Source organism: Streptomyces sp. NPDC059852 (assembly GCF_042731455.1).
In the GTDB taxonomy this organism is placed as follows: domain Bacteria; phylum Actinomycetota; class Actinomycetes; order Streptomycetales; family Streptomycetaceae; genus Streptomyces.
Map to the genome: position 1 here is coordinate 1 of NZ_JBHWJK010000007.1, position 195199 is coordinate 195199.

The window sequence follows — 195199 nt, forward strand, 5'->3', positions numbered from 1 at the left end:
GCCCTCCGCGGACGGCGGAGGGCCGGCCCTCGCCCGTGCGGGCGCGTCTACGCCGCGTGCGCCCGGCGTGTGGACGGCTTCGCCGCCGGACGGGCGGGAGCGTCCGACGCGCCACCCCGGATCAGCCTCAGATGACGGCGTCCGCTCCGTGCGTGCCGCGCGGCGCCGGGCGCCGCGGCCAGCCAGTCCTCGACACGGCTCATCAGCAGGAGCAGCACGCCGAGCCCCGGCAGCAGCAGGACGGCGGTGACGATCACGACGGGTCCCTTCCTCGACTCCACTGGCGGCCGAGTGCCCTGCTCCCGCGCCGACGCGCCCCGGAAGGCGTGGAGGTGCCGTGAAGGTCCCCCGCGGTTCCCGGCGTCTTCGGCTTTGACCGGCATCCGTTGTCGTGAACGGGACTTTCGGGGTACTCGCCTGCTCAGCGGACGGCGCCCCGGCGCCTTTCTGCCAGAACCGAGAGACGGGAGGTGATCGCCATGGCGTCGGACACTCGGACGCGCCCCCTCTCCGACCACCAGACGACGAGGTCGGAGCCGGTCGGCGAACTCGTGCAGAAGGCCTCACAGCAGCTGACGGAGCTGGTGCGGGCCGAACTCCACCTGGCCCAGGCGGAGATGAAGGAGAAGGGCAAGCGGTACGGCAAGGGAGGCGGGCTCTTCGGCGGCGCGGGCCTGGTCGGGTTCCTGATGCTCCAGGCGCTCGTGGCCACGGTGATCGCGGCGCTGGCGGTACCGCTGCCGGTGTGGGCGGCGGCCCTCATCGTGACGGCGGTGCTCGGCGTGATCGCCGCGGTGATGGCGCTGACCGGCAAGAAGCAGGTGTCGCGGGCGGCCCCGCCCAAGCCCGAGCAGACGATCGAGAACGTCAAGGCCGATGTGGCCGAGATCAAGGAGAGTGCGCACCGATGACTCAGGCCCCCCACGACAAGCCCACCGCCGAGACCCCCGAGGAACTGCGCGCGCAGGTGGAGCACACCCGGCACGAGCTCGGCACCACGGTGGAGGCCCTGGCGGCCAAGGCCGACGTCAAGACCCGCGCCCAGGAGAAGGCCGCCGAGGTGAAGGTCCAGGCGGCCGACCGCGCCGGGGCCCTCAAGGAGCAGGCCGCCCACAAGGCCGAAGAGGTGAAGGCCAAGGCGTCCGAGGCGACGGCGCGGGTGCAGGCCAAGATGCCGGACCAGGTCAAGGACACGGTGGAACACGCCGGGCACCTGTGGCAGGAGAAGGCGCCACAGCCCGTCAAGGACAAGGCCGCCCAGGGCGCCAGGATGGCACGGGAGCACCGTGGCCTGCTGGTGGCGGCCGCGGCCCTCGGCGCCTGCGTGTGGCTGATGCGCCGCGGCAAGGACTGACCCGCGCCGGCCGGCGCGCGGCCGTCCGGGACCGGCGCCGCCGTCCCGGGCGGCCCGCTCGGCCGTGGCGCCGGCCTCGCTCAGCGCGGCCCGCGGACGCCCGGCGCGGGCTGCCGGCGTGACGGTAGCAGCGCGAGGTGCTCCTCCCGCACCAGGCCGAACCGCAGGGCGAGCGAGGCCAGCCGGGCCCGCTTGGCGCCCGTACGCCCGGCGCCGCCCCCGGCGTGCTCGTCGAGGTCGAGGGGGAGCTTCGCCCGGGCCAGATAGTCGATGTGGTAGTTCACGGCGGACCGGGTCAGGCCCCCGCTGCCGTCCAGGGGGCTCAGGCGCCGGGCGATGTCACCGGCCCCCGGCGGTGCCCCGTCCGGCACCCCGCGCAGCCGTGGCTCGCACAGCGCGACCAGGACAAGAAAGTACTTCGCGGTGACGTCGAGCGCGAACGGGTGCGCATCCCGCTCGTCCGCGCCCGGCGTGTCCCGCTCGTCCAGGTAGGCGTGCTGCGGGGCGAACACCGTGAACCCGGCGCCGCCGTCCGGGGCGGGCAGGACGACCCGGGAGAACTCGAAGGGAACCGGCGCCCCGAGCCGTCCGGGCGCCACGGTCAGGTACTCCCCGCCGTTCTCCATGTTCTCCACCACGTAGGCGGTGCCGGCGCTGAAGTTCGACAGCCGCCAGTAGTCCCGGGCGGCCTCCAGCAGCCCCGCCCGCCGGGACACCCCCGGATCGCGCAGGGCGACGAAAGGGCCGGTCCGGCCGCCAGGACGGTCACGCCCGAACTCGGCCGTGTCGCCGGGCTCCAGACGCAGCAGGTCCGGCGCGCCCGTGCCGGCGGCGCCCGGCCGTGACGGGCCGGACGGCTGAACGATGATCGTCTCCAAGCCGGTGTCTCCCCCGAGATGCCGCCCGGCCGCGTGGACGGCCCGGCGGTGACAGACGTGGACGTCGCAAGGGGCCGGGCCGGCGGAGGGTCGGTCCGCTCCCGCCCGGTGCGACACCGAGAGCATCACGGCTCCCGCCGGAACACCGCAACCACCCGTACCGGACATGTCCCCCCTGGAACCGTCCCGCCCCTTCCGACGTGCGGAGACACGGCAGCCTGGGATGCCGTCGGACACCCGCGGGCCGCCCGCCGGGGGAGCCGGGAGGGCGCGCCGCCCGTAGATTGGTACTGACGGCGATCGCGCTCGGGGGCTGCGGAGAGCGCGCATGACGGCGGACATCGAATTCACGGCCTTCTTCGACGCCACACCGAGCCCGTATCTCGTACTGGACGCGGACCTGGTGATCCGTTACGTCAATCCGGCCTATCTGAGGACGACCGGGCGTACCCCCGGCGAACTGGTCGGCAAGCCCTTCTTCGACGCCCTGCCGGAGAACCCGGGCGCCCTCGTCGAGCACGGGGAGGACACCCTCCGGGCCTCGCTGACGCGTGTCCTGAACAGCGGGAAACCGGAGACCCTGGTGCTCCAGCGCTACGACATCCCCGCCTCCGGCGTCCCGGGCGGGTTCGAGGAGCGCTGGTGGTCCGAGATCAACACGCCGATCGCCGGCCCCGACGGCGCGGTGCGGTGGATCGTCCAGCGCGCCGACGACGTCACCGGGTTCGTCCGCTCCCAGCGTGCCCGGGAGCCGGCCGGTCACCTGACCGACCTGGAAAAGGGCATGGCCGCCGAGCTGTACGTCCGCGCCCGCGAGGTGCACCGGCTGAACCAGGAGCTGCGCCAGGCCCACGCCCGGGAACGCCAGATCGGCGTGGCGCTCCAGGAGGCCATGCTCTCCGCCCCCGACCTCGATCTGCACCACGACACCATCGCCGTGCGCTATCTGCCCGCGGCCTCCTCGCTCAACGTGTGCGGCGACTGGTACGACGTCGTCGACCTTCCGCCCGACCGCTACGCCGCCGCGGTCGGGGACGTCGTCGGCCACGGCCTGCACGCCGCCGCCGTCATGGGCATGCTCCGCAGTGCGCTGAGCGCGGTGATCCGGGCCATCCCGAGCCCGGCCCAGGCGCTGGAGGTCCTCGGCCTGTACGCCCGTTCCGTGGAGGGCGCCACGGCGGCGACCGCGGTCAAGGTCCTCGTCGACACCCGCAGCCGGCTGATCATCTACAGCAACGCCGGGCATCCGCCGCCGGTACTGCTCCACACCGACGGCTCGTTCGAGCTGCTCGACAGGGCGACCGACCCGCCCCTGGGCACCCGGGAGCACCATGTGCCCCGCCCCCAGGCCGGCGTGTCCTACCATCCCGGCGACACCCTCGTGCTCTACACCGACGGCCTCATCGAGCGCCGCGGGGAGGACATCGACGTCGGCCTGGCCCGGCTGACCACGGCCCTCGCCCAGGACGGCGCCCTCGCCGCGGACCCGCTGGCCGACGCGCTGCTCGCCCGGCTCGACGTCGCGGGCGGCTCCTCCGACGACATCGCGCTGATCGTCGTCCGCCTGTGACGACCCCGGCCGGCCCTGTGGGACTGCGGCGGGCCGTCATCCGGACGAGGCTGGAGCCGGGCCGTCGAGCCGAGGAGGAAGCATGGCCGAGCAGAACGAGGCAGCGGACCGGGTGGTGGTCGGGGTGGACGGTTCGGACGCGTCCCGGCACGCCCTGCGCTGGGCCGTGCGGCAGGCCCGGCTCACCGGCGGCGAGGTACGCGTGATCGGTGCCTGGGTCATGCCGGCGTACCACGGGGCGCTCGGCTGGCTGCCGCCGGAGAGCAGCGACGAGGCCGCCCTGGAGGGACGCGCCCGGGACGAGCTGACCGAGGCGGTCCAGGACACCCTGGGGCCCCGGCCGCCCGTGGAGGTCCGCACCGAGGTGCGGTACGGCGCCCCGGCCGGGGTCCTGGTCGACGTGTCCCGCGAGGCGTCCCTGCTCGTGGTCGGCAGCCGGGGGCGCGGCGGGTTCGCCGGACTGCTCCTCGGATCGGTGGCCCAGCACTGTGTGCAGCACGCCGCCTGCCCGGTCGTGGTCGTGCGGGCGGACGGTCGGTAGCGGCGGCCGGACGTCAGTGGTGGGGGCCCCGGCGGCCGAGCGTCGTCTCGCGGGTGACGCCGGGCCGCGTCCACTGCGCCACGGGCCGGCTGGCCGGGCCCCAGGTGGGGTTGCCGTCGGCGTCCGAGCGCCAGTACCAGCAGGCGTCATGGGCGGGGGATCCGCCCTCGGGGTGCTCCTCCCACGCCTCGCCCCGTCCGTGGGGCGTCATGTCGAGCAGGGCGAGCGAGTTGTTGGCCGGCTCGTTGCCCCGGCCCGTCGTCCGGTAGGTCAGGAACGTGCGGTCGCCCTCGCGCAGATAGGCGGTCAGATAGCCCATCGCGCCGCCGACCGGCTCGTCCAGCCCGCGTACCGAGTACCAGGGCTGGGTGTACCCCATGAAGTCCGTGAAGGCGGCCACCTCGTCCCAGGGGCCCGTGGTCACGATGGCGAAGGAGACCCCGCGGGCGTTCAGGTACACGGCGTCCCTCATGTGCCAGGCGGCCGTCGTGCAGCCCTCGCACTGGCCCTGGTGCGGGGCGCCGTCGTACCACATGTGCTTGTAGACGAGGAGTTCGTCGCGGCCCTCGAACAGGTCGAGGAACGGGACCGGGCCGCCGGGGCCGACGACCTCGGCCGTGCCGTCGAACTCCACCATCGGCAGCCGGCGGCGGTCGGCGGCGAGGGCGTCACCCGCACGGGTGTGGGCCTTCTCCCGGACCAGGAGCTCGTCCCGGGCCTTTTGCCAGGTGGCCATGTCGACAAGGGGCGGGCGGCCGGGCAGCGAGGTGTCCGGGTCACGAGGTGTGGCCGTCATGGTGTCCTCCGAATTCGGTACAGGGGCAGGGGCGCCGCGTACGACGTCTCCAGGACAGACCGGCGCCGCGCCCGGAACTCATCGCACCCGGCCGGACGAAACACGCCTCGTGCCGGACGCCCGCCCCGCACGTCACCGGAAGGGCGGCACCGGCCGCCACGGGACCCGGCACGATCGGCATGAGGGGCCCGGGTCCTCGACGGCGACGCCGTGGACAACCTCGTCATCCGGGGCAGGATCGAGGAGGCGGAGGACCGCTACGCCTCGCTGTGCGCCCTGGCGAGCCCGCTGGGGCCGCTGTCGGAACAGATCGATCCCACGACAGGAGAGTTCATGGGGAACGTCCCGCAGGCCTTCAGCCACATAGGGGTCGCCGCGAGGGGTGTGACCCTGGCCCGGGCCGGGGTAGGTGCCCGGCGATGATCACACGGCTGGCCGTCCTCGGCGCGACGGGCGACCTCACCGCCCGCTTCCTGCTGCCCGCGCTGGCCGCCCTGCGGGGCGCGGGCCACATCGGCGACGACCTGGACCTGGTCTGCGCCGGACGGCAGGACTGGAGCACCGCGCGCTACCAGGAGTGGGCGGCTGACAGGCTCGGCCCCGCGCGGTCCGAGGACGCGGAGGCGGTGGTGGCGTCGGCCCGCTATGTGCGCTGCGACGTCACCGACCCCGCCGAGGTCGCCGCCGCGCTCGACGGTCAGGGGCCCGTCGCCGTCTATCTGGCGCTGCCCCCGGCCGTGTTCCCCGCGGCGGTCGTCGCGCTCCACGACGCCGGGCTGCCGCAGGGCAGCCGGATCGCCCTGGAGAAGCCGTTCGGCGAGGACCTGGCCGGAGCGCGGGAGCTCAACCGGCTGCTCGCCCGTCTGGTGCCGGAGGAGGCCGTGTTCCGCGTCGACCACTTCCTGGCCATGACGACCGTGCAGAACGTCCTCGGCAGCCGGCTGGCCAACCGCGTGCTGGAGCCGCTGTGGAACAGCACGCACATCGCCGAGGTCGAGATCGTCTGGGACGAGTCCCTCGCCCTGGAGGGCCGCGCCGGCTACTACGACCACGTCGGCGCCCTCAGGGACATGATCCAGAACCATCTGGTGCAGCTGATGTGCCTGGTGGCCATGGAACCGCCGATCACGCTCGGCGAACGCGACCTGCGCGACCGCAAGGTCGACGTCCTGCGCTCGGTGCGGCCGCTCACTGAGGAGGACGCCGTGCGCCGGAGCCGCCGCGCACGCTATCTCCCGGGCCGGATCGGCGACCGGGACATCCCCGCCTACGCCGACGAGGAGGGCGTCGACCCGGGGCGCCGCACCGAGACCCTCGCCGAGGTGGAACTGGAGATCGACAACTGGCGCTGGGCCGGATGCGTCTTCCGGCTGCGCAGCGGAAAGGCGCTCGGCACGAACCGCAAGGAGGTCGCCGTGCGCTTCCGTTCCGTACCCCATCTGCCGTTCGGCCACGGGGAGACGGCCCTGCCGAACGTGCTCCGCTTCCAGCTCGCGCCCGAGGGCGTCACCCTGGACCTGACGGGCACCGGTTCGCCCGCCCACGCGTTCACCCCGCTCACGCTCACCGCCCGGATGGACCCGCCGCCCCTGCCCGCCTACGGCAGGGTCCTGCTGGACGTGCTCACCGGCGACCCGGCCCTGTCGATCCGCGCGGACGAGGCGGAGGAGGCGTGGCGGGTCGTCGAACCCGTGCTGTCCGCCTGGCGTGAGGACCGCGTGCCGCTGGAGGAGTACCCGGCCGGCTCCGACGGGCCGCCACCCAGGTGACACAGCGCAGCGCCCGCCGCGCTGTGAGGAGACGATGACGCCCTGGAATCAGGCCGGTTGGGGGGCGGAACGGTCAGTCGGTCTGCCCCAGGGAGACCACGACCGCGCTCTCCGAACCCCCCGGTGTGTGGTAGTGCACCGTGTCGCCGGGCTCGTGGCCCAGGAGGGCCCGGCCGAGTGGGCTGTCCACGGTGACCAGCGAACCGTCGGAGCCCACGGTCGTCTCCCCGACCTGGAACGTCTCCTGCGAGCCGTCCGTGAACCGCACGGTGACCGTGCTGCCCACGCCCACGCGGTCGTCCTGCGGCGGGCCCGCCGTGTCGGCGGTGTCCAGCCGGGCCGTGAGCTCCGTGATCCTGGCGTCGATCCGGCGCAGGTCGTTGGCGCGCTGCAACTCGTCGGCCGCGTCGGCGAGGTCGCCGACCGAGGCGTCCGAGTCCTTGAGGGTCGAGGCGACGGTGTCGCGCTCCGTGCGCAGCCGTGACAGCTCCTGCTCCAGTGCCTGGCGGGCGGCGTTGCGGGTCGGCGCGGGTTGGCTGGACATGCCTGCTCCTGGGGCCGGAGACAATGTGTCCCTATTTTAGACACTTCGCCGGATCCTGACCCGCCGGGCCTGTCACCCTCCCGGACCCGCGCCGATACGACGACGCCCGCCCGTCAGGCGCCCAGCGCCGCGAGGACCACGGACTTGGCCTCCTCCTGGACCCGCCGCAGATGCTCCGGGCCCTGGAAGGACTCGGCGTAGATCTTGTAGACGTCCTCGGTGCCCGAGGGCCGGGCCGCGAACCAGGCGCTGTCCGTGGCGACCTTGATACCACCGAGAGCCGCGCCGTTGCCCGGGGCCTCGGTCAGCACCGAGGTGACCGGCTCACCGGCGAGAGTGTCGGCGGTGACCTGGCGCGGGGACAACTTCGCGAGCAGCGCCTTCTCCTCGCGGGTGGCGGGCGCGTCGATCCGCGCGTAGGCGGGGGAGCCGAAGCGCTCGGTGAGGCCCGCGTAGTGCTGCGACGGCGTCCGGCCGGTGACCGCCGTGATCTCGGAGGCGAGCAGCGCCAGGATGATGCCGTCCTTGTCCGTGGTCCACACCGAGCCGTCCCGGCGCAGGAAGGACGCACCGGCCGACTCCTCGCCGCCGAACCCGAGCGAACCGTCGGACAGGCCGTCGACGAACCACTTGAAACCGACCGGGACTTCGACGAGTCGCCGGCCGACGTCCGCGGCCACGCGGTCGATCATGCCGGACGACACCAGGGTCTTGCCGATCCCCGCGCCCGCCGGCCACTGCTCCCGGTGCGAGAAGAGATACGAAATCGCCACGGCCAGATAGTGGTTGGGGTTCATCAGACCCCCGTCCGGGGTGACGATGCCGTGCCGGTCGGCGTCGGCGTCGTTGCCGGTGGCGATGTCGAACCGGTCGCGCCGCTCGATCAGCGAGGCCATCGCGTACGGCGAGGAGCAGTCCATGCGGATCCTGCCGTCCCAGTCCAGCGTCATGAAACGCCAGGTGGGATCGGTGAGCGGATTGACCACCGTCAGGTCGAGCCGGTGCTCCTCGGCGATACGGCCCCAGTAGGCGACGGACGCGCCACCGAGCGGGTCGGCGCCGATGCGCACCCCCGCCGAGCGGATCGCGTCCAGGTCCAGCACCTGGGGCAGGTCGGCGACGTACGCGCCGAGGAAGTCGTGACGACCGGTGCCGGGCGCGGCCAGGGCACGGCTGTAGGGGATGCGCCGTACGTCCTTCAGGCCGCCCGCGATGATCTCGTTGGCGCGGTCCTGGATCCAGCGGGTCGCCTCGGAGCCGGCGGGGCCGCCGCTGGGCGGGTTGTACTTGAAACCGCCGTCGGCGGGCGGGTTGTGCGAGGGCGTGACCACCACGCCGTCGGCGAGCGCGGACGTACGGTCCCGGTTGTACGTGAGGATCGCGTGCGACACCGCCGGGGTCGGCGTGTACCCGTCGTTCTGGTCGATCAGGACGGTCACGTCGTTGGCGGCGAAGACCTCCAGGGCCGTGACCCGGGCCGGCTCGGACAGAGCATGGGTGTCGGCGCCCAGGTACAGGGGGCCGTCGGTGCCCTGCGCGGTCCGGTACTCGCAGATGGCCTGGCTGGTCGCGGCGATGTGGTCCTCGTTGAAGGCCGCCGCCAGGGACGAGCCGCGGTGCCCGGAGGTGCCGAACGCCACCCGCTGCCCGGGCTCGGCCGGGTCGGGGCGCAGCGCGTAGTAGGCCGTCACCAGCCGGGCCACATCGACCAGGTCCTCGGGCCCCGCGACCTGCCCCGCACGCGCGTCCTGCATATCCCGCTCCTTACGCACACGTCGTCCGTTGGGTACGCCCCCATTGTCCCCCGCCCGTCGCGGCGGGACGCGCACGGGCGCCCGTTGTGGCGTGTACCCGGCGGGTGCGACCATGCACTCCGGCGAGGGAAGGGGACCACGAGGTGAGCCACGACGACCGACGACAGCCCGCGGCCGTGCTGTTCGACGCGCTCGGCGCCGACTACGAGAAGGCGTTCGCGCACGCTCCGGCGCACCTGGCCGCCCTGGAGTGGCTTGCCGGGCAGCTGCCGCCGGAGGGCGGACGGGTCCTCGACGTGGGCAGCGGTACCGGCCGGCCCACGGCGGAGGTGCTCGTGGCCGCGGGCCACTCCGTGCTCGGCGTCGACGTCTCCCCGGTGATGGTCGATCTGGCCACCCGTCAGGTGCCCGGCGCCGAGTTCCGCCGCGCCGACGTCCGCGAACTCACGCTGGACGAGGCCTCCTTCGACGGGGTGTGCGTGTTCTTCTCGCTGCTCCAGATGTCCCGCGCCGACCAGGCGGCGCTGGTGCGGCGGCTGGCCTCGGCGCTGAAGCCCGGCGGGCACCTGGTGCTGGCCACGGTGCCCGCCGACGTGGAGGACGTCGAGGTCGTCTTCATGGGCCGAGCGATCCGCGCGACCAGCTTCTCGGAGGAGGGCGTGCTCGCCCTGGCCCGGGACGCGGGGCTGACGGTGCTCTCCACGGAGAGCGCGCTCTTCACCCCGGACCACCCGGACGGCGGCCCGGAACCGCACCTGTTCCTGCGCTGCCGCCGCGACGCACTCTGAGACGGTGGGTACCGCACCCGCCGCTGGTCAGCCGATCAGGGTCCCCGCACCGCTCACCCGGACCCTCGGGTCACCCGCGCGCAGCGTCACCGTCAACTCGCCCGGGCGGCCCATGTCCTGGCCCTGGAACAGCGTCAGGACGGCGTCCTCCGGGACCAGGCCCAGCTCGCGGGCGTAGGCGCCGAAGGCGGCCGCGGCGGCCCCGGTCGCCGCGTCCTCGACGACCCCGCCGACCGGGAAGGGGTCCCGCACATGGAAGACCGTGGGGGACTCGCGCCACACCAACTGGACCGTGGTGAGGTCGAGTCGGTGCATCAGGGCCTCCAGGCGCGCGAAGTCGTACGACAGGTCGGCGAGGCGAGCGCGGGTCGCGGCCGCGAGGACGAGATGACGCGCGCCCGCGAAGGCGATGCGGGGCGGGAAGGCCGGGTCGAGGTCGGCGGCCGGCCAGTCGAGCGCGGCCAGCGCCTCCTGCAGGTCGGCGTCCGCGACCTCCTCCAGCCGCGGCTCCACACTGGTGAGGGTGGCCCGGACCGTTCCGTCCTCGTCCGTCACCTCCACCGGGACGACCCCGGCGGGCGTCGTGAACACCAGCTCGCCGGGCCCGATCCGCTCGGACAGCGCGATCGCCGCCGCGACGGTGGCGTGCCCGCAGAACGGCACCTCCGCCTTGGGGCTGAAGTAGCGGATGGTGTACGCCCGCCCCTCCGGGCCCGCGCCGTCCGCGGGAGGCGCCGTGAGGAAGGCGGACTCCGAGTACCCGAGGTCCGCGGCGATCGCCAGCATGGCGTCGTCGTCGAGGCCGGTGGCGTCCAGGACCACACCGGCGCGGTTGCCCCCGTCGGGGGAGGTGGAGAAGGCGGTGTACCGGAGCACCTCGGGCTGCGTGTTGGTCGTCATGCACGGGAGAACCCGCCCGGGTCCAAGGTCATTCCCCGCTCGCCGCCCGCGCACCCGTGAACGCCCGCACCTGTGAACGCCCGTACCCCTGAACGAAAAAGGGGATGAGCCTGCGGGCGCCCGTTGTTAGGGTGCGTCCGTGTCAAAGATCAGGAAGGTCCAGGTCACCTTCGACTGCGCCGATCCGGAGCGTCTCGCCCGCTTCTGGTGCGAGGTGCTCGGGTACGAGGTGCCCCCGCCCCCGGCCGGCTTCGGCACCTGGGACGCGTACCACGCGGCCCAGCCGGAGGAGGAGCGCGGCGCGTGGTTCGCCTGCCAGGACCCCAGCGGGGTGGGACCCCGGCTGTACTTCCAGCGCGTTCCCGAGGGCAAGGTCGTCAAGAACCGCGTGCACCTCGACGTGCGGGTCGGCACCGGCCTCCGGGGCGAGGAACGCCTCGCCGCGCTGGAGGCCGAGTGCGCGCGACTCCTCCCCCTCGGGGCGGTCCGTGAGCGCCTGCTGTACGACGGCGGGGACGACTCCTGCATCGTGATGCAGGACATCGAGGGCAACGAGTTCTGCCTGGACTGAGCGCCCCGCTCAGAGGAAACGCCGGATGGGCGTGACCGCCGCCTCCTTCACGCGCTGCGCCGCGGCGCGCCTCCGCCACCGGCGCAGGTCGATCTCCACGCTCCGTTCGAGGTCGGCGTCGAAGTCCCGGTCGAGCTTCGCGGTGAAGTCCTCGTCCAGCACGGCGAGCATGACCTCCTCGTCGTGGTCCATGGACCGCCGGTTGAAGTTGGTGGAGCCGATGAGGGTGGCCACCGAGTCCACGGTGATGATCTTGGCGTGCATCATCGTCGGCTGGTACTGCCGGATGTGCACACCGGCCTCGAGCAGCCGCGTGTAGTGCTGCTGGCCCGCGAGCTGGCAGGCCCGCTGGTCGGTGTGCGGCCCGGGCAGCAGGATCTCGACCCGCACCCCGCGCCGGGCGGTCCGGCACAGCAGGTCGATGAAGTAGTCGTCGGGCGCGAAGTAGGCGGTCGCCAGCCGGAACCGCTCCTCCGCCGAGGTGAGCATGACCCGGATGAGGGTCTGCATGTCCTGCCAGCCGATGCTGGCCGACCCGCGCACGACCTGCACCACCGACGATCCCTCCTGCGGGTGCGGGGTGAAGCGGTCGCGCTCGTCGAACAGCTCCTCGTGGCACTCCGCCCAGTTCTGCGCGAACGCGGCGGCGATCCCGTCGACGGCCGGGCCGCGGACCTGCACGTGGGTGTCCCGCCACTCGGACGGGTTGCGCGCGTCGCCGCACCACTCCTCGGCGATCCCCACACCTCCGGTGAACGCGGTGTGCTCGTCGACGATGAGGGCCTTGCGGTGACAGCGGTGGTTCTGCTTGAACGGGGACAGCCACACGGGCTTGCGGAACCAGGCGATCTCCACCCCGGCCGAGCTCATCAGCTCGAGCAGCCGGCCCTCGATCTCCTTCGCGCCGAACCCGTCCAGCAGCAGCCGCACCCGTACGCCCGCGTGGGCCCGGCCGGCGAGGGCGACGGCGAAGTCACGGGCGATCTGGCCCTTCCAGTAGACGAAGGTCATCATGTCGATGGTGTGCTCGGCCCTGCGGATCGCGCCGAGCATCGCCGGGAAGATCTCGTCGCCGTTGCGCAGCGGGACGAGCGTGTTGCCCTCCGTCGCCGCCACCCCGATGAGCCGCTCCAGACGGCGGCGCAACCGCTGCTTGCGGTCCTGCGCCGCCGGCGGTCTGTCCTGGCCGGGACTGGGTGCCGGTATGCCGTCGAGTATCACGTCGGGTCTCCCACAGGGCGAGAAAGGGATACGTCAAGGGGGCCGCGGAAGCGGCCCCCTGAGCGGATGCCCCGTCGGCGCGCGCTCACGCCCGCGGCCGTACGGGTGTCCCCGCGGCGGTCAGCCGCCGACGTACCAGCTGAAGCCGCCGTTGCTCGCGGCGAGCGTGACGAACAGGATCCACAGGACCACGTCGACCACGCCGAGGATGATGCCGGCCTTCGCCATGCCCGCGCCGTTCTTCGCGCCGGCCTGACGCCGGGCGACGGCACCGAAGACGATGGCCAGGGGGCCGAGGATGATGTTCAGGATGAACAGACCCACGATGCCGCAGACCAGGCTCGCGATCGCCATGCCGTTGGTGCGCGACCCCGAGGACGCGGTCGAGGAACCACCGTAACTCGCCATTGCACACTCCCTGTTGCCTTGCGCGGCGCCGAACGTGCCGCGCTCTCCTCACTGTTGGCTGCCTTGCCCGAATGCCCCCATCCGGCCGACTCATGTCTGGGGAAGGGCAACGGTCGGGCCCCTTCGGCAGTCGTACGCAGTGCCGAACGCGGCAGTGGAAGCCCCCTTGGAGGAAAGATGAGTCGTCGCGGTGTCGTCGTGGGAACCGCAGTGGTGCTGGTGGTGGGAGCCGGTGCCTCGGCCGGGGCCGCCCCCGCCGGCCGGGCGGTCGGGCCGGTGGTCGGGCCGGCCGTCGTCAACCAGGGGCGTGACGTCGTCGTGGGCACCACGCACGACGTGACCTTCCCGGTCACGGTCACCGGCTCGGGCGACCCGGCCCTGACGTTCGTCGACGTCGATCTGAAGGGGCCGCACGGCGGCTTCTACACCACGGACGCCTCCTGCGAGACCGCCACGGCCTGCACGACGAGGTTCACCGTCAACGCCCATCTCGCGCCGGGGGCCGACGACCCGGTGGACCTCACCAACGCGCAGGCGGGCACCTGGTCCGTCGACGCGCTCGCCGAGACCGTGGACGGCACGTCCGTCTTCGCCCGGGAGGCCGGGTCGTTCTCCCTCAAGCGGGCCGCGCGGCTCACGGTGAACGCCTCGCCGGAGCCGGTGGCCAGGGGTGCCCGGCTCACCGTCACCGGCCGGCTCGTCCGGGCCGACTGGGACACGTACCGGTACACGGGATACGCGGGCCGGGCGGTGAGGCTGCAGTTCCGGCCGAAGAACTCCAGCACCTACACCACCGTGGCGACCGCCACGACGAACCGCACCGGCGACCTGCGCATCACGGTCAAGGCCGCCAGGGACGGCTACTGGCGCTGGAACTTCGCCGGCACCGCCACCACGGGCGCGGCGAAGGCCGCCGGCGACTACGTGGACGTACGTCCCTGAGCGCGGGAGGCCGGTGCGTCGGGCGGTCAGTCCCTGCCGCGGACGACGGCCACCGGGCAGTGCGCGTGGTGCAGCACGGCCTGGCTGACCGAGCCGAGCAGCAGTCCGGCGAAACCGCCGCGTCCCCGCGCGCCCACCACGACGACCTGGGCGTTCCTGCTGGACTCGATCAGCATCTCGCGGGGCTCCCCGCTCAGCACCTGCTGCCGGACCACCACGTCCGGGTGCCGCTCCGCGAACCCGGCGAGCGCGAGCGCCAGCAACCGCTCGGCGGCCTCCACACCCGTGCCGGCCGGTGCGTGGTCCGGCTGCCACACGTGCACGGCGAGCAGTTCGGCCCCGCGCAGGTCCGCCTCGGCGACGGCGAACTCCAGCGCCCGCTCGCCCTGCGAAGACCCGTCCACGGCGACGACGACCGGCCCGTCCTCGTGGGGCTCGCCGCGGATCACCAGCACCGGGCACTGGGCGTGCGCGGCGAGGGAGACGGCCGTCGACCCCAGCAGCATCCCGACGAAGCCGCCGACGCCCCGGGCGCCGACGACCAGCAGGTCCGCGGTGCGCGACTCGGCGGTCAGCACCTCCACCGCGCCGCCGTGCACCACCTCATGGGTGACCTCCACCTCGGGGGCCACCGCGTGGGCGTGATCCGCCGCCTCCCGCATCAGCTCCTCCACGGGGGCCGGGTCCGGCGGCGAGTACATCGGCCGGGTCAGCGGGCCAAAGGCATGCACCACCCGCAGGCCGGCACCGCGCCGCCCGGCCTCGTGCGCGGCCGACTCCACCGCCGCCCGGCACGACGACGAACCGTCCACACCGGCGACCACGAGCTTTCCCACCGGACCTCCTGTACCACCGGACCCCCGAACGACAAGCCAGTCCAAGGGTCACTCCGGCCGGGCCGGGCGGCCACCCGTGCGCGCCCGGACGGCTCACCCGGCGTCCGAGCCGTCGGGTGCGGGGCAGGTCGTCCCGGGCGGGCAGAACCAGGCGGCGGCCGTGTCGATCAGCTCGCGTTGGGCGGAGTCCTGGTTGTCGGGGCCGTAGGCGACCAGCGCGTAGCGGTTGCCGTCGGAGGCCCGGAACCGGTGATCGATGACGTGCCGGACGGTCCCCGAGTCCGACTCGCCGGCGATCTCGGTGGCCCGGTACTCGTGTTCGGCCGCGTCGTCCGGCGCCGACGGGATCGGGCCCATCTCGATGCGCTCGTATCCCTTCTGGCGGGCGGCGGCCTCCTCGGCGATGACGAGCGAGTCGTACGGTGCGAACTCCTCCAGCTGGAAGATCTGCAGGCGGCGCAGTCCGTCAGGGCTGCTGTAGTTGACGATCTTGATGCCGTACTGCGACGGGCGGCGCTCGGCCGTCCAGTCGGCGGGGACCGCGATACGGAACCCCTCGTCGTCCTGCACCTCCGTGTAACCGTCGGGCAGGACTCCGGACGCCGTGGCCGTGCCGTCCGTCGCCTCCGCCGTATCCGTCGCCGGATCGGTGGGCTCGGTGCCGTCCTGCTCCTGCGCGGTGGGGGACGGGGGCGGCGGAGGCGGTTCCGGCTCGTCCTTCCAGCCGAAGGCCCAGACGCCGAAGCACATCCCCACCGCGGCCAAAACCATGCCGCCGCGCCGCACCACGCGCTGCTGGCGCGGCAGATCCAGGTCCCGGTCCGGCTGGTGGAGGCGTTCGCGGCGCCCGTCCGCCCAGTCCTGCCGTTCCCTGTCGTACACCTTCATCGCCGTCGTCCCTCCAGGCTGCCGGCCGTCTGCGTTGTCCGGTCGGCCGTCAGCCGAGCAACTGGGCGATGCCCTGCACCACGGCGGTCGCCGACGCCACGGCGCCCGCCGCTGCCGCCTGCGATCCGAGCCAGCGCCGGACGCTGCCCAGCACCCGGGTGAGCCGCCCCTGTTCCGCCGTGCCCGAACGCGTGATCTCCTCCCGCAGGCCCACGAGTTCGTCGTGCAGGGCCGCGTCGTCCGCTCCGCGGCCGGCCGCCTCGGGCAGCTCGGCCAGCAACTCCCGTACGGCGGTGAGCAGTTCCTGATGGGCGGTGTCGAGTGGGGCACCGCCCGTGGTGTTGTACGACACGGCCCGGCCCTCCCGGCCCGTGGCGATGGAGCCGCCGGACATCGACCCGATGGTGACGCCGCCGCCGGCAGCCTCCGGGTCCTCGCCCCCGGAGGGCTGCGGGGAGGTGGTGTTCTGACTCATGAGGGGTTGCCTTCCTGACGCGCACGGCCGCCGCCGGGCGGGGGAGCGGTGTGCGAGGTCGCCTGTCCGTGGCTGCCGGTGGCGACGGAACCGCCCGACATGTCCTGGATGAAGACGCCGCCACCGCTGACCTGGTAGATGTGCTGCTCGAACTCCTCGGTCCGGTAGCCGTGTTCGCGCAGCGCCGTACGGACGCCGCCCACGATCCGCTCCTCGACCGTCTTGATGTACCGCTCGGCGTCCATGTCCTGGAAGCGCGAGAGCCTCTGCTGCGCGGCGAGCGCCCGCAGCGAGACACGGGGCACGTCCGGCGGTTCCGCCCCCTCGGACCAGCCGGAGGCGATCTCCCGGCGCAGCCCGCCGAGCGCGCCGATCGCGCAGTCCAGGCCGATCGCGGGGGCGTGCCGCAGGGCGCGCAGCGCCGCGCTGTGCCACTTCTCCGGCAGCCGCTCCACCAGCGCGTCCACGCCGCGGAACTCCTTGCGGATCGGGCCCAGCACATAGGACTCGACCTCCAGGACGAGCATCCCGCCCTGGGTGTGCACCCGCACCAGCACCGTCACGACGAGCTGTTCGTGCCAGCCGCCGACGCGGACGCGCAGGAAGACGCGCCGGGCCTCACCGCCCTCGTCGATCGCCTCGTCCAGATGCGCGGCGATCTGCTCCGGGTCGTAGACGGCGTACTCGGCCGTGCCGCGGCCCCGGTCCGAGACGGCGTGGGCGCTCGCGTCGTCCACACCGCCGAGCTCCACCTGCTCCGAACGGCCGACGCCGCCCGGCAGGAACACGAACCGCTCGATCTCCAGCTCCCGCAGCCGGTCGCGCCCGGTGCGCGCGGCGGACTCCCGCAACTCCACCAGCTGCGGCTCGATCAGGTCCAGCGCGGCACGGGCCGTCAGCCGCTCCATGGCGCGCGGCGGACCACCGGCCGTGCGTGAGTCGACGCCGCCGCGGTCCCCGCCGTCGACCTGCGCGGGGATACGGTCCCGGCGGCCGTCGGGCAGCTTGCGCAGCTCCATGGCGAACGACCAGCTCCGCTTGCGTGTGCCCAGTCCGACGAACGGCCGCTCCACGTCGTACAGCGTGACCGGGGCGTGCTGCTCCCGGCGGATGTCACGGGCCAGGTCGTCGTACGGAAGGCCCGCGGGCAGGACGGGCTGGGTGGCGGTGCGGAACGTCCACTTCGACAGCCACTGGCACAGTGCCTTGCGGTGCTGGGCCTGGTGGTGCCAGCCGACGAGCGCGATCGCGAGGGGGAAGAGCGCCGGGTACGGCGTCTGCGCGGTGCCGTCCACGAGTCCGGCCAGGTACCAGTACCAGTACAGGGCGACGAGCAGCAGACTGCCCGCGGTGGCGAGGCTGCTCATGCCGTCGGCGGCGCGGGCCACCGGGGCGGGCAGCCCCAGCTCCTTCACGGAGGGGCCCCGTTCGTTGAGGGCGCCCGCGAACCACAGGGCCAGCGTCACGACGGCGTACAGCTGGGACCAGGGCAGCCACAGCTCGCCGGAGACGTCCAGCGTGCCGTCGTACAGCGCGCTGAACACGTCCCCGAAGCCGATCTCGGCGTCGGGGCCCCAGCGGTCGGACAGGCCGTCCCACACCATCAGGAAGTCGGAGACGATGAACCCGGCCCAGACCGCGAGCATCAGCAGCGCCGTCCGGGTCTCCTGGCGGGCGACGCGGACGGCGTGGGCCAGCACCGGCAGGACGTCCACGCCGAGGGAGGGGGCGACGGGACGCTCCTGGTGGCCGACGAGCTCGTCGATGACCTGGCGTCGGAAGGTGGCGTCCTGATAGACGCCGGCGCACAGCAGCCGGGTGGCCTCCGTGCGGCTGTAGCGGTCTTCGGGAAGGCGGGTGCCCGGCACTGTGCTCCCATGGTCGTGAAGGGTGGTGCTGTCCCCGGTGCGACCTGACGGCTCCGGCGCTTCACGAGAGCCCCCTCACGGGGGCGGTGCCGCCACCGGACGAGGGAGTCGGGAACAGAAGCGCGAGGCTAGAGGACCGCGGCCCGCGACACGCGCGGCACAAACGCTTTCTCCTCCGATCCGGTGAACATGCCAGGGGCCGCTGGACAGCGGCCGTCCGGGCACTTCCGCGGGCGGACCGGACCGGCGCCGGAGACCGGTCAGGAATCGAGAAGCGCGGCACCCGGGACCCTTCTAGCGTCTTCCTCATGACTTCCATCGACTTCATCACCCTCGAAGTGGCCGACCCGGCCGCCGCCGAACGCTTCTACACCACCGCCTTCGGGCTGGGGGGCCAGATCCGCTTCCGGGCCTCCGACGCACCCAGCACCGGGTTCCGCGGCTTCACCCTGTCCCTGGTGGTGGCCCAGCCCGCCGACGTCGACGCCCTCGTCGGCGCGGCGCTGGACGCGGGCGCCACGACGCTGAAGCCCGCCGCCAAGTCGCTGTGGGGCTACGGCGGCGTCGTCCAGGCACCCGACGGAACGATCTGGCAGGTGGCCTCCTCGTCCAAGAAGAACACCGGCCCGGCCACCCGCGACTTCCAGGAGATCGTGCTGCTGCTCGGCGTCGAGGACGTCAAGGCCAGCAAGGAGTTCTACGTCGGGCACGGCCTCGCGGTGAGCAAGAGCTTCGGCGGCAAGTACGCCGAGTTCGAGACCGGCACGGGCCCCGTGAAGCTGGCGCTCTACAAGCGCCGCGGCCTCGCGAAGGTCGCCGGGGTCTCCCCGGAGGGCACCGGCTCCCACCGGCTGACGATCGCCGGCCCCGCCGGTCCTTTCACCGACCCCGACGCCTTCGCGTGGACGCCCGCGGACGTCACCGCCGAGCGGTGACCTGGACGGGCGCGTCGGTGGTCACCCGCCGGGTGGCGCTGCGGCAGAGGGAGATGCTCAGGGCGAGCAGCCAGTAGCCGAACAGCGCCCCTGCGGAGGCCGTCGTGCCCCAGCCGTTCGCCGCGTAGAAGTGGGCGGGCTCGTTGCCGAAGAAGAGCGACGGGATGAAGACCGCGTTGATCACGGCCAGGACGTAGGCCGAACGGGCGGTCCAGCGCGGCAGGAGGTTCGTCCGGGAGACGGTGTACCCGACGGTGGCCAGGAACATCGCGAGCAGGACGCGTCCGATGGTCCCGTAGAGGATGTAGGTGCCGTCGACCGTGATGGTCGGGTCGATCGGGTGGTCGGTCGCGATCACCGCCCCGGCCTCCAGCCCGTGGGAGACCAGGGTGACGGTCGCGTAGACCAGGCCGAGGGTGAAGGCCAGGTTCCCGGCCCACGCGTGCGCGGGGCCGACGCGCCGGACCAGTTCGCGGAACGCCGTCACGAACACCAGCAGGAACGCCAGCGCGAAGATGCCGATGAGCAGCCGGGCCAGGACGTTGGAGTCCGGCGGCGGCCCCGAGTAGAGGAAGTACAGCGGCACTTCGACGGCGAAGGCGGCCGAGACCGCGATCCCGGCCAGTCCCGTCAGACGCCTGGCGGTGGATTCGTTCATGAGGGTCCCCCTGATTCCGTGTGTGGACGTGGATGGGCAGGTCGGTGCGGGCGCGACCAGAACGCGCAGTGGTGACGGCGTCGGTGCTGCCGCCGGGCACCGGGGCGGGCGGCTACGGGCAGGCAGGCGCTCGTGGGCCGGGCCGTGTCCCGTACACCGGACCACGGCGGGGCCGGACGCGGTGGCGCCCAGCGCAGCCGGGCGACGGGGGAGCCGCGGCGGAGATGCCCACGAAGGTGCCGTGGCGTCGTGACCGGCGCCCCGCACCAGGCCGTGCGCGGTGCGCACCGTCGTGGGGGCGGACGGGCCGGACGGTGGTGCCGGGCACCAGCCGCCCTCGGCAGGACGGTCGGGGCCGGACCCATGGCGGTCGGAACGCGGTGCATGGTCGTCGGCTCCTCGTCCGTCAGTTGCCGCCCATGCCGCCCTGCGCGGCGACCATCGTCGTCGGCAGGGCGCGCACGGCGCGCTCCAGGCCGGGCGCCGGAGCGGCGAGCCGGCTCGTGCAGGCGTCGATGCGGTCCCGGAACACCTTCCGGTCCCGGCGGGAGACGACCGTGCGGACCCGGCCCGCCGAGGCCAGCGCCAGCAGCGCGGCGTCGGCGGCGGGGACGTCTCGGACCGGGCCGTTCCCGTGCAGCGCCGTGAAGACGCGTGCCCGTACCGCGTCGGCCGCGGAAGGGTCCGCCAGTCTCGACCGCCGCGCGCCCCGGCGGGTGCCCGGCTCCGTCACGACGAGGATCCCCGCTCGGACGAGCTGGTCCTCCACCTCCGTCAGGGTCCGGAGCCGGCCGCCGCGCACAAGGCGCCTCCAGCCGTGCCCCTCGGCGGCGTCCCGCAGGACCAGGTCGAGAACGGGACTCCCGGTCGTCGTCGGGCCGGACACGGCCACCGTGCCGTGGTCCTCGTGGAGCACACCGCGCAGTGCGAGGTCGACCACGGCGGACGCACGGACCAGCAGAGCCGTCCGGGAACGGTCGTACGGGCCCTCGGCCGCGGCGTCGTGGGCCAGCAGATACATGGCGCAGGCCAGGTCGTCGGTCATGGAACGACGGTAGGACCGCAGGTCACGGCCGGGCATCGGCCGTCGGAGGGGCCGGCCGCTGGGAGCGCGGGGGACAGCGCCGCGCCGGTCTCCTCCTCAGGGAGGAGACCGTGGTCAGGGTCGGCGGGGCCGGACGAGTCCGTGGTCGTACGCGGCGACGACGGCCTGCACCCGGTCACGCAGGCCCAGCTTGCGCAGCACCGCGGTGACATGGTTCTTGACGGTGGCCTCGGACAGGCGGAGCCGCCCGGCGATCTCCGTGTTCGACAGCGCCTGCCCGATCAGCGTGAGCACCTCCCGCTCGCGCCCGGAGAGGCCCTCCAGGGACGGCGGGGGAGCGGGGTCGGGGACCGTACGGAGGAACTGGTCGAGGACCCGGCCGAGCACGGCCGGCGCCAGCAGCGCGTCGCCGCGGGCGGTGACACGGATGGCGTCGACGAGTTCCCCCGGGCGGATGTCCTTCAGCAGGAAGCCGCTCGCGCCTGCCCGCAGCGCCGCGACCACGTGCGCGTCGATGTCCCAGGTGGTCAGCACGAGAACCTTGGACCGGATGCCGGCCGCCGAGATCTGCCGGGTCGCCCCGATGCCGTCGAGGACGGGCATACGGACGTCCATCAGGACCACGTCGGGGTCCAGCTCCCGCGTCAGCCGTACCGCCTCGCGGCCGTCGGACGCCTCGCCGACCACCTCCAGATCGGGGCGGGCATCGATGATCATGCGGAAGCCGGTGCGGACCAGGGCCTGGTCGTCGGCAACGACGACGCGCAGGCTCATGACACGACCTCCACCGGGAGCCGTGCCCTGACCTGGAAGCCGCCTCCCGGCAGTGGACCGGCGTGCACGCTGCCGCCGACGAGCTGGGCGCGTTCCCTCATCCCCAGCAGCCCGCGCCCCCCTCGTGCCGCGGGCGCGGAGCCCTTGGCCGTACGCCCGTTGTCGGTCACGTCGATGGTCACGCAGTCCCTTCCGGTCGTCACCCGCACGCTCACCTCGTCCGCGCCGACCGAGTGGCGCAGCGTGTTGGTGAGGGCCTCCTGGACGATCCGGTAGGCCGCCAGACGCACCGACGCGGGCAGGTCGTCGGTGACGCCCTCGGTGAGCATGCGCACCCTCATGCCGGAGGCCCGTACGGCGTCCGCCAGATCGTCGAGCCGCGCGAGCGAGGGCACCGGTGCCCGCTGCCCTGCCACGGCGCCTTCGTCCGCCTCGGGCCCGAACGCCCGCAGCAGCATGCGCAGTTCGCCCAGTGCGGACCGCCCGGCGCTCTCCATGGCCCGCAGCGCCTTACGCGCCTGCTCGGGCCGGTCGGTGAACACGTCGTCCGCGGCACCCGCCTGCACGACCATCACCGACAGGGTGTGCGCCACGACGTCGTGGACCTCACGCGCGATACGGGCCCGCTCCTCCACCACGGCACGCCGTGTCTCCGCCCTCAGCCGCTCCTGCCGCGCCCGGCGCCACTGCCCCGCCGTCCATGCCAGGATCATCGCCGGCACACAGACCGCCAGGTCCGCGGGGCCGCCGTTCGCGAACGCCGCTGTGCTCGACAGACAGAGCACGGCGAGCGCGGGCACGGACACACGCCGGGGCCGCGACGCCGACAGCACGCACAACGTGATCTGCGCCGCGAGGAGGGCTCCCGTCAGGGACACCTCGGGCAGCAGGGCCCAGACCCCCACCCCCGTCACCGCGCCGACGGTGAGCACGGGGAGCGGGGCGCGCGCCTGCCACCTCAGGGCACAGACCTGCACGAGGACCAGGGCCACCGCCACCGGAAGTGGACGGCCCTGCCCCGCGCCGGCGACGAGCACCGCCGTACCGAGGACACCGAGCACCAGCCCGGCCGACGCGTACCACAGCAACCGAGCGGCCCGCGGCGGGAGTTCGTCCCCGCTCACCGCGGCCGACCCGCCGTCCTGCGTTCTCGTGCCGCCGCCCACGCCCCGACCCTACCGAGCCGTACGACGGGCGGGAACGGAATGCCGCGCCCCCGCAACGGCAGTCGGCGCCACCGTGGCCGAACCACCCTCTAGGGTGCGCGCGGCGGGCCCTCCGGTGCGGTCAGCAGGGCGAGGTGCGCGATGTCGCCCGGCGGTGGCGTGGTCACGGACCACAGCGGCGCGGGCGAACCGTCGGCGACGGCGGCCGGCGCGTCGGTCAGGTTCATGCGCTCCCGCAGCCGCCCGTAGAAGTCCATCGGCCCCAGCCGTACGGCCCGCAGCCGGCGCGGCGCCGCGTACACGCCGATCCAGTCGCCCGGCCCCAGCACGCCGCGCAGCTGCCCGTCGATGCTGACCGCCGCCTGCCCGGACCGCTCCAGGATGCGCAGTCCGACCGGCTCGTCGGGCGCGGTGACCACCGACCGGTCGAACGCCATGTGGGGGGCGACCGGCGTGAACACGAGTGCCTCCGCGCGCGGCGAGACGACCGGCCCGCCGGCCGCGAAACTGTAGGCGGTCGAACCCGTCGGCGTCGCCACCAGCAGGGCGTCCGCCGAGTACGACGCCAGCAGCCTGCCCGACACATAGACGCCCACCGACACCTGCCGGTCGCGGGCCAGCTTCTCCAGTACCACGTCGTTGAGCGCCGTCACGTCCAGCGGGACGCCCCAGTCCTCGTCGATCCGGCAGTCCGAACGCACCCGGGGCGGCGGCAGCAGCGGGCCGCGCCCGTACTCCATCAGGGCCTCCATGCCGGGCGGCACCTCCAGCAGACGGGAGGCGCGCAGGGCGAGCAGCATGCGGCTGTCGATGTCGAAGCGCTCCTCGCGCACCGCGTCCAGCGCCGCCCGCATCGCGGCCGCCGACACCTCCGTCAGGAAGCCCACCCGCCCCAGGTCCACGCCGAGGACGAGCGCGTCGTTCTCCGCGGCCAGTCTGGCGCCGCGCAGGAACGTGCCGTCCCCGCCCAGCGTCACGATGAGATCGGGGTCGCCGGCGGCCTCGACCTCGTCGCGGGCGTTGTGCCGCCCGCCCTCGTGCCACACGTCGATGTCGGCGCACGGCACGCCCTGCTCGGCGCACCAGGCACGCACCGCGGCGGCCGCGTCCACGGCCTCCGGGCGCCCGCCGTGCACCACCAGTCCCAGGCGGTTGACCGTCACCGTTGCCTCCAGAGTGTCGTGGCCCCGGTCGGGGCCGCGGGTGCGGGGGAGAGGGCCGTACGGCGCCGGCGCCCGCTACGAATGGGCCACGACCTCGCCGGCCGTCACCAGCGGCGGCTGGGGAAGCAGCTCCGCCAGCCGCTCCCGTACGAAGTCACCGGCCCGCCGGGTCGACTCCTCGGCGCCGGCCCGGTCCTGGAAGACACCGGTCGACAGCATGACGCCGTCCGACGCGTCGACCCAGTAGTAGGCCACGAACCCGGGGACCTGACGCAGGAGCGGCACGAACTCCTCCTTCACCCGACGACCCGCCTCCGCCGGATCGGTCACGCCTTCGTACCGCCGCACCACTGCGTACATGGCCACTCTCCTCCAGGTCGTGAGCCGGTCCGCAGACGCCGTACCCGCCGCCGCCCGGGCGGCGGACCCGGGCAGGCGCAAATCACCGGAAAGGCGCCGGACGCTGGTCCGTTCGGGGGTGCGCCCGGCGGTGAGCGGTCAGTCCGAGTCCTCGGGGCTCCGCTCGGCGGCGGACGGCTCGTCCGGCGCGGACGCGTCCGGGACCGTGTAGAAGACGGACCGGCCCTGCTTGCTGCGGTGCGCCTGGTTCCGGGCCACGAGCCCTTCGAGCGTGCTGCGCACCACCGTCGCCTTCACGCCGCGCTCCGGGTACCGCTCGGCCAGTGCCGAGGCGACCTCGGCGGCGGAGCGGGGCTCCTGGCGCTCGGCCAGATGACCGCGCACGAGTTCGACGAGTGACGGCGAGGACGCGCTGGACGAAGCGGCGGCCTCGACGGTCTCGGCGGCGGTCCTGGCAGTGCTCTTCGGGGCGGTGTCCCTGGAGGCGCTCCTGGCGCCGGCGCGGCGGCGGCTCGCGGTGCCGGTGCGCTTGCCGGTGCCCTTGCCCTTGGCCGGCTCGGCCGGGCGGGTCTCCTTGCCCCGCTTGCCGGTGCCCGCGGCCCTCGTGCGCCGGGTGGTGCGCGGCTCCTGGGCGCGCGGGGCGGGTACGACGGCGACGGGCTCGTCCTCCTCCGGCGCCGCGACCGGTTCCTGGGCGGATCCCAGAGCCCGCTGGATGTTCTCCAGGACGGTCCGGTCGTGCCGCAATGCCGTCAACTGGGCCTGCAACGCCTCGATCTCCCCGGCGACGCGGTCCTGCTCCTTGCGGTTGCGTTCCAGGTCGGCGGTGACCTGGGCGCTGTACTGCGAGGTCAACTCCGTGGCCGTGGTGCTGTTTCCGGACATGACGCGTGGCACCTCTCTCCGTGTCGCCGTCGCGGACACCGGGTCCGCACGTATGCAGAATCTAACGGGTGAAGGGCGGTTCTGGCCGTCGGGCTACGTCCGTCGATTGCCAACGCACAGCTTCGGAGCCGGGTTTCACGGACGGCTGACGACCGTCCGTATCCGCTCCCCTGATGCCGAGCTGGGAACTGAATCAAGCCAGGGAAGCAGCCTGGTCCAACCAGTTGACCAGTCACCGCCCACCCCCTCAGGCTGTGTGCATGACAGAGCAGCGCATCCGCCGCGAGGCGGTCTCGGACCAGTTGTTCACGCTGCTCCGGGACCGTGTCCTCAGCGGCGCCCTCGCCCCGGGCGCCCCGCTGACCGCCGAGCGCGACCTGGCCGCGGAGTTCGGAGTCAACCGGCATGCGGTACGGGAGGCGGTGAAGCGGCTCCAGCAGGCGAGGCTCGTCGAGGTCAGCCACGGCGGGCGCACCCGCGTGCTCGACTGGCGGCGCACCGCCGGACTCGACCTCGCCCTCCAACTGGCCCACACCGACGGCCTGTCCGCGTCGTACGACCTCAGCCGCGACATCCTGGAGATGCGGGCGTCCATCGGGGCCGACGCGGCGAGGCTGTGCGCCGCGCGCAGTCCGGAGGAGACGGCGTCCGAGATCGTCGGCGCGGCGGCGGCCTACGCCCACCGCGGCCCCGACCTCGCCGACCTGGCGGCGGCGGACGTGGCGTGGTGGCGCCTCATCGTCGAGGGCTCCGGGAACATCGCCTATCTGCTGGCCTTCAACACGTTGGTGGAGGACCGCTTCACCGCCGGCGAGGTCCCGGTCGCCCTGCGCGCGACCGAACTGCTCGACATCGCGGGCCATATGAGGCTCGCCGCGCTGATCGCCTCCCGCGACGAGAAGGGCGCCGAGGCCGCGGCCCGCGCCCTGCTGGCCCGCAGTGTCCGCGCCGCCCGCCCCACCACCCGGGAACCCGAAGGAGGTACGGCGTGATACCCGCCGTCGTCTACGCCATCCCCGCGTTCGTCCTGCTGGTCGCCGTGGAGGCGCTGTCGTACCGCTTCCTGCCGGACGACGACGAACGCGGCTACGAGGTCCGCGACACCGCGACGAGCATGTCGATGGGCGCGGGCAGCCAGGTCATCGCCCTGCCGTGGAAGGCGGTGGTGATCGTCGCGTACGCGGCCCTCTACACCGTGGCGCCCTGGCAGTTGTCCGCCGGTTCGGTGGGGACCTGGGTGCTGCTGTTCTTCGCCGAGGACCTGGCCTACTACGCCTACCACCGCGCGCACCACCGGGTGCGGCTGCTGTGGGCGAGCCATGTGGTCCACCACTCCAGCGTGCGGTTCAACCTGTCGACGGCTCTGCGGCAGAGCTGGACGCCGATGAGCGGTCTGCCGTTCTGGATGCCGCTCGCCCTGCTGGGCATCCCGCCGTGGATGATCCTGCTCCAGCAGTCGATCAGCCTGATCTACCAGTTCTTCCTGCACACCGAACGGGTGGACCGTCTGTGGCGCCCGATCGAGCTGGCCTTCAACACGCCCTCGCACCACCGGGTCCACCACGGCTCCAACAACGTCTATCTGGACCGCAACTACGGCGGCATCCTCATCGTCTGGGACCGCCTGTTCGGGACGTTCCAGCCGGAGGGCGAACGTGTCGTGTACGGACTGACGAAGAACATCGACACCTACAACCCGCTCCGCGTCGCCTTCCACGAGTACGCGGCCACCTGGCACGACATCCGTACGGCCACCCGCTGGCGCGACCGCGCGGGCTACGCCTTCGGCCCACCGGGGTGGGCTCCGCAGCCGAGGCACTGAGCTCGGGCGGCCGTATCGGTGGGGACCTCGGGTGGCCTGTCGGCGTTCCTCAGGGTGTGAGGACGACCTTCTCGCAGTGGTCCTTCTTGTTCTTGAACAGGTCGTAGCCGGTCGGTCCCTCGGTCAGGGGCAGCCGATGGGTGATGATCCGGGTGGGGTCGATCTTGCCCTGCTCGATCATGCCCAGCAGCGGCCGCATGTATTTCTGCACGTGGCACTGTCCGGTCCGCAGGGTCAGTGACCTGTTCATCCAGGCACCCGCGGGGAACTTGTCGATCATTCCGCCGTAGACGCCGATGACCGAGACCACGCCGCCGCTCCGGCACGACATGATGGCCTGGCGCAGGGCGTGCGGCCGGTCGGTCTCGGAGCGGACCGCCTGCTTGGCGCGGTCGTAGAGGTGGACGTGGGAGGCGCCGTGCGTGGCCTCCAGGCCGACCGCGTCGATGCACTTGTCCGGGCCGCGTCCGCCGGTGAGGTCGAGCAGCGCGGACCGTACGTCCGTGTCCTCGAAGTCGATGGTGGTGTAGCCCTGGGCGGCGGCCATGTCGAGGCGGTAGGTCTCCTTGTCGATGGCGATGACCTTCTCCGCGCCCAGGACCCGGGCGCTGTCCATGGCGAACTGGCCGACCGGGCCGGCGCCCCAGACGGCGACGACGTCACCCTGCTGGATGTCGCACATGTCGGCGCCCATGTAGCCCGTCGGCAGGATGTCGGACAGGAAGAGCACCTGCTCGTCGGTCAGGTCCGACTCGATCTTGAGGGCGTTGGCGTCGGCGAGCACCACCCGCGCGTACTCGGCCTGACCGCCGGCGAAGCCGCCGGTGAGATGGGAGTACCCGTAGATGCCGCAGGTGGGATGACCGAACATCTTCTCCGAGATGCCGGCGTTGGGGTTGCTGTTCTCGCAGCACGAGTACAGCTCCGCGCGGCAGGACGCGCACGCGCCGCAGGCGATGGGGAAGGGCACCACGATCCGGTCGCCGACGCGGAGTGCGCCGTCGCCGATGCCGGGGCCCACCTCGACGACTTCACCCATGAACTCGTGGCCCAGGATGTCGCCCTTCTGCATGGTGGGCACGTAGCCGTCGACCAGATGGAGGTCGGAGCCGCAGATCGCCGTCGCGGTGATCTTCACGATGACGTCGCGGTCGTTCAGGATCGACGGGTCGGGAACGTCCTGCACCTCGACCGAGTTGCGTCCCGTCCAGCAGTTGGCCTTCATGCCAGGGCCTCCTTCAGTTCGTCCTCGGTCAGCGGCCGGGCGGGATGCTGCGGGAACTCGCCCCGGGCGCGCTTGCCGCCGGGCGCGCCCTCGGAGCGGACGACCTCACCGATCTCCGCGATCTGCTTGAAGCGGCGAAGGTCGTCGTCCAGTTGCTGGTGCGGCTCCTCGCCGAAGTAGCGGGCCGCCGCCTTGCCCAGCGGTCCCCCGGGCAGCTCGTAGCGCAGGGACACCCGTACTTCCGTGCCCTGGCCGCCCGGCGCCCGCACGAAACGGACTTCGCCCGAGTTGCCGATGTCGGCGTCCTCCACCGACCGCCACGCGATCAGTTGGCCCGGCACGTCCTGGGTGGTCTCGGCGTCCCATTCGACTGTCCTGCCGAACGGTGCGCGAGCCTTCCAGTGACTGGTGCGCGGGCCGGTCACCCGCACCTCGTCCAGGTGCACCATGAAGTCCGGCAGACGCTCCAGGTCCTTCCAGAGGGCGTACGCCTCGTCCGGGGACCGGGTGACGGTGGTGGTCGCGGTCAGTTCCATCGGGGTGCTCCCACGCGTGCGGGTCACGGCCGCGTAGACGTCCGTGGCGGTGATGGCGGTGACCGCCGCCGTCGCGGCGACGGTGCGTCCGAGGCCACGCCCGTTGTGGTTCTTCAGGGCCCGGGCGAGCATCGTCAGATCCATGAGGTCGCCGCCGACGCGCCCCCAGAGCCAGACGGGATGCGGCCGTCCCAGCAGCCCGGCGGCGGCCACCAGTTCACGCACGCCCACGGCGGTCGCGGCCGACCGGTGCCGGGGGGCGTCGCCCACGCCCAGGGCTCGTGCGAAGTCCGCCGGGGCGACGACTTGCGGCACGCCCAGGAAGGCACTGGCCCAGCCGAGGCCCTGTACGAGCGGATCGCGTCGCAGACGGGAGGTGCGGCGGGTGTCTGTGGTCATCGGTGCTCCTCATAACCGGAGAGGCGGACGGAACGGAAGGTGAGCCGCTTCAGGGGAGGACCCGCAGGGACAACCCCGGGGCTCTCACTGCTGCTTGTGGCCGTTGCTGTGGCCGTCGGGGTGCAGGACGACCTTGGTCCAGCCCTCGTCGCGGGCGTCGAAGTGCTCGTAGGCGGTGGGGGCCTCGTCCAGGCCGAGTTCGTGGGAGACGATGAAGCTCGGCTTGGCCTTGCCGCCGGCGATCAGGTCCCGCAGGGCGCGGTTGTACTTCTTCACCGGTGCCTGGCCCGTGCCCATGCGCTGGCCTTTGAACCACATCAGGCCGAAGTCGAGCGGGACCTTGCCCTGTGCCTCCAGCTCGCCCTGTGCCTCTTCGCCGCCGGGGTCCTGGGGCAGGAACACGCCCACCACGCCGATGTCGCCGGTGAACCTGACCGTGTCGATCAGGCTGTTGAGGGTGAGGCCGGCGTCCTCGTGTCCCTGGGGGTCGTGTGCCTGGTAGCCGACGCACTCGCAGCCGTTGTCGGCGCCCAGGCCGAGGGTGGCGTCCTTGACGACCTGCGACGGGTTCTGCTCGGCGGTGTTGATGGGGATGGCCCCGATCTCTTCCGCCTTGCGCAGTCGGTCGGGCTGGTGGTCGGCCACCCAGACGCGGCCGGCGCCCTTGAGGAGGGCGGAGTAGGCCGCCATCAGACCGACGGGACCGGCGCCGAAGACGATGGTCTGGTCGCCCGGCTTGACGTGGGCCATCTCGGTGGCGTGGTAGCCGGTGGGGAAGATGTCGGCGAGCATGACGTAGTCGGTCTGCCGCTCGGCGGCGTCCTCACCCAGGCGCAGCGCGTTGAAGTCGCCGTAGGGCACCCGCAGCAGCTCTGCCTGGCCGCCCTGGTAGGGGCCCATGTCGGCGAAGCCGTAGGCGGCTCCGGCGAGGGAGGGTTCGGGCTGCATGGTCAGGCAGTAGTTGGTCAGCCCCTGCTCGCACTGCTTGCAGAAGCCGCAGGCGATGTTGAAGGGCAGTACCACGTACTCGCCGACCTGGACCTTGCGCACGGCCGAGCCGACCTCCACGACCTGGCCCATGTTCTCGTGCCCCAGCGTGCGGCCGGACTCGAACGAGGTGCGGCCCTCGTACATGTGCAGGTCCGAGCCGCAGATGTTGGTGGCGGTGATCTTGACGATGATGTCGCAGGGGTGCTCGATCTTCGGGTCGGGTACGTCCTTCACCGCGACCGTGCGCGGTCCTTCGTATACGGCTGCCTTCATGATGCGGTCCTTGGATGTCGCTCATGGCGGTGAGGAAGGCGCCCGAAACCCGGCTCCGGCCATCCGAGGACGGGGCCCGTGTTCCCGGCACGCCTGCGCGCGGCGCTCCCCTGGATCGAAGAACGGCTGTCTCACCCGGTCCGCCGGCGAAGCCTCGACGCTCCGACGACGTGCCGTGCGGGTCCCCGCCAGCCCGCGACCGAAACGGTCACCTATCGTGCGAATCCACCGCATTGTCCGGTCGAGGGGTGGCCACCGGCAGGGGAGCCGGCGGCTCGGGCTCTCCGTGAGTCGTCCACCGTTCGACGTCGCACGCCTTGCCACAGGCGTCGTTCCGCCGCCGACATGCTCCGTAGAGGAGTCCACGGTTGCCTCGCACCCCGACCCGGCCCTAGGGTGAATGCGCTTTCATTCGTAGGTCGGCGCCTTGCGCGACCAGCAAGGACGGGGGAACGATCATGGAGGGCGCCGCATCGTGAACGCCGCACCCACGGTGTACGACGTCGCCGAGCGCTCCGGCGTGTCCATCGCGACCGTGTCCCGCGTCTACCGCAACCCCGACTCCGTACGCGCCGCCACCCGCGAGCGCGTCCTCGCCGCCGCCCGTGAGCTCGGCTACGTACCCAGCGGCAACGCGCGGGGTCTCGCCAGCCGCTCCACCGGAGTCCTCGGCCTCTGCTTCCCGGACTACGCGGACCCGGACACCGCGGACATCGAGGACGACGACGCCGCGATGCTCTACTCCGACCAGATCATCCGCGGCATGGAACGCGCCGCCCGCCGCCACGGCTATGCCCTGCTGATCGCCGCCTCGCTCGAAGGCGGCCCGGAGAGCCTCGTGGCCAAGGTCGCCGGCCGCGTCGACGGCTTCGCGGTGCTCGCGCGGACCGTGCCGACCGAGGAACTGGAGGTCATCTCCCGGCGCCGGCCCGTCGTCATGCTCGCCGGACCGCGCGCCGACCCCTCCCTCGACCACCTCGACCACGTGGAGGTGGCCAACGAGGACGGCCAGTACGAACTGACCCGGCACCTCCTCCACGACCATGGGCTGCGCCGCCTCGCCTACGTCGGCGTCGACGACACGTCGCCGGACGTCGAGGCCCGCTTCCGGGGCTTCCGACGGGCGTGCGGGGAGGCGGGGGCCGACACCGCGGCGGAACCCGCGCTGCGGATGCCGATGATGACGCAGGCGGAGGGCGCCCGCGCGGCGGACCTGCTGTGCGACACCGACGGCGAGCGGCCCGAGGCCTTCGTCTTCGCCAACGACCAGATGGCCGTGGGCGCCCTCCAGGCCCTGGAACGCCGGGGCGTACGAGTGCCGGACGACGTGGTCGTCACCGGGTTCGACGGCATCCCGCTCAGCCGGCTGGTCCGGCCCTCCCTCACCACGGTCCGTCAGCCGATGGTGCGCCTGGGCGAGCAGGCCGCCGAACTGCTGATCGGACGCCTGCGCGGCCAGAGCGGCGACGAGCCGGTGTCCCTCGTCCTGCCGGTCAGCGTCGCCCGCAGGGCGAGCTGCGGCTGCGCCGATACGGCCGCGGGGACGTTCGGCGCGGTCTGAGACCCGATGCGGCGTGCGGGCGGCCCCGTCCGCGGCAGCCTGATGGCCGCCTCACCTCCTCCCGGCCCGCCAGGCGATCTTCGGGAAACGGTGGTCTATTGAAGACGGCCACTGCCGTGCGTAGGGGTCGGCGGCGGGGCGGCCGTGGCGCCGGGTGGGTCGTCCACGGGCCGGGCCGGGCGACGAGGCCACGGTCTCCCGGGGCATCGGACGTGGCGGATGGGCAGGTGGCGGAATGTCCGGGACGGCGGCGGGGGCGCGACGAGACGGGGCGGGGGCGCGCCGGGTGCTCGCCCCGCTGGCGCTGACGCAGTTCATCTGCAGCTTCGCCGGCTCCAACATGAACGTGATGATCAACGACATCAGCGAGGACCTGGACACCACCGTGCAGGGTGTCCAGGTGGCCATCACGATCTTCCTGCTCGTGATGGCCGCGCTGATGATCCCGGGCGGGAAGCTGACCGACAAGTGGGGGCGCAAGCGCTGCCTGCTGGCAGGGCTCGTGGTTTACGGGGTCGGGGCGGTGCTCAGCGCGGCCGCGCCGGGACTGGGCGTCCTCATCCTCGGGAACTCGGTCCTGGAGGGTGTGGGTACGGCGCTGCTGATCCCGCCGGTCTACATCCTGACCACCCTCCTGTTCACCGACACGGCGTCACGGGCGCGGGCGTTCGGCGCCATCATGGCGATGGGCGGCATCGGGGCGGCCGCCGGACCGCTGATCGGCGGGCTGATCACGAGCGCGATCAGCTGGCGAGCGGCGTTCGTCTTCCAGGCGCTGGTGATCGTGCTGATCGTGGTGCTCAGTCGCGGCATCGACGACCCCCTGCCGTCCGATCCCGCCCGTCCCTTCGACACGGTCGGCGCCGTGCTGTCGGCGGCGGGCCTGGTGCTGCTGGTGACGGGCATCCTGGCCGTCGACGACAACGGCTGGCTGGCCCTCGCCCTGCTGCTGGCCGGCGCGGCGGTGCTGACCGCCTTCCTCGCCTGGGTGCGCGGCCGGGAGCGCGCCGGCCGGGAAGCACTGCTGTCGACGGCTCTGTTCCGCGACCGCACCTCCAACCTGGGTCTGCTCACGCAGAACACGCAGTGGCTGATGCTGATGGGGGTGTCGTTCACCGTCGCCGCCTACCTGCAGGTGGTACGCGGCTACGACGCGATCGAGACCGGTGTCATCTTCACCGCCGCGACCCTCGGCATCCTCGTCACCTCGCTGGCCGCCGAGAAGCTGGCCCGGGGCCACGCACAGCGCACCCTCATCATGGCGGGCTTCGTCGTGACCGTCGCGGGCATCGCCACACTGCTGACGCTCGTGGCCTGGCAACCCGCTGCCTGGGCGTTCGCCCCCGGCCTGCTGCTGATCGGCTCGGGCCTGGGTGTGATGCTCACCCCGTCGGTGAACGTGGTCCAGTCGTGCTTCCCGGAGTCGCGGCAAGGGGAGATCTCCGGCCTGTCGCGCAGTGTCTCCAACCTCGGCTCCTCCCTGGGCACGGCCGTGGCGGGCACGATCCTGGTGTCCGGGCTCAGCAAGGGCGCGTATGCGGCGTCCATGGCGGCGCTCGCCCTCGTCGGCCTGGGCGGGCTGACCGCAGCCGCCCTGCTGCCCCGCGCCGGCCGGCCCCCTGCCGCCGGAGGAGGCGCGGCGACTCCACCGGAAGCCCTCAGCAGTGACCCCTGACGTGTTCGCGCCGCCGGTTCGCCCGGTCAGTGCGGCCGGCCTCCCGCGCGGTCGAGTTCCTCGTCCAGGGCGAGGGCCGCGTCGATCAGGGCCAGGTGGGTGAAGGCTTGGGGGAAGTTCCCCAGTTGCTCGCCCGAGGGGCCGATCTCCTCGGCGAACAGGCCGACGTGGTTGGCGTAGGTGAGCATCTTGGAGAAGGCGTACCGGGCCTGGGTGAGGCGCCCGGCCCGGGCGAGCGCCTCGACGTACAGGAAGCTGCACAGGTTGAAGGTGCCCTCCGAGCCGCGCAGGCCGTCCGGGGACGCGGCGGGGTCGTACCGGTAGACGAGGCTGTCGCTGACGAGTTCGCCGTCCATGGCGTCGAGCGTGGTCAGCCAGTCGGGGTCGGTGGGCGTCAGGAAACCCACCTTGGGCATCAGCAGCAGGGAGGCGTCGAGCACGTCCGTGTCGTAGTGCTGGACGAACGCCTTTCGCTTCTCGTTCCAGCCACGGTCGATGATCTGCCGCAGGACGGCATCGCGTGCGGCCCGCCAACGGTCGATGTCGCCGGGGCGGGAGTGTCTGGTGGCCAGGTCGACGGCGCGGTCGAAGGAGACCCACGTCATCAGGCGGCTGTAGGTGAAGTTCTGACGGCCGCCGCGTGTCTCCCAGATGCCTTCGTCCGGCCGGTCCCAGTGGTCGGTGAGCCAGTCGATGACGCGGGCGAAGGCGTGCCAGCCGCGGACGGCGCCGATGTCGTCCGCCTCCGCCAGGGCGTAGGCGGCCTCGCCGTAGATGTCGAGCTGGATTTGGTCGGCCGCCGCGTTCCCGGCCCGCACCGGAGCGGAGCGCCGGTAGCCCTCCAAGTGGTCGAGCACCTCCTCCGTGAGGTGCGGTTCGCCGTCGACGCGGTACATGATCTGCAGCGGCTCCCCGGAGGCGGTGCCGCCGGCGTCCAGGCGCTCGCGCAGCCACCGGCGGAAGGCGTCGGCCTCGCTGACGAAACCGAGGTCGGTCAGGGCGCGCACCGACAGGGACGCGTCGCGCACCCAGGTGTAGCGGTAGTCCCAGTTGCGCTCCCCTCCGATCTGCTCGGGCAGGCCCATGGTGGCGGCGGCGATCGGGGCGCCGGTGGGCGCGTAGGTGAGGAGTTTGAGGGTGATCGCGGAGCGGGTGACCATCTCGTGCCAACGGCCGCGGTAGCGCGAGGCCCGCAGCCAGTCCAGCCAGAACGCGGTGCATGCCTCGAGCTCCGCACCGGCCATGTCGACGGAGGCGGGCGTGCCACCGGGGCGCCCGCTCAGCGCGCCCGGCTCGCCGGACTCGGCGGTCAGCAGCACGGCGGCGCGTTCACCGGCCCGCAGGGTGAAGCGCGCGGACACGTCCGTGCCGTCCGGATGCAGGGTGATCCGGTCCGTGGCCTGCAGATGCAGGTCCGTGCCCGGACCGCGAAACAGCACCGATCCGTCGTCGTGGCGGGCCAGTGAGTGCGGAGCCCGGCCGTAGTCGAAGCGGGGCCGGCAGATCAGCTCGAAGGGCATGCTTCCGCGCACCACGCGCACGATCCTGATCAGCCGGTGCCGGGCGGCGGGCGACGGGGTGGTGACAGGCGGCATGAAGTCGGCGACTTCGCCGACCCCGCTCGGCGCCATGAACCGCGTGATGAGGACGGCGGTGTCGGGCAGATAGAGCTGGCGCACGGTGACGTCGCCGAGATCGGCGGCCAGCCGGCAGAAGCCCCCGCGATCGCTGTCGAGCAGCGAGGCGAACACGCTGGGGGAGTCGAACCGGGGCGTGCACCACCAGTCGACGGTGCCGTCGGCGGCGATCAGCGCCGCGGTCTGCAGGTCGCCGACCAGACCGTGGTCCGCGATCGGGGGGTACTCGTGCACAGCGCCTCCTCGGCCTCAGCGGCAGTGAGAGCCACAGGCCCACCACCGCACCGGCGCGCTCTCGCGCCCACGCCCCGCCCGGTCCCCTCATCATGGCGACGCCGGGCGCCGCCAGCCACTTCTGGGGGCTGGGGGATGGGGCGTGGCCGGGACGCCGATCGTTCCCGGCCCCGGTGGCCGTGGCGTGTCCAGACGCCGGCGTCCGCCCAGTCGCACAGGCGGCCTCTTTGGCGAGCACCAGCTCGGTTGCCCGATCCAGCCGCGCGGCTCTCCTCGCGGTCACGACTCGGTCGTGACCACCGGTACCCGAGGGGTACCTACGATCGCGTCGGCCAGATGAGCGCCTGGGCGACGATGACCTTCTCACCGTTGCAGGTGACGGAGGGGCCTTCGTACAGTTCGTAGCCGAGACCGATCGCCTCGCTCACCCGGTGGCAGAACGTGGCGTCGTCCGGTCCGGTCAGGACTCGGTAGACGGGCAACCCGTCCGGTGGTGTGCTCATCGCCGAAGGATCTCAGGCAAGCCCCGGGCGCCCATCAGCACCCCCAGCTCGATCACTTCCAGAGTTCGACAGCGACTTGCAGGCGGGGTCCGGTGTCAGTTCGCCATATCGAGCCCTCAGCTCCAGTTGCCCTCCAGCGGAAGGTGGTCCCGGAAGTACTCCGACTCCAGCCACTCCTCCTTCACGAAGAGCGGACGGGTCAGGCGCGCTGTCCCGACTTGCTGCGATCGCAGAAGAACTCCGATATCGGTCAGGGCGAGCGAGTCATCAGGCGTGTAGAGCAGACAGTTCCCATGCTCCGCGGCGTGGTCCAGCAGGAACTGCTCACCCTGCTCCGGATCACTCCCCGCCAGCGGGAACCCGGACAGGAAGACCTGCGGACCGGTGACCGCGTCCAGCGCGACACAGGCGAGCTCGCCCGCGTCGTAGAAGGCCCTCACCCCATCAGGGAACCCCTCCTGCGCATACGGACCGCCAGCGCGTTCCTGCGGTCCAGGGACCAAAAGCGACTGGGCGACCGCAGCTGGAGACATCCCGAACCGCAACGGACCCACACCGGCTCCCGACCGCAGCTCCCAGCACTCCCGCCCCGCGTCCACGCCCATCCATCCACTCCTACGCTCCGCCGGTCCGGGGCGGACTGCTCCCCGTGACGCCGTTCCCCCCGCCTACTCAACCACGGCCGCAACCCGCTCAGGTCCGCCTTGCGGAGCGGTACGTCGTCCTCGAGCCGGTCCCTGGCGGACTCCAGCGTCGCGGAACTGGCGTAGGGGCCGCGACGAGCGCCTGTTCCGGCTGGCCGGCGTGGACGGCGAACTCCATGACCTCCGGAACCTGGCAGACGTACAGCCGCACCCCCTGGCTATGAATCAGGACCAGCCAGAACGGCGCCGGGTGCGGCGGCTGCGGAGTGTCCCAGTACTCCGATACGAGGCGGCCGTCGGCGAGCTGCGGGTTGGACGGGTCGTTGTGCGCGCGGCAGCGGAAGACGAGGAGGTGGGACCGAAGGGCTCGAGGTCCGAGGGGATGCTTGCTCCTCTTGCCTTCGACCGTCCGCTCAGCCTATGAATGGGCCGGTCGACGATGATCTCGGGAGCCGGTATGGACGAAGAGGAGTGTCTGCGCCGCTACGGGCTTCGTCCCGTCGGTGCGGACCTCGATGAGATCCGCGCACTCCTCACAGAGCACACGGCGCGTGAGCGACGCGCTCAGGGCGAGGGCGACACCCTTCTGATGAAGCTCTGCTGCGTCCAGCTGTTCCACAGCGGCGACCTCGACGACGTGCTCCTCATCTGGGACGCGAAGCAGGCCGGTTTCGACGCGGCCTGCTCGATCGACGTCGAGCTGCTGCTCGGGCACGGGCTCGACGCGACGAAGGCCCACCTTGCGGCTGACCGGACGCCCTCCGCCGCGGCGGCCCTGCATCGACTGCGCGAGCTCGAGGCGGCCGGTGCGTTCGAGGATTTCTCCGTGGAGGAGTTCTCCGCCGGCTACGACCGGTACTACGCCGACTGACGCTTCCGCAGCGCCGCCCCGGTCGCCCACCGGGTAGCGGGAGCAAAGAGCCATGTGGGCCCTTCAAGCCCTCGCGGGCTGCCTCCATCACCGGCGACGTCCGTCCACGTGGCCAGGCTTCCGCAGGCCAACCGCACGCCCGCCGCAGATGAACCCCACGCCCAGCACCGGCCCGCCGCCCGCCGCCGCGCCCACCCCCGCCAGCGGTATGGATCACACATCCTTTCCCTATGCAATGATCCGACCTACGTTGCTGGTGCGGGGCCGGCCGCGAGCACGCGAGGGCCGCCGGTGCCGCGCGGTCGGTCCAGCGGGTTTCGCGCTCGTTACCGGAGTGTGACCACAACCCCTCTTGTCAGGCCCCAAAGCGCTGCAACAGAGTGATGTATGCGCTTACAGACAGCGCATACATCCATCAGAGCTCAAGGAGGAGCCCTCCATGAACCGCGCCGCCGCCACCGGGTCGCTGGCCCTCGCCCTCGCGTCAGCGCTCACCCTCACCGCCTGTGGCGGCTCGGGTGGCGCGGGCGTGGCAGCCGACGCCGAGCAGACCCTCACCGTCTGGGCCATGGGCACGGAAGGCGAGAAGCTCGGCGATGTGGCCAAGGAGTACGAGAAGACGCACTCCCACATCACCGTCAAGGTCACGCCGATCGGCTGGGACGTCGCCCACCAGAAGCTCGTCGCCGCGGCCGCCGCCGGGAAGCTGCCGGACGTGGTGCAGATGGGCGGGACCTACCTGGGCGAGTTCGCCGACATGGGCGTCCTGGAGCCGGTCGACACCAAGACCTTCAAGGAGGCGGACTTCTTCCCCGCCGCCTGGCAGCAGGGCTCGTACGACGGAACCGCCTACGGCGTCCCGTGGTACGTGGACACCCGGGTGCTGTTCTACCGCACCGACCTCGCGAGGAAGGCCGGTATCGAGAAGGCCCCGGCCACGATGAACGAGCTGCGGAGCGCCGCGCAGGCGTACCAGGAGAAGGCCGGCACCAAGTGGGGCCTGTCCATCCAGCCCCGCGGCCTGGACACCGTGCAGAGCTTCTACCCGTTCCTGTACTCGGCCGGCGGCGCCGTCCTGGACGACGACGGCAAGCCGGTCGTCAACTCGCCCTCCGCCGTCAAGGCGCTGGAGAACTACGGCCAGTTCTTCCGTAAGGACCTCAGCGACAAGTCCGTCCAGCCCGGCTACGACGTGACGAAGGACTTCAACACCGGTGCCGTGCCGATGTTCCTCGGCGGCCCCTGGATGACCGGTCTCCTCGACGAGAACTACCCCGACCTCAAGGGCAAGTGGGCCATCGCGCCCGTCCCCGCCGACAAGGCGTCCGTGTCCATGGCCGGCGGCTCCAGCCTCGCCGTGTCCGCCGACAGCGGGCACAAGGCCGCGGCGACCGAGTTCATCTCCTTCCTCGCCGACGCCAAGGGCCAGGCCGACTGGTTCGCGCGCACCAACGACCTCCCCGCCCACAAGGGCGCCTGGAAGTCCGGCGACCTCGCCAAGGACGCGGACCTGCAGATCTGGCGCCGGCAGATGGACACCGCCAAGACCCCGCCGTCCGAGCCCCGGCTGACCGAGATCACCTCAAAGGTCGACGCCGCGATCGAGTCCGTCACCCAGGGCAAGTCCGGCGCCAAGGCCGCCCTGGACAAGGCCCAGTCCCAGATCGAAGGCCTCGTGAAGTAGGAGAGCAGCCCCCGCCATGTCCCTCACGACAGGACCGGCCGCCCCCCAGGCGGCCGTCGACAAGAGTCCCGGACCCGGCAGCACCCCCGCTCCCCGCGGGCGCCGGTCCCTGAGCAGGCACAACCTGACCGGGTGGCTGTTCTCCACACCCTTCCTGGTGCTGTTCGGGCTGTTCATGCTCTTCCCGATCGTCGCCACGCTCCTGATGAGCTTCACCGACTTCGGGGCCCGCCACGTCACCCGCCCGCGAGAGGCGGAGTTCGTCGGCCTGGACAACTACACCCGGCTGTTCCAGGACGACACGTTCCTCAAGGCCCTGTACAACACGGCCTACTTCGTCGTCGTCGGCGTACCGACGACCATCGTCCTCGGGCTGCTCGCGGCGATCCTGCTGAACAACGGCATCGACCGGGCCCGGACCTTCTTCCGGATCGGCTTCTACGCGCCCGTCGTCACGACGATCGTGGCCGTGGCCATCGTCTGGCGGTTCGTCCTCGACCCGTCCGACGGGCTGGTCGCCTCCCTGGCCACCGAACTCGGCGTGAGGGCACCCGACTTCCTCGGCTCCGAGACCTGGGCCATGCCGTCGCTCATCGCCATGGCGGTGTGGCGCAACCTCGGCACCGTGATGGTGCTGTGCATCGCCGGCCTCCAGGCGATCCCCACGGAGGTCCGCGAGGCGGCCCGGCTGGACGGCGCGGGGGCCTGGCAGGAACTGCGCCGCGTCACCGTCCCACTGCTGCGGCCCACCCTGCTCTACGCCACCGTCATCACCTCCATCGGCTACCTCAACGTGTTCGAGGAACCGTTCGTGATGACCCAGGGCGGCCCGTCCGACTCGACCCTGACGGTGTCGCTCGACATGTACCGCGAGGGCTTCAACTTCTTCCACATGGGCTATGCCAGCGCCATGGCGTACGTCCTGTTCGTCGTGATCATGGGCATCACGGTGCTCCAGCTCCGTCTGCTGAAGGACAACACCCGATGACCGCCGAGACAGCCGTCAAGGCACCCCGCCCGCACCGCGCCGGACGCGCGCGCAAGCCGCTGCTGTACGCCGTCGCCTCGCTGGGACTGCTGGTGATGGCCGCCCCGTTCCTGTGGATGGCGCTGTCCGCGTTCAAGACCCGGCAGGACCTCACGGCGAGCCCGCCCGTGTGGATCCCCAGCCACTGGACGCTGGACAACTTCACCGCCCTGCTCGACCAGCTCGACATGCCGCGGTACTTCCTGAACTCGCTGATCGTGGCGGTGCTGGTGACCGTGAGCAACCTGGTGTTCTGCTCGATGCTCGGCTACGCGCTGGCCAAGCTCGACTTCACCGGCCGCTCCAAGGTCTTCGGCCTGGTCCTGGCCGCCCTCATGGTTCCCGGCAACCTCATGATCCTGCCGCTGTACGTCCTGATGAACGGCATGGGCCTGATCGACAGCTACGCGGGCCTGGTGCTGCCGTTCGCGGCCGGCGCGTTCGGGGTGTTCCTCATGCGGCAGTTCATGCTCCAGGTCCCCGACGAACTGCTCGAGGCGGCCCGGCTCGACGGCGCGGGGGAGTGGTACATCTTCTGGCGGATCGTGATGCCGCTGGTCAAGCCGGCCCTCGCCACGCTGACGATCTTCACGTTCCTCGGCTCCTGGAACAACTTCATCTGGCCCCTGATCGCCACCAACGACCCCGACAAGTACACGCTGCCGGTGGCGCTGGCGACGTTCGCCAACGATCCCAACCGGACCGTCGCCGGCGGCAACGGCATGCTGATGGCCGGCTCGCTGCTCGTGGTCCTTCCGGTCCTGTTCGTCTTCGCGGTCCTGCAACGGCACTTCACCCAGGGCGTGGCCACGGCCGGCCTCAAGTAGGCCCCGCCACCTCACCCGACCTCCTCCCGGCGCCGCCCCGCACGCCACCGGGCCGGGCCGTCATGCCCGGACGACCCCCACACCCCACCCACGGAAAGACAGCCACACACGATGACGCACCGCACCACCCCCTTCCCCGACGGCTTCCTGTGGGGGGCCTCCACCGCCGGCCACCAGATCGAGGGGAACAACGTCAACAGCGACTGGTGGCGCAAGGAGCACGACCCCGCCGCCGGCATCGAGGAGCCCAGCCTCGACGCCTGCGACAGCTACCACCGCTGGGACGAGGACATGGACCTCCTCGCCGGACTCGGCTTCACCGACTACCGCTTCGGCGTCGAGTGGTCCCGTATCGAGCCGGTCCCCGGCATCTTCTCCCGGGCCGAGATCGCCCACTACCGCCGGATGGTCGAGGGCGCGATCGCCCGGGGCCTGCGCCCCATGGTGACCCTGCACCACTTCACCGTCCCGCAGTGGTTCGAGGACCGCGGCGGCTGGACGGCGGACGGCGCCGCCGACCTGTTCGCCCGCTACGTCGAGCACTGCGCGCCGATCATCGCCGACGGGGTGCCGTACGTCTGCACGATCAACGAGCCCAACATGATCGCCGTGATGGCCGGTGCGAAGAAGGCCGGTGACCAGGGCTTCCCGCCCGCCGGGCTGCCCACGCCCGACGAGGAGACCACGCACGCGATCATCGCCGCGCACCACGCGGCCGTGAAGACGCTGCGCGACCGGCACCCCGGCATCGAGGTCGGCTGGACCATCGCGAACCAGGTGTACCAGGCCCTCCCCGGCGCCGAGCAGGTCACCGCGGACTACCGTCACCCGCGCGAGGACGTCTTCATCGAGGCGGCCCGCGGCGACGACTGGATCGGCGTCCAGTCCTACACCCGCACCAGGATCGGCGCCGACGGCCCGATCCCCGCGCCCGAGGACGCCGAACGCACCCTCACACAGTGGGAGTACTACCCGACCGCCGTCGGCCACGCCCTGCGGCACACCGCCGCCGTCCTCGGCGACGACACACCGCTGATCGTCACCGAGAACGGCATCGCCACCGCCGACGACAGCCGACGGGTCGACTACTACACCGGCGCCCTCGACGCGGTCGCCGCCTGCCTCGACGACGGCCTCAACGTCCGCGGCTACCTGGCGTGGAGCGCCCTCGACAACTACGAGTGGGGGTCCTACCGGCCGACCTTCGGGCTCATCGCCGTGGACCCCGTCACCTTCGCGCGCACGGCCAAGCCGTCGGCCGTCTGGCTGGGCGGCCTCGGCCGCGAGCGCACGCTGCCCCGCATCGGCGGCTGAAGCGCCGTCCGGCCGTGGGACGCATGTCCGCCCACGGCCGCCCCCGAACAGGCGCGGGCCGGCCGGCCCTGACACCGGCCGGCCCCGCCTCAGCTCCGCACCCCCCGGCACCGCACCGTCCGTCCCCTCACCCCAGGGAGCCAGACCGATGAACCGCCGCCGCTTCATCACCTCCGCCGCCGGCACCGCCGCGGCCCTCACCTGCGCCGCCCCGCTCACCGCCCACGCCGCGCCCGCCGCCCCGGACCAGCGACGGCTGAAGCAGTGGTTCGCCGCGACCTACCGCTCGATGGAGGCCATGACGACCGAACTCGGCCTGGCCACCGACAAGATCGACGTCAGCGGAACCGGCGCCCCCGTCCCCTCCGCGCAGACCTCGCCGACCAACATCGGCTGCGGACTGTGGTCCACGGTCGCCGCCGCCGGACTCGGCCTCATCTCCGAGTCGACCATGCACCGCCGTCTGGACCGCGCCCTGAGCGCCGTCGAACGCCTGGAACGCGCCCACGGGTTCTGGTTCAACTGGTACGACGCCCACGACGGCTCCCTGCTGACCGCCTGGCCCGAGACCGGCGACCCGGTCCGGCCCTTCCTGTCCACGGTCGACAACGCGTGGCTGGTCACCGGACTGCGCATCGCCGCCCACGCCGACCCCGCCCTGCGCACCCGCGTCGGCGCTCTCCTCGCCGACGCGGACTGGTCGTACTACTACACCCCGTACGACCCGGCGGACCCCGTCGCCGGACCGGGCCAGCTGCGCGGCGGCTACTGGCCGGACAAGCCCGGCAGGGGCGAGCCCACCGGCCACCACTACGGGGCGCTCAACACCGAGCCCCGCATGGCCAGTTACCTGGGCATCGCGGACGGCTCGCTGCCGTCCGACCACTACTGGCACCTGTTCCGCACCCTGCTCCCCGGCGCGGGCCAGGAGCAGGAGCCGAGCGGTGCGTACACCGACATCGACGGCGTGCGGGTGTGGGAGGGGCACTACACCTACCGAGGGCTGGACGTCGTCCCCACCTGGGGCGGCTCGATGTTCGAGGCGCTGATGGTCCCCCTCTTCGTGCCCGAGTCCGCGTGGTCGCCGCGCTCCTGGGGCCTGACGCACCAGCGGTACGTCCGCGCCCAGATCGAGCACGGCCTGGCGGAACAGGGCTACGGCTACTGGGGCTTCTCCCCGGCCTCCGTCCCCGAGGGCGGCTACCGCGAGTACGGCGTCGACGCGATCGGCATGCAGGAGGACGGCTACCACTCGCTCGGCGTCGTCACCCCGCACGCCGCCTTCCTCGCTCTCGAACAGGCGCCCACCCAGGCCGTCGCCAACCTCGAGGGCCTGGACCGCGCGTTCGGCGCCTACGACGACCGCTACGGTTTCCGCGACTCGGTCGACGTCACCACCGGACGGGTCAGCGACTTCGTCCTCGCGCTCGACCAGGGCATGATCATCGCCGCGCTGGCCCAGCGGCTGCGCCCGGGTCTGCTCCAGGCCCCGTTCCGCACGGGCGGGTTCGCGAGCCGGGTGCGGCCCCTGCTGCGCAAGGAGCGGTTCTCGATCTGAGCGGTCCCGCCGCTTCCGTATGATCGCCCGCAGCACCTGATCGGAAGGAACGGCTCGTGGGCGACCCTGGTGGAGCGACCGGCCCGGAGGAGGAGCCGCTCGCGCGGCTCCTCTGCGACGTCACGGCCCTCACCGACGCGCCCGCGTCGGCCGGGGTCCTGTGGAAACTCACCGAGCCGGGGCGGCAGCTGGACGCCAACGTCGTCCATCTGCCGCCGGGCCGCCGGGTCGACACCCACGTCGAACCCGACCTCGACGTCCTGCTCCTCGTCGTCACCGGCGACGGAACCGTCACCGGACCGGGCGGCGACGAACCCCTGACCGCCGGCGCCCTGCTGTGGCTGCCCCGCGGCAGCCGCCGCGCCCTGGCCGCGGGGGAGCGGGGCCTGTCGTACGTGACGGTCCACCGCCGCCGCCCCGGCATGACCATCCGCTCCCGCGCGACCTGATCAGGCGATCCCCGTCGCCGGTCAGGCCGTGGGGTCCAGGAGGATCTTGCGGACCCCGTCCGACCGGTCGGCGAACAGGGCGTAGGCCGCCGGGCCCTCCGAGAGGGGGAAGCGGTGGGAGACCACGGCCTCGGGGGTGAGGCCGCCGCTCCGGGTCATGGCGATGAGGGGCGGCAGTTCGTAGTGGATCGAGCAGAGCCCGATGTGGAACTCGAGTTCCTTGATCTGCGCCAGCCCCATGTGGAACGGGAACGCCTTGCTGTGGCTGACCCCGATGACGCTGACCCGGCCCGCCGGCCGTACCGCCTTGAGGGCCAGTTCGATGGTGGCGTCCGAGCCCACGGCCTCCACCACCGCGTCCGGTCCCCGGCCGCCGGTCAGCTCGCGGACGGCGGCCTTGGGGTCGTCGCCCTCCACCGGCTCGACGCCGAAGGAGGCGGCGAAGGCGCGGCGCTCCGGCACCAGGTCCGCGCCGAGCACCCGCGCCGCCCCCATCGCGAAGGCGGACTGCGCGGCCATCAGCCCGACCGGGCCCAGACCCACGACCAGAACGGTCTCACCGGGCTGGATACGGGCACGACGGCACCCGTACCAGGCGGTGGGGGCGTTGTCCGTGAGCACGACGGCCGCCTCGTCGGAGATGCCCTCGGGCAGGCGCACCAGGTTGATGTCGGCGTGCGGGACCCGCAGGAACCGGGCCTGGCTGCCGGGGAGCCGGGGGCTCACGCCGTAGCAGAGGTCCAGGCTCGACTTCGCGGTTTCGCAGCGGGCGGTGAACCCGGCGGCGCATGTACGGCACCGGGTGCAGCCGGCCGAGGCGGGCACCAGCACCCGGTCGCCCGGCCGGAAGCCGGCGACCTCGCCCCCGGTGTCGGCCACCACGCCGACGCACTCGTGTCCCGGTGTGTAGCCGAGGTCGGGACCGAACGGCTGCCCGGAGTAGATGTGCAGGTCGCTGCCGCAGATACCGGCCGTGGTCACCTCGACGACCGCGTCGGTGGGGGAGGTGACGGCCGGGTCCGGGACATCGCCGTAGCGGATGTCGTGCCGGCCGTGGAAACTCAGCGCCTTCATCGCGTTCCCCTTCCCGCCCGGCCGCTCAGTCCGCGATCTTCAGGACGAGCTTGCCGCGGTTCTCACCGCGGAACAGGCGCATCAGGGTGTCGGGGAAGGCCGCCACACCCCCGGTGGCCACGTCCTCCAGCGACGTGAGCCGCCCCTCGGTCCGCCACTGCGCCAACCGCGCGACGCCCTCGGCGTACCGGTCGGCGTAGTCGAAGACCACCATCCCCGTCATCGTGGCCCGGTTGACCAGCAACGAGAGGTAGTTGGCCGGGCCCTTCGGCTCGGTGCTGTTGTACTGGGAGACGGCCCCGCAGACGATGACCCGGGCGCCGCGCGCCAGCCGGGGCAGGACGGCGTCCAGGACGTCGCCGCCGACGTTGTCGAAGTAGACGTCGACACCGTCCGGCGCGTGCGTGCGCAGCGCCTTGCGGATGTCCTCGCCTCGGTAGTCGATCGCGGCGTCGAAGCCGAACTCGTCCACCACCAGCCGGCACTTCTCCTCGCCGCCCGCGATGCCGACGACCCGGCAGCCCAGCGCCTTGGCGACCTGACCGGCGACGCTGCCGACCGCTCCCGCCGCACCGGAGACGACCACCGTCTGACCGGGCTCGGGGCGCCCGATGTCCACCAGGCCGAAGTAGGCGGTCAGGCCCGACATGCCGAGGGCGCCGAGGTACGTCGGCAGCGGCGCCGCCTCCGGGTCGACCGTCGTCACCCCGCGCCCGTCCGACACGCAGTACTCCTGCACGCCGAACGAGCCCGACACATGGTCGCCCACGGCGAAGCCGGGGTGGCGGGAGGCGATCACGCGGCCGATCGCGCCCGCGCGCATGACCTCGCCGATCTCCACCGGGCGGATGTAGGACCGGCCCGCGTTCATCCAGCCGCGCATCGCCGGGTCGATCGACAGGTAGAGCACCTGGACCAGGAACTCCCCGTCGCCGGGCTCGCCGACCGGCTCCCGCGTGTGCTCCCAGTCGGTGGGCCGGGGCTCGCCCACGGGACGCGCGGCCAGACGTACCTGGTGATTGGTTCCGGACATGAGCGGCGGCTCCCTGGAGGGTCGGCGAAGCGGTTCCACCGGGGGACGGCGGCCCTCTCGCCGGGACCTACCGTCCAGTCGGTATGGCCGGTGAGCGTACGGGCGCCGGAGGCCCGGAGCAAGGGGGCGCCCGGCGGGAAGCGGGTCACGGACATCTCCGGCCTTGGTGAATGGCCATTCACCCGGTAAGGTGAATGGCCATTCACCTGCCGCCTCACCAGGCGCTCCCCGCTGGAGTGACGTGCCGATGGACCAGCCCGCCGCGATAACCGAGCCGCTCCACGGGAGCGGCCTCAAGAACCGGCTCACCGTGCCGGTGCTCGCCTACGGCGGCATCCTCATGGCCCTCATGCAGACGGTGGTCGTCCCCCTGCTGCCCGACCTGCCCGCCCTGACCGGCGCCTCGCCCGGCGCGGTCTCCTGGATGGTCACGGCCACCCTGCTGTCCGGTGCCGTCCTCACCCCCGTGCTCGGCCGGGCCGGCGACATGTACGGCAAGCGGCGGGTCCTCATGGCGGCCCTCACCCTGATGACGCTCGGCTCGGTGCTGTGCGCCCTGTCCTCCGACATCGGTGTCCTGATCGCCGCCCGCACCCTGTCCGGCGCGGCCGCCGCGGTCGTCCCGCTCTCCATCAGCATCCTGCGCGACGAACTGCCGCCCGAGCGCCGCGGATCGGCCGTCGCGCTCATGAGCTCCACCGTGGGCATCGGCGCCGCCCTCGGGCTGCCGCTGGCGGCGCTGATCGTGCAGTACGCGAACTGGCACACCATGTTCTGGGTGACCAGCGCCCTCGGCGCCGCCGGTGTCACGCTGGTCCGGTGGGCGGTGCGGGAGTCGCCGGTCCGGCAGCCGGGCCGCTTCGACGTCGCGGGCGCGCTGGGCCTCGCCGTCGGCCTGGTGTGCCTGCTCCTCGGCGTCTCGCAGGGCGGGCAGTGGGGCTGGGGGAGCGGACGGGTCGCCGGCCTGTTCGCCGGGGCCGTCGTCGTCCTCGGCCTGTGGTGCGCGCAGCAACTGCGCTCCCGGGAACCGCTCGTCGACCTGCGGCTGGTGGCCCGGCCGAGGGTCGGCCTGTCGCATGTGGCGGCGCTGCTCGCCGGGTTCGCGTTCTACGCCAACACCCTGGTGACGGCCCAGCTGGTGCAGGCTCCCGAGGCCACCGGGTACGGACTGGGGCTGTCCATCGTCGCCACCGGCCTGTGCCTGCTGCCCGGCGGCATCGTCATGCTGCTGCTGTCACCCGTCTCCGCCCGGATCTCCGCCGCGCGCGGCCCCCGGGTCACGCTCGCCCTCGGCGCCCTGGTCATCGCGGCCGGGTACGTCGTCCGCATCGCCGACAGCCGCGACCTGTGGATGATCATCACCGGGGCCACCGTGGTCGCCGTCGGCACCACCCTCGCGTACTCGGCGCTGCCCACGCTCATCCTGCGGGCCGTCCCCGCCGAGCAGACGGCCTCCGCCAACGGCGTCAACGTGCTGATGCGCACGGTCGGCCAGGCCGGTTCGAGCGCGGCCGTGGCGGCGATCCTCGTGCACCACACCCGTCCCGTCGCGGGCGTGCCGGTGCCGACCCTGCACGGGTACCAGCTGGCGTTCGTGATGGCGGGCGTCGTCGCCGTGGTGGCCGCCGTCGCCGCCTGGTGCATCCCGGCCGAACCGTCCGGCGGCGCCGACGGCGTCCGGCCCGCGGCCGAGGGCGGCACCCGGGGCGCGCGGGACGAGGCGCTGGAGGGAGCATGAGTGCCGTGAGCACTCCACCCGTCACGCCCACACCGGCCCGCAGGGACGCCGCCTCGACCAAGGCGGCCATCCTCCGGGCCGCCCGGTATCTGCTGGCCCGGCACGCGCACGCCGACATCACCCTCAAGGCCGTCGCCGACCGCGCCGGCGTCAGCCCGCCGCTGATCCTCAAGTACTTCGGCAACAAGGACAGCCTGTTCGCCCAGGTCATGTCCTTCGAGGCCGACGCCGAGGCGCTGCTGGCCGCGCCGCTGGAACGCCTCGGCGCCCATATGGTCCGGCATGTGCTGGTCAGCCAGTCCGAGCAGGGCGCCGACCCGCTCCTGCGGATCGTCTTCGCGCCGCTGCACGGCGAGCAGGGCGACATCCTGCGCGCCAACTTCCGCCGCCAGGTCACCGAACGCATCACCGCGCGCCTCGACGGCCCCGACGCCGGTCTGCGGGCCGAACTGACCGTCGCCACCCTCCTGGGCCTCGGCGTGATGTACGGCATCGCCCGCGGCACCGAAGTGCGCGCGACCGCGGTCGACGAGCTGGTCGACCGGTACGCACCGGCCGTGCAGGCGCACCTCACGCCCTGAAAGCGACTGCGGCCCTCACCACAGCTTCGCGCAAAAAGTTGCGCGTCTTTGCGTTCACTTGCGCTCCCGGTGCGTAAGTGAATGACATGCGGCTCGGTGCTCCCCGGGAAGGGTGATGCGCGCGAACGACTGCCGTGGGGACGCGTGTTGAGGGTCGCCCCCTCCTGGGTTGCCGTGTCTCTGTGCCTCGCGCGCCCCGCGCTGAGCGGTTCTGGTGAAATTTGTGCTGTCGCGACTGTAGACCGGGTCACATTGCTCTGCAATATTTCGATGAATCAATGCAAAATCCTGCCCCTACCGGGCCGGTCCTCCCCGAACGAGCCGCCCTCGCCGCCCCCGGCGTGCGAGCCTCCCCAGGAAGTGACCCCGCATGACTCGACACAAGCCGAGATCCCCGCAACGGCGCACGGCCCTCGCCCTGCTCGCGTGTGCCGTCGCGGTGCTGGGCCTGCCCGCCGTGGGCGCCCACGCGGCCGGCGGTCCTGACGCCGCCGCGACCGCCCCGGCCACGGCGGGCAGCGCCCGGCGCGCCCACACGGCGGCCGCCGTCACCGACGGCGACACCGACACCTACTGGCAGGCCGCGAAGAAGTCCGCCCAGTGGGTCCAGACCGACCTCGGACGCAGCAAGCGCGTCCGGCAGGTCGTGCTGCGCCTTCCCGAACACTGGGAGACCCGCAAGCAGACACTGGCCCTCCAGGGCAGCGCCGACGGGAAGACGTTCGCCACGCTCAAGCCGTCGGCGCCCTACGTCTTCAGCCCCGGCAACGACAACACCGTGCGGATCACCGTCCCGGCCACCCTGGCCCGGTACGTCCGGGCGCACTTCAGCGCCAACTCGGTCGCCGGCACCGCCCAGCTCGCCGAGATGCAGGTCCTCACGACGGCCGCCGCCACCCCCAACCTGGCACAGGGCAAGCCGTTCACCGAGAGCGGGCACGCGGACGTCTACGGTGCCGCGAACGCCGGTGACGGCAACCGGGCCACCTACTGGGAGAGCAGGAACAACGCCTTCCCGCAGTGGCTCCAGGTCGACCTCGGCTCATCCGTCAAGGTGAACGAGGTGACGCTCCGGCTGCCCGCCGGCTGGCCGAGTCGCAGCCAGACCCTCAAGCTCCAGGGCTCGACCGACAACCAGAACTTCACCGACCTGACCGCCTCCAAGGCGTACACCTTCGACAGCGGCAACGACCAGTCCGCGACGCTCTCCTTCGACCCGACCACGACCCGGTACGTCCGCGTCCTGATCACCGCCAACACCGGCTGGCCCGCGGGACAGGTGTCCGAGCTGGAGGTGTACGGCCCCGCCACGGGCGACACCCAGGCGCCCACCGCGCCCACGAACCTGGCCTACACCGAGCCCGCCACCGGCCGGATACGGCTCACCTGGAACGCCGCGAGCGACGACACGGCCGTCACCGGCTACGACGTCTACGCCGACGGGCAGCTGCGGGCGAGCGTCGCCGGGAACGTCCTGACCTACACCGACACCCAGCCGGCCGGCAGCGACGTCACCTACTTCGTCCGCGCGAGGGACGCCGCCGGCAACGTCTCCGCGAACAGCGACAGCGTCACCCGCAAGGGATCCGGCGGTGACACCCAGGCGCCCACCGCTCCGTCGAACCTCGCCTACACGCAGTCCGGCGGCGACGTGAAGCTGACCTGGCAGGCGTCCAGCGACAACGTCAAGGTCACCGGATACGACGTCTACGGCGACAACCAGCTCCTCAAGTCGGTGGCGGGTGACGTGACGTCGTACACCGACACCCCGTCCGCCGGGGCCACCGTCACCTACCACGTGAAGGCCAGGGACGCCGCCGGAAACGTGTCCGCGGCCAGCAACAGCGTCACCCGTCCCGGCACCACGGCCGGCTCCGACCTCGCCCAGGGCAAGCCCGTCGAGGCGTCCTCGTCCGTCTTCACCTACGTCGCCGCCAACGCCAACGACGGGCAGATCGGCACCTATTGGGAGAGCGGCAGCGGCGCCTACCCGGCCACCCTCACCACGAAGCTCGGCGCCAACGCCGACCTCGACCGGATCGTCGTCAAGCTCAACCCGGACCCCGCCTGGTCCACCCGCACCCAGAACATCCAGGTGCTCGGCCGCGACCAGGACGCGACCACCTTCGAGACCCTGGCCGCCGCCAAGGAGTACAGGTTCGACCCGGCGACCGGGAACAGCGTGACCATCCCGGTCACCGGATCCGCCGCCGACATCCGGCTCCGGTTCACCGCCAACTCCGGGGCGCCGGGCGCCCAGGTCGCCGAACTCCAGGTCATCGGCACCCCGGCCGCCAACCCCGACCTCAAGGTCACCGGCATCACCCACACCCCCGCGGCCCCCGTCGAGTCGGACACCATCGGCCTCACCGCGACCGTCACCAACAGTGGCACCAGGGCGGCCAAGGCCACCGACCTCGACTTCACCCTCGGCGGCACCAAGGCGGCCACAGCCGACGTCCCGGCCCTCGCGGCCGGCGAGTCCAAAACCGTCACGGCGAGCATCGGCACCCGCGACGCGGGCAGCTACCCCGTCGGCGCCGAGGTGGACCCGTCCCAGAAGGTCATCGAGCAGAGCGAGGCGAACAACACCTACACCCGTCCCGACGCCCTCGTCGTCAAGCCCGTCGCCAGCTCCGACCTGCTCGCCGCCCCCGTCGCCTGGACACCCACCAGCGCCTCGGCCGGGGACGACGTCAAGTTCACCGTCGCCCTGAAGAACCAGGGATCGGTGGCCTCCGCGTCCGGTGCCCACGGCATCACCCTGACCGTCCAGGACGCCAAGGGCGCCACCGTCAAGACGCTCACCGCCTCCTACACCGGGGCCATCGCGGCAGGCCAGACCACCGCACCCGTCAGCCTCGGCACCTGGACGGCGGCCAACGGGAAGTACACCGTGAAGACGGTGATCGCCGACGACGCCAACGAGCTGCCCGTCAAGCGCGCCAACAACACCACCACCCACCCGCTGTTCGTCGGCCGGGGCGCCGACATGCCGTACGACATGTACGAGGCCGAGGACGGCACCGTCGGCGGCGGAGCCAAGGTCGTCGGACCCAACCGCACCGTCGGCGACATCGCGGGCGAGGCCAGCGGCCGCAAGGCCGTCACCCTCACCGGCACCGGGCAGTACGTCGAGTGGACCACCCGGGCCGCCACCAACACCCTGGTGACCCGCTTCTCCATCCCGGACGGAACGAACACCACCCTCAACGTCTACGTCGACGGCCAGTTCCTCAAGCCCATCGACCTCACCGCCAAGTACGCCTGGCTCTACGGCAACGAGACCGCGCCCGGCAACTCACCCGGCTCCGGCGCCCCCCGTCACATCTACGACGAGGCGAACGTCCAGCTCGGGAAGACCGTGCCGGCCGGCTCCCGGATCAGGCTGCAGAAGGACGCTGCCAACTCCTCCACGTACGCCATCGACTTCGTCAACACCGAACAGGCGACGGCGAAGGCCAACCCCGACCCGGCCTCCTACACGGAACCGGCCGGCTTCTCCCACCAGGACGTGCAGAACGCCCTCGACAAGGTCCGCATGGACACCACCGGCAAGCTCGTCGGTGTCTACCTGCCCGCCGGTGACTACGAGACGTCCAGCAAGTTCCAGGTGTACGGCAAGGCCGTGAAGGTCGTCGGCGCCGGGCCGTGGTTCACCCGCTTCCACGCCCCCTCCTCGCAGGAGAACACCGACGTCGGCTTCCGCGCCGAGGCCAGTGCGAAGGGGTCCACGTTCGCCGGGTTCGCCTACTTCGGCAACTACACGTCCCGGATCGACGGGCCGGGCAAGGTCTTCGACTTCTCCAACGTCTCCGACATCACCATCGACGACATCTGGGTCGAGCACATGGTGTGCCTGTACTGGGGCGCCAACACCGACCGCATGACCATCAAGAACTCCCGCATCCGCGACCTGTTCGCCGACGGCGTCAACATGACGAACGGCTCGACGGACAACCACGTCGTCAACAACGACGCCCGCGCCACCGGCGACGACAGCTTCGCCCTCTTCTCGGCCATCGACGCCGGCGGCGCCGACGAGAAGAACAACCTCTACGAGAACCTGACGTCCACCCTGACCTGGCGGGCGGCCGGCATCGCCGTCTACGGCGGCTACGACAACACCTTCCGCAACATCCGCGTCGCCGACACCCTGGTCTACTCCGGCATCACGATCTCCTCGCTGGACTTCGGCTACCCGATGAACGGCTTCGGCACCGAGCCCACCACGATCGAGAACGTCTCCCTGGAACGCACCGGCGGCCACTTCTGGGGCTCGCAGGTCTTCCCCGCCATCTGGGCGTTCTCCGCCTCGAAGGTCTTCCAGGGCATCCGGGTCAACGACGTGGACATCAGCGACTCCACCTACGGAGGCGTGATGTTCCAGACCAACTACGTCAACGGGCAACCGCAGTTCCCGGTGAAGGACACCATCTTCACCGACATCTCCATCACCGACTCCAAGAAGAGCGGCGACGCGTTCGACGCCAAGTCCGGCTTCGGCATCTGGGCCAACGAGATGCCGGAACCCGGCCAGGGCCCGGCCGTCGGCGAAGCCGTCTTCCGCAACCTGCGGATGAACGGCAACGCGCAGGACATCCGCAACACGACCAGCACCTTCAGGGTCATCGTGGAGTGACCCGACGACGCCCGACCGAGCGGGGCCGCCCTCACCGGGGCGGCCCCGCCCGGTCGTGAGAGATCAGCGCTCCGAGAGCACGGGCTCGATCATCGAGCGCAGCCCCCGCTCCCCGAGCGCGGCGAGCGAGCGGGCGGCGATCCTGCCGTCCCGGTCCAGCACCAGCGTCGACGGGATCGTCTGCGGGCTCAGCGTGCCCTTGTCGAAACGGAGCAACAGCTTGCTGCTCGGGTCGTGCAGACTCGGGTACGTCACGCCGAACTCCTTCTCGAAGGCCCGGGCATGACCGGCGCGCGGATCGCCGACGTTGATGCCGACGAACCGCACACCTCGCGCCCCGAGGTCCTCGTGGACCTTCTCGAAGTGCACGGCCTCCTCGCGGCAGGGCGTGCACCAGGACCCCCACACGTTCAGCACGACGACGTCGCCCCGGAAGGAACGGACGGAGAGCGGTTCGCCGTGCAGGGTCCGGCCGGACAGGTCCGGCGCGAGGTCCCTGTCCTCCTTCGCCACGGTCGCGATGCCGTCCTCGCCCAGTGTGAAGCCACCGCCCGCGTCCCCGCCCGAGCACCCCGCGGCGAGCAGGGAGGCGGCGGCCAGGAGGGGTATCCGGTGTCTCACAGCCCTGCCACCCTGCCGCTCGCGGAGACCTCGTACACCAGGGTGACCGTGCGGTGCCCGCCCGGGGGCAGGGGCAGGTCCCAGCGCGCTATGCCGTCCGCGTCGACCGCGTCCGGTTCCGGGTCGCACGCCTCCTTGCGCAGGCGTACGTCCACCGCGGACACCTCGGAGACCGGGATCCGCTCCCGTACGGCGACGATCTGCTCACCCCGGGCGCCGGGTGCCGAGAAGCGGGACACGTGCAGGCGGACCGTGCGGGTGATCAGCGTGCGCTGCGTCAGTGCCGCCGTGTCGCGGGACTCCTCGGAGTGCCGGATCACCCGGTAGTCGTCGTGGCTGCCGAAGGCCAGCTCGACCGGGGCGCCCGGCGCGGTGAACTCCAGTGTGCCGCGCCCCGTGAAACCGCTGCCGCGGACCAGGTCCACGGGCCCGGCCAGCAGCGCGTGCCCGGACGTGTTGTCGAACCGCACCACCTGGGTGACCAGCGGCGACAGTTCCGGCGACGAGGAGTACTGAGTGCGCGCGGCCGTCGTCACCGTGGTGATGGGCACCCGGTGCGCCCGGCCGTCCGCGGGGACGGACACGGGCGCGGGGGAGTGCAGCACCCGCGTCCGCCCGCCGTCGTCGACGCCGGGCAGGCCGACGACCGTCGACGGGCCGATCTCCGCGATCTCCTCCTCGCGCAGCTCCACCTCGACCGTGCGGCGCTCCTGCGCCGTGCGGTCCGTGAGCGTGAGCCGGTCCTCCGTGAGGCGCGGTGGATCGGTGGTGAGCGCGGAGCGGGCCGTGGACAGGGTCAGGCGTACGTCCGCCCAGTCCTCGCCGGTGCGCTGCCAGACCATCGCGTCGGTCTCCAGCGTCACCGAGTCGCCGTCGAGGACGGCACGGTAGGCGGGCCGCCACAGCGCGCACGAGGTGAGGTGGGTCAGCCGCAGGCGGAGCCGCCCGGCGGCCTCGGACCGCAGGGTCAGCTCGACATGGCCGACCAGTTCCGCGGGCTGTTCCTCGGCGAGGGTCAGAGCCTGCCGCGCCTGCGCCAGTTCGCCCGCGAGGGCGGCCGACCGGGCCTCGACTGCCCGCAGTTCCTCCGCGCAGGTGTCGCGTTCGCCGTCGGCCCGGTCCAGTTCACGGGTCCAGCGGTCCTCGTCGGTCTCGCCGCTGCCCGCGCCCTCCGCGATGTCCCGCAGGAGGTCGGCGGCGAGCCGGCCGAGGAGGTCGAGCCGGGTGCGCAGCCGGTCGCAGGTGTGTCCGAGGGCCCGCTGCTCCTCCTCCAGGGCGCGGACGCGGGTGCGCAGCGCCGAGTCGTCCGGGGAGGGCAGCGGTCCGCGCGGCGTCCAGGTCCGCACGATCCGTACGTCGAGGACGGTCGCGCCGGGGTCGCCCGTCACCTCGGCGTGGAGGGTGCGGTCGACCGCGAGCGCGCTGACCGGGCCGAGGCGCAGCCGCTGGACGCCGGCGCCGACGTCGAGGTCGGCGGTGCGCTCGATGTGGGCGCGGTCCTCCAGGCAGGTGACGGCGGTGACGGGCAGCGGGATCGGCCGGGTGTCCGTGGTCATGGTGTCAGCTCCTCCGGTTGCCGCCGACCAGGGCCTTGGCGGCCGGGACGCGGATGTCGTAGCCACCGTCGAGGGCGGTGCCGCCGCCGGCGGGCAGGTCCACGCGCCAGACACGGGTGCCGGGCGTGTACCGGTCGGGGGCGCCGTCCTGCTCGGGTGCCGTCCAGTCGGCCTGTTCGTCGATGCGCACGTCCGGTTCGGAGGTGACCGGGACCTGTTCGTGGACCTCGACGGTGACGGCGTGGTCGAGCCGGTTGGCCAGCTCGACGTGGACGCGGTGGGCGAGCACGGTCGTGTTGTTGCGCAGTCCCGCCGTCGACTCGTGCAACTGGGTGCGGCGGGTGACGCGGACGCCCTCGGCCGGCCCCAGCCCCATCCGGCGGACGCCGCCCGGGGCGAGGGTCGGCAGCGCGGCGGTGGTCAGGAAGTCGTCGCCGCTCATGACCTCCACCGGTCCGGCCAGCAGGGCCTGGTCGGTCGCGTTGGAGAGGACGACCGTGGCGTACACCGTCTGCTCCACGGAGGGCACGCACACGTACTCCGTGCGCAGCCCCACCGGGATCTCGGTCACGGTGACGGTGTGCCAGACACCGTCGGAGGGGATGTCGGCGCGGGCGACCGCGTCGTAGCGGTGGTCGAAGGAGCCCGCGGACGCCCGGGGCCGCACGGCGTGCCCGGGCAGCGGCAGCGCGGCCACCGCCTCGGCCTGACGCCGCGACTCCTCAGCCCGCGCGTCGTACGACGGACCGGGGAACAGCCGGCCCCGGCGGTCACCGGGCTCGTCGGCACCGGACAGCACGAGCGCGGCGTAGTCGAGCTCGGCCCCGCGCGGCTGAGGCGGCGCGGTGACGGCGGGCGGCGGCGGGGGCACGGGGGCGGCGCGCCGCGACCGCATGGCCGGTGCCGCGCCCCGCGGGGCGGCGTCGAAGGCGGCCGGGGCACCCGCGAAGGCGGCCGGCGGCATGCCGTACGCCTGCGGCGCGGCCGGTGGCGGGGGCGGCGGTGCGGCCTGGAAGGGAGCGGCCCCGGGGGCGGCGGGCCCGCCCGGCGCGGGAGGCGCGACGGGGGCCGCGCCGTGACCCGGCGGCATCGGGGGCGGCGGCGGGACGGGACCCGGAGCGGCCCGTACGGGGACGGGGCGCGGCCCCGCCGCGTCGTACCCGGAGAAGAGGTCGGCGAGCCCCGCCGGGGGCTCCCGCCAGCCGGACGGCGCGGGAGCGGGCTGACGCCGCCCCAGCCGCAGGGAGCGCAATCTCGGCAGATCGGTGCGTCGGCGCAGATCCGCGGTGGCCAGCGCGAGCCGGACACCCGTCCAGTCCTCGCCCGTGCGCTGCGCGACCGAGGCCCGCAGCACGAGAGTGCCGCCGTCCTCGCCTCGGCGGTGCGTGAGCCGGTACGCCGGGACCCAGACGGCACCCGGCACGCCGTACTCCAGCTCGACCTCCACCCCTGCCGCCCCGGCGTCCACGCCGTCGAGCGTCACGACGGCGACGACGCTCGTCGCGATGTCGTCGGACGGCGCGTCGGTGGACGCCCGCGCCCACCGGTCCGTCGCCACGGCGAGTTCGTGCTCGGCCCGGCGCAGCTCCTCCTCCAGCTCGGTCAGCCGGAGCTGCTGCGCACGCAGCCGCCCGTCGACGAACGCGGCGAGCCGCAGCCAGGCGTCGGCGGGCGTGACACGCGGCGGGTCCCCGGGCTCGCGGCCCGGCGGCACCGGGCGGAGCGCGGCCGTCTCCCCGATGAGGTTCGCCTGCCGGTCGCGCCGTGCCCGGGCCGCCGCGTGCGCGTCCCGCAGCCGCTCCATCTCATGCCGCAGAGAACCGGTGTCCTCGGTGGCGGCCGGTTCGGCCTCCACCTCGACGCGCACCTCGGTGACGCGGACACCGCCCCCGCCGACCGCCTTGGCGCGCAGGGAGCCCGGGTCCAGCGACCGCGGCAGTCCCGTCACCCGCACCCGGCCGTCCGCCGGTACGGTGCCCCGGGCGACGCGTGTGCAGAGCGCGCCCTGGGCGTACACCACCACCGCGTCGAGTGTCGACGCCCACCCCTGTGTCTGTGCGACCTCGGACTTCATCCCACCCCGCCCCCGTCGTGGTCCTGCCGACGGCAGCCTACGCGCAGGCCGGACCGGGCTCGACGGTGATGGCGACAGTGATCGCGTGAGATGACAGGTGCGTACGGGGCGGAGAGGGGTACACGGCGCGCATGGCAGCCCAGAGCGAGTCCCGTGACACCTCGTCGATAGTCCGGCAGTTGCGCCGTGTGCGCACCCTGTACGCCGGAGGCGTCCTGCTGTGGGCGTCGTCGAGCACCGTGACGGCGTGGTCGTCACCCGGCAGCCGGTCCATGTGGACGTCCGTGCTGCTCCTCGTGGTCTTCACCGGCCTGCTGGGGCTGTCCAGTTGGTGGCTGCGCCGCCTCGGCACCGAGCGGGCGGCGGCCGGCGAGAAGCGCCGCGCCGTCGCCGTACGGGCGTCCGTCCCGGCCCGTCACGCACGCGTCTGAGCCCGGCCGCGCGCGTCGGGGCGGTCAGGCACAAGGACTTCGCCTTGATGCCTGACCGCCACGGGGGAGGCTGTGGTGCTTGGTCGGGTCGAGCGGTGGGTCAGTTGCAGAAGTTGAGGATCGGCAGCAGGCCGTTGCCGCACTGGAAGTGCTCGCCGTCGCCACCGGCCGGGGCGGCCTTCACGGCGGCGTGCGTGGCGGGCGCCGCCATGGCGGGAGCGGCGGTGGCCAGGCCGGCGGCGCAGGCGATGCCGACGGCGGTGGTCACGGCGAGCGTGCGGGGCATGCGGGAGATGGCCTTCTTCAGGCGAGGTGTGGTGTTCATGAACTCACCATGCACAGCGAGACGATCTTCTGCGCGCCGGGAGCATCCGAGCGGGTGAGCCGGCATTCCGGGTGGCGCTCCGATCCGTCCAACCGCTGCCCCACGCACGGAGTTTGACCGCCCGTCGAGAGGGCGGTCCTTCCGGGTGACGAAGGCGCGTGCTCCCCCTGCGGGACACGCTGGAAAGTGACGGAACGATCACAGTGGGTCAAGCGTGGCGTGGCTCCGGGTGGCCGGCCGCACGTCATGACATGACATAGATCACGTCACTGTGTGGCTCGATCCAGGAATGCGGGCCGGTCCATGATTGCTCCCGTGTTGATGGGCCTGCCCTGTGTGGGGCGGTGCGCTGGGCAATGGTGCTCGACGCGGCCGGTCGAGAAATCCCCGTGACCTCGGCCTCTCGGCTCCTTCTCCGTCCCGGACCACCGTCTTCGAAAGGTTCTCCCGCACCATGCCTCTGGCTCTGCTGGCCCTGGCTGTCGTCGCCTTCGGCATCGGCACCACCGAGTTCGCCACCATGGGGCTGCTGCCCCAGATCGCCGACGGGATCGGGGTGTCCGTGCCCCAGGCGGGCAACGTCGTCTCGGCCTACGCGCTCGGCGTCGTGGTGGGCGCTCCGCTGCTGACCGGCATCGGTGCCCGCGTCCCCCACAAGCGGCTGCTGCTGTGGCTGTCCGGCCTGTTCGTGGTCGGGAACGTCGCCTCGGCGTTCGCCCCGGACTTCGGTCTGCTCTTCGCCGCCCGCTTCCTGGCGGGACTGCCGCACGGCGCGCTGTTCGGCGTCGGCGCGGTCGTCGCCTCCCGGCTGGTCGCCCCGGACCGGGCCGCCCGGGCCGTGTCCAAGATGTTCCTCGGCCTGACGGTCGCCAACATCGTCGGTGTCCCGGCCGGCACCGCGCTCGGGCAGCAGCTCGGGTGGCGGGCCGCCTACGGGGCCGTGGCCGTCATCGGGGTCCTGGCGCTGGTGGCGCTCGCCCTGTTCGTCCCGCACCAGCCGCGCGGCCGGCAGTCCGGCATCCGCCACGAGCTGCGGGCCATGGGCAACCGGCAGGTCGCCATCGGCCTGGCCACCGCGGTGATCGGCTTCGGCGGCTTCTTCGCCGTCTACAGCTATCTCGTGCCGATGCTGACGAACCTGACCGGCCTCTCCGACTCCTCGACCACCCTGGTCCTCGCCCTGTACGGCGTCGGCATGACGCTCGGCACGCTGGTCGCGGGACCGCTCACCGACCGCGCTCTGCGACCGACCCTGTACGGCGGGCTGGCCCTGCTCGCCGCCGGGCTGGTGGTGTTCTACTTCGCCGTCCACAGCACGGTCGGCGCACTGATCACGATCACGTTCATCGGCGCGATGGGGTCCCTCATCACGACGCCCGTCCAGATGCTGCTCATGGCGAAGGCCAAGAACGCCCCGACCATGGCGGCGGCGTCCAACCACTCCGCGTTCAACCTGGCCAACGCCGGTGGCGCCTGGCTGGGCGGCCTCGCCATCTCGGCGGGCTGGGGCTGGGCCTCGCCGAGCCTGGTGGGCGCCGCCCTGGCCGTCGCCGGCCTCGGCCTGGCCGTCGCGGGCGGCGTCATGGACCGTCGCGACGGGGGCTCGGCGGGCTCCGAGGTGATCACGTCGTCCACGGCCGACGCCCGGCCCGAGGCGGCGCCCACCCCCCAGTCCTGACGAGAACGGGGACCTGGAGGATCCGGCTCGGAAAATCGATCCGATCGACAGGTGTAGGGGGGATGCGCCGGGGCACTCGATCGGCGGGTGGAGCAGGGACGCACTACGGGGCGGCACAGCAGCGATGACTGGCCGCCCCGTCGTGTGCCCGGAGCACGACCGGCTTCGGGCCGGACGCGTCAGGGCTTGCGCCCCACACCGCCGAACATCGCCACGTCCTCCGGCAGCCCGGCCAGGCTCTCGTCCGGCCGCCACCGGTTGCACGAGACGACACCCGGCTCCAGCAGCTCCAGACCGTCGAAGAAGCGGGCGACACCCTCCGGGGTGCGCTGCGTCAGCTTCGGGGTGCCGTGCTCGTTCCAGAAGGCCACGGCGGCGTCGACGTCCGGCATGTCCGGGTGCGTGACCGTGTGCGACAGCACGAGGTGACTGCCGGACGGCAGCCGGTCCATCAGCCGGCGCACGATACCGGCCGCCTCCTCGTCGTGCTCGATGAAGATGACGACGCCCAGCAGCATCAGCGCCACCGGCTGGTCGAGGTCGAGCGTCCGCTCCGCCTGCTCCAGGATCGCGTCGACGTTGCGCAGGTCCTCGTCCAGGTAGGCGGTGTGCCCCTCGGGCGTACTGGTCAGCAGCGCCTCCGCGTGCGCCAGCACGATGGGGTCGTTGTCGACGTACACGATGCGGGACTCCGGCGCGAGGCGCTGGGCCACCTCGTGCGTGTTGTCGGCCGTCGGCAGGCCCGTGCCGATGTCCAGGAACTGGCGTATGCCGCACTCGCCGGCGAGGTACCGCACGGCGCGTCCGAGGAACTTGCGGTCGGCCAGGGCGTAGTCGCCGATGCCCGGGTGCAGGCCGCGGATCTGGTCACCGGCCGCCTGGTCGACCTCGTAGTTGTCCTTGCCGCCCAGCCAGTAGTTCCAGATGCGGGCCGTGTGCGGCTGGTCCGTCTTGACGCGCTTGCGCGCCTCCCTCGACGCAGCGGAAATCTCGGTCACGCGAAGTCCCTCCCAGATCTGGCCCGTTCAACCGGCAAGGAGCAACCTACCGGCCCGAGTTGGGGGACGTGACCGCATCGGTGAGCGGGGCGTGCCGGGATGCGCCGGGGGCCTTGGTAGGGTGCGCCCGCCGGGCGTGACCGTGCCCTGCGGAGAGGCGGAGCGACGATGGACGGGACCCAGGCGTCACGCGCGACGGCCGCCGCCCTGTCGGTCGTCTCCTCGCTCGGCCTGCCCGCCGCCGACGCGGTCGTCCTGAACGACTCCAACAAGCTCACCCTGCGCCTGCTGCCCTGCGACACCCTGGCCCGGGTGGCACCCGTGACGGACCAGGTGGCACGGTTCGAGATCGAACTGGCGCGGCGGCTCACCGGGGCCGGATGCCCGGTGGCGGCCCTGGACCCCCGCGTCGAGCCACGCCCGTACGAGCGGGACGGCTTCGTCATCACGCTGTGGACCTACTACGCGCCGGTCACCCCCGCGGAGCCGCCGCCCGGGGCGTACGCGGCCGCCCTCACCCGGCTGCACACCGGGATGCGCGCACTCGACGTGCCCGCACCGCACTTCACCGACCGGGTCGCACAGGCCGAGCGCCTCATGGCGGACCACGCCCGCACCCCGGACCTCGCGGACGCCGACCGCGCCCTGCTCGCGGACACGCTGCGCACGCTCGGCGCCGCCATCCGCGAACACGGCGGGGCCGAACAGCTGCTGCACGGCGAACCCCACCCCGGGAACGTGCTCTCCACGGACCGCGGGGTGCGGTTCATCGACCTGGAGACGTGCTGCCGAGGCCCCGTCGAGTTCGACCTCGCCCACGCGCCCGACGAGGTCGCCGGGCACTACGCGGGCGCCGACCGCACGCTGCTGGAGCAGTGCCGGACCCTCGTCCTGGCGATGATCACCGCCTGGCGCTGGGACCGGGACGACCGGCTCCCCGGCGGACGGGCGCTGGCCGCCGAGTGGCTGGAACGGATCCGGACGGCGACGAGCGACGGGTAGGACGCGGACGGCGCCGGCACGGACGTCACAGGAAGCGCCACAGGTGGTCGTCCGTGCCGTTGTCGTCGAACTGGACGACCTGCGCGCTGTCCGCCGTGGACATGCCGTCCACCCCGAGCACCTTGCCACTGTGCTTGTTCAGCACCCGGCTCCAGCCGTCGCCGGCGTCGATCATCCGCCACAGATGGTCGTCCGTGCCGTTGTCCTCGAACTGCACGACACGGGCACTGTTCTGCGTCGACATGCCGTCGACGCCGAGGACCTTGCCGCTGTGGCCGTTGCGGATCAGGAACCAGCCGTCGCCCCGGCCCACGAGCTGCCAGGCGTGGTCGGCGGTCCCCGTGTCGGCGAACTGCACGACACGGGCGCTGTTCTCCAGGGACATCCCGTCCACGGCGAGCACCTTGCCGCTGTGCTTGTTCTGCAGCCGGCGGAAGGGCGGCTCCGGTGTCCACGGCCTGCCGTCCGGGGCCGCCGTGGGGAAGGAGGTGATCCGCAGCCGGGCCGCGCCCGAGGGGATGAGCGTGACGGTCTCCACGGCGGCGGTGCTGCGGGCCGGGCCGTCCTGGAGCGGCGCGACCACGTGTTCGTCGTCCGCGATCCACTCGGCGACGCGCCGCGCCTGTGCCGTGATCCGCAGCGGGGCCGCCTCCGGGGTGAACGGCTGCGCGGGTACACCGGGCCTCGTGCGGGCGACGGTGAGCGGGGTGTCCGGCACCAGCCCGTAGTTCCACGGCGTGGTCGCGTGGACCGCGTGGGCGGGGAACGTGTCGGTGCCGCCGATGCGTTCGTAGCGTTCCCCGATGGCCAGCGAGTAGGTGAGCGGGCCTCTCTCCACACTGACCGCGCCGTGCTGACCCTCCCAGGTCCGCAGCCTGGCCTGCTGGGGGAACCGGACCCGCACGGTGTCGCCGTCACGCCAGGTGCGCTCCACCCGTGCCCAGGACGGGCCGTCCGACGCAGCGAACGCGGCGCCGTTCACCCGTAGTTCCGGGCCGTCGCACCAGCCGGGGACACGCAGCACGAGCGGGAACCGGACGGGGCGGGGCGTGGACACCGTGAAGGTGACGGTGTCCCCGAAGGGGTAGTCGGTGGCCTCGGTGACGGTCACCGCCGTGCCGCCCGCGACCTGGGTGCGCACCGAACTGGGCGCGTACATCGCGGCGGCGAGTCCCCCGTCGGGTGTGCCCAGCCACAGTTCCTCGGTGAAGTACGGCCAGCCCATGCCGTAGTTGTGGGGGCAGCAGCGGTACTGGTCGACGCCGGCCTGGAACGCCTGCATGGCGAAGCCGTTCTGGAACTGGCCCTGTGTCTTGGTCCGGTCGTCGAGGTCGACGCTGTTGGCGCTGGTGATGTAGTGGATCGCCTTTCCCTGGGGATCGAGGGAGGCGGGGAGCATGTTGAAGGCCAGTTCCTCGCAGCGGTCCGCCCACACCGGATCGCCGGTGATCCGGGTCAGCAGCTCGTGGCTGGCCATGAACTCGACGATCCCGCACGTCTCGAAGCCCTGCCGGGGGTCGGTGAACCCGGGCCGGTAGTTCTCGTCACCGGCCAGACCGCCGCCGGGGAAGCGGCCGTACTCGTCCATGACCGTGTCGTACGCGCGGTAGGTGGCCCGGACGAGTTCGGCGTCGCCGGTGAGCTGCGCGTACTGGGCGGGCTCGCGGAAGCCCTGGGCGATGTTGACGTTGTGCGGGCTCGGTGTGGGCCCGGTCCAGTCGGCGCCGTGGGTGTGCATCGTGGCCGCCAGGTCGAGCAGGAACGCCTCACCGGTACGGCGGTGGAGCCACACGGCGACGTCCAGCCCGTCGCCCCACCGGTACGACACCCAGCTCCGGTCGAACGCGCCCGGCCCCTGGGCGTTCATGAAACGCAGGAAGCGGACGAGGAACGGCACCACACGCCCGTCGCCGGTGTACTCCTCGTAGCTGCGCAGGGCCTGGAGCAGGGGCAGGAACGGCCAGAAGTCGGGGCCGCCGTCGAGGGAGGTGCGCAGGGCGCGCGGACCGAAGAAGCCGTCGCTCGCCTGCGTGGCCAGGATGGCGTCCACCCACTCCCGCGACCGCTTCAGCGCGGCCGTGTCGCCCGTCGCGACGGCCAGCGGGATGTAGCCCCGCAGCCAGTAGGGCACCTCCTCCCATCCACCGCGCTCCGGGTGCACCCAGCCGGTCGCCGAGAAGTCCAGGAAGTGGGAGCCGGACTCGAACCGGCCGCACAGACCGTCGAGTTGCAGCCGCAGCTGCCCGGCGAGCCAGCCGCGCGCGGTGACGCTGCCCGGCCGCAGCCGCCGGAACCGGTCGGGCACCGGAGCCCCGGCCGACGGTGCGGGCGCCGCGGCCGCGACCCCGGTGAGGGGGACGCCGAGAGCCGCGGCGGCGAGGGAGAACGAGCTCGCGCCGAGCAACGCCCGTCGACTGAGGGACATGGGGGGACCTGCCTTCCAGGAAGGGTCGACCGAGGGGGGACAACGATGTCGCGCACGTACGGGAGGGGAGGGGGAGGGCGGAGCGCGGGGCTCCACGGCTTCTACAACGTTGAAAACGGCGGCCGTTGGCATGACAGCACGCCCGTGCGGACCTGTCCAGAGGGGGCGCGGCGGGGAAGCGGCTCAGTCGGTGAGGAGATCGCCCGTGAGGTACTTCAGACCCGTGTCCGGGGCGACCGTGACGACGGTGCGCCCCGCGCCCGCCTCACGCGCCAGGCGGAGTGCGCCGGCGACATTGAGGGCGCCGGACGTACCGGTGAACACGCCCTCCCGGCGGGTCAGCGGGAGGGCCAGCCGGCGGGCGTCCTCCTCGTCGACCGTGCGGGCCTCGTCGAACGGGCCGTGGGCGAGCAGCGGCGGGACGATCCCGGTGGCGATGCCCTCGACCCGGTGCGGGCCGGCCGTACCGGCGGTCAGCGTCGGCGACGACGCCGGCTCCAGCGCGACGGCCCGCTCCAGGCCGCCCTCGCGCAGGACCGTGGAGACACCGGCGAACATGCCGCCCGTGCCGACCCCCGCGCAGAACACGTCCACCGTCATCCCCGCCGCACCGGCCTGCCCGAGGATCTCGCGGCCGAGTTCCGCATAGCCCGTGAGAGCGTCCGTGTTGTGGAACTGATCGGTCCAGAACGCCCCGTCCCGCTCGACGATCCGCTCGACCTCCTCCCGCATCCGCACGAACAGCCCGGGCGTGATCCGGCCGCCCTCACCGGGCACCACGATCACGTCCGCGCCGAACGCCCGCATCGTGCGCAGCTTCTCGGGCGCGAACGCGTCCGACGACACGAGCGTGAGCGGGTAGCCCTTCACCGCGCAGACGAAAGCGAGCGAGGAACCCGTGCTGCCACCGGTGTACTCGACGACACGCTGCCCCGGCCGCAGCTCCCCGCGCCGCTCCGCCCCCTCGACGATCGCCAGGGCCATCCGGTCCTTGTAGCTGCCGGTGGGATTGCCGCCCTCCACCTTCACCAGGACGTCCGCCGCCCCCTCGGGGACGAGACGACCGAGCCGTACCAGGGGCGTCCCGCCGATCGTGCGCAGGGACGATGCATGGACAACGGACGCGGTCATGGCGGCTCCTCGCTCATCCGAACCGGTCGTACGCACCGGCCGGTGACGGCCGGGACGGCTCCAGGCTAGGGGGTGTCCTGTCGATCAGGCCGGATCAGCGCCGGGAGCCCGGCATGATCGACGAGACACCCCTTAGGTCCGGCGTCCCCCGCGCACACCTGTGGCGGCGCGCCGCCGTCGTACCGCCGACGAGACCCACACGGTCAGTCCCACCACCGAACAGATCAACGCCCCGCCGACGATCACCGGGACGGACGCCATCAGGACGAAGATGCCGACCAGTTCCCCCCACGTCGGCTCGTCACCCATCGTGCTGCCACCCTCCGCCATGATCTCCACGACGCGGCCCGGCACCGATCGGTTCCCCGCCCTTCGGCTCACCCGCCCGCCAGCAGGGCCTCTCCGAGCGGAGTGAGCGCGTGCAGCACCCGGCTGCCGTCCCGCACGGTCGTGATCAGGCCCGCCGCCCGCAGCACCGTGGCGTGCTCGCTGGCGGTGGCGGGGGAGACCGCCGCCCGCTCGGCCAGGGCCGTGGTTCCCGCCGGCGTCGACAGCGAGGCAAGCACCTGCGCCCGGGTCCGTCCCAGCAGCGCGCCGAGCACGTCACCCGGCGGTATCGCGAGGTCGGTGACGGGCAGCGGCCGTACGAGCACCGTCGGCGCCGCGGGGTCGTACACCAGGAGGGCGCCGGCGGCGAAGTAGGAGGGCACCAGCCGCAGCCCCCGGCCGCACAGCTCCACGGTGTGCGAGGAGGCGAACGGCACCAGCAGGTCCGGCGGCTCCCAGCGCCAGCCCGGCTGCAGCGTCGCGAGCAGCGCCTCGACACCGCCGCGCAGCAGCGTCTCCGAACGCAGCGCGCGGTCGGCGGCGGCCGCGTTCAGCACGGCGGGCCACAGCGGGGCGACCGTCGTGCGGTGATACCGGGTCAGGTCCTCGGCGAGCCGCCGCCGCGCGGCGCGCGTGCCCTGGGCCAGGTCCCGCGTCAGGGGCGAGGCGGAATCGCCGGGCAACTCGGCGAGATCGGCGGCCAGGGCGGGCGTCGGGGTCCGCGCCGCCAGCTCCGCCGCGGAGCCGGCGTCCCGGGCGGCCGGCTGGTACAGGAAGTCCGGGAGTCCGCCGCTGGGCCGGACCAGCCGGGTGAGGATGCCCGCGCGGGCGGGCAGCCCCGGTGCCACGGTCCGCCGCCAGGCGGCGAGTTCACGCCGCCGGCCCGCGGGCCCCGCACCCGGCGCGGCCAGATGACGGACGCTCAGGGCCGTCTCCAGGAGGACGTCGGGTGCCGCGGCGACGGTGACGCGGGCGAGGTCGGCAGGGCCGAACCGTATCCGTAACACGCCGGGCAGGCTACCGGAGCGGACCGGGTTTCGGCCCTGCCCGAAAGGACGGGCGCGTACGGCCCGCGGACGGCGATCCTGCGGTGCGGATCCGGCGCCCCGGCCGGCGCCACGACCCCCTGGAGGCCAGATGTCCCTACCGCACCGGCTCGTCGCACCGGCGCTCGCGGCCGCAGCCCTGCTGATCGGCACCACCGCCGTGCCCGCCGAGGGCACCGGCCGCCCGCTGCCCGACACCTACGTCGTCTCCCGCACCCCGGGCACCCTGCCCGAGGGCATCGACGTCCGCCCCGACGGCACCCTGTACGTGTCCTCCGACGGCACCGGCGCCCTGTACCGGGGCCGGGTGACCTCGCCCCGGATGCGGCCGTTCCCGGCGGAGGGCGCCACCTCCCGGGGCAGCACCCGGGGCGTCCACACCGACCGCGCGGGCCGCGTCCTCTCCGTGGGCCGGGGCCGGCTCACCGTGCACGCGCCGGACGGACGCCTCCTGCAGGCCGTGGACGCTCCCGACGGGCCCCTCGGCTCCCCGGACCTCAACGACCTCGTCGTCACCCGCGACGCCGTCTACGTCACCGACTGGGCCAACCCGGTCGTTTTGCGCGCCACTCTGAGGAACGGCCGGGTCGGACCGCTGGAACCGTGGGCCGACGTACGCGGTGCGTTCCCCGGCTTCCCCGCCCGTTACTGGCTGCTCAACGGCATCGTCGCCGACCCGGCCGGGCGCACCCTCCTCGTCGCCTCCAACGGGACGGAGGCCGTCTGGCGCATCGACACCGCCACCCGCGAGGTCAGCCGCCTCGACCTGGGGGAGGAGTCCTTCGGCGCGGACGGCATGGTGCTGCACGGCCGCACCCTGTACGCCGTGCTCAACTACGGCGCCCCGCACGGCGTGTACATCGCCCGGCTCGACGCGGACCTGCGCACCGGCACGGTCGTGCACCGCGTCACCGGCGACCCGTTCGACCTGCCCACCACGCTGGCCCGCCACGCGTGCCGCCTCTACGTCGTGAACAGCCAGAACGACGAACCGCCCGGCACCCCGCCCTACACGGTGACCGCCCTGGACGACCCGATGTGCGGGGCCGGCGGCTGATCCACGGGACGGCGTGCGGCGGGCCGCCCTCCACGGGGGAGCGGACGGTCCGCCCACGCCGGCGGGGCCGCACGTGTGCGCCGAGCGGCTGAACTCCGCGACGCGGCCAGGACACGGCACGGACGGGCGGCAATGTCTGGCACATGACGTCCGGGACAGGCACGGCCGAGGATGCGACGAAGGGGCGGCTCGTCCTGTGGACGCTCGCCGCCGGACAGTTCCTCATGGCGCTCGACAGCTCCGTCATGAACGTCTCCATCGCGACGGTCGCCGACGACGTGGACACGACGGTCACCGGCATCCAGGGCGCCATCACCGCGTACACGCTGGTGATGGCCATGCTCATGATCCCGGGCGGGAAGGTCGGCGCGATCGTCGGCCGCCGGCGCGCCTTCACCATCGGCTGCGTCATCTACGGATGCGGCTCCCTCACCACGTCCCTCGCCCCGAACCTGCCCGTGCTGCTGCTCGGCTGGTCCTTCCTGGAGGGCGTCGGCGCGGCCCTCATCCTGCCCGCGATCGTCGCCCTGGTGGCGGGCAACTTCCCGGCCGAGCGGCGCCCCGCCGCCTACGGACTCGTCGCCGCGGCCGGTGCGGTGGCGATCGCGCTGGGCCCGCTGATCGGCGGGTTCGCCACCACCTATCTGTCCTGGCGCTGGGTCTTCGCCGGGGAGGTGCTGGTGGTGGCCGCCATCCTGTCGGTGGCCCGGCACATCCACGACCCCCTGGGCGTCCGACGGCCCCGCCTCGACCTCATCGGCGCCGCCCTGTCCGCCCTCGGCCTCGGCACCTTCGTCTACGGCGTGCTCCGCTCGGACGAATGGGGCTGGTTCCGTCCCAGGCCCGGGGCCCCCGACTGGCTCGGCGTGTCCCTCGTCGTCTGGCTGATGCTGGCCGGCGTGCTGCTGATCCGGGTCTTCCTGCACTGGGAGGAGCACCTGGTCGCCCAGCACCGCGATCCGCTCCTCGACCCGGCCCTGCTGCGGGTCGGGCAGCTCACCGGCGGACTCACCATGTTCTTCTTCCAGTACCTGGTGCTGATGGGCGTCTTCTTCGTCGTCCCGCTCCACCTGTCGATCGCCCTCGGCCTGTCCGCGCTCCAGACCGGCGCGCGCCTGCTGCCGCTGTCGCTGACCCTGCTGGCGGCGGCCACCCTGATCCCCCGCTTCCTCCCCGACGTCTCACCCCGGCGGGTCGTCCGCCTCGGCATCCTCGCGCTGCTCGCCGGCGCGGTCGTCCTGATGGCCGCGCTGGACGCCGACGCCGGGGCGGAGATCGTGACCGTGCCGTTCCTGCTGATCGGGCTCGGCACGGGCGCGCTCGCCTCCCAGCTCGGCTCGGTCACCGTGTCGGCGGTGCCGGACGAGCAGAGCGCGGAGGTCGGCGGCATCCAGAACGCCGTCACCAACCTCGGCTCGTCCATCGGCACCGCGCTCGCCGGGTCCATCCTGATCGGTGTGCTCGCCTCGTCGTTCCTGACGAGCTTCGAGCAGAACCCCGCGGTGCCGGCCGAGGTCAAGGACCGGGCCGCCGTACAACTGCAGAGCGGCGTGACGTTCCTGTCGGACGCTCAGCTCAGGTCCGCGCTCGACGAGGCGGGCGTGGACGAGGAGGTCGCCCGGGCGGCGCTGGACGCCAACGCCGAGGCCCGGCTGGACGGGCTGCGGGCGGCCCTCGCCATCCTCGCCTTCGCCTGCGCCCTCGCGCTGTTCTTCACCTCGCGCATCCCCACGACCCAGCCCCGCTCCGCCTAGGTCGTGTCCGCAAAGTCCCGTCTGCCGCCCGGCGCCCGGCACGCCCTCTCGGCGCACCGGCCGCCCACCCGCGTACAACCAGTACGCGGGAGTCCGCCCGGCACACCGAGAGCACGCACCGGACACTGCTCGGCCCGCCCTACGGGCGGACGACGGGACTTTGCGGACACGACCTAGCCGGACGCGCCGGCCCGTCCGGAATCCGGGTCGGCGGTGCGGGCGCGCGCCCGGTGAGCGATACTGACACGCTGGGTTTCGTGCCCGGGCGCCGGGGGCGGCGGCATCGGACGGCGTGGCCGGGGGAGCGGGCCGGACGGCGACCGGGCGTGGGGAGTGGACCGCCCGCGTGTGGGTAGGCGCGGGCGGACGGACGGGGAGCACAGGCATTGATGAGGGATCCAGAGCCCACGGGTGGCCAGAGCGGGGGCGCGGCCGGGACGGCCGTGCTGCGCACGAGCATCGCGCTGGACGGGGACGGCACGGCCATCGCCCACGCCCGCCACTTGGCCGTCGCCTTCCTGACACGGGCGCAGAGCGAGCACGGGGTGCGGCTGTCCCAGCGCGGCATGGACCTCACCCAGCTGGTCGTCAGCGAACTGGTGACCAACGCCCGCAAGTACGCGCCGGGCCCGGCCCGGATGGACCTCAGCATCGACGGCGAGGTGGTGGAGGTCTCCGTGTGGGACTCCGATCCCGTGCTGCCGGTCGCCCGGGCCGCCGACGCGGGCCGGGTCGGACAGCACGGTCTGGAGATCGTGATGGCCGTCTCCCAGGGCTTCTCCGCCCAGCGGGAAGCGTCCGGCAAGCGCATCACCGCCCGGATCGGCCTGGCGGACGAGGCCCCGGCCGCCGGTGCCGACGCCCGGCCGGCCGGTTAGGACAGAAGCTCGACATAGCCGTCCGTCCCGTGCACCCGGATCCGCTGCCCGTCCTGGATCAGCCGGGTGGCCCGCTCCACCCCGACCACGGCCGGCAGACCGTACTCCCGGGCGATCACCGCGCCATGGGTCATCAGACCGCCCACCTCCGTCACCAGGCCCGCGATCCCCACGAAGAGCGGTGACCAGCTGGGGTCGGTGAACCGCGTGACCAGGATGTCGCCCGCCTCCAGATCGGCGTCCGCCATGTCGAGGACGACCCGGGCCCGGCCCTCCACGGTCCCTCCGGACACCGCCAGACCGGCCAGCGCCCCCTCCGGCACGTCGTCGCGCCGGTACGCCCCCGACAGCGCCTGTCCGTCCGAGGTGAGCACCCGGGGCGGGGTGAGTGCCTGGTACGAGCGGAAGGCGTCCTTGCGGCGCCGCACCAGCCGCTCGTCCACCCGGCGCGTGCGGACGGCCTCCTCGAACTCGTCGAACGTCAGGTGGTAGACGTCCTCCCGGTCGGCGAGGACGCCGGCCCGCACCAGCCCGTCGGCCTCCCGCAGCAGGGCCTGCCGGTAGACGAAGGAGCGGCTGACGATGGCGTACTTCGGGTACTCCCGGTAGCCGGCGAACGCGCGGACCTGCCCGATCATCCGGCGTGCCGTGTCGGCCCTGCGCTCGCCGTCCGGCAGCTCCCGCAGCCGCTCCAGCACCTCGCGCTCCTTCGCGAGCGCCCTGCGGCGGCCCTCCTCGAAACGGCGCGCGGCGGCGCCCGGTTCGAAGGCGCGGACATGGTCGAGGACGACCGGGACCAGCGCGCTGGGCTGTTCCCGCCAGCGGGGCCGCGTGATGTCGATCTCGCCGACGCAGCGCATGCCGTACCGGTCGAGGTACGCCTCGATGGCGTCCCGTGCCGCGGCGCCACCGGGGACCTTGGGCAGCTCGTCCAGGAAGCCGTCGTCCTCGACGCCCTGGAGGAAGGCGACCACCTCCGGGTGCGGGCGGACCACGTCGGCGACGTCGAGCAGCGCCAGCCCCATCTCCGCGGTCACGTTGCCGGGGGCGGACAGGGTGAGCGTGTCGGCGGCGTTCTTCTCGCCGAGCCAGTCCTCCAGCCGGTCGTTGAGCCACCAGGTGGCCTCCATGCCCGCCATGATCGCGCGGATGTTCAGCGGATCGCCGATCTCCCGCTTGTGCTCCTCGAACGCCTCCCGCAGGAACGCGAACAGCGCGGGACCGCTCTTCGTGCGGATGTCCCGCTCCAGCGCGGCCAGGGAGCCCCGGCTGCGCTCGATCAGCTCGGTGACGACGGCCGGATCGGTCTCCTCCGGGTCGGCCCCGCCACCGGCGGGCGGCTTCCCGGTGCCCGTCTCCACGGGCGCCGGCGCGAACTCGCCGCTCTCCAGGACGGTCTCGAGCGCGTCCCGGGTCAGCGGGTCGCCGCGGCCGACGACGTCCAGGAGAGCGGTCCGGCTCCCGGGCGCCGCCAGCCGGGCGGTGGCGTCGACGAACAGCCGCCCGCCGGCCTCGTACATCGGGGCCAGCGCCGTCAGCTGCCAGATCGACAGGCCCAGGGGCTTCATGGCGTCGGTCATCATCTGCTGGTGGCCGACGGAGAGATAGACGCGGAAGGTGTCGTCGTCCCGCTCGGGCACGGGGAACAGGGTGGTGATCGGCCGGCTCTGCACGATGTGGAAGCCGTCGCCGTCCAGGCACCACTCGATGTCCTGGGGGCTGCCGAAGTGCGCCTCGATCCGGCGCCCGAGCGCGACCAGCTCCACGGCCTGATCGTTCGTCAGGACCGGTTCGTGCCGCCGCCGTTCCTCGACGGTCGTCTCCCGCGTCCCGCCGCCCGGCAGGGCGTGCAGGGCGCGCCGCTTCACGGCGATGGTCCGCGCGACGACCTCGCCGTGCCGCACGGTGAGGACGTCCGGGTCCACCAGCCCCGACACCAGGGCCTCGCCGAGGCCGAGACCGGCGTCCACGGTCGCCGTGCGGCGGTCGCCCGTCACCGGGTCGGCCGTGAACAGGATGCCGGAGGCCCGTGGCAGGACCATCCGCTGCACGACCACGGCCATGTGGACCGTACGGTGGTCGAGGCCCTGGCGCCGGCGGTAGGTCACCGCCCGCTCGGTGAACAGCGAGGCCCAGCACCGGCCGACCTGCCGGAGGATCTCCTCCGTGCCCACGACGTTCAGGTACGTGTCCTGCTGGCCCGCGAAGGACGCGGTCGGCAGGTCCTCGGCCGTCGCGCTGGACCGTACGGCGTACGCGGCCCCCTCACCGTGCCGGGCGAGCGCGCCGGTGACCGCCGCCGCCACCTCGTCCGGGAGCGGCGTCTCCTCGATGACGCGGCGCAGCCGGGCGGCGAGGGAGCGGACCGCCTCCCCGTCGCCGTCGTCCACCCGGGACAGCCGCTCGAGCAGCTCACCGGCCTCGGGGGCCTGCGCCATGATCCGCCGGAAGGCGTGCGTCGTCACACAGAACCCGGCCGGCACCCGGACCCCGTCGATCCGGGACAGCTCTCCCAGGTGGGCGCCCTTCCCGCCGACCTCGGCGAGCCCCGTCGCGTCGACGTCCTGAAGGTCCACCACCAGACGCCCGTTCATCGCGCCACCTCCCGCACGGCCGCCCGGCACGGGCGGGGGGAGCGTGGGTACGCCGACAACACCACAAGCACGTCGAGCCCTCATTTCCGCAGGCAGTGGCAACGGCCGACGATTCTGCGCCCTCACCGGGGCCTTGCCGCAAGCCCCCGGGTGGGCTATACGTTGAGAAGGGCGAGGAGATCGAACTCCTCGCCCTTCGCGTTCAGGCCTCCCCGTGTGCGCCCGCGCCCTCAGACGGTCGTGGTGAACCGCTCCCAGACGCGGTGCGCGCCCATCAGTTCCCGCACCTGCTCCAGCGTGGCCGCGCCGTCGGCACCGACCACGACGCCCGGCGCGTCGACCGGGATGCCGGCCGCCTCCAGGGCCGCCTCGCCGCCCGCCCAGGCGCCGATCGCCTTGCCGTGCCGGAAGGCCTCGGCCAGCAGCTGCACCACGCGCGGGTCGGTGCCCGCCCGGGGGCCGGACGGCAGCGCCTTGGCGTCACGGGAGCCGTGGGCGTCGTCCCCGGCGGTCGGCGCGCCCGCCACCAGCAGCGCGTCGAACTCGATGGACCGCGCGGTCACGAACGTCCGCTGCACGGTCACCGCGTCGTCGCCGGTGCCCAGCGTGCCGCCGGCCGGGGCGACGACCAGCGGCACCATGTCCGCGCCGAGGACCGCCTCACGCACCGACCGCACCCCGTCCAGGTCGCCGCCCTCGGCGGTGACGATGCCGACGAGTCGCCCGTCGGTCGGCCAGACCTGCCCGACCTGGGACAGCGCCGGGCTCGGCTCGACGTCGGCGAGCGGCTCGGTCGGCTCGGGCGCGGGCAGCCCCAGGCCCTCCGCGACGCGTGCGCACAGCACGGGGTCGATGTTGGCGAGCGTCTGCAACACCCGCTCCTTGACGGCCTGTTCGTAGCACTTGCCGAGCTCGAACGTGTAGGCGCCGATGATGTGCTCCTGCTCGACGGCGCTCATGCTGAGCCAGAACCGGCGCGCCTGGCTGAAGTGGTCGGAGAACGACTCGGGCGCCTCGCGGACCTTCGTCCCCTCCGGCACCACCACCGGCGTCTCGACGTACGCGCCGTTGTCCGCGCCGGCCAGGAACGGGCAGCCCCCGTCGAGGGAGTTGGGCCGGTACGGGGCGACACCGCGGTGCACGGCGTCCTGGTGGAAGCCGTCGCGGTGCATGTCGTTGACCGGCGCGTGCGGCCGGTTGATCGGGATCTGCGCGAAGTTCGGGCCGCCGAGCCGGGTGATCTGGGTGTCCAGGTACGAGAACAGGCGCCCGGCGAGCAGCGGGTCGTCGGTGATGTCGATACCGGGGACCAGATGGCCGACGTGGAAGGCGACCTGCTCGGTCTCGGCGAAGAAGTTCGAGGGGTTCCGGTTGAGCGTGAGCAGCCCGATCGGCTGCACCGGGGCCAGCTCCTCGGGAACGAGGTTCGTCGGGTCGAGCAGGTCGATGCCCTCGAACATCTGGTCGGGGGTATCGGGGAAGGTCTGGATGCCCAGCTCCCACTCCGGGTAGGCGCCGGCCTCGATGGCGTCGGCGAGGTCGCGGCGGTGGAAGTCCGGGTCGACGCCGCCCGCGATCTGCGCCTCCTCCCACACCAGCGAGTGCACACCCAGCTTCGGCTTCCAGTGGAACTTCACCAGCGTCGTGGAGCCGTCCTCGGCCACCAGCCGGAACGTGTGGACGCCGAAGCCCTCCATCATGCGGTACGACCGCGGGATGCCCCGGTCGGACATGTTCCACAGCGTGTGGTGGGTGGCCTCGGTGTGCAGGGAGACGAAGTCCCAGAAGGTGTCGTGCGCGCTCTGCGCCTGCGGGATCTCCCGGTCCGGGTGCGGCTTCCCGGCGTGGATGACGTCCGGGAACTTGATGGCGTCCTGGATGAAGAACACCGGGATGTTGTTGCCGACGAGGTCGAAGACGCCCTCCTCGGTGTAGAACTTCGTCGCGAAGCCGCGCGTGTCCCGCACCGTGTCGGCGGAGCCGCGGGAGCCCAGCACGGTGGAGAAGCGCACGAAGACCGGCGTCTCGACGCCCGGCGCCAGGAACGCCGCCTTCGACACCGACGACGCCGTGCCGTAGCTCTTGAAGACGCCGTGCGCGGCCGCGCCGCGCGCGTGCACGACGCGCTCCGGGATGCGCTCGTGGTCGAAGTGCATGACCTTCTCGCGCAGATGGTGGTCCTGGAGCAGGACCGGGCCGCGCGGGCCCGCCTTGAGCGAGTGGTCCGTGTCGTAGCGGCGGACGCCCTGAGCGTCCGTCAGATAGGCGCCGGACTGTGCCATGCGGGCCCGCGCCGCCCCCGTCGCCTGGCCGGTGGGCGACATCGTGTCCGGCCCGCTCTGGTCGGGCTTCGGCGGCAGGGGCTCGCGCGGCTCGGTCGGCTCCGCGAGCGTCGGGGACTGCGGGGCGGGCTTGCCGGGGATTCCCTCCTCCGGACCCGCACCGGCACCCTGGACGGCTTCGGTGACCTTGTCCGCCGCCCGCTTGAGGGGGTTGGGCTGGCTCATCGCTATCGTTCCTCTGCTTCCTGCCGGCCACGGCCGGCCGGCGACCCGTGCCGGCTGCCGTGAGATCCGGCGCCGGGTACCCGGTTGTGCCGGACATATCCCCCGCCCCGGCGGTCCCGTACGCCCCCTACGCCCCATCGGACCAGGCCGCTGAGCGGGAACACCCGTACGCTCACCCGCATGCCGACCGACCACTTCGCCGACGACCCCCGCACCCAGCTGGAGCGCATGCTGGCGGGCGACCTCTACATCGCCGACGACCCCGAGATCCTTCGCAGGCAGCAGCGGGCCGTGCGCCTCGCCGCCCGCTACCAGGCCGCGTTCGCGGAGGACGCCGAGGCGGCCCGGCCGATCCTCGCCGAGCTGCTCGGCTCGCTGGGGGAGGGGGCCCAGGTCCGGCCGCCGCTGTACGTCGACTACGGCGGCAACATCACCGTCGGCGCCCGGACCTTCGTCAACTACAACCTGACCGCCCTGGACGTCGCGGCCATCACCATCGGCGAGGACTGCCAGATCGGCCCCGGCGTCCAGCTGCTCACCCCCACGCACCCGCTGGAACCGGGGCCGCGCCGGGACAAGCTGGAGGCCGCCCGGCCGATCGTCATCGGCGACAGCGTCTGGCTCGGCGGCGGTGCCATCGTCCTGCCCGGCGTCACGATCGGCGACAACTCCGTCATCGGAGCCGGCGCCGTCGTCACCAGGGACGTCCCGGGGAACGTCGTGGCCCTCGGCAACCCGGCCCGCCCTGTCCGCACCCTCTGACCGCCCCGCCCCGTCCCGCCCAGCCCTGGACGCCCCGTCCCGCCCCGCCCTGGACACCGGACACCCCGACGCGGCTGACGGCCTGCCCGACGTGCCGGGAGACGGGCACGGGCCGGTCAGGCGTGATCGTTGAGCGATCCGTTCTTCATATCTTCTGATCGGTCGGTGTCGTTCCCGCGCAGGCCGCCTCCCGGCCCCCTCGGATCGTCCTACGGTCTCGTTCGCGGGCCCGGAACCGGCGCCCGTCAGAGCACCGACAAGGGGAGGCGCCGATGGCGAACGTGGAAGTGACGCTGAAGGAGATGATGGCGGGGATCGAGGGGGCGCTGGGCGCGGCGGTGGTCGACTACACCAGCGGCATGGCCCTCGGCACCCTCGGCGGGGGGAAGGACCTGGACCTGAACGTCGCCGCCGCGGGGAACACGGACGTCATCCGCGCCAAGGTGCGGACCATGGAGCACCTCGGCCTCACGGGCGCGGTGGAGGACATCCTGATCACGCTGAACAACCAGTACCACGTCATCCGGCTGGTCGCCGGGCGCAGCGGCAACGGGCTGTTCCTGTACCTCGTGCTGGACAAAACCCGCTCCAACCTCGCCATGGCCCGCCACCAGCTCAAGCGGCTCGAGGAACAGCTCGAGGTCTGAACCCGCGACCGCTCCGGGCCGCCGTGCGCCCACGAGTTGAAGACTTCTTCAAGTCATCACATGGAGAGGGCCGCACTTCGTGAACGCCGGCCGCCCGGGCCCAGCAAGATGAGCGGGACCCCCATGACGCGACCGGGACCCCGGGCCCGCCGCGTCATGGGGAGAGGCACCTACGGACCGGCAGGAAGAGCGTGATGCACGTTCCCCTCTATCAAGCCAAGGCGGAGTTCTTCCGCATGCTCGGGCACCCGGCACGCATCAGGGTGCTGGAACTGCTGCAGCACGGACCGGTCCCGGTCCGGGACCTGCTCGCCGACATCGAGATCGAACCCTCCAGCCTCTCGCAGCAGTTGGCGGTGCTGCGGCGCGCGGGCATCGTGGTCTCCATCCGGGAGGGTTCGACCGTCAGCTACGCGCTCGCCGGCGGTGACGTGGCCGAGCTGCTGCGGGCCGCCCGGCGCATCCTCACGGAGCTGCTGGCCGGCCGGAACCAGCTCCTCGCGGAGCTGCAGCAGTCCGACGACCCCGCGCCGCCGGTGGCCGCGGCTGCCCGGCGGCCCGGCGGAGACGGCGCGCACTGACGAGTTCTCTGGACAAGGAGGTCCCGCAGTGCTGTCGTGGCCATGACGATGTTCCGTGCGGGGAACAGGAGCCGAACGTCATGCCGAGTCGTCCGCGCCGCCTCTGCGGCGCCCTGGTGGCCCTGGTGATCGCCGCGGCCGGCCTCGCCGCACTGCCCGCGCCGGCGCACGCCGCCCCGGCACCGGTGTGCGCCCTGTCCTGCGACACCCTCGACCCGTCGAAGGCGCGGCAGGACACCTTCCCGGTCGCCGACCGCGTCGTCAACGGCCGCCTGCTGCGACTGCACGTCTCCGACCCGGACTCCATGGCCTGGGCGAGCATCGACCGCGCCGGCACGGGCGACGCCGTATGGCTGGACCGGTCCTGGGACCGCGGCGCCACCTGGGAGCCCCTGCTCGGCAAGGCGACCGTGCCGGCGACCTGGACCGGCACCCGCACCCTCATGTACAACCTCACCGATCCGGTCGCCCACCGGCGCGGCTGGATCCGCGCCTGCGGCGACGCGGCGGCCGTCACCTGCACGGACTGGGTGTACCCCACGGTGTGCGACGGGACGTCCTGCGACGGCGACGACCCCGCCGGGGCGACCGGCGACGACCGGCCGGTACCGGCGGCCACGCTGTTCGGGCGGACCGTCGACCTGCACCTGGACCAGGCGCGCGGCACGGCCTGGGCGACGATCGCGCGAGGCGGCGCCGGCGACGAGATCTGGCTGGACCGCTCCTGGGACGGCGGCGCGACCTGGCCCGAGGGCTCCTCCCTGGGACGTACGGCCGTACCGGCGGGCGCGTCCGCCACCCGTACCGTCATGATCGCGACCCGCGACCCGCGCGGCCTGCTGTACGGCGGGGCGGTACGGGCCTGCGGACGGGCGGCCGACCGCCAGGAGGGCGGCTGCACCGCGTGGGCGCGGCCCGCCCCGACCCGGGCCCGGGCCGCGGCGGACGCGCTGATGGCCACGTACCGGACCGACGAGGGCTGGTGGCGGAGCAGCTGGTGGAACTCGGCGGTCGCCGTGACCACGGTGGCCGAGTTCGCGCGCCGCACCGGCCGGCACGACTACGACTGGGCGATCGCCCGCACCTTCGAGCAGAACAAAGGCGTCTTCCCGGCCGGCGCGCGAAGCTCCGACCCCGTCGAGGGGCACTTCATCAGCCGCGCGATCGACGACGCCGCCTGGTGGGCGGTGGCCTGGCTGACCGCGTACGACCTCACCCGTGAGCGGCGCTACCTCGACGAGGCCGTCACCATCACGTCGTACGTGGACGAGTACTGGGACCCGGGCACCTGCGGCGGCGGTGTGTGGTGGGACCGGGAGCGCACCTACAAGAACGCCGTCACCAACGGCCTGTACCTGTGGCTGACGACCGCCCTGCATCGGCGGCTGCCCGGCGACACCGTCTGGGCCGGCCGGTCGGCGGCGGCCGCGCACTGGTACCTGGGCAGCGGACTGATCGACGCGGCCGGACTGGTGAACGACGGTCTGACGGCGAGCTGCGCCAACAACGGGCAGACGGTGTGGAGCTACAACCAGGGCCTCGCGATCGGCGCCTTCACCCAGCTGTGGCGGACCACCGGCGAGACCCGGTACCTCGACACGGCCCGCCGCCTCGCCGACGCGGCGATCAGCTCACCCCGGCTGACCCGCGACGGCGTCCTGACCGAGTCCTGCGATGTCGGCACCGCGTCCTGCGACGACAACCAGAAGCAGTTCAAGGGCATCTTCGTCCGCCATCTGGCCGACCTCGCCGACGCCACCGGGTCGGCCACGTACCGCGCCTACCTCACCCGCCAGGCCGACTCCGTCTGGGACCACGACCGTGACGCGCTCAACCGCCTGGGCCAGCGCTGGGCCGGCACCACCCCCGATCCGGCGGACTGGCGCACGCAGGCCAGCGCCCTGGAGGCCCTCACCGCGGTGGAGCCCCCTGGGCGCTGGTGACGCCGGAGTCAGCCGGTGGGCATGCCGCGACGCCCGGAGGACGGCTTGTCCGACGAACGGGCCGCGGCGCTGGCGGCCAGCCCCAGCAGCAGGGCGATGACGCCGACGATGACGTTGTTCACGACCGACCTCGTCGTGCTGACGTCACCGGCCACGGCCCAGGGCGAGATGATCGTCCACAGGCCCAGCGCGCAGCAGGCCCAGGCCATGCTGTGCGTGCGCTCGTAGGCGCGTCCGAAACCGCCGCTCATCAGCAGCGCGTAGGCGATGCCGAGGATCAGGTTGTTCACGGCCAGGGTGGTCAGGCCGTTGAACCCCGCGATCCACGGCGACGCCGCCAGATACAGCCCCGTGAGCAGGGCCAGCGTCTCGATGGCCTGCCCCTGGGAGCTGGTGGACGCACGCTCCGCCATCTCATGGCGGTGGCGCATGTCGAGGATGTCGGGATGGGTCTCCATGGTGGACCGGGAAGAGGTCGTCATGCCTTCACCTCCGAGGTGGTGGGGCCCCCGATTGCCGATCCACGAGTAACCCCCTGTCCACGGCGCACGCGTGCCACGGCGCCCCTTCTTCCGTCTCGTGGTGGTGCGAGGCACGGAGCGCAACCCCATGGGAACAGCGGGGCATCCCGCTGGACCGGCAGCTACGCAACTGGCGCGAGCTCAACGTGCCGCCCATCGACCCCGACCGCTGCGACCCGTACACACGGTGCCGCATCATCACCATGAACGGGATCGAGGTCGAGGCGATCCTCTTCAGCCACCAGCTCGCCCGCAACACCGTCGACCCCGAGATCAAACGTCAGCTCGCCCGCACCCGCTACATCGAGGCGCAGCAGCAGAAGGTCGTGAACTGGCTGCTGCCGGGCGTCTCCTCCGTGTTGGAGACGACCATCGCCTACGAGCAGGTCGCCGTCCACGAGACCGGCCGCCGAGGAGGAGGTCGTCCACCCCTTCGCCCGGCGCAACCTCGCGGGCGGTGAACAGGTCGTGGAGGACCGGCTCGCCGAGGAACGCGCGGCCAAGGAGACGCTGGCCGCCCTCGACGACGTCGACCCCGACGACCCCACGTTCATGCCGCGGCTGATGAAGCTGCGCAAGGACGTCCAGGAACACGCGCGTGCCGAGGAACGGTACGAGTTCACGCACATCCGCCGCAGCGCCGACCCGGGGCAGCTCGCCACGATGGCCAAGGCCGTCAAGGCCGCCGAGGCCATGGCGCCCACCCGTCCGCACCCCGGAGTGGAGTCCGGGGCGGCGAACGTGGCCCTCGGCCCGGTGGCCGCGCTGATGGACCGCACCCGGGACACGGTCCGCAAAGCGATGGGCGAGAAAGGCTGACGCCCCCGCGCGGGCCCGGCCGCCGCGCCGGACCCGCGCCGGGAGCGCGGGCGTCACCGACGCGCGGTGCGGGCGACCGGCTCGCCGGCGGGCCGCCCGCCGTTCTGGTGGCGCAGCCGCACCTCGACGTGGCCGTCGGTGATCCGGGTCTCGAACGAGGGCTGCGGGGCGGTGGCGGGACCGCTCACGTTCCAGCCGTCCGAGAGCCGGAAGACGCTGCCGTGCCAGGGGCACCGCACACACCCGTCGGCGACCGTGCCCTCGGCGAGCGGCCCGGCGAGATGGCTGCACCGCTCGGCCAGCGCGTGCACCTGCCCGCCTGGCTCGCGCACGACCAGCACCGGTACGTCGTCGACGCTGCGCCGGACCGGCTCCCCGGCCGGGAAGTCGGCGACGGCCCCGACCCGGTGCCAGCCCTCGGTGACGACGTGCGGCACCTCCTCCGCGTGATTGGCGCCGGATGCCTGCCGGTACGCCAGATGGCCACCCAGCATGCCTCCGACCCCGACCGCCGTCAGACCGAGGAAGCCGTACGCCCGGCCCGCCGCCTCGCGGCCCCGGACGCGGCAGCTCAGCGAGGTGGCGTACAGGCCGACAGCGGCGATGTTGGTCAGGGCGTGCACCAGACCGACGCGCTGCTGCTGCCGGTGCAGCTCGGCCCAGTCGACCCAGCCGGCGACGGCGGCGGGCCCCGCGGCCGCCAGCCCCAGCGCGACGAGCAGCCGGGATTCGCGCGAGCGGCCGGGGCGCAGGTCCAGGACGGCCGCCGACATCCAGCTGCCGATGGGCACCTGCACCATCAGCGGATGCAGCGGATGCCCCAGCCACCGGCCGTGCAGCGCGTCGCGGCCGCGCCCCAGGGGCAGGGCCCGGACCCCCGAGCGCAGCGCATCGATGACTTTGTCGGCCGCGGGCTCGCGCTCCAGGCGGTCCAGCAGCGACAGGACGCGGTTCCGTCCCAGTGGACGGCGTGGCGATTCGCTCATGCCGGCCCGGGTCCCCACCCCCGGGACGCGGCAAACGAGCCGGCCGACCGCCCTCGGAGAGGCCGTCGGGCGGACCATGGAAGGCAGGAGTGACATGGTGACCGAGACGACGGGTTGATCATGGTGTGGGTCGTGTGCCGCGTGCCGGGCCGCCGGGAGGACGGACGGCGCGCGGCGGTCCCGGCGAGTCCCCTGGCCGTCGTACGTCCCGTGCCGCATCGTGAACAGGTCGCCGACCTGTGGGAAGAACGCCGTCATCGGCGGGGTGCGGACAGCGGTACGCCGGTGGGACGGGAAGAGGGGCGAGTGTGATGGGCCGAGCGAATCAGCGTCCGGCACGGCCGGGATTCCCGCAGGAGGCCACCTCCGGCGCCAGCGGGCTCATGGACCTGCTCGGCGTCGCCGCGGTGCTGGTCGAGGCCGACGGCCGGATCGACATGTGGAGCCCCCAGGCCGAGGCGCTGTTCGGGTACTCCGGCGACGAGGCCCTCGGCCAGTACGCGTCCCGGCTGCTGGTCGACCCGGAGCACCGCGCCGAGGCCATCAGGCTGTTCGCCTCGGTCATGGACAGCGGCGAGGACTGGGCGGGCGTCTTCCCCGTCCGGCACAAGGACGGCAGCCTCCGCATGGTCGAGTTCCGCAACATGCGGCTGACGGACAACATCGGCGACCACTACGCGCTGGGGCTCGCCACGGACCGGGCGACGCTGCGCCAGGTGGAGCGCAAGGTCGCCCTGTCCAGCCAGCTCGTCACCCAGGCGCCCATCGGGCTCGCCGTCCTCGACACCGAGCTGCGCTATGTGGCCGTCAACCCCGCGCTGGCGGCGATGCACGGTGTCTCCGAGGCCGACCACATGGGGCGCGGCTTCCGCGAGATCCTGCCCGGCGCGCCGTTCGCGGTCGCCGAGGCCCAGATGCTCGAGGTCCTGGAGACCGGCCTGCCCGTGGTCGACCAGCAGGTGGTCGGACGCACCCGGGCCGACCCGGGCAGCGACCACGCGTGGGCCGTCTCCCTCTACCGCCTGGAGGACCACACCGGGCAGGTCCTGGGCATCGCCAACGTCATCGTCGACGTCACCGACCGCTACGAGTCGGCGCAGCGCGCCGAGCGGGCGCAGCAGCGGCTGCGCATGATGGCCGACGGCTCGGCCCGTATCGGCACCACCCTGGAGGTCGAGCGGACCGCTCAGGAACTCGCCGACGTCCTCGTCCCGGACCTGGCCGACATGGTCGCCGTCGACATCATCGACTCCCTGCTCCAGTCGGGGCGCCCCGACCCCGGCGACGGGCTCCCGCTGTTCCGCGCCCTCGCGGTCAAGACCGCCTACCCGACCGACGCCTCCGAGGCGCTCATCCAGCCGGGCCATCTCACGACCTACCACGCCGACCATCCGGCCGCCCACTGCTTCCGCACCCGTGAGGCCCAGCTGATCACCCACCTGGAGCGAGCCGACCTCCGGCGGGTCGCGGCCGACGACGAGAGCGCGCGGCGGCTCGCCGAGGCCGGTGTGCACACCGACATGGCGGTGCCGCTGATCGCCCGCGGCGAGGTCGTCGGCGTCATGGGCCTGGCCCGGGCCCGCAACCCCCGCCCCTTCGACGGGGACGACCTCACCCTCGCCTGCGAACTGGCCTCGGCCGCGGCGCTCAGCATCGACAACGCGATCCTGCACCAGCACATCCGCAGCGCCGCCGAGACCCTCCAGCGCAGCCTGCTCCCGCAGCTCTCACCCCGCCACCCCGGCCTGGAGATCGCCGCCCGCTACCGGCCCGCGCAGGCGTTCAGCGAGGTCGGCGGCGACTGGTACGACATCATCCCCCTCGACGGCGACCGTACGGCCCTCGCCGTCGGTGACGTCATGGGCAGCGGCATCCCGGCCGCCACCGCCATGGGCCGGCTGCGCACCGCCACGTCCACGCTGGCGGACCTCGACCTCGACCCGGCCCGCATCCTCACCCACCTCGACAAGATCACGCAGGATCTGGACCCGTTCTTCGCCACCTGCGTGTACGCCGTGTACGACCCGTACCGGCACGTACTGCAGATCGCGTCCGCCGGGCACCTGCCGCCCGCGCTGGTGCCCGACGGGGGCCCGCCGAGACTCCTCGACCTGCCGTCGGGCACCCCGCTGGGGGTGGGCGGGGGCTCCTTCGAGACGACCACCCTCGCCCTCGACCCCGGCGACCAGCTCGTGCTCTACACCGACGGGCTGGTCGAGACCCGCGACGACCCCATCGACGAGCGGCTGGACCATCTGCTGAGCCTGCTGGAGGGCCCGCCCAGCGCCCCGGAGGACCGCTGCGACCGGCTCCTGAGCAGCCTCCGAAAGCCCTCCGACCACGACGACGTGGCCCTCCTCATCGCCCAGGCCCACCCGGTGAAGCCCGCGTGACGGGCACCCCGCTCACTCGTCGACGGCGGTCCCGAACCCGGCGTCGGTGGGCGGCGCGGCCAGGGAACGCGGACCGTACGACCACGACCCCCGGGCGACGACCCCGGCGGCCGACCCGGGGAGGTGCCAGGCCGACCCGTCGGCGCTGTTCTCGCCGGGCGCCGTCGCCAGCAGCCCGGCGCGGCCGTCGCGGTCGGTGTCCGCGAACCGGACCTGCGCGCCGAAACGGTCGCCCTTCTCGACCGTGCCCGGCACGTTCGCCGTGTTCTGGGTGAAGGAGACCGCACCGGCCGTGGTCAGTCCCCGGGCCGAGCCGCGCAGGACGACGACCATCCCCGCGTCCCGTACGGTGCCGACGTCCTCGCCGGGCACACCGATGGCGAGATCCGCGAACCCGTCCCCGTCGGCGTCGCCCAGCGACACGTCGTAGCCGAAACCGTCGCCCAGTTCGGGAGTGCCCGGCACCCCCGGATCGCGCTGGAGCCACACCTGGTCCGGCCGGCCGTATTCGTCCAGGTCGGTGAAGGCGTCCGGGCCGCCGAGGAACACCAGGACGGAGCCGCCGGTGAGCGGCTCGTACTCGTCCTCCAGCCGGTCCGGCCGACCCGCGACCAGGTCGTCGTACCCGTCGTGGTCGATGTCCCCGGAGGCCGTCGCCGGGCCGCCGGGCAGATCGCGGACGTAGGTGAGGCCGCCGGCCCCGCCCCGGTAGACGGCCGAGCGGCCCTGGCCGTCCTCCTCCAGGCTGCGGCCGGCGACTATGAGGTCGGCGAAGCCGTCGTCGTCGTAGTCTCCCGTGGTCAGCGAGGCCGGCTGGATCTTCTCGTCGCCGGGGGCGCCGACCGTGTCGAGGCGGCCCGCGGGGCGCAGCGCGCCGCCGTCGTGGGTGAACAGGTGCACGCCCTGCCGGTCGGCCACGGCGAGCACGTCGCCGGGTACGGCGCCGCTCAGCCGCGCGGCGGCCACCGCGAGCCCGAACCCGGCGTCCGCCGCGGGCGTGGCCGCCCCGAGGGCGACGCTGCCCGACGCCGTGAGCCCGGTCCGCGAACCGAACAGGACCGTCACCCGGCCCGCGTCCTTCACACCGCCGACGTCCTCGCCGGGCACGGCCACGATCGCGTCGTCGTAGCCGTCGCCGTCCAGGTCCCCGCTCGCGACGGCGGCGCCGAAACCGTCACCGGACTCGGCGCTGCCGGGCACACCGGGAGTGTTCTGCCCGAAGATCGCCGTGCGTGCCTTTCGTGTCCCCGAGGCGGTGCCGATGCCGCGCGGCCCGCCGTACTGGACGGTGACGTAGCCGGAGTTCTTGCGGCTGCCGTCGGTCCCCGTCGGCGCCCCGACGAGGACGTCGTCGTACCCGTCGCCGTCGAAGTCGCTGTTGCGGTCGACGGCGTGCGTCCCGCCGGGCGTGCCCGCGTGGGCGCCGGGGGCGGCGGTGATCACCGCGCCGGTCAGGAGCAGGAAGGAGGCGGCGGCGACGGCCGCCGGTTTCCTGTGCGTCATGGTGTCTTCCCTCGGGCTCGCACCTGTGTGGCCTGTGCGGGTTGGACCCGCGAGAGGCCCCGAGAGTTGTAGCCGGTGCGGAGGGGAATCTCAGGCGCGCGGTTCGCGGGGCGCGGTCCGCGCGGCCAGGACGCGCTGCCGCGCCTGTTCGACCGCCCGGGTCAGCGCCTCGATGTCGTAGGCGCCCTGGTGACGCGCGCCGTTGATGAAGAAGGTCGGGGTGCCCGAGACCCCGCTGAGGTCCGCCGAGTCCACGTCCTCCGTGATCCGCCGCGCTCCCCGCTGCCGTTCGACGTCGTCGCGGAAGCGCACCAGGTCCAGGCCCAGCTCCCGCGCGTAGCCCAGCAGGTCCCGTCCGCTGAGCGCGTCCTGGCGCATCAGCAGCAGATCGTGCATCTCCCAGAACCTGCCCTGGCGTGCGGCGGCCTCCGCCGCCTCCGCCGCCAGCTGGGCGTGGGGGTGCACGTCCGGCAGCGGCAGATGCCGCCACACGTAGCGGACGTCGGAGTCGGCACCCAGCAGCTCGCGCACCACCTGCTCGGCCTGACCGCAGTAGGGGCACTCGAAGTCGCCGTACTCCACCACGGTCACCGCCGCGTCCGCCGGCCCGCGCACCCGGTCGTGCCGGGGATCGACGGCCACCGCCAGGTCCGTCGGCGTCTCCGAGGTGCCCAGCAGGGCACGTGCCCGCAGGGCCTCCGGCAGCAGGCCGATCGCTCCGGACACCAGCCAGGTCAGCGCGAACGCCACCACCAGGGAGGCGAGGATGCCGATCCGCGCCTGCTCCAGTTCCTCGCCCTCGAACGCGATGGCCGCGATCAGCAGGGAGACGGTGAAGGCCGCCCCGGCGACGGCCCCGCCCACGGTGACCGAACCCCAGCCCACATTGGGCCGCAGCCGCCCGGCCGTCAGCAGCCGCGCGCCCGCCATCGAGCCGACGATCCCGATCAGCTTCCCCGCCGCGCAGCCCACCACGATGCCCAGGGTGATCGGCGAGGTGAACGCGTCCGCCAGCTTGGCGCCACTGAGCTCGATACCCGCGTTGGCCAGTGCGAACAGCGGCACGATGCCGTAGCTCACCCACGGCAGGAACTTCTGTTCAAGACGCTCGTTGGGGGAGATCGCAGCGGCGAGTCCCTTCACCGCGTCGCGCTGCAGCTCGGGCGTGGGCTGCTCCCGGAAGGAACGGAACAGCCGGCTCGCCCGCTCCAGATCGCTGCGCGGCGCCGGATAGGCGACCACCAGGGCGCCCACGGCCAGTCCGGTGACCACGGGGTCGACGCCCGCCTCGTGCAGGGCGATCCAGACGAGCAGCGACAGCAGGGCGCAGTAGACACCCTTGCGGACGCCCGCCAGACGCAGCACCACGATGCCCAGCAGACCGCCGAACGCCACCAGGAGCGCGCCCACATGGATGCCGTCGCTGTAGAAGACGGCGATCACGACGAGGGCGACCAGGTCGTCCACCACGGAGATCGACAGCATGAAGGCGCGCAGGGCGGCCGGCAGCCGTCGGCCGAACACCGCGAGGATGCCCAGCGCGAAGGCCGTGTCCGTCGACATCGCCGTGCCCCACCCGTGCACCGAGTCATGGCCGGCGTTGATCGCGACGTAGATCACCGCGGGGACGACCATGCTGCCGAGCCCGGCCACCGCGCAGAGCACCACCCAGCGCCGGTCCCGCAGATCGCCCATGTCGAACTCGCGGCGCGCCTCCAGACCCACCACGAAGAAGAACAGGCTCATCAGCCCGGCGTTGATCCACTCGTGCAGATCGAGCGCGAGGTGATAGCTGTCGAAACCGACGGTGAAGGTCGCCCCCCACACCGCCTCGTAGGAGTGCGCGTCCATGTTGACCCACAGCAGGGCCACCACGACCGCCGCGAGCAGCAGGGCCGCGCTGCCCGTCTCGGTCTGCACGAACGTCCGCCAGCGCGCCCGGGTCTGGCTGGACATCGTCTCGCTGGCATCGCTGGACTCGTAGCCGCTCACCGCCCGATTATCGCCGCCGGGCCGCCCGGGCGCCGGGACGGCTTGCCCCGGCCCCGTGCGGCCCGGCGACGCTCACCCGGACGGCCGTCGCGGCCGGGGGTCAGGGCTGGGCGGTGAGCCGGAAGCTCTGGGCGGCCGAGCCGTCGCACGCCCGCTGCACCAGCTGGGCACCGTTCGCCGCACCGCCGGTCGTGCTCAGGCACTTGCCGCTGTGCCGGGCGGTGAAGTGGTAGGCGCCGTCCCCTTCGCGCACCGGCAGCCACTGCTGGTTGCCGCCGCCGCCGTACGCCCACAGCTGCAGGGGCGCGCTGTCCGCGGTGGAGACGTCGGTGACGTCGACCACCTGGTTCGGGTTGCCGCGGATCGCGACGCGTGTGTAGCCGCCGTCGGTGGGCTTGAACTGGAACTGCTGGGCGAGGGTCCCGTTGCAGGTGTACTGCTGGACGGGCGTGCCGTCGGCCGTGGCCGCCGACCGGGCGTCGACGCACGTCCCGGAGGCCTTGTCGCTCAGCGCGTACCACGCCGTCGGTGAGATGGGATCGGTGGGCGCGGGTCCCCCCTCCGCCCGGCCGAGCCACTTCAGGCCGTCGAGGAGGAAGCGGTTCTGGGTGGCGCTCGCGAACGTCGACGACAGGCGCGTGCCGGTGTCGTAGTTCATCGCGTTGTGCCCGAAGTTCGCGTACAGCATCCGGTACTGGGTGTTGGTCCACAGGATCGGGTAGTAGCCGCTGTACCAGGACTGGTTCGGGTCGGTGCCCAGCGGGAAGCTGCTCGGGTCGATGGAGGCCAGGACCTTGATGTCCGGGTTCGCCCGCAGGTCGTTGGACCAGCTGTACCACTCACTGACGGCCGAGGTGAACGTGGCGGGCAGCCCGGCGGTGGCCGGGTGGGTGCGGTCCTCGGTGCGCAGCACCGCCGTGGTGGGGCCCCAGGTGTTGGACTTGAAGTTCCCGCTGCCGAGGAAGGAGTTGTAGAACCAGGGCCAGGAGGCGGCGTTCGTGGTGAACGCCGAGACGTGGAAGCCCATCCACCCTCCGCCGGCGCGCACATACCGTTCGAAGCCCGAGCGCTGGGCCGCCGTCTGCGGCGCGTCGTCGAGGAACAGGACGACCTGGTACTCGTTCACCCCGCCGTTCGCCAGCAGGTTCCAGTCGGTGGTGGCCCGGTAGGTGAAGCCGTTCTCGGCCCCCGCCTGCGGGAACCACTGGTTGGCCTCCTTGACGAAGTCGATGTGGGCGGCGTCCCAGGTGCCGTTGTAGAAGGCGATGACCTTGAAGGGGGTCGCCTGCGGGGCCGCCTCGGGGGCGGCCGACGCGGCGCCCGCCGGGGCGGTGAGCCCGCAGACGACCGCCAGCAGTGCCAGCAGACGGACGGCGAGCCGCCGCCAGGGGGCGGTGCGGGGGCGTCTGGGCCGGGTGGGTCGGGGCATGGCTGCTCCTCCTGCCGCCGGGGCGGCGCGAGTCGGGGAGTGGGGGAGAGGCGGGGCGGACCGCACGGTCAGCCGGCGTACTGGGAGAAGACGCGGGTGAACTCCCAGGGCTGCTGGGCCACCCCGGAGCAGCTGTCCGCGCCGCCGCCGGTGCACGGCCGGTCCCGGTTGACGGACCAGAACGTCAGCCGCGCCAGGTGCCGTTGCTGCGCGTAGGCGAGGATCGTGCGGAAGTCGGCGACGGTCACCGTCTCGGAGTTGTCCGTGACGCCGTTCATGGAGGAGATGCCGGTGTGCCGGTACGCCTGGTCGTCGCTGTAGCCGTACGCGTTCTTCACGGCGGTCTTCAGGCCCTCGGCCGCGCGGACGGTGAGCTGGCCCATGTTCTGGCCGGCGCCGCCGAAGTTGAACGGCATGATGGTCCAGCTGTCCACGGTCAGCCCGGACGCGGCGGCCTTGCCGATCAGGCTGCCGTCGGGTCCGTTCTGGCCGGTGCCGAAGGTGACGTACACCTTGATCCCGGGGTTGTTCGCCTTGACGGTCTTCAGGGCGTCCACCGTGCGCTGCTGCACGGTCGGGCTGTCGTAGGCGGCCGCCTCGATGTCGATGTCGATGGCCTTCAGCCGGTAGGCGTCGATCACCTTCTGGTAGGCGGCGGCGAGTTCACCCGCGCTGCCGCAGGAGCTCTCGAGCTTGTTGCCGCTCCAGCCGCCGAAGGACGGGATGACGTCGCCGCCGGCGCCGCGCACCGCGTTGATCGTCTGCTGGTCGACGCCGTCGGTCAGCGGACGGCCGCCGTCCCACTGCGGGTTGCAGTAGCCGTTGCTGAGGACGAACGCGAGGGTGAACCACTTGACGCCGGTCGCGTTCATCACGGTCGTCGGACTCGGCGGGTCGCCCCAGCCGTTGTAGAGGTACGGGGCGACGGCCATCGCGCCCGGGCCCGGTGCCGGGGTGTCGGTTCCGGGGGCGGTCCACTTCTGCTGGGCGGCGCCGGTGCAGCTCCAGATCTGGACGGGGGTCCCGTTGGCGGAGCTCGCGCCCTTCACGTCGAGGCATTTGTCGGCCTGCGGATTGACGATGTCGCGCGCGGCGGTCACGGTCCAGCGCTGGGCGCCGCTGCCGTTGCAGTCCCAGAGCTGGACGCGGGTGCCGTCGGCGGTGCCGGCGGACGCGACGTCCAGGCACTTGCCGAGCGCGCGGATCGTGCCGTCCGAGCCGACGTTCCACTGCTGGGCGCCGGTGCCGTTGCAGTCGTAGAGCTGGACGGCGGTGCCGTTGGCGGTGGCCGCCCCGGCCACGTCGAGACACTTGCCGCCGAGGCCGGTGATCTGCCCCGTGGCCTGGGCGGCGGCATGCGCGGGGAGAGCGGCGAGCGGGGCGAGGAGGAGGGCGGCGAGCGCCGTGCCTGTCGCGCCGCGCAGCGCGGGCCGGGGGAGGGAGGGAGAGGTCATGCGGCGTCCTGTCCTGTCGTCGGGGGTCGCGGCCGACTCATGGCTCGTCCACGACCGCGTCGGGCGGGCAGGCGGGCGCGCCGCCAGCGCGCGGGCATGCTCATGACAGGCAGGAAGTGGGGGGCTGTGAAGTCGTCGACCGCTGAACGAGGGTGGGGGAAAACAGGGTTGCTCCAGTTACTTCACACCGTGAATTTAAGGAGCAGCGGAAAACCCCTGTCAAGACATCGGACCGGGTTTGGTCCAGTCCAATGAGACAGGGGCTCTCCGAACGTCCCCGGAACGGCGCTACCCGAGGCAGCCGAACGGGATTCCCGCGATCACCCGTCGGACCCGGCGGCCACCACAGGCGTGTCCTCCTCGGCGGTGAACGCGCGCAGGATGCGGGCCAGGTCGGCCGGAGCGGCCGCCAGCCGGACCAGCCTGCCCTCGTCGTCCAGTTCGGCGATGTCCCAGCCGCTCGGCACGGTGTCGCCGTCGCCGCCGCGGGGACGCCGCACGGTCCTGACGGTGATCCGCTCCACGGGGATCGGCCGCGCCGCGTACCGGCCCGGACCGGAGTGCGGGAGCACGGCGGGCCCGTCCTCGCCGAGCACGATGTGGGTACCGAAGCCGTGCGGGTTGTACTCGGTGGACTCCAGGAACCGGGCGGCCAGGAAGACGTCCTCGCCACCGGCGTCCGCCCGCCCCGGCGTGTCCGCACCGGGTGTGTGGAGGCGGGTCGCGCGCCAGGCCCCGGCGAACAGGCCGACCGAGGCCGCCGCCCCGAGAACCGCCCACGCCACGCCCCCGGGTGAGCCCGGCACCAGGGTCGGATGCGTGTAGCAGTACGGCAGCGACCACAGGGCCGTACCGACGAGGGCACCGGCGAACGGCAGCGGCGACGGCAGGAGTTCGTCGGCGGGCCGGCGGCGCGCCCGGCGGCGCTGCGCGATCAGCGCCGCCGGGTAACCGGCGATGAGCACGCACACCGCCGCGGCCACCGTGACCTCTCCGGCGGCGGGGAAGTGCTCGCGCCACACATGGTGTTCACCGACGACCTCCCGTACGCCCCCACGCCAGACGGTGACTTCGACGCGGTCACCGGCATGGAAGCCGGCGGCCCCCTCCTTCGACACCGAAACCTGGTCCACCGGCCGCCCGCCCGCGAAGGACACCCAGCTCCGGCCCTTGCCCTGCGCCACCTCGGTGTCTCTCACGACAGCCGACACAGTCGTCAGGCAGTCCCGGTCCCGCCCCGCCTCCTGCCCGGCGCACGGGACGGCCGACGTCCACGCCAGCTTCTCCTCCGCCACCACCGGGACGAACCACGCGGCCAGCGCGGCACCCGCGAGGAACAGGGCGCACAGGAAGGCGGGCAGTCCGAGGCCGCGCCCGGCCGTGCCCTTGGAGAGCACGGCGAGATGGTCCGACTCCGGTGAGCCGTACCGCCGGTGCAGCGCCCGCAGCGCCTCCACGGTCGCGTCGAAGCCGGGCCGGTCGTCGGCGGACGAGCTGGCCGGCAGGGGGAGACGCCAGACCCGTCCACCGCGGGTGACGACATGGACGCGGTGGATCTCGCCATGCCGTGCGTACTGCACACGCACCCGCACATCGGCGACGTCCTCCCAGCGCGCACTGCGGCGGTGCAGCAACGTCCGGTACGCCAGCCCGCTCGCGTCGGCGTCCACCCGGATGACCAGACCGTACGCTCCCGCGACACCCAGCGACGCGAGCACGCAACCCGCGAGGACCCACGCGTCGGGGACCCCGCCCGCAGCCGCCATACGGGCCACGGCCAGGACCAGCCCCGCCGCACCGAGACCGACGAGGAACCAGGGGACCCGCCTCGACCGAGGACGGCACCTCACCTCAGACACGCTGCTCATGCCGGAAGCCTGCCATCGCCCCACCCGGACGTGCTTGTCCGGACCACGGCAGCGTCAGGGCGTTCGACGTTGCCGGATCAGCACACCTCCGGTGCCTGGACCAGCTTCACGCAGGCTCCACGGAGGTACGGAACACACCGGTCACCACGACGGCTCCGGCGATCAGGCGGGGCCCAGAGTCATGCTCCGGGTGCCCGGCGTGAAGGTGGCGAAGGACTGGGGCCAGGAGGTGTCCGGCCAGTGGTAGGTCACCTGGCCCTCGGCGGGGCGGTAGTGGGCGGTGTAGACCGTGCTCAGGCCCTCGTCGTAGGCGAGTTGGTACAGCGGGGACTTCAGCATCGCCGCCACGTCCGGGCCCGTCGCGCGGACGGCGGCCAGGCGCTCCTGGGTCCGGGAGAACCGCTCCTGGTCGTCGGGGACCGGCAGATGCTGGTGATTGGCGGCGCAGGCGTCGGGCGCCTCGGTCAGAGGGATGTCCGGTCCCACGTACACCGTCCGCGCCTGCTCGGCGTCGACCAGGGTGACGTTCTGCGGGATGGCGATCGGCATGGGGCGCAGCCTGCCGACCGCCTCGTCGACCGTCTTGCACGTCTCCAGCAGGTAGCGCAGGACGATCGGGATCGCGAAGCCCGGGCCGTGGACGAAGCGTCCGCCGAAGGTGAGCGAGACCGCGAGCCCCGCGTCGTTCATGCCGTCCAGCAGCCCCCACGCGGCGTCCTGCATACCGATCACCGGCCGCAGGAAGTGCGAGGACACGATGGTCCCCTCGCAGTCGTCGGGGTCGAAGTCGTAGTTGCGCAGCAGTGTGCCGCCGGCGCCTATCTGGGTGCAGCCCGAGAAGAACGGCCGTATGGCCGCGAGGGTGAGGAAGGTCTCCGCCTCCCGCCGGTCGAGCTGAGCGGCGAGCCGGCCCAGCACGGGGACCAGCTCCGGCATGTGCTCCCCGAACAGCCGCCGCGCCCGGTCCGCGCCCTTGGCCGTACGGCCCTCCTCGGCCAGCCACTGCTCCGCGAGCGGCCACAAGGGCTGCGCGTAGGCGGCCCAGCGCCCGTCGCTCCCGTCGCCGATCTCGAGCGCGCGGAAGGTCTTCTGGCGTCGGCGCATGGCTGCCGCTCCTTCGCGGGGTCCGGTGGTCGAATCGAGTCAGGTCGAGGGCAACCTAGTGAATTCCGGCGTGTGTTGACCAGTGCGGATCATTCCGGCCGGCGTCTCGCGGCGGACTCAGGCCGGCTGCGCGCCGCCGAGGACCTGGCCCTCCCCGCCGGCCCTCGCCAAGGGGGCCGGCCTGGACCGGACCGTGATCAACCCCCTTCGGCGCCCATGAGGGCCGCTCGACCCATGCGGGCTCCGGCCGTGCGTGCGACGTTGGATACAGCACCCCGCGCACCATCGCGCACCACCGGGAGGAAGGGCGGCGGCCATGCGAGCGCACGTCGGAGATCAACTCGTCATCGAGAGCCCGTCCACCGGCGCCGCGCGGCGCGACGGCGAGATCGTCGGGCTGCACCATGAGGACGGGACGCCCCCGTACGACGTGCGCTGGTCGGACACGGACGAGGTGACCCTCGTCTTCCCCGGCCCCGACGCGCACGTCCACCACCTCGACCACGAGGCGCCCGGCACGCCCGGCACCCCCTCCGGCCAGGGCTCCGCCGCGAGCGAGCCCGCCGCCGCGCCCCGGAGCAGGACCCCCAACCCCGGCGACATGGGCCGGCGCCTGGTCGCCGAGCGCCGCCGGCACGGGCTCAGCCGTGAGGAGACGGCCGCACGGGCCCGGATGTCCCCGGACTACCTGGCCTACCTGGAGGAACACCCGGCCGACCCGACCGCGGCCACCCTGACCCGCCTCGCCGACGCCCTCGGCACCACCGCGACCGCACTGCGCGGCGGAGGCATGGACCTGCCGCCCGGACAGGGCCACGCCCTGCTCCACCCCGAGGTGCGTGAGCTGGATCCGGACGAGTGCCGCACCCTGCTCTCGACGCACGGTGTGGGGCGCGTCGGGGTGACGGAGTCCGACGGCCGCCCGGCGATCGTCCCGGTCAACTACGAGATCGTCGACGACATGATCGCCTTCCGGACGGAACCCGGCTCCGTCGCGGCGGCCGCCGTCGGGACGGAGGCCGCCTTCGAGGTGGACCACGTGGACGAGACCATGAGCCTGGGCTGGAGCGTGCTGGCGGTGGGCCCCGCGAACGCGGTCACGGACCCGGACGCCGCCCGCCGGCTCACCGAGAGCGCCCACTCCATGCCCTGGGTGGGCGGAGAACGGGAGTTGTGGGTCATGCTCCGGCCGGAACGGCTCACGGGCCGCCGTATCACCCCCGCCGACCGCTGATGCGCCGTCATACCCCGGCCGACGGCGCCGCGTTCACCGCTCGCCGGTCCTGACGGGCCCACACATCAGGGCCGTTCAGCCCTCCCGGATGCCCCCTTCGGCACCGCGCCACGTCATGTCTTCGCCACGACAGTGGAGGACGTCAACGGCGCATCCGTCCCGAGGGGGATGAAGATCATGGCAGTGCACGATCCATCACACCGGCGCATCGGTTTCCGCTTCCCGGCCGCACGCGGGGCCGCCACCGCCGAGGAGGCCGCCACCACGGCGACGAGCGCCCACGTCCTCGCCGGACTGCGGCTGCTGACCGGCTTCGTCTTCCTGTGGGCCTTCCTCGACAAGACCTTCGGCTTCGGCTACGCCACACCCTCCGGCAAGGGCTGGATCGACGGGGGCTCGCCGACGCGGGGCTTCCTCGGCTCGGTCGCCGTCGGCCCGCTGGAGGCCGTCTTCCACTCCTGGGCCGGTGACGCCTGGGCGGACTCGCTGTTCATGCTCGGGCTCCTCGGCATCGGCGCGGCCCTCGTCCTGGGCGTCGGACTGCGGCTCGCCGCCGTCGCGGGCACCGTGATGATGGCCCTGATGTGGATGGCCGAGTGGCCGCCCGCCCGGCACCTGTCGGACGGCTCGCCGAGCATGTCGACCAACCCCTTCGCCGACTACCACCTCGTGTACGCCGTCGTCCTGATCGCGCTCGCCGCCGCCGGCTCCGGCGCCGTCTGGGGGCTCGGCGAGGCCTGGACCCGGCTGCCGTTCGTCGCCCGTCACCCCTGGCTGCGCTGACCCGAGGGGGCCGTTGGGCCGGTCGGCCCCGGCCGGGGACCAGCGGCCCCTGCCCCCGCGGCCCCGCACGGCCGACGCTGGAATCAGAGATCCGATCAGGAGGCAGCATCATGTTCCGCACTGTTGTCGCAGGTCTGGACGGCTCGTCCGAGAGCCGGTCCGCGACCGAGTGGGCGGCCCGCGAGGCGCGGCTGCGCGGACTGCCGTTGAAGATCGTCCATGTCTGGGAGCCCGTCCCCGAGCCCATGGCCCAGGCCCCGCTCCTCGGCGCCGAGACACAGCAGCACTGGACCGAGCGCGTCCCGCGCGAGGCCGCCGAGGCGATCCGGCTGCGCCACCCCGACATGGAGCTGACCGTCGAGCAGCGCACGGGCGACGCCGCCGGCACCCTGCTGGACGCGGCGGAGGACGCCGACCTGCTGGTGCTCGGCTCGCGCGGGCTGAGCGGGCTCGGCGGGTTCATGGTCGGTTCCGTCGGACTGGCCGTGGTCGCCCGCGCGGAACACCCCGTCGTCCTCGTCCGGGCCGGTGAACAGGCCGCCGACGAGCACGAACCGGACGCCGAAGGGCTGCCGTCGGGTGAGACCGCCTACCGGCCCGTCGTCCTCGGGCTCGACGCGACGAGCCCCGACGGGACGCTGATCCAGTTCGCGTTCGAGGAGGCCGCGCGCCGCGGGACCCGGCTGCGCGTGCTCCACGGCTGGAACCTCCCGCCGTACTACGTCTACGGCCTGTCCGTCGACATCGAACTGCACGACGAGATCGTCCGGCAGCAGGCCGTCCTGCTCGCCGACGTCCTCAATCCCTGGCGCCAGAAGTTCCCCGACGTCGAGGTGGTCGAGGAAGTCCCCGCCGGCAGCCCCGGAGCCCGGCTCGTGGACGTCTCCCGCGAGGCGTCGCTCGTGGTCGTCGGCCGCCGTATCCGCCGGCGCCCGTTCGGCGCGCACATCGGCCCGGTGACCCACGCCGTCCTCCACCACGCCGTGGCACCCGTCGCCGTCGTCCCGCACCACTGACGGAGGGACGGCGGAAGGACGGACACGGGCCGCGGCCCGCCGGCCGCTCCCGGACCCGGGACGCGGCCGCCGCGGCCCGCCGGCCGCTCCCGGACCCGGGACGCGGCGCACCGAACAGCAGGGGGAGCGATGAAGGACGACATGCCCGCCCGGCCCACCACCCACGCCCTCCTGGCGGACGGCACCACCGTGTGCGTCCGCCCGGTGGCGCCGGCCGACCACGACCTGATCCGCGCCCTGTACGACGCCATGTCCCCGGAGAACCTGCGCCTGCGGTTCTTCACCGCCGCCCGGAGCTCCGCCGGGACCGCCACCGACCGGGCCTGCCGCGCACCCGGCCCCGGGCACCTGGCCCTGCTGGCCGAGACCGGGGGACAGGTCGTCGGCCTCGCCGAGTACGACACGCCGGGCGCCCCGGACGCCGACACCGCCGAGGTGTCCCTCGCGGTCGCCGACCACCTGCACCACCGGGGCATCGGCACCCTCCTCGTCGAGCACCTGGCCTCCGCGGCCCGCGCGGCCGGCATCACCACGTTCACCGCCGAGGCGCTCAGCGAGAACCACGAGGTGCTGCGGCTCTTCGCCGGTCTCGGCCTGCGCACCGCCCGCCACTTCGACGGCCCCGAGGTGCGCTGCACCATCGCCCTCGACCAGAGCGACACCTATCTGACCGCCGTGGAGGAACGGGGCCGCACCGCCGACCTCCTCAGCCTCGACCCCCTGCTGCGTCCCCGGACCGTCGCCGTGGTCGGCGCCGGACGCCGGCCGGGCTCGGTCGGCCGGGCGATCCTGCACCAACTGCGCTCCGGCGGCTACACGGGCCGCCTGTTCGCCGTGAACCCCGCCGCCCGCTCGATCCTCGGCGTCCCCTGTCACCCCTCCGTCGACGCGCTGCCCGCGACACCCGACCTCGCGGTGCTCGCCGTCCCCGCCGCCGCGGTCCCCTCGGCCGCCGAGGAATGCGGCAAGGCGGGCGTACGGGCCCTCGTCGTCGTCACGGGCGGGCTGGACACCGGGCAGGGCCGCGACCTGCTGGACACCTGCCGGTCCCACGGGATGCGGCTGGCCGGCCCCGACTGCCTCGGCCTCGCGAACACCGGACGACACCTGTACGCCACGTTCGCCGCGCGCCCCCCGAGCGCCGGCACGGCCGGGGTCGCCGTGCAGTCCGGCGGGGTGGGCATCGCCCTGCTCGACGGGCTGTCCCGGCTCGGCATCGGCGTCTCCACCTTCGTCTCCCTCGGCGACAAGTACGACATCAGCGGCAACGACATGCTCCAGTGGTGGGAGAGCGACGGCCGCACCGACCTCGCCGTGCTGCACCTCGAGTCCTTCGGCAGCCCGCGCGCCTTCTCCCGTACCGCCCGGCGCGTGACCCGGCGGATGCCGGTCCTGACCGTCGACGCGGGCCGTACCGAGGCCGGCCGGCGCGCCGCCGCCTCCCACACCGCGGCCGCCGCGACCCGCACCATGACGCGCGCCGCCCTGTTCACCCAGGCCGGCGTCACGGCGACCCGCTCCTGCGGCGAACTGCTCGAAGCAGCCGCCCTGCTGCACTCCCAGCCCCTGCCCGCCGGCCCCCGCGTCGCGATCGTCACCAACGCGGGTGGCGCCGGTGTCCTCACCGCCGACGCCTGCGCGGAAGCCGGGCTCCACCTCCCCGAACCCACCCCGGACCTGGCCGCGGGCCTGCTCGCCGCCCTGCCCGACGACGCCGTCGCCGGCAACCCCGTCGACACCGGAGCCGCCGTCACCGAGGACCAGCTCACCGCCTGCGTGGGCCGGCTGGTGCGCCACCGCGCCGTGGACGCTGTCGTCGTCGCCCTCGTCCCCACGGCACTCGCCGCCGCCACCGGGGACGATCTCGTGCGCGCCCTCACCGGGTCCGGACGGCTCCCCAAGCCCGTCGTCGCCGTCCGGCTCGACCAGGCCCTGCCCGTGGCACTGCTGCCCGCCGCCGACGGCACCGCCGTCCCCTCGTACGCCGAACCCCAGGCGGCCGCCCGTGCCCTGGCCCACGCCGCCCGCCGCGCCGCCTGGCTCGCCCGCCCCGTCGGCACGGTCCCCGACCTCGACGGCGTCGAGACGGGCCGGGCCCGTACCGTCGCCGACAGCTTCCTCGCCCGCCACCCGGACGGTGGCCGGCTGCACCCGCGCGAGTGCGCCGAACTCCTCGGCTGCTACGGCATCCCGCAGGCACCCTGGGCCTGGGCGGAGACCGAGGACGACGCCGTACTCGCCGCCGAGCGGCTGCGCGGCTTCGACGGGCGCGTGGTGATGAAGGGGTACTGGCCCGGTCTCGTGCGCAAGAGCGCCGCGCACGCCGTCCACCTCGACCTGCGCGGCGACTCCCAGGTCCGGGCCGCCTTCCGCGACCTGGAGACCCGCTTCGCCGGGCTGCTGGAGGGCGTCCTCGTCCAGCCGCTCGCCGACCGCGGCACGGAACTGTTCGCCGGTGTCGTGCAGGACGAGGTCTTCGGCCCGCTCGTCCTGTTCGGGCTCGGCGGCACCGCCACCGACGTCCTCGCCGACCACGCGGCCCGTCTCGCGCCGCTCACCGACCACGACGTGCACGACCTGATCACCTCGCCCCGCTGCGCGCCGCTCCTCCTCGGTACGGACGGCGCCCGGCCCGTCGACCTCGCCGGGCTCGAACAGCTGCTGCTGCGCCTGTCCCGGCTGGCGGCCGACCTGCCGCAGCTGGCAGAGGCCGACTTCAACCCCGTGCTCGCGACACCGGGCGGCGTCACCGTGCTCGACGCACGGGTGCGTCTGGTGCCCCGCGCACCCCACGACCCGTATCTGCGCCGGCTCCGCTGAGGAGGCCCCCATGAGGCACGACAAGGTCGGCTCGGTCATGACGACGGACGTCGTCCGCGCCGAGTACGGCACGCCGTTCAAAGAGGTGGCCCGGCTGCTCGGCGGACACCGCATCAGCGGGCTCCCGGTCGTGGACGACGACGAGATGGTCCTCGGAGTGATCTCCGAGACCGATCTGCTGGCCCGCCAGGCCGCACCGCCGGATCCGCCCGGCACGGGGAGCCGGTTCTCCCTCGACCGGCTGACCCGCGCCGGACGCCGGCGCGCCGCGCAGGCCCACGCCCGCACCGCCGGGCAGCTGATGACCGAACCCCCGGTCACCGTGCACGCCGAGGACACCATCGTCGAGGCGGCCAGGACCATGGCCCGGCACCGGGTGGAGCGGCTGCCCGTCCTGGACGAGGAGGACCGCCTCGTCGGCATCGTCACCCGCAGGGACCTGCTCCAGGTCTTCCTGCGGCCCGATACCCGTATCCGCGCCGAGGTCGTCGACGAGGTGCTGGTGCGCGCGCTGTGGCTGCCGCCGGGCTGCGTCACGGTCACCGTCGTGGAGGGCGTGGTCACGCTCTCGGGCCGCATGGAACGCAGGAGCGAGACGGAGATCGCACTGTCGATGACCCGTCAGATCGACGGGGTGGTGGGCGTCGTGAACAAGCTGACCCACCGGCTGGACGACACGCACACCCGCCCCGCGGAACTGTCATGGCCGCGCAGGCCGTGACCCGAGAGGACGAAGGAGGGCCGAGTGCCATGACCACCAAGGTGCTCGTCGCCTACGGGACGACGAACGGGTCCACGGCCCGGATCGCCGAGACCGTCGCCGAGGTGCTGGACAAGGAGGGCCTCACCGCCGAGGCGCTGCCCGCCCGCACGGTCACGAGCGTGTGGAGCTACGACGCCGTCGTGGTCGGCGGCGCCCTGTACACCGGACGCTGGCACAGGGACGCCCGCCGGTTCGTCCGGCGGCACCGCGAGGACCTCGCCGCCCGCCCGGTGTGGCTGTTCAGCAGCGGCCCGCTGGACCCGTCGGCCTCCGAGCGCGACATCCCCCCGGTGCCCGGGGTGGTACGGGCGATGGCCCGGCTCGACGCCCAGGGGCACATCACCTTCGGGGGCTGCCTCCAGGAGGGCGCGCGGGGCCGCGTCGCCCGCATGATCCTGCGCAGCGGGAAGGGAGGCGACTTCCGCGACTTCGCCCGGATCGAGGACTGGGCCCGCACGATCGCCGCGGACCTGACGGCCGACGTCCGGGCGGGGTGGCTGTGAGCGTCAGGCGGTGTGCGCGTCGTACGTCTCGCGGTGGGCCAGCACGTCGTCCATGTGCACCTCGGCCCACGCCTTGAGGCCGCGCATCATCTCGCACAGCGACACCCCGAGGTCCGTCAGCTCGTACGACACCGTCACGGGCACCGTCGGGACCACGGTCCGCGACACCAGCCCGTCACGCTCCAGGGAGCGCAGCGTCTGCGTGAGCATCTTCTGGCTGACGCCGGCCAGCAGGCGCTGCAGCTCCGAGTAGCGCATCACGCGCGGCTCGCCCCCGCAGCCCTCCGGCCCGCCCGCGCCGCCGCTGCCGAGCGCGGCCAGGACCAGCGTGACCCACTTGCCGGAGATCCGGTCGAGCAACTGGCGGCTGGGACACACCGCCAGGAAGGCGTCGTACGCCACCTTCGCCCGGGCCCGCTGTTGCTCCGCCGTCGTCGCCATCGGCCGTCTCCTCCTACCGTCGGGTGCCCTACGCACTTCGAAGTGCCTACTTCCCCGAAGGAAGCTGCACACCAATAGTGGTGCAAGGCGCCGTCAGGCACCAGCGGCTGATCCGACCCGAAAGGCACACCATGAGCACCCCTTCCGTCCCGCTCCCCGGCGGCACCTGGACCCTGGGCGACCTGACCGTCACCCGGTTCGGCTACGGCGCGATGCAGCTGGCCGGCCCCGGCGTCATGGGTCCGCCGGCCGACCGCGAGGGCGCTCTCGCCGTGCTGCGCGAGGCCGTCGCCCTCGGCATCACGCACATCGACACGGCCGACGCGTACGGCCCGCACGTCACCAACGCGCTGATCCGCGAGGCGCTGCACCCGTACGCCGCTTCACTGCACATCGTGACCAAGGTGGGCGCGACCCGGGACGCGGACGGCGGCTGGCCCCCGGCACGCAGGCCCGAGGACGTGCGCCGTGCCGTCGAGGAGAACCTGGAGCGCCTCGGTCTCGACACGCTGGACGTGGTCAATCTGCGGCTCGGTGACGCCCGGGGTCCCGTGCCGGGTTCGCTGGCGGAGCCGTTCGAGACGCTCGTCGGGCTTCAGCGACAGGGCCTGGTCCGGCACCTCGGGGTGAGCAACGCGACGGCGGAGCAGGTCGCCGAGGCCCGCGCGATCGCCCCGATCGTGTGCGTGCAGAACCTGTACAACCTGGCCCACCGTCAGGACGACGAGCTGATCGACCACCTCGCCGAAGCGGGCATCGCCTATGTGCCGTTCTTCCCGCTCGGCGGCTTCACCCCGCTGCAGGCCGCCACGCTCACGGCCGTGGCCGCCCGGCTGGACGCGACACCCATGTCCGTCGCCCTCGCCTGGCTGCTGCGGCGGTCGCCGAACATCCTGCTGATCCCCGGCACTTCGTCGGTGGCGCATCTGCGGGAGAACATCGCGGGAGCGGGTCTCACGCTCTCCGACGACGATCTCACCGAGCTCGACAAGATCGGGCGCTGACGCCCCACGCGCTCATCCGCGGGCCGCGCTCACCGGCCCCGACGCGAGCGTCAGCGTGCGGAACGCGGCGACCACGGGCCGCAGGTCCACCCGGTGCCAGGCCGCCCACAGCTGAACGGACCGGTCGTGCCAGGGGAGTTCGCGGACCGCGACCGCCTCCGACATGCCGCGCACCATGCTCCGCTGCACCAGGGCGAGCCCGAGACCGGACGCGACCAGGCCGAGCGCGGTGAGCGGCTCGGCGGCGTCCATACGGATGTCCGGGGTGAAGCCGGACGCGGCGCACGACGCGACGAACGTGTCCCGCCAGGACGGGTCCTGCGGATTCTCCACGGCGATCCACGGCTGCCCGTCCAGGTCCTCGGGCCGCACCTCGGGCCGCTCGGCGAGCGGATGCCCGGCGGGCACGGCGAGCAGGAGCGGGTCCTCCAGCAGGGGAGCGGCCGTCAGCTCGGGGTCCTCGGCGGGCGGCGGCTCGTGGACGAGCGCGATGTCGAGGCTGCGCTGCCGCAGACCCTCGAACTGCTCTGCGGGGGACAGGCTGTACAGGGCGACATGGATGCCGGGGCGCTCGTCGTGCAGGGAGCGCAGCGCGGCGGGCAGCACGCCCGTGTGCATGGCGTCGGCGATGTACCCGACGCACAGGCCGCCCTCCTCGCCGCGGCCCAGCCGGCGCCCCAGGTTCTCCAGGCGGTCGGCGTGCCGCAGCAGCGCCCGGGCCTCCGACAGGAAGACCTGGCCGTCGCGGGTGAGCCGGATCCGCTGCTGCCCGCGCTCGAAGAGGGTCAGGCCCAGGTTCTTCTCCAGCTGGGCGATCTGCCGGCTGAGCGGGGACTGCGAGATGTGCAGGCGCTCGGCGGCCTGGCCGACGTGCTCGGTCTCGGCGACCGCCACGAAGTACCGGATCTGGCGCAGGTCCAGCATCGAGACCTCCAGGGACTCAAGTATGTCCAAGCAAGTCTTGGACAGTCTCAAGTCCCGATCCTACGGTCGAAGAGGTCAGGCCGTCGAAGGCCGGTCCGGTGATCCGGACCCCCACCGACGTCGGCCGGCGCGTTCCCTTTCCGTACCACCACGAGGTACCACCATGTCGATCACGTCCCTCCTGCCCGGCCGCCTGGGCTTCGGCACCGCCCCGCTGGGCAACATGTTCCGGGCCATCCCCGACGAGGAGGCCGCCGCCACCGTCGACGCCGCCTGGGACCAGGGCATCCGCTACTTCGACACCGCCCCGTTCTACGGCGCCGGACTGTCCGAGATCCGCCTGGGCGACGCCCTGGCGGGACGCCCCCGCGACGCCTACGTGCTCAGCACCAAGGTCGGGCGCGTCATCCTCGACGAGACCGAGGACCCCTCCGCCCGCGACCTGGGCGAGAAGGGCGGTCTCTTCGAGCACGGCCGGCACAACAGGATCATCAACGACTACTCGGCGGACGCCACCCTGCGGTCCATCGAGGACAGCCTCCGGCGCCTGAGGACCGACCGCCTCGACATCGTCTGGGTCCACGACGTCGCCCAGGACTTCTACGGCGACGAATGGCTCGCCGCCTACGAGTCCGCCCGCACCGGCGCCTTCCGCGTCCTGCGGCGTCTGCGCGAGGAGGGCGTCATCAAGGCGTGGGGCCTGGGCGTCAACCGGGTCGAGCCGCTGGAACTGACCCTCGACCTGGACGAGCCCGAGCCGGCCGCCTTCCTCCTCGCCGGCCGCTACACCCTCCTCGACCACGAACGGGCTCTGCAGCGCCTGCTGCCCGCCGCCGCGGCACGGGACGTCGGCATCGTCGTCGGCGGACCCTACAGCTCCGGCGTCCTCGCCGGCGGACAGCACTTCGAGTACCGGAAGGCACCCGCCGCCGTCCTCGCCAAGGTCGACCGCGTCAAGGCGCTCGCCGCACGGCACGACGTACCCATCAAGGCCGCCGCGCTCCAGTTCTCCCTCGCCCATCCCGCCACGGTCGCGGCCGTCCCCGGAGCCACCCGGCCCAGCCGCATCGCCGAGGACGTCAGCGCCCTCGACGCGAAGGTCCCGGCCGAGTTCTGGACCGCGCTCCGCGCGGAGGGCCTGATCGCGGAGAACGCGCCCGTGCCGGGCGCCTGACATCCCCTTCCACCACCGGAGTACGACCATGACCACACCCACGAGCACGACCGCGACCATCGACCTCCCCGTGCCGGGCGACACCGTCTGGCAGCTGATCGGCGGCTTCGACGCCCTGCCGGACTGGCTGCCGTACATCCCCGTCAGCGAACTCCGGGAGGGCGGCCGCGTCCGCGTCCTGACGAACGAGGAGGGCGGCGTCATCGTCGAACGGTTGGAGCGGTTCGACGACGACGCACGCAGCTACACCTACTCGATCGTGGACGCGCCCTTCCCCGTCACCGGATACCGCTCCACGCTCACCGTGCACGACGGGCACGGCACCGGCTCACGCGTCGAGTGGTCGGGGACCTTCACCCCGGCCGGGGTGAGCGAGGAGGAGGCGGTCGCCCTGTTCCAGGGCATCTACCGCGACGGCCTCGCCGCCCTGAAGCAGACGCTCGGCGCGTGAGCGGAACGCCGGAGCCTCAGCCGCGGAACTCCGGCTGCCGCTCCGGCGAGGCCGCCGCCAGGGCGTCCTGGACCTCCTTGACGCCGCCCCGCAGCCCGTAGACGGGGGTGCCGGGCTGCTGACGCCACGAGTCGTCCAGGCCGCCCGCGTCGACGGCGTCGAAGCCCAGCTCCTCGATCAGTGCCATCACCTTGCGCTTCGCCGCCTCGTCGTCGCCCGCCACCGGCAGCGCCATCCGGTCGGGGGCGCCCTCGGGCCGGGCGCGGTCGAGGAGGTCCTGGGCGTAGGTGCCGTTGAACGCCTTGATCACGGGGTGCCCGAGATGACGCTCGGTCCAGCGGCTCTCCGTGAGGCCGTCGTCCTCGATCCCGGCGATCCGCCCGTCACGCTGCTGCGGGTAGTAGTTGCCCGTGTCGATGACCACGGCGTCCTCGGCCATCCCGTCCAGCAGGCCGGAAGGCAGGTCCGGGACCGCCTTGAGCGGGACGGTGACGACGACGGTCTCGGCGCCCCGGGCCGCCTCCGTCGCCGGCACCGGCGTGGCCCCGGTCTCCTCGGCGAGGTCCGTCAGGGTCTCGGGGCCGCGGGAGTTGGCGACCGAGACGTCATGTCCGAGCGCGGTGAGGCGACGTGTGAGGTTGCCGCCGATGTTGCCGGCGCCGATGATGCCGATCTTCATGACATGCCTTCCCTAGCGATTCTGTCCCTGCCCACGGCACCAACCCCCCTTCCCCACAGGGCTATTCCGGGGTTCCGGGGCCGGGAGCCGTCATATACCTGCGAGCGCCCGCGGGCGGCCGGTCCCAGCCACGGGAGCGCCACCCGTTCGACGGTGCGCCGCCGAGGGGGAGGCCGCACCCCGAAACGCCGCCCGGCCCGGTCGCCTCACCCGTCCGGACTCCGGCGCGGCAGCGGGGGACGACGGCCCGGCGGCGGTCGGGGTGCCGTCATCGTCCCGTGGGCGTACTGTCCGCATATGGGTGACGTGCTGGGCCGCGGTCGGTGCGGTGGGCGGCCCTCCGCACCGGGTGTCCCTCGTGAGGGCCGGAACCGGCGGACGTCGTGCCGCCGGGGGGCGACGTGTGCCCGGCAGGCGCATCGCCGCGCGCGGATCGGGTGAGGCCGTGCCGGACGTGACGGACGGCGGCCCCGACCCCGAGGCGGCACTGCCGGACTCCCTGCTGGTGGACCTGGTCCGCGACACCGGGGCGTCGGTGGGCATGACGTATGTGCTGGCGCCGGGGGACCCGCTGCTGCGTCTGGCGCTGGTCTCCGGTGTGTCGCACCGCATCGCGGCGCCGTGGGCCCGGATCCCGATGGACACGGCGATCCCCGTGGTCGACGCCATCCGCGACCGCCGGCTGATCTGGCTGGGCAGCCAGGAGGAGACCGCCCGCCGGTACCCGCGACTCGGGATCGTCCTGCCCTACGACTTCATGCTCGCCGCCGCCCCGATCACCGACGGCGGCCCCGTGCGGGGTGGCGTCGTGCTGCTGTGGCCCGTGTGGCACCCGCCGCAGCTCAGTGCCGCCGAGCGGGAGGCGATCACGAGCGGATGCGCCCGCGCGGCCGACTTCCTGGACCGTGCCGCGGACAGCGGCCACCTCCTCGACATCCCCGACGAACCCCATCTGGTGGCCGCGCCCCACGCACACGACACCGATCCCCGGCACGCGATGGCGGCCCTCGCGTTCGCCGACCGCCTTCCCCTGGGCTGCTGCGCACTCGACCTCGACGGGCGGCTGACCTACATCAACGCGGCCGGCGCCGACCTGGTCGGGGCCGGGGCCGCCGCCCTCCTGGGCAAGCGGCCCTGGGAGGTACTGTTCTGGCTGCACGACCCGCTCTTCGAGGACCGCTACCGGGCGGCCGTGGTCACCCGCCGGCCCACCACCTTCACCGCGACGCGCCCGCCCGACACCCGGCTGGTGTTCCGGCTCTACCCGGACGAGACCGGCATCAGCGTCCACATCGCCCCCGCCGACGAGGCCGCCACCGGCCCGCGCGCCACGACGGTGGTCCCCCCGCCGGCCGAGCCCTTCGGCGCCGCCGCGCTCTACCACCTCACCCATGTCGCCGCCGCCCTCGCCGAGGCCGCCGGCGCCAAGGACGTGGTCGAGCTGGCCGCCGACCAGATCGTGCCCGCCTTCGGCCCCCGGGCGCTGGCCCTGCTGACCTTGCGGGAAGGACGGCTGCGCCTCGCCGGTCACCGGGGGTACGACCGCGAGCTGATGTCCCGATTCGACACGGAGTCCCTCACCTCCGACGCCCCGGCCGTGCGCGCCGTCAACACCGGGACGGCCGCCTTCTTCCCGAGCTTCGCCGACCTCCAGCGCGCCTATCCGCCGGCACGGCACCTGGACGGCATGGCCTCCTGGGCCTTCCTGCCGCTGATCGTCTCGGGCCGTCCCGTCGGCTCCCTCGTCCTCGCCTACGAGGCGCACCGCGCCTTCCCGCCCGCGGAGCGGGCCCTGCTCACCTCACTGGCGGGGCTGATCGCCCAGGCCCTGGACCGCGCCCGGCTCTACGACGCCAAGCACAGCCTCGCCCACACCCTGCAGAACGCCCTGCTGCCCCGCAGCCTGGGGAACGTCCCCGGGCTGGACGCCGCCGCCCGCTACCGGCCCGCGAGCCACGGCATGGACATCGGCGGCGACTTCTACGACCTGATCCGGCGCACCCCGACGAGCGCCATCGCCGCCATCGGCGACGTCCAGGGGCACAACACGACGGCCGCCGCGCTCATGGGCCAGGTCCGCACCGCCGTGCACGCGCACGCCACGTCCGGGGCCTCGCCCGGTGACATCCTCGCCCGCACCAACCGGCTGCTGGCCGACCTGAACCCGGGCCTGTTCGTCAGCTGCCTCATCGTCCACCTCGACCTGGCCCGGCACAGCGCGCAGTTGGCCACCGCCGGACATCCGCCGGCCCTGCTGCGCCACCCGGACGGCCGGGCCGGGCCCGTCCCCGCCCCCGCCGGGCTGCTGCTGGGCATCACCCCGGACGCCGACTACGCCACCGTGGACGTCCCGCTCCCGCCGGGCGCGCTCCTCGTCCTCTACACCGACGGACTCGTGGAGCGTCCAGGCGTCGACATCGACGACGCCATCGCCGCCGTCACCGACCGGCTGGCCGCCTCCCCTCCCGACGACCTCGACGCCTTGGCCGACGCCCTGCTCGAGCACGCCGGACAGGCGGCGTCGAACCCGGACGACATCGCGCTGCTCCTGGTACGGCCGCACCGCTGACGCCCACTCAACGCCCTTGGCGCGCCCAGCAGTCGCCGATACATCGGGTGCACGAAGGCATGGACCGCGGCCCAGCGCTTCGGAAGATCACCCCGGTGAGTGAGCGGATCGGGCATGCGTGAAGCGCCGGGCGGTCACCTCCGCCCGGCGCTTCGCATCCGCCACCGCTCAGCGGGCGGCGAGCAGCTCCAGCGTGTCGATCACGCGGTGGGAGAAGCCCCACTCGTTGTCGTACCAGGCGACCACCTTGACGTGGCGGCCGTCGACGCGGGTGAGGGCCGAGTCGAAGATCGACGAGGCGGGGTTGCCGGTGATGTCGGAGGACACCAGCGGGTCCTCGGAGTACTCCAGGACGCCGGCGAGCGGGCCCTCGGCCGCGGTGCGGTAGGCGGCCAGCACGTCCTCACGGGTCACGTCCCGCGCGACCGTCGTGTTCAGCTCGACGATCGAGCCCACCGGCACCGGCACCCGGATCGAGTCGCCGGACAGCTTGCCGTCGAGGTCGGGCAGGACCAGGCCGATCGCCTTGGCGGCGCCGGTCGTCGTCGGGACGATGTTGACGCCGGCGGCCCGGGCGCGCCGGGCGTCGCGGTGCGGGCCGTCCTGGAGGTTCTGCTCCTGGGTGTAGGCGTGCACGGTCGTCATGAAGCCGTGTTCGATCCCGGCGAGCTCGTGCAGCACCTTGGCCAGCGGCGCGAGAGCGTTCGTGGTGCACGAGGCGTTCGAGACGATCGTGTGCACGTCCGGGTCGTAGGAGTCGGAGTTGACGCCGTAGGCGAGGGTGACGTCCGCGCCGTCCGACGGCGCGCTCACCAGCACCTTGCGGGCCCCGGCGTCCAGGTGCGCGCGGGCGGCCTTCGCCGAGGTGAACCGGCCGGTGGCCTCCAGCACGATGTCCACGCCCAGCTCGGCCCACGGCAGCTGCGCCGGCTCACGCTCGGCCAGGACCTTGATCCGCCGCCCGTCGACCACGAGGGTGTCCCCGTCGACCGTCACCGGACGGCCGAGCCGGCCGGCCGTGCTGTCGAACGCCAGCAGCCGGGCGAGCGTCGCGGGCTCCGTCAGGTCGTTGACGGCGACGATCTCGAGGGAGCTGTCGCGCTCCAGCAGGGCGCGCAGCACGTTGCGTCCGATGCGGCCGAAACCGTTGATGGCGATGCGAGTCATGAGTGGTGTCCCTTCCTGTTGCCACACCCAGGCTCGCGCGCGCCGCACCCGCCGGACAGTGGCGGGACCGCCATGGTTCGCAAGGATCCCGCCAGGGGAGGGACGGGGCGTTCACTCGCCCCGCGTGAAGGTGCGCCGGTAGTCGCTCGGTGTCGTGCCGAGGATGCGCTGGAAGTGCAGCCGCAGATTCGCGCCGGTGCCCAGCCCGACGTCGGCGGCGATCTGCTCGACACTGCGCTGCGACCGTTCCAGCAGCTCACGCGCCAGATCGATGCGGGCCCGCATCACCCACTGCATGGGCGTGTAGCCGGTCTCCTCCACGAAACGCCGGGAGAACGTGCGCGCCGACACCCCCGCCTGGCGTGCCAGGACGTCGAGGGTCAGCGGCTCCCCGAGCCGGTGCAGCGCCCACTCCCGGGTGGCGCCGAACCGCTCGCCCAGCGGCTCGGGCACACTGCGCGGGACGTACTGGGCCTGCCCGCCGCTGCGGTACGGGGCCGCCACCAGCCGGCGGGCCGCGTGGTTGGAGGCGGCCACCCCGAGGTCGCCGCGCAGGATGTGCAGGCACAGGTCGATACCGGAGGCGGCACCGGCCGAGGTCAGCACGCTGCCCTCGTCGACGAACAGGACGTTCTCGTCGACCTGGATCTGCGGATGCCGGGCGGCGAGGGCCCGGGTGTAGTGCCAGTGCGTGGTGGCGCGCCGGCCGTCGAGCAGGCCGGTGGCGGCGAGCGTGAAGGCGCCGGTCGAGATGGCGGCGAGCCGCGCGCCCCGGGCGTGCGCCTCGATCAGCGCGTCGACGACCGGCCGGGGCGGGTCGTCGCGGTCCGGATGCCGGTAGCCCGGAACGAAGACGATGTCCGCCCAGGCCAGCGCGTCGAGGCCGTGGGCGACCGCGTACGACAGGCCGTCCCCGCCGGTCACCGGGCCGGGCGTCGCCCCGCACACCCGCACCTCGTACGGCATGCTCGCCCGGGTCGTGAACACCTGCGCGGGGATGCCGACGTCGAGCGGTTTGGCGCCCTCACTGACGAGGACGGCGACACGGTGCAGACGGGGGAGTGACACGGGGACGAGGATACGGAGGCCCCGGACCAGGGCGGGGTCCCCGGGGCCCCGGCGTCCGTCACCGTGTGTGTCCGCTCTCCGGCCCGCTGCTGTGGGCGAAGGCGAGCCGGGTGTTATTGAATGAGGTGTGCGGCCAGAGATCTCGGGATCCCGTCACCCTGGTTCCGGTACGGCCCCGGCGCGGTGCCGTGGCCGGCGAGCGAGCTGAGAGAACGGCATGGACTCCACGCCTCCCCCGTCGTCCGCGTCGCCGTACGACATGGTCAGCGGTGCGCTGGGGAAGTACATCCCGAGCGGGGACGACGAGGAGCCCGGCTCGGGCGCGCCGCGCGGGGAGGACACGCCCCCGCAGCGCGAGCGGCCCCGGCGGGGCGCGGGCCGCCCGGAGCAGATACTGGGCGCCGTCAATCTGGACCGGGATCTGCGGATCACCGACTCCAACCTGGAGGCCGCCGTCTTCGAAGGGATCGACCCCGTCCCCGGCACCCCCTTCGTCGACTTCCTGCCGCCCTGGGACGTGCCCACGGTGACCCGCAGGCTGCGCCAGGTCCTGGACACCGGTGAGCCGCATGTGGCCCGCGTGCAGCGGCTGCGCCGCCGGGACGGTTCGGAACTGGTCGTCTCCATGAGCATCCTGGCCGCCGCCCCGCCCCAGGACGGCCTGACCGTCTCCCTGATCGCCATGGCGAGGCGGCTGCACCTGTACGCCGCCGAGACCGCTATCGGCACCTCGCTGGACATCGGCGAGACCGCCCAGTCACTGGCGGAGTCCCTGCTGGCCTGGGGCGACGTGGCCGCCATCGATCTCGACTTCGCCGTGTGGACCGGCGAGGTGGTCACCGGGCGCCCGCAGGGGCGCATCCGGCTGCGCCGCGCCGCCCTCGTACCGGACCGGGCGTGGCCCGACGGCTACGTCACCCCCGGCGCCGACCTCCCCCGCGACGCGAGCCGCCTGCTGTCCCACGCGATCCGGCGGGACGACCCCGCGCAGGCCGTCGTCCTGCCCGACCGGGCCACCATCGAGCGGGTGCTCGGCAGCCCGCGCCTCGCCCGCGCCCTCGTCCCCGGCGACCAGGCGGCCTGTGTGGCGTGCGTCCCCCTGGTGCTCGACGGCGAGCCGCCCGTCATCCTGGGCGTGGCGGAGGTCTGGCGGCGCGCCGACCGGCCCTTCGAGGACAGCGAGCTGTTCGACCTGCAGGAACTGGTGGCCCGGACCGCCCACCACGTCGACCTGGCCCGTCAGCACCAGCGCGAGCACACCCAGGTCCTCGCCCTGCAACGCCGCCTGCTGCCCCGGTCCGCGGGCGACACCATCGAGACCGCCAGCGTCTACCAGCCCGCCACCCCGGACAGCGCCGGCGTCGGCGGCGACTGGGTCAACAGCTTCCCGCTGCCCGACGGCCGCACCGCGATGGTCGTCGGGGACGTCGTCGGGCACGGCCTGGGAGCGGCGGCCACCATGGGCCAGCTCAGCATGGAGGCCCGCGCGCTGCTGTCCGCGGGGCTCGCGCCCGGCGAGGTGCTGGAGCACCTGGACGAGACGGTGTCCCTCCTCGACGACGCGGAGTCCGGGCTCGCCGCCGGCTACAGCGCCCTCGGCTCGACCTGCTGCATCGCCGTGTACGACCCGGTCAGCCACCGGGTGGAGCTGGCCAGCGCCGGTCATCTGCCCCCGGTCCTCGTGCCCCCGGACGGGACCGCCGGACCGGTCGCGGTCCGCCCGCACCCCGGGCTGGGCGCCGAGTTCGCGCTGCGCGAGCCGTTCGACGTGTACACGTTCGCCGTGCCCCCCGGTTCGATGCTCGCGCTGTACACCGACGGCCTGGTGGAGGACCCCGCGATGTCGATCGACGAGGGCATCGGCCGGCTGTCCGACGCGGTGTCCGCCGTGCACCCCTGGGACGAGCTGGAGCAGGCGGCGCGCCGGGTCGTCGCCTCGCTGGCGCCCGCGCACCGGCGCGACGACGTCACCCTGCTGCTCGCCCGCATGATCGGCTACCGCAAGGAGGACACGGCGACCTGGCGGCTGCCGGCCCGCGGCGACGCCCCGGCCCGGGCGCGGGCGCTGGTCACCGGGCTGCTGGAGCGGTGGGGGACCCGGGAGGACACGAAGGACAGTGTGCTGCTGGTGGTCGGCGAGCTGGCCGCCAACGCCGTCCGCTTCGCCCGCGGCCCCCTCACGGTACGGCTGATCAGAACCGGTCACGGGCAGCTGCTGTGCGAGGTGGGGGACACCGGCAACGGCAGGCCCCGGCTGGGCCGCAAGGACCTCCTCGCGGACTCGGGCCGCGGACTGCACGTCGTCCACGGGCTCACCACCCGGTGGGGCGTGCGCTGGACCGACGACGGCAAGGTGGTCTGGGCAGCGGTCGGGCGGTGAGGCCGGCGGCAGGGGGACGGCTCAGAGCCACTCGCCTTCCAGCGCGGTGGCCGTGAGCCCGGGCGCCGCCGCGTACAGGACGGCGCGGCTGCCCGCCGGCTGCCCCGCGTCGTGCGCCCGGCGCATGATGTCGAACACGGCGGCGCCGCCGCGGTTGCCGCTCGTGTAGCTGTCCCGGCTGTACTCGAGGAGCCCGGACGGCCAGGCCTCGGGCATCGTCTGCTTCATGTACTCGAGCACCCGCGTCCCGCCGGGGTGGGCGAGCAGCACGTCGGGGTGCCAGGCCTCGGGGTGGTCGCCGTACCGCTCCTGGAGCCACTGCCACATGGCGGTCACCGTCTCCTGCACGGCGCGCGGGCCGCGCCGGTCCATCACGAAGTGGGTGCCGTCGGCGCGGGTGTCCAGGCGGTGCAGGTCCTGGGTGCCGGGCAGGGTGTGGTTCCAGGAGGAGTCCAGCCGCAGGACCGACTCCGGGCGCGGACGGCCGGTGACGACGGCGGCGACGGCGGTGTCCGCGAACAGCAGTCGGACGATCAGCGACTCCAGGGTGTCGTCCGCGGGCTGGTACGTGGTGCTCAGCGCCTCCGAGATCACGACGAGGACCACCCGGTCGGGGTCGGCGGCCACGAGGTCCGCGGCCAGCGCGAGCGAGCGGGTCCCGGCGATGCAGGCCCACTGGGTGGCGGGCAGGAGCAGCACGTCCTCGCGCAGCGGGAGCCGGTTGGCGAGGGAGACGTCGAGACCGGGCAGGGCCGGGGTGGTGGAGTTGCTGGTGATCACGCAGTCGACGTCCGAGACGTCGAGCCCGGCGCTCTGCAGGGCGCCGCGCGCCGCGCGCTCGCCGTACGCCTGCACGGCCTCCCAGGCGGGCGCGGTGCGCTCCTGCACGGTCTGCGGCGCGGGTATGGCCTCGAGGGCGGCGATCACCCGGTCCGCGTCCTGCTCGGTGAACCCGTCACGGGCCAGTGCGGCACGGGCCGCGCCGGCGCCGGCGGCCGGGAGACCGTTCCCGCGGCCGGGGGCGACGGCGGACTGGAGCGGCAGCATCCAGCCCCGGGCCTCGATCCCCGTACTGGCGGCGATGCTCTCGACGCGCGGGGCCCACGCCGCGTCGGGGTGGCGGTCGCGGACCTCGGCCACGATCTCGCTGGTCTTCACGGTGTGCTCGCCGTGGATCACGGCCGGGGGGCTCAGGAACGCGGGCATGGTGGCACCTTTCGTGGGAAGCGGGGGCGTACGTCGCTACGGCGGACGCGGGGCGTGCGTCACCGGCGCTGTGGCGTGCGTCACTTAGGTAGGCGTATCCAAATCGACGCCGATAAGGCCCAGTTCGGGCCTCTGTGTCCTGGTCGAGCTTGGGCCTATTCGGGCATTTCCGCTGTGATGTGGGCAACTTGGATCGCGGGTGATGCCTGTGACACCGCGCACAGGAGCGCCGAACTGACCGGGCGTCAGCCGGGCGGCTCCCGATCCCGGACACGGAAGTGCCCCGAACCCTCCGGGGTCCGGGGCACGTCGAGGTGCGGGTGGGATCAGGGATGCGGGGTCGGCCGGTAGGTGAGCTCCTGGATGTGCCCGTCGAGGGTGTGGTGGCCGATCAGTTCGAGATCGAAGTCGGCGGCGCCCTGGAAGATCGGGTCCAGGCCGGTCCTGCCCGTGATCACCGGGAACAGCGTCACCTGGACGCGGTCCACGAGCCCGGCGGCCATCAGCGCCCGGTTCATCGACAGGCTCCCGTGCGAGCGCAGCGGCACCTCGGACTCCTCCTTGAGCCGGGCGACGACGTCCACGGCGTCACCGCGGACGACCCGGGCGTCCGGCCAGTCGAGGGGCTCCTCGAGCGTGTTCGACACCACCGTGGCCGGCATGTTCCGCATCCGGGTGACCCACGGGTCGTGCACCGCCTCCTCCGTCTCCGAGGCGATCAGCTCGGCGAAGACGCGATACGTGCGGGCGCCGAAGACCATGCGCTGCTCCTCGCCGTACAGGGAGAGGCGGTGGTCGAGGAGCTCGGGGCCCTGCTTGCCCCAGTAGCCCGTCCAGTCGCCTCCTGCGGCGCCGAAGCCGTCGAGGCTGGAGAAGACGTCGAACGTGTAGGTGGCGGTCATGACGGTCTCCCGGGGTGCGAGGAAGCGGTGCTGCTCGGCGGTACTGCTCCTATAGACCGTCGCCCGGGGCGATACTCATCGCCCGTCGTTGCGCAACGTCACCGTGTGCCCCAGGTTCCCCTGCATAAACAAGGAATCCTGGGTGTATGGATTGAGGATCGCAGGGCAATCGAGGGTCAGGAGGTTGATAACTATGGTTCCCCTGCTTCTTGTTCTGCTTCTGGCCCTCATCCTGTTCGGTGCGGGCTTCGCCCTCAAGGCCCTGTGGTGGATCGCGATCGTCGTGCTGGTCGTGTGGCTGCTCGGCTTCGTGATGCGCTCCACCACATCGGGTGGTGGTCGCGGCCGCTGGTACCGATGGTGAGTCGGCGCACCTAGTGCACCTGGCGCACCACCACGCAGCGAAGGGCCCGGCTTCGGCCGGGCCCTTCGCTGCGCGCTCGTGCGTCTGCCTCAGACCTGCTCCTGCGTGAGGACCGCGTGGAAGCGCCGGGTGTGGTCCACCCGGCGCACGGGGCCGGTCAGGGCGACCGTCGCCGTGAGCCGGGTGTCCGCGCTGGACGCGGCCAGGCGGAGCTCCAGCTCGCCGGGCTCCACGACACGGTGCCCGTCGCGCCCGGTGAAGGAGGCCACGTCGGCCGGGACGGTGATGTGGACGCGGCGCGCCTCCCCCGGCTCCAGCGGCACCCGGGCGTAGCCGACGAGACGCTGGACGGGCTGGACGACGGACGCCACGGGGTCGTGCAGATAGACCTGGACCACCTCGGTCCCGGCGCGGTCGCCGGTGTTGCGGACGGTCAGGTCGAGCGTGAACTCGCCGTCCGTGGGCGCCTGTCCGGTGCCGACCGCGAGATCGTCCCAGGCGAACGTGGTGTACGACAGGCCGTGGCCGAAGCCGAACGCCGGGGTCGGGTCGATGTTGGAGACCTCGCTGGCCTGGGCGAGCCGTGCGCCGAGGTAGCTGGACGGCTGCGCGCCCGCACCGCGCGGCACACTGACCGGGAGCCGCCCGGACGGGTTCGTACGGCCGCTGAGGACCCCCGCGATCGCATGGGTGCCCTCCTCGCCCGGGAAGAACGACTGCACGATCGCCGCCGACTCGGCGACGGCCCGGCCGAGCGCGTACGGCCGCCCGGCGAGCAGGACGGTGACGACCGGCGTGCCGGAGTCGAGGAGCGCGTCGAGCAACTGCTGCTGGGCGCCGGGCAGCGCCAGCGACTCGGCGTCGCAGCCCTCGCCGCTCGTCCCACGCCCGAACAGACCGGCCCGGTCGCCGAGGACGGCGACGACCACATCGGCGTCACGGGCCGCGTCGGCCGCCGCGCCGATGCCGGAGAGGTCCCCGTCGTCGACACCGGTCCCGCGGACGGCGACGATCTCCGCGTCGGGGAACTCGGCCGTCAACGTCTCGCGCAGAGTGGGCAGTTCGAGCCCGACGGGGAACTCGGGGTGCTGCACACCGACATGCAGCGGGAACGAGTAGCAGCCGAGGACCGCGGTGGCCTCGGTCGCGTTGGGGCCGACGAGGGCGATCCGGCGAGGACGGGTGAGAGGCAGCGTGCCGTCGTTGCTGAGCAGCACCACCGCCTGCTCGGCGATCCGCCGGGCCAGCTCCCGGTTGGCGGTGCGGTCCAGGTCGATCCGGCCGCGCAGCGCCTCGGCGTCGCTCAGATCGGCGCCGTCGAGCGCGGGCGGCACGGGGCTCCAGTCCGGGTCGAGCAGACCGAGCTGGGCCTTCTGGGTGAGGACGCGGCGCAGGGCGCGGTCGACGACCTCCTCCGGTACCCGGCCCTCGGTGACGGCCTCGACGAGGGGCGCCCCGAACGTCTTGACCGTGGGCAGCTCGACGTCGACGCCGGCCGTCAGCGCGGTGCCGGCGGCGTCGCCGAAGTCGCCGGCGATCCCGTGCAGCGTCTTGAGGAAGGCGATGCCGAAGTAGTCCGCGACGACGGTGCCGTCGAAGTCCCAGGTGTCCCGGAGCAGTCCGGTGAGCAGGGCCTCGTCCGCGGCGGACGGCATGCCGTCGGTGTCGGTGTAGGCGTGCATCACCGAACGGGCGCCGCCCTCGCGGATCGCCATCTCGAACGGCGGCAGCAGCACGTCGGCGCGCTCGCGCGGGCCCACGGAGGTCGGCGCGAGGTTGCGGCCGGCGCGGGAGGCCGAGTAGCCGACGAAGTGCTTGAGGGTGGCGACGATGCCGGCCGACTCCAGACCGCTCACATAGGCGGTGCCGATGCTGCCGACGAGGTAGGGGTCCTCGCCGATGGTCTCCTCGACCCGGCCCCAGCGGGCGTCGCGCACCACGTCCAGGACGGGCGCGAGGCCCTGGTGGACGCCGACCGCGCGCATGTCCCGGCCGATGGCCTCGGCCATCGCGCGGATCAGCGCGGGGTCGAAGGTGGCGCCCCAGGACAGCGGGACGGGGTAGGCGGTGGCGCCCCAGGCCGCGAAGCCGGCCAGGCACTCCTCGTGGGCGAGCGCGGGGATGCCGAAGCGGTTCGCGGCGACGATCCGGGCCTGGGTGCGCATCAGGGACACCGCGCCGAGGGCGGGGTCGACGGGCACCGTTCCGAACGGGCGGGTGAGCTGGCCCAGTCCGGCGGGGAGCAGGGCGTCCAGGTCGACGGCCTCCTCCATGTCGTGCTGGTGCGGGGCCACTTCGCCGCCCTGGTCGGAGGCTCCGACCCACACGCCGTACAGCTGGGCGATCTTCTCCTGCAGGGTCATGGCACCGATCAGCGCGTCGACGCGGGCGGCGACGGGCTGATCGGGGTCGTTCCAGAGGGGGGTCTCGGGGGTGGTCTCTACGGCCACGTCGGTGTTCACTTTCCTCCGACACCCATCAGGCCCCGGACGAGGGCGCGACGGGCGAACAGGTAGACGAGCAGGATGGGCACCATGGACAGCACCACGGCTCCCAGCAGACCGGGGATGTCGATGCCGTGTTCGGTCTGGAAGTTGTAGAGACCCAGCGTGACGACCTTGGTGGAGTCGGACTGGGTCAGGACGAGCGGGAACAGGAAGCCGTTCCACGCCTGGAGCGCGGAGAACACGACGATGGTCGACAGCCCGCCCCGGGACAGCGGCAGCACCAGCTGGAAGAACATGCGCAGCGGGCTCGCGCCGTCCATGGCCATCGCCTCGTACAGCTCCGGGGAGATGTCCCGCATCGCGCCGCTGAGGATGAGCGCCGACATCGGCAGGCAGAACGCCGCCGTGGGAAGGATGACGCCCAGCAGGTTGTCGTACAGCCCGGCCTCGCTGATGAGGTAGAACATCGGCACGATGACGGCCTGGGCCGGGATGGCGAGGCCGAGCAGGAACAGCCGGAAGATCGCCGACGTGCTCCGGCCCCGGCTGCGGACGATCGCGTAGGCGAGTGGCGGCACCAGCAGCAGCACGATGCCGATGACACAGCCGGTGACGACGAGCGTGTTGACGAAGTACCGGCCGAAACCCGAGTCGAAGGCCCTCGCGTAGTTGTCCAGGGTGAAGCTGTCGGGTATCGAGACCGGGCCGTTCTCGGCGTAGTCCTGCCGGGTGCGCAGCGTCGCGGCGAGCATCACGTACAGGGGCAGCCCGACGACGAACAGCCAGACGAGCGAGCCGGCGCCGGCCAGGTAGTTGGGGCGGCGCCTCATGACACACCCTCCATGGTGCTGCGCATCTTGTCGTAGCCGGACACCCGGACGACGATCAGCGAGATGATCGTGGCCGCGACCACCAGGGCGAGAGCGATGGCCGAGCCGATGCCGAAGTCGAAGCTCTTGAACGCCTTGTCGTACATGTAGTAGGCGCTGATGGTGGTGTCGGTGCCGGGGCCGCCCTGGGTGAGGATCAGGACCGTCTCGAAGGTGGTCAGTCCGCCGACGATCATCAGGATCATCGAGGTGATCATCGAGTTGCGCAGCTGCGGCAGCGTGATGTGGAAGAACTGCCGGTAGCGGCCGGCCCCGTCGATCTCCGCGGCCTGGTAGAGCACCTCGGGAACGGCCCGGGCGGCACCCTGGTAGATCAGGGTGTGGAACGGGGTGAACTGCCAGGTGGCGACGAACGCCAGAACCCCGATGGCGGTGGCTTGCTTTCCGAACAGGTTGCCGTCGCCGAACAGCCAGGTGGCTTCCGCCGGGATGCCGAAGTTCGGGTCGAGCAGCGCGCGCCAGAGCACGGAGACGGCCGTGGCGGACAGCAGCAGCGGGATGAAGTAGATGACCGACAGCACCGCGCGGTTGCGCTGGTTGCCTGCGGCCCAGACTCCGAGGACGACGCTCAGCGGTGTCTGGATGACGACGCCGAGCACGGTCAGGAGCAGGGTCAGCCAGATGCTGTCGAGCATCACCGGGTCGTCCATCAGCCGCGACCAGTTGTCCATGCCGACGAACTGGGGGGAGCCGAGGCCGTCCCAGGTCATGAAGGACAGCACCGCCACCATGACGAGCGGGGCGATCGCGAAGAGGGCGAAGAACACTGCGGCGGGCAGCGCCCAGGCGAAGCTCGGGCGGCCCACCTTCGTCGCGTTCGAGGCGGGCGGCCGCCGCCGGGCCCCCTTGCGGGGGCCGGCGGCGGGCCGGGCACTCGTGATCTGTGTGGTCATGAGCCGTTCGTCAGTCGGTCGGGAGGGCCTGCATGGCCTTGATGAAGCCGTCCGTGTCGAGCTGTCCGTTGAAGAACTGCTGGATGGCCTTGTACATGTCCGAGCTGGCCTTCTGCGGGTACGCCTGGTCCCACGACAGCTGGAACGACGGGGCGTCGGCGACCAGGTCGTACTGGAAGCGGGAGTACTCCGGGTCCGCGGCCTGGTCGAGGAAGTCCTTGGTGTTGGTGGTCGTCGGCAGGTTGCCGATGTCCAGCTGCGCCTTGACGAAGTCGTCGGAGTACATGAGCTTCAGGAACTCGGCGACGGCCTCGGGGTGCTTGGTCTTCTTCATGACCGAGTAGTAGTTGTTGGTGTTGCCCGCCACGTCCTTCGGGTCGCCCTTGCCGCCGGCGACGGTCGGGAAGGCGGTGTAGCCGAGGCTCTTCTCGGCGAACTCCGGGTGGTCGGTGAGCTGCTGGGAGTAGTACCAGGAGCCCATCAGCTCGAAGCCGGCCTTGCCGGAGGCGACGAGCTGGACGGAGCCGGCGTTGGTGTACTTGACGGAGTCGTAGTTCTTGCCGAAGGCTCCGGCGTCGACCAGTTCCCTGATCATGTTCAGCGCCTTCTTGCTGTCCGGGCTCGCCCAGGCGCTCTTGTCGCCGCCGACGGCCTTCGCGAACAGCTCGGGGCCGGCCACGCGGTCGTAGAGGTACTGGAACCACATCTGGGTCGGCCAGACGTCGCCGCCGCCGAGCGCGATCGGGGTGACGCCCTTGGCCTTCAGCGCGCTGACGGCCTCGAGGAGCTCGTCCCAGGTCTTCGGCGGCTTCACGCCCGCTTCGTCGAGGACCTTCTTGTTGTGGAACAGCAGGACGGGCTGGGTGCCACGCATCGGGATGCCGTACGGCTTGCCGTCCACCACCGCGTTGTTGAACACGGACGGCAGGAACTTGTTCTCCAGATCCGGGTTCTTCTTGATCAGGTCGTCGAGCGGCAGCAGGAGACCCGCCTTGACGAACGGCTTGATGCTTCCGCCGCCCCAGTTGAAGAAGACGTCCGGTGCCTGCGGGGTGTTGATGATCGTCTGCAGCTTCTTCTGGTAGTCCGCACCGGGGATGGTGTCGAGGACGACCTTGACGTCGGAGGTCTTGTTGAACTTCTCGACGAGCTGCTTCTCGACCTTGTTGGTGGCGTCCCCGTAGACCAGGACATGGATCTTGCCGTCGGACCCCGAGCCCCCGTCGCCGTCGCCGCAGGCCGAGAGGGTCAGCGCGAGGGTGAGCGTCGCACCGCAGGCGACCAGTCTGGGCAAGCGCGCACGTGTCTTCATCGTTCGCCTTTCGAAAGTTTCGGCTTCATCGCCGAAAGTCCATGCGGTGGGACAGTAGGTCAGAGCCCTCATCGGGTCAACGGTCCGATCACTACTCGACCGAACCGTTACCGATCGGCGGTGGCCTATCCTGCGTTCATGCACGAAGACGAAGAGGTGGGCGGCCGGGTCACATTGGCGGCGGTAGCGAAAGAAGCCGGTGTCTCCATGCCGACAGTTTCGAAGGTGCTCAACGGGCGCTCGGACGTCTCCCGCACGACCCGCGCGAAGGTGGAGCACCTGCTGGAGGTCCACGGCTACCGCCGGCGGGCCCAGGCGGGATCCCGCTCCCCGCTCATCGAGCTCGTCTTCCACGAACTGGAGAGCGTCTGGGCGATGGAGCTGATCAGGGGGGTGGAGAACGTCGCACGGGACAACCGGGCGACCGTGGCGCTCACCGAGAGCGGCACCCGGCACACCCCCGGCCCCGACTGGCTGCCCGGCGTGCTGCAACGCCGGCCCATGGGCGTGGTCCTGGTCTTCTCGACCCTGAGCGAGGACGTCAAACGACGCCTCAGGGCGGCGGCCATCCCCATCGTCATCGTCGACCCGGCGGGCGACCCGGACCCGGACGTGCCCTCGGTCGGCTCCGCGAACTGGTCGGGCGGCCTCGCCGCCACCCGCCACCTCACGGACCTCGGGCACGAGCGCATCGCGATCATCACCGGGCCCGAGGACATGCTGTGCTCACTGGCGCGGCTGGACGGCTACCGCTCGGCGATGTCCATGGCCGGCCTGGAGTGCGAGCCGCGGACGATGCGCTTCGGCGACTTCCATGTGCAGGGCGGCTACGAGCACGCCATGGACCTGCTGGACGGACCCGACCGCCCCACGGCGATCTTCGCGGGCAGCGACCTCCAGGCGCTCGGCGTCCTGGAGGCGGCCCGGGTCAAGGGGCTGCGCGTCCCCGAGGACCTGTCGGTGGTCGGCTACGACGACGTCCCGCTCGCCCAGTGGTCGAGCCCACCGCTCACCACGGTCCACCAGCCGCTGCGGAGCATGGCCGAGGAGGCCGCCCGCATGCTGCTGCGCCCCGACGCCCCCGGCGCCGCGGCCCAACGCATCGAACTGGCGACGAACCTGGTGGTCCGTCAGAGCACGGCCCCACCCCGCAAGAGCTGACGCGGGGCACACGAAAGGCCGGGCGGACCGCGCATGAGCACGGCCCACCCGGACCAGGGGCCGCCCCCGTCCCCTCCTAGGTCGTGTCCGCAAAGTCCCGTCGTTCGCCCGTAGGGCGGGCCGAGCGGTTCCGGTGCGTGCTCTGGGGGTCCCCCCTGCTCGAAGAGCTCGGGGGAGTGCCGGGCGGGCTCCCGCGTACTGGTTGTACGCGGGTGGGCGGCCGGTGCGGCGAGTGGGGGTCCCCCCTGCTCGAAGAGCTCGGGGGAGCGTGCCGGGCGCCGGGTGGCAGGCGGGACTTTGCGGACACGACCTAGGTGCGGGGGCGGACCCACTGGGCGGTGCGGGGAGGCACCGCCCCGGATTCCGGTCAGGCGCCGGGCAGTACGCCCGTCCGGGCCACCTCGGCGTACCAGCGTGCGCTGGCCTTCGGGATCCGCTTGCCGGTCGGGTAGTCCACGTACACCGCGCCGAAACGCTTGCTGTAGCCGTGCGCCCACTCGAAGTTGTCCAGCAGGGACCACAGGAAGTAGCCCCGGACGTCGGAGCCGTCGGCGATGGCCCGGTGGACGGCGGCCAGGTGGTCGCGGACGTACGCGATCCGGGCCGGGTCGTTGACCCGCCCCTCCGGGTCGGCGTAGTCGTCGAACGCCGCGCCGTTCTCGGTGATGACCAGCGGCAGGCGCGGGAAGTCGTCCGACAGCCGGCGCAGCAGGTCGTACAGCCCGGTGGCGTCGACGGCCCAGCCCATGGCGGTGGTGGGGCCGGGCGGCTGGTGGAAGGAGACCTTGTCGGCGGCCGGCCACGGGCTGTGCGGGCTGTTGCCGTGCCCGTCGGAGTTGTGGGTGCCGCTGCCGTCGGTCTCCGAGACCAGCGTGGGCGTGTAGTAGTTGACGCCGAGGAAGTCCAGCGGCTGGTGGATCCGCTCCAGGTCCCCGTCGGCCACGAACGACCAGTCCGTCAGGGGCGCCGTGTCCTTGAACAGGTCCTCCGGGTACGCGCCCTGGAGCATCGGGCCGGTGAAGACCCGGTTGGCCAGGGCGTCGATACGGCGGGCCGCGTCGACGTCGGCCTCCCGCGTCGTCAGCGGGCGGACGTGGTGGATGTTGAGCGTGACCGAGCACTGCGTGCCGGCCGGCGTCCGGTCGCGCACCGCCTGGACGGCGAGGCCGTGGGCCAGGTTGAGGTGGTGCGCGGCGCGCAGCGCGGCCACCGGGTCGGTGCGGCCTGGGGCGTGCACCCCGGAGCCGTACCCCAGGAAGGCGCTGCACCAGGGCTCGTTGAGGGTGGTCCAGGTCTTCACCCGGTCGCCGAGGGCGTCGGCGGCGATGGCCGCGTACTCGGCGAACCGCTCCGCGGTGGCACGCTCCGGCCAGCCACCGGCGTCCTCCAGCTCCTGCGGGAGATCCCAGTGGTAGAGCGTGGCGACGGGCTGGATGCCCTTCTCCAGCAGCTCGTCCACCAGACGCCGATAGAAGTCCAGGCCCTTCTGCACGGCGGGGCCGCGCCCGGTGGGCTGGATGCGGGGCCAGGCCAGGGAGAACCGGTAGGCGCCCAGGCCGAGTTCGGCCATGAGCGCGACGTCCTCGCGCCAGCGGTGGTAGTGGTCGGTGGCGATGTCACCGGTGTCGCCGTTGCGGACCCGTCCCGGCGTCCTGGCGTAGGTGTCCCAGATCGACGGCGTGCGCCCGTCCTCGGCGGCCGCCCCCTCGATCTGGTACGAGGCGGTCGCGGAGCCCCAGAGGAAGTTCTTGGGGAAGGTGCGGGTGCCGTCGATGGCGGACCCGCTCTGCTGTGCGGCGGTGACCACGGAAGTCCTTTCAGAAGTGGGGCCGTTCGCGTGGGGCGAAGGGCCGTCACGGATGAGCGGGGCCCGGCGGGGTGTGGCCGGGCCGGTGTGCGGGGGTCAGCCCTTGACGGCGCCGGCCATGATGCCGCTGACGATCTGCCGTCCGAAGACGATGAACATCGCCAGCAGCGGGAGCGTGCCGAGCAGCGCGCCCGCCATGATCAGCGACTGGTCGCGGACGTAGCCGGCGCTGAGCTGGGTGAGGGCGACCGGGACCGTCGGGTTGGTCATGTCGAGCACGACGAACGGCCAGAAGAAGTCGTTCCACGCGTGCACGAACGTGATCATGAACAGGACGGCCATGGCGGGCCGCGCCACCGGGAGCACGATGCTCCAGAAGATGCGCAACGAGTGCGCTCCGTCGACGCGTCCGGCCTCGACCAGCTCGTCCGGCAGCGCCTCCGACAGGTACTGGCGCATGAAGAACACGCCGACCGCGCTGACCAGCGTCGGGAAGATGACGGCGGGCAGCTGCTGGGACCAGCCCAGTTCGGACATCATCATGAACAGCGGGACGACACCGAGCTGCGGCGGCACCATCATCGTGCCGATCACCAGCATCAGCAGGATGTTGCGGCCCTTGAACCGCAGCTTGGCGAAGGCGAATCCGGCCAGCGTCGCGAACATCACCGTGGACAGGGCGATCACCCCGGCCACGATCAGGCTGTTGATCATGGCCTTGCCCATGGCCGCCTCGTCCCACGCGCGGGCGAGGTTGCTGAACAGGTTGGGGCCGGGCAGGAACGGCGGCGGGGTCTGGCTGACCCGGGTGTTGTCCGTGGACGCCGCCACCATCGTCCAGTACAGCGGGAAGATGGACAGGATCGCCATGACGGCGAGCAGGACGTAGGCGAGCGGTCCCGCGTGGTGCTGGCGGCCGGCGCGTATGCGCAGCAGGCGCCGGCGGCCGCCGCGGCCGTTCGCCGGTACGGGGGTCCGGTCCGGGGCGTCCGTCCGGACCGGGAGGCTTTGCGTGGTCATGTCGGCTCCAGGTCAGGACGATCGGGCCCGCAGGCGCTTGATCAGGCGCTGCACGGCGAAGGCGAGGACGAGCAGCAGGAACATCGCCCAGGCGACGGTCGCCGAGCGGCCCATCTGGTAGTTCTTCCAGCCCTCCTCGTACAGCAGCAGACCCAGCGTCTGGTACTGGTTGTCCGCACCGCCGGTGACACCGTTGGGGCCCTGGCCGAAGATCAGCGGCTCACCGAAGAGCTGGGTGGCGCCGATCGTCGACAGCACGATGGTGAAGACGATCGTGGAACGGATCCCGGGCACGGTGACGTTCGTGAACTGCTTCCAGCGGGAGGCGCCGTCGATGGACGCCGCCTCGTAGCGCTCGGCGGGGATGGCCTGCATCGCGGCCAGGTAGAGCAGCGCGTTGTACCCGGTCCAGCGCCAGATGACGATCGTGGAGATCGCGACCTGCGAGGGCCACTTCTCGGCCTCCCAGTCCAGCGGGTCGATCCCGATCGAGCCGAGCGCCCAGTTGATCATGCCGAAGTCACGCTCGTAGATCATCGTGAAGACGAGCGCGGCCGCGGCGACCGACGTGGCGTACGGGACGAGGGACGCGACCCGGAAGAACAGCGAGGCGCGCATCCGGTAGTTGAGCAGGTGCGCCAGACCGAGCGCCGTCAGCAACTGCGGCACGGTCGAGATGACACCGATCGTGATGGTGTTCATCAGCGCGTTCCAGAAGCGCTCGTCCTGCCACAGCTCGATGTAGTTGTCGAGGCCCACCCACTCCCGCACGTCGAGCGTGGCCAGCTCCACATGGTGCAGCGAGATCCACGAGGTGTAGATGAGCGGGTAGAAGCTGAACGCGGCGAAGACCACGAAGAACGGCGCGACGAACGCGTACGGCGCGCCCTTGACGTCCAGCCGGTGCAGCAGTGAGGCGCGCCGCCGGGTGGAGGTGCCGTCGCCCGCGGCGCCGGGCGGGGCCGGCGGCTCCTCGCCGGCCAGGGCCTTGGTGGTGGAGGTGGCCACCGGACTTCCTTCCTGAGAGGGGGTGGGTCAGCCGGACCCGGGCCCGCGGCGAGCGCGCGGACCCGGGAGGCTGCGGGGGCATCGGGTCAGCCGACGGCCTTCTCGATGCGCTCCGTGGTGGTGTCCCACGCCTCGTCACGCTTGGTGCCCTGCTCGATCAGGGCCAGGCCCTGCGAGAAGGTGTCCTTGATCGTGCCGTCCTTGCGGCCGAGGACCTGCTTGTCCGGGATCTCCTGCGCGGCGGCGCCGAAGATCTCACCGATCGGCGCGTCGCTGAAGTACTCCGACTTGGCGTTCTTCACGTCGGGGTTCTCCAGGGCCGCCTTGGAGGACGGGATGTTGCCTATCTCCTTGAAGATGTGGGCCTGCTGCTCCGGCGCGGTCAGCCACGCCACCAGCTTCTTGGCCTCCTCCTTCACCGGGCTCTGCTCGATCACACCGAGGAAGGAACCGCCCCAGTTGGCGCCCTTCGGGGCCCGGGCGACGTCCCACTTGCCCTTGTTGGCGTCACCGGCCTTCTCACTGATGTGGCTGAGCATCCAGGCGGGGCACACGGCCGTCGCGAACGTGCCGTTGGCCAGACCGGGGTCCCAACCGGGCTGGAACTGGCGGAGCTTGGCCGTCAGCCCGCCCTCGGCGGCGTCGGCGGAGAGCTTCCAGGCGTCCTTGACGACCGGGTTCGTCTCGTAGATCAGGTCGCCCTTCTCGTTGTAGTACTGCTCCGGGTGGCCGTAGACCATCGCGTTGAACAGGCCGCTGGAGGAGTCCATGTAGGCGACCTTGCCGCCCTTGAAGTCCTTCTTGAAGGTGCGCCCGACCTCGACGTACTTGCTCCAGTCGCCCTCCCAGAGCTTGCCGACCTCCTCGCGGTCGGTGGGCAGGCCGGCCTTCTCGAAGTAGTCCTTGCGGTAACAGACGGCCATCGGGCCGATGTCGGTGCCCAGACCCAGCACCTTGCCGTCCTTGGTGCTGATCTGGGACTCCTTCCACGGCAGGAAGTGGTCGGTGCCCGGCACGTCGGAGAAGTCCGCGAACTTGTCGGCCTGGGTCTCGGTGATCTCCTTGGCGCGGCCGATCTCGATGCCCTGGATGTCCTTCAGGCCCTTGCCGCCGGCGAGCCTGGTCTGCAGCGCGGTGTAGTACGTCTGCTCGTCACCGGCGATCTCGGCCTTGATCGTGACGTTCGGGTTCTCCTTCTCGTACTGCTCCAGCAGGCCGGTCTCCTTCAGGCCCATGACGCCGAACAGGCCCATGGTGATGGTGACCTTGCCGTCCTTCTTGCCGCCGCCCGTGACCGAGTCGTCGCCGCTGCTGCAACCAGCGACGAGGGCCAGCGCGCTGACGGCCGCAGCTGCTGCCGCCAGCCTCTTTCCGCGCAACGATCCGAGACTGCTCATGGTTCTCCTCCCAACGGCCTGCGCAGACGTGTCGGACGGACACGAAAACGATGACCGCAGCGGCTCCGGCGAAGTGGTGGGAACGTGCCCAATCTCGGGTGGGCACGTTCCCAGCGATGGATGGCAGACTCGCGGCAGCGAGCAGATCTGTCAATGACTTGAACGCAACGAACCGCCTTTCCGCGAGATTTGCGTTCATATTTCGTGCTGGACCGGCCACCTCGCCGACCGTGCGGTCTGCCAGAATTGGCGCTGGTCACCTACGCGACAGGAGGGTGCCGCGGATGCAGGGAGGGGAGCGCATGGCTGGGAACCGCCGTCCGACGATCAAGACGGTCGCCGCCCGCGCCGGCGTGGGCCGGACGACGGTGTCCCGCGTCGTGAACGGCTCGGAACTGGTCAGCGCGGAGGCGCGCTCCCGGGTCCTCGCGGCGATCAAGGAGCTCAACTACGTGCCGAATTCCGTCGCCCGGGGTCTGGTGACCAGCCGGACCGACGCGGTGGCGCTCGTCATCCCGGAGTCCGCGAGCCGGCTCGGCTCGGAGCCCTTCTTCGCCGCCCTGATCAGGGGCGTCAGCCAGGCCCTCGCCGACAGCCGCACCCAGCTCCAGCTGATGCTCGTCCGGGACCAGGCGGAGCGGGAGCAGCTGACCGAGTCGGTGGCGACCCGCCGCGTCGACGGCGTCCTGCTGGTGTCCGTGCACTCCGACGACCCGCTGCCCGCGATGCTGGAGGAGATGGGCCTGCCCACGGTCCTCGCCGGCCGCCGGGACGCCGACGAGGCGCTGAGCTATGTGCACGCCGACAACACCGGGGGCGCGATCCAGGCGGTCCGCCACCTCCTCGGCAGTGGCCGGAAACGGGTGGCCGCGATCGCCGGTCCGCTGGACATGGACGTGGGCCGCAGCCGTCTGGAGGGCTGGCGGACGGCGCACGAGGAGGCCGGGGTGCCCGCACGTCAAGACCTCGTCGAGGCGGGCGACTTCAGCTGGGAGAGCGGTTCCCGGGCGATGCGTTCGCTTCTTGAACGAGCCCCCGATCTGGACGCCGTCTTCGCCGCCTCCGACCTCATGGCGATCGGCGCCCTGGAGGAACTGCGCCGCCAGAAGCGGAAGGTGCCGGACGACGTGGCGGTCGTCGGCTTCGAGGACTCCCCGCACGCCCGCTGGACCAACCCGCCGCTGACCACGGTCCGTCAGCCCGTCGAGGAACTGGGCAGCGCGATGGTCCGCATCCTCTCCGAGATCACCGAACCGGGCGCCGCACGGCAGCAGTTGATGCTGCCGACGGAGCTGGTCGTACGGGAGTCGTCCGGGGGGTCGTCGGAGGAGGAGTCGGACGGCGACGAGGGGCGGTGACGGCTCCCGTCAGCGGGGCATGTGCCGTCCCAGCTCCCGTGCCTTCTCACGCAGCCCCGCAGCCCAGACTCCGCCGTGTGCAGGGGCAGACATCCCAGTGACGATAGAAACCTGCACGTCCTCGAGCCGGGCTTCTGGAGTGGCTTCGTGCCGTGCCCAGTCCACCTTGACCCCGGAGCGCTCCGCAAGAACCAGCACCGTGGCGATGAAGCCTTCGGAGAGCGCGAGCAGGATGGCGTGGCTCGTTCTTCGGTGCTTGGCCAAGAGGGCGTTGACGAAGGTTTCGAGGGCCTCAGGGCTGATCTGGCACTCGTCGTTCTCCATCGGTCCGATGCCCGACGGGAGTCCCAGCTCCGCCTCGAAGACCGCTACCTGGCGCTGGAACAGGCGAGAAGCCCCATTGGACGGGTTCCACAGTGTCTCGTCCCCGATGTCGAAGTACTGGCTCATCGCGGCACCTTTCAGCTGGCCAGGACAGGCCAGCCTATCCGGTCAGATCATTACCGTCGTCTGCGTCACGTCTTCGCCAGACGTCGGTGCCAGATGAGGGCTGTGGCTACGCCGACGAAGGCCAGGAAGTCTTCGGCCTTGCGCTCGTAGCGGCGGTTGAGACGTCGGCAGCCGGCGATCCAGGGCCCGCGCACAAGCGGCGCCAGCTCGCAGCGGTCCTGCACGCTGGCACCTGGTCGGAGATCAGGCAACCGTTCCACCAGAACAGTCACGCACGACTCAACGAGCGATCACGCAGAGAAAGCCATGACTCAGGCGTCCCGCGTCCGCGAGCGCCGCTCGCCTCGGCGGCGCAGGGTCAGCGGCAGTACGTACCAGCACAGGCCGAACCACAGCATGACGCCGGCCGCGAGCATCTCCGCCAGGACGCCCGGCACGACGAAGCGCAGGATCAGCAGGAGCGTGCAGCCGATGGTCAGCGCCAGCAGGACCATGCCGCACATCATCAGACGCCCGGCCGCCTCCACCACCTCGTCCTTCATGCGCTGACCGGACAGGAAGCGGTGTATCGACACGGGCGCTATGAGCGACCCGGTGGCCGACGCGCCGAGTACCACCGTGGTGACGTAGATGCCCCGGTCCAGCGTCCCCAGCTCCCGGAACAACGGCGTGAACGCCACGCTGAGCAGGAAGCCGAAGAGGATCTGCACCCCGGTCTGGGCGACCCGCGTCTCCTGAAGGACCTCGTTCCAGCGCCGGTTGACCCGCTCACGCGCCGTCTCTGCCCCCTCGGTGTCCGGCGTCGCGCGCGGACCGTCGTGCCGGCAGCGGCAGGGGGCGTCGGTGCCGTCGTGCTCGGCGGACTGCTCTGTGAACGTCATGCGCATCCTCCCCGGGTCAGAGAGACCGTTTGCCCCGCCGGCGCGTCTTCATGCAGGTGGGAGCCGTGGCAGGAGCTGGCCGCGCGGATGTGAGTCTCTCCCCGGGGCAGGGTCCACGGCGGCGTCCATGAACAGCGACGCATTTGACGGACGTACCGCCGTGGTGACCGGCGGAACCCCAGTGGACCGGACGCGCGACGGCGCACGGGCTGCGGGAGGCCGGCGCGCGGGTCGTCACCCTGGCCCGTACGGCACCCGGAGCCCCGGACCCGCTCTTGGCCGCGGCCGGTCTCGACCGACCGGACGACGGCCGAGACCTCGCCGAACCGGGCGCGGGGTGCCCTCTCCGGCCGCTAGCCTCGGCTCCCACCGAGCCGGTACGACCAGGAGGCCCGTATGGCCGAACAGCCCCTCAGAGCGCACTTCGTTGCCGAGCCGATCGAGCTTCCCGACGGCCGGCGGGTCCGGGTCAGCGCCTATCCCGACGGCAGCATCCGGTTCAGCGTCGACGGACTGCCGTACGTCCTCACCGAGGCGTATCTGAGCGGGAACCCGGAGACCGACAAGGCGATCGTGAAGCTCTCGCCCGGCAGGCAGGGCAGCGCGGCGGCGTACAACTACGCCGAGGAACTCGCCAAGCGGAACCACCCGTAGACGCGGCGCGGAGCGCGCCTCAGACGACCTGGACGTCCAGCTGCTGGGCCACGGACGTCAGGGCCGGGCCCAGGGGCAGGGCGACGCGGGCGACGGCGTGGCGGTCGCCGCGGGTGGGGTCCCGGTTGACGATCAGGACGGGCTTGCCCGCCTCGGCGGCCTGCCGTACGAACCGCAGCCCGGACATCACCGTCAGCGAGGAGCCCAGGACCAGCAGGGACGCCGCCTCGTCGACCAGCGTGCGGCAGCGCTCGACCCGCGCCGGGGGCACGTTCTCGCCGAAGAACACGACGTCCGGCTTGAGGATGCCGCCGCAGCGCGTGCAGGGAAGGACCTGGAAGTCCTGGACCTGCTCGTCGGTGAGGTCGGCGTCACCGTCCGGGTTGATCGCGGCGGCCACCGGGTCGAAGCCCGCGTTGGCCTCCTCGAGCCGGCGGGCGAGTTCCGCGCGCGGGCTGTACGTCCCGCAGGAGAGGCAGACCACCCGCTGCAGGCCACCGTGCAGCTCCACGACGTCCGGGCTGCCCGCGGCCTGATGCAGACCGTCGACGTTCTGGGTGATCACGCCCCTCAGCAGACCGTGCCGCCCGAACGCGGCCACGGCCCGGTGACCGGCGTTGGGGTGGGCCCGTCCGAAGGTGCGCCAGCCGAGGTGGCTGCGCGCCCAGTACCGGCGCCGGGCCGGGGCGCTGGCCGTGAACTCCTGGTAGGTCATCGGGGTGTGCCGGCTGAGGCTGCCGCCCTCGCCCCGGTAGTCGGGGATGCCGGACTCGGTGGAGATGCCCGCGCCGCTGAGCACCAGCACCCCACCCGTGTCCAGGGCGTCGACGACCGGGCCGAGGTCCGTGGTGCCGGCCGGCCAGTCCTCGGCCGGCGTCCAGACGAGAGTGGGGCGCATCCGCATGCCGCAAGGGTACGCAGCGGCGCGGACTATCGGTCCGTGCCCCAGTGCCACACGAGCTCCCCGCCCTCCGGGACGGCGGCCCAGCGTGCGGCGGCGGCGTCCAGCCGGGGCCCGGTCCTGGCCGGCTCGTCCGCGGCGAGCGGGGCGGGACCGACGCCGCGGCCGTCCGTGGGCAGTCCGCGCCAGACCCGGTAGGCCCAGTTCACGCGCAGCTCGGCGGCCAGTACGGCGTCACCGTCGCGGCGGAGCACCTTCAGCCCCGAGCGCCGGTGCCGGCCGGGGGAGACGGGCAGGAACCCCTGGAAGGTCGCGCCGCGGGCCGTCGCACCCCAGAAGCCGTCCTCGATCCCGAGGGCGGTCTCCACGACGGCGTGCACCAGGTCGTGCGGCAGGGTCGGGCCGAGCGGCTGGGCGGGCAGCCGGACGTCCGGTCCCTTGCGGCCGCGGACGACGATCTCGTACTGGTTCTCCGGCAGCTTCCGGAACGACATCTCCATCACGGCGAACGGTAGGCCGGGGCCCGTGCGCCGCCAACCGGTTTTCATCGGTCCCGGCCGTTGGGTCAGGACTCCGGCGTGTCCGGCGCGTGGTGCGGACGCTCCGGCCGGGCGTCCGGCGCGTCCGCGAGCGTCCAGCTGGCCAGCAGGTCCAGTGCCCGCTTCGACGCCGATCCGGCCTCCGCCGTGTAGACGAACAGGGTCGTGTCCGGGTCGCCGGGCAGCGTCAGCGTCTCGTAGTCGACGGTGAGGTCGCCGACGAGGGGATGGCGGAGCCGTTTGGAGCCGTACGTGCGCTGGTGGACGCGGTGCTGCTCCCACCACGCGTCGAAGGCGCGGCTGCGGGCGCGCAGGTCCTCGACGAGCGCGAGCGTCGCCGGGTCGTCGGGTGCCCGGCCGACCTCGAAGCGGAGGCTCTCCACCGCCGCCCGCGCCTGGTCCTCCCAGTCCATGAACAGGGAGCGGGCGTCGTCGTCCAGGAACATCCAGTGCGCGTAGTTGCGCTCCCGGGGCGGCCGTCGGTCGAAGTCGCCGAACAGCGCCTTGGCCATGCGGTTGGCGGCGAGGATGTCGGTCCGGCGGCCCAGGACCAGCGCGGGTTCGCCGTCGAGGGCGTCCAGCAGCTGGTACACGCCGGGTCGCACCCGCTGCACGGGACGCGGGTGCCGGGAGGGCGCCGCACCGCCGCCGATGAGGTCGTGCAGATGGGCGCGGCCCGTCTCGTCGAGGCCGAGGGCCCGGCCCAGGGCGTCGACGACCGCGGGGGAGGGGGTGATGGGCCGGCCCTGTTCAAGACGCGTGTAGTAGTCGGTCGACACCCCGGCGAGGAAGGCGACCTCCTCGCGGCGCAGACCCGGCACACGGCGTACCCGTCCGTCCGCGGGGAGCCCGGCGCGGGCGGGGTCGCCCTGACTCCGGGCCCGCCGCAGGAAGTCGGCGAGTTCCTTGTTCGTCTTGGCCACGGCACCAGTGTCGCCGAAACCGGCGGTCCGGGACTGGGTCTGCGCGTCCTAGGTCGCCGCGTCCTCGGTCGCGCAGGCCGGGATATGCGCCCCCACGGCCGGGTCCGCCGCCCCAGTCTGGAGACATGCCGCACTCCCCGGGGAAAGGCCCCGGGGCGGCCCGCTCCCCAGGAGGACGATCATGGCTTTTCCGACCGACCGACCCGCGACCTGGTTCGTGACCGGCACCTCCCGCGGCCTGGGGCTGGAGCTGGTCCGGCAGCTCCTGCGGCGCGGCGACGGCGTAGCGGCGACCACCCGGTCGTCCGAGCGGCTGCTGGCCGCGCTCGGCGACGACGTCGACACCACGCGTCTGCTCCCGCTGACCGTCGACCTGCGGGACGAGGAGCAGGTCGCGCGGGCCGTGCGCCGGACCACCGAGCGCTTCGGCGGCCTGGACGTGGTCGTCAACAACGCCGGGTACGGCTACCTGGGCGCGGTCGAGGAGACCACCGGCCAGGACGTCCGGGACATGCTCGACGTCCAGGTCGCCGGCGTCTGGAACGTGCTCCGCGCCACGCTGCCCGTCCTGCGGGAACAGCGCGCGGGCCACATCGTGAACGTGTCCTCGGTCCTGGGTCTGACCGCCGTGCCCGGCTGGGCGCTGTACTGCGCCGGAAAGTTCGCCCTGGAGGGCCTGAGCGAGGCGCTGGCCGCCGAGGCCGCGGACTTCGGGATCGACGTGACGATCGTCGAACCGGGCTACTTCCGCACGGACTTCCTCACCCGGGACTCCCTCGCGCTGCCCGCCGCCACGACCGAGCACTACCCGGCCCTGCGGGAGATGGTCGAGTCCCACCTCGCGCTCCAGGGCGCCCAGCTCGGCGACCCGGTCAAGGGGGCGGCCGCCGTCATCGACCGTGTGGTGACCGGTGAGGGACCGCTGCGCCTGCTGCTCGGCTCGGACGCGCACGCCTACGCCACCGCCAAGGTGCGGGCGCTCCAGGCCGACCTGGACGCCACCGCGGCCACCGCGCCCGCGACGGACTTCCCCGCCGCCGCGTAGCGCGATGCCGGAACCGTCGGCCGGGGCGGGCGCCCCGGCCGGGCCCGTCCACTGTGAGCCCAAGGGGCACGGATCGTGCTGCTGGTGCTGTGCGCGCCGCACGGAAGGGTGTGGCGACCCCCTCTGGCGCCCGGGGCCTACGGCGCGGTGCGGAAGCGGAAGGCGCCCTCCGCGCCGCCGAGCGTGAGCCAGGTGTCCTCCTCGTGCCGGACCAGGCGCAGTGCCACCCGGGAGCAATGGGCGCACCGCGCGGTCAGGCCGGGCTCCGGCCCGTACACGTGCAGCTCGGCCAGCGGGCCGGTCGAGCCGCAGTCCGGGCAGCGCCACCAGGCCCGGGTCAGGTCGACGGAGAAGATGTCCGACAGCGGCCCGGCCAGGCTGTTGCCGTCGACGTGCGGGGAGAGCTCGGTCATCGGTTGCCTCCAGACGCGGCCGGCCGGGGGAGCGGGGCTCACCCGAACCGTTCGGTACGGATCGTGGCGGGGTCCTGCCCTGCGGATGTCAGCAGGCCGGCGGCGGCCTCGACGAAACCGGTGGGCCCGCAGACGTAGACGGTCCCGGCGGGCGTGAGCCGCTTGAGCGCCGGCTCCAGGTCGTCCGCCGTGAGCCGGCCGGCGGCCCGGGTGCCGCCGGGCGGAGCCTGCCGGGTGTAGAGGAACCGCACGTCCAGGGCGGGATCGGGGCGCCCGAGCTCCTCGCGGTACCAGAGGTCGGCCTCGCCGCGCACGGAGTGGATCAGCTGGAACGGGCTGGTGGAGGCCGCCTGCCGGTGGGCGCGGACCATGGCCATCAGGGGAACGACCCCGGAGCCGCCGGCCACCAGGAGGACGGGCTCGTCCTGCCGGGGCCGCCACACGAACCAGTTCCCGAGAGGGCCGCGCACCTCGACGGACGCCCCGATCGGCAGGTCGTCCGCGAGGTAGGGCGAGACCTCGCCGCCGGTCACGGGCTGCACGCCCAGCTCGAGGCGGTCGCCGTCGGCGGGCGCGGCCAGCGAGTAGCCGCGGGCCGCCTGATAGCCGTCGTCGGCGGTGAGCCGCACGTCGACGTGCTGACCGGCCAGGTGCCCCGGCCAGCCCGGCGCGTCCAGGACGAGGGTGCGGGCGGTGGCCGTCTCGTCCGCGCGCTCGACGAGCCGGGCCGTGCGCCAGGGGAGGGGCATCGTCAGTCCCCCCAGTGGCGCTGCTCCCGCCAGGGGTCGCCGTAGTCGTGGTAGCCGGCGGTCTCCCAGAACCCCGGTTCGTCGTCGTGCGTCAGACGCAGCCCGCGCACCCACTTCGCGGACTTCCAGAGGTACAGGTGCGGCACCAGCAGACGGGCCGGGCCGCCGTGCTCGGGGGAGAGCGGGTAGCCGTCGTAGGTGTGCACGAGCCACGCCTTGCCGTCGAGGAGATCCTCGAGCGGCATGTTGGTGGTGTAGCCGCCGTAGCTGTCGACGGCGGCGTACTCGGCGGCGGTCTCCACGCCGTCGAGCAGCGTGTCGAGGCTGACCCCTCGCCATCGCGTGTCGAACTTCGACCAGCGGGTCACGCAGTGGATGTCGTGCACCGAATCCTCCTGCGGGAGGGCCATCATCTCGTCCCACGTCCAGGCGCGTTCGTCTCCGGTCTCCGTGGTGACCGTGAACGTCCACGTCTCGGTGGGCACGCGCGGAGTCGGACCCGCCGAGAGGACGGGGAACGACTCCGTCGGGTACTGCCCGGGCGGCAGGCGGTCGGTGATGGACGTGGAACGCCTGCGTCCGTGGAATCCGGGGGAAAGAGAACTCACGACTGGTCTCCCTGGAACGGTGACACGTCAGCCCGCGCTAAGGACCCGTTCCTCACACTATTGGGCAGACGGGCGCCGTCGGCCACTCGCCGGACGGTCCCCGTGCGGGACGTGCGGCGTCAGACTTCCGTCACCTCGGCAAAACCCTCCCTTGGCCGACCGCGCCCTACTGTCCGGGACTGTCAGCACCGCCGCCCTCCCGGAAGCCGAGGCCCGCTCCCATGACCGACCGACGTGCCCTGCTGGACCGGCTGCCCGTGTCCCCGCGCTTCTGGCGCAGCCCTCTGCGCGGGACATGGCTGACGTCCGTCCTCGGAGTCGTCCTGCTGGCCGGGGTGCCGCTGCTGTTCGTGACGGGCCTGCTGTCGTACGCCGCCTACAACCCCGATCTGTCGCCGCTGAACGACAAGACGCCGGACAAGGGCCTGCTGGGCTTCTACCTCTTCTCCTGGCCGACCGATCCGCACTGGCTGTACCGCGTCACCCAGGGTGTCCACGTCACGCTGGGCGTGGCACTGATCCCGGTGCTGCTCGCCAAGCTGTGGTCGGTCATCCCCCGGTTCTTCGCGCTGCCCCCCGTGCGGTCCGCCGCACAGGCACTGGACCGCCTGTCCCTGCTGTTCCTGGTGGGCGGCGGCCTGTTCACCTTCCTCACCGGCGTCCTCAACGTCCAGCTCGACTATGTCTTCCCCGGCTCCTTCTACCGTCTGCACTTCTACGGCGCCTGGGTCTTCTTCGCCGCCTTCGCCGCCCACGCCGCGCTGAAGATCCCGCTGACCGTCCGCGCGTTCCGGGAGCACGGCGGCCCACTCGCGTACATCCGCTCCACCTCCGCACCGGTCTCCTCCGCGAACGACGCGCTGACCGCACCCGACCCGGCGCCGCCCACGCTGTCGCGGCGCGGACTGGCCGGGCTCGTCGGAGGCTCCTCGCTGCTGCTGCTCCTCACCACGGCCGGTCAGAGCGTCGGCGGGCCGCTGCGCCGCACCGCGCTGTTCGCGCCGCACGGCGGCGGCGACCCCGGAGGCGGCCCCAACGGCTTCCAGGTCAACAAACCGGCCGGCCTCGCCGGCGTCACCGCCGCGCAGACCGGGGAGGCCTGGCAGCTCGTGGTGACCGGCCCCGGCGGTCAAGTGCGCTTGTCCCGCGCGGACTTGCTCGCGATGCCCCAGCACACCGCGGCCCTGCCCATCGCCTGCGTCGAGGGCTGGTCGACGGAGGACCAGCTCTGGCGCGGAGTGCGGCTGCGCGACCTGGCCGCGCTGGTGGGGTACGAGCCCGGGGACGCACCGGACGTCCTGGTGGAGTCCTTGCAACTGCACGGCTCCTTCCGCCGGGCGGCCCTGCGCCACAACCAGGTGCGCGACCCCCGCTCCCTCCTCGCCCTCCAGGTCAACGGCGCCGACCTGTCGCCCGACCACGGCTACCCGGCCCGCGTCATCGTCCCGGCGGCGCCCGGCGTCCTCAACACGAAGTGGGTCGCCCGGCTGTCCTTCGGGAGGGTGCTGTGACGCACACACCGGACACGCGGAGCGTGGGCTTGTGGTGGCGCCGCTGGTACGGGGCGGGCCCCGGCCACCTGCTGCTGACCGCCGCCTCCCTCGTCCTCGTCTGCTACGCGGGCCTGCGCCTGCTGGGCGCCGACGAGTGGATCACGGTGGTGTACTGGGTGGTCGGCGCGGCCCTGGTGCACGACCTGCTCCTCGTCCCTCTCTACGCGGCGATCGACCGGGTCCTGCGCGCCGTGCTCGCCCCCCACCTGATCAACCACGTGCGCTGGCCCGCCACCGCCTCGGCCCTGCTGCTCCTCGTCTGGTTCCCGCTGATCAGCCGCGGCGTGGACCGCTACGAGCGCGCCACCCTGCTGCCCGCCGACGTCTTCCTCGTCCGGTGGCTCCTCGTGACGGCGGCGCTGTTCGCCGTCTCCCTGGCCGTGGCGGCGCTGCGAGCCGTGTCACGCCGCCGGCGCACCGGGGACGCGAACACCGGTGCTAGGGGGCCGCGTTGAGCAGATCCAGCGCGCTCTGCTGCCGGGCCGCGTCCACCGTGTCGACGGGGCCGGACCAGCGCAGTCCGTACTGGTCGAGCGGGGTGCGGTCGGTGCTGTGGGCGCGGTCGGCCTGGCGGCGCAGATACGCCGTGTAGGGGTGGTCCGGCAGTGCCGCGTCCAGCTTGCGCAGCCCGCGCACGTGCGCGCCCTTGAACGACGGCCCGTCGGCGCCGCAGTCACCGCCCTCGCACGGGTCGCGCAGGATGCCGTCACCGGTGTGCAGCGAGGGCGCGGTCGTCGCGGCGTCCCCGATCCGCCGGGCCCGGGTGAGCAGATCACCGTCGCCGGTGGCGCGGTGCAGTTCGGTGAGGGCGCCGAGCAGGACGCCCTGGTTGTAGGACCAGACGGGCTGGCCGTTGTTGCGGCAGGTGGACAGGTCGATGCCGTCGTCGACCAGCTGGGAGGCGTTGATCATCCCGGTGCCCTGGAACCACGCCCAGCCGGCCCGGGCGCGGTCCCGGTACGTCGTGTCGCCGGGGATGCGGTTGTGCAGGGCGGCGTTGAGGTGGATGTAGAGGGAGTTGGCGATGGCGTTCTTGTAGGTCCGTGCCGTGCTCCACCACACGCCGCCCCCGCAGGTGCCGTCCCAGTACGCCGCCATGTGCTCGGCGTCCGCGCGGGCCGTGGCGAGGTAGCGGCCGTCCCCGGTCAGGTCGTACGCGGCGATCCAGGCCAGCCCCCACCAGCCGGTGTCGTCGATGTAGTCGTTGCGGAACCGCCCGCCCTGCGCGGTGACGTTCAGGTCGTAGGTGCGGGCGATCGCGTACCGGTAACTCCCCGTCCCCGACACACGGATGGTGTCGATGACCGCGGTCAGGGCGTTCGCCGAGTTCCACCAGCCGGTGGTGGCGAACAGGCCCGTCGCGTACGAGTAGAACGTCATCAGCCCGGTGGCCGCCGCCGTCCGCCGGTCGCCGGCGTTCCACGTGGTGCGCGCCCACGGCGTGCAGGCGATCTCGGTGCGGTCGCCGGCCCTGCCGCAGGCGCGCAGCGCGCCGACGCCGTGGCCGTCCCAGTCGTCCACGTTGTACATGAGCGTGCGCCAGCCCCGCCGGCCCGCGGGTACGGTCGTCGCGCCGAGCCTGCTCCCCGCGCTCCAGGAACGCCCGCCGTCGAAGGACCGGTCGAGCCACACCTCGTCACCCGCGTCGCCGTTGTCGAGGGACGCCCAGCCCATGGCGTCGGCGTCGTCGAAGTGCAGGACGATCGACCGCCCGAACAGGGAGGCCGTCACCGGCGTGCGGTCGCCGGGCGAGAGGGCGGGGTCGCGGGCGTCGCAGTACGTGTTGCAGACGGCCGCCCGCGGTGCCGCGCCCGCCGCGGAGGCGGTCTGCGGGGAGAGGCCGACGAGGAGCGCCAGGGCGCACAGCGCGGCCCACGGGGACCGGAGGAGCGTTCGCGCGGGAGTCATGGGGCCTCCCTGCCTTCGGACGAGAGAGCGCTCCCGGAACGTAACGGCGGGGGTGAGGGTCGTCAACGGGTCGCGTGCGCACCACCGTTGAGAGACGGCTGGTCAGCTGTGCTCGCGCCACCGCCGCACGGCCAGCGTCGCCGCCGTCACCGCGGTGAACGCCCCGAAGCCGAGGTTGACGGCGGTGTCGGCGCCGGCGACGGACGCCACGGCGTTGCCCACGACACTGAGGACCAGCGCCGGCCACAGCAGGACACGGGCGAGGCCGTCGTGGGCGGTCGGTTCGGGACGGGTCATGGCTCCTCCGGCGGTACGGACGGTGACGGTGGGGTGAGGCACCACCGACGCTAGGCGGCGCCGCCCGGCCCGCCGATCCCGCAGGCACCCGGCCCGGGGTACAGCAGGCACCACCTCCCGCCGGGCCCGGCCATGGCGATCCGCGGCCTCTTATAAGGTCGATCGCTGTGCTCGACGGAAGGAGTGGGCATGCCGAACGGCGACGATCACCCGGGCCCAGGCCGCCGGGACCACCTCGCGCGTGCCGTGAGGGACGCGCTGGGCGCGATGCGGCAACTGGTCTCCGGCCTCCGTACGGCCTTCCTCGCGCTGCTCGTCCTCCTCCTGCTCGTCCTTTGCGCACTCACCACCCCGCTCGGCGTGGGGCTGCTCGCGGCGCCGGCCGCCCTGCGCGCCCTGCACGGCCTGGCCGGGCGCGAACGCGTCCGGCTGGCCCGGTTCGGACCCGGGGTCGTGGCGCCCGAACCGCCCCCGACCGCCCCGCGCGCCGCCCTGCACGACCCCACCACCCGCCGTGAACTGCGGTGGCTGGCCCGGCATGTCGTCGTGGGCCTGCCGCTGGGACTGCTCGGCTTCTGGCTGCCGATCCTCGCCGTACGGGACCTTCTGTTCCCGCTGTACTGGCGGTTCGTCCCCGCCGACGCGACGGCCACGTCCATCGGCATCGGCTCGTCCGCCTCGTGGGCGGACGCGGTCGCCGTCGCCCTCCTCGGCGTCGGCTGGATCGCCATCATCCTCGGCCTCGGCCCCGCGATGGCCCGCGCCCAGGCGAACCCCGGGCGGCGCCTGCTGGAGGCAGGACCGGAGACCGACCTCTCCCTGCGGATCGCGGAGCTGACCGCCACCCGCGCCGCCGCCCTGGACGCCCACGCCGCCGAACTGCGCCGTATCGAACGCGCCCTGCACGACGGCACGCAGAACCGGATCGTGTCCGTGACCGTGCTGCTCGGCGCCGCCCGCCGGATGGTGGCCCGCGACCCGGACGGCGCGCAGGAACTCCTGGAGCGCGCCCAGTCCGCGGCGGAGCAGGCGCTGGCCGACCTGCGGGCCGTCTCCCGCAGCATCCTGCCGCCCGTGCTGTCCGACCGCGGCCTGGCCGGGGCGCTCACCGGGCTCGCCGCCGAGTGCGCCGTACCGTGCCGCGTCGACGTGGACGTGTCCCGGCGCTGCGCCGCCTCGGCGGAGGCGACTGCCTACTTCGTCGTCGCCGAGGCCCTCACCAACATCGCCAAGCACAGCGGCGCGACCCGCGCCACCGTCACCGCCCGGCTCGCCGGCGAACGGCTCCTGCTGAGCGTCGCCGACGACGGGCACGGCGGCGCCACGGCCCCCGCCGAGGTGTCCGGCGACGGCGGGCCCGGCACCGGCTCCGGGCTCGCCGGCATCCGGCGGCGCGTCGCCGCCCACGACGGTACGTTCCGCCTGACGAGCCCGCCGGGCGGCCCGACAACCCTGGAAGTGGACCTGCCATGCGGATCGTGATCGCCGAGGACGACCCCCTCCTGCGCGAAGGGCTGGCCCTGCTGCTGCGCGCCGAGTCCCTGGACGTGGTCGCCACCGCCGGCACCGCCGACGACGCGCTGGACGCCGTCGACCGTCACGAGCCGGACGTGGCCATCCTCGACGTCCGGATGCCGCCCACCCACACCGACGAAGGCATCCGCGCGGCCGTCGAGGCACGCCGGCGCCACCCCGCGCTCGCCGTGCTCGTCCTGTCCGCCTACGTCGAGCAGAGCTTCGCGACCGAACTCCTCACCGGCGGCGTCGGCGGGCTGGGATATCTGCTGAAGGAACGCGTCGGCCGGGTCGAGGAGTTCCTCGACGCGCTGCGCCGGGTCGCCGGCGGAGGCACCGCCATCGACCCCGAGGTCGTCGCCCAGCTGTTCACGCGGTCCCGCCGGGACACCCGCCTGGAACGCCTCAGCCCCCGCGAGAAGGACGTCCTCGGCCTGATGGCGGAGGGCCTCGGCAACAGCGCCATCGCCGAACGGCTCGTCGTCACCGACGGGGCCGTGCACAAGCACATCCGCAGCATCTTCGCCAAGCTCGACCTGGCCCCCACGGACCAGCTGGACCGGCGGGTCGCGGCCGTCCTGCACTACCTGGAGGACGCCCGCCGACGCTGAGGGAACCGCCCGGGGTACAGCCTGCTGTACCCCCACTCGGGGTGTGCGCGGCAATGATCCGCCGCGCTCCCGGTGGTGTGCTGAGGACACGTCATCAGCGACCGCCGAGAGGACCCGCAGTGAGTACCGAGACCCCCGCACGGACCAGCACACCACCGGCCGGCCGCACGGAGAGCACGCTGCGCGGCAGCATCCGCCGCCACCCGCTGACCTGGTTCTTCACCCTGGCCTACGGACTGAGCTGGGTGGCCTGGCTGCCGTACGTCCTCTCCGAGAACGGGCTGGGCGTCTGGCACTTCACCTTCCCCGGCGGCGCCGGCGCCTCCCAGATCACCGGGGTCCTGCCCGGCGCCTACCTCGGCCCCATCGGCTCGGCGCTGCTCATCATCGCCCTCACCGAGGGACGCGCCGGACTGCGTACCTGGCGGGGCCGCATGACCCGGTTCAAGGTCGGCGTGCGCTGGTACCTCGCCGTCCTCGTGTCGGTGCCGCTCGCACTCACCCTGGCCTCGGCCGCGCTGTCCGGCGACGGCCCCGCGCAGCCCTCCGCGACCGTGCTGCTCGCGTTCCTGCCCGGTCTGGCCGCCCAGATGATCACCACAGGACTCGCGGAGGAGCCCGGCTGGCGCGAGTTCGCGATGCCCCGCATGCAGCGCCGCAACGGGCCCCTCGCCGCCACCCTCGTCGTCGGTGTCCTGTGGGGCTGCTGGCACCTGCCGCTGTTCCTCACCGACTGGGGCGGCGGCGCGGACGTGGCCTGGATCGAGCCGGTGGAGTTCGTCGCGACGGCCACCCTGTTCAGCTTCGTGATGACCTGGGTGTTCAACCGGTCCGGCGAGAGCATGCCGCTGGTCATGCTGCTGCACTGCGGGATCAACAACTACTTCTCCGTGGCCGGGGAGGACCTGTTCCCCGGGATGTCCCACGCCGACGTGACCCACGCCTTCTTCCTCGCCTCCCTCGCCGCCGCGGTCGTCACGCTCGCCGCCACCCGCGGCCGCCTGGGCCTGCCGAAGTCGCAGTCGGCCCTCGTCGGCACAGCAGCCGGCTGAACCGGCTCCCCACACCAACTCCTCAATTCCGGAAGGCGTTTCCCATGCACCCGTCGTCCCCGGCCGCACCCGCGGTCACCCTGGAAGGCGTCACCAGGACGTACGACGGCGAGCAGCCCGTCACGGCCCTCGCCGGCGTCGACCTCGACTTCCGCGGCGGCACCTTCACCGCCGTGATGGGGCCGTCCGGCTCCGGCAAGAGCACCCTGCTGCACTGCGCCGCGGGTCTGGACCGCCCCACCTCCGGCCGCGTACGGATCGGCGGCACCGACCTGTCGGCGCTGTCGGAGAAGCACCTCACCGAACTGCGCCGCGGCCGTGTCGGGTTCGTGTTCCAGGCGTTCAACCTGGTGCCGGCCCTGACCGTGGAGCAGAACATCCTGCTGCCGTCCCGGCTGGCCCGCAGCGCCCCCGACCCGCGCCGGCTCGCGGAGATCGTCGAACGCGTCGGACTGGGCGCCCGGTTGACGCACCGGCCCTCCGAACTGTCCGGCGGACAGCAGCAGCGGGTCGCGATCGCCCGCGCGCTGGTCTCACGCCCCGAGGTCGTCTTCTGCGACGAGCCGACCGGCGCCCTGGACACCCGGACCGCCGCCGAGGTCCTGGCCCTGCTGCGGGCCGTCGTCGACGACGCCGGCCAGACCGTGATCATGGTGACCCACGACCCGGTCGCCGCGTCCTACGCCGACCGCGTCGTCGTCCTCGCCGACGGACGCGTCGTACGGGACATGCCCCAGCCCGGAGCCGCCGGCATCGCCGAACAGCTCGCCCGGCTCGGCCGTCGGCAGTACGCCGTGCACGGGGAGGGCTGAGCCGTGCTGTCACTCGCCGCGCAGACGCTGCGTTTCCGCAAGGGCGGTTTCGCCGCCACCTTCCTCGCCCTCGCCGCCGGTGTCGCCGTCCTGATGACCTGCGCCCTGCTCGTGGAGTCGGGACTGCGGTACCACGGCACCCCCCAGCGCTACGCCCGGACCGTCGCCGTCGTCGCGGACCGAAACCTGACGATCACTCAGAAGGTGCTGAGCGAGGAGGAGTCCACCACCCTCACCCTGCCGGAACGCGGCAGCGTACCCGGCTCCCTCGTGACCCGGATCGCCGAGGTGCCGGGTGTGTCGAAGGCGGTGGGCGAGCGGTGGATCCCGGCCGTGTCGCCGGCCGCGCCGGACACCCCCCTGACCGGGCACGGCTGGGCGAGCGCCACGCTCGCCCCGTACGAACTGGTCGCCGGATCGCCGCCGCGGGGCGACGGCGACATCGCGGTCGACTCCCGGCTGGCGGACACAGCGGGGCTGCGCCCCGGCGACCGCACCGAGATCGTCACGGGCGGCCGCACCCTCACCCTGAAGGTCAGCGGTGTCGTCGAGGCTCCCGGCGCCGCCGGCAGCGGCAGCACGCTGTTCTTCACGGACGCCCGGGCGGCCCGCCTCGACCCGCGCCCCGCCCGGTTCGACGCCATCGGCGTGCTCGCCGAACCCGGCGCCGACACACCGGCCGTCGTCGCCGCGGTCCGCCGCGCCGCCGACCGTGCCGGAGCCACCACCTATGTCGGCGCCGACCGCGGACTGGCCGAGGAACCCGAGGCGGCCGCCGCCCGGGACCTCACCGTCCAGGCCGGCAGCGCCTTCGGCGGCTACGCCGCCGTCATCATCGTGTTCGCGGCCGCCTCCACCGTGGGCCTGTCGGTGCGGCACCGCCGCCGGGAGCTGGCCCTTCTGCGGGCCGTCGCGGCGACCCCCGGCCAGGTCCGGACGATGATCCTCGCCGAGGTGGGCCTGCTCAGCGCCCTGGCCGCGGTCGTCGGCGTCCCCGCCGGTCTGGCCGCCACCGGCCGGCTCCGCGACGAACTCGTCGAACGGCACTTCGTCCCCGGCACGTTCACCGTCCAGGGCGGCCTGCTGTCCGGCCTCGCGGTCACCGCCGCCGTCGCCCTGGTCGCCCTCGCCACCGCGTGGATCGCCGCCCTGCGCACCACGCGGATCAGGCCGACCGAGGCGCTCGGCGAGGCCGCCGTCGACAAGGGCCTGGGCGGCCGGACCCGCCTGGTGTCCGGGCTGGTGTTCCTCGCCGCCGGGGTGTCCCTGATCGGGCTCACCGGCGCCACCGGCGGTGACACGGCCCTCGGCGCCGCCATCGGCATGCTCTACACCTTCGTCCTCGCCATCGCCCTGCTCGCCCCCTGGATCAACCAGGGCGCCGCCCGCCTCCTCACCCCCGTCCTGCGCACGGTGTGGGGCAACAGCGGCTACCTCGCCGCCGCCAACCTGCGGGCGGGCGCCCGCGGCATGGTGGCCGTCCTGACCGCGCTCGTGCTGTCCATCGGGCTCGGCGGCACCGTGTGGTTCCTCCACGACAACCTCCAGCGCCAGACCGAGGCCCAGTCCCACGACGGCACCCGCGCCCAGCACGCCCTCGTCAGCGCGACCGGCCTGCCCGCGTCCGCCGCCGACCAGGCCCGCCGCATCCCGGGCGTCGAGGCGGCCACCGGAGTACGGCGCACCGGAGTCGTCGTGCGCGGCGGCCTGGAACCGCAGACCGCGGTCGCCCAGGGCATCGACCCGAAGGGCGCCGACCGGACCATGGACCTCGGCGTGCGGTCCGGCGACCTCGAAGCCCTCGACGGCAGGGACACCGTCGCCGTGTCCGCCTCCCTGGCCGGGGCGGCCGGCTGGGAGGTGGGCGACCGGGCACGCCTGTGGCTCGGCGACGGCACGCCCACCACCCTGCGCGTCGTCGCCGTCTACGACCGCGGCTTCGGCTTCGGTGACGTCACCCTCGGCAAGGCCACCCTCGCCGGGCACACCCGCACGAGCCTCGACGACCACGTCCTCGTCCGCACCGCCGACGGCGCATCCCCGGCCGAGGTGAGCGCCGCGCTCGCCGGCCTCGCCCGCCAGTACCCGGGGGCCGGCGTCACCGGCACGGACCGGCTGACCGCAGAACTCGGCGCGGACCTCGCCGTCAGCGCCTGGCTCAACCGGATGCTCATCCTCGTCCTCGTCGGCTACGCCGTCCTCGCCGCCGCCAACACCCTGATCATGGCCGCCCTGGCCCGCACCAGGGAACTGTCCCTGCTGCGCCTCGTCGGGGTGACCCGCGGACAGATCAAGCGGATGGTCCACGCCGAGCAGGCCGGGCTGCTGGGCGTCGCCCTCGCCATCGGCGGGACCATCGCCGCCGTCACCCTGTCCTCGGTCGTCAACGCCGTCACCGGCGAACGCGTCCCGTACGTGCCCGCCCTCGGCTGGATCACGATCGGCGCCGGCACGGTCACGCTGGCCCTGGTCGCCGTGCTCCTGCCGATCGGCCGGGTGCTGCGCGTCAGCCCGGTGCGGGGGATCGGGCTCCGCGAGTAGCCGCCCGTGGAAGGCCGCCGGCCCCCGCTCGCCCGGTGCGAGCGGGGGCCGGCGTCGTCGGATCCCTCGGTCACGGCAGGGTCCATTTCTGGTTGGGGCCGGTGTGGCAGGTCCACAGGTGGACGGGGGTGCCGTCGTTCCAGGTGCCGCCCGAGGCGTCGAGGCATTTGCCGGAGGGGGGGTTGCGGACGGTGCCGTCGGTCTGGGGCACCCATTGCTGGGCGCCGGTGCCGTTGCAGGTCCACAGCTGGATCTTGGTGCCGTCGGCGGTGCCGGCGTTGTCGATGTCGAGGCATTTGCCGAGGGCGCGGACGGTGTTGTCGGTGCCGACGGTCCAGCGCTGGGCGGCGCTGGTGTTGCACGTCCAGATCTGCACCTTGGTGCCGTCGGCGGTGCCCGCGTTGGCGACGTCCAGGCACTTGCCGTTCACACCCCGCACCTCACCCGTGCGCGGGCCGGACGGGCTCCCGGCCTGCTTGATCCGGACGTTGCGGAACGCCACCTCGTCGCCGTCGCCGTGGTTCTGCAGCCCGATGTGCCCCTGCCGCAGACTGCGCGCCGGATCCGTGTTCGTGAAGTCGTTGATCCTGCGCCCGTTCAGGAACACCTCCAGCCGCTCCCCGGTGACCCGGATCTCGTACGTGTTCCAGCTGCCCGGCGGATTCAGCGCCGCGTCCCGGGCGGCGAGGTCGGCCGACTTGAACCCGTACACGGATCCTGTGGTCCGGTCGGCGCTGTCGGTGGCGTCGATCTGGATCTCGTAGCCGTTGTCCACCGCCGACCACGGGTCGTCGGAGGCCGGGAAGCCCACGAAGACACCGGAGTTGGCGTCGCCGGTCATCCGCCAGTCCAGCTTGAGCGAGTAGTCGCCGGTGAACTCCCTGGCGTCGTACCAGAGCAGGCCGAGCCCGCCGTGCGAAGTGAGGGTCCCGTCGGCCAGCGTGAAGCCGCCGGGCCCCGCCTGCCTCCAGCCGGACGTGCCGCCGCCGTCGAACAGGGACGTGTAGCCGGTCTCCGGGCGGCAGTCGGCCTGGACGAGCCCGGCGGCCCAGCGGACCCCTCCGAGCAGATGCCGGCGGAAGGCAGGGTCCGCGTACGACTCCTCGGTGTGACCGCCGCCGGTGTAGAAGGCGCGGCCACCGGCGTAGTCCTTGCACCAGGCGATCGGATGGTCGCCGGACATGGTGCCGCCGGAATAGCTGGACTCGTCGAGCGAGGCCAGCACATGGGCCGAACTTCGGGGATTGGTGCGGTAGTTGTACCACTCGTCGGTGCGCTGCCAGGTGCGGCCCAGCTGGGCGGTGGCGTCGTGCGCCCGGTCCTCGACCTTGACGGTGGCCGGCTGGATCGCGGGGTGGGACTGGAAGAGCGCGCCGGCCAGGCCCTCGTAGAAGGGCCAGTCGTACTCGGTGTCGGCGGCGGCGTGGACGCCGACGTACCCGCCGCCCGCGCCGAGGTACTGCTCGAACGCCGTCTGCTGGGCGCCGTCCAGCACGTCGCCCGTGGTCGACAGGAAGACGACCGCACGGAACTGGCTCAGGTTGGCCGCGGTGAAGGCGCCCGCGTCCTCGGTGGCGGTGACGGTGAAGTTGTTCGCCGCGCCCAGGTCACGCAGTGCGGCGATGCCCTCGTCGATCGAGGAGTGACGGAAGCCCGCCGTCTTGGAGAAGACCAGGACGCGGTAGGCGGGGTCGGCCGCGGGCGCCGCGACCGGCGCGTCCGGTGCGTCGCCCGGCAGCGCCGCGGCCTGGGGAGACATGCAGAGCGCGGCGCCGGCGAACAACGCGGTGGCCGCTTTGAGCAGAGTGCGCATCACGAGGTGCCTCCCTTCTACGGCAGGGTCCATTTCTGGTTGGGGCCGGTGTGGCAGGTCCACAGGTGGACGGGGGTGCCGTCGTTCCAGGTGCCGCCCGAGGCGTCGAGGCATTTGCCGGAGAGGGGATTGCGGACGGTGCCGTCGGACTGTGGGGCCCACAGTTGGGCTGCGGTTCCGTTGCAGGTCCACAGCTGGATCTTGGTGCCGTCGGCGGTGCCGGCGTTGTCGATGTCGAGGCATTTGCCGAGGGCGCGGAAGGTGTTGTCGGTGCCGACGGTCCAGCGCTGGGCGGCGCTGGTGTTGCACGTCCAGATCTGCACCTTGGTGCCGTCGGCGGTGCCCGCGTTGTCGACGTCCAGGCACTTGCCGTTCACACCCCGCACCTCGCCCGAACGAGCGCCGCCGGAGGCGGTGCTGAAGGAGAAGTCGTCCACGTCGAACAGGGCGCCGCTGCCACCCTTGAAGACGAGGAAGAGGGGGGTCGACGCGGCCGGCTGGTTGCTCAGGGACGTCGTGACGTCCTGGAAGGTCTCCCAGCCGCCGGTGACGGGCACGGTCACCGTGCCGAGCAGTGTGCCGGTCGCGGAGCCGGTCCGCACCTCGATGGTGCCGCCGGCGCCCGCCGAGGAGACCCGTGCGGTGAACGTCCGGGCGTTCGCCAGGTTGTACGGCGTGAAGGAGATCCAGTCGCCGTTGTGGATCTCACCGACCGTACGGCCGCCGTGGGCCGGTGTCTTCTGGATGATCTGCACGCCCGCGGAGCCGCCGTAGTGCTCGGCCTGCCGGTGGCTGGGCTGGGTGACCCGCTGGTCGTGCGTCGTCAGCGCGGGCTGGCCCGCCGCGCCCTTGTCGGTGTACTCGGCGTCGACGACCCCGAAGATGTTGGCGTTCGGGTCGTGCTCCCCGTCCGCCAGGGTCTGGAGGGTGCCCGTGCAGCCGGTGGCGGAGGTCTGCGGATGCCCGTGACTGTCGTGCCCGATGATGAAGGTGACCTTCACCCGGGAGCAGTCGATCGTCCCGTCCTCCGGGTCGGTCACGGTCACCTTGAACGGGATGGCGGCGCCGAAGTCGTAGATCTGCCCGTCGGCGGGCGTGTCGATCCGCACGGTCGGGGCGGTGTTGCCGACGGTGATCTGCACGGAGGCCGTGGCGGACTTGCCGCCGGGGTCGGTGACCTTCAGCGTGGCCGTGTACTGGCCCTCGGCGGTGTAGGTGTGGGACGGGTTCGCGGCCGTGGAGGTCCCCCCGTCGCCGAACGTCCACGCGTAACTCAGCGTGTCCCCGTCGGGGTCGCTGCTGCCGGCCGACGAGAACGACACGGACAACGGGGCCCTGCCGGAGGTGACGCTCGCCTTGGCCTGCGCCAACGGGGCGCGCCCGCCCGTCACATGCTCGATGCGGTACAGCGCGGAGTTCTCGTCCCCGTTGAAGTACCCGGTGCCGTAGTCCAGGACGTACAGGGCGCCGTCCGGGCCGAAGGCCATGTCCATCACCTGGGTACCGGTCCAGGGGAAGGCGTTGATGGACTGCACGGTGCCGTCGCCGCCGGCCTCGATCCGCTTGATCCAGCGGCGGCCGAACTCGCCGGCGAAGAAGTCGCCGTCGTACTCCTGCGGGAACTTCACGTCCGAGGAGGAGGCGGCGTCGTAGCGGTAGACGGGGCCGCCCATGGGGGACTCCGAGCCGTTGCCGAACTCCGGGACCGAGTTGCCGTCGTAGGGGATCCAGGCAGGCTGGGCGGGCGGCAGTTCGGTCAGGCCGGTGTTGCGCGGCGAGGTGTTCCTCGGTGCCGCGCAGTCGAACCGGGCCCCGGACGTGCTGCTCGCGAAGTCGAAGTCCACGTAGGCGTCGTTCTTGCCGGTGCAGTACGGCCAGCCGAAGTTGCCGGCCTTGGTGACGCGGTTGAACTCGACCTGCCCTGCGGGGCCCCGGGAGGGGCTCGCGGTGCCGGAGTCGGGGCCGTAGTCGCCGACGTAGACGATTCCCGTGGCCCGGTCGACGCTCATCCGGAACGGGTTGCGGAAGCCCATCGCGTAGATCTCGGGCCGGGTCTTCGCGGTGCCGGGCGCGAAGAGGTTCCCGGACGGGATCGTGTACGAGCCGTCGGCCGCGACCTTGATCCGCAGGATCTTGCCGCGCAGGTCGTTGGTGTTGCCGGCCGAACGCTGAGCGTCGTACGCAGGGTTGCGGGAGGCGCGCTCGTCGATCGGCGTGAAGCCGTCGGAGGCGAAGGGGTTGGAGTCGTCACCGGTCGACAGGTACAGGTTGCCCGCCGCGTCGAAGTCGATGTCGCCGCCGACGTGGCAGCACAGGCCGCGGGAGGCGGGCACGTCCAGGATCTTCTTCTCGCTGGCGAGGTCGAGCGTGTTGTCGCTCTTCAGGACGAACCGCGACAGCCGGTTCACCCCGTCGAACGGCGTGAAGTCCGAGGCGCTCCCGTCCGAAGGGGCGTCACCACTTGGTGTGTTGAGCTTCGGGGCGTAGTACAGGTAGACGAACCGGTTCGACGTGAAGCCGGGATCCGCGGCGACGCCCTGCAGGCCCTCCTCGTCGTGGCTGTAGACCTCGAGCCTGCCCGCCACGGTGGTGGTGCCGGCCGCGTCGGTGCGACGGAGCGTGCCGTCCCGCGCGGTGTGCAGTACCGAGCGGTCCGGCAGCACCGTCATCGTCATGGGTTCGCCGGTCTCGGCGACCCCCTTGGCCAGGGTGACCTGCTGGAAGTCCTCGGCCGCCGCCGCGGGGGAGGCGGGCTCGCCGCCGGGGGAGGCGGCGGCGGGGCCCAGTGGCAGGGCCAGGGCCAGCGCGCACACCACGGCCGGCAGCGCCGTACGGACACGTCTGAGCGAGGGCGATCTCGTGCGCATGGAGTACTCCATGGGAGACGGGGTGGCGGCGGTCGCCGGAGGAACGCCGGACGGCCGCCGGTGGGGGGTTGCGGGCGCGCGCCGTCGCGCCGTCGAGCACAGGCCCACGGGTACCGTCGGCCTCATGAACGCTTCAATTCCCGGAAGTTAGCGGGCTTCGTCCGCGCCCGTAACCCCTTCCGCACAAGATCTCGCTACTTTTCTCATGGCGGAGACAAAGTGGCGGAGCCGGGCCCCGGCCTTCCGCGCGGTGCCCGGCTCCGCCTGCTTCGCGGAGGCGGCTCAGCGCACGCGCGCCACGCCCGCGTAGATGCCGCTCGGCTCCGCCTCGGCAGCGGGGGAGGACGGCGCCCACTCGGTGGCCGTCACCAGGCCCGGCGCCACGAGGTCCAGCCCGTCGAAGAAGCGCTCCACCTCCGGTCGCGGCCGGAACGCGAGCTGGATGCCGCCCTTCGCGTACTCGGCGACCACCTGGTCCGAGAGCTCGGGGAACAGGTCGGACGAGGCGTGCGACAGGATCAGGTGGCTGCCCGAGGGCAGGGTGTCGACCAGGGCGCGGACGATGCCGTGGGCGTCCTGCTCGTCGCTGATGAAGTGCATCAGGGCGATGAGGGACAGCGCGACGGGCCGGTCGAAGTCCAGGACGCGCCGGGCGTGCCTGACGATCGACCCCGGGTCGCGCACGTCCGCCTGGATGTAGTCGGTCGCCCCCTCGGGCGCGCTGATCAGCAGCGCCTCGGCGTGCCTCAGGACGATCGGGTCGTTGTCGGCGTACACGACCTTGGCGGACGGCACGACGTGCTGCACGACCTGGTGGAGGTTCGGCTCGGTGGGGATGCCGGTGCCTATGTCGAGGAACTGGCCGGTGCCCTGGGAGGCGAGCCAGGCGGCGGCCCGGTGCATGAACTGCCGGTTCTGCCGGGCGCCGTCGCGTGCCTCCGGAGGCAGCCGCTCACCCACCGCCTCGTCCACGGGGTAGTTGTCCTTGCCGCCGAGCAGCCAGTCGTACACACGGGCCGGATGGGCCCTGCTGGTGTCGATCTGCGGGGACGGCTGGGAATCGGTCGTCATGTCAGCTCCATCGCGCCGGTGGGGGAGAACGGACCGCGGTTCGCGGGACGATCTTACGTCGCTCAACCATCTTGCGTGTATGCACCGGGAGTTGGCGAGGAGACCCGGCCGCCTCGTAACGGGTTGCGCTCCCGGCACCCCCCGTGGCCGGTGCCGTGCCGGGTCGGCACACGGACGGAACCGGATTCCCCTAGCCTGCCGTGCATGACCGAACCCGACCTCGGACCCGTCACCTGGCCGCCGGCACCGATCAGGACCGAACGGCTCGTGCTGCGTGCCGCCGAGGCGCGGGACAGGGCGACCTTCATCGAGCTGCTGGCGTCACCGGAGGTGCACACCTACCTCGGAGGTCCCCGGGAGCGGGACGAACTCGAGCGGGAGGTGCCCGCGGTGCCCGAGCCGTGGCCCGGAAGCTTCGTCGTCGAGCTCGACGGGCGGATGATCGGGCACGTCCTGGTCCGGAGGGTCACCGAGCACCGCACGGCGGCGGCCGTGGGGAAGGTCGACCTCGGCTATCTGTTCCTGCCCCGGGTGTGGGGACACGGGTACGCCGTCGAGGCGTGCGCGGCGGCGCTCGGCTGGATCGACGCCTTCCTGCCCGGTGAGCCGGTGGTGCTCGCCACGCAGACCGCCAACGCCCGCTCCCTGCGTCTCGCGGCGAAGCTCGGGTTCACCGAGGTGGAGGTGTTCCGGGCGTGGGGCGCCGAGCAGTGGCTCGGCCGGCGGGCTCCGGTGGCGCCCGCCGGGTGACCCGGGCTCTGCGCGACGCCCTACCGCCATCCCCGACGCGCGGCCTGCCACGCCGGCTGCATGCGGGCCGCCGCGCCGGCGAGTTCCATCCGGCGCTGGATGCGCCGCTGGACCGTGCGCCGGCTCAGGCCCAGCTGGGTGGCCACCTCCTTGCCGGCGACCCCGGCCACCGGCAGGGCGGGCAGACGCCCGGTTCGTCGCGGACCGCGGGTACGGCCGCCGACGCCGTACGTTCCCGCCACCGGCCCCGAGTCGTCGACGTCCAGTGGGACCGCGTCCTCCCAGTACCGCTCGACCCGTGCGATGGGGGCGGCGGGCGGATTGCTGTCCCGCATGACGGCGGCGGCCGGTTCGTCCGGGGCGGATTCCCCTGCGGGCCGACCGAAGTCACCGCCCCGCCGGGCGTGTTCAGCGGGACGCCGACGCCGCCAGCATGGGGAGCGACACGATGTCCGCGAGGGCCTGCTGACCGGCGATGTTGGCGTGCACGCCGTCCCCGGTGTCGTAGGGCGGGTTGATGCTGTTCGGCTTCACCGGGTCCCTCAGCACCTGGTCGAAGGGCAGCACGCCGTCACAGGTGCCGGCGCAGGTGTTCCACGTCGAGACGAACGTGCCGACGGTGTGCCGGTCCCGGTTGTTCTGGTCCGAGTAGCCGGGGCGCGGGGTGATGGGCGTGACGTACACCTTGACGCCCGCGGCCCGCAGCCGCCGGAAGACGTCCCGGTAGCTGTCCAGGATCGGCTCGGCCTCGCACCCGGCCGCGAGGTCGTTGGTGCCGTAGTAGTAGAGGACGCCGGTGACCCCGTGCAGGGCGAGGACGTCGCGTTCCAGGCGCGACACCGCGTCCAGTCCGCGCAGCGACGGATCCATGCGGGGGCAGGTGGCGGCGCTGGTGGTCCCGCCGATGCCGGCGTTGGCGACGGTGAACTGCCGGTCGGCGGGCAGCTCCTGGGCGATGCGTCGGGCGAGGCCGTCCGTCCACCGCAGGTTCTCGCCCGGACGCCGGCAGCCCGGCCCGCAGTCGGTCGACCCTGTGCCGTCGACCACCGAACTGCCGTACGCGACGAGCGTGCCGCGCAGCCGTGGGTCGTGCACGTCGACGGCGCTGACGAGATAGGTGGCGCCCGTCGTGCGCGTGTACGCGGTGCCCGAGGCGTCGGCGGTGTGGTCGCCGGAGCCGGGCGGGGTCAGGTAGTTGGTGCGGAACGCGCTGTTGTGGATGCCCGCGGCCACCGTGCCGGACACGGAGACGGACACCGCGATGTCGTCCTGGGCGGCCGTGCGGAACCGGGCCGGATCGCTCCACACCTCGCCCCCGGCCGGCACGACGACCGTGCGGCTCCCGGCGAAGGTGACGGGGACGGGGGCGCCGTCCGTCGCGGCGCCGGCACCGTCGCTGTGCGCGACGGTCGCCGCCGTCACCGTCAGCGGTGTCTTCCCGAAGGTGTTCTGCAGACGGACCCGGAGCGCGTCGCCGCCCTGGCTCAGATGGCTGATCATGCGCACCGACTGGTCGTTCAACTGCTCGGATGCGAGCCCCTGTTGGGAGCTCGCCCAGGAGGTGAACCAGCCTTTCGAGGCCGGCGGCCGCTGCGCCCCGGCGGCGCTGGGGGCGGAGGCGGCGACCACCGACGTCGTCAGCGCGAACGCGAGGGCGGCGGCGAGGCGGCCCGCCCGGAGGCGCCGGAGACGGCTGCGGCGGCCGGGGCGGTCGGGGACGCGGGGGAGAAGAGAGCTCATTGGTTCCTGTCCTTCCCGTGGGACGGGTGTCACGAGCGTGAAGAGCCTTTCCCCGCCCCGGTAAGGGCAACCCCGATCGATGACGGGTACAGGCACACGCCGTGCGTTCGTCGCCGGCGAAGTCGCCCGCGCGTCAGGCCCGTCGCTGCCACGGTGGGACGACGACGACCACGACACCGGACGGACGCCCGTACCGCCCCCGCACGCCGACGAACGCGCCCTGCTGGAGACGTGGCTGGACTCGATGACGCCGGCATCGAATCCGGCGCAGGCGGCCGCGGCGCCCTCGACCACCAAGGGTGGGCGGGTCTGCGCGTTCACTTCCCGGCGTGGACGCCCCGGGTGCAGCGCGCACGCAGTGCACCCGGGGCGTCTGCCACTGGGCTCAGGTCAGGGCCGTGTGCCAAGGCCGGGTGGCTGGCGCGGCGTCTACTTGGTGGTGGGGTGAACGGTGCCCGGGGGCGTCTCACCGCGGAGCTCGTCAAGGAACACGCCGAAGTTCCCCTCCGACCAGTGCTCCACGGACTGACCGTGTATGACGCGGTCGATGGAGATGCCGCTGAGCTGCACGTCTCGGCCGGACGCCGGGATGCCGAAGACCGTTCCGGTGTGACGGCCGGCGAAGCTCCAGCGGGTGACGACCTTGTCGCCCTCCACGATCTGGTCCAGGACGGTCATCTTGAAGCCGGTCAACCCGGCCTTGATGTCGAGATCACCCTTGAGCCAGTCCTCGCGATTCTCCGGCCCGTTGAACCCGTGGAGGACGAGGTCCTTGGAGATGTAGCGGTCGAAGCCCGCTGCCAGGTCGCCGTTGTAGCTGGCGTAGTACGCCGAGGTCACCTGCAGCGGCGACAGGTAGTGGTGAGGGGACTGGCCGGTCGGGCCGTGGTGCGTTCCCCGGCCCTGCGCCGAGGCCGGGACGGCCAGCGCGGTCATGGCCACGGCGGCGACGCCGATCATGACGCCGACCGTCTTCCGGCGTCGCCGCGGCGCCGGAGGACCGGCAGGGGTGGATACGGCCTCACGGGTCTTACTGAAGAACACTGAGCACTCCTGAAAGACGTAGCAGTCGGTGCCCGCTGACACCGATTTACTTGACGCATCAAGCATGCGGCGCTGCTTGACAGGGCGTCAAGTGTTTCGAGCGTGAGGTAACGCGCACAGGCTCCGGCCGCACACGCAGACGCTGGTGCCCCATCCCGGCCGAAAGTCCCTCCGCCCCGCCGCGCCATCCCCGAGGCCGAAATTCCGCGTACCCCGCGCCCATTTGCCCGACTTGCAGGGGCAATTCAAGCCGTCGCCTTGGCAGTCTCATGACAAATGCAAGGCTCCGGTGTCACCCTTCTGCTCGAGTTCACCGTCCGTCCACGAGGTCATCACGCGGCGGGCGTTCCCACCCCCCACCTCCTTCCACCCGCATGCCGTGCAGCGCAAAGGACCGGCCCACCCCGCCGGCCCTCTCGTCCACGGTCCCCACCCGGGCCGACCGTCGTCCTGAAGGAGTCACCTTGTCCCTGCGACACCGCGCCCTCGTCCGGCGCAGACGCGCAACCGGCATAGCCCTCACGGCAGTCGGGGCCCTGCTGGCCCTGGCCGCCCCCGGTCTCGCCGCCGCCGCGCCGGCCGACCCGGGACCCGCGAAGATCACCGCCACCCCCCGGGCGGGCGCCGCCCCGGCCTCCCTGACCCCCGCCCGCCGCACGGCCCTCATCAAGAGCGCCCAGTCGAAGGCGGCCGGCACCGCACAGCGGATCGGCCTCGGCGGCAAGGAGAAACTCCTCGTCAAGGACGTCGTCAAGGACGCCGACGGCACCACGCACACCCGCTACGAACGCACCTACGCCGGACTCCCCGTCCTCGGCGGCGACCTCGTCGTCCACGACAAGAGCGGCCGTACGACCGTCACCAAGGCCGGCAAGGCGACGCTCGCGCTGTCCTCGCTCAGCCCGAAGGTGACGTCCTCCGGCGCGGCCGCCAAGGCCCTCGGCGTGTCGAAGAAGGCCGACGTCAAGAGCCCCGAGACCGAGCGGGCGCCCCGCCTGGTCGTCTGGGCCGGCAGCGGCAAGCCCGTGCTCGCCTGGGAGACCGTCGTCGAGGGCGTCCAGAAGGACGGCACCCCCAGCGAACTCCAGGTCGTCACCGACGCCGCCACCGGCAAGCGGCTCCTGGCCGCCGAGAAGGTGCACACCGGGTCCGGCACGGGCCAGTTCGTCGGCCAGGTCGAGATCGGCACCACCCCGTCCGGCTCGACGTACCAGCTCATCGACCCGGACCGGGCCGACCAGAAGACGTACGACCTGAACCAGGGCACCTCGGGCACCGGCACCCTCTTCACGGACGACAACGATGTCTGGGGCAACGGGCAGCCCTCCAACCGCCAGACCGCGGGCGTGGACGTGGCCTTCGGCGCCGCGGCGACCTGGGACTACTACAAGGACACCTACGGCCGCAACGGCATCCGCAACGACGGAGTCGCCGCCTACAGCCGCGCCCACTACGGCAACAACTACGTCAACGCCTTCTGGCAGGACTCCTGCTTCTGCATGACGTACGGCGACGGCTCGGGCAACACCCACCCGCTGACCGCCCTCGACGTGGCCGCCCACGAGATGAGCCACGGTGTCACGGCCGCCACCGCCGGCCTGGTGTACTCCGGCGAGTCCGGCGGCCTCAACGAGGCCACCTCCGACATCTTCGCCGCGGCCGTCGAGTTCCACGAGAACCTGCCCGCCGACCCCGGGGACTACTTCGTCGGCGAGAAGATCGACATCAACGGCGACGGCACCCCGCTGCGCTACATGGACAAGCCGTCCAAGGACGGCGCCTCGAAGGACAACTGGAGCTCCACCCTGGGCGGCATCGACGTCCACTACTCCTCCGGTCCGGCGAACCACTTCTTCTACCTGCTGTCCGAGGGCAGCGGCCCGAAGACCGTCAACGGCGTCGCCTACGACAGCCCGACCTACGACGGGCAGCCCGTCACCGGCATCGGCATCGAGAACGCCGCCGCCATCTGGTACCGCGCGCTGACGACGTACATGACGTCGACGACCAACTACGCCGGTGCCCGCACCGCCACCCTGTCCGCCGCCGCGGACCTCTTCGGCGCCTACAGCCCGACCTACCTCGCCGTCGCCGACGCCTGGGCCGGCATCAACGTCGGCAACCGGATCGCGCTCGGCGTGAACCTGGCCCCGGTCGCCGACCAGATCAGCGGCGTCAATCAGGAGGTCGGTCTCCAGCTGGACGCCTACACCACCAACTCCGGGGCGAGCCTCACCTACGAGGCCGAGGGGCTGCCCGAGGGCCTGAGCATCAGCCCGACCGGACTGATCAGCGGCACCCCGGCCACCCTCGGCACCAGTGACGTCACCGTCACGGTCACCGACAGCACGGGTGCCACCGCCTCGGACACCTTCACCTGGCAGATCGCCTACGTCTACGCGAACAGTACGCGCGTGGACATCCCGGACAACGGGGCGGCCGTCCAGTCCCCGGTGACCATCACCGGCCGCGAGGGCAACGCCTCCGCGACCACCTCGGTGTACGTCAACATCGTCCACACCTACCGTGGTGACCTCGTCGTCGACCTCGTCGGCCCCGACGGCACCGTCTACCCGCTGCTCAACCGCAGCGGAGGCTCCGCCGACAACGTCGACCAGACCTTCACCGTCGACGCCTCGGCCGAGCCGCTCAACGGCACCTGGGCGCTGCGCGTGCAGGACCGGGCGTCCATCGACGTCGGCTACATCGCCCGCTGGACCCTCACCCCCTGACCCAGGTCACCGCGCGCCGCCGTCCGGACCCTTCGGGGCCCGGACGGCGGCGCCGTCACGAGGTGCGGCGGGCGACCGGCGGGCTGCCGATGACCAGCGGAAAACGCCCTCCGGCGCCCGGATACCATGTGCGCACCGACGGCGGTCCCACCCAGGAGGGCGCGCCGGGCGACGCGAAAGGTGGCTTGGTTGCCCATGACACATCGGGCCCAAAGGTGAGTTCCATATCGCCGCGGACCTCTCCGAGCGACACGGACACGGCCGAACGCCCCGCCCTGTGGCGCCGGCCACGGGCGATGTTCTGGACCGCGGCCGGTCTGGCGGTCCTCGGCTTCCTGGTCGCGCTGGAGGTCGCCGCGCGTCGCATCGGCGTCGAGGGACCGATGACCAGTCAGGTCAAGGACCTCGTGTACGCGCCGAAACCGGGACCGCTCTACGCCGGTCTGGCCCTGCTGATGGTGGTGCTCACCTGGCGGGAACGCCTCCTCGCGGCGGGCGTCGCGATCGGCATCGACGTCGTCCTCGCCCTGATACGCGGCGCGTTCGGCGTCGCGGCGCCCAGTGAGTACTTCCTCGGCAGCGGCGCGCTCTGGGTGATCCTGGCGTTCGCGGTCATCGCCGTGATCCGCCGCAGCGGCGCCGAACGCACCCTCCTGCTCAAGGGCGTCGGACTGGCCTTCCTGCTCATAGCGGGCCGCAAGACCGGTGACACCTGGCTGATCATCACGGCCAAGACCCGCACCATGGTGCTCGATCCCTACGTCGCCACCGCCGACCGCGCCCTCGGCGACCCGTCGTGGCTCGTCGGCCGGATGCTCGAGGCCACCGGGCCGGTCGGCAACACCGTCGTCCAGCTCGTCTACGCCCAGCTCGCCGTGGCCGCCGTCGTCGTCGCCCTGTACCAGCTGCGCAACGTGGCCGCCGAACGCCGCTTCCCGCGCCACCACCTGGTCCGCACCTTCCTGGTCATCGGCCTGCTCGGCCCGGCCTTCTACATGATCTTCCCGGTGGTCGGCCCCGTCTTCGCCTACGGCCCCGGCGCGTCCGGAACCGGCGGCGTGGAGTGGGCGCTGGTCAACCTGTGGCCCCACACCCCGCCGCCCCTCAGCACCCCGCACCCGATGCCGTACGACGGGATCACCCCGCGCAACTGCATGCCGAGCCTGCACACGGCCTGGAGCATCGCGATCTTCATCCACACCCGCAAGGCCCCGCGCCTGCTGCGCTACGCGGGCACCTTCTGGCTGGTCGCCACCCTCACCGCCACGCTCGGCTTCGGCTACCACTACGGCGTGGACCTGCTCGCCGGCGTGGTGTTCGCGCTGACGATCGAGGGGGCGCTGCGCGCGCAGGAGCGAGGCTGGGACCGACCGGCGATCGCGCTGGTCTCGTACGGCACGGCGGTGTTCACCGCACTCCTTCTCAGCTACCGCTACCTGCCGGTGGAGATGGCCGTGCACCCGCGCCTCTGGGGACCGCTGCTGGTGACGGCGATGGCCTCGGTGGTCTACGTCTACGTGCGCACGACCCGACTCTGGGACGCCGAGACGGGGCCGGCCCCGGCCCGGCGGCCGAGCCCGCACCCCGAACCGGTCTGACGGACGTGGGGCCCGGTCCAGGACCGGGCCCCACGTCCATCAGCGTCCTAGTTCCGGTACCGGAACACGATCCGCCCCCGCGCCAGGTCGTACGGCGGAAGCTCCACCAGGACCCGGTCGCCCAGCATGATCCGGATGTAGTGCTTGCGGATCTTCCCGCTGATGTGCGCGAGCACCTGGTGCCCGTTCTCCAGCTCCACGGTGAACATGGCGCTGCGCAGGCACTCGACGACCCTGCCCTCGACCTCGATGACGTTCTTGTTCGCCGTCATCGGACCAGCTCCAGCGTGCTGCCCACCTGCCGCGCCCCGGCGCCACGGAACAGCGCCGACGCCGCCGCGTTCGAGGCGTCGACCTCGGTCCACGCCTCGGAGATCCCGGACCGGTGGAGCACCCCCAGCGCATGGGCGAGCAGCGCCCGCCCGACGCCGCGACGGCGTTCATCCGCCCGCACCGCGAGCAGCCCGATCCGCGGCCGCTTGACCCGGACCACCCGGATCAGCCCCAGATAGCGTTCGGGCGCGGCGGCCACCGCGTACAGCGACGGGTCGACGAGGGTGTCGCCCTCGGCACGGGGCACCACCTCCGCGGGCATCGACCGCCAGCCGACGGTCGCCTCGACCTCGGCACGGATGGCACGGTCCACCTCCCGCAGCATGCCCTCGTCCGCCCGCCCGGCGGGCACGACGCTCACGCCCGGCGGCGGTACGGCCGCACGGAGCCCCGTGACCTCCGGGTCGGTGGGCACGGCGTACTCCACTTCCCGGCGCGCGAGCGTGAAACCGGCCCGCCGCCAGTGGGCCGTCAGCTCGGTGTCGGCCTCGTCGACCACGGTGTGCAACGGTGCCGGAAGCGCCGCGGTCATCGCCTCGGCGAGCCCCGCGAAGGCGGCGCCGTGCCAGGCGTCGACACTGATGAACAGCCGTCCGTCGGGCCGGTGCTGCAGATACCCCCGGCCGACCACCAGGTCGTCCTCCAGGGCGTGCCACTGCCCGTACGCGACCCGCGTGACCAGCGTCGCGTGCTCGGCCGGACCTGTTGCGCAAGACCTTGAATCCATCGGAGTCCCCTTCCAGGAGAGCCTCGATCTCAGGCGCTCCTGGCGACACCGAACGTCAGCCGCCGGACCGTGACGGGATGAGGGAGCACCCACGGGTGACTGTGTTCACGGGGCTCACCTCCTCCGACGACTCGACGGTCCACCGCGAACGTAGCAGCGGCACGGTGGGCCGCTCCACTCATTAACGCCCAGCTCCACGCCATCGCGAGCGTCACGGCGACAGGTGACGTCACAGCGCGGCGCCACCTGTTCGCCCGTGTCGATGGACCCCGCCGGCCGGCTCAGGCGCGGCGCGGCTTGCCCTCGGAGAACAGCCAGGTCTGGAACAGGCCGTCCAGCGGCTTGCCCGACGTGGCCTCGGCGAGCTTCACGAACTGGGCCGTCGTGCCGTGCCCGTCGCGGTGCGCCGTCGCCCAGGCGCGCAGGATGCGCAGGAACGTCTTGTCGCCGACTGCGCGCCGCAGTTCGTGCAGGGCCATCGCGCCGCGCGCGTACACGGGCGTTCCGAAGATGTTCTCGCCGCTGCCCGGGTCGGCGGGCGGGTACGCCCACAGTTCGTCGCTCGCGGGACGGGCGTACAGGGCGTCGAAGGTCTTCTGCGCGCTGTCGCCGCCGTGCTGCTCGTCGTACAGCCATTCGGCGTACGTGGCGAAGCCCTCGTTGAGCCAGATGTCCTTCCACGTGGTCAGGGACACCGAGTCGCCGAACCACTGGTGGGCGCTCTCGTGCACCAGCGTGGGGAGGTCGGGCGCGGAGTCGTACAGCGGCCGGGTCTGGGTCTCCAGGGCGTAGCCGACGTCCGGGGCGTGGTCGACGATCGAGCCGGCCGCGCGGAACGGGTACGGCCCGAACAGCCCGCTCTCCCAGGAGAGCACCTCGGGCAGCTTCTTCAGCACCGGAGCCGCCGCCCGGGCCTCCCGCGGATCGACGGCGTTGTAGACCTTGACGCCGTCCCGGGTGGTGTACTGCTCGACCTTGAACGTTCCGACGGTGACGGTGGCCAGGTAGGCGGCCATGGGCTCGGCCGCGTGCCAGCGGAACGTGGTGCGGCCGTGCGCGGTGCGCTGTCCGCGCAGCACGCCGTTGGCCACCGCCGTACGCCCCTGCGGCACCGTGACGGTGAAGTCGTATGTCGACTTGTCGGTGGGGTGGTTGTTCACCGGGAACCACGTCATCGCGCCCTGCGGCTCGCCCGCCACGAAGGCGCCGTCGTCGGTGGGGATCCAGCCGTCGGCGGAGCCGTCCGGGTCGGTGACCGGCTTCGGGGTTCCGTGGTACTCGACGGTGACGCGGAACGCCCGGCCGGCGGACAGCGCGCGGCGCGGGGTGACGACGAGTTCCTGCCCGGAGCGGCGGAACTCCGCCGGCGCGCGGTCGACGGTGACCGAGGTGACCTTCAGGCCCTTGAGGTCGAGGTCGAAGCGGGTGAGGCGCTGCGTGGCGCGGGCGGTGAGGACGGCCCGGCCCTCCAGACGCCGGCTGCCGGTGTCGTAGCGCAGCGTCAGGTCGTAGTGCCCCACGTGGTAGCCGCCGTTGCCGGCCAGCGGGAAGTACGGGTCACCGACGCCCGCCGAACCGGTGCCGTGGGCCACCGCGGGTCCCGCGCCGACGAGGAGCGCCGTCACGGTCACGGGGACGGCGGCGAGGAGCGCCTTGCGGCGGAGCGGGGTGGGTATGCGCCGGGCGGGCAGGCTGCTCGGTGACGTCACGGGAACTCCTGAAGGGGGTGGCTGAAGATCGGCTGGCCGCCAGACTAGAGGCGGCGCGAGCCCGGTTTTCCCATGTTCAGGTCAATTTCCGTGGGGGCGCCGCCCGGAGTGGGCTGTCCGCAGTCACGCTCACCCGTGCGGGTGGCACGCGTCCGCGCGGCGGACGAAGGGGGGGGGGCCCGTCGTCCGCCGCGCGGCTGCCACCGGCGGGCTGAAAGGGATCCGCCGGAAGGCGTCAGCTGGTGGTGATCAGCTGAAGGGGATCACCACCACCGACTTGTCGGTGCCGGTCTGCAGCTTCGAGGAGCCGTTGCCGATGGCGCTCCACACCTCCAGGCGCACGGTGCCGCCCTTGAGGTTGCCCAGGGTGCCCGTGCTGGACTTGAGGCCCCGGGCCTGGCTGTACTCCTCCCAGCCGGTGACCGGGTCGGTGGCGAAGTAGTTGTACGTCTCCGTCCGGTCGAAGGTGCCGTCACCGGTCAGGTCGTAGCTGATCCGGGCCTGCTGGCCGAGGCCGACCGTGGTGCCCGCGTCGACCTGGAGCCGGAAGGTGGTGCCGGCGCCCGAGGTGAGCGTGCCGTTGACTCCCCGCGCCTCGTAGACGAGGGGCTGGTACGGGGCGCCGTCGTGGTTGGTGCCGCCCGCCGACGGGATCGTGTCGCTGCCCGCCGTGCCGCCGGTCGCGGTCGTGAGGACGCCGCCGCCCCGCAGCTGGAAGACGTTCCCCGTGGGCGGGTCCGGGTCGGGATCGGGGTCCTGCGACCCGGACCCCGTGCCGCTGGCCGTCGAACGCGCGGGCACCGACAGCGTCTTGCCGTCGGAGAAGGTCACGGTCCGGGCCGACGAGCCGTGGTTGTGGGCCACGTAGGTCCGCGTCGAACCCTTGGTGAAGACGGCGGAGGTCGGGATGTCACCGGTGACGGAGGCGTCCGGGGCACCCAGCGCGTCGAGGGTGCCGATCCAGTGGTACGTGTGCGCCTTGGACTCGCCCTCCTCCGGGGTGTAACCGCCGTTCCCGGCGTCCCACTTGGACTTGGCCGTCGCCGGATCGGCGAAGGACTGGAACTCCCAGAGGATGTCCCGCCATTCGACGGCCGGGCCCCCGTTCTCCCGTTCCATCTCCGCGATGTTGCGCCGGATCGCGGCCTTCTCCCCACCGAGGTGGAGCGAACCACCGGTCACCGGGAGGACGTTGATGCCGTGGATCTCCTCGGGGTTGGCCGTCCACCAGGTGGCGTAGGCGGCGCCGCTGCCCCACACCATGCCGGCCGTGTCGTGCCCGAAGGAGGAGGGGAAGACCTGCTCGTCGGCGTCGAACCAGTACTGCGCGATCGCCTCCGACTCCGTGGTCAGCAGGAACGTGCCGAGGTCGCGCAGCGAGGTGTCACCGGTGGCGGAGCCCCACAGGACGAGGGCCGCGCTGAGGTTGGTGGACTCGGAGGAGGACTCCTGGTTGTTGCCGGCGGCGAACCCCTGGTGACCGGAGGCCCAGCTGTGCCCGGCGTAGACGTCGAAGCCGCGCAGGAAGGGGAACGCGGAGTCGGTGCGGCTCGGGTTGGCGGTGTCCCGGACGAGCGTCTTGACCATGCCGCCCCACGCGGAGTCGGCGGCCCAGGACGGGTCGTACTGGGCGACGATCGCCGCCGCGTAGACGTAGTAGCCGTAGTGGAAGTGGTGGTCGTTCAGCTCGGTGTCGCTGCCGTAGGAGGCGGGGTAGCCGGTGAGCGTCTTCCAGTCCTTGTCGTAGCTGAACTCGTTGGCGCCGCCTGCCGTGAACCAGTCCTGCAGCTTGCCCTTCATCAGGTTCAGCATCCGGTCGCGGACGCCGGTCTCCCCGATCTGGTCGGCGACGGGCACCAGTTGGGCGAGACGGCCGAGAGCCTTGCCGGTCCAGTACGTGTCGGACGCGCCGGAGAACGGGTCCGAGGCGTTCACGACGTCGTTGAGGTAGCCCCGCAGCCGTGCCGCGTCCACCCCGTCCGACTTGGGCAGCGCGGGCAGCACCGCCGACGCCTTCTGGGTCGTGGTGAACGAGGCCCCTTCGCGCACCTTCATGGTGCCGCGCGGCGAGACGTAGGTGTACGAGGTCAGCGCGTCCGAGGTGTGGAGCCACTGGTGGCGGTAGAGGGCCTGGAGCGTGCCGCGCTCGCTGCCCTCCTTCGCCTCCGTGGTGAGGGTGTACGTGGCCCGGACGGTGCCGCCGCTGTAGCTCCAGGTCGCCTTGGAGTCGGTGACGAAGCTGAAGGCGTACTTCGTGAAGGTCGCCAGGGCGCCGGTGGACGGCAGCACGGCGACGGAGAAGTAGTCCTTGCCGCCGAGTCCCGCGGTGACGGTGGAGCCGGAGACGTTCCAGTCGCTGCCGCTCGGCGCGAACAGCGCGTAGTGGTGCCCGGCGACGGTGATGCCGAGGACGTTGCCCTGGTCGGCGAAGACGGTGGGCGCTCCGGCGGTGGTGATCTGGGCGTTGCCGCCCGTGCCCTTGGCGTATACGAACGGGGAGCCGTGGCCGATGGTGGTCCGCAGGGTGCGGGTGCCGTCGGACCACAGGGGGGTGACCGTCCAGTCGGACCAGTCGTCGGCCTTGGTGTCGGGGGAGTTGAGGCCGGTCAGCCCGATGGTGAGGTCGCGCTTGTGGGCGAACTCGTACTGGCGTCCGTCGCCGACGATCGCCGGGGAGGTCGGGTAGCCGACGTCGAGGCCGCCGGCCGTGGCCTGGTAGGTGAGCGGGTGGCCGTACATGGGGGTCGACCACGGGTTGTCGCCGTACCGCTGGAAGGCCAGGGAGGACCACCAGTCGTTGGTGGGGACGGGCCGGTTCCGGGCGGCGGCCGTCACCTTGGGGGTGACGGGTGTTCCTGTGTTGGTGGTGGGGCCCGACGTGCCGGAGGGCCGGGTGTCGGAGTAACTGCCGGAGCCTACGGGCACGGTGGCCGCGGCCGCCGGAGTCGCGGCCGGGCCCAGCCCGAAGGCGGCGAGAGCTGAGGCCAGCAGCAGGACTGCCGCCGGTCTGGTGCGTGGGGATCGCATGGGGCACCTCAAGTCTTCACAGGAGGGGAGTCCGAGAGTTTGAGAGCGCTCTCAGATGGCCGGAACGTAAATGCTGCGTAATGAGCGTGTCAATGCGTTGAACGCAGCCGGTAGTTGAAATCCGTTTTGTCTTCGCATGTTGACGGTCTGATGTGAAGGGGGTTGTGCGGTGGGGGAGTTGAGGTGAAGTGACTCTGTGATCGGGGCGTGGGACGGGCCGATGGCCGGGGTCGGTACATGAGGCGCGGGCGATCGCTGGAAGGAGGCGGGCGGCCGCTCGCTGTCGCGCGGAACGGGTCGGACTTCCGCAGGGTCGGTAACAGCTGTTACCATGCCCGCATGGCGAAGACACAGCTGGGCGCGCGCGTGGACGAGGACATCGCGGACCTCGCCAGGAAGCGCGCCGCGGACTTGGGGCTGAGCGTCGGGGACTACCTCGCCCGGCTCGTGCAGGACGACGCCAGCGGGCTGCGCGCCCGGGCGGTGGAGGCCGCCGGAAGGTTCCTCGCGGAGCACCAGGCGATCTTCGACGAGGCCGAGGACGCCGAGCAGGCGCGGGCAGCCGGGGGAGTGCGCGCCGCCTGATGGACCTGCACATCGACGTCCCCTGGATCCTGCAGGTCACCGAGATCGCCGGGGCGGACGACCCCGCGCCCGACGACTACGGCGTCCCCGTCTCGGCGGTCGCGCGCCACCGGGCCGAGCTGTTCGAGCAGCACGTCTACGACAGCCCCTACGCCAAGGCCGCGGCCCTGGTGCACACGCTCGGGCGGTGCCGCTGGCTGGAGCGCTCGAACATGGCCGTGGCGGCCGCGACCGGCGTCATGTACCTGGAGGCGGCCGGGATCACCGTCAAGCCGGCCCGCGAGCACGCCGTGGCCCTCAAGGACCTGCTTCTGGACCCGACGTGCACGGCGGGCCGGATCGCGGCCTTGCTGCGCGGCTGGCCCACGGCTACCTGAGCGGGGGCGACTCCTCCCAGGTGCCGGGGGTGCCCGTGGCCCGGCCGCGCGTGTCAGACCCCCTCGCTACGGTCGGAGCATGAGAGCCCGGTGCCGGAGGGATGGCCGTCGACACCGACGGCACGCATCGGATCTGGTTCGACCACGACCACGACCTCGGCTGAGGGTCGTGGCCCGTGCGCACCGAGGGCTCAGGTGAGGACCAACCACCGTCGTCCGTCGAGCAGTTCGCGTGCCGCGTCGAGATGTCCGGCGTGGCACGCCGTCTCGGTGATGACATGCAGCAGGACGTCCCGGACGGTGTGCAGGTGCGGTGGGCCGAAGAGGTGGTGGGGCCACCAGGCCGGCCCGGCGTCCGGGTCCGTGCCGTTCACGACGGCATCGGAGAGCCCCGCCTCGCTGCGGTACCGGTCGAGCACCTCGGTGTGCGGTACGTCGGGGGACACCTGCCAGGCGTCCTCGATGTCGTCCAGGGCCTCGATGACGGCAGGGTCGCCGGTGACCACGGCCTGGAACCAGAACCGCTCGACGTCGAGCGTGAGGTGCTGGACGAGCCCGAGGCAGCTCCACCCCGACGGCAGCACGGGCTGCCGCAGGGCCTCCGGGTCCAACCCCTCCAGGATGCCGAGGACATGGCGGCGCTGGGCGTGCAGGAAGGACAGCAGGGCCTGGAGCTCGGTCGTCGCGGGCGCGGTCACTGTGCGATCTCCCAGATGTGGCCGCCCGGATCCCGGAAGCCGGCGGTACGGATGCCCCAGGGGCGGTTCATGGGGCCGTTCAGCAGCGTCACACCGCGAGCGGTCAGCTCCTTGCACATCGCGTCCACGTCGTCCACGGGAAGCGTGAGCTGGAGGCGGGAGCCGGAGTCCGGGTCGGCGACCCGCGCCGGGTCGATCAACTCGTGCGCGGCGGTGGACCGCAGGAGGTTGATGATGGTGTTGCCGAAGTCGAACACGGCCGAGTTCTCGTCCTCGTAGGTCACCGGCAGACGGAACACGTCGCGGTAGAAGCGTTTCGTGGCCTCCAGGTCCTCCACGAAGAGGGTGAGGGCGCTGATCTTTCCGGGCCACGGGGTTTCGGTCGTCGTATGGGTCACGACGATCGAGGATCTCTCACCGGGACGTCCGCTGCATAGCCGACGGCGGAAACCGCCTTCGGCCCCGACGGGGTCAGGACGGGGCACTCAAAGGGCGGTCCCGGGGCGGCCGGTCGGCGTGGACGCGGTGCAGCGCGGACAGCGGGCCCGGTGCCCGGCCGGCCGCGCACCAGCCGCAGCACCTGCCCTCCGGCCGAGCCGGGGGCACCGAGCGCGCCCGCCGCGCGGACGGCGCCGGCCACGCCGGACCCGATCACACCGCCCCGTGCGACGATCCCCGCATGAACGATCTTCGCTTCCGGCTCGCCGAGGCGGCCGACCTCGGCACGCTGGTCCGGCTCCGTGACGACGCCGCCCGCTGGATGCTGGCCCGTGGCGTCACCGGTCAGTGGCAGCCCGGCCAGCTCGACCAGGACCACTTCCGCCGGGTCATGGACCGGGGGGAGGTCTGGATCGCGGAGTCGGGGGCCGAGGGCCCTGTCGTCGGCGCCTGGGAGCTGTGGTGGGACGACGAGGACGCCTGGGGACCGCAACCCCCGGTCGCGGGCTATGTGCACCGGCTCATGGTCGACCGCGCCACCGCCCCGCCCGGGGCGGGCCGCACCCTGCTGCGGGCCGCCGAGCGACGCGTGGCCGAGACGGGCCGGGCGTTCGTGCGCCTGGACTGCCTGGCCGGCAACGCCCGTCTGCACGCGTACTACCTGGACGCCGGTTACCGCGTCGTCGGCCACAAGGCGGGCAAGCCCCAACCGGGCGGTGCTCCCAAGTCGTTCACCCTCATGGAGAAGGCCGGCGACGGTGTCACGGGAGCGCCGCCCGCGACCTGATCGTCAGACGGCGGCCATGATGGCCCGGGTGACGGCCGTGACGGCCGGGGTCGCGCGGCCCGGCAGGCGGGCCACGAGGACCCGGCGGATCTCGGGAGCCGCGCCTTCGACGCGCAGCAGGCTCACCCCGGGCGGGAGCAGCGGTGCCAGACGGGCGGGCACCGTCGTCACGCCGAAGCCGCCGGCGACCAGGTACAGCTTGGTCAGCCAGTCACGGGTGGAGTGCACGACGCGCGGTCGCGCGGGCAGGCCCGGCCAGACGCCGAGCAGCGGCTCCGACCGCGACGACGGCGCGGCGATCCACGGTGCGTCGGCGAGCTCGTCGACGTGCACGGTGGTGCGGCCCGCGAACGCGCCTCCCGCGGATGCCGCCACGACCAGCTCGGTGTCCTCCACGGTCTCGGTGTGCAGCCGGGGCGACTCGCCGTCCGGCGGCCGGTGCGGCGGGCGGGAGGTCAGGACGGCGAGATCGACGGAACCCGCACGCAGGGCCCTGGTCAGACCGGGCGTGGTGCCTTCGACGGTCGTGACCGTGAGGTGCGGATGGGACGCCGCCAGCCGTCCGAGCAGGACGGGCAGGACGACCGATCCGGCGCTGAGGAACACCCCGAGCCGTACGACCTCGGTGCGTGGGGCGGTGCCGGTCAGGTCCTGCTCGGCCGCCGTGAGGGTGTCCAGGATCGTGCGGGCGTGCCGCAGCAGGGTCAGCCCCGCGGGAGTGAGCCGCACTCCGTCGGAGCGGCGTTCGAACAGGGTGGTGCCCGCGCTGCGCTCGAGCGAGGCGGCCTGGCGCGAGACCGCCGACTGCGTGTAGCCGAGCCGCGCGGCGGCCGCCGTGAAGCTGCCGGACTCCGCGATCTGCTGCAGGACCCGCAGGCCCGAACTGGAGACGTCCATGCCGCATACGCATACCACGCATGCAGGATCGTCGCTTCCCGCATGCCCCTGGGGCGCCTAGCGTCGAACCCGCTGTCCCCGTCCCCCGGTGACAGCGACGCATACGGAGGTCATGACATGCGAGCAGCGGTTCTGACGGCGTTCGGCGCCCCGCTGAAGGTGCGGGAGACACCCGATCCCGAGCCGGTGGGCGGCGAGGTGCTGGTCGAAGTGCTGGCCACCTGCGTGCTCCCGTACGCGGCCGAGGTCTTCGGCGGCGTACGGAACTACCCCCTGGTCCCGCCGGTCGTTCCCGGCCTGGGCGGCGTGGGACGCGTCCTGCGCACCGGTCCGGACGCCACCCGGCTGCGCGCCGGCGACCTGGTCTGGTGCGATCCGACCGTGCGCTCCCGGGACGACGCCCTGACGCCCGACATCGCGCTCCAGGGCTGGAGCTCACGCGGTGACGGCGGCGCCGCGCTCGCCCGGCACCTGCACGACGGTTCCTACGCCGAGCTCATGCGCGTCCCGACGGAGAACGTCTTCCCGCTGCCCTCCGCCGCCGGGGACGACCCGGCCCGCTGGGCCGCGCTCGCGGTGCACGCCGTGCCCTACGGCGGCTTCCTCGCCGGCGACCTGAAGCCCGGGGAGACCCTGCTCGTCAGCGGCGCCACCGGGAACTTCGGCAGCAGCGCGGTCGCGGTCGGGCTGGCGATGGGGGCGGGCCGTGTGATCGTCCCCGGCCGCAACCAGGACGCGCTCGCACTCCTCACCGACCGGTTCGGCTCCCGCGTCCGTCCTGTCACGCTGTCGGGGGAGGAGGCCACCGACCGCGCCGCGATGTCCGAGGCCGCCGACGGCCCGATCGACATGGTCATCGATCTGCTCCCGCCGAGCGCACCCAGCTCCGCGGCCCGCGCGGCGGCCATGACCGTCCGCGAGTACGGCCGCGTCGTCCTCATGGGCGGCGTCGGCATGCTCGGCGGCGACGACCTCGCGCTGCCCTACCCCTGGATCATGCGCAACTCGATCACCGTGCGCGGCCAGTGGATGGCCCCGCGCACCGCCAACGTCGGCCTCATCCGGCTCCTCGCCTCCGGCGCACTCGACCTCGCCCCCGAACGCGTCCGGTCGTTCCCGCTCGACGCCGTCAACGACGCCGTCACGCACGCCGCCGCGCACCCCGGTCCGTTCGACCGCACCGCCCTGACCCCGCGCACCGGCTGACTCCCCCCGCCGATGGCCTCAAGGCAACGGACGCATGGGCGTGCCCACTTGAAGCGAACGACGCCATGACCGTCGCCGTCGGCACACGGCGACCGCGGCGATCCACGGCCCCGCTGCTCCCCAGGCAACGGTTGAGCATCCAAGTTATTTTGTATCGGTACGCCTCTCATGGGAGAAAAAGGCGCTTTCACATGCCGCGATCTGCCTGTCTCCCTCTGTATCCAGCTGGAGGTACCCATGCTCAAGGGATACACTGTTCCGCTTTCCCCGAAGGGCGAGGCGAACGAGGCCCCGGCACCCCCCTGGCATTACGCCGGAGACGTCATCGGGGTCGAATACTTCACCGATCCGGCAGCCGCGGAGGCGACGCTTCCCGAAGGGCTGACCCCCGATCCGGAATCGTCAGGCCGGGTCGTCGCCTATTTCTTCGACTGGCAGTTCAACGGGGAGAACGACGAATACCTCGACCCGGTCTACAGCCAGTACCGCGAGTTCTTCGTCCTCGTCGACGCCCACCATGACGGACGGCCCGTCTCCTGGTGTCCGTACATCTACGTCGACAATCACCACGCCCTGGCACGCGGGCTGGTCCAGGGGTTCCCGAAGAAGATCGGGCAGGTGCACCAGACCCGGGTCTTCGCCTCACCGGGGAAGGCGTCGCCCACGCTGTCGCCCGGCGCGCGCTTCGGTGCCAGCGTCTCCTGCGACGAACGGACGCTCGCCCAGGCCAGGGTCACCCTGGAGAAGCGCCTGGAGGACCCGACGCCGCTGCTGAGCCGGGACACCATCAATCTGCGGCATTTCCCGACGCTCGAAGTCGGCAAGTACGACAAGCCGGCGGTGCACGAACTGGTGCGGATGGAATACGGCGATCAGCAACTGGCCGACGTATGGATCGGCAGCAGCGAGATCGAGCTGTTCCAGGCGCCCCGCGAGGAACTCGGCGATCTCCGCCCGGTGCGCGCGGGCATGGGATTCCGCGGCTCGATGTCCTACAACGTGACGCAGGTGTTTCCGCTCACCTGAAGGGGGCGCTGTCCCCTTTGAACCTCCGACAGCGAACTCCCGAGAGCTCACAGAACAGTTAGGTGCGCCAGATGAGCACGACAGTTGCCGACTGCATGGTCGAGGCCCTCGCGGCCTCCGGAGTGCGCCGCGTCTACGGTCTCCCCGGCGACTCCCTCAACGGATTCACGGACTCCCTGCGCCGCAACGGCACCGTGCGGTGGGCCCACGTACGCCATGAGGAGAGCGCCGCTTTCGCCGCCGCCGGCGAGGCCGCTCTCACGGGCGAACTCGCCGTCGTGGCGGGTAGTTGCGGTCCCGGCAATCTGCACCTGATCAACGGGCTGTACGACGCGCAGCGCAGCCGGGTGCCGGTCCTGGCGATCGCCGCGCACATCCCGGCCGACGAGATCGGTGGCGAGTACTTCCAGGAGACGCACCCGCAGGAGCTGTTCCGCGAGTGCAGCGTCTACGCCGAACTGGCCGCCACCGGCGACCAGGTGCCGCGGCTGCTGCGGATCGCGATGCGCACGGCCCTGGAGCGCAGAGGCGTCTCCGTCCTCGTCGTCCCGGGGAACATGCTGCTCACCCGGGGTGACGTGGCGGCGTTCTCCCATCCCGTCCGGGCCACGACCTCGCACGTCACCCCGGACTCCACCGCCCTGGAGGCGGCCGCGGACGTGCTCAACCGTGCCGAGCGGGTGACCATCCTGGGCGGCGCCGGATGCCAGGGCGCCCACGACGAGGTCATGAAGCTGGCCGGTGCGCTGAAGGCCCCGATCGTGCACGCGCTGCGCGGCAAGGAGTTCCTTGAGTACGACAACCCGTACGACGTGGGACTGACCGGTCTGATCGGCTACAGCTCCGGGTACCGGGCGATGGAGCACTGCGACGCCCTGCTCATGCTCGGCACCGACTTCCCCTACCGGCCGTTCTACCCCGCCCCCGACGTCCCCGTGGTCCAGGTCGACATCCGCGGGGAGCACATCGGACGCCGGGTCGGCGTCAAGGTGCCATTGGTCGGCACGGTCAAGGACACCGCCGCCGCCCTGCTGCCGCTCATCCGGGCCAAGGACGACACGAAGTTCCTCGACAAGCTCACCGCGCACTACCGAACGGTGCGCTCCCGCCTCGACGACCTCACCGAGGGCAAACCGTCCGCGTCGGTGATGCACCCCCAGCAGGTCGCGGCCGCCGTCGACCGGCACGCCACCGCCGACGCCGTCTTCACCGCGGACGTCGGCACCCCCACCGTATGGGCGGCCCGCTACCTCACGATGAACGGCCGGCGCCGGCTCATCGGTTCCTTCAACCACGGCAGCATGGCGAACGCCCTGCCCCAGGCCATCGGCGCCCAGTGCGCCTCGGGGAACGCGCGGCAGGCCGTGGCCCTGTGCGGGGACGGCGGACTCAGCATGCTCCTGGGCGAGCTGATCACCCTGCGCCATCTCGACCTGCCCGTGAAGGTCATCGTCTTCAACAACCGGGCCCTGTCGTTCGTGGAGCTGGAGATGAAGGCCGGCGGTATCGTCAACTACGGCACCGACCTGGAGGACGTGGACTTCGCCGCGATCGCCCGCGCGATCGGCCTCTTCGGGGCGCGCGTGGACCGCGCCGACCAGCTCGAGGAGACGGTGCAGAAGGCGTTCGCCCACGAGGGACCAGCGATCGTGGACGCGCGCACCGCCCGCCAGGAGCTGTCCCTCCCGCCGAACATCACGTTCGAGCAGATGAAGGGCTTCACCCTGTTCGCCACGCGCACGATCCTCACGGGGCGGGGGGACGAGATCATCGAACTGGCCAAGACGAATCTGCGGCAGCTGCCCCTGATGTGACACGCCGTCAGAGACTTCGGGCCACCCGCGTCATCGCGGCGACCGAGCGGTCGACGTCCGCCTCGGTCGTGGCGTGGCCGGACACGGAGATGCGCATCAGCCGCCGCCCGCGCCAGGTCGTGGCCCCCACCCAGCAGGTGCCGTCCTCCTGCACCGCCCGGACGACGGCGTCCGTGCGGGCGTCCGGCCCGAACCCGACAAGGACCTGATTGAGCGTCACCTCGTTGACGACGTCGAAGCCCGCCGCCGACAGGCCCTCGGCGAAGCGCCGGGCGAGCGCGCAGCAGCGGTCCACGAGTTCCGTGACGCCGTCGCGGCCGAGCTCGCGGAGCGCCGCCCAGGTGGCGAAGCCGCGTGCGCGGCGGGACGACTCGGCGGTGTAGTCGGCGCCACCGGCCGGCGTCGCCTCGGCCCGTGTGAGATAGGACGCGGAGTACGACAGGGCGTCGGCGTGGACGGCGGGCCGGGAGCAGAAGGCGTACCCGCAGTCGTACGGGACGTTGAGCCACTTGTGCCCGTCGCACGCCCAACTGTCCGCCCGTTCCACCCCGTCGACGAGGTGCCGGGTCGCCGGGCTCGCGGCCGCCCACAGGCCGAAGGCGCCGTCCACGTGCACCCAGCCGCCGACCGCGTGCGTGAGGTCGCAGGCCGCCCTGAGGTCGTCGCAGGCGCCGGTGTTCACGTTGCCGGCCTGCGCGCACACGATGGTGAGCGTGCCGGGGCCGGCGGCGAGCACGCGGCGCAGGTCGTCCGTGTCGAGCGCCCCGCGGTCGTCGGTGCGCACCGGCTGGAGGCAGTCGGTGCCCAGGCCGAGCAGCCGCAGGGAGCGGTCGACGGTGGCGTGCCGCTCCTCGCCCGCGACCACCCGCAGGCGCGGGGCACCGGCCAGGCCCCGGCGTCCGACGTCCCAGCCGGCCTCGGCGAGAAGGTGCTGCCGGGCCGCCGCGAGACCGGCGGTGTTGGCGGCCTGCCCGCCCGTGACGAACCCGGCGGAGGCCGTCGCGGGCAGTCCGATCAGGTCCTTCAGCCGCCCTCCCGCCGCCTCTTCGGCGGCGATCGCGGCGGGGGAGAGCACGGCGTTGAAGGCGTTCTGGTCCCAGCCCGCGGTGAGGATGTCCGCGGCCGTGGCGGCGGGCAGGGCGCCGCCGACGACGAACCCGAAGAAGCGGGGCCCGGCCGAGGCGACGAGCCCCGGATCGGCGGCGGCCACCAGTTCGTCGATCACCGTGCGCGGGTCGGTGCCCGGGCGGTCGAGGGGTGCGGCGAAGGCGGCCCGCAGTGCCGCGTGGTCCACGGACCGCGCCACCGGCCGCTCGGACAGCGAGCGGCGGTAGCCGGCGGCCTGCTCGGCGGCGTGGCGGAGGATCTGCGTCAGCTCGTCCATGGCCGCACCGTAACCACCTCGCCGGGACGCCCGGAAGCGGCCGATCGGGGACGATCCGGCCCCCGGGACGTGACGGCAGCGGGGCGACGGACGCCGCGTGACCGGTGTCTCACCCTCCCCACGTTGCTATGCAACGAGGTGCATAGCAGGATCGGGGGCATGGCGCTCGAGCACGCGATCCTCGTCTCCCTGCTGGAGAAGCCGGGCTCCGGCTATGAACTGGCCCGGCGGTTCGAACGGTCCATCGGGTACTTCTGGACCGCCACCCACCAGCAGATCTACCGCGTGCTCAAGCGCATGGAGAGCGACGGCTGGGTCGACGTCCGGGACGTCCCGCAGTACGGGCGTCCGGACAAGAAGGAGTACTCCGTCGCCGCTGCGGGCCGTCAGGCACTCTCCGCCTGGCTCGGCGAACCCACCGAACCAGAAAGCGTCCGCCACGACCTCGCGGTCAAGGTGCGCGGCGCCGCCTTCTCCGACCCGGCGGCCCTCATCGACGAGGTCGAACGGCACCGCGAGGCCCACACCGCCCGCCTGGCCCACTACCGCGCGGGGGAGACCCGCGACTTCGGCGCACCCCCGGCGGACGGCGGGCTCGACGCCGAACGGGAACTCCAGCACGTCGTGCTGCGCGGCGGCATCGCCTACGAGCAGATGATGATCGCCTGGCTCGACGACGTCCTCGCCACGCTCGCCCGCTTCCGCACCGGCGACTGACCGGCGGAGCAGGCACCCCCCGGGCCCCGGCCCGGACCCACCCTCACCCCTCCCAGCCGAAAGGCGGCTTCCATGGCCGACGCGCTGCTCCTCAACCCGCGGACCTACGACCCCGCGCACTTCGACCCGGAGACCCGCAGGCTGCTGCGCGCCACCGTCGACTGGTTCGAGGAGCGCGGCAAGCGCCGGATCATCGAGGACTACCGCACCCGCGCCTGGCTCGGCGACTTCCTGGCGTTCGCCGCCAAGGAGGGCCTCTTCGCGACCTTCCTCACCCCCGCGTCGGCGGCGGGCGAGGACGACGGCCACAAGCGCTGGGACACGGCCCGCATCGCCGCGCTCAACGAGATCCTCGGCTTCTACGGCCTCGACTACTGGTACGCCTGGCAGGTCACCATCCTCGGCCTCGGCCCCGTCTGGCAGAGCGACAACGCCGCAGCGCGCGCCCGCGCCGCCGAACTGCTCTCCCAGGGCGAGGTGTTCGCCTTCGGCCTGTCCGAGAAGTCCCACGGCGCCGACATCTACAGCACCGACATGCTTCTCGAGCCCGACGGCGAGGGCGGCTTCCGGGCCAGCGGCTCCAAGTACTACATAGGCAATGGCAACGCCGCCGGACTCGTCTCCGTCTTCGGCCGCCGCACCGACGTCGAGGGCCCCGACGGGTACGTCTTCTTCGCCGCCGACAGCCGTCACCCGGCCTACCACCTCGTGAAGAACGTCGTCGACTCCTCCAAGTACGTCAGCGAGTTCCGCCTCGCCGACTACCCGGTCGCGGCGGAGGACGTCCTGCACACCGGCCGGGCCGCCTTCGACGCCGCGCTGAACACGGTCAACGTCGGCAAGTTCAACCTGTGCACCGCCTCGATCGGCATCTGCGAGCACGCGATGTACGAGGCCGTCACACACGCCCGGAACCGCATCCTGTACGGCCGTCCCGTGACCGCCTTCCCGCACGTGCGCCGCGAACTGACGGACGCGTACGTCCGGCTCGTCGGCATGAAGCTGTTCAGCGACCGGGCCGTCGACTACTTCCGCACCGCGGGCCCCGACGACCGCCGCTACCTCCTCTTCAACCCGATGACGAAGATGAAGGTGACCACGGAGGGCGAGAAGGTCATCGACCTGATGTGGGACGTCATCGCGGCCAAGGGCTTCGAGAAGGACAACTATTTCGCCCAGGCGGCCGTCGAGATCCGCGGCCTGCCCAAGCTGGAGGGCACCGTCCACGTCAACCTGGCCCTCATCCTGAAGTTCATGCGCAACCACCTCCTCGACCCGGTCGCGTACGAGCCCGTCCCGACCCGCCTCGACGCAGCCGACGACGACTTCCTCTTCCGCCAGGGCCCGGCCCGCGGTCTCGGCTCGGTCCGCTTCCACGACTGGCGGCCGGCCTTCGACGCCCACACCCATCTGCCCAACGTCGCCCGCTTCCGCGAACAGGCCGACGCGCTCTGCGAGTTCGTGCGCACGGCGGCTCCGGACGAGGAGCAGAGCCGGGACCTCGACCTGCTCCTGGCGGTCGGTCAGCTCTTCGCGCTCGTCGTCCACGGGCAGCTCGTCCTGGAGCAGGCCGCCCTGTCGGACCTCGACGAGGACGTCCTCGACGAGCTGTTCGCCGTCCTCGTACGGGACTTCTCGGCGCACGCCGTCGAACTGCACGGCAAGGACTCCGCGACCGAGGACCAGCAGCGGTGGGCCCTCGGCGCGGTCCGTCGTCCCGTCGTCGACGGCGACCGCTCGGAGCGCGTCTGGCAGCGCGTCGAGGCGCTGTCGGGGGCGTACGAGATGATGCCCTGAGGCCGCGGCCACTCCTGCCATGACCCTGGCCCGGGGGCGGGTGCTCCCGGGCCGGAGTGTGCTCACGATCGTTCGGGGGACGTCACCAGATCCCGCTGCGCACGTACGGGTTGACCGCCCTGAGGTTGCTGTCGTAGCTGGCCCTGAACACGTAGTTCGGGTCGGCCTGGGTGAGCCACCCGGACGTGTGCGTGTAGCCGGTGCCGTCCGAGAGGTAGGTGGCGTCGGCGAAGGACCAGCTCCGGCCGCCGTCCGTGCTGATCTCCAGCCAGACCCAGCCCCGCGGGTCCCAGCCGGACCCCTGGATGCGTCCCCAGCCGTACTGGTAGCCGCCGTAGTAGCCCGAGCGGATCTCGATGACGATGCTTCCCCGTTGGTTCGGGGCGTGGGTCAGGCGGTTGGTCGTCACGAACACCTGGTCGGTGTTGATCGTCCCGGGCGGTGCCGCGTGCGCGGGTGTGGCGAGCGCCGAGACGCCCAGGGCGCCGAGCGACCCCGCCACCGCCGCGGACCCGGCCGATCTCAGTAACGTCCTTCGATCCATGAAGCGGCTCATCGGTTCCCCCTGTCGAGGCCATGGTCTGCGACGTGCGGACGCCGACCTGCGCGAAGCGTCCACGGCCGACCCTAGGCGACGGAACCGGCGCACGGTCCCTGACAGATGTCAGGGGCGGCAGGCGGGTGTTGATCCACTTCGTCGCTCTGCGAAAGACTGTGCGCATGATGCGTACGGGGGTTCGCACGGTGCTCGGTGCCGTGCTGGTGTCGTTGCTGGCGGGTGCGGCCTGTACGGCGCAGGGCCCGCCGAAGGCGAGCAGCAGTGCCCGGATCGAGGTCGACAGACCCGTGGCCTTCGTGGACGAGCCGGTCCGCCTCCGCGTGACCGGGCTGCACGCCGATGAAGCGGTCACCGTCACCTCCCGGGCCGTCGACGGCGACGGGCTGGAATGGACGGGCCGCGCCCGGTACACGGCCGACGACGAGGGCGTCGTGGACCTGTCGCGGCGCCGCCCGGAGAGCGGGACGTTCCAGGAGACCGACGGCATGGGCCTGTTCTGGTCGATGCGCCCGCGCAAGGGGGAGGCGGACGAGAGCTGGTTCGCCTCGGGGCCGCCCACCCGGCAGCCGTCGTACGAGGTGCGGTTCGCGGTGCGCAGCGGCGACCGGGAGATCGCGCACCGGACGGTGACCCGGCGGTGGCGGGCCGAGGGCGTGCGGCACGAGCGGCTCACCGTCAAGGACGACCAGCTGGACGCCCTGCTCTTCCTGCCGCCGTCCGGCGCCGCCCGCAAGGCCCCCGTTCTGCTGTTCGGCGGTTCGGAGGGGGGACGCGCCCTGGACCGGGAGGCCGCGCTCCTCGCCTCGCGCGGCCATCCGGCGCTGTCCCTGTGCTACTTCGCCTGCGCGGGCCGGCCGAAGGAACTGCGTGACATCGAGCTGGAGTACTTCGTCCGGGCCGCGCGCCTGCTGCGCGGCCGGGCCGGCGCCGGGGCGGAAGGGCTCGCGGTCCTGGGCGGCTCGCGCGGCAGCGAGGCGGCCCAACTGCTCGCCCAGTACCACCCGGACCTGGTCCGGGACGCGGTGGTGTGGGCGCCGGGCACCCGCACCGTCTTCCCGGTGGACGACCGCGTGAGCTGGACGCGTGCGGGCCGCCCCGTGCGGTTCGAGACCATCCCGCTGGACCGGGTGCGCGGCACGGTCCTCGCCGTGGCGGGCGGCAAGGACCGGCTGTGGCTCTCGGCCGCCGCCGCCGAGAGCATCGCCGGACGGACCAACGCCTCCGGCGCCCGGCACCGGGCACTCGTCTACGAGGGCGCCGGGCATGGGGTCGCCGGTGTGCCGTACCAGGCGAGCGGCACGTACATCCATGACCCGGCGGCGGACCGGTGGGTGGATCTGGGTGGCTCCCAGGCCGCCGACGCCCGGGCGAAGGCGGACAGCTGGCCCCGGATCCTGCGGCTCCTGGACCGGTGACGGCCCGGTCCGGCGACCGCGGGACGCCACCCCCTCAGATCATGCCTCAGGGCATCCGACCGGGTGGGCCGGCCACGGCGGCCGTGAAGCGCGCGGCGACGGCGGCGACGGCCGCGCGCAGTTCCTCCCCGCCCTCGACGCGGAAGGGAACGGGCAGCACCGCCAGCCATTCCTGTGCGTACATGGCCGGGTTGCGGGTGCTGCCCACCAGGACGCAGCCGTCCCCCAGTGGTTCCAGGCGTCCCATCGGCGGCCGGATCCACCGGGCCACCTCGGCCGGGGGCAGGTCGAACCCCACGCGCGTGGGGTACGCCCAGCCGACGCCCAGGTTCTCCTCCAGCACCGCCACCGGGTCGAGATCCGCGGGCGGTTCGAACCGCTGCTCGGTCATCTCGACCGCGCGGACCCGGTCGACCCGGTAGGTGCGGACCGCGTCCGCGCGATGGCTGTGGCACAGCAGGTACCAGCGGCCGTAGCGGACGACGAGGGACCAGGGATCGACGTCCGCCTCCCACGCGGCACCGGACTCGCCGCGGTAGGTGATCCGCACGCGGTGGCGGGCCGCGACGGCACCGACGAGCACGCCGGTGACCGCCGGGTCCGGGCGGGTCGCATAAGGGTCCGGCGCCGCCGACGCGTACGCGTGCAGCAGGGCCGCCTGACGGCCGACGCTCTCCGGCAGTGCCTTGACGACCTTGCCGAGGGCGGCGCTGACCAGGTCCTCGGGGTCGGCGGCGCTCGGCTGGCCGCTGAGTACGGCCATCACCAGGCCGAGCGCCTCCGCCTGCGTGAAGTGCACGGGCGGCAGCCGCGTCCCGCGCCCCAGCCGGTAACCGCCGTGCGGCCCCCGGGTGGACGTCACCGGAATACCGGCCTCGCGGAGGATCTCCACGTAGCGGCGGGCGGCGCGCTCCGTCACGCCCAGCCGCTCGGCGAGTTCGGTCGCCGTCGTACCGGGACGGACCTGGAGGATCTCCAGGGCGCGCAGGGCCCGGGCGGTGGGGCTGAGATCGTTCGGCACCCGGGCAGGCTAGTCCGTTCGCCCGGACGACCGCCGGACGACTGTCGGACGACCGCCGGACGACTGTCGGAGGACTGTCGGACGAACCACCGGACGATCGTCGGGAGATCCGGCAGCAGATCGTCCGGATCTCCTCCTACCGTGACACCCGTCAACCGGCAAAAGGGGAGAACATCATGGACATCCTGCTCATCGGCGGCCTGTGGCTGCACGGTTCCGTCTGGGGCGGCGTCGCCTCCGCGCTGGAGGGCCACGGCCACCGCCCGGTGCCGCTCACGCTGCCGGGGCAGGGGGACGGCTCCCGGTCCGCCACGCTGGACGACCAGCTGGAGACCGTGCTCGCGGCCGTGGACGCGGCACCCGGCAAGGTGATGGTGGTGGGGCACTCCGCCGCCTGCTCACTGGCCTGGCTGGCCGCCGACCGACGGCCTGACAAGGTGGCCGAGGCCGTCCTGATCGGTGGCTGCCCGACCCAGGACGGCCGCCCGTACGCCGACTTCTTCGAGGTGACGGACGGCGTCATGCCGTTCCCCGGCTGGGAGCCCTTCGAGGGGGCGGACGCCGCAGATCTCGACAAGGAGGCCCGGAGCGCGTTCACGGCCTCCGCCATCCCGGTGCCCGAAGGGGTCGCCAGGGGTGTGGTGCGGCTGACGGACGAACGGCGGTGGGACGTCCCCGTCCTGGTCGTGTGCCCGGAGTTCACGCCCGCGCAGGCCCGGGAGTGGATCGGCGCGGGGGACGTGCCGGAGCTGGCCCGGGCCAAGAAGGTCGAGTTCGCCGACATCGACTCCGGTCACTGGCCCATGCTCACCGAACCGGCCGAACTGGCCCGGATCCTGGCCGTGGCGGCCGACGCGGCCTGATCACCTCACAGCGAGTGTCCCGCGCGGTGCCGTCGCCGGTGCTCAGCCCCGCCAGCAGCCGCAGCCCGTCCTCGGCGGCGCTGCCGGGGGCCGCCGACAGCACCACCAGTTCCGCGCCCGCCTCGGACGGCAGGGCGAAGTTCTCCTGGTGCAGCTCCAGCAGCCCGACCAGCGGATGCCGGTACGCCTTGCGCCCGTGCGTGCGGGCCCGTACGTCCGCGCGGGCCCACAGGCGGCGGAACCGCTCGCTGTTCATGGCCAGTTCGCCGATGAGGGTGGCGAGCCGGGGGTCGCCGGGATACTGGCCGGCGGCCAGCCGCAGATGCCCGACCACGTCGACCGTGCACTTCTCCCAGTCCGCGTAGAGACCCTGGCCGGCCTCGTCGAGGAAGATGTGCCGGGCGGTGTTGAAGCCCCGCATCGGGCGGCCGTGCAGGAGCTCGGCGAGACGGTTCCCGGCGAGGACGTCCATACGGTGGTTCATGATCGTGGCGGGTGCGTCCGCCACCAGGTCGAGGACGCGCAGCAGTTCCGGCCGCAGCCGCACGCCCGGCGCCTTCGTGTTGCGGCGGCGCTGGCAGGCGAGCCGGTCGAGGTGCCCCCGCTCGATCTCGTCGAGTCCGAGGACACGGGCGAGGGCGTCCCGTACCTGCTCGGACGGCTGGGTGGCGCGGCCCTGCTCCAGCCGGACGTAGTAGTCGACGCTCACCCCGGACAGATGCGCGACCTCTTCGCGGCGCAGTCCCGCGACCCGGCGGCGGCTGTCGACGGGGATGCCGACGCTAGCCGGGTCGACGCGGGAACGCCGGATACGCAGGAAGCTCGCAAGATCCTCCATGCCCTCAGTATGGCCCGGCACCGGCCGGCCCGGTGGCCGCGAAGGTGGTCCTGCCGTTACCAGGAAGTCGTGTCCGGTGGTCGGGGCGGCCCTGAACAGCGGGCGTCGTGACGTCCAGGATCGAAGGCGACCGATCCGACAGGGAGTTGTCATGAAGACGCTGATCGTCCACGCCCACCCGGAGCCGAAGTCGCTCAACGGCTCGCTGAAGGACCTCGCGGTGTCCACGCTCGAGGGCGCCGGACACGAGGTGCGGGTGAGCGACCTGTACGCCATGAACTGGAAGGCGGCCGTGGACGCCGCCGACTACGGAATGGAGGATGCGGGCCGGCTGGACGTCGTCCGGGACTCGGGGCGGGCCTTCGACACCGGGACGCTCACCCCGGACGTGCGGGCCGAGCAGGAGAAACTGCTGTGGGCGGACACGATCGTCCTCCAGTTCCCCCTGTGGTGGTACTCGATGCCGGCGATCCTCAAGGGCTGGGTGGACCGGGTGTTCACGCGGAACTTCGCCTACGGTGTGGGCGAGCACAGCGACACCCGGTACGGGGAGCGGTTCGGCGAGGGCACCCTCGCGGGCCGCAGGGCGCTGTTGTCGGTGACCGTGGGCGGCCATGAGCCGCACTACGCGGCGCGTGGGATCAACGGCCCCATCGACGACCTGCTGTTCCCGATCCACCACGGCATCCTGTACTACCCGGGCATCGAGGTACTGCCCCCGTTCGTGCTGTACGGCGCCGACCGGCTGACCGACGCCGACTACCCGGACATCGCCAAGGCGTGGCGGCAGCGCCTGCTCACCCTGGAGTCGACCGAGCCGATCCCGTTCCGGCCGCAGAACTCCGGCGACTACGAGATGCCGTCACTGCGTCTCAGGGAGGGGCTGGAGCGCGCGGGCCGTTCCGGGTTCGGGCTGCACATACGAGGCTGAGCGTCCGTGACGGCCGGGGGGGGGAAGCGGTCGCCGTCAGTCCGCGTCGGCCGGAAGCGCGTACAGCTTCGGCAGGTTGACCACGATGGCCTCCTGCGTGCTGCGGGCGATGACGACGACCGCCTCCTCGGACGGGTCCGGGTTCTCCTCCCGGTGCGGCACGAACGGCGGGACGAAGATGTAGTCGCCGGGGGAGGTGCGCAGCCGTACCTCCTCCGCCTGGTCGCCCGTGCCGTCGATGAAGACGAACTCGGGGTGTCCGCTCACCACGTGGATGGCGGTCTCCGACTCGCCGTGGTGATGGTCGGAGGAGGACGTGGCGGGGGCGACGTGGGTCTGGCCCATCCACAGCTTCTCGGAACCCACCGTCCTGCCACTGACGGCGGCGAACCTGCGCATGCCGCCGGTCTGCGCGGTGTCGCCGTCGAGGGCGTCGGCCCGGATGTGGTGCAGTCGGGCGCGCAGGGGTGTCGTCGCGGGGGTCGGTGTGTCGTGCAGGTGCGGGTGGAAACCCTCGCCGGGGGTCGTCAGCGGCTCACTCATGGCGGCGACGCTAGAGCGGCCGCGAAAAGGATGTCAACTGGTGTCCATTGCCGTTCACCTGCGGCAATGTTCCCGCAATGTTGCCGCAGAGGTCGCGAGGGGCCGTCGCGCGCGGGCCGGGTCAGGCATGATGGGCGCATGCATATCTCCGCGAAGGCGGACTACGCCGCACGGGCCCTTCTCGAGCTCGCCCGTGAACCCTCCCGCCCGCTCACCTGCGAATCCATCGCCTCCTCCCAGGGCATCCCGTTCCGCTTCCTGAAGTCGGTGGTCGGCGATCTGCGCAGGGCCGGACTCGTGCGCAGCCAGCGCGGCTGCGAAGGCGGCTACTGGCTGGGCCGGCCCGCCGACGAGATCACCCTGCTCGACGTGTCCCGCGCCGTGGACGGGGAGGTGATCACCCTGCGCGGCTCCCTGCCCGCCGACCTCGACTACCCCGGTGCCGCCGCTGCTCTGCCCGGCGTCTGGCGGCACATCGAGGCCGATGTCGCCGCGCTGCTGGGCGGGACGACGGTCGCGGCGCTGCTCTCCGACGGCGCGCGGGAACGACCGGCCCACCAGGGCGCCGCGTGACCTCCGCGCAGCATCCGCCCGTGCTCGAAGTCGTCGAGTACACCGATCCGTTGTGCCCGTGGTCCTGGGGCGCCGAACCGGTCCTGCGCCTGCTGCGCACCACTCTGGCCGGCCGGGCGCGCTGGCGGCGCGTGTTCTGCGTCCTGTTCGACGAGGACGACGACCCCGCCCCCGATCCGGCCGCGGAGACCGCCTGGTACGCGCGCTACGTCGAGGACATCACCGCCTACACCGGTGCCCCGCGCGCCGCGCGCCTGAGCCGGGTCGCCGCGTCCTCGTGGCCCTGCTCCCTGGTGGCCAAGGCGGCAGAATCGCAGGGCCGGACGGTGGCCGACCGGGTGCTGCGCCGACTGCGCGAGACGATGTTCGTTCACGGCGAGCCGGCGGACACGCCCGAGCTGGCGCTGTCCGCGGCGCAGGGCGTGCCCGGCCTCGACGCGGACCGCCTGGCCGCCGACGCCGCCTCCGCCGACGTACGGGAGCGGGTGCGCGCCGACCGGGCCGAGGCCCGCCGGCCGGTGCCCGAGGTGCTGTCCGTGCCGGGTGGTTCCCCGCATCCGGGCGCCGCCAAGGAGACCGCCGACGGCGGCCGCCGTTACGCCCTGCCGACCCTGCTCCTGCGGACGCCGGACGCGTACCGCGTGGTGCCCGGCTGGCGCTCCTACGACGCCTGCGCGGCGGCCGTCGGCGAGTTGTGCCCGGGGCTCCCGGCGGCGCCCGTGACCCTGTCCGCGCAGCGGGCGCTGGAGCACCACCGCAGCCTCACCGACCCGGAGCGCGCCCTGCTCACGCACGGCCCCTGGCCGCCGGCCGGAGCGGTCCGCGTCGAGACCGGCAACGGCCCGCTGTGGCTGCACCCGCAGGAGGCCCAGGCCCGCCCCGTGACCCCGCCCGGACCATCCGCGGTGCACTGACAAGCCTCTGACCAGCAGTCAGTCCTCGTCCACCGAATGAGACACCATTTGGTGTCCATTGACAGTCGCTCATCCGTACGGTCAGGATGGGGCCCATGCTCACGACGCACCCCGGCGTGGTGTGCCGCTACGTGGACCTGCGGCGCACCTGCAGCGCTCTCTGTCGCTGACCCGCTCGCCGTCCCCGGTCCCTCCGCGCCGCTCCTCGTCGCGCACCTGCTGCTCGCCCTCCGGCTGAGCCGCGGCCGGCACCCGGCACCCTCTTCTCGGCCCAGCGCCTTCCTGTCCCGCAGCACGGTCCGGCCCCAGCGGCCGGTGGGCACCTCTGCCCCCGGCCGGCCGCGCCCGCCTCCCGCACCTGAGCCCTCGCCGGCATGCCCGCCCGCCGACGAGCGCGGATCCGGCGTGCGCAGCAGGGGCCGACCTCCTCCGTCCCCCGTTCCCGCCGTGCCGTCACGGACCCGGGGTCCTCAGAGAAAGAACGCCATGTCCGGATACCTCACGTCCCGTCGCTCCAGAAGGGGCGCCCCCGCCCACCGGCTGCGCGCCACGGCCCTCGGCGCCGCCCTCGCCGCCCTGCTCGTCCCCTCCCTCGGCGCGTGCGGCGACGGCTCGTCCACCGCGGCGGGCAGCGCGACGCTCAAGTGGACGTCCTCCTACTTCCCGGCGCACTGGGACCCGGTCGTCGGCGGCAGCGGCGCCCAGTTCCGTGAACTTGCCCTCGTCTACGCCTCGTTGACCCGCACGGACGAGAACGGCAAGGCGGTGCCGGATCTCGCCGAGAGCTGGGAGTACAACGACAAGGGCGACCAGGTCACCTTCCATGTGCGGCCCGGCCTGAAGTTCAGCGACGGCACCCCGGTCGACGCGAAGGCCGTGAAGGCCGCCATCGAACGCGCCAAGAAGCAGAAGAACTCCGCCCTCTTCGGCGACCTGACCTCCATCAGGTCCGTCGACGCCGAGGGCCTCGACGCCGTCGTCCACCTCACCCAGGTCGACTACCAGATACCGCAGCTCCTCGGCTCGCGCGTCCTGCAGATCGCCAGCCCCAAGGCGGCCGCGTCACCCACCAAGCTCGACCAGAACCCGGTGGGCGCGGGGCCGTTCACCGTCACCCAGCTCGTGCCGGGCACCAAGGCGGTACTGAGGAAGAACCCCGACTACTGGGACGCGAAGAACATCCACATCGACACCGTGGAACTCACCTCGGCACCCGACGCCTCCACCGTCGTCTCCGGACTCCGCACCGGCGTCTACAACTTCGCCGACATCGACCCCAGCCAGGCGGCCGCCGCGAAGAAGGCCGGACTCGACGTCTTCGTGCAGCCCGGCTTCAACGCCTCGAACCTCAGCCTGAACGTCAACAAGGCGCCGTTCGACAACGACAAGGTCGTCGACGCCGTCCGCCACGCCGTCGACCGCAAGGAGTTCGTCGACAAGCTCACCTTCGGCTACGGCGAAGCGACCGACCAGCCCTTCCCCAAGGGCTACGTGGCCTACGACCCCACGTCGGAGAACGCCTACCCCTACGACCCGGAGAAGTCGAAGAAGCTTCTGGCGGAGGCCGGTTACCAGGCCCACGACATCAAGCTGAAGCTGGTCATCCCCGCCGAGGACCCGCAGGCCGAGATCGTCCAGTCGCAACTGGCCAAGGTCGGCATCGACGTCACCATCAAGATCGACAAGAACTGGGCCACCCCGTTCTTCGCCAAGGAACTCACCTTCTCGCTGTACGGCACCACCGGACGTGACTCCGCGGCGCAGACACTCACCGCCCACTTCGGCCCCGACGGCCCGCTCAACCTCAGCACCCCGTACGAGCCGGACGGCTTCGAGGACGCCATCGCCAAGGTGCGCCAGACCCCGCTGGACTCCCCGGACTACGCCGAGACCCTGCGTGCGGCGACCCGGGCCGGGCTGAAGAGCAAGGCGCTCGTCTTCACCTACTCCCAGCCCAACCTCATCGCCAAGAGCAAGTCGATCTCCGGGCTGCCGAAGATCCCGGCGCACCTCACCTGGACCGGCGTCACCATCTCCGGCAGCTAACGGCCATCCACCATCCACAGAGAGGGGGCGACCCCATGACGACACTCACGCCGCAGGTGGTCTCGCCTGCCCGCCGTCGAGGGGTCGCCGTGGCCAGGACCCGGCACACGCTGGTCCGGGTCCTGGCCGCCCTCGCCCGGTCGGTCATGATCTTCGTACCGGTGTTCGTGGTCGCGACGTTCGTGACGTTCGCACTGCGCTCGCTGAGCGGGCTCAGCCCGGCGCGGATCCAGCTGGGCGAGGAGGCGACTCCCGAGGCCATCGCACGGGTCGAGGCCGAGTGGGGCCTGGACCGGCCCTTCCTCGTCCAGTACGCCGACTGGTTCGGCGGCGTGCTGCACGGGCGGCTCGGAACGAGCTGGACCAACGGCGCCGACATCTCCACCCTGATCGGCCTCGGCCTCGGAGTCAGCCTCTCCGTCGCCACGTTCGCCCTGGTCATCGGCGTCCTCGTCGGATTCCTGCTGGGCACGGTCGCCGCACTGCGGCGCACCACCTGGATCGACCGGACGATCACCGCCTTCGTCACGCTCATCTCCGTGATGCCCGCGTTCGTCGTCGGGATCGTGCTGGTGGCCGTCTTCGCCGTGGGGCTCGGCCTCTTCCCCGCCGCGGGGTACGTCCCCGCGGAGGCCGGCCTCGGCCCCTGGCTCGCCCACATCACCCTCCCGGCCGTCGCGCTGAGCTTCGACGTCGTCGCCGACGTCGCCCGGCAACTGCGCGGCAGCCTCGTCGCCGCCTACCGGGAGAACTACGTGACCGGGGCCGTCGTACGCGGCCTGAGCCCGCGGCGGATCTTCTTCGGGCATGTGCTGCGCAACGGGCTCGGACCGGCGCTCGCCACGCTCGGCCTGAAGTTCCCCGCGCTCGTCGGCGCCTCCGTCGTCACCGAGTGGATCTTCGGCCTCCAGGGCTTCGGCCGGTTCGCCAACGACTCCGCACAGGCCGGCGACGTGCCCGCGGTGCAGGGCGTCCTGGTCGTGTCGATCGTCCTGGTCGTCGTCTTCAACCTGATCGTCAACCTGGTGCTGGCCCGTGTGACGCCGGCATCCCAGCGGGGGGTGTGAACCATGGTGCGCCGCGTGCTCTCCCTCACCTCGGGACGGATCGCCGTCGCCGTCCTCGCCGTGATCGCCCTCCTCGCGATCCTCGGCCCGTGGCTGGCCCCCCAGGACCCGCTCGCCACGAGCGACAACACCCTGGCCGCCGCCTCCGGTTCGCACTGGCTCGGCACCGACCACCTCGGCCGTGACGTCTTCAGCAGGCTCCTCGACGGTTCACGGATCAGCGTGCTCGGATCCCTCGAGGTGGCCGGTGTGGCCCTGGCCGTGGGCGCGATCCCCGGCATCCTGTCGGTCTACCTCGGCCGGGTCTTCGAATGGTTCACCCTGCGCCTGACCGACACCCTCGTCGCCCTGCCGTTCCTGCTCTTCGCGGTCGCCGTCATCGCCCTGCTCGGCAACGGCATCACCCAGGCGATGCTCGTCACCGGCACCCTGGTCTCGCCCCTCTTCTACCGGGTGGCCCGCGCCGCCACCCTGACGGTCGCCCGCTCCCCGTACGTGGAGGCGGCCCTGATCTCCGGTGCCTCCCTCGGCTGGATCGTCCGCCGGCATGTCTGGGCGAAGGTCCTGCCACCCATCGCGGTCGCCCTCGCCCAGACCATCGGCGTCGGTTTCGTGATCGTCTCCAGCCTCACCTTCCTCGGCATCGGCGTGCAGCCCCCGGAACCCACCTGGGGCGGCCTGCTCGCCTCCGACCTCGGCTACCTCGACTACCGGCCCTGGGGGCCGCTCGCGCCCGCCGTCCTGATCATGGCCACGGTCTGGGCGTGCAACCTGCTCGCGGACGCCATCCGCGACATGTCCGGAGAAGCCGGACGCGCCCTGCTGAACCGGCGCAGGGCCCGCGCCAACCGCCTCGGCACGCCCGACACCGCTCCCACCGGAGGTGCGTGATGACCACCCTGTCCCAGGACACCGCACGACCCGGGACCCGGCCCGCGGAGACCGGCCCCGTCACCCCGCCCGTCCTCTCCGTCCAGGACGTCCGCATCCACGACCGGGCCGGCGACCGGGAGATCGTCCACGGCGTCTCCTTCGACCTCACCCCCGGCCGGACCGTCGGCATCGTGGGGGAGTCCGGCAGCGGCAAGACCCTCACCTGCCGGGCCGCCCTCGGCATCCTGCCGCCCCACTTCGAGGTGTCCGCCGGCACCATCGAGATCGACGGCACCGACATCGCCACGCTGACCCCACGCCAGTGGACCGGGCTGCGCGGCTCCACCATCAGCGCCGTCTTCCAGGACCCGGCCTCCTACCTCAACCCGTCCCTGCGCGTCGGCGCGCAGATCGCCGAGGTGCTGCGGGTCAAGACCGGACTGAAGCGGCGCGAGGCCCGCTCGCGCACGCTCGAACTCCTCCAGGCCGTGCACCTGCGCGACCCCGAACTGGTCTACGGGCAGTATCCGTTCGAGCTCTCCGGCGGCATGCTCCAGCGCGTCCTGATCGCCGCCGCCATCGCCGCGGGACCGCGCATCCTCATCGCCGACGAGGCGACCACCGCGCTCGACGTCACCGTGCAGGCCGAGATCCTCGACCTCCTCGCCGACCTGCGCGAGTCGACGGGCCTCGCCCTCGTCGTCGTCTCCCACGACCTGGCCGTCGTCGCCCAGTTGTGCGACGAGGTCCTCGTGATGCGGCACGGCGAGGTCGTCGAGCACGGTCCCACCCGCACCGTCCTCGACACCCCCCGGCACCCCTACACCCGGCTCCTCATCGACGAGCACGAGAGCTACGGCCTCGACAGGTTCCTGGCACCGAAGGAGGAGGCGGCGTGAGCGCCGACCGGCCGCACGAGGCCCCCACCGCCGCACCCGTCCTGTCCGTCACCGGTCTGGACGTCCACTACGGCAAGCGCCGCGCCCTGCACGGACTCACCCTGACCGTCGCACCCGGCGAGACCCTCGGAATCATCGGCGAGACCGGCTCCGGGAAATCCACGTTCGCCCGCACCGTCCTCGGACTCGCCCGCGCCTCGGCCGGCTCCGTCGTCATCGACGGCGAGGACGTCAGCGGCCACCGCCGGCGTCAGTGGCGCGCACTGCGCCGCCGCGGAGTCGTCCAGTACGTCTTCCAGGACCCGCTGCGCAGCCTCGACCCCGACCTCACCATCGAGGACTCCCTCACCGAACCGCTCCTCGTGCGGGGCGTCGCCCGCCCCGAGGTCGCCCGGCGGGCCCGCGCCCTGCTGGAACGGGTCCGTCTGCCCGAGGACCTGCTCGACCGGCTGCCCGGCGAACTCTCCGGGGGACAGCGCCAGCGGGTCGCCGTCGCCCGCGCCCTGATCACCGAGCCGCGCCTGCTCATCCTCGACGAACCGGCCAGCGCCCTCGACTCCGCCAACCGCGTGCAGATCCTCGACATGCTCAAGGAACTGCGCGCCGACGGCGTCGCCCTCGTCCTCATCTCCCACGACCTCGGCTCCGTCGCCGGGGTCGCCGACCGGATCGCCGTGCTCTACCAGGGCCGTGCCGTCGAGGTCGGACCCGCCGCCGACGTCATCAACGCGCCGCAGCACCTCTACACCCGGCTGCTCGTCAGCTCCGCTCCCACCCTGCACACGGCGGCGGCGAGCCGGACCGAACGCGAAGCCCTGCGCGCCCTGCTGCACGCCTGAGCCCCCTTCCGTCCCACCCTCCGCACCCACAGACAGGACCCGTCATGTCCCGCAAGATCCATCTCGCCCTGCACCCCTACGGCGTCGGCGGCCCCGGCCAGCACGGGCTGTGGAAGGACCCGCGTGTCGCCAAGAACGCGAGCATCGACATCACCTACTACATCCAGCAGGCGCAGGCCGCCGAACACGCCCTGTTCGACGCCCTGTTCATCGTGGACAGCCAGTTCATCAACGCCACCTACCCGGCGCACTACCTCAACCGCCTGGAACCGCTGACCCTGCTGTCGGCGGTGGCCACGCACACCCGGCACATCGGCCTGGTCGGCACCGCGAGTTCGACGTACAACTCCCCGTTCAACCTGGCCCGCCGCTTCGCCTCGCTCGACCACATCAGCGGCGGCCGCGCCGGCTGGAACGTCGTCACCAGCTTCGACACCGGCACCTCGAAGAACTTCGGCCTCGACGAGCACCTGGACTACGCGACCCGCTACGGCCGCGCCCTGGAGTTCGTCCAGGTCGCGCGGGGCCTGTGGGACTCCTACGAGGACGACGCGTTCCCGGCCGACGTCGAACGGAACGTCTTCCTCGACCCGTCCAAGCTGCACGCGCTCGACCACGAGGGGGAGCACTTCAAGGTCGCCGGACCGCTCAACCTCTCGCGCTCCCCGCAGGGCCAGCCGGTCATCTTCCAGGCCGGTGTCTCCGAGGAGGGCCGCGACCTGGCCGCGCGGGTCGCCGAGGGCATCTACGCGCCCGGCGGCTCCCTCGAGCAGGCCCAGGACTACTACGCCGACATCAAGCGGCGCACCGCCTCCTACGGCCGCGACCCCGAGCACATCAAGATCTTCATCCACGGCGGGCCGGTGGTCGCCGCCACCGACGAGGACGCCCGGCGCCGCGAGCGCGAGATCTTCGAGGAGGACAACGACTTCGACCGCAACCTCGCCCTGCTCGGCCGGTCCTTCGGCGCCTACGACTTCAGCGTGCACGACCTGGACGCGCCCTTCCCCGACGTGGCCCACCTCGCCGCGAAGGGCGGCCGGACCAACGCGACGCAGATCATCGCGCGCGCCAAGGAGCAGAACCTGACGCTGCGCCAGGTGGCGAACTCCGTCAACGAGTTCCGCCGCTCGCCGTTCGTCGGCTCGCCCCAGACGGTCGCCGACACCATCGAGCAGTGGTTCGAGGCCGGCACCTTCGACGGCATCAACCTCGCCTTCCGCACCAACGACGAGCTGGAACTGTTCGTCGACGGCGTCGTCCCGCTCCTGCAGAAGCGCGACCTGTTCCGCACCGAGTACGAGGCCGACACGCTGCGCGGCAACCTCGGCCTGCCGGTCCCCGCCAACCGCCACACCCGGTGACGGCCTCCCGTGAGCATCCCCTCGGAGAGAGGCGACCACCCATGACCGACACGACGACGCCACGCTTCAGACTCGGCTTCCTCACCCACGTCCAGGGCCGCGGCGACGACCTCGCCCGCACCTACCGCAACGCCCAGGAACTCTTCGTCGTCGCCGACGAACTCGGCTTCGACATCGGCTGGGTCGCCCAGCACCACGTCCCCCTCGCCGGCGGCGGCCTGTCGTCCCCGTGGACCTTCCTCGCCCACGCCGCCGCCCGGACCACCCGCATCCGGCTCGGCACCGCCATCACCGTGCTGCCCCTGGAGGATCCGGTCCGCCTCGCCGAGGACGTCGCCACCGTCGACACCCTCAGCGGCGGACGCGTCGAAGTCGGCGTCGGCAGCGGCGCCAGCCCCACGGAGTACGCCGCGTTCGGCCGCGACGTCGCCCGTAAACGCGAACTCACCACCGAGGGCCTGAACCTGCTGCGCACGGCCCTCGCCGGTGAGGAGGTGCGCACCCCGGGCTTCCGCGTCCAGCCGGCCCCCGCGGACTTCACCGACCGTGTCTGGCAGGGCGTCTTCAGCGCCGAAGGAGCGGCCCACGCCGCGGCCGGCGGCTCACACCTGCTGCTGAACCGCGCCGCCTACGGCTACGACGCCCCCACCGACGAGGTCCAGCGCCCCTGGGCGGACGCCTACCTGGCCGCCTGGGACCGGCCGCGCCGCCCGCGCATCGGACTGTCCCGGTTCGTGTTCCCCGCCAAGGACCGGCGCACGGCGCTCGCCCACATCGGCGACGACGTGCACCGGGCCGCCCTGCGCATGGCCGGCGACGGCGCCTTCCCCGCCGGTCTGGACGCCGACGAGGCACTGCGCCGCTTCCACGCCTTCTACGGCCACCCCGACGAGATCGTCGCGGCCTTCGGCAAGGAACAGGTCCTGCCCGTCGCGACCGACCTCATCACCCAGTTCAACCCCGCCGTCCCCGACCACGACGCCGCCGTGCGCGCCCTGGAACTCATCGCGACCGAAGTGGCACCCGCCCTGGGCTGGCGCCCCGCGCCGCGCCCCGTATCCGCTGGAGCATGACATGCCCGAGTACACCGACCACTTCGCCCCCGAGGGCCTGCGCACCCGCGGCACCGTCATCGTGGTGCCGGGCCGCGGCGAGACCCGGGCCACCTACCAGCGGTTCGGCCGCCGCCTAGCCGCCGACGCCTACCGCGTCCGCGTCGTCGACACCCCCGACCTCGACGCCGGCGACCTGCCCGGCACCCTCGACCGCTTCGCGGCCCGGCTGATCGAGGCGATCGACGGCACCGCCGCCGAGGACGGCACTGTACGGCCCGTCGTGGTGGTCGGCAGCGACACGGGCGCCGCACTCGTCGCCGCCCTCGCCGGACGGGCGGACGCCGCGCCGGCCCTGGACGCGGTCGTCCTGGCCGGCCTGCCCGGCCGCACCGCCACCGCCGTGGACTCCTGGGACGGCGAACTCGACGTCCGCACCGCCTGCCCCGCCCACCGGCGCACCCTCACCGACGACACCGGGGTCCGCCGGGGCGCCCTCAACACCACCGTGCCCGAGACCCTGTTCGCCGCCGCCCTGGACGGCGACCTCACCGTCCCCACCCTGATCCTCACCGGCGACGCCGACCCGCTCGCCGACCGCGACCAACTGCACCGCACCGCCAAGTCGCTGGGCCGCGCCCGCCTCTCCGTCGTGCGCGGCGCCCACCACGACGTCCTCAACGACCTCCAGCACCGCTCGGTCGCCGCCGAGGTCGTCACCTTCCTGGAGACGCTCCGGGAGGACCTGGTGCCCCTCGTCACCGTGGAGACCAGCACCTGGTGAGGCGCCCCCACCCGCACCCCCTTCCCACCCCACCGTCTCTCCCCGCTCCCCGGCCCGGTGGAGCGCGCACCCCGACCCGGAAGGTCTCCCATGGCCACCATCCTCTCCGTCTCCGGAAGCCCCTCCGCCACCTCCCGCACCGCGCGGCTGCTGCGGCACCTCGACGAACGGCTCCGCGGCCACGGCCACGAGGTCGTCCCCCTGGACGTCCGCACCCTGCCCGCCGAACCCCTCCTGACCGCCGACTTCCACCACCCGGCGATCGTCGAGGCCACCGCACTGTTCGAGCAGGCGGACGGCGTCGTGATCGGCACGCCCGTCTACAAGGCGGCCTACTCCGGCCTGCTGAAGACCCTGCTCGACCTGTTGCCCCAGTACGCGCTGACCGGGAAGACCGTGCTGCCGCTCGCCACGGGCGGCAGCACGGCGCATGTGCTGGCCATCGACTACGCGCTGCGCCCGGTGCTCAACTCGATGGGCGCGGCGCACATCGTCCCCGGCTGGTTCACGCTCGACAAGGACATCACCGTGGGGGAGGACGGCACGGTGGCGGTCGCCCCCGACACGGCGAAGGCCCTCGCCCACGCGACCGACCAGTTCGCCGCGTCCCTGGGCGCGCGGGTGGCGGCGCTGGCGCCCGCCGGATGAACCGTCAGGCGGACGGCGGGACGGCTTCCTGAGCGCCCACCCCATCACCGGTGAGCCGCGGCTCGACGTCCACGACACCCGCGACGGCCCGCGCCAGACGTACGGCGAAGGGCACCATGGCGGTGCCGCGGACCGGCCCGCCTCCTCGGGTCGCTTCCTCCTCGTTTCCACTCTCTGCCGCGGCCCGTGGCGCCGCATGGGCCGAACGGCCCGACCTCGGGGCCGCACGGCGCCGACCGGCACGTACGCTGTCCCTCCTGATCGAACCGGGGGAGAGGGGACGCGGATGAGTCGCCGCAAGGGGGGCCACAAGACGGCGCGCGTCGTGATCGCGACGGTGCGCGAGTGGCGGGACGAGGAGGGCTGGGGCGTCCTCGACTCCCCGCAGACGCCCGGAGGATGCTTCGGCCACTACTCCGACATCCAGGCACCCGGCTTCCGCACGCTCGTGCCGGGACAGCAGGTCGACCTGGTCTGGGAGGCCCCCGGCTTCGCCCAGGACGGCTACGCCTACCGGGCGGTGAGCATCGTCCCCCGGCCGCACGCGGGCCGCTGAGCCGTCCTCTCAGAGCGCGGCGCCGGCCGGCAGCACTCCCTCCCGCCCGGCCGCGCACGGCCTGGGCGGTAGCAGTTCATCGTGCCGAGTCGCCGGCGTGGCGGTCTCCTCCCGAGTGGCCACACGGGCCCGTCCGCCCACCGTCTCCACCAGCTCGGCAAGCGAGTCGGCCCCCGGCCCGGACATGCCGAGGGGCGGGGGGGGGGGGGGGGCCGCCCCCCCCCCCCCCCCCCCCGGGGGGGGGTATTTAAAAAACAAAAGCCAACGCCCCAGAGGGGGGGTGTGTGTGTGG

At 72.7% G+C, this 195199-nt stretch carries 173 protein-coding genes and 3 pseudogenes; 86 read left to right on the forward strand and 90 right to left on the reverse strand.

Annotated elements, in window-relative coordinates; all coding sequences use genetic code 11:
- Nucleotides 1–47: 47 nt before the first annotated feature.
- Nucleotides 48–257 (reverse strand): hypothetical protein, encoded by a 210-nt coding sequence (locus ACFV46_RS11060; protein ID WP_361937393.1) that lies wholly within the window; start codon nt 255–257, stop codon nt 48–50.
- A 222-nt stretch (nt 258–479) separates the two neighbouring features.
- On the opposite strand from ACFV46_RS11060, the gene ACFV46_RS11065 reads away from it, so the two are divergent.
- Nucleotides 480–911 carry a phage holin family protein gene (locus ACFV46_RS11065; RefSeq protein ID WP_361937394.1) on the forward strand — a complete coding sequence of 144 codons (432 nt, stop codon included), beginning with the start codon at nt 480–482 and terminating at the stop codon, nt 909–911.
- Nucleotides 908–1354, forward strand: coding sequence for a DUF3618 domain-containing protein (locus ACFV46_RS11070; RefSeq protein WP_361937395.1), 447 nt, complete (start codon nt 908–910; stop codon nt 1352–1354). Before ACFV46_RS11065 ends, ACFV46_RS11070 begins: the two co-directional genes overlap by 4 nt.
- An 80-nt stretch (nt 1355–1434) precedes the next feature.
- On the opposite strand, the gene ACFV46_RS11075 is transcribed toward ACFV46_RS11070, so the two are convergent.
- Entirely contained in the window at nt 1435–2232 is a 798-nt protein-coding gene (locus ACFV46_RS11075; protein WP_385497803.1) for a serine/threonine protein kinase, read from the reverse strand.
- A 328-nt stretch (nt 2233–2560) separates the two neighbouring features.
- Between ACFV46_RS11075 and ACFV46_RS11080 the strand changes: the two genes are divergently transcribed.
- Nucleotides 2561–3802: a PP2C family protein-serine/threonine phosphatase gene (locus ACFV46_RS11080; RefSeq protein ID WP_385497804.1), complete on the forward strand. Its 1242-nt coding sequence runs from the start codon at nt 2561–2563 to the stop codon at nt 3800–3802.
- A gap of 82 nt (nt 3803–3884) precedes the next feature.
- Entirely contained in the window at nt 3885–4343 is a 459-nt protein-coding gene (locus ACFV46_RS11085) for a universal stress protein (RefSeq protein WP_385497805.1), read from the forward strand.
- Between the two features lie 13 nt (nt 4344–4356).
- Here ACFV46_RS11085 and ACFV46_RS11090 read toward each other — a convergent pair whose 3' ends face one another.
- Nucleotides 4357–5139, reverse strand: coding sequence for a DUF899 family protein (locus ACFV46_RS11090; protein ID WP_385497807.1), 783 nt, complete (start codon nt 5137–5139; stop codon nt 4357–4359).
- A 210-nt stretch (nt 5140–5349) separates the two neighbouring features.
- Here ACFV46_RS11090 and ACFV46_RS11095 point away from each other — a divergent pair, with 210 nt between their 5' ends.
- Both ACFV46_RS11095 and ACFV46_RS11100 read left to right on the forward strand, forming a co-directional pair.
- Nucleotides 5350–5562 (forward strand): glycoside hydrolase family 15 protein, encoded by a 213-nt coding sequence (locus ACFV46_RS11095; RefSeq protein WP_385497808.1) that lies wholly within the window; start codon nt 5350–5352, stop codon nt 5560–5562.
- Entirely contained in the window at nt 5559–6908 is a 1350-nt protein-coding gene (locus ACFV46_RS11100; RefSeq protein WP_385497809.1) for a glucose-6-phosphate dehydrogenase, read from the forward strand. The genes ACFV46_RS11095 and ACFV46_RS11100 overlap by 4 nt, the downstream gene beginning before the upstream one ends.
- Before the next feature lie 73 nt (nt 6909–6981).
- On the opposite strand, the gene ACFV46_RS11105 is transcribed toward ACFV46_RS11100, so the two are convergent.
- Both ACFV46_RS11105 and pgm read right to left on the reverse strand, forming a co-directional pair.
- Nucleotides 6982–7452: a GreA/GreB family elongation factor gene (locus ACFV46_RS11105; protein WP_385497811.1), complete on the reverse strand. Its 471-nt coding sequence runs from the start codon at nt 7450–7452 to the stop codon at nt 6982–6984.
- A gap of 113 nt (nt 7453–7565) precedes the next feature.
- A complete protein-coding gene (gene pgm, locus ACFV46_RS11110; RefSeq protein WP_385497812.1) occupies nt 7566–9206 on the reverse strand; it encodes a phosphoglucomutase (alpha-D-glucose-1,6-bisphosphate-dependent) in 1641 nt (546 codons plus the stop codon).
- 143 nt (nt 9207–9349) lie between these two features.
- Here pgm and ACFV46_RS11115 point away from each other — a divergent pair, with 143 nt between their 5' ends.
- Nucleotides 9350–9994, forward strand: a complete 645-nt coding sequence (locus tag ACFV46_RS11115; RefSeq protein ID WP_385497813.1) for a class I SAM-dependent methyltransferase — start codon at nt 9350–9352, stop codon at nt 9992–9994.
- A 27-nt stretch (nt 9995–10021) separates the two neighbouring features.
- Here ACFV46_RS11115 and ACFV46_RS11120 read toward each other — a convergent pair whose 3' ends face one another.
- The gene (locus tag ACFV46_RS11120; protein ID WP_385497814.1) at nt 10022–10894 is read right to left on the reverse strand and encodes a PhzF family phenazine biosynthesis protein; all 873 of its coding nucleotides are present in this window, start codon (nt 10892–10894) and stop codon (nt 10022–10024) included.
- 139 nt (nt 10895–11033) lie between these two features.
- On the opposite strand from ACFV46_RS11120, the gene ACFV46_RS11125 reads away from it, so the two are divergent.
- Nucleotides 11034–11465 (forward strand): VOC family protein, encoded by a 432-nt coding sequence (locus ACFV46_RS11125; RefSeq protein WP_361936893.1) that lies wholly within the window; start codon nt 11034–11036, stop codon nt 11463–11465.
- Between the two features lie 9 nt (nt 11466–11474).
- On the opposite strand, the gene ACFV46_RS11130 is transcribed toward ACFV46_RS11125, so the two are convergent.
- Together ACFV46_RS11130 and ACFV46_RS11135 are read right to left on the reverse strand one after the other, a co-directional pair.
- Complete coding sequence (locus ACFV46_RS11130; RefSeq protein WP_385497816.1) at nt 11475–12686, reverse strand: phosphatidylserine/phosphatidylglycerophosphate/cardiolipin synthase family protein; 1212 nt, start codon at nt 12684–12686, stop codon at nt 11475–11477.
- Nucleotides 12687–12806: 120 nt separating this feature from the next.
- Nucleotides 12807–13094: a DUF4190 domain-containing protein gene (locus ACFV46_RS11135; RefSeq protein WP_361936891.1), complete on the reverse strand. Its 288-nt coding sequence runs from the start codon at nt 13092–13094 to the stop codon at nt 12807–12809.
- 177 nt (nt 13095–13271) lie between these two features.
- Between ACFV46_RS11135 and ACFV46_RS11140 the strand changes: the two genes are divergently transcribed.
- Nucleotides 13272–14036, forward strand: coding sequence for a calcium-binding protein (locus tag ACFV46_RS11140; RefSeq protein ID WP_385497817.1), 765 nt, complete (start codon nt 13272–13274; stop codon nt 14034–14036).
- Nucleotides 14037–14062: 26 nt separating this feature from the next.
- On the opposite strand, the gene ACFV46_RS11145 is transcribed toward ACFV46_RS11140, so the two are convergent.
- From ACFV46_RS11145 to ACFV46_RS11160, 4 genes are all read right to left on the reverse strand, one after another.
- Nucleotides 14063–14872, reverse strand: coding sequence for a universal stress protein (locus ACFV46_RS11145; protein ID WP_385497818.1), 810 nt, complete (start codon nt 14870–14872; stop codon nt 14063–14065).
- Nucleotides 14873–14965: 93 nt separating this feature from the next.
- On the reverse strand, nt 14966–15760 hold the full coding sequence (locus ACFV46_RS11150; protein WP_385497819.1) for a hypothetical protein: 795 nt from the start codon (nt 15758–15760) through the stop codon (nt 14966–14968).
- A gap of 49 nt (nt 15761–15809) precedes the next feature.
- Nucleotides 15810–16235, reverse strand: coding sequence for a hypothetical protein (locus tag ACFV46_RS11155; protein WP_385497821.1), 426 nt, complete (start codon nt 16233–16235; stop codon nt 15810–15812).
- Nucleotides 16232–18103 carry a hypothetical protein gene (locus tag ACFV46_RS11160; protein WP_361936882.1) on the reverse strand — a complete coding sequence of 624 codons (1872 nt, stop codon included), beginning with the start codon at nt 18101–18103 and terminating at the stop codon, nt 16232–16234. Before ACFV46_RS11160 ends, ACFV46_RS11155 begins: the two co-directional genes overlap by 4 nt.
- A gap of 308 nt (nt 18104–18411) precedes the next feature.
- Here ACFV46_RS11160 and ACFV46_RS11165 point away from each other — a divergent pair, with 308 nt between their 5' ends.
- On the forward strand, nt 18412–19038 hold the full coding sequence (locus tag ACFV46_RS11165; RefSeq protein ID WP_376729963.1) for a glyoxalase: 627 nt from the start codon (nt 18412–18414) through the stop codon (nt 19036–19038).
- Here the strand turns inward: ACFV46_RS11165 and ACFV46_RS11170 are convergent.
- From ACFV46_RS11170 to ACFV46_RS11200, 7 genes are all read right to left on the reverse strand, one after another.
- Nucleotides 19022–19696 (reverse strand): hypothetical protein, encoded by a 675-nt coding sequence (locus ACFV46_RS11170; RefSeq protein WP_385497822.1) that lies wholly within the window; start codon nt 19694–19696, stop codon nt 19022–19024. The genes ACFV46_RS11165 and ACFV46_RS11170 overlap by 17 nt on opposite strands.
- 406 nt (nt 19697–20102) lie before the next feature.
- Nucleotides 20103–20741: a GPP34 family phosphoprotein gene (locus ACFV46_RS11175; RefSeq protein WP_385497823.1), complete on the reverse strand. Its 639-nt coding sequence runs from the start codon at nt 20739–20741 to the stop codon at nt 20103–20105.
- Nucleotides 20742–20855: 114 nt separating this feature from the next.
- Nucleotides 20856–21515 (reverse strand): response regulator, encoded by a 660-nt coding sequence (locus ACFV46_RS11180; protein WP_385497824.1) that lies wholly within the window; start codon nt 21513–21515, stop codon nt 20856–20858.
- The gene (locus ACFV46_RS11185; RefSeq protein ID WP_385497825.1) at nt 21512–22681 is read right to left on the reverse strand and encodes a sensor histidine kinase; all 1170 of its coding nucleotides are present in this window, start codon (nt 22679–22681) and stop codon (nt 21512–21514) included. The genes ACFV46_RS11180 and ACFV46_RS11185 overlap by 4 nt, the downstream gene beginning before the upstream one ends.
- An 89-nt stretch (nt 22682–22770) precedes the next feature.
- Nucleotides 22771–23844, reverse strand: coding sequence for an NAD(+)/NADH kinase (locus tag ACFV46_RS11190; protein ID WP_361936873.1), 1074 nt, complete (start codon nt 23842–23844; stop codon nt 22771–22773).
- A 75-nt stretch (nt 23845–23919) separates the two neighbouring features.
- Nucleotides 23920–24204, reverse strand: coding sequence for a hypothetical protein (locus ACFV46_RS11195; protein ID WP_385497826.1), 285 nt, complete (start codon nt 24202–24204; stop codon nt 23920–23922).
- 138 nt (nt 24205–24342) lie between these two features.
- Nucleotides 24343–25089, reverse strand: a complete 747-nt coding sequence (locus ACFV46_RS11200; RefSeq protein WP_385497828.1) for a hypothetical protein — start codon at nt 25087–25089, stop codon at nt 24343–24345.
- Between the two features lie 260 nt (nt 25090–25349).
- Here ACFV46_RS11200 and ACFV46_RS11205 point away from each other — a divergent pair, with 260 nt between their 5' ends.
- Nucleotides 25350–26081 (forward strand): FadR/GntR family transcriptional regulator, encoded by a 732-nt coding sequence (locus tag ACFV46_RS11205; protein WP_385497829.1) that lies wholly within the window; start codon nt 25350–25352, stop codon nt 26079–26081.
- Nucleotides 26078–26911, forward strand: coding sequence for a sterol desaturase family protein (locus tag ACFV46_RS11210; RefSeq protein ID WP_385497830.1), 834 nt, complete (start codon nt 26078–26080; stop codon nt 26909–26911). Before ACFV46_RS11205 ends, ACFV46_RS11210 begins: the two co-directional genes overlap by 4 nt.
- A 49-nt stretch (nt 26912–26960) precedes the next feature.
- On the opposite strand, the gene ACFV46_RS11215 is transcribed toward ACFV46_RS11210, so the two are convergent.
- The 3 genes from ACFV46_RS11215 to ACFV46_RS11225 form a co-directional block, all read right to left on the reverse strand.
- On the reverse strand, nt 26961–28136 hold the full coding sequence (locus ACFV46_RS11215) for a zinc-dependent alcohol dehydrogenase (protein WP_385497831.1): 1176 nt from the start codon (nt 28134–28136) through the stop codon (nt 26961–26963).
- On the reverse strand, nt 28133–29071 hold the full coding sequence (locus tag ACFV46_RS11220; RefSeq protein ID WP_361936861.1) for an SRPBCC family protein: 939 nt from the start codon (nt 29069–29071) through the stop codon (nt 28133–28135). Before ACFV46_RS11220 ends, ACFV46_RS11215 begins: the two co-directional genes overlap by 4 nt.
- Before the next feature lie 84 nt (nt 29072–29155).
- Nucleotides 29156–30334 (reverse strand): glutathione-independent formaldehyde dehydrogenase, encoded by a 1179-nt coding sequence (locus ACFV46_RS11225; RefSeq protein WP_385497832.1) that lies wholly within the window; start codon nt 30332–30334, stop codon nt 29156–29158.
- A 493-nt stretch (nt 30335–30827) separates the two neighbouring features.
- Here ACFV46_RS11225 and ACFV46_RS11230 point away from each other — a divergent pair, with 493 nt between their 5' ends.
- Both ACFV46_RS11230 and ACFV46_RS11235 read left to right on the forward strand, forming a co-directional pair.
- Complete coding sequence (locus ACFV46_RS11230; protein ID WP_385498034.1) at nt 30828–31895, forward strand: LacI family DNA-binding transcriptional regulator; 1068 nt, start codon at nt 30828–30830, stop codon at nt 31893–31895.
- 235 nt (nt 31896–32130) lie between these two features.
- Nucleotides 32131–33570 carry an MFS transporter gene (locus ACFV46_RS11235; protein WP_385497833.1) on the forward strand — a complete coding sequence of 480 codons (1440 nt, stop codon included), beginning with the start codon at nt 32131–32133 and terminating at the stop codon, nt 33568–33570.
- A 26-nt stretch (nt 33571–33596) separates the two neighbouring features.
- On the opposite strand, the gene ACFV46_RS11240 is transcribed toward ACFV46_RS11235, so the two are convergent.
- The 3 genes from ACFV46_RS11240 to ACFV46_RS11250 all read right to left on the reverse strand — a co-directional run bounded on the left by ACFV46_RS11240 (nt 33597) and on the right by ACFV46_RS11250 (nt 36384).
- Entirely contained in the window at nt 33597–35441 is a 1845-nt protein-coding gene (locus ACFV46_RS11240) for a glycoside hydrolase family 15 protein (protein ID WP_385497834.1), read from the reverse strand.
- Nucleotides 35442–35758: 317 nt separating this feature from the next.
- Entirely contained in the window at nt 35759–35944 is a 186-nt protein-coding gene (locus ACFV46_RS11245; RefSeq protein ID WP_385497835.1) for a DUF1737 domain-containing protein, read from the reverse strand.
- Between the two features lie 116 nt (nt 35945–36060).
- Nucleotides 36061–36384, reverse strand: a complete 324-nt coding sequence (locus ACFV46_RS11250; RefSeq protein WP_385497836.1) for a hypothetical protein — start codon at nt 36382–36384, stop codon at nt 36061–36063.
- A 661-nt stretch (nt 36385–37045) separates the two neighbouring features.
- Here ACFV46_RS11250 and ACFV46_RS11255 point away from each other — a divergent pair.
- The 7 genes from ACFV46_RS11255 (at nt 37046) to ACFV46_RS11285 (ending at nt 44318) form a co-directional block, all read left to right on the forward strand.
- Nucleotides 37046–37459 carry a hypothetical protein gene (locus ACFV46_RS11255; protein ID WP_385497837.1) on the forward strand — a complete coding sequence of 138 codons (414 nt, stop codon included), beginning with the start codon at nt 37046–37048 and terminating at the stop codon, nt 37457–37459.
- A gap of 439 nt (nt 37460–37898) precedes the next feature.
- Nucleotides 37899–39143, forward strand: a complete 1245-nt coding sequence (locus ACFV46_RS11260; RefSeq protein ID WP_385497838.1) for a sugar ABC transporter substrate-binding protein — start codon at nt 37899–37901, stop codon at nt 39141–39143.
- A 16-nt stretch (nt 39144–39159) separates the two neighbouring features.
- Complete coding sequence (locus tag ACFV46_RS11265; RefSeq protein WP_385497839.1) at nt 39160–40131, forward strand: carbohydrate ABC transporter permease; 972 nt, start codon at nt 39160–39162, stop codon at nt 40129–40131.
- Nucleotides 40128–40997: a carbohydrate ABC transporter permease gene (locus ACFV46_RS11270; protein ID WP_361937188.1), complete on the forward strand. Its 870-nt coding sequence runs from the start codon at nt 40128–40130 to the stop codon at nt 40995–40997. The genes ACFV46_RS11265 and ACFV46_RS11270 overlap by 4 nt, the downstream gene beginning before the upstream one ends.
- 111 nt (nt 40998–41108) lie before the next feature.
- Nucleotides 41109–42311: a glycoside hydrolase family 1 protein gene (locus ACFV46_RS11275; RefSeq protein ID WP_385497840.1), complete on the forward strand. Its 1203-nt coding sequence runs from the start codon at nt 41109–41111 to the stop codon at nt 42309–42311.
- 148 nt (nt 42312–42459) lie between these two features.
- Complete coding sequence (locus ACFV46_RS11280; RefSeq protein ID WP_385497842.1) at nt 42460–43869, forward strand: glucoamylase family protein; 1410 nt, start codon at nt 42460–42462, stop codon at nt 43867–43869.
- Nucleotides 43870–43925: 56 nt separating this feature from the next.
- On the forward strand, nt 43926–44318 hold the full coding sequence (locus ACFV46_RS11285; protein WP_376729982.1) for a cupin domain-containing protein: 393 nt from the start codon (nt 43926–43928) through the stop codon (nt 44316–44318).
- Nucleotides 44319–44339: 21 nt separating this feature from the next.
- Here the strand turns inward: ACFV46_RS11285 and ACFV46_RS11290 are convergent, their stop codons facing one another.
- Nucleotides 44340–45392 carry a zinc-binding dehydrogenase gene (locus tag ACFV46_RS11290; RefSeq protein WP_385497843.1) on the reverse strand — a complete coding sequence of 351 codons (1053 nt, stop codon included), beginning with the start codon at nt 45390–45392 and terminating at the stop codon, nt 44340–44342.
- A 25-nt stretch (nt 45393–45417) separates the two neighbouring features.
- Entirely contained in the window at nt 45418–46425 is a 1008-nt protein-coding gene (locus tag ACFV46_RS11295) for an NADP-dependent oxidoreductase (RefSeq protein ID WP_385497844.1), read from the reverse strand.
- Nucleotides 46426–46672: 247 nt separating this feature from the next.
- Between ACFV46_RS11295 and ACFV46_RS11300 the strand changes: the two genes are divergently transcribed.
- The 3 genes from ACFV46_RS11300 (at nt 46673) to ACFV46_RS11310 (ending at nt 53386) form a co-directional block, all read left to right on the forward strand.
- On the forward strand, nt 46673–48163 hold the full coding sequence (locus ACFV46_RS11300) for an MFS transporter (protein ID WP_385497845.1): 1491 nt from the start codon (nt 46673–46675) through the stop codon (nt 48161–48163).
- Complete coding sequence (locus tag ACFV46_RS11305) at nt 48160–48744, forward strand: TetR family transcriptional regulator (protein WP_361937303.1); 585 nt, start codon at nt 48160–48162, stop codon at nt 48742–48744. Before ACFV46_RS11300 ends, ACFV46_RS11305 begins: the two co-directional genes overlap by 4 nt.
- A gap of 370 nt (nt 48745–49114) precedes the next feature.
- On the forward strand, nt 49115–53386 hold the full coding sequence (locus ACFV46_RS11310) for a discoidin domain-containing protein (RefSeq protein ID WP_385497846.1): 4272 nt from the start codon (nt 49115–49117) through the stop codon (nt 53384–53386).
- Between the two features lie 63 nt (nt 53387–53449).
- Here the strand turns inward: ACFV46_RS11310 and ACFV46_RS11315 are convergent, their stop codons facing one another.
- Genes ACFV46_RS11315 through ACFV46_RS11325 form a run of 3 tightly spaced genes read right to left on the reverse strand, consistent with a single transcriptional unit; the run spans nt 53450 to nt 57637 of the window.
- Complete coding sequence (locus ACFV46_RS11315) at nt 53450–54007, reverse strand: TlpA family protein disulfide reductase (RefSeq protein ID WP_385497848.1); 558 nt, start codon at nt 54005–54007, stop codon at nt 53450–53452.
- Entirely contained in the window at nt 54004–55563 is a 1560-nt protein-coding gene (locus ACFV46_RS11320) for a mucoidy inhibitor MuiA family protein (protein ID WP_385497849.1), read from the reverse strand. Before ACFV46_RS11320 ends, ACFV46_RS11315 begins: the two co-directional genes overlap by 4 nt.
- 4 nt (nt 55564–55567) lie before the next feature.
- The gene (locus ACFV46_RS11325) at nt 55568–57637 is read right to left on the reverse strand and encodes a DUF4139 domain-containing protein (protein WP_385497850.1); all 2070 of its coding nucleotides are present in this window, start codon (nt 57635–57637) and stop codon (nt 55568–55570) included.
- Between the two features lie 131 nt (nt 57638–57768).
- Here ACFV46_RS11325 and ACFV46_RS11330 point away from each other — a divergent pair, with 131 nt between their 5' ends.
- Nucleotides 57769–58068: a hypothetical protein gene (locus ACFV46_RS11330; protein WP_361937253.1), complete on the forward strand. Its 300-nt coding sequence runs from the start codon at nt 57769–57771 to the stop codon at nt 58066–58068.
- A gap of 100 nt (nt 58069–58168) precedes the next feature.
- Here the strand turns inward: ACFV46_RS11330 and ACFV46_RS11335 are convergent, their stop codons facing one another.
- Nucleotides 58169–58393: a hypothetical protein gene (locus ACFV46_RS11335; protein WP_361937255.1), complete on the reverse strand. Its 225-nt coding sequence runs from the start codon at nt 58391–58393 to the stop codon at nt 58169–58171.
- A 454-nt stretch (nt 58394–58847) separates the two neighbouring features.
- On the opposite strand from ACFV46_RS11335, the gene ACFV46_RS11340 reads away from it, so the two are divergent.
- A complete protein-coding gene (locus ACFV46_RS11340; protein ID WP_361937257.1) occupies nt 58848–60071 on the forward strand; it encodes an MFS transporter in 1224 nt (407 codons plus the stop codon).
- A gap of 179 nt (nt 60072–60250) precedes the next feature.
- On the opposite strand, the gene ACFV46_RS11345 is transcribed toward ACFV46_RS11340, so the two are convergent.
- Nucleotides 60251–61069 carry an SAM-dependent methyltransferase gene (locus tag ACFV46_RS11345; RefSeq protein WP_385497851.1) on the reverse strand — a complete coding sequence of 273 codons (819 nt, stop codon included), beginning with the start codon at nt 61067–61069 and terminating at the stop codon, nt 60251–60253.
- A gap of 168 nt (nt 61070–61237) precedes the next feature.
- Between ACFV46_RS11345 and ACFV46_RS11350 the strand changes: the two genes are divergently transcribed.
- Nucleotides 61238–62071 (forward strand): phosphotransferase enzyme family protein, encoded by an 834-nt coding sequence (locus ACFV46_RS11350; protein WP_385497852.1) that lies wholly within the window; start codon nt 61238–61240, stop codon nt 62069–62071.
- A gap of 25 nt (nt 62072–62096) precedes the next feature.
- Here the strand turns inward: ACFV46_RS11350 and ACFV46_RS11355 are convergent, their stop codons facing one another.
- The 4 genes from ACFV46_RS11355 to ACFV46_RS11370 form a co-directional block, all read right to left on the reverse strand.
- Entirely contained in the window at nt 62097–64496 is a 2400-nt protein-coding gene (locus ACFV46_RS11355) for a beta-L-arabinofuranosidase domain-containing protein (RefSeq protein WP_385497853.1), read from the reverse strand.
- 183 nt (nt 64497–64679) lie between these two features.
- Complete coding sequence (locus ACFV46_RS11360) at nt 64680–65627, reverse strand: PLP-dependent cysteine synthase family protein (protein ID WP_385497854.1); 948 nt, start codon at nt 65625–65627, stop codon at nt 64680–64682.
- 132 nt (nt 65628–65759) lie between these two features.
- Nucleotides 65760–65981, reverse strand: a complete 222-nt coding sequence (locus ACFV46_RS11365; RefSeq protein WP_385497855.1) for a hypothetical protein — start codon at nt 65979–65981, stop codon at nt 65760–65762.
- 23 nt (nt 65982–66004) lie between these two features.
- Nucleotides 66005–66961 (reverse strand): ArsR/SmtB family transcription factor, encoded by a 957-nt coding sequence (locus ACFV46_RS11370; protein WP_376730209.1) that lies wholly within the window; start codon nt 66959–66961, stop codon nt 66005–66007.
- 130 nt (nt 66962–67091) lie between these two features.
- On the opposite strand from ACFV46_RS11370, the gene ACFV46_RS11375 reads away from it, so the two are divergent.
- From ACFV46_RS11375 to ACFV46_RS11385, 3 genes are all read left to right on the forward strand, one after another.
- The gene (locus ACFV46_RS11375) at nt 67092–68057 is read left to right on the forward strand and encodes an SMP-30/gluconolactonase/LRE family protein (RefSeq protein WP_385497856.1); all 966 of its coding nucleotides are present in this window, start codon (nt 67092–67094) and stop codon (nt 68055–68057) included.
- Between the two features lie 143 nt (nt 68058–68200).
- Nucleotides 68201–69811 carry an MFS transporter gene (locus tag ACFV46_RS11380; RefSeq protein ID WP_385497857.1) on the forward strand — a complete coding sequence of 537 codons (1611 nt, stop codon included), beginning with the start codon at nt 68201–68203 and terminating at the stop codon, nt 69809–69811.
- 389 nt (nt 69812–70200) lie between these two features.
- The gene (locus ACFV46_RS11385; protein ID WP_385497858.1) at nt 70201–70689 is read left to right on the forward strand and encodes an ATP-binding protein; all 489 of its coding nucleotides are present in this window, start codon (nt 70201–70203) and stop codon (nt 70687–70689) included.
- Here the strand turns inward: ACFV46_RS11385 and rph are convergent.
- Entirely contained in the window at nt 70686–73283 is a 2598-nt protein-coding gene (gene rph / locus ACFV46_RS11390; protein ID WP_385497859.1) for a rifamycin-inactivating phosphotransferase Rph, read from the reverse strand. The genes ACFV46_RS11385 and rph overlap by 4 nt on opposite strands.
- A gap of 230 nt (nt 73284–73513) precedes the next feature.
- Complete coding sequence (locus ACFV46_RS11395) at nt 73514–75790, reverse strand: catalase (RefSeq protein WP_385497860.1); 2277 nt, start codon at nt 75788–75790, stop codon at nt 73514–73516.
- A 180-nt stretch (nt 75791–75970) separates the two neighbouring features.
- Here ACFV46_RS11395 and ACFV46_RS11400 point away from each other — a divergent pair, with 180 nt between their 5' ends.
- The 4 genes from ACFV46_RS11400 to ACFV46_RS11415 all read left to right on the forward strand — a co-directional run bounded on the left by ACFV46_RS11400 (nt 75971) and on the right by ACFV46_RS11415 (nt 79723).
- Entirely contained in the window at nt 75971–76552 is a 582-nt protein-coding gene (locus ACFV46_RS11400) for a sugar O-acetyltransferase (protein ID WP_385497861.1), read from the forward strand.
- Between the two features lie 272 nt (nt 76553–76824).
- Nucleotides 76825–77199: a hypothetical protein gene (locus ACFV46_RS11405; protein ID WP_385497862.1), complete on the forward strand. Its 375-nt coding sequence runs from the start codon at nt 76825–76827 to the stop codon at nt 77197–77199.
- Nucleotides 77200–77393: 194 nt separating this feature from the next.
- Complete coding sequence (locus ACFV46_RS11410; protein WP_361937110.1) at nt 77394–77780, forward strand: metalloregulator ArsR/SmtB family transcription factor; 387 nt, start codon at nt 77394–77396, stop codon at nt 77778–77780.
- Nucleotides 77781–77860: 80 nt separating this feature from the next.
- Nucleotides 77861–79723 (forward strand): glycoside hydrolase family 76 protein, encoded by a 1863-nt coding sequence (locus ACFV46_RS11415; protein WP_385497863.1) that lies wholly within the window; start codon nt 77861–77863, stop codon nt 79721–79723.
- An 8-nt stretch (nt 79724–79731) separates the two neighbouring features.
- Here the strand turns inward: ACFV46_RS11415 and ACFV46_RS11420 are convergent, their stop codons facing one another.
- A complete protein-coding gene (locus ACFV46_RS11420) occupies nt 79732–80205 on the reverse strand; it encodes an SPW repeat protein (protein ID WP_361937104.1) in 474 nt (157 codons plus the stop codon).
- A 143-nt stretch (nt 80206–80348) separates the two neighbouring features.
- Between ACFV46_RS11420 and ACFV46_RS11425 the strand changes: the two are divergent.
- Nucleotides 80349–80648 (forward strand): annotated as a pseudogene (locus ACFV46_RS11425) (hypothetical protein); the annotation flags it as partial.
- 4 nt (nt 80649–80652) lie between these two features.
- Nucleotides 80653–81063 (forward strand): annotated as a pseudogene (locus ACFV46_RS11430) (hemerythrin domain-containing protein); the annotation flags it as partial.
- A gap of 53 nt (nt 81064–81116) precedes the next feature.
- On the opposite strand, the gene ACFV46_RS11435 reads toward ACFV46_RS11430, so the two are convergent.
- The gene (locus tag ACFV46_RS11435) at nt 81117–82049 is read right to left on the reverse strand and encodes a Rieske 2Fe-2S domain-containing protein (RefSeq protein ID WP_385497864.1); all 933 of its coding nucleotides are present in this window, start codon (nt 82047–82049) and stop codon (nt 81117–81119) included.
- A gap of 311 nt (nt 82050–82360) precedes the next feature.
- Here ACFV46_RS11435 and ACFV46_RS11440 point away from each other — a divergent pair, with 311 nt between their 5' ends.
- Entirely contained in the window at nt 82361–84442 is a 2082-nt protein-coding gene (locus ACFV46_RS11440) for a SpoIIE family protein phosphatase (RefSeq protein ID WP_385497865.1), read from the forward strand.
- Between the two features lie 12 nt (nt 84443–84454).
- Here the strand turns inward: ACFV46_RS11440 and ACFV46_RS11445 are convergent, their stop codons facing one another.
- The 6 genes from ACFV46_RS11445 to ACFV46_RS11470 form a co-directional block, all read right to left on the reverse strand.
- A complete protein-coding gene (locus ACFV46_RS11445) occupies nt 84455–85945 on the reverse strand; it encodes an FG-GAP and VCBS repeat-containing protein (RefSeq protein ID WP_385497866.1) in 1491 nt (496 codons plus the stop codon).
- A gap of 90 nt (nt 85946–86035) precedes the next feature.
- A complete protein-coding gene (locus ACFV46_RS11450; protein WP_385498035.1) occupies nt 86036–87901 on the reverse strand; it encodes a Na+/H+ antiporter NhaA in 1866 nt (621 codons plus the stop codon).
- A gap of 136 nt (nt 87902–88037) precedes the next feature.
- A complete protein-coding gene (locus ACFV46_RS11455) occupies nt 88038–89366 on the reverse strand; it encodes a ThuA domain-containing protein (RefSeq protein WP_385497867.1) in 1329 nt (442 codons plus the stop codon).
- A gap of 68 nt (nt 89367–89434) precedes the next feature.
- On the reverse strand, nt 89435–90820 hold the full coding sequence (locus ACFV46_RS11460) for a lectin (protein ID WP_385497868.1): 1386 nt from the start codon (nt 90818–90820) through the stop codon (nt 89435–89437).
- A 320-nt stretch (nt 90821–91140) separates the two neighbouring features.
- The gene (locus ACFV46_RS11465; protein ID WP_385497870.1) at nt 91141–92688 is read right to left on the reverse strand and encodes a PH domain-containing protein; all 1548 of its coding nucleotides are present in this window, start codon (nt 92686–92688) and stop codon (nt 91141–91143) included.
- A 162-nt stretch (nt 92689–92850) separates the two neighbouring features.
- Nucleotides 92851–93792 (reverse strand): C45 family autoproteolytic acyltransferase/hydolase, encoded by a 942-nt coding sequence (locus tag ACFV46_RS11470; protein ID WP_385497871.1) that lies wholly within the window; start codon nt 93790–93792, stop codon nt 92851–92853.
- A 316-nt stretch (nt 93793–94108) separates the two neighbouring features.
- Here ACFV46_RS11470 and ACFV46_RS11475 point away from each other — a divergent pair, with 316 nt between their 5' ends.
- The 6 genes from ACFV46_RS11475 (at nt 94109) to ACFV46_RS11500 (ending at nt 100911) form a co-directional block, all read left to right on the forward strand.
- On the forward strand, nt 94109–95026 hold the full coding sequence (locus tag ACFV46_RS11475; RefSeq protein ID WP_385497872.1) for a DUF1918 domain-containing protein: 918 nt from the start codon (nt 94109–94111) through the stop codon (nt 95024–95026).
- Between the two features lie 177 nt (nt 95027–95203).
- A complete protein-coding gene (locus tag ACFV46_RS11480; RefSeq protein ID WP_385497873.1) occupies nt 95204–95809 on the forward strand; it encodes a hypothetical protein in 606 nt (201 codons plus the stop codon).
- Nucleotides 95810–95919: 110 nt separating this feature from the next.
- Nucleotides 95920–96825 carry a universal stress protein gene (locus tag ACFV46_RS11485; RefSeq protein WP_385497874.1) on the forward strand — a complete coding sequence of 302 codons (906 nt, stop codon included), beginning with the start codon at nt 95920–95922 and terminating at the stop codon, nt 96823–96825.
- A 129-nt stretch (nt 96826–96954) separates the two neighbouring features.
- A complete protein-coding gene (locus ACFV46_RS11490; protein ID WP_385497875.1) occupies nt 96955–99645 on the forward strand; it encodes a GNAT family N-acetyltransferase in 2691 nt (896 codons plus the stop codon).
- Nucleotides 99646–99655: 10 nt separating this feature from the next.
- Nucleotides 99656–100366 carry a CBS domain-containing protein gene (locus ACFV46_RS11495; protein ID WP_361936691.1) on the forward strand — a complete coding sequence of 237 codons (711 nt, stop codon included), beginning with the start codon at nt 99656–99658 and terminating at the stop codon, nt 100364–100366.
- A 29-nt stretch (nt 100367–100395) separates the two neighbouring features.
- On the forward strand, nt 100396–100911 hold the full coding sequence (locus tag ACFV46_RS11500) for a flavodoxin domain-containing protein (protein ID WP_385497876.1): 516 nt from the start codon (nt 100396–100398) through the stop codon (nt 100909–100911).
- 3 nt (nt 100912–100914) lie between these two features.
- On the opposite strand, the gene ACFV46_RS11505 is transcribed toward ACFV46_RS11500, so the two are convergent.
- Nucleotides 100915–101352, reverse strand: a complete 438-nt coding sequence (locus ACFV46_RS11505; RefSeq protein ID WP_385497877.1) for a winged helix-turn-helix transcriptional regulator — start codon at nt 101350–101352, stop codon at nt 100915–100917.
- A 131-nt stretch (nt 101353–101483) separates the two neighbouring features.
- On the opposite strand from ACFV46_RS11505, the gene ACFV46_RS11510 reads away from it, so the two are divergent.
- Nucleotides 101484–102356, forward strand: a complete 873-nt coding sequence (locus ACFV46_RS11510; protein WP_361936685.1) for an aldo/keto reductase family oxidoreductase — start codon at nt 101484–101486, stop codon at nt 102354–102356.
- Between the two features lie 12 nt (nt 102357–102368).
- Here the strand turns inward: ACFV46_RS11510 and ACFV46_RS11515 are convergent, their stop codons facing one another.
- Nucleotides 102369–103280, reverse strand: a complete 912-nt coding sequence (locus tag ACFV46_RS11515) for a LysR substrate-binding domain-containing protein (protein ID WP_361936714.1) — start codon at nt 103278–103280, stop codon at nt 102369–102371.
- A gap of 163 nt (nt 103281–103443) precedes the next feature.
- Between ACFV46_RS11515 and ACFV46_RS11520 the strand changes: the two genes are divergently transcribed.
- Nucleotides 103444–104454, forward strand: a complete 1011-nt coding sequence (locus tag ACFV46_RS11520; RefSeq protein ID WP_385497878.1) for an aldo/keto reductase — start codon at nt 103444–103446, stop codon at nt 104452–104454.
- Nucleotides 104455–104482: 28 nt separating this feature from the next.
- Entirely contained in the window at nt 104483–104905 is a 423-nt protein-coding gene (locus ACFV46_RS11525) for an SRPBCC family protein (RefSeq protein WP_385497879.1), read from the forward strand.
- A gap of 16 nt (nt 104906–104921) precedes the next feature.
- On the opposite strand, the gene ACFV46_RS11530 is transcribed toward ACFV46_RS11525, so the two are convergent.
- Nucleotides 104922–105584: an NADPH-dependent F420 reductase gene (locus ACFV46_RS11530; RefSeq protein WP_376728352.1), complete on the reverse strand. Its 663-nt coding sequence runs from the start codon at nt 105582–105584 to the stop codon at nt 104922–104924.
- Nucleotides 105585–105987: 403 nt separating this feature from the next.
- Between ACFV46_RS11530 and ACFV46_RS11535 the strand changes: the two genes are divergently transcribed.
- A complete protein-coding gene (locus tag ACFV46_RS11535; protein WP_385497880.1) occupies nt 105988–108153 on the forward strand; it encodes a SpoIIE family protein phosphatase in 2166 nt (721 codons plus the stop codon).
- Between the two features lie 168 nt (nt 108154–108321).
- Here ACFV46_RS11535 and gap read toward each other — a convergent pair whose 3' ends face one another.
- Nucleotides 108322–109320, reverse strand: a complete 999-nt coding sequence (gene gap / locus ACFV46_RS11540; protein ID WP_385497881.1) for a type I glyceraldehyde-3-phosphate dehydrogenase — start codon at nt 109318–109320, stop codon at nt 108322–108324.
- A gap of 111 nt (nt 109321–109431) precedes the next feature.
- Nucleotides 109432–110388: a GlxA family transcriptional regulator gene (locus tag ACFV46_RS11545; protein ID WP_151787734.1), complete on the reverse strand. Its 957-nt coding sequence runs from the start codon at nt 110386–110388 to the stop codon at nt 109432–109434.
- Nucleotides 110389–110605: 217 nt separating this feature from the next.
- On the opposite strand from ACFV46_RS11545, the gene ACFV46_RS11550 reads away from it, so the two are divergent.
- A complete protein-coding gene (locus tag ACFV46_RS11550; protein ID WP_361936673.1) occupies nt 110606–112768 on the forward strand; it encodes a SpoIIE family protein phosphatase in 2163 nt (720 codons plus the stop codon).
- Nucleotides 112769–112789: 21 nt separating this feature from the next.
- On the opposite strand, the gene ACFV46_RS11555 is transcribed toward ACFV46_RS11550, so the two are convergent.
- Entirely contained in the window at nt 112790–113974 is a 1185-nt protein-coding gene (locus ACFV46_RS11555; RefSeq protein WP_385497882.1) for a type III polyketide synthase, read from the reverse strand.
- 326 nt (nt 113975–114300) lie between these two features.
- Complete coding sequence (locus ACFV46_RS11560; protein WP_361936669.1) at nt 114301–114876, reverse strand: dihydrofolate reductase family protein; 576 nt, start codon at nt 114874–114876, stop codon at nt 114301–114303.
- A gap of 193 nt (nt 114877–115069) precedes the next feature.
- On the opposite strand from ACFV46_RS11560, the gene ACFV46_RS11565 reads away from it, so the two are divergent.
- The gene (locus ACFV46_RS11565; RefSeq protein ID WP_151787737.1) at nt 115070–115240 is read left to right on the forward strand and encodes a hydrophobic protein; all 171 of its coding nucleotides are present in this window, start codon (nt 115070–115072) and stop codon (nt 115238–115240) included.
- An 89-nt stretch (nt 115241–115329) separates the two neighbouring features.
- Here the strand turns inward: ACFV46_RS11565 and ACFV46_RS11570 are convergent, their stop codons facing one another.
- The 4 genes from ACFV46_RS11570 to ACFV46_RS11585 are packed head-to-tail and all read right to left on the reverse strand — an operon-like array spanning nt 115330 to nt 120782.
- A complete protein-coding gene (locus tag ACFV46_RS11570; RefSeq protein WP_385497883.1) occupies nt 115330–117702 on the reverse strand; it encodes a beta-glucosidase in 2373 nt (790 codons plus the stop codon).
- Nucleotides 117699–118517 (reverse strand): carbohydrate ABC transporter permease, encoded by an 819-nt coding sequence (locus ACFV46_RS11575; protein ID WP_361936665.1) that lies wholly within the window; start codon nt 118515–118517, stop codon nt 117699–117701. The genes ACFV46_RS11570 and ACFV46_RS11575 overlap by 4 nt, the downstream gene beginning before the upstream one ends.
- Nucleotides 118514–119470, reverse strand: a complete 957-nt coding sequence (locus ACFV46_RS11580; RefSeq protein ID WP_385497884.1) for a carbohydrate ABC transporter permease — start codon at nt 119468–119470, stop codon at nt 118514–118516. The genes ACFV46_RS11575 and ACFV46_RS11580 overlap by 4 nt, the downstream gene beginning before the upstream one ends.
- Nucleotides 119471–119480: 10 nt before the next feature.
- Nucleotides 119481–120782, reverse strand: a complete 1302-nt coding sequence (locus tag ACFV46_RS11585; protein WP_361936220.1) for an extracellular solute-binding protein — start codon at nt 120780–120782, stop codon at nt 119481–119483.
- Nucleotides 120783–120920: 138 nt separating this feature from the next.
- On the opposite strand from ACFV46_RS11585, the gene ACFV46_RS11590 reads away from it, so the two are divergent.
- Complete coding sequence (locus tag ACFV46_RS11590; RefSeq protein ID WP_361936223.1) at nt 120921–121943, forward strand: LacI family DNA-binding transcriptional regulator; 1023 nt, start codon at nt 120921–120923, stop codon at nt 121941–121943.
- Between the two features lie 367 nt (nt 121944–122310).
- Here ACFV46_RS11590 and ACFV46_RS11595 read toward each other — a convergent pair whose 3' ends face one another.
- From ACFV46_RS11595 to ACFV46_RS11610, 4 genes are all read right to left on the reverse strand, one after another.
- Complete coding sequence (locus tag ACFV46_RS11595; RefSeq protein WP_385497885.1) at nt 122311–123750, reverse strand: GH1 family beta-glucosidase; 1440 nt, start codon at nt 123748–123750, stop codon at nt 122311–122313.
- Between the two features lie 96 nt (nt 123751–123846).
- Nucleotides 123847–124770, reverse strand: coding sequence for a carbohydrate ABC transporter permease (locus ACFV46_RS11600; RefSeq protein WP_385497886.1), 924 nt, complete (start codon nt 124768–124770; stop codon nt 123847–123849).
- Between the two features lie 12 nt (nt 124771–124782).
- A complete protein-coding gene (locus ACFV46_RS11605) occupies nt 124783–125778 on the reverse strand; it encodes a carbohydrate ABC transporter permease (RefSeq protein ID WP_385497887.1) in 996 nt (331 codons plus the stop codon).
- 86 nt (nt 125779–125864) lie between these two features.
- The gene (locus ACFV46_RS11610; RefSeq protein ID WP_361936233.1) at nt 125865–127175 is read right to left on the reverse strand and encodes an extracellular solute-binding protein; all 1311 of its coding nucleotides are present in this window, start codon (nt 127173–127175) and stop codon (nt 125865–125867) included.
- A gap of 302 nt (nt 127176–127477) precedes the next feature.
- On the opposite strand from ACFV46_RS11610, the gene ACFV46_RS11615 reads away from it, so the two are divergent.
- Nucleotides 127478–128533: a LacI family DNA-binding transcriptional regulator gene (locus ACFV46_RS11615; protein ID WP_385497888.1), complete on the forward strand. Its 1056-nt coding sequence runs from the start codon at nt 127478–127480 to the stop codon at nt 128531–128533.
- A gap of 9 nt (nt 128534–128542) precedes the next feature.
- Here ACFV46_RS11615 and ACFV46_RS11620 read toward each other — a convergent pair whose 3' ends face one another.
- The 3 genes and pseudogenes from ACFV46_RS11620 to ACFV46_RS11630 form a co-directional block, all read right to left on the reverse strand.
- Nucleotides 128543–128983, reverse strand: a complete 441-nt coding sequence (locus tag ACFV46_RS11620; RefSeq protein ID WP_385497889.1) for a DUF6086 family protein — start codon at nt 128981–128983, stop codon at nt 128543–128545.
- A gap of 65 nt (nt 128984–129048) precedes the next feature.
- A pseudogene (locus tag ACFV46_RS11625) lies at nt 129049–129165 on the reverse strand (IS5/IS1182 family transposase); the annotation flags it as partial.
- A 129-nt stretch (nt 129166–129294) separates the two neighbouring features.
- The gene (locus ACFV46_RS11630; protein WP_385497890.1) at nt 129295–129864 is read right to left on the reverse strand and encodes a DUF6328 family protein; all 570 of its coding nucleotides are present in this window, start codon (nt 129862–129864) and stop codon (nt 129295–129297) included.
- A 396-nt stretch (nt 129865–130260) separates the two neighbouring features.
- On the opposite strand from ACFV46_RS11630, the gene ACFV46_RS11635 reads away from it, so the two are divergent.
- Nucleotides 130261–130518, forward strand: coding sequence for a hypothetical protein (locus ACFV46_RS11635; RefSeq protein WP_361936243.1), 258 nt, complete (start codon nt 130261–130263; stop codon nt 130516–130518).
- Between the two features lie 19 nt (nt 130519–130537).
- On the opposite strand, the gene ACFV46_RS11640 is transcribed toward ACFV46_RS11635, so the two are convergent.
- The 3 genes from ACFV46_RS11640 to ACFV46_RS11650 form a co-directional block, all read right to left on the reverse strand.
- Complete coding sequence (locus tag ACFV46_RS11640; RefSeq protein ID WP_385497891.1) at nt 130538–131422, reverse strand: NAD-dependent protein deacetylase; 885 nt, start codon at nt 131420–131422, stop codon at nt 130538–130540.
- A 26-nt stretch (nt 131423–131448) separates the two neighbouring features.
- Complete coding sequence (locus ACFV46_RS11645) at nt 131449–131919, reverse strand: hypothetical protein (protein ID WP_361936247.1); 471 nt, start codon at nt 131917–131919, stop codon at nt 131449–131451.
- 65 nt (nt 131920–131984) lie between these two features.
- Nucleotides 131985–132881, reverse strand: a complete 897-nt coding sequence (locus ACFV46_RS11650) for a helix-turn-helix transcriptional regulator (RefSeq protein WP_385497892.1) — start codon at nt 132879–132881, stop codon at nt 131985–131987.
- Between the two features lie 181 nt (nt 132882–133062).
- Between ACFV46_RS11650 and ACFV46_RS11655 the strand changes: the two genes are divergently transcribed.
- Nucleotides 133063–133926 (forward strand): SDR family oxidoreductase, encoded by an 864-nt coding sequence (locus ACFV46_RS11655; protein WP_361936252.1) that lies wholly within the window; start codon nt 133063–133065, stop codon nt 133924–133926.
- Between the two features lie 137 nt (nt 133927–134063).
- Here ACFV46_RS11655 and ACFV46_RS11660 read toward each other — a convergent pair whose 3' ends face one another.
- From ACFV46_RS11660 to ACFV46_RS11670, 3 genes are read right to left on the reverse strand one after another with little or no spacing between them, the layout of a single operon-like run.
- Complete coding sequence (locus ACFV46_RS11660; protein WP_376728338.1) at nt 134064–134339, reverse strand: DUF6510 family protein; 276 nt, start codon at nt 134337–134339, stop codon at nt 134064–134066.
- Nucleotides 134340–134377: 38 nt separating this feature from the next.
- Nucleotides 134378–135088 carry a ferredoxin reductase gene (locus tag ACFV46_RS11665; protein WP_376728337.1) on the reverse strand — a complete coding sequence of 237 codons (711 nt, stop codon included), beginning with the start codon at nt 135086–135088 and terminating at the stop codon, nt 134378–134380.
- Between the two features lie 2 nt (nt 135089–135090).
- The gene (locus ACFV46_RS11670; RefSeq protein ID WP_361936261.1) at nt 135091–135696 is read right to left on the reverse strand and encodes a molybdopterin-dependent oxidoreductase; all 606 of its coding nucleotides are present in this window, start codon (nt 135694–135696) and stop codon (nt 135091–135093) included.
- Nucleotides 135697–135917: 221 nt separating this feature from the next.
- Between ACFV46_RS11670 and ACFV46_RS11675 the strand changes: the two genes are divergently transcribed.
- Complete coding sequence (locus ACFV46_RS11675; RefSeq protein WP_385497893.1) at nt 135918–137207, forward strand: molybdopterin-dependent oxidoreductase; 1290 nt, start codon at nt 135918–135920, stop codon at nt 137205–137207.
- Complete coding sequence (locus ACFV46_RS11680; RefSeq protein WP_385497894.1) at nt 137204–137704, forward strand: hypothetical protein; 501 nt, start codon at nt 137204–137206, stop codon at nt 137702–137704. The genes ACFV46_RS11675 and ACFV46_RS11680 overlap by 4 nt, the downstream gene beginning before the upstream one ends.
- On the opposite strand, the gene ACFV46_RS11685 is transcribed toward ACFV46_RS11680, so the two are convergent.
- Together ACFV46_RS11685 and ACFV46_RS11690 are read right to left on the reverse strand one after the other, a co-directional pair.
- Nucleotides 137688–139157, reverse strand: coding sequence for a glycoside hydrolase family 76 protein (locus ACFV46_RS11685; RefSeq protein ID WP_385497895.1), 1470 nt, complete (start codon nt 139155–139157; stop codon nt 137688–137690). The genes ACFV46_RS11680 and ACFV46_RS11685 overlap by 17 nt on opposite strands.
- 102 nt (nt 139158–139259) lie before the next feature.
- Nucleotides 139260–139454: a hypothetical protein gene (locus ACFV46_RS11690; RefSeq protein ID WP_385497896.1), complete on the reverse strand. Its 195-nt coding sequence runs from the start codon at nt 139452–139454 to the stop codon at nt 139260–139262.
- Nucleotides 139455–139643: 189 nt separating this feature from the next.
- Between ACFV46_RS11690 and ACFV46_RS11695 the strand changes: the two genes are divergently transcribed.
- The 5 genes from ACFV46_RS11695 (at nt 139644) to ACFV46_RS11715 (ending at nt 145985) form a co-directional block, all read left to right on the forward strand.
- A complete protein-coding gene (locus tag ACFV46_RS11695) occupies nt 139644–140936 on the forward strand; it encodes a sensor histidine kinase (protein WP_385497897.1) in 1293 nt (430 codons plus the stop codon).
- Nucleotides 140924–141580: a response regulator transcription factor gene (locus ACFV46_RS11700; protein ID WP_361936276.1), complete on the forward strand. Its 657-nt coding sequence runs from the start codon at nt 140924–140926 to the stop codon at nt 141578–141580. Before ACFV46_RS11695 ends, ACFV46_RS11700 begins: the two co-directional genes overlap by 13 nt.
- Before the next feature lie 119 nt (nt 141581–141699).
- Nucleotides 141700–142632, forward strand: coding sequence for a CPBP family intramembrane glutamic endopeptidase (locus ACFV46_RS11705; protein ID WP_385497898.1), 933 nt, complete (start codon nt 141700–141702; stop codon nt 142630–142632).
- A gap of 44 nt (nt 142633–142676) precedes the next feature.
- Nucleotides 142677–143444 (forward strand): ABC transporter ATP-binding protein, encoded by a 768-nt coding sequence (locus ACFV46_RS11710; protein WP_385497899.1) that lies wholly within the window; start codon nt 142677–142679, stop codon nt 143442–143444.
- A gap of 3 nt (nt 143445–143447) precedes the next feature.
- Nucleotides 143448–145985 carry an FtsX-like permease family protein gene (locus tag ACFV46_RS11715; RefSeq protein ID WP_385497900.1) on the forward strand — a complete coding sequence of 846 codons (2538 nt, stop codon included), beginning with the start codon at nt 143448–143450 and terminating at the stop codon, nt 145983–145985.
- Nucleotides 145986–146055: 70 nt separating this feature from the next.
- Here the strand turns inward: ACFV46_RS11715 and ACFV46_RS11720 are convergent, their stop codons facing one another.
- The 3 genes from ACFV46_RS11720 to ACFV46_RS11730 form a co-directional block, all read right to left on the reverse strand.
- Nucleotides 146056–147798, reverse strand: a complete 1743-nt coding sequence (locus ACFV46_RS11720; RefSeq protein ID WP_385497901.1) for a ThuA domain-containing protein — start codon at nt 147796–147798, stop codon at nt 146056–146058.
- Between the two features lie 17 nt (nt 147799–147815).
- Nucleotides 147816–150665: a PQQ-dependent sugar dehydrogenase gene (locus ACFV46_RS11725; protein ID WP_385497902.1), complete on the reverse strand. Its 2850-nt coding sequence runs from the start codon at nt 150663–150665 to the stop codon at nt 147816–147818.
- Nucleotides 150666–150947: 282 nt separating this feature from the next.
- Nucleotides 150948–151736: an SAM-dependent methyltransferase gene (locus ACFV46_RS11730; protein ID WP_385497903.1), complete on the reverse strand. Its 789-nt coding sequence runs from the start codon at nt 151734–151736 to the stop codon at nt 150948–150950.
- Nucleotides 151737–151940: 204 nt separating this feature from the next.
- Here ACFV46_RS11730 and ACFV46_RS11735 point away from each other — a divergent pair, with 204 nt between their 5' ends.
- Nucleotides 151941–152486 carry a GNAT family N-acetyltransferase gene (locus ACFV46_RS11735; RefSeq protein ID WP_361936291.1) on the forward strand — a complete coding sequence of 182 codons (546 nt, stop codon included), beginning with the start codon at nt 151941–151943 and terminating at the stop codon, nt 152484–152486.
- A 20-nt stretch (nt 152487–152506) separates the two neighbouring features.
- Here ACFV46_RS11735 and ACFV46_RS11740 read toward each other — a convergent pair whose 3' ends face one another.
- From ACFV46_RS11740 to ACFV46_RS11750, 3 genes are all read right to left on the reverse strand, one after another.
- On the reverse strand, nt 152507–152821 hold the full coding sequence (locus ACFV46_RS11740) for a LuxR family transcriptional regulator (RefSeq protein WP_385497904.1): 315 nt from the start codon (nt 152819–152821) through the stop codon (nt 152507–152509).
- Nucleotides 152822–152894: 73 nt separating this feature from the next.
- Complete coding sequence (locus ACFV46_RS11745; RefSeq protein WP_385497905.1) at nt 152895–154226, reverse strand: SGNH/GDSL hydrolase family protein; 1332 nt, start codon at nt 154224–154226, stop codon at nt 152895–152897.
- A gap of 429 nt (nt 154227–154655) precedes the next feature.
- Nucleotides 154656–155186 (reverse strand): ester cyclase, encoded by a 531-nt coding sequence (locus tag ACFV46_RS11750; RefSeq protein WP_385497906.1) that lies wholly within the window; start codon nt 155184–155186, stop codon nt 154656–154658.
- A 548-nt stretch (nt 155187–155734) separates the two neighbouring features.
- Between ACFV46_RS11750 and ACFV46_RS11755 the strand changes: the two genes are divergently transcribed.
- Entirely contained in the window at nt 155735–158002 is a 2268-nt protein-coding gene (locus ACFV46_RS11755) for a M4 family metallopeptidase (protein WP_385497907.1), read from the forward strand.
- Between the two features lie 296 nt (nt 158003–158298).
- Nucleotides 158299–159600: a phosphatase PAP2 family protein gene (locus ACFV46_RS11760; RefSeq protein ID WP_385498036.1), complete on the forward strand. Its 1302-nt coding sequence runs from the start codon at nt 158299–158301 to the stop codon at nt 159598–159600.
- A 47-nt stretch (nt 159601–159647) separates the two neighbouring features.
- On the opposite strand, the gene infA is transcribed toward ACFV46_RS11760, so the two are convergent.
- From infA to ACFV46_RS11780, 4 genes are all read right to left on the reverse strand, one after another.
- On the reverse strand, nt 159648–159872 hold the full coding sequence (gene infA, locus ACFV46_RS11765) for a translation initiation factor IF-1 (protein WP_361932506.1): 225 nt from the start codon (nt 159870–159872) through the stop codon (nt 159648–159650).
- Nucleotides 159869–160660 carry a GNAT family N-acetyltransferase gene (locus ACFV46_RS11770; protein ID WP_385497909.1) on the reverse strand — a complete coding sequence of 264 codons (792 nt, stop codon included), beginning with the start codon at nt 160658–160660 and terminating at the stop codon, nt 159869–159871. Before ACFV46_RS11770 ends, infA begins: the two co-directional genes overlap by 4 nt.
- A gap of 281 nt (nt 160661–160941) precedes the next feature.
- A complete protein-coding gene (locus ACFV46_RS11775) occupies nt 160942–162369 on the reverse strand; it encodes a M1 family metallopeptidase (protein ID WP_385497910.1) in 1428 nt (475 codons plus the stop codon).
- Between the two features lie 249 nt (nt 162370–162618).
- On the reverse strand, nt 162619–165396 hold the full coding sequence (locus ACFV46_RS11780) for a glycosyl hydrolase (protein ID WP_385497911.1): 2778 nt from the start codon (nt 165394–165396) through the stop codon (nt 162619–162621).
- Between the two features lie 339 nt (nt 165397–165735).
- Between ACFV46_RS11780 and ACFV46_RS11785 the strand changes: the two genes are divergently transcribed.
- On the forward strand, nt 165736–165981 hold the full coding sequence (locus tag ACFV46_RS11785) for a hypothetical protein (RefSeq protein WP_376728317.1): 246 nt from the start codon (nt 165736–165738) through the stop codon (nt 165979–165981).
- Nucleotides 165981–166358, forward strand: coding sequence for a fic family toxin-antitoxin system, toxin component (locus tag ACFV46_RS11790; RefSeq protein WP_361932521.1), 378 nt, complete (start codon nt 165981–165983; stop codon nt 166356–166358). Before ACFV46_RS11785 ends, ACFV46_RS11790 begins: the two co-directional genes overlap by 1 nt.
- Nucleotides 166359–166549: 191 nt before the next feature.
- Here ACFV46_RS11790 and ACFV46_RS11795 read toward each other — a convergent pair whose 3' ends face one another.
- Together ACFV46_RS11795 and ACFV46_RS11800 are read right to left on the reverse strand one after the other, a co-directional pair.
- Entirely contained in the window at nt 166550–167056 is a 507-nt protein-coding gene (locus tag ACFV46_RS11795) for a DinB family protein (protein WP_385497912.1), read from the reverse strand.
- Nucleotides 167053–167454 (reverse strand): VOC family protein, encoded by a 402-nt coding sequence (locus ACFV46_RS11800; RefSeq protein WP_385497913.1) that lies wholly within the window; start codon nt 167452–167454, stop codon nt 167053–167055. Before ACFV46_RS11800 ends, ACFV46_RS11795 begins: the two co-directional genes overlap by 4 nt.
- 281 nt (nt 167455–167735) lie before the next feature.
- Here ACFV46_RS11800 and ACFV46_RS11805 point away from each other — a divergent pair, with 281 nt between their 5' ends.
- The gene (locus ACFV46_RS11805; protein ID WP_385497914.1) at nt 167736–168281 is read left to right on the forward strand and encodes a GNAT family N-acetyltransferase; all 546 of its coding nucleotides are present in this window, start codon (nt 167736–167738) and stop codon (nt 168279–168281) included.
- Between the two features lie 3 nt (nt 168282–168284).
- Here the strand turns inward: ACFV46_RS11805 and ACFV46_RS11810 are convergent, their stop codons facing one another.
- Nucleotides 168285–169178, reverse strand: a complete 894-nt coding sequence (locus ACFV46_RS11810) for a LysR family transcriptional regulator (RefSeq protein WP_385497915.1) — start codon at nt 169176–169178, stop codon at nt 168285–168287.
- A gap of 117 nt (nt 169179–169295) precedes the next feature.
- On the opposite strand from ACFV46_RS11810, the gene ACFV46_RS11815 reads away from it, so the two are divergent.
- The 3 genes from ACFV46_RS11815 (at nt 169296) to poxB (ending at nt 173224) form a co-directional block, all read left to right on the forward strand.
- The gene (locus tag ACFV46_RS11815) at nt 169296–170384 is read left to right on the forward strand and encodes an alcohol dehydrogenase catalytic domain-containing protein (protein ID WP_385497916.1); all 1089 of its coding nucleotides are present in this window, start codon (nt 169296–169298) and stop codon (nt 170382–170384) included.
- Nucleotides 170385–170621: 237 nt separating this feature from the next.
- A complete protein-coding gene (locus tag ACFV46_RS11820; RefSeq protein ID WP_376728311.1) occupies nt 170622–171410 on the forward strand; it encodes an acetoacetate decarboxylase family protein in 789 nt (262 codons plus the stop codon).
- 71 nt (nt 171411–171481) lie between these two features.
- Nucleotides 171482–173224: a ubiquinone-dependent pyruvate dehydrogenase gene (poxB, locus tag ACFV46_RS11825; RefSeq protein WP_385497917.1), complete on the forward strand. Its 1743-nt coding sequence runs from the start codon at nt 171482–171484 to the stop codon at nt 173222–173224.
- 7 nt (nt 173225–173231) lie between these two features.
- On the opposite strand, the gene ACFV46_RS11830 is transcribed toward poxB, so the two are convergent.
- Nucleotides 173232–174608: a pyridoxal phosphate-dependent decarboxylase family protein gene (locus ACFV46_RS11830; protein ID WP_385497918.1), complete on the reverse strand. Its 1377-nt coding sequence runs from the start codon at nt 174606–174608 to the stop codon at nt 173232–173234.
- A gap of 159 nt (nt 174609–174767) precedes the next feature.
- Between ACFV46_RS11830 and ACFV46_RS11835 the strand changes: the two genes are divergently transcribed.
- Both ACFV46_RS11835 and ACFV46_RS11840 read left to right on the forward strand, forming a co-directional pair.
- The gene (locus ACFV46_RS11835) at nt 174768–175325 is read left to right on the forward strand and encodes a PadR family transcriptional regulator (RefSeq protein WP_376728308.1); all 558 of its coding nucleotides are present in this window, start codon (nt 174768–174770) and stop codon (nt 175323–175325) included.
- 72 nt (nt 175326–175397) lie between these two features.
- A complete protein-coding gene (locus ACFV46_RS11840) occupies nt 175398–177122 on the forward strand; it encodes an acyl-CoA dehydrogenase family protein (RefSeq protein WP_361932553.1) in 1725 nt (574 codons plus the stop codon).
- 82 nt (nt 177123–177204) lie between these two features.
- On the opposite strand, the gene ACFV46_RS11845 is transcribed toward ACFV46_RS11840, so the two are convergent.
- Nucleotides 177205–177666, reverse strand: a complete 462-nt coding sequence (locus ACFV46_RS11845; protein ID WP_361932556.1) for a hypothetical protein — start codon at nt 177664–177666, stop codon at nt 177205–177207.
- A gap of 179 nt (nt 177667–177845) precedes the next feature.
- Here ACFV46_RS11845 and ACFV46_RS11850 point away from each other — a divergent pair, with 179 nt between their 5' ends.
- The gene (locus ACFV46_RS11850; RefSeq protein WP_385497919.1) at nt 177846–179096 is read left to right on the forward strand and encodes an acyl-CoA thioesterase/bile acid-CoA:amino acid N-acyltransferase family protein; all 1251 of its coding nucleotides are present in this window, start codon (nt 177846–177848) and stop codon (nt 179094–179096) included.
- Nucleotides 179097–179142: 46 nt separating this feature from the next.
- Here ACFV46_RS11850 and ACFV46_RS11855 read toward each other — a convergent pair whose 3' ends face one another.
- Nucleotides 179143–180117: a helix-turn-helix transcriptional regulator gene (locus ACFV46_RS11855; protein WP_385497920.1), complete on the reverse strand. Its 975-nt coding sequence runs from the start codon at nt 180115–180117 to the stop codon at nt 179143–179145.
- A gap of 176 nt (nt 180118–180293) precedes the next feature.
- Between ACFV46_RS11855 and ACFV46_RS11860 the strand changes: the two genes are divergently transcribed.
- The gene (locus tag ACFV46_RS11860; protein ID WP_385497921.1) at nt 180294–180980 is read left to right on the forward strand and encodes an alpha/beta fold hydrolase; all 687 of its coding nucleotides are present in this window, start codon (nt 180294–180296) and stop codon (nt 180978–180980) included.
- On the opposite strand, the gene ACFV46_RS11865 is transcribed toward ACFV46_RS11860, so the two are convergent.
- Nucleotides 180925–181818 carry a helix-turn-helix transcriptional regulator gene (locus ACFV46_RS11865; RefSeq protein ID WP_385497922.1) on the reverse strand — a complete coding sequence of 298 codons (894 nt, stop codon included), beginning with the start codon at nt 181816–181818 and terminating at the stop codon, nt 180925–180927. The genes ACFV46_RS11860 and ACFV46_RS11865 overlap by 56 nt on opposite strands.
- Nucleotides 181819–181969: 151 nt before the next feature.
- On the opposite strand from ACFV46_RS11865, the gene ACFV46_RS11870 reads away from it, so the two are divergent.
- A complete protein-coding gene (locus tag ACFV46_RS11870; protein WP_385497923.1) occupies nt 181970–182749 on the forward strand; it encodes an NAD(P)H-dependent oxidoreductase in 780 nt (259 codons plus the stop codon).
- A gap of 36 nt (nt 182750–182785) precedes the next feature.
- Here ACFV46_RS11870 and ACFV46_RS11875 read toward each other — a convergent pair whose 3' ends face one another.
- On the reverse strand, nt 182786–183292 hold the full coding sequence (locus ACFV46_RS11875) for a cupin domain-containing protein (protein ID WP_151787796.1): 507 nt from the start codon (nt 183290–183292) through the stop codon (nt 182786–182788).
- Nucleotides 183293–183430: 138 nt separating this feature from the next.
- Here ACFV46_RS11875 and ACFV46_RS11880 point away from each other — a divergent pair, with 138 nt between their 5' ends.
- From ACFV46_RS11880 to ACFV46_RS11935, 12 genes are all read left to right on the forward strand, one after another.
- Nucleotides 183431–183865 carry an RrF2 family transcriptional regulator gene (locus ACFV46_RS11880; RefSeq protein ID WP_385497925.1) on the forward strand — a complete coding sequence of 145 codons (435 nt, stop codon included), beginning with the start codon at nt 183431–183433 and terminating at the stop codon, nt 183863–183865.
- A complete protein-coding gene (locus ACFV46_RS11885) occupies nt 183862–184779 on the forward strand; it encodes a DsbA family protein (RefSeq protein ID WP_385497926.1) in 918 nt (305 codons plus the stop codon). Before ACFV46_RS11880 ends, ACFV46_RS11885 begins: the two co-directional genes overlap by 4 nt.
- A 486-nt stretch (nt 184780–185265) precedes the next feature.
- Nucleotides 185266–186825 carry an ABC transporter substrate-binding protein gene (locus ACFV46_RS11890; protein ID WP_385497927.1) on the forward strand — a complete coding sequence of 520 codons (1560 nt, stop codon included), beginning with the start codon at nt 185266–185268 and terminating at the stop codon, nt 186823–186825.
- A gap of 35 nt (nt 186826–186860) precedes the next feature.
- Nucleotides 186861–187892 carry an ABC transporter permease gene (locus ACFV46_RS11895; RefSeq protein WP_385497928.1) on the forward strand — a complete coding sequence of 344 codons (1032 nt, stop codon included), beginning with the start codon at nt 186861–186863 and terminating at the stop codon, nt 187890–187892.
- A 3-nt stretch (nt 187893–187895) separates the two neighbouring features.
- Nucleotides 187896–188783: an ABC transporter permease gene (locus tag ACFV46_RS11900; RefSeq protein ID WP_385497929.1), complete on the forward strand. Its 888-nt coding sequence runs from the start codon at nt 187896–187898 to the stop codon at nt 188781–188783.
- The gene (locus ACFV46_RS11905; RefSeq protein WP_385497930.1) at nt 188783–189664 is read left to right on the forward strand and encodes an ABC transporter ATP-binding protein; all 882 of its coding nucleotides are present in this window, start codon (nt 188783–188785) and stop codon (nt 189662–189664) included. The genes ACFV46_RS11900 and ACFV46_RS11905 overlap by 1 nt, the downstream gene beginning before the upstream one ends.
- Nucleotides 189661–190503: an ABC transporter ATP-binding protein gene (locus tag ACFV46_RS11910; RefSeq protein WP_385497931.1), complete on the forward strand. Its 843-nt coding sequence runs from the start codon at nt 189661–189663 to the stop codon at nt 190501–190503. The genes ACFV46_RS11905 and ACFV46_RS11910 overlap by 4 nt, the downstream gene beginning before the upstream one ends.
- 44 nt (nt 190504–190547) lie before the next feature.
- Complete coding sequence (locus tag ACFV46_RS11915) at nt 190548–191867, forward strand: LLM class flavin-dependent oxidoreductase (RefSeq protein WP_376728294.1); 1320 nt, start codon at nt 190548–190550, stop codon at nt 191865–191867.
- A 41-nt stretch (nt 191868–191908) separates the two neighbouring features.
- Nucleotides 191909–192940 carry an LLM class flavin-dependent oxidoreductase gene (locus ACFV46_RS11920; protein ID WP_376728293.1) on the forward strand — a complete coding sequence of 344 codons (1032 nt, stop codon included), beginning with the start codon at nt 191909–191911 and terminating at the stop codon, nt 192938–192940.
- 1 nt (nt 192941) lies between these two features.
- The gene (locus ACFV46_RS11925) at nt 192942–193703 is read left to right on the forward strand and encodes a serine aminopeptidase domain-containing protein (RefSeq protein ID WP_361932599.1); all 762 of its coding nucleotides are present in this window, start codon (nt 192942–192944) and stop codon (nt 193701–193703) included.
- Nucleotides 193704–193793: 90 nt separating this feature from the next.
- Nucleotides 193794–194351 (forward strand): NADPH-dependent FMN reductase, encoded by a 558-nt coding sequence (gene ssuE / locus ACFV46_RS11930; RefSeq protein WP_361932602.1) that lies wholly within the window; start codon nt 193794–193796, stop codon nt 194349–194351.
- 286 nt (nt 194352–194637) lie between these two features.
- Nucleotides 194638–194907, forward strand: coding sequence for a cold-shock protein (locus tag ACFV46_RS11935; RefSeq protein ID WP_385497932.1), 270 nt, complete (start codon nt 194638–194640; stop codon nt 194905–194907).
- Nucleotides 194908–195199 lie beyond the last annotated feature (292 nt).

Bases quoted from the DNA above. Each gene is read 5' to 3' on its own strand.
- ACFV46_RS11065 (WP_361937394.1), top strand. From the start codon at position 480: ATGGCGTCGGACACTCGGACGCGCCCCCTCTCCGACCACCAGACGACG.
- ACFV46_RS11070 (WP_361937395.1), top strand. From the start codon at position 908: ATGACTCAGGCCCCCCACGACAAGCCCACCGCCGAGACCCCCGAGGAA.
- ACFV46_RS11080 (WP_385497804.1), top strand. From the start codon at position 2,561: ATGACGGCGGACATCGAATTCACGGCCTTCTTCGACGCCACACCGAGC.
- ACFV46_RS11085 (WP_385497805.1), top strand. From the start codon at position 3,885: ATGGCCGAGCAGAACGAGGCAGCGGACCGGGTGGTGGTCGGGGTGGAC.
- ACFV46_RS11090 (WP_385497807.1), bottom strand. From the start codon at position 5,139: ATGACGGCCACACCTCGTGACCCGGACACCTCGCTGCCCGGCCGCCCG.
- ACFV46_RS11100 (WP_385497809.1), top strand. From the start codon at position 5,559: ATGATCACACGGCTGGCCGTCCTCGGCGCGACGGGCGACCTCACCGCC.
- ACFV46_RS11105 (WP_385497811.1), bottom strand. From the start codon at position 7,452: ATGTCCAGCCAACCCGCGCCGACCCGCAACGCCGCCCGCCAGGCACTG.
- pgm (WP_385497812.1), bottom strand. From the start codon at position 9,206: ATGCAGGACGCGCGTGCGGGGCAGGTCGCGGGGCCCGAGGACCTGGTC.
- ACFV46_RS11120 (WP_385497814.1), bottom strand. From the start codon at position 10,894: ATGACGACCAACACGCAGCCCGAGGTGCTCCGGTACACCGCCTTCTCC.
- ACFV46_RS11135 (WP_361936891.1), bottom strand. From the start codon at position 13,094: ATGGCGAGTTACGGTGGTTCCTCGACCGCGTCCTCGGGGTCGCGCACC.
- ACFV46_RS11140 (WP_385497817.1), top strand. From the start codon at position 13,272: ATGAGTCGTCGCGGTGTCGTCGTGGGAACCGCAGTGGTGCTGGTGGTG.
- ACFV46_RS11150 (WP_385497819.1), bottom strand. From the start codon at position 15,760: ATGAAGGTGTACGACAGGGAACGGCAGGACTGGGCGGACGGGCGCCGC.
- ACFV46_RS11155 (WP_385497821.1), bottom strand. From the start codon at position 16,235: ATGAGTCAGAACACCACCTCCCCGCAGCCCTCCGGGGGCGAGGACCCG.
- ACFV46_RS11165 (WP_376729963.1), top strand. From the start codon at position 18,412: ATGACTTCCATCGACTTCATCACCCTCGAAGTGGCCGACCCGGCCGCC.
- ACFV46_RS11170 (WP_385497822.1), bottom strand. From the start codon at position 19,696: ATGAACGAATCCACCGCCAGGCGTCTGACGGGACTGGCCGGGATCGCG.
- ACFV46_RS11175 (WP_385497823.1), bottom strand. From the start codon at position 20,741: ATGACCGACGACCTGGCCTGCGCCATGTATCTGCTGGCCCACGACGCC.
- ACFV46_RS11180 (WP_385497824.1), bottom strand. From the start codon at position 21,515: ATGAGCCTGCGCGTCGTCGTTGCCGACGACCAGGCCCTGGTCCGCACC.
- ACFV46_RS11195 (WP_385497826.1), bottom strand. From the start codon at position 24,204: ATGTACGCAGTGGTGCGGCGGTACGAAGGCGTGACCGATCCGGCGGAG.
- ACFV46_RS11200 (WP_385497828.1), bottom strand. From the start codon at position 25,089: ATGTCCGGAAACAGCACCACGGCCACGGAGTTGACCTCGCAGTACAGC.
- ACFV46_RS11205 (WP_385497829.1), top strand. From the start codon at position 25,350: ATGACAGAGCAGCGCATCCGCCGCGAGGCGGTCTCGGACCAGTTGTTC.
- ACFV46_RS11215 (WP_385497831.1), bottom strand. From the start codon at position 28,136: ATGAAGGCCAACTGCTGGACGGGACGCAACTCGGTCGAGGTGCAGGAC.
- ACFV46_RS11220 (WP_361936861.1), bottom strand. From the start codon at position 29,071: ATGACCACAGACACCCGCCGCACCTCCCGTCTGCGACGCGATCCGCTC.
- ACFV46_RS11225 (WP_385497832.1), bottom strand. From the start codon at position 30,334: ATGAAGGCAGCCGTATACGAAGGACCGCGCACGGTCGCGGTGAAGGAC.
- ACFV46_RS11235 (WP_385497833.1), top strand. From the start codon at position 32,131: ATGTCCGGGACGGCGGCGGGGGCGCGACGAGACGGGGCGGGGGCGCGC.
- ACFV46_RS11245 (WP_385497835.1), bottom strand. From the start codon at position 35,944: ATGAGCACACCACCGGACGGGTTGCCCGTCTACCGAGTCCTGACCGGA.
- ACFV46_RS11255 (WP_385497837.1), top strand. From the start codon at position 37,046: ATGGACGAAGAGGAGTGTCTGCGCCGCTACGGGCTTCGTCCCGTCGGT.
- ACFV46_RS11260 (WP_385497838.1), top strand. From the start codon at position 37,899: ATGAACCGCGCCGCCGCCACCGGGTCGCTGGCCCTCGCCCTCGCGTCA.
- ACFV46_RS11265 (WP_385497839.1), top strand. From the start codon at position 39,160: ATGTCCCTCACGACAGGACCGGCCGCCCCCCAGGCGGCCGTCGACAAG.
- ACFV46_RS11270 (WP_361937188.1), top strand. From the start codon at position 40,128: ATGACCGCCGAGACAGCCGTCAAGGCACCCCGCCCGCACCGCGCCGGA.
- ACFV46_RS11275 (WP_385497840.1), top strand. From the start codon at position 41,109: ATGACGCACCGCACCACCCCCTTCCCCGACGGCTTCCTGTGGGGGGCC.
- ACFV46_RS11280 (WP_385497842.1), top strand. From the start codon at position 42,460: ATGAACCGCCGCCGCTTCATCACCTCCGCCGCCGGCACCGCCGCGGCC.
- ACFV46_RS11290 (WP_385497843.1), bottom strand. From the start codon at position 45,392: ATGAAGGCGCTGAGTTTCCACGGCCGGCACGACATCCGCTACGGCGAT.
- ACFV46_RS11295 (WP_385497844.1), bottom strand. From the start codon at position 46,425: ATGTCCGGAACCAATCACCAGGTACGTCTGGCCGCGCGTCCCGTGGGC.
- ACFV46_RS11300 (WP_385497845.1), top strand. From the start codon at position 46,673: ATGGACCAGCCCGCCGCGATAACCGAGCCGCTCCACGGGAGCGGCCTC.
- ACFV46_RS11305 (WP_361937303.1), top strand. From the start codon at position 48,160: ATGAGTGCCGTGAGCACTCCACCCGTCACGCCCACACCGGCCCGCAGG.
- ACFV46_RS11310 (WP_385497846.1), top strand. From the start codon at position 49,115: ATGACTCGACACAAGCCGAGATCCCCGCAACGGCGCACGGCCCTCGCC.
- ACFV46_RS11320 (WP_385497849.1), bottom strand. From the start codon at position 55,563: ATGACCACGGACACCCGGCCGATCCCGCTGCCCGTCACCGCCGTCACC.
- ACFV46_RS11325 (WP_385497850.1), bottom strand. From the start codon at position 57,637: ATGAAGTCCGAGGTCGCACAGACACAGGGGTGGGCGTCGACACTCGAC.
- ACFV46_RS11330 (WP_361937253.1), top strand. From the start codon at position 57,769: ATGGCAGCCCAGAGCGAGTCCCGTGACACCTCGTCGATAGTCCGGCAG.
- ACFV46_RS11335 (WP_361937255.1), bottom strand. From the start codon at position 58,393: ATGAACACCACACCTCGCCTGAAGAAGGCCATCTCCCGCATGCCCCGC.
- ACFV46_RS11340 (WP_361937257.1), top strand. From the start codon at position 58,848: ATGCCTCTGGCTCTGCTGGCCCTGGCTGTCGTCGCCTTCGGCATCGGC.
- ACFV46_RS11350 (WP_385497852.1), top strand. From the start codon at position 61,238: ATGGACGGGACCCAGGCGTCACGCGCGACGGCCGCCGCCCTGTCGGTC.
- ACFV46_RS11355 (WP_385497853.1), bottom strand. From the start codon at position 64,496: ATGTCCCTCAGTCGACGGGCGTTGCTCGGCGCGAGCTCGTTCTCCCTC.
- ACFV46_RS11360 (WP_385497854.1), bottom strand. From the start codon at position 65,627: ATGACCGCGTCCGTTGTCCATGCATCGTCCCTGCGCACGATCGGCGGG.
- ACFV46_RS11375 (WP_385497856.1), top strand. From the start codon at position 67,092: ATGTCCCTACCGCACCGGCTCGTCGCACCGGCGCTCGCGGCCGCAGCC.
- ACFV46_RS11380 (WP_385497857.1), top strand. From the start codon at position 68,201: ATGACGTCCGGGACAGGCACGGCCGAGGATGCGACGAAGGGGCGGCTC.
- ACFV46_RS11385 (WP_385497858.1), top strand. From the start codon at position 70,201: ATGAGGGATCCAGAGCCCACGGGTGGCCAGAGCGGGGGCGCGGCCGGG.
- rph (WP_385497859.1), bottom strand. From the start codon at position 73,283: ATGAACGGGCGTCTGGTGGTGGACCTTCAGGACGTCGACGCGACGGGG.
- ACFV46_RS11395 (WP_385497860.1), bottom strand. From the start codon at position 75,790: ATGAGCCAGCCCAACCCCCTCAAGCGGGCGGCGGACAAGGTCACCGAA.
- ACFV46_RS11400 (WP_385497861.1), top strand. From the start codon at position 75,971: ATGCCGACCGACCACTTCGCCGACGACCCCCGCACCCAGCTGGAGCGC.
- ACFV46_RS11405 (WP_385497862.1), top strand. From the start codon at position 76,825: ATGGCGAACGTGGAAGTGACGCTGAAGGAGATGATGGCGGGGATCGAG.
- ACFV46_RS11410 (WP_361937110.1), top strand. From the start codon at position 77,394: ATGCACGTTCCCCTCTATCAAGCCAAGGCGGAGTTCTTCCGCATGCTC.
- ACFV46_RS11415 (WP_385497863.1), top strand. From the start codon at position 77,861: ATGCCGAGTCGTCCGCGCCGCCTCTGCGGCGCCCTGGTGGCCCTGGTG.
- ACFV46_RS11420 (WP_361937104.1), bottom strand. From the start codon at position 80,205: ATGACGACCTCTTCCCGGTCCACCATGGAGACCCATCCCGACATCCTC.
- ACFV46_RS11435 (WP_385497864.1), bottom strand. From the start codon at position 82,049: ATGAGCGAATCGCCACGCCGTCCACTGGGACGGAACCGCGTCCTGTCG.
- ACFV46_RS11440 (WP_385497865.1), top strand. From the start codon at position 82,361: ATGGGCCGAGCGAATCAGCGTCCGGCACGGCCGGGATTCCCGCAGGAG.
- ACFV46_RS11445 (WP_385497866.1), bottom strand. From the start codon at position 85,945: ATGACGCACAGGAAACCGGCGGCCGTCGCCGCCGCCTCCTTCCTGCTC.
- ACFV46_RS11450 (WP_385498035.1), bottom strand. From the start codon at position 87,901: ATGTCCAGCCAGACCCGGGCGCGCTGGCGGACGTTCGTGCAGACCGAG.
- ACFV46_RS11455 (WP_385497867.1), bottom strand. From the start codon at position 89,366: ATGCCCCGACCCACCCGGCCCAGACGCCCCCGCACCGCCCCCTGGCGG.
- ACFV46_RS11460 (WP_385497868.1), bottom strand. From the start codon at position 90,820: ATGACCTCTCCCTCCCTCCCCCGGCCCGCGCTGCGCGGCGCGACAGGC.
- ACFV46_RS11465 (WP_385497870.1), bottom strand. From the start codon at position 92,688: ATGAGCAGCGTGTCTGAGGTGAGGTGCCGTCCTCGGTCGAGGCGGGTC.
- ACFV46_RS11470 (WP_385497871.1), bottom strand. From the start codon at position 93,792: ATGCGCCGACGCCAGAAGACCTTCCGCGCGCTCGAGATCGGCGACGGG.
- ACFV46_RS11475 (WP_385497872.1), top strand. From the start codon at position 94,109: ATGCGAGCGCACGTCGGAGATCAACTCGTCATCGAGAGCCCGTCCACC.
- ACFV46_RS11480 (WP_385497873.1), top strand. From the start codon at position 95,204: ATGGCAGTGCACGATCCATCACACCGGCGCATCGGTTTCCGCTTCCCG.
- ACFV46_RS11485 (WP_385497874.1), top strand. From the start codon at position 95,920: ATGTTCCGCACTGTTGTCGCAGGTCTGGACGGCTCGTCCGAGAGCCGG.
- ACFV46_RS11490 (WP_385497875.1), top strand. From the start codon at position 96,955: ATGAAGGACGACATGCCCGCCCGGCCCACCACCCACGCCCTCCTGGCG.
- ACFV46_RS11495 (WP_361936691.1), top strand. From the start codon at position 99,656: ATGAGGCACGACAAGGTCGGCTCGGTCATGACGACGGACGTCGTCCGC.
- ACFV46_RS11500 (WP_385497876.1), top strand. From the start codon at position 100,396: ATGACCACCAAGGTGCTCGTCGCCTACGGGACGACGAACGGGTCCACG.
- ACFV46_RS11505 (WP_385497877.1), bottom strand. From the start codon at position 101,352: ATGGCGACGACGGCGGAGCAACAGCGGGCCCGGGCGAAGGTGGCGTAC.
- ACFV46_RS11510 (WP_361936685.1), top strand. From the start codon at position 101,484: ATGAGCACCCCTTCCGTCCCGCTCCCCGGCGGCACCTGGACCCTGGGC.
- ACFV46_RS11515 (WP_361936714.1), bottom strand. From the start codon at position 103,280: ATGCTGGACCTGCGCCAGATCCGGTACTTCGTGGCGGTCGCCGAGACC.
- ACFV46_RS11520 (WP_385497878.1), top strand. From the start codon at position 103,444: ATGTCGATCACGTCCCTCCTGCCCGGCCGCCTGGGCTTCGGCACCGCC.
- ACFV46_RS11525 (WP_385497879.1), top strand. From the start codon at position 104,483: ATGACCACACCCACGAGCACGACCGCGACCATCGACCTCCCCGTGCCG.
- ACFV46_RS11530 (WP_376728352.1), bottom strand. From the start codon at position 105,584: ATGAAGATCGGCATCATCGGCGCCGGCAACATCGGCGGCAACCTCACA.
- gap (WP_385497881.1), bottom strand. From the start codon at position 109,320: ATGACTCGCATCGCCATCAACGGTTTCGGCCGCATCGGACGCAACGTG.
- ACFV46_RS11550 (WP_361936673.1), top strand. From the start codon at position 110,606: ATGGACTCCACGCCTCCCCCGTCGTCCGCGTCGCCGTACGACATGGTC.
- ACFV46_RS11555 (WP_385497882.1), bottom strand. From the start codon at position 113,974: ATGCCCGCGTTCCTGAGCCCCCCGGCCGTGATCCACGGCGAGCACACC.
- ACFV46_RS11560 (WP_361936669.1), bottom strand. From the start codon at position 114,876: ATGACCGCCACCTACACGTTCGACGTCTTCTCCAGCCTCGACGGCTTC.
- ACFV46_RS11565 (WP_151787737.1), top strand. From the start codon at position 115,070: ATGGTTCCCCTGCTTCTTGTTCTGCTTCTGGCCCTCATCCTGTTCGGT.
- ACFV46_RS11575 (WP_361936665.1), bottom strand. From the start codon at position 118,517: ATGAGGCGCCGCCCCAACTACCTGGCCGGCGCCGGCTCGCTCGTCTGG.
- ACFV46_RS11580 (WP_385497884.1), bottom strand. From the start codon at position 119,470: ATGACCACACAGATCACGAGTGCCCGGCCCGCCGCCGGCCCCCGCAAG.
- ACFV46_RS11585 (WP_361936220.1), bottom strand. From the start codon at position 120,782: ATGAAGACACGTGCGCGCTTGCCCAGACTGGTCGCCTGCGGTGCGACG.
- ACFV46_RS11590 (WP_361936223.1), top strand. From the start codon at position 120,921: ATGCACGAAGACGAAGAGGTGGGCGGCCGGGTCACATTGGCGGCGGTA.
- ACFV46_RS11600 (WP_385497886.1), bottom strand. From the start codon at position 124,770: ATGACCACGCAAAGCCTCCCGGTCCGGACGGACGCCCCGGACCGGACC.
- ACFV46_RS11610 (WP_361936233.1), bottom strand. From the start codon at position 127,175: ATGAGCAGTCTCGGATCGTTGCGCGGAAAGAGGCTGGCGGCAGCAGCT.
- ACFV46_RS11615 (WP_385497888.1), top strand. From the start codon at position 127,478: ATGGCTGGGAACCGCCGTCCGACGATCAAGACGGTCGCCGCCCGCGCC.
- ACFV46_RS11620 (WP_385497889.1), bottom strand. From the start codon at position 128,983: ATGAGCCAGTACTTCGACATCGGGGACGAGACACTGTGGAACCCGTCC.
- ACFV46_RS11630 (WP_385497890.1), bottom strand. From the start codon at position 129,864: ATGACGTTCACAGAGCAGTCCGCCGAGCACGACGGCACCGACGCCCCC.
- ACFV46_RS11635 (WP_361936243.1), top strand. From the start codon at position 130,261: ATGGCCGAACAGCCCCTCAGAGCGCACTTCGTTGCCGAGCCGATCGAG.
- ACFV46_RS11640 (WP_385497891.1), bottom strand. From the start codon at position 131,422: ATGCGGATGCGCCCCACTCTCGTCTGGACGCCGGCCGAGGACTGGCCG.
- ACFV46_RS11645 (WP_361936247.1), bottom strand. From the start codon at position 131,919: ATGGAGATGTCGTTCCGGAAGCTGCCGGAGAACCAGTACGAGATCGTC.
- ACFV46_RS11655 (WP_361936252.1), top strand. From the start codon at position 133,063: ATGGCTTTTCCGACCGACCGACCCGCGACCTGGTTCGTGACCGGCACC.
- ACFV46_RS11660 (WP_376728338.1), bottom strand. From the start codon at position 134,339: ATGACCGAGCTCTCCCCGCACGTCGACGGCAACAGCCTGGCCGGGCCG.
- ACFV46_RS11665 (WP_376728337.1), bottom strand. From the start codon at position 135,088: ATGCCCCTCCCCTGGCGCACGGCCCGGCTCGTCGAGCGCGCGGACGAG.
- ACFV46_RS11675 (WP_385497893.1), top strand. From the start codon at position 135,918: ATGACCGACCGACGTGCCCTGCTGGACCGGCTGCCCGTGTCCCCGCGC.
- ACFV46_RS11685 (WP_385497895.1), bottom strand. From the start codon at position 139,157: ATGACTCCCGCGCGAACGCTCCTCCGGTCCCCGTGGGCCGCGCTGTGC.
- ACFV46_RS11690 (WP_385497896.1), bottom strand. From the start codon at position 139,454: ATGACCCGTCCCGAACCGACCGCCCACGACGGCCTCGCCCGTGTCCTG.
- ACFV46_RS11695 (WP_385497897.1), top strand. From the start codon at position 139,644: ATGCCGAACGGCGACGATCACCCGGGCCCAGGCCGCCGGGACCACCTC.
- ACFV46_RS11700 (WP_361936276.1), top strand. From the start codon at position 140,924: ATGCGGATCGTGATCGCCGAGGACGACCCCCTCCTGCGCGAAGGGCTG.
- ACFV46_RS11710 (WP_385497899.1), top strand. From the start codon at position 142,677: ATGCACCCGTCGTCCCCGGCCGCACCCGCGGTCACCCTGGAAGGCGTC.
- ACFV46_RS11720 (WP_385497901.1), bottom strand. From the start codon at position 147,798: ATGCGCACTCTGCTCAAAGCGGCCACCGCGTTGTTCGCCGGCGCCGCG.
- ACFV46_RS11725 (WP_385497902.1), bottom strand. From the start codon at position 150,665: ATGCGCACGAGATCGCCCTCGCTCAGACGTGTCCGTACGGCGCTGCCG.
- ACFV46_RS11730 (WP_385497903.1), bottom strand. From the start codon at position 151,736: ATGACGACCGATTCCCAGCCGTCCCCGCAGATCGACACCAGCAGGGCC.
- ACFV46_RS11735 (WP_361936291.1), top strand. From the start codon at position 151,941: ATGACCGAACCCGACCTCGGACCCGTCACCTGGCCGCCGGCACCGATC.
- ACFV46_RS11740 (WP_385497904.1), bottom strand. From the start codon at position 152,821: ATGCGGGACAGCAATCCGCCCGCCGCCCCCATCGCACGGGTCGAGCGG.
- ACFV46_RS11745 (WP_385497905.1), bottom strand. From the start codon at position 154,226: ATGAGCTCTCTTCTCCCCCGCGTCCCCGACCGCCCCGGCCGCCGCAGC.
- ACFV46_RS11750 (WP_385497906.1), bottom strand. From the start codon at position 155,186: ATGATCGGCGTCGCCGCCGTGGCCATGACCGCGCTGGCCGTCCCGGCC.
- ACFV46_RS11760 (WP_385498036.1), top strand. From the start codon at position 158,299: ATGTTCTGGACCGCGGCCGGTCTGGCGGTCCTCGGCTTCCTGGTCGCG.
- infA (WP_361932506.1), bottom strand. From the start codon at position 159,872: ATGACGGCGAACAAGAACGTCATCGAGGTCGAGGGCAGGGTCGTCGAG.
- ACFV46_RS11770 (WP_385497909.1), bottom strand. From the start codon at position 160,660: ATGGATTCAAGGTCTTGCGCAACAGGTCCGGCCGAGCACGCGACGCTG.
- ACFV46_RS11780 (WP_385497911.1), bottom strand. From the start codon at position 165,396: ATGCGATCCCCACGCACCAGACCGGCGGCAGTCCTGCTGCTGGCCTCA.
- ACFV46_RS11785 (WP_376728317.1), top strand. From the start codon at position 165,736: ATGGCGAAGACACAGCTGGGCGCGCGCGTGGACGAGGACATCGCGGAC.
- ACFV46_RS11790 (WP_361932521.1), top strand. From the start codon at position 165,981: ATGGACCTGCACATCGACGTCCCCTGGATCCTGCAGGTCACCGAGATC.
- ACFV46_RS11805 (WP_385497914.1), top strand. From the start codon at position 167,736: ATGAACGATCTTCGCTTCCGGCTCGCCGAGGCGGCCGACCTCGGCACG.
- ACFV46_RS11810 (WP_385497915.1), bottom strand. From the start codon at position 169,178: ATGGACGTCTCCAGTTCGGGCCTGCGGGTCCTGCAGCAGATCGCGGAG.
- ACFV46_RS11815 (WP_385497916.1), top strand. From the start codon at position 169,296: ATGCGAGCAGCGGTTCTGACGGCGTTCGGCGCCCCGCTGAAGGTGCGG.
- ACFV46_RS11820 (WP_376728311.1), top strand. From the start codon at position 170,622: ATGCTCAAGGGATACACTGTTCCGCTTTCCCCGAAGGGCGAGGCGAAC.
- poxB (WP_385497917.1), top strand. From the start codon at position 171,482: ATGAGCACGACAGTTGCCGACTGCATGGTCGAGGCCCTCGCGGCCTCC.
- ACFV46_RS11830 (WP_385497918.1), bottom strand. From the start codon at position 174,608: ATGGACGAGCTGACGCAGATCCTCCGCCACGCCGCCGAGCAGGCCGCC.
- ACFV46_RS11835 (WP_376728308.1), top strand. From the start codon at position 174,768: ATGGCGCTCGAGCACGCGATCCTCGTCTCCCTGCTGGAGAAGCCGGGC.
- ACFV46_RS11840 (WP_361932553.1), top strand. From the start codon at position 175,398: ATGGCCGACGCGCTGCTCCTCAACCCGCGGACCTACGACCCCGCGCAC.
- ACFV46_RS11845 (WP_361932556.1), bottom strand. From the start codon at position 177,666: ATGGATCGAAGGACGTTACTGAGATCGGCCGGGTCCGCGGCGGTGGCG.
- ACFV46_RS11850 (WP_385497919.1), top strand. From the start codon at position 177,846: ATGCGTACGGGGGTTCGCACGGTGCTCGGTGCCGTGCTGGTGTCGTTG.
- ACFV46_RS11860 (WP_385497921.1), top strand. From the start codon at position 180,294: ATGGACATCCTGCTCATCGGCGGCCTGTGGCTGCACGGTTCCGTCTGG.
- ACFV46_RS11865 (WP_385497922.1), bottom strand. From the start codon at position 181,818: ATGGAGGATCTTGCGAGCTTCCTGCGTATCCGGCGTTCCCGCGTCGAC.
- ACFV46_RS11870 (WP_385497923.1), top strand. From the start codon at position 181,970: ATGAAGACGCTGATCGTCCACGCCCACCCGGAGCCGAAGTCGCTCAAC.
- ACFV46_RS11875 (WP_151787796.1), bottom strand. From the start codon at position 183,292: ATGAGTGAGCCGCTGACGACCCCCGGCGAGGGTTTCCACCCGCACCTG.
- ACFV46_RS11880 (WP_385497925.1), top strand. From the start codon at position 183,431: ATGCATATCTCCGCGAAGGCGGACTACGCCGCACGGGCCCTTCTCGAG.
- ACFV46_RS11890 (WP_385497927.1), top strand. From the start codon at position 185,266: ATGTCCGGATACCTCACGTCCCGTCGCTCCAGAAGGGGCGCCCCCGCC.
- ACFV46_RS11895 (WP_385497928.1), top strand. From the start codon at position 186,861: ATGACGACACTCACGCCGCAGGTGGTCTCGCCTGCCCGCCGTCGAGGG.
- ACFV46_RS11900 (WP_385497929.1), top strand. From the start codon at position 187,896: ATGGTGCGCCGCGTGCTCTCCCTCACCTCGGGACGGATCGCCGTCGCC.
- ACFV46_RS11905 (WP_385497930.1), top strand. From the start codon at position 188,783: ATGACCACCCTGTCCCAGGACACCGCACGACCCGGGACCCGGCCCGCG.
- ACFV46_RS11915 (WP_376728294.1), top strand. From the start codon at position 190,548: ATGTCCCGCAAGATCCATCTCGCCCTGCACCCCTACGGCGTCGGCGGC.
- ACFV46_RS11920 (WP_376728293.1), top strand. From the start codon at position 191,909: ATGACCGACACGACGACGCCACGCTTCAGACTCGGCTTCCTCACCCAC.
- ACFV46_RS11925 (WP_361932599.1), top strand. From the start codon at position 192,942: ATGCCCGAGTACACCGACCACTTCGCCCCCGAGGGCCTGCGCACCCGC.
- ssuE (WP_361932602.1), top strand. From the start codon at position 193,794: ATGGCCACCATCCTCTCCGTCTCCGGAAGCCCCTCCGCCACCTCCCGC.
- ACFV46_RS11935 (WP_385497932.1), top strand. From the start codon at position 194,638: ATGAGTCGCCGCAAGGGGGGCCACAAGACGGCGCGCGTCGTGATCGCG.